The organism is Pseudomonas sp. S3_G06, assembly GCF_054667565.1.
On record NZ_CP162738.1, the window covers coordinates 5666941 to 5892151 of the forward strand.

210 protein-coding genes, 7 tRNA genes, 3 rRNA genes and 1 pseudogene (1 of these 221 cut by a window edge) are annotated in these 225211 nt (G+C 59.6%); 135 read left to right on the forward strand and 86 right to left on the reverse strand.

Features of this window, described 5'->3' with window-relative positions:
- Both etfA and etfB read left to right on the forward strand, forming a co-directional pair.
- A protein-coding gene (gene etfA / locus AB4N47_RS25300) for an electron transfer flavoprotein subunit alpha (RefSeq protein ID WP_071173853.1) crosses the window boundary here: on the forward strand, nt 1-547 show its end. Its footprint begins 674 nt before the window's first position; only the last 547 of its 1221 coding nucleotides appear in the window; the start codon falls outside the window, past its left edge; the stop codon is at nt 545-547.
- 9 nt (nt 548-556) lie between these two features.
- Nucleotides 557-1327: an electron transfer flavoprotein subunit beta gene (etfB, locus tag AB4N47_RS25305; protein WP_341638067.1), complete on the forward strand. Its 771-nt coding sequence runs from the start codon at nt 557-559 to the stop codon at nt 1325-1327.
- A gap of 875 nt (nt 1328-2202) precedes the next feature.
- On the opposite strand, the gene gbcA is transcribed toward etfB, so the two are convergent.
- On the reverse strand, nt 2203-3498 hold the full coding sequence (gene gbcA / locus AB4N47_RS25310) for a glycine-betaine demethylase subunit GbcA (RefSeq protein WP_016772823.1): 1296 nt from the start codon (nt 3496-3498) through the stop codon (nt 2203-2205).
- A 296-nt stretch (nt 3499-3794) separates the two neighbouring features.
- Here gbcA and gbcB point away from each other — a divergent pair, with 296 nt between their 5' ends.
- The gene (gbcB, locus tag AB4N47_RS25315) at nt 3795-4895 is read left to right on the forward strand and encodes a glycine-betaine demethylase subunit GbcB (RefSeq protein ID WP_016772824.1); all 1101 of its coding nucleotides are present in this window, start codon (nt 3795-3797) and stop codon (nt 4893-4895) included.
- Nucleotides 4896-4958: 63 nt separating this feature from the next.
- Here the strand turns inward: gbcB and AB4N47_RS25320 are convergent, their stop codons facing one another.
- Nucleotides 4959-5492: an REP-associated tyrosine transposase gene (locus AB4N47_RS25320; protein ID WP_341638066.1), complete on the reverse strand. Its 534-nt coding sequence runs from the start codon at nt 5490-5492 to the stop codon at nt 4959-4961.
- A gap of 599 nt (nt 5493-6091) precedes the next feature.
- Entirely contained in the window at nt 6092-7132 is a 1041-nt protein-coding gene (locus AB4N47_RS25325; RefSeq protein WP_016772826.1) for a threonine aldolase family protein, read from the reverse strand.
- Nucleotides 7133-7258: 126 nt separating this feature from the next.
- Between AB4N47_RS25325 and AB4N47_RS25330 the strand changes: the two genes are divergently transcribed.
- The 8 genes from AB4N47_RS25330 (at nt 7259) to fdhA (ending at nt 17308) form a co-directional block, all read left to right on the forward strand.
- Nucleotides 7259-7969 carry a TraX family protein gene (locus AB4N47_RS25330; protein WP_341638065.1) on the forward strand — a complete coding sequence of 237 codons (711 nt, stop codon included), beginning with the start codon at nt 7259-7261 and terminating at the stop codon, nt 7967-7969.
- Between the two features lie 257 nt (nt 7970-8226).
- Entirely contained in the window at nt 8227-9480 is a 1254-nt protein-coding gene (gene glyA / locus AB4N47_RS25335) for a serine hydroxymethyltransferase (protein WP_024014589.1), read from the forward strand.
- A 21-nt stretch (nt 9481-9501) separates the two neighbouring features.
- Nucleotides 9502-10752 carry a sarcosine oxidase subunit beta gene (locus AB4N47_RS25340; RefSeq protein WP_460154370.1) on the forward strand — a complete coding sequence of 417 codons (1251 nt, stop codon included), beginning with the start codon at nt 9502-9504 and terminating at the stop codon, nt 10750-10752.
- Nucleotides 10753-10766: 14 nt separating this feature from the next.
- Nucleotides 10767-11096, forward strand: coding sequence for a sarcosine oxidase subunit delta (locus AB4N47_RS25345; protein ID WP_016772830.1), 330 nt, complete (start codon nt 10767-10769; stop codon nt 11094-11096).
- Nucleotides 11093-14110, forward strand: coding sequence for a sarcosine oxidase subunit alpha (locus AB4N47_RS25350; protein ID WP_341638064.1), 3018 nt, complete (start codon nt 11093-11095; stop codon nt 14108-14110). Before AB4N47_RS25345 ends, AB4N47_RS25350 begins: the two co-directional genes overlap by 4 nt.
- Nucleotides 14111-14252: 142 nt before the next feature.
- Nucleotides 14253-14885 (forward strand): sarcosine oxidase subunit gamma, encoded by a 633-nt coding sequence (locus tag AB4N47_RS25355; RefSeq protein ID WP_016772832.1) that lies wholly within the window; start codon nt 14253-14255, stop codon nt 14883-14885.
- Nucleotides 14886-15075: 190 nt separating this feature from the next.
- A complete protein-coding gene (gene purU / locus AB4N47_RS25360; protein ID WP_016772833.1) occupies nt 15076-15933 on the forward strand; it encodes a formyltetrahydrofolate deformylase in 858 nt (285 codons plus the stop codon).
- Nucleotides 15934-16108: 175 nt separating this feature from the next.
- Nucleotides 16109-17308, forward strand: a complete 1200-nt coding sequence (gene fdhA, locus AB4N47_RS25365; RefSeq protein ID WP_016772834.1) for a formaldehyde dehydrogenase, glutathione-independent — start codon at nt 16109-16111, stop codon at nt 17306-17308.
- Between the two features lie 62 nt (nt 17309-17370).
- On the opposite strand, the gene AB4N47_RS25370 is transcribed toward fdhA, so the two are convergent.
- Complete coding sequence (locus AB4N47_RS25370; protein WP_341638063.1) at nt 17371-17682, reverse strand: hypothetical protein; 312 nt, start codon at nt 17680-17682, stop codon at nt 17371-17373.
- 278 nt (nt 17683-17960) lie between these two features.
- Between AB4N47_RS25370 and AB4N47_RS25375 the strand changes: the two genes are divergently transcribed.
- Nucleotides 17961-18518 (forward strand): DUF2780 domain-containing protein, encoded by a 558-nt coding sequence (locus tag AB4N47_RS25375; RefSeq protein ID WP_041476745.1) that lies wholly within the window; start codon nt 17961-17963, stop codon nt 18516-18518.
- Between the two features lies 1 nt (nt 18519).
- Here the strand turns inward: AB4N47_RS25375 and AB4N47_RS25380 are convergent, their stop codons facing one another.
- Nucleotides 18520-19407, reverse strand: a complete 888-nt coding sequence (locus AB4N47_RS25380; protein ID WP_341638062.1) for an acyltransferase — start codon at nt 19405-19407, stop codon at nt 18520-18522.
- 259 nt (nt 19408-19666) lie between these two features.
- Between AB4N47_RS25380 and rloA2 the strand changes: the two genes are divergently transcribed.
- From rloA2 to creD, 4 genes are all read left to right on the forward strand, one after another.
- The gene (gene rloA2 / locus AB4N47_RS25385) at nt 19667-20173 is read left to right on the forward strand and encodes a retropepsin-like aspartic peptidase RloA2 (protein WP_016772839.1); all 507 of its coding nucleotides are present in this window, start codon (nt 19667-19669) and stop codon (nt 20171-20173) included.
- A gap of 69 nt (nt 20174-20242) precedes the next feature.
- The gene (gene creB, locus AB4N47_RS25390; protein ID WP_024014583.1) at nt 20243-20923 is read left to right on the forward strand and encodes a two-component system response regulator CreB; all 681 of its coding nucleotides are present in this window, start codon (nt 20243-20245) and stop codon (nt 20921-20923) included.
- The gene (creC, locus tag AB4N47_RS25395; protein WP_460154371.1) at nt 20923-22341 is read left to right on the forward strand and encodes a two-component system sensor histidine kinase CreC; all 1419 of its coding nucleotides are present in this window, start codon (nt 20923-20925) and stop codon (nt 22339-22341) included. Before creB ends, creC begins: the two co-directional genes overlap by 1 nt.
- A 133-nt stretch (nt 22342-22474) precedes the next feature.
- Nucleotides 22475-23842 carry a cell envelope integrity protein CreD gene (gene creD, locus AB4N47_RS25400; RefSeq protein ID WP_341638060.1) on the forward strand — a complete coding sequence of 456 codons (1368 nt, stop codon included), beginning with the start codon at nt 22475-22477 and terminating at the stop codon, nt 23840-23842.
- Nucleotides 23843-24011: 169 nt separating this feature from the next.
- On the opposite strand, the gene AB4N47_RS25405 is transcribed toward creD, so the two are convergent.
- From AB4N47_RS25405 to AB4N47_RS25440, 8 genes are all read right to left on the reverse strand, one after another.
- On the reverse strand, nt 24012-24641 hold the full coding sequence (locus tag AB4N47_RS25405) for a glutathione S-transferase (RefSeq protein WP_051600799.1): 630 nt from the start codon (nt 24639-24641) through the stop codon (nt 24012-24014).
- A gap of 163 nt (nt 24642-24804) precedes the next feature.
- The gene (locus tag AB4N47_RS25410; protein WP_016772844.1) at nt 24805-24984 is read right to left on the reverse strand and encodes a hypothetical protein; all 180 of its coding nucleotides are present in this window, start codon (nt 24982-24984) and stop codon (nt 24805-24807) included.
- The gene (locus tag AB4N47_RS25415; RefSeq protein WP_460154372.1) at nt 24981-26111 is read right to left on the reverse strand and encodes a PepSY-associated TM helix domain-containing protein; all 1131 of its coding nucleotides are present in this window, start codon (nt 26109-26111) and stop codon (nt 24981-24983) included. The genes AB4N47_RS25410 and AB4N47_RS25415 overlap by 4 nt, the downstream gene beginning before the upstream one ends.
- A 74-nt stretch (nt 26112-26185) precedes the next feature.
- Complete coding sequence (locus AB4N47_RS25420; RefSeq protein ID WP_460154373.1) at nt 26186-28612, reverse strand: TonB-dependent siderophore receptor; 2427 nt, start codon at nt 28610-28612, stop codon at nt 26186-26188.
- 204 nt (nt 28613-28816) lie between these two features.
- Nucleotides 28817-29791 carry a FecR family protein gene (locus AB4N47_RS25425; RefSeq protein WP_341638058.1) on the reverse strand — a complete coding sequence of 325 codons (975 nt, stop codon included), beginning with the start codon at nt 29789-29791 and terminating at the stop codon, nt 28817-28819.
- Nucleotides 29788-30264 carry an RNA polymerase sigma factor gene (locus AB4N47_RS25430; RefSeq protein WP_166554767.1) on the reverse strand — a complete coding sequence of 159 codons (477 nt, stop codon included), beginning with the start codon at nt 30262-30264 and terminating at the stop codon, nt 29788-29790. Before AB4N47_RS25430 ends, AB4N47_RS25425 begins: the two co-directional genes overlap by 4 nt.
- 242 nt (nt 30265-30506) lie before the next feature.
- Nucleotides 30507-31214 carry a 3'-5' exonuclease gene (locus AB4N47_RS25435; protein WP_341638057.1) on the reverse strand — a complete coding sequence of 236 codons (708 nt, stop codon included), beginning with the start codon at nt 31212-31214 and terminating at the stop codon, nt 30507-30509.
- Nucleotides 31211-33145, reverse strand: a complete 1935-nt coding sequence (locus AB4N47_RS25440; RefSeq protein WP_460154374.1) for a DUF294 nucleotidyltransferase-like domain-containing protein — start codon at nt 33143-33145, stop codon at nt 31211-31213. Before AB4N47_RS25440 ends, AB4N47_RS25435 begins: the two co-directional genes overlap by 4 nt.
- Before the next feature lie 255 nt (nt 33146-33400).
- Between AB4N47_RS25440 and AB4N47_RS25445 the strand changes: the two genes are divergently transcribed.
- Entirely contained in the window at nt 33401-33847 is a 447-nt protein-coding gene (locus tag AB4N47_RS25445; RefSeq protein WP_016772851.1) for a response regulator, read from the forward strand.
- A 212-nt stretch (nt 33848-34059) separates the two neighbouring features.
- Here AB4N47_RS25445 and AB4N47_RS25450 read toward each other — a convergent pair whose 3' ends face one another.
- Nucleotides 34060-36237, reverse strand: coding sequence for a malate synthase G (locus AB4N47_RS25450; RefSeq protein ID WP_125916566.1), 2178 nt, complete (start codon nt 36235-36237; stop codon nt 34060-34062).
- Between the two features lie 623 nt (nt 36238-36860).
- Between AB4N47_RS25450 and AB4N47_RS25455 the strand changes: the two genes are divergently transcribed.
- Nucleotides 36861-37379 carry a glycine cleavage system transcriptional repressor gene (locus tag AB4N47_RS25455; RefSeq protein ID WP_016772854.1) on the forward strand — a complete coding sequence of 173 codons (519 nt, stop codon included), beginning with the start codon at nt 36861-36863 and terminating at the stop codon, nt 37377-37379.
- 223 nt (nt 37380-37602) lie between these two features.
- On the opposite strand, the gene rarD is transcribed toward AB4N47_RS25455, so the two are convergent.
- From rarD to AB4N47_RS25480, 5 genes are all read right to left on the reverse strand, one after another.
- Entirely contained in the window at nt 37603-38490 is an 888-nt protein-coding gene (rarD, locus tag AB4N47_RS25460; RefSeq protein ID WP_041476730.1) for an EamA family transporter RarD, read from the reverse strand.
- A gap of 204 nt (nt 38491-38694) precedes the next feature.
- Entirely contained in the window at nt 38695-39669 is a 975-nt protein-coding gene (locus AB4N47_RS25465) for a serine/threonine protein kinase (RefSeq protein WP_039757662.1), read from the reverse strand.
- Between the two features lie 165 nt (nt 39670-39834).
- Nucleotides 39835-41736 (reverse strand): PhoX family protein, encoded by a 1902-nt coding sequence (locus tag AB4N47_RS25470; RefSeq protein WP_341638056.1) that lies wholly within the window; start codon nt 41734-41736, stop codon nt 39835-39837.
- Nucleotides 41737-41805: 69 nt separating this feature from the next.
- Nucleotides 41806-42570, reverse strand: coding sequence for a TOBE domain-containing protein (locus AB4N47_RS25475; RefSeq protein ID WP_339100956.1), 765 nt, complete (start codon nt 42568-42570; stop codon nt 41806-41808).
- A 186-nt stretch (nt 42571-42756) separates the two neighbouring features.
- Nucleotides 42757-43491, reverse strand: a complete 735-nt coding sequence (locus tag AB4N47_RS25480; protein WP_460154375.1) for a double zinc ribbon domain-containing protein — start codon at nt 43489-43491, stop codon at nt 42757-42759.
- Between the two features lie 91 nt (nt 43492-43582).
- On the opposite strand from AB4N47_RS25480, the gene bioB reads away from it, so the two are divergent.
- From bioB to AB4N47_RS25530, 10 genes are all read left to right on the forward strand, one after another.
- Nucleotides 43583-44638 (forward strand): biotin synthase BioB, encoded by a 1056-nt coding sequence (gene bioB, locus AB4N47_RS25485; RefSeq protein WP_130911408.1) that lies wholly within the window; start codon nt 43583-43585, stop codon nt 44636-44638.
- Between the two features lie 160 nt (nt 44639-44798).
- On the forward strand, nt 44799-45977 hold the full coding sequence (gene bioF / locus AB4N47_RS25490) for an 8-amino-7-oxononanoate synthase (protein WP_336342531.1): 1179 nt from the start codon (nt 44799-44801) through the stop codon (nt 45975-45977).
- Nucleotides 45970-46701, forward strand: a complete 732-nt coding sequence (locus AB4N47_RS25495; protein ID WP_336342530.1) for an alpha/beta fold hydrolase — start codon at nt 45970-45972, stop codon at nt 46699-46701. The genes bioF and AB4N47_RS25495 overlap by 8 nt, the downstream gene beginning before the upstream one ends.
- Entirely contained in the window at nt 46694-47503 is an 810-nt protein-coding gene (bioC, locus tag AB4N47_RS25500; protein WP_336342529.1) for a malonyl-ACP O-methyltransferase BioC, read from the forward strand. Before AB4N47_RS25495 ends, bioC begins: the two co-directional genes overlap by 8 nt.
- The gene (gene bioD / locus AB4N47_RS25505; RefSeq protein ID WP_016772864.1) at nt 47500-48180 is read left to right on the forward strand and encodes a dethiobiotin synthase; all 681 of its coding nucleotides are present in this window, start codon (nt 47500-47502) and stop codon (nt 48178-48180) included. The genes bioC and bioD overlap by 4 nt, the downstream gene beginning before the upstream one ends.
- 108 nt (nt 48181-48288) lie before the next feature.
- Nucleotides 48289-48585, forward strand: coding sequence for a pyrroloquinoline quinone biosynthesis protein PqqE (locus AB4N47_RS25510; RefSeq protein WP_071173831.1), 297 nt, complete (start codon nt 48289-48291; stop codon nt 48583-48585).
- A gap of 274 nt (nt 48586-48859) precedes the next feature.
- A complete protein-coding gene (locus AB4N47_RS25515) occupies nt 48860-50665 on the forward strand; it encodes a phenylacyl-CoA dehydrogenase (RefSeq protein ID WP_024014564.1) in 1806 nt (601 codons plus the stop codon).
- A 191-nt stretch (nt 50666-50856) separates the two neighbouring features.
- Entirely contained in the window at nt 50857-52146 is a 1290-nt protein-coding gene (locus AB4N47_RS25520; protein WP_039757672.1) for a GGDEF domain-containing protein, read from the forward strand.
- Nucleotides 52147-52236: 90 nt separating this feature from the next.
- The gene (locus AB4N47_RS25525; protein ID WP_341638054.1) at nt 52237-54033 is read left to right on the forward strand and encodes an acyl-CoA dehydrogenase C-terminal domain-containing protein; all 1797 of its coding nucleotides are present in this window, start codon (nt 52237-52239) and stop codon (nt 54031-54033) included.
- A 155-nt stretch (nt 54034-54188) separates the two neighbouring features.
- On the forward strand, nt 54189-55967 hold the full coding sequence (locus tag AB4N47_RS25530; protein WP_016772869.1) for an acyl-CoA dehydrogenase C-terminal domain-containing protein: 1779 nt from the start codon (nt 54189-54191) through the stop codon (nt 55965-55967).
- 228 nt (nt 55968-56195) lie between these two features.
- Here the strand turns inward: AB4N47_RS25530 and AB4N47_RS25535 are convergent, their stop codons facing one another.
- A complete protein-coding gene (locus AB4N47_RS25535) occupies nt 56196-57110 on the reverse strand; it encodes a LysR family transcriptional regulator (protein WP_071173828.1) in 915 nt (304 codons plus the stop codon).
- 169 nt (nt 57111-57279) lie between these two features.
- Here AB4N47_RS25535 and AB4N47_RS25540 point away from each other — a divergent pair, with 169 nt between their 5' ends.
- The 4 genes from AB4N47_RS25540 to AB4N47_RS25555 all read left to right on the forward strand — a co-directional run bounded on the left by AB4N47_RS25540 (nt 57280) and on the right by AB4N47_RS25555 (nt 59679).
- On the forward strand, nt 57280-58506 hold the full coding sequence (locus tag AB4N47_RS25540; protein ID WP_341638053.1) for an aspartate aminotransferase family protein: 1227 nt from the start codon (nt 57280-57282) through the stop codon (nt 58504-58506).
- A gap of 249 nt (nt 58507-58755) precedes the next feature.
- Nucleotides 58756-59112 (forward strand): type II toxin-antitoxin system RelE/ParE family toxin, encoded by a 357-nt coding sequence (locus AB4N47_RS25545; protein WP_341638293.1) that lies wholly within the window; start codon nt 58756-58758, stop codon nt 59110-59112.
- Entirely contained in the window at nt 59105-59425 is a 321-nt protein-coding gene (locus tag AB4N47_RS25550) for a helix-turn-helix domain-containing protein (RefSeq protein WP_039757682.1), read from the forward strand. Before AB4N47_RS25545 ends, AB4N47_RS25550 begins: the two co-directional genes overlap by 8 nt.
- A gap of 95 nt (nt 59426-59520) precedes the next feature.
- A complete protein-coding gene (locus tag AB4N47_RS25555; protein ID WP_003228885.1) occupies nt 59521-59679 on the forward strand; it encodes a YqaE/Pmp3 family membrane protein in 159 nt (52 codons plus the stop codon).
- A 142-nt stretch (nt 59680-59821) separates the two neighbouring features.
- On the opposite strand, the gene AB4N47_RS25560 is transcribed toward AB4N47_RS25555, so the two are convergent.
- From AB4N47_RS25560 to rpsU, 15 genes are all read right to left on the reverse strand, one after another.
- A complete protein-coding gene (locus AB4N47_RS25560; protein WP_341638052.1) occupies nt 59822-61621 on the reverse strand; it encodes a S9 family peptidase in 1800 nt (599 codons plus the stop codon).
- Nucleotides 61587-62747, reverse strand: a complete 1161-nt coding sequence (pqqE, locus tag AB4N47_RS25565) for a pyrroloquinoline quinone biosynthesis protein PqqE (protein WP_341638051.1) — start codon at nt 62745-62747, stop codon at nt 61587-61589. Before pqqE ends, AB4N47_RS25560 begins: the two co-directional genes overlap by 35 nt.
- Nucleotides 62719-62994, reverse strand: a complete 276-nt coding sequence (gene pqqD, locus AB4N47_RS25570) for a pyrroloquinoline quinone biosynthesis peptide chaperone PqqD (RefSeq protein ID WP_341638050.1) — start codon at nt 62992-62994, stop codon at nt 62719-62721. Before pqqD ends, pqqE begins: the two co-directional genes overlap by 29 nt.
- Nucleotides 62991-63743 (reverse strand): pyrroloquinoline-quinone synthase PqqC, encoded by a 753-nt coding sequence (gene pqqC / locus AB4N47_RS25575; protein ID WP_341638049.1) that lies wholly within the window; start codon nt 63741-63743, stop codon nt 62991-62993. The genes pqqD and pqqC overlap by 4 nt, the downstream gene beginning before the upstream one ends.
- Nucleotides 63744-63879: 136 nt before the next feature.
- Nucleotides 63880-64791, reverse strand: a complete 912-nt coding sequence (gene pqqB, locus AB4N47_RS25580; protein ID WP_341638048.1) for a pyrroloquinoline quinone biosynthesis protein PqqB — start codon at nt 64789-64791, stop codon at nt 63880-63882.
- An 81-nt stretch (nt 64792-64872) separates the two neighbouring features.
- Nucleotides 64873-64947 (reverse strand): pyrroloquinoline quinone precursor peptide PqqA, encoded by a 75-nt coding sequence (gene pqqA, locus AB4N47_RS25585; protein ID WP_003444522.1) that lies wholly within the window; start codon nt 64945-64947, stop codon nt 64873-64875.
- A 156-nt stretch (nt 64948-65103) separates the two neighbouring features.
- Nucleotides 65104-67515, reverse strand: a complete 2412-nt coding sequence (gene pqqF, locus AB4N47_RS25590; RefSeq protein ID WP_341638047.1) for a pyrroloquinoline quinone biosynthesis protein PqqF — start codon at nt 67513-67515, stop codon at nt 65104-65106.
- Nucleotides 67516-67553: 38 nt separating this feature from the next.
- The gene (locus tag AB4N47_RS25595) at nt 67554-68348 is read right to left on the reverse strand and encodes a carbon-nitrogen hydrolase family protein (protein ID WP_460154376.1); all 795 of its coding nucleotides are present in this window, start codon (nt 68346-68348) and stop codon (nt 67554-67556) included.
- Between the two features lie 12 nt (nt 68349-68360).
- A complete protein-coding gene (locus tag AB4N47_RS25600; protein ID WP_016772878.1) occupies nt 68361-70043 on the reverse strand; it encodes a flavin monoamine oxidase family protein in 1683 nt (560 codons plus the stop codon).
- Nucleotides 70044-70258: 215 nt separating this feature from the next.
- Complete coding sequence (locus AB4N47_RS25605) at nt 70259-70720, reverse strand: Lrp/AsnC family transcriptional regulator (protein WP_016772879.1); 462 nt, start codon at nt 70718-70720, stop codon at nt 70259-70261.
- A 179-nt stretch (nt 70721-70899) separates the two neighbouring features.
- Nucleotides 70900-70976, reverse strand: a tRNA-Ile gene (locus tag AB4N47_RS25610).
- A gap of 15 nt (nt 70977-70991) precedes the next feature.
- Nucleotides 70992-74738: a bifunctional diguanylate cyclase/phosphodiesterase gene (locus tag AB4N47_RS25615; RefSeq protein WP_460154377.1), complete on the reverse strand. Its 3747-nt coding sequence runs from the start codon at nt 74736-74738 to the stop codon at nt 70992-70994.
- Between the two features lie 126 nt (nt 74739-74864).
- A complete protein-coding gene (gene rpoD, locus AB4N47_RS25620) occupies nt 74865-76712 on the reverse strand; it encodes an RNA polymerase sigma factor RpoD (protein ID WP_460154378.1) in 1848 nt (615 codons plus the stop codon).
- 67 nt (nt 76713-76779) lie between these two features.
- A complete protein-coding gene (gene dnaG / locus AB4N47_RS25625; protein ID WP_341638292.1) occupies nt 76780-78744 on the reverse strand; it encodes a DNA primase in 1965 nt (654 codons plus the stop codon).
- A gap of 486 nt (nt 78745-79230) precedes the next feature.
- The gene (gene rpsU, locus AB4N47_RS25630; RefSeq protein WP_002551877.1) at nt 79231-79446 is read right to left on the reverse strand and encodes a 30S ribosomal protein S21; all 216 of its coding nucleotides are present in this window, start codon (nt 79444-79446) and stop codon (nt 79231-79233) included.
- Between the two features lie 199 nt (nt 79447-79645).
- Here rpsU and tsaD point away from each other — a divergent pair, with 199 nt between their 5' ends.
- Entirely contained in the window at nt 79646-80671 is a 1026-nt protein-coding gene (gene tsaD, locus AB4N47_RS25635) for a tRNA (adenosine(37)-N6)-threonylcarbamoyltransferase complex transferase subunit TsaD (RefSeq protein ID WP_341638044.1), read from the forward strand.
- A 23-nt stretch (nt 80672-80694) separates the two neighbouring features.
- On the opposite strand, the gene plsY is transcribed toward tsaD, so the two are convergent.
- The gene (plsY, locus tag AB4N47_RS25640) at nt 80695-81264 is read right to left on the reverse strand and encodes a glycerol-3-phosphate 1-O-acyltransferase PlsY (protein ID WP_186568892.1); all 570 of its coding nucleotides are present in this window, start codon (nt 81262-81264) and stop codon (nt 80695-80697) included.
- A 74-nt stretch (nt 81265-81338) separates the two neighbouring features.
- On the opposite strand from plsY, the gene folB reads away from it, so the two are divergent.
- Both folB and folK read left to right on the forward strand, forming a co-directional pair.
- On the forward strand, nt 81339-81695 hold the full coding sequence (gene folB, locus AB4N47_RS25645; protein ID WP_341638043.1) for a dihydroneopterin aldolase: 357 nt from the start codon (nt 81339-81341) through the stop codon (nt 81693-81695).
- Nucleotides 81686-82204, forward strand: a complete 519-nt coding sequence (gene folK / locus AB4N47_RS25650) for a 2-amino-4-hydroxy-6-hydroxymethyldihydropteridine diphosphokinase (protein ID WP_341638042.1) — start codon at nt 81686-81688, stop codon at nt 82202-82204. Before folB ends, folK begins: the two co-directional genes overlap by 10 nt.
- Before the next feature lie 84 nt (nt 82205-82288).
- On the opposite strand, the gene AB4N47_RS25655 is transcribed toward folK, so the two are convergent.
- From AB4N47_RS25655 to AB4N47_RS25705, 11 genes are all read right to left on the reverse strand, one after another.
- Complete coding sequence (locus AB4N47_RS25655) at nt 82289-83518, reverse strand: multifunctional CCA addition/repair protein (protein ID WP_341638041.1); 1230 nt, start codon at nt 83516-83518, stop codon at nt 82289-82291.
- 63 nt (nt 83519-83581) lie between these two features.
- Nucleotides 83582-85144, reverse strand: a complete 1563-nt coding sequence (locus AB4N47_RS25660; protein WP_024014545.1) for a SpoVR family protein — start codon at nt 85142-85144, stop codon at nt 83582-83584.
- The gene (locus tag AB4N47_RS25665) at nt 85141-86412 is read right to left on the reverse strand and encodes a YeaH/YhbH family protein (protein ID WP_039757709.1); all 1272 of its coding nucleotides are present in this window, start codon (nt 86410-86412) and stop codon (nt 85141-85143) included. The genes AB4N47_RS25660 and AB4N47_RS25665 overlap by 4 nt, the downstream gene beginning before the upstream one ends.
- Before the next feature lie 119 nt (nt 86413-86531).
- Nucleotides 86532-88454 carry a PrkA family serine protein kinase gene (locus AB4N47_RS25670; protein ID WP_016772892.1) on the reverse strand — a complete coding sequence of 641 codons (1923 nt, stop codon included), beginning with the start codon at nt 88452-88454 and terminating at the stop codon, nt 86532-86534.
- Nucleotides 88455-88750: 296 nt separating this feature from the next.
- On the reverse strand, nt 88751-89080 hold the full coding sequence (glpE, locus tag AB4N47_RS25675) for a thiosulfate sulfurtransferase GlpE (protein ID WP_016772893.1): 330 nt from the start codon (nt 89078-89080) through the stop codon (nt 88751-88753).
- 33 nt (nt 89081-89113) lie between these two features.
- A complete protein-coding gene (locus AB4N47_RS25680) occupies nt 89114-89995 on the reverse strand; it encodes a symmetrical bis(5'-nucleosyl)-tetraphosphatase (protein ID WP_341638040.1) in 882 nt (293 codons plus the stop codon).
- Entirely contained in the window at nt 89995-90375 is a 381-nt protein-coding gene (gene apaG, locus AB4N47_RS25685) for a Co2+/Mg2+ efflux protein ApaG (protein WP_122506055.1), read from the reverse strand. Before apaG ends, AB4N47_RS25680 begins: the two co-directional genes overlap by 1 nt.
- A gap of 113 nt (nt 90376-90488) precedes the next feature.
- A complete protein-coding gene (rsmA, locus tag AB4N47_RS25690; RefSeq protein WP_130887897.1) occupies nt 90489-91307 on the reverse strand; it encodes a 16S rRNA (adenine(1518)-N(6)/adenine(1519)-N(6))-dimethyltransferase RsmA in 819 nt (272 codons plus the stop codon).
- On the reverse strand, nt 91304-92293 hold the full coding sequence (gene pdxA, locus AB4N47_RS25695; RefSeq protein WP_341638039.1) for a 4-hydroxythreonine-4-phosphate dehydrogenase PdxA: 990 nt from the start codon (nt 92291-92293) through the stop codon (nt 91304-91306). The genes rsmA and pdxA overlap by 4 nt, the downstream gene beginning before the upstream one ends.
- Nucleotides 92290-93612, reverse strand: coding sequence for a peptidylprolyl isomerase SurA (surA, locus tag AB4N47_RS25700; protein WP_177318478.1), 1323 nt, complete (start codon nt 93610-93612; stop codon nt 92290-92292). The genes pdxA and surA overlap by 4 nt, the downstream gene beginning before the upstream one ends.
- Entirely contained in the window at nt 93587-96388 is a 2802-nt protein-coding gene (locus AB4N47_RS25705) for an LPS-assembly protein LptD (RefSeq protein WP_341638038.1), read from the reverse strand. The genes surA and AB4N47_RS25705 overlap by 26 nt, the downstream gene beginning before the upstream one ends.
- A 130-nt stretch (nt 96389-96518) precedes the next feature.
- Here AB4N47_RS25705 and AB4N47_RS25710 point away from each other — a divergent pair, with 130 nt between their 5' ends.
- From AB4N47_RS25710 to AB4N47_RS25720, 3 genes are read left to right on the forward strand one after another with little or no spacing between them, the layout of a single operon-like run.
- Nucleotides 96519-97538 carry an aminoglycoside phosphotransferase family protein gene (locus AB4N47_RS25710; protein WP_016772900.1) on the forward strand — a complete coding sequence of 340 codons (1020 nt, stop codon included), beginning with the start codon at nt 96519-96521 and terminating at the stop codon, nt 97536-97538.
- Nucleotides 97535-98206, forward strand: a complete 672-nt coding sequence (murU, locus tag AB4N47_RS25715) for an N-acetylmuramate alpha-1-phosphate uridylyltransferase MurU (RefSeq protein ID WP_341638037.1) — start codon at nt 97535-97537, stop codon at nt 98204-98206. The genes AB4N47_RS25710 and murU overlap by 4 nt, the downstream gene beginning before the upstream one ends.
- A 1-nt stretch (nt 98207) precedes the next feature.
- Nucleotides 98208-98975 (forward strand): TerB family tellurite resistance protein, encoded by a 768-nt coding sequence (locus AB4N47_RS25720; RefSeq protein WP_024014539.1) that lies wholly within the window; start codon nt 98208-98210, stop codon nt 98973-98975.
- A 121-nt stretch (nt 98976-99096) separates the two neighbouring features.
- On the opposite strand, the gene AB4N47_RS25725 is transcribed toward AB4N47_RS25720, so the two are convergent.
- On the reverse strand, nt 99097-100083 hold the full coding sequence (locus tag AB4N47_RS25725; protein WP_341638036.1) for an alpha/beta hydrolase family protein: 987 nt from the start codon (nt 100081-100083) through the stop codon (nt 99097-99099).
- A gap of 73 nt (nt 100084-100156) precedes the next feature.
- On the opposite strand from AB4N47_RS25725, the gene AB4N47_RS25730 reads away from it, so the two are divergent.
- The 10 genes from AB4N47_RS25730 (at nt 100157) to trpE (ending at nt 112728) form a co-directional block, all read left to right on the forward strand.
- Nucleotides 100157-102550 carry a PAS domain-containing sensor histidine kinase gene (locus AB4N47_RS25730; protein WP_341638035.1) on the forward strand — a complete coding sequence of 798 codons (2394 nt, stop codon included), beginning with the start codon at nt 100157-100159 and terminating at the stop codon, nt 102548-102550.
- Nucleotides 102551-102652: 102 nt separating this feature from the next.
- Nucleotides 102653-103282, forward strand: coding sequence for a response regulator (locus AB4N47_RS25735; RefSeq protein ID WP_003228820.1), 630 nt, complete (start codon nt 102653-102655; stop codon nt 103280-103282).
- A 333-nt stretch (nt 103283-103615) separates the two neighbouring features.
- Entirely contained in the window at nt 103616-104740 is a 1125-nt protein-coding gene (locus tag AB4N47_RS25740; protein ID WP_016772906.1) for an ABC transporter ATP-binding protein, read from the forward strand.
- A gap of 48 nt (nt 104741-104788) precedes the next feature.
- Entirely contained in the window at nt 104789-105832 is a 1044-nt protein-coding gene (locus tag AB4N47_RS25745) for an ABC transporter substrate-binding protein (protein ID WP_016772907.1), read from the forward strand.
- Between the two features lie 277 nt (nt 105833-106109).
- A complete protein-coding gene (locus tag AB4N47_RS25750) occupies nt 106110-107357 on the forward strand; it encodes an ABC transporter permease (protein WP_016772908.1) in 1248 nt (415 codons plus the stop codon).
- 12 nt (nt 107358-107369) lie between these two features.
- A complete protein-coding gene (locus tag AB4N47_RS25755) occupies nt 107370-108194 on the forward strand; it encodes an ABC transporter permease (RefSeq protein WP_016772909.1) in 825 nt (274 codons plus the stop codon).
- A 229-nt stretch (nt 108195-108423) separates the two neighbouring features.
- Nucleotides 108424-109572, forward strand: coding sequence for an iron-containing alcohol dehydrogenase (locus AB4N47_RS25760; RefSeq protein ID WP_341638034.1), 1149 nt, complete (start codon nt 108424-108426; stop codon nt 109570-109572).
- 114 nt (nt 109573-109686) lie between these two features.
- Complete coding sequence (rpe, locus tag AB4N47_RS25765; RefSeq protein WP_160769263.1) at nt 109687-110361, forward strand: ribulose-phosphate 3-epimerase; 675 nt, start codon at nt 109687-109689, stop codon at nt 110359-110361.
- A complete protein-coding gene (locus AB4N47_RS25770; protein ID WP_122612452.1) occupies nt 110358-111176 on the forward strand; it encodes a phosphoglycolate phosphatase in 819 nt (272 codons plus the stop codon). Before rpe ends, AB4N47_RS25770 begins: the two co-directional genes overlap by 4 nt.
- A gap of 70 nt (nt 111177-111246) precedes the next feature.
- Nucleotides 111247-112728, forward strand: coding sequence for an anthranilate synthase component I (trpE, locus tag AB4N47_RS25775; RefSeq protein WP_341638033.1), 1482 nt, complete (start codon nt 111247-111249; stop codon nt 112726-112728).
- A gap of 172 nt (nt 112729-112900) precedes the next feature.
- Here the strand turns inward: trpE and estP are convergent, their stop codons facing one another.
- Nucleotides 112901-114808 carry an esterase EstP gene (gene estP / locus AB4N47_RS25780; protein ID WP_016772913.1) on the reverse strand — a complete coding sequence of 636 codons (1908 nt, stop codon included), beginning with the start codon at nt 114806-114808 and terminating at the stop codon, nt 112901-112903.
- 407 nt (nt 114809-115215) lie between these two features.
- Between estP and AB4N47_RS25785 the strand changes: the two genes are divergently transcribed.
- The 4 genes from AB4N47_RS25785 (at nt 115216) to AB4N47_RS25800 (ending at nt 118526) form a co-directional block, all read left to right on the forward strand.
- Nucleotides 115216-115809 (forward strand): aminodeoxychorismate/anthranilate synthase component II, encoded by a 594-nt coding sequence (locus AB4N47_RS25785; RefSeq protein ID WP_122881871.1) that lies wholly within the window; start codon nt 115216-115218, stop codon nt 115807-115809.
- An 8-nt stretch (nt 115810-115817) separates the two neighbouring features.
- Complete coding sequence (gene trpD / locus AB4N47_RS25790; protein WP_016772917.1) at nt 115818-116867, forward strand: anthranilate phosphoribosyltransferase; 1050 nt, start codon at nt 115818-115820, stop codon at nt 116865-116867.
- Nucleotides 116864-117700: an indole-3-glycerol phosphate synthase TrpC gene (gene trpC, locus AB4N47_RS25795; protein WP_130911501.1), complete on the forward strand. Its 837-nt coding sequence runs from the start codon at nt 116864-116866 to the stop codon at nt 117698-117700. Before trpD ends, trpC begins: the two co-directional genes overlap by 4 nt.
- A gap of 127 nt (nt 117701-117827) precedes the next feature.
- Entirely contained in the window at nt 117828-118526 is a 699-nt protein-coding gene (locus AB4N47_RS25800; RefSeq protein WP_341638032.1) for a lipoate--protein ligase family protein, read from the forward strand.
- Here AB4N47_RS25800 and crp read toward each other — a convergent pair.
- Nucleotides 118523-119167, reverse strand: a complete 645-nt coding sequence (gene crp / locus AB4N47_RS25805; protein ID WP_016772920.1) for a cAMP-activated global transcriptional regulator CRP — start codon at nt 119165-119167, stop codon at nt 118523-118525. The two genes, AB4N47_RS25800 and crp, sit on opposite strands and share 4 nt — an antisense overlap.
- 235 nt (nt 119168-119402) lie before the next feature.
- On the opposite strand from crp, the gene AB4N47_RS25810 reads away from it, so the two are divergent.
- Nucleotides 119403-119825, forward strand: a complete 423-nt coding sequence (locus AB4N47_RS25810; RefSeq protein WP_016772921.1) for an OsmC family protein — start codon at nt 119403-119405, stop codon at nt 119823-119825.
- 237 nt (nt 119826-120062) lie between these two features.
- A complete protein-coding gene (speD, locus tag AB4N47_RS25815) occupies nt 120063-120857 on the forward strand; it encodes an adenosylmethionine decarboxylase (RefSeq protein WP_024014530.1) in 795 nt (264 codons plus the stop codon).
- Nucleotides 120858-120968: 111 nt separating this feature from the next.
- Here the strand turns inward: speD and coq7 are convergent, their stop codons facing one another.
- The 6 genes from coq7 to hemJ all read right to left on the reverse strand — a co-directional run bounded on the left by coq7 (nt 120969) and on the right by hemJ (nt 125501).
- Entirely contained in the window at nt 120969-121616 is a 648-nt protein-coding gene (coq7, locus tag AB4N47_RS25820) for a 2-polyprenyl-3-methyl-6-methoxy-1,4-benzoquinone monooxygenase (protein ID WP_253496334.1), read from the reverse strand.
- Between the two features lie 195 nt (nt 121617-121811).
- Nucleotides 121812-122150 carry a histidine triad nucleotide-binding protein gene (locus AB4N47_RS25825; RefSeq protein WP_017128660.1) on the reverse strand — a complete coding sequence of 113 codons (339 nt, stop codon included), beginning with the start codon at nt 122148-122150 and terminating at the stop codon, nt 121812-121814.
- A gap of 56 nt (nt 122151-122206) precedes the next feature.
- A complete protein-coding gene (locus AB4N47_RS25830) occupies nt 122207-122995 on the reverse strand; it encodes an SDR family NAD(P)-dependent oxidoreductase (protein WP_122612457.1) in 789 nt (262 codons plus the stop codon).
- A gap of 61 nt (nt 122996-123056) precedes the next feature.
- Complete coding sequence (locus AB4N47_RS25835; protein WP_341638031.1) at nt 123057-124004, reverse strand: DUF805 domain-containing protein; 948 nt, start codon at nt 124002-124004, stop codon at nt 123057-123059.
- A 66-nt stretch (nt 124005-124070) separates the two neighbouring features.
- Complete coding sequence (locus AB4N47_RS25840) at nt 124071-125039, reverse strand: NAD(P)H-dependent flavin oxidoreductase (RefSeq protein WP_341638030.1); 969 nt, start codon at nt 125037-125039, stop codon at nt 124071-124073.
- Between the two features lie 33 nt (nt 125040-125072).
- Nucleotides 125073-125501: a protoporphyrinogen oxidase HemJ gene (gene hemJ / locus AB4N47_RS25845; RefSeq protein ID WP_016772928.1), complete on the reverse strand. Its 429-nt coding sequence runs from the start codon at nt 125499-125501 to the stop codon at nt 125073-125075.
- Between the two features lie 134 nt (nt 125502-125635).
- Between hemJ and argC the strand changes: the two genes are divergently transcribed.
- Complete coding sequence (gene argC / locus AB4N47_RS25850; protein WP_341638029.1) at nt 125636-126670, forward strand: N-acetyl-gamma-glutamyl-phosphate reductase; 1035 nt, start codon at nt 125636-125638, stop codon at nt 126668-126670.
- Nucleotides 126671-126845: 175 nt separating this feature from the next.
- Nucleotides 126846-127196 carry an iron-sulfur cluster insertion protein ErpA gene (erpA, locus tag AB4N47_RS25855; RefSeq protein ID WP_007918905.1) on the forward strand — a complete coding sequence of 117 codons (351 nt, stop codon included), beginning with the start codon at nt 126846-126848 and terminating at the stop codon, nt 127194-127196.
- A 69-nt stretch (nt 127197-127265) separates the two neighbouring features.
- Here erpA and AB4N47_RS25860 read toward each other — a convergent pair whose 3' ends face one another.
- Nucleotides 127266-128357 (reverse strand): anhydro-N-acetylmuramic acid kinase, encoded by a 1092-nt coding sequence (locus AB4N47_RS25860; RefSeq protein ID WP_341638028.1) that lies wholly within the window; start codon nt 128355-128357, stop codon nt 127266-127268.
- A 3-nt stretch (nt 128358-128360) separates the two neighbouring features.
- Nucleotides 128361-129785 (reverse strand): peptidoglycan DD-metalloendopeptidase family protein, encoded by a 1425-nt coding sequence (locus AB4N47_RS25865; RefSeq protein ID WP_341638291.1) that lies wholly within the window; start codon nt 129783-129785, stop codon nt 128361-128363.
- A 212-nt stretch (nt 129786-129997) separates the two neighbouring features.
- On the opposite strand from AB4N47_RS25865, the gene tyrS reads away from it, so the two are divergent.
- The 56 genes from tyrS to bfr all read left to right on the forward strand — a co-directional run bounded on the left by tyrS (nt 129998) and on the right by bfr (nt 173663).
- Nucleotides 129998-131197 carry a tyrosine--tRNA ligase gene (gene tyrS, locus AB4N47_RS25870; protein WP_341638027.1) on the forward strand — a complete coding sequence of 400 codons (1200 nt, stop codon included), beginning with the start codon at nt 129998-130000 and terminating at the stop codon, nt 131195-131197.
- 553 nt (nt 131198-131750) lie between these two features.
- Nucleotides 131751-133287, forward strand: a 16S ribosomal RNA gene (locus tag AB4N47_RS25875).
- An 81-nt stretch (nt 133288-133368) separates the two neighbouring features.
- A tRNA-Ile gene (locus tag AB4N47_RS25880) sits at nt 133369-133445 on the forward strand.
- A gap of 30 nt (nt 133446-133475) precedes the next feature.
- A tRNA-Ala gene (locus AB4N47_RS25885) sits at nt 133476-133551 on the forward strand.
- Nucleotides 133552-133798: 247 nt separating this feature from the next.
- A 23S ribosomal RNA gene (locus tag AB4N47_RS25890) occupies nt 133799-136692 on the forward strand.
- 156 nt (nt 136693-136848) lie between these two features.
- Nucleotides 136849-136964 (forward strand): 5S ribosomal RNA (rrf, locus tag AB4N47_RS25895).
- Together the 16S, 23S and 5S rRNA genes with 2 tRNA genes alongside form the textbook arrangement of a ribosomal RNA operon.
- 132 nt (nt 136965-137096) lie before the next feature.
- On the forward strand, nt 137097-138050 hold the full coding sequence (gene birA, locus AB4N47_RS25900; RefSeq protein ID WP_016772932.1) for a bifunctional biotin--[acetyl-CoA-carboxylase] ligase/biotin operon repressor BirA: 954 nt from the start codon (nt 137097-137099) through the stop codon (nt 138048-138050).
- Nucleotides 138040-138792: a pantothenate kinase gene (locus AB4N47_RS25905; protein ID WP_341639292.1), complete on the forward strand. Its 753-nt coding sequence runs from the start codon at nt 138040-138042 to the stop codon at nt 138790-138792. Before birA ends, AB4N47_RS25905 begins: the two co-directional genes overlap by 11 nt.
- A gap of 7 nt (nt 138793-138799) precedes the next feature.
- Nucleotides 138800-139231 (forward strand): hypothetical protein, encoded by a 432-nt coding sequence (locus AB4N47_RS25910; protein WP_136494124.1) that lies wholly within the window; start codon nt 138800-138802, stop codon nt 139229-139231.
- A gap of 142 nt (nt 139232-139373) precedes the next feature.
- Nucleotides 139374-139458, forward strand: a tRNA-Tyr gene (locus tag AB4N47_RS25915).
- 25 nt (nt 139459-139483) lie between these two features.
- Nucleotides 139484-139557 (forward strand) — tRNA-Gly (locus AB4N47_RS25920).
- 27 nt (nt 139558-139584) lie between these two features.
- A tRNA-Thr gene (locus AB4N47_RS25925) sits at nt 139585-139660 on the forward strand.
- A gap of 85 nt (nt 139661-139745) precedes the next feature.
- Nucleotides 139746-140939 (forward strand): elongation factor Tu, encoded by a 1194-nt coding sequence (tuf, locus tag AB4N47_RS25930; protein ID WP_024014521.1) that lies wholly within the window; start codon nt 139746-139748, stop codon nt 140937-140939.
- Nucleotides 140940-140992: 53 nt separating this feature from the next.
- Nucleotides 140993-141068: transfer RNA gene (locus tag AB4N47_RS25935), tRNA-Trp, on the forward strand.
- A 45-nt stretch (nt 141069-141113) separates the two neighbouring features.
- A complete protein-coding gene (secE, locus tag AB4N47_RS25940; RefSeq protein WP_016772937.1) occupies nt 141114-141482 on the forward strand; it encodes a preprotein translocase subunit SecE in 369 nt (122 codons plus the stop codon).
- 9 nt (nt 141483-141491) lie between these two features.
- Nucleotides 141492-142025, forward strand: a complete 534-nt coding sequence (gene nusG / locus AB4N47_RS25945; protein ID WP_007957598.1) for a transcription termination/antitermination protein NusG — start codon at nt 141492-141494, stop codon at nt 142023-142025.
- 118 nt (nt 142026-142143) lie between these two features.
- Nucleotides 142144-142575, forward strand: a complete 432-nt coding sequence (gene rplK, locus AB4N47_RS25950; protein WP_003176435.1) for a 50S ribosomal protein L11 — start codon at nt 142144-142146, stop codon at nt 142573-142575.
- The gene (rplA, locus tag AB4N47_RS25955) at nt 142575-143270 is read left to right on the forward strand and encodes a 50S ribosomal protein L1 (protein ID WP_016772938.1); all 696 of its coding nucleotides are present in this window, start codon (nt 142575-142577) and stop codon (nt 143268-143270) included. The genes rplK and rplA overlap by 1 nt, the downstream gene beginning before the upstream one ends.
- Before the next feature lie 198 nt (nt 143271-143468).
- A complete protein-coding gene (rplJ, locus tag AB4N47_RS25960) occupies nt 143469-143969 on the forward strand; it encodes a 50S ribosomal protein L10 (RefSeq protein ID WP_008081912.1) in 501 nt (166 codons plus the stop codon).
- A gap of 73 nt (nt 143970-144042) precedes the next feature.
- A complete protein-coding gene (rplL, locus tag AB4N47_RS25965) occupies nt 144043-144408 on the forward strand; it encodes a 50S ribosomal protein L7/L12 (protein WP_007962228.1) in 366 nt (121 codons plus the stop codon).
- A 221-nt stretch (nt 144409-144629) separates the two neighbouring features.
- Entirely contained in the window at nt 144630-148703 is a 4074-nt protein-coding gene (gene rpoB, locus AB4N47_RS25970) for a DNA-directed RNA polymerase subunit beta (RefSeq protein WP_016772939.1), read from the forward strand.
- A gap of 64 nt (nt 148704-148767) precedes the next feature.
- A complete protein-coding gene (rpoC, locus tag AB4N47_RS25975; protein WP_016772940.1) occupies nt 148768-152967 on the forward strand; it encodes a DNA-directed RNA polymerase subunit beta' in 4200 nt (1399 codons plus the stop codon).
- Between the two features lie 216 nt (nt 152968-153183).
- Nucleotides 153184-153555 carry a 30S ribosomal protein S12 gene (gene rpsL / locus AB4N47_RS25980; protein WP_003186084.1) on the forward strand — a complete coding sequence of 124 codons (372 nt, stop codon included), beginning with the start codon at nt 153184-153186 and terminating at the stop codon, nt 153553-153555.
- Between the two features lie 107 nt (nt 153556-153662).
- Nucleotides 153663-154136 (forward strand): 30S ribosomal protein S7, encoded by a 474-nt coding sequence (gene rpsG / locus AB4N47_RS25985; RefSeq protein ID WP_016772941.1) that lies wholly within the window; start codon nt 153663-153665, stop codon nt 154134-154136.
- Between the two features lie 30 nt (nt 154137-154166).
- Nucleotides 154167-156272: an elongation factor G gene (gene fusA, locus AB4N47_RS25990; RefSeq protein ID WP_016772942.1), complete on the forward strand. Its 2106-nt coding sequence runs from the start codon at nt 154167-154169 to the stop codon at nt 156270-156272.
- Nucleotides 156273-156303: 31 nt separating this feature from the next.
- Complete coding sequence (tuf, locus tag AB4N47_RS25995) at nt 156304-157497, forward strand: elongation factor Tu (RefSeq protein ID WP_024014521.1); 1194 nt, start codon at nt 156304-156306, stop codon at nt 157495-157497.
- 154 nt (nt 157498-157651) lie between these two features.
- A complete protein-coding gene (gene rpsJ, locus AB4N47_RS26000; protein WP_003186070.1) occupies nt 157652-157963 on the forward strand; it encodes a 30S ribosomal protein S10 in 312 nt (103 codons plus the stop codon).
- Nucleotides 157964-158043: 80 nt separating this feature from the next.
- Nucleotides 158044-158679: a 50S ribosomal protein L3 gene (rplC, locus tag AB4N47_RS26005; RefSeq protein WP_003228738.1), complete on the forward strand. Its 636-nt coding sequence runs from the start codon at nt 158044-158046 to the stop codon at nt 158677-158679.
- 12 nt (nt 158680-158691) lie between these two features.
- A complete protein-coding gene (gene rplD, locus AB4N47_RS26010; protein WP_003228735.1) occupies nt 158692-159294 on the forward strand; it encodes a 50S ribosomal protein L4 in 603 nt (200 codons plus the stop codon).
- The gene (gene rplW, locus AB4N47_RS26015; protein ID WP_002555488.1) at nt 159291-159590 is read left to right on the forward strand and encodes a 50S ribosomal protein L23; all 300 of its coding nucleotides are present in this window, start codon (nt 159291-159293) and stop codon (nt 159588-159590) included. Before rplD ends, rplW begins: the two co-directional genes overlap by 4 nt.
- Nucleotides 159591-159604: 14 nt before the next feature.
- Entirely contained in the window at nt 159605-160429 is an 825-nt protein-coding gene (gene rplB, locus AB4N47_RS26020) for a 50S ribosomal protein L2 (RefSeq protein WP_016772943.1), read from the forward strand.
- A 16-nt stretch (nt 160430-160445) separates the two neighbouring features.
- Nucleotides 160446-160721 carry a 30S ribosomal protein S19 gene (gene rpsS, locus AB4N47_RS26025; RefSeq protein ID WP_011336172.1) on the forward strand — a complete coding sequence of 92 codons (276 nt, stop codon included), beginning with the start codon at nt 160446-160448 and terminating at the stop codon, nt 160719-160721.
- A gap of 11 nt (nt 160722-160732) precedes the next feature.
- On the forward strand, nt 160733-161065 hold the full coding sequence (rplV, locus tag AB4N47_RS26030; RefSeq protein ID WP_003103908.1) for a 50S ribosomal protein L22: 333 nt from the start codon (nt 160733-160735) through the stop codon (nt 161063-161065).
- Between the two features lie 13 nt (nt 161066-161078).
- Complete coding sequence (gene rpsC / locus AB4N47_RS26035) at nt 161079-161765, forward strand: 30S ribosomal protein S3 (RefSeq protein WP_003176422.1); 687 nt, start codon at nt 161079-161081, stop codon at nt 161763-161765.
- A gap of 12 nt (nt 161766-161777) precedes the next feature.
- On the forward strand, nt 161778-162191 hold the full coding sequence (gene rplP / locus AB4N47_RS26040; protein ID WP_003228729.1) for a 50S ribosomal protein L16: 414 nt from the start codon (nt 161778-161780) through the stop codon (nt 162189-162191).
- Nucleotides 162191-162382: a 50S ribosomal protein L29 gene (gene rpmC, locus AB4N47_RS26045; protein ID WP_460154379.1), complete on the forward strand. Its 192-nt coding sequence runs from the start codon at nt 162191-162193 to the stop codon at nt 162380-162382. The genes rplP and rpmC overlap by 1 nt, the downstream gene beginning before the upstream one ends.
- A 2-nt stretch (nt 162383-162384) precedes the next feature.
- A complete protein-coding gene (rpsQ, locus tag AB4N47_RS26050; protein ID WP_003194644.1) occupies nt 162385-162651 on the forward strand; it encodes a 30S ribosomal protein S17 in 267 nt (88 codons plus the stop codon).
- Nucleotides 162652-162674: 23 nt separating this feature from the next.
- Nucleotides 162675-163043, forward strand: coding sequence for a 50S ribosomal protein L14 (rplN, locus tag AB4N47_RS26055; protein ID WP_002555479.1), 369 nt, complete (start codon nt 162675-162677; stop codon nt 163041-163043).
- A gap of 11 nt (nt 163044-163054) precedes the next feature.
- Nucleotides 163055-163369, forward strand: a complete 315-nt coding sequence (gene rplX / locus AB4N47_RS26060) for a 50S ribosomal protein L24 (protein WP_003186046.1) — start codon at nt 163055-163057, stop codon at nt 163367-163369.
- A 20-nt stretch (nt 163370-163389) separates the two neighbouring features.
- On the forward strand, nt 163390-163929 hold the full coding sequence (gene rplE / locus AB4N47_RS26065) for a 50S ribosomal protein L5 (protein ID WP_003210069.1): 540 nt from the start codon (nt 163390-163392) through the stop codon (nt 163927-163929).
- A gap of 13 nt (nt 163930-163942) precedes the next feature.
- Nucleotides 163943-164248 (forward strand): 30S ribosomal protein S14, encoded by a 306-nt coding sequence (rpsN, locus tag AB4N47_RS26070; RefSeq protein ID WP_003186042.1) that lies wholly within the window; start codon nt 163943-163945, stop codon nt 164246-164248.
- 208 nt (nt 164249-164456) lie between these two features.
- Nucleotides 164457-164849: a 30S ribosomal protein S8 gene (gene rpsH / locus AB4N47_RS26075; protein WP_016772944.1), complete on the forward strand. Its 393-nt coding sequence runs from the start codon at nt 164457-164459 to the stop codon at nt 164847-164849.
- A 12-nt stretch (nt 164850-164861) separates the two neighbouring features.
- Nucleotides 164862-165395, forward strand: coding sequence for a 50S ribosomal protein L6 (gene rplF / locus AB4N47_RS26080; RefSeq protein WP_007966176.1), 534 nt, complete (start codon nt 164862-164864; stop codon nt 165393-165395).
- A 10-nt stretch (nt 165396-165405) separates the two neighbouring features.
- The gene (gene rplR, locus AB4N47_RS26085) at nt 165406-165756 is read left to right on the forward strand and encodes a 50S ribosomal protein L18 (RefSeq protein ID WP_003186037.1); all 351 of its coding nucleotides are present in this window, start codon (nt 165406-165408) and stop codon (nt 165754-165756) included.
- Between the two features lie 3 nt (nt 165757-165759).
- The gene (gene rpsE, locus AB4N47_RS26090; RefSeq protein WP_007955637.1) at nt 165760-166260 is read left to right on the forward strand and encodes a 30S ribosomal protein S5; all 501 of its coding nucleotides are present in this window, start codon (nt 165760-165762) and stop codon (nt 166258-166260) included.
- A 2-nt stretch (nt 166261-166262) separates the two neighbouring features.
- Nucleotides 166263-166439: a 50S ribosomal protein L30 gene (rpmD, locus tag AB4N47_RS26095; protein WP_003176408.1), complete on the forward strand. Its 177-nt coding sequence runs from the start codon at nt 166263-166265 to the stop codon at nt 166437-166439.
- Nucleotides 166440-166442: 3 nt separating this feature from the next.
- Nucleotides 166443-166880 (forward strand): 50S ribosomal protein L15, encoded by a 438-nt coding sequence (gene rplO, locus AB4N47_RS26100; RefSeq protein ID WP_003228720.1) that lies wholly within the window; start codon nt 166443-166445, stop codon nt 166878-166880.
- Nucleotides 166881-168209 (forward strand): preprotein translocase subunit SecY, encoded by a 1329-nt coding sequence (secY, locus tag AB4N47_RS26105; protein ID WP_016772945.1) that lies wholly within the window; start codon nt 166881-166883, stop codon nt 168207-168209.
- A gap of 27 nt (nt 168210-168236) precedes the next feature.
- Nucleotides 168237-168353 carry a 50S ribosomal protein L36 gene (gene rpmJ, locus AB4N47_RS26110; protein ID WP_002555468.1) on the forward strand — a complete coding sequence of 39 codons (117 nt, stop codon included), beginning with the start codon at nt 168237-168239 and terminating at the stop codon, nt 168351-168353.
- Nucleotides 168354-168483: 130 nt separating this feature from the next.
- Entirely contained in the window at nt 168484-168840 is a 357-nt protein-coding gene (rpsM, locus tag AB4N47_RS26115; RefSeq protein ID WP_003186020.1) for a 30S ribosomal protein S13, read from the forward strand.
- Between the two features lie 30 nt (nt 168841-168870).
- On the forward strand, nt 168871-169260 hold the full coding sequence (gene rpsK, locus AB4N47_RS26120; protein ID WP_002555466.1) for a 30S ribosomal protein S11: 390 nt from the start codon (nt 168871-168873) through the stop codon (nt 169258-169260).
- An 18-nt stretch (nt 169261-169278) separates the two neighbouring features.
- Nucleotides 169279-169899, forward strand: a complete 621-nt coding sequence (rpsD, locus tag AB4N47_RS26125) for a 30S ribosomal protein S4 (RefSeq protein ID WP_003176404.1) — start codon at nt 169279-169281, stop codon at nt 169897-169899.
- A gap of 22 nt (nt 169900-169921) precedes the next feature.
- Complete coding sequence (locus tag AB4N47_RS26130; RefSeq protein ID WP_016772946.1) at nt 169922-170923, forward strand: DNA-directed RNA polymerase subunit alpha; 1002 nt, start codon at nt 169922-169924, stop codon at nt 170921-170923.
- A gap of 42 nt (nt 170924-170965) precedes the next feature.
- On the forward strand, nt 170966-171352 hold the full coding sequence (gene rplQ, locus AB4N47_RS26135) for a 50S ribosomal protein L17 (RefSeq protein WP_003176402.1): 387 nt from the start codon (nt 170966-170968) through the stop codon (nt 171350-171352).
- A 239-nt stretch (nt 171353-171591) separates the two neighbouring features.
- A complete protein-coding gene (locus tag AB4N47_RS26140; RefSeq protein WP_341639290.1) occupies nt 171592-173028 on the forward strand; it encodes a catalase in 1437 nt (478 codons plus the stop codon).
- 167 nt (nt 173029-173195) lie between these two features.
- A complete protein-coding gene (bfr, locus tag AB4N47_RS26145; RefSeq protein ID WP_016772947.1) occupies nt 173196-173663 on the forward strand; it encodes a bacterioferritin in 468 nt (155 codons plus the stop codon).
- Nucleotides 173664-173728: 65 nt separating this feature from the next.
- On the opposite strand, the gene uvrA is transcribed toward bfr, so the two are convergent.
- Nucleotides 173729-176563, reverse strand: coding sequence for an excinuclease ABC subunit UvrA (gene uvrA / locus AB4N47_RS26150; protein WP_016772948.1), 2835 nt, complete (start codon nt 176561-176563; stop codon nt 173729-173731).
- A gap of 191 nt (nt 176564-176754) precedes the next feature.
- Between uvrA and AB4N47_RS26155 the strand changes: the two genes are divergently transcribed.
- The 4 genes and pseudogenes from AB4N47_RS26155 (at nt 176755) to AB4N47_RS26170 (ending at nt 180134) form a co-directional block, all read left to right on the forward strand.
- Entirely contained in the window at nt 176755-178152 is a 1398-nt protein-coding gene (locus AB4N47_RS26155; protein ID WP_341639289.1) for an MFS transporter, read from the forward strand.
- Between the two features lie 9 nt (nt 178153-178161).
- The gene (locus tag AB4N47_RS26160; protein WP_003228709.1) at nt 178162-178680 is read left to right on the forward strand and encodes a single-stranded DNA-binding protein; all 519 of its coding nucleotides are present in this window, start codon (nt 178162-178164) and stop codon (nt 178678-178680) included.
- Between the two features lie 303 nt (nt 178681-178983).
- A pseudogene (locus AB4N47_RS26165) lies at nt 178984-179202 on the forward strand (acyltransferase family protein); the annotation flags it as partial.
- A 20-nt stretch (nt 179203-179222) separates the two neighbouring features.
- On the forward strand, nt 179223-180134 hold the full coding sequence (locus AB4N47_RS26170) for an acyltransferase family protein (RefSeq protein ID WP_460154380.1): 912 nt from the start codon (nt 179223-179225) through the stop codon (nt 180132-180134).
- 54 nt (nt 180135-180188) lie between these two features.
- On the opposite strand, the gene AB4N47_RS26175 is transcribed toward AB4N47_RS26170, so the two are convergent.
- The 7 genes from AB4N47_RS26175 to AB4N47_RS26205 all read right to left on the reverse strand — a co-directional run bounded on the left by AB4N47_RS26175 (nt 180189) and on the right by AB4N47_RS26205 (nt 185446).
- Nucleotides 180189-181346, reverse strand: coding sequence for a glutathionylspermidine synthase family protein (locus AB4N47_RS26175; protein ID WP_313870642.1), 1158 nt, complete (start codon nt 181344-181346; stop codon nt 180189-180191).
- Between the two features lies 1 nt (nt 181347).
- Entirely contained in the window at nt 181348-182043 is a 696-nt protein-coding gene (locus AB4N47_RS26180; RefSeq protein WP_341639288.1) for a DUF1190 domain-containing protein, read from the reverse strand.
- 18 nt (nt 182044-182061) lie between these two features.
- A complete protein-coding gene (locus tag AB4N47_RS26185; RefSeq protein WP_016772952.1) occupies nt 182062-182487 on the reverse strand; it encodes a DUF350 domain-containing protein in 426 nt (141 codons plus the stop codon).
- A gap of 15 nt (nt 182488-182502) precedes the next feature.
- The gene (locus tag AB4N47_RS26190) at nt 182503-183153 is read right to left on the reverse strand and encodes a DUF2491 family protein (RefSeq protein WP_110646975.1); all 651 of its coding nucleotides are present in this window, start codon (nt 183151-183153) and stop codon (nt 182503-182505) included.
- A gap of 210 nt (nt 183154-183363) precedes the next feature.
- Entirely contained in the window at nt 183364-184062 is a 699-nt protein-coding gene (locus AB4N47_RS26195) for a PspA/IM30 family protein (RefSeq protein ID WP_016772954.1), read from the reverse strand.
- Nucleotides 184063-184079: 17 nt separating this feature from the next.
- On the reverse strand, nt 184080-184661 hold the full coding sequence (locus AB4N47_RS26200) for a YjfI family protein (protein ID WP_225914461.1): 582 nt from the start codon (nt 184659-184661) through the stop codon (nt 184080-184082).
- Nucleotides 184662-184891: 230 nt separating this feature from the next.
- On the reverse strand, nt 184892-185446 hold the full coding sequence (locus AB4N47_RS26205) for a cysteine hydrolase family protein (protein WP_341639287.1): 555 nt from the start codon (nt 185444-185446) through the stop codon (nt 184892-184894).
- A 101-nt stretch (nt 185447-185547) separates the two neighbouring features.
- Here AB4N47_RS26205 and AB4N47_RS26210 point away from each other — a divergent pair, with 101 nt between their 5' ends.
- From AB4N47_RS26210 to AB4N47_RS26220, 3 genes are all read left to right on the forward strand, one after another.
- A complete protein-coding gene (locus AB4N47_RS26210; RefSeq protein WP_341639286.1) occupies nt 185548-186549 on the forward strand; it encodes a GlxA family transcriptional regulator in 1002 nt (333 codons plus the stop codon).
- A 279-nt stretch (nt 186550-186828) separates the two neighbouring features.
- Nucleotides 186829-187938 carry a DUF3182 family protein gene (locus AB4N47_RS26215; protein WP_341639285.1) on the forward strand — a complete coding sequence of 370 codons (1110 nt, stop codon included), beginning with the start codon at nt 186829-186831 and terminating at the stop codon, nt 187936-187938.
- Complete coding sequence (locus AB4N47_RS26220; RefSeq protein WP_016772959.1) at nt 187928-188686, forward strand: alpha/beta hydrolase family protein; 759 nt, start codon at nt 187928-187930, stop codon at nt 188684-188686. Before AB4N47_RS26215 ends, AB4N47_RS26220 begins: the two co-directional genes overlap by 11 nt.
- Before the next feature lie 96 nt (nt 188687-188782).
- On the opposite strand, the gene AB4N47_RS26225 is transcribed toward AB4N47_RS26220, so the two are convergent.
- Genes AB4N47_RS26225 through AB4N47_RS26240 form a run of 4 tightly spaced genes read right to left on the reverse strand, consistent with a single transcriptional unit; the run spans nt 188783 to nt 192757 of the window.
- Entirely contained in the window at nt 188783-189769 is a 987-nt protein-coding gene (locus tag AB4N47_RS26225) for a lysylphosphatidylglycerol synthase domain-containing protein (RefSeq protein ID WP_341639284.1), read from the reverse strand.
- Nucleotides 189766-191040, reverse strand: a complete 1275-nt coding sequence (clsB, locus tag AB4N47_RS26230) for a cardiolipin synthase ClsB (RefSeq protein ID WP_341639283.1) — start codon at nt 191038-191040, stop codon at nt 189766-189768. The genes AB4N47_RS26225 and clsB overlap by 4 nt, the downstream gene beginning before the upstream one ends.
- Entirely contained in the window at nt 191037-191834 is a 798-nt protein-coding gene (locus AB4N47_RS26235) for an endonuclease/exonuclease/phosphatase family protein (protein ID WP_341639282.1), read from the reverse strand. Before AB4N47_RS26235 ends, clsB begins: the two co-directional genes overlap by 4 nt.
- Nucleotides 191831-192757, reverse strand: coding sequence for a DUF72 domain-containing protein (locus AB4N47_RS26240; protein ID WP_341639281.1), 927 nt, complete (start codon nt 192755-192757; stop codon nt 191831-191833). The genes AB4N47_RS26235 and AB4N47_RS26240 overlap by 4 nt, the downstream gene beginning before the upstream one ends.
- Nucleotides 192758-193143: 386 nt before the next feature.
- Here AB4N47_RS26240 and AB4N47_RS26245 point away from each other — a divergent pair, with 386 nt between their 5' ends.
- Nucleotides 193144-195246, forward strand: a complete 2103-nt coding sequence (locus tag AB4N47_RS26245; protein WP_341639280.1) for a mechanosensitive ion channel family protein — start codon at nt 193144-193146, stop codon at nt 195244-195246.
- A gap of 112 nt (nt 195247-195358) precedes the next feature.
- On the opposite strand, the gene AB4N47_RS26250 is transcribed toward AB4N47_RS26245, so the two are convergent.
- On the reverse strand, nt 195359-199645 hold the full coding sequence (locus AB4N47_RS26250) for a DEAD/DEAH box helicase (RefSeq protein WP_460154381.1): 4287 nt from the start codon (nt 199643-199645) through the stop codon (nt 195359-195361).
- 275 nt (nt 199646-199920) lie between these two features.
- Between AB4N47_RS26250 and AB4N47_RS26255 the strand changes: the two genes are divergently transcribed.
- Together AB4N47_RS26255 and AB4N47_RS26260 are read left to right on the forward strand one after the other, a co-directional pair.
- Nucleotides 199921-200805 carry a sugar nucleotide-binding protein gene (locus AB4N47_RS26255; protein WP_038860943.1) on the forward strand — a complete coding sequence of 295 codons (885 nt, stop codon included), beginning with the start codon at nt 199921-199923 and terminating at the stop codon, nt 200803-200805.
- Nucleotides 200798-201730, forward strand: a complete 933-nt coding sequence (locus tag AB4N47_RS26260; protein WP_341639278.1) for an NAD-dependent epimerase/dehydratase family protein — start codon at nt 200798-200800, stop codon at nt 201728-201730. The genes AB4N47_RS26255 and AB4N47_RS26260 overlap by 8 nt, the downstream gene beginning before the upstream one ends.
- A 183-nt stretch (nt 201731-201913) precedes the next feature.
- On the opposite strand, the gene AB4N47_RS26265 is transcribed toward AB4N47_RS26260, so the two are convergent.
- From AB4N47_RS26265 to AB4N47_RS26300, 8 genes are all read right to left on the reverse strand, one after another.
- Nucleotides 201914-202612 (reverse strand): OmpW/AlkL family protein, encoded by a 699-nt coding sequence (locus AB4N47_RS26265; RefSeq protein WP_024014503.1) that lies wholly within the window; start codon nt 202610-202612, stop codon nt 201914-201916.
- Nucleotides 202613-202832: 220 nt separating this feature from the next.
- Nucleotides 202833-203351, reverse strand: coding sequence for a DUF3299 domain-containing protein (locus tag AB4N47_RS26270; protein WP_341639277.1), 519 nt, complete (start codon nt 203349-203351; stop codon nt 202833-202835).
- An 11-nt stretch (nt 203352-203362) separates the two neighbouring features.
- Nucleotides 203363-204628, reverse strand: coding sequence for an ABC transporter permease (locus tag AB4N47_RS26275; RefSeq protein ID WP_071173729.1), 1266 nt, complete (start codon nt 204626-204628; stop codon nt 203363-203365).
- Between the two features lies 1 nt (nt 204629).
- Complete coding sequence (locus AB4N47_RS26280; RefSeq protein WP_341639276.1) at nt 204630-205340, reverse strand: ABC transporter ATP-binding protein; 711 nt, start codon at nt 205338-205340, stop codon at nt 204630-204632.
- Nucleotides 205341-205467: 127 nt separating this feature from the next.
- Nucleotides 205468-206061, reverse strand: coding sequence for a DUF2796 domain-containing protein (locus AB4N47_RS26285; RefSeq protein WP_281875824.1), 594 nt, complete (start codon nt 206059-206061; stop codon nt 205468-205470).
- Nucleotides 206062-206216: 155 nt separating this feature from the next.
- The gene (locus AB4N47_RS26290; protein ID WP_038860944.1) at nt 206217-206783 is read right to left on the reverse strand and encodes a hypothetical protein; all 567 of its coding nucleotides are present in this window, start codon (nt 206781-206783) and stop codon (nt 206217-206219) included.
- A complete protein-coding gene (locus tag AB4N47_RS26295; RefSeq protein ID WP_056790741.1) occupies nt 206780-207727 on the reverse strand; it encodes a CHAP domain-containing protein in 948 nt (315 codons plus the stop codon). The genes AB4N47_RS26290 and AB4N47_RS26295 overlap by 4 nt, the downstream gene beginning before the upstream one ends.
- Nucleotides 207724-208305, reverse strand: a complete 582-nt coding sequence (locus AB4N47_RS26300; protein WP_225914395.1) for a PAAR domain-containing protein — start codon at nt 208303-208305, stop codon at nt 207724-207726. Before AB4N47_RS26300 ends, AB4N47_RS26295 begins: the two co-directional genes overlap by 4 nt.
- Before the next feature lie 135 nt (nt 208306-208440).
- Between AB4N47_RS26300 and AB4N47_RS26305 the strand changes: the two genes are divergently transcribed.
- A complete protein-coding gene (locus AB4N47_RS26305) occupies nt 208441-208800 on the forward strand; it encodes a hypothetical protein (protein WP_130902600.1) in 360 nt (119 codons plus the stop codon).
- Nucleotides 208801-208804: 4 nt separating this feature from the next.
- Here AB4N47_RS26305 and trxA read toward each other — a convergent pair whose 3' ends face one another.
- The 3 genes from trxA to AB4N47_RS26320 all read right to left on the reverse strand — a co-directional run bounded on the left by trxA (nt 208805) and on the right by AB4N47_RS26320 (nt 210979).
- Nucleotides 208805-209677 carry a thioredoxin gene (gene trxA / locus AB4N47_RS26310; protein WP_016772977.1) on the reverse strand — a complete coding sequence of 291 codons (873 nt, stop codon included), beginning with the start codon at nt 209675-209677 and terminating at the stop codon, nt 208805-208807.
- A gap of 187 nt (nt 209678-209864) precedes the next feature.
- Nucleotides 209865-210518 (reverse strand): class I SAM-dependent methyltransferase, encoded by a 654-nt coding sequence (locus AB4N47_RS26315; protein WP_341639275.1) that lies wholly within the window; start codon nt 210516-210518, stop codon nt 209865-209867.
- Nucleotides 210515-210979, reverse strand: coding sequence for a YbaY family lipoprotein (locus AB4N47_RS26320; RefSeq protein ID WP_071173724.1), 465 nt, complete (start codon nt 210977-210979; stop codon nt 210515-210517). The genes AB4N47_RS26315 and AB4N47_RS26320 overlap by 4 nt, the downstream gene beginning before the upstream one ends.
- A gap of 128 nt (nt 210980-211107) precedes the next feature.
- On the opposite strand from AB4N47_RS26320, the gene nrdR reads away from it, so the two are divergent.
- From nrdR to AB4N47_RS26380, 12 genes are all read left to right on the forward strand, one after another.
- Entirely contained in the window at nt 211108-211572 is a 465-nt protein-coding gene (gene nrdR, locus AB4N47_RS26325) for a transcriptional regulator NrdR (protein WP_007910946.1), read from the forward strand.
- The gene (gene ribD, locus AB4N47_RS26330) at nt 211569-212702 is read left to right on the forward strand and encodes a bifunctional diaminohydroxyphosphoribosylaminopyrimidine deaminase/5-amino-6-(5-phosphoribosylamino)uracil reductase RibD (protein WP_341639274.1); all 1134 of its coding nucleotides are present in this window, start codon (nt 211569-211571) and stop codon (nt 212700-212702) included. The genes nrdR and ribD overlap by 4 nt, the downstream gene beginning before the upstream one ends.
- Before the next feature lie 47 nt (nt 212703-212749).
- On the forward strand, nt 212750-213412 hold the full coding sequence (locus tag AB4N47_RS26335; RefSeq protein ID WP_016772981.1) for a riboflavin synthase: 663 nt from the start codon (nt 212750-212752) through the stop codon (nt 213410-213412).
- 21 nt (nt 213413-213433) lie between these two features.
- The gene (ribBA, locus tag AB4N47_RS26340) at nt 213434-214525 is read left to right on the forward strand and encodes a bifunctional 3,4-dihydroxy-2-butanone-4-phosphate synthase/GTP cyclohydrolase II (RefSeq protein WP_039761895.1); all 1092 of its coding nucleotides are present in this window, start codon (nt 213434-213436) and stop codon (nt 214523-214525) included.
- Nucleotides 214526-214615: 90 nt separating this feature from the next.
- Nucleotides 214616-215092, forward strand: a complete 477-nt coding sequence (gene ribH, locus AB4N47_RS26345; RefSeq protein ID WP_003228649.1) for a 6,7-dimethyl-8-ribityllumazine synthase — start codon at nt 214616-214618, stop codon at nt 215090-215092.
- A complete protein-coding gene (nusB, locus tag AB4N47_RS26350) occupies nt 215089-215589 on the forward strand; it encodes a transcription antitermination factor NusB (RefSeq protein ID WP_024014489.1) in 501 nt (166 codons plus the stop codon). Before ribH ends, nusB begins: the two co-directional genes overlap by 4 nt.
- Nucleotides 215590-215616: 27 nt before the next feature.
- Complete coding sequence (thiL, locus tag AB4N47_RS26355; protein WP_024014488.1) at nt 215617-216582, forward strand: thiamine-phosphate kinase; 966 nt, start codon at nt 215617-215619, stop codon at nt 216580-216582.
- Complete coding sequence (locus tag AB4N47_RS26360; protein ID WP_024014487.1) at nt 216579-217082, forward strand: phosphatidylglycerophosphatase A family protein; 504 nt, start codon at nt 216579-216581, stop codon at nt 217080-217082. The genes thiL and AB4N47_RS26360 overlap by 4 nt, the downstream gene beginning before the upstream one ends.
- A gap of 25 nt (nt 217083-217107) precedes the next feature.
- A complete protein-coding gene (locus tag AB4N47_RS26365; RefSeq protein WP_341639273.1) occupies nt 217108-217845 on the forward strand; it encodes a substrate-binding periplasmic protein in 738 nt (245 codons plus the stop codon).
- A gap of 243 nt (nt 217846-218088) precedes the next feature.
- Complete coding sequence (gene ribA / locus AB4N47_RS26370) at nt 218089-218706, forward strand: GTP cyclohydrolase II (protein WP_024014485.1); 618 nt, start codon at nt 218089-218091, stop codon at nt 218704-218706.
- Nucleotides 218703-219122 carry an MFS transporter gene (locus tag AB4N47_RS26375; RefSeq protein ID WP_130912733.1) on the forward strand — a complete coding sequence of 140 codons (420 nt, stop codon included), beginning with the start codon at nt 218703-218705 and terminating at the stop codon, nt 219120-219122. The genes ribA and AB4N47_RS26375 overlap by 4 nt, the downstream gene beginning before the upstream one ends.
- Nucleotides 219122-219922 carry a cobalamin-binding protein gene (locus AB4N47_RS26380; protein ID WP_341639272.1) on the forward strand — a complete coding sequence of 267 codons (801 nt, stop codon included), beginning with the start codon at nt 219122-219124 and terminating at the stop codon, nt 219920-219922. Before AB4N47_RS26375 ends, AB4N47_RS26380 begins: the two co-directional genes overlap by 1 nt.
- A 114-nt stretch (nt 219923-220036) precedes the next feature.
- On the opposite strand, the gene AB4N47_RS26385 is transcribed toward AB4N47_RS26380, so the two are convergent.
- The 4 genes from AB4N47_RS26385 to AB4N47_RS26400 form a co-directional block, all read right to left on the reverse strand.
- Nucleotides 220037-221923: a TonB-dependent receptor domain-containing protein gene (locus AB4N47_RS26385; RefSeq protein ID WP_341639271.1), complete on the reverse strand. Its 1887-nt coding sequence runs from the start codon at nt 221921-221923 to the stop codon at nt 220037-220039.
- A gap of 140 nt (nt 221924-222063) precedes the next feature.
- Nucleotides 222064-223962, reverse strand: coding sequence for a 1-deoxy-D-xylulose-5-phosphate synthase (dxs, locus tag AB4N47_RS26390; RefSeq protein WP_341639270.1), 1899 nt, complete (start codon nt 223960-223962; stop codon nt 222064-222066).
- Nucleotides 223963-224053: 91 nt separating this feature from the next.
- Nucleotides 224054-224941, reverse strand: coding sequence for a (2E,6E)-farnesyl diphosphate synthase (ispA, locus tag AB4N47_RS26395; RefSeq protein WP_122610993.1), 888 nt, complete (start codon nt 224939-224941; stop codon nt 224054-224056).
- Nucleotides 224938-225180 carry an exodeoxyribonuclease VII small subunit gene (locus tag AB4N47_RS26400; protein WP_016772991.1) on the reverse strand — a complete coding sequence of 81 codons (243 nt, stop codon included), beginning with the start codon at nt 225178-225180 and terminating at the stop codon, nt 224938-224940. Before AB4N47_RS26400 ends, ispA begins: the two co-directional genes overlap by 4 nt.
- Between the last annotated feature and the right edge of the window lie 31 nt (nt 225181-225211).

Here is a 225211-nt window from a genome sequence, read left to right on the forward strand (position 1 = left end):
TCCAGTGGCGCGGTTGATTCTCGCCGCTGCCGAATGCGCAGAACCGGTCAGCGAAACCCGTCACGAAGCGTTGCCAGTGGAGTTATCCACAAGCGTCGCGCGCAGCTTGTCGCGCATCGAAGATCTCGGCGCAGTGGCGGTAGATCCGGCGGCGATTCCGATGGCCGAAGCGGAATTCATTTTCTCCGGCGGCAACGGGGTCAAGGATTGGCAGCTGTTTCACGAAACAGCGGCGGCCCTCGGCGCCACCGAAGGCGCTTCGCGGGTTGCGGTGGACGACGGCTTCATGGCGCGGGATCGCCAGGTTGGCGCGTCCGGCACCTGGGTCACTGCGCGGGTCTATGTGGCTGTGGGTATCTCTGGCGCGATTCAGCACCTGCAAGGCATTGGCGCTTGCGACAAGGTTGTAGCGATCAACCTTGATCCGGGTTGCGACATGATCAAGCGTGCTGACCTTTCGGTGATCGGCGAAAGCGCAGAGATTCTGCAAGCGTTGATCGAAGCGGTCGCGGCTTACCGCAACGAAGCCAAGCGCGATGCGGCTTAAGGAAACCCTATGAACACGAACGTTATCAGTCTGGTTTCAATCGGCGCTCACCCGACTTCGGGTCGGCCACGGCGCGCCGATCAGGATGCACGCGCGGTGGAACTGGGCCTGCAACTGGCTGGGGATAACCTGCAAGTGCTGCACGCCGGTGATGTTGCCGAACCGGCCCTGCGTGCCTATCTGGGCATGGGCCTGGAACAGCTGCATGTGCTGGAACAACCCGCTGGCGCCGATGCCTTGCCGGCGCTGACCGCGTACCTGCGCGATGCCGGTGCGCAGGTGGTGCTGACCGGTAGCCAGGCGGAAACCGGCGAAGGTTCAGGAATGTTGCCGTTCCTGCTGGCGGAAAGTCTGGGCTGGCCGCTGGTGGTGGGCCTGGCGCAGGTCGAATCAATCAATGACGGGTCGGCGCTGGTCCTGCAAGCGTTGCCGCGCGGGCAGCGACGCCGCTTGAAGGTGAAACTGCCGTTTCTGGCGACCGTGGATAACGCCGCCCCGAAGCCTCGGCAGAGCGCGTATGGCCCGGCAAGACGGGGGGAATTGGCCGCCGATGACGTTGAAGTGGTGGAGGACCAATTGTTGGCCGCGGCCACGCTGCAGCCGGCCAAGCCACGGCCCAAGCGCTTGAAAGTGATCAAGGCCAAGAGCGGTGCCGACCGGATGAAGGCCGCGACGGCCAAGGCCAGTGGCGGTGGGGGGCAGGTGCTCAAGGGCGTTACCGCGCAGGCTGGGGCGGAGGCGATTCTGAAGTTGCTGATTGAAGAAGGCGTTGTCCGCTAGTCACCCTCTTCCAGGCATGGAATAACCACTGTGGGAGCGAGCCTGCTCGCGAAAGCGGAGTGTCAGCCGACACATGCATCGACTGACCCGACGCTTTCGCGAGCAGGCTCGCTCCCACATTGGTATTCATTCACAGTCAATCTTTACTGTTTACCCACAATCCCTGTTGGCGAAGCTGTGGATAACGTGTTCGCCCTTGCTCGCATCCCGCGCCATTCCAGCCTTTCAGCCATAAGATCAAAAAACGATCAGGGTAACTCACGGATTTCTCGGGCTTTTCCCTCGGTATAAATCGACAAGTTGCCCCCAATCTCTGTTGGCGCTTCTGTGGATAAGATGTTCGCTCTCAGCTGTAGGCCATATGGATCAGGGCTTACATCGGTTTGATCAATTATTGATCAAATGTGATCCCCGGGCGCCGAGAGCTGTTAAGACGAACGGGTTTTCCCCAGTCATAGGTGTTTTCCACAGAAGAGTGAAAGTTGTCCCCGATCTCTGTTGGCGCTTCTGTGGATAACGTGTTCGCTACCCGCTGGAGGCCTTTGAAACCGTGGTCTGCATGGCGTTGATCAAAAACCGATCGATCGTTTTCAGAAACTGTGATTCAGAATAAGTCACGGTTTTTCTTTGCGAATCAGCAAGATATTTTTTGACTCATCCACAGTTACCCCCATTTGCTGTGGGCGGGTATGTGGATAACTTGTTTGCGGAAGGCTGGAGGGCTTGAGGGGTATGGGGGCGGGGGTGATTGGTCGGAAATTGATCAGCTGAAAGATGTAGCGTGGGTCAGGACGCCTTCGCGAGCAGGCTCGCTCCCACAGGGGAATGCATTCCACCTGTAGGAGCTGCCGCAGGCTGCGATCTTTTGTTCTTGATCAGCCCTGGACCGGTACACCTTTGAGGTAAGGCGCAGGCTCTGCCCCGAGGTTGTTCAACATCCGCTCGCTGTACCAATCGACGAAGTTGACCACGCCGAATTCATAGGTCTTCGAGTAAGGCCCCGGCTGGTAAGCGGTGGAGTTGATCCCGCGCTGGTTTTCCTCAGCCAGACGGCGGTCCTGATCGTTGGTCGCGTCCCACACCTGGCGCATGCGCTCGACGTCGTAATCGACACCTTCCACCGCATCCTTGTGCACCAGCCACTTGGTGGTGACCATGGTTTCCTGGGCGCTGATCGGCCACACGGTGAAGACGATGATGTGATCGCCCATGCAGTGGTTCCACGAATGCGGCAGGTGCAGGATGCGCATCGAGCCCAGGTCCGGGTTCTTGATGCGGCCCATCAGTTTCGCGCAGCCTTGCTTGCCGTCGAGGGTCATCGACACGGTGCCCTTGAGCAGCGGCATGCGGACTATACGGTTGCGCAAGCCGAAACTGGCGTGGGCGTAAGGGATCTTTTCCGCTTCCCAGGCAGCGGCGGAGGCGGCGACGTGATCCTTGAAGGCCTGATCGGCGCGCGGGTCGGTGACGTCGTCCCACTCCAGCAGGGTTTTCAACAGTTCCGGGTGCGACGCGTTGCAGTGGTAGCACTCGCGGTTGTTTTCCAGCACCAGTTTCCAGTTGGCCTTTTCCATCAAGGTGGTGGTGATCGCCACCTTGGTGTTCTCCATGTCGTACGGTTCCATGTAATGGTTGAGCGTCGACAGGAAGTCATCAATGGCCGGCGGGTTCTCCGCCAGGCTGATGAAGATGTAGCCGCCAGCGGTTTTCACGTTCACCGGTTTCAGGCCGTACTGCTTCATGTCGAAGTCGGCGCCCATCTCGGTGCCGGCGAACAACAGGCGACCGTCCAGTTCGTAAGTCCACTGGTGGTAATGGCAGACCAGTTTGGCGACTTTGCCTTTTTCACTGGTGCACAGGCGCGAGCCACGGTGGCGGCAGACATTGTGGAACGCGTGCACCACGCCCTCGGCGCCACGAATGACGATGATCGGGTTCTTGCCGACCTGCAGGGTCAGGTAGTTGCCCTTGGCCGGGATCTCGCAGGTCATGCCGGCGATCAACCATTCCTTCTGGAAGATCTCCTGCATATCGATATCGAACAGGCGCTCGTCGCTGTAGAACGGCTGTGGCAGCGAAAAAGTGCGCTCGCGCTCCTGGAGCATTTGTGCGGTGGCCTTGCGTGCGGGTTCCAGCGGATCGCCCAGGCTGATTTTTGCGGTGACGTCCATCGATGTAATCCTCATGGCCCTCTGCGTGGCCGGCGAAAGTGGCTGATCAGGTGTGCTGCAAAACGGTTGCTACGCAAGGTGTAAAGAAGTCGTCTTGTGTTGGGGCGAGTGTGGGGCCGGCGCTGGGGGGAACCTTATCCATGCGCGACATGGCGCAATCTGTTCCCGACGCGCAAGGCCCGGTGTTCAAGGGCTGGTCGCGATAAGTATGTCAATGTCGCGGATAGGTAAACGCGCGGTCTGCGCTATACGCAGAATCGCCGACAAGAGGCCGACAGTCGGCCGTGGAGAACAGCATGTCCAACAGCTTCCTGAATCCGGTCACCACCCAGACCTGGGCCAATGGCCGACACATTGTCCGTTGCGTCAAAGTCATCCAGGAAACCTGGGATGTGCGCACTTTCTGCTTTATGGCCGACCAGCCGATCCTGTTCTTCTTCAAGCCGGGGCAGTTCGTCACCCTGGAGCTGGAAATCGAAGGCCAGCCGATCATGCGCTCGTACACCATTTCCAGCTCGCCGTCGGTGCCGTACAGCTTTTCGGTGACGATCAAACGCGTGCCGGGCGGCAAGGTCTCCAACTGGTTGCACGACACTTTGCATGAGGGGCAAGAACTGGCGGTGCACGGCCCGGTCGGGCTGTTCAACGCGATCGACTTCCCGAGCCCGAAGGTTCTGTATTTGAGCGGCGGCGTCGGCATCACGCCGTGCATGTCGATGGCGCGCTGGTTCTACGACACCAACGCTAACGTCGACATGACGTTCGTGCACAGCGCGCGGTCGCCGAAAGACATCATTTACCACCGCGAGCTTGAGCACATGGCGTCGCGGATCGACAACTTCAGCCTGCACCTGATCTGCGAAAAACACGGCCTCGGTGAGCCATGGGCCGGTTATCGCGGTTACCTGAACCACAAGATGCTCGAACTGATGGTTCCGGACTTCCTCGAACGCGAAGTGTTCTGCTGCGGCCCGACGCCGTACATGACTGCGGTCAAACGCTTGCTGGAAGCGGCCGGCTACGACATGTCGCGCTACCACGAAGAATCCTTCGGCGCCACGCCACCCGAGGCCCGCGCCGACGCGGTGGAACAGGCCGAACAAGCCGCCGATGCGCCGGAAATCGACGCCGCGGATCTGCATCAGGTTGAATTCACCGCGTCCGGCAAGAGCATCCGCGTCGGCCCGGGCGAAACCGTCCACGCGGCAGCCGCCAAACTCGGCCTGATGATCCCGAAAGCCTGCGGCATGGGCATTTGCGGGACATGCAAGGTGATGAAACTGGGCGGCGAAGTGGAGATGGAGCACAACGGCGGGATTACCGAGGATGACGAGGCCGAAGGGTTTATCCTGTCGTGCTGCAGCGTGCCGAAGGGGGATGTGCGGATTGAGTTCTGAGGCTTTTATGATCGTTCCCACGCTCCGCGTGGGAATGCCGCCCGGGACGCTCCGCGTCCCATTTCAATACCAGCGCTGAATCTCGATCATACCCTCGATTCCCGCGTAGTCCCTGGCACTCGAATAACGCCAATGCTCCGGTAAATCCACATATCCGCGTTTCACCGGGTTGTTGTGGATGTATTCAAGTTTCTGGCGCATCACCGATTCGCTGTAGACCATTTCCGCGTGCGCGCCTTCTTGCCACAGTTGATACACCCGGTCCTGCTTATGCGCGCGTTTGCTGAAGCGCAGACGCTGCAAGGCTTTGTCGGCGCCTTTTGTTTGCAAGTCATTGATGATTTGTCGCGCGGTGAAGGACTTGAACTGGCTGAGGCATTTGCTCAGATCGGGTGCTTGGGCGACGAAGTGCAGGTGGTTTTCCAGAATCACGTAGCCGTATAGCTTTAAGTCATGATGAGCCTGTTGATATCGCCAGCAGTTGAGCAGGTGCTCAACGATGTACGGGCGAATGAATAACGGCAACCACTCCATTACGGTGCAGGTGAGGAAATGCGGTTTGTCGCTTTCGGTAATCGTATAGCGGTTGCGGCCCATGGGATTCGATCCTTGAATCTTGCGGTGCGAATGAGATGGAACGCGGAGCGTCCCGGGATGCGTTCCCACGCGGAGCGTGGGAACGATCAGGGTGAGGCCGGAGTAGGGAACGTGCTAGAAGAGACGTCTGCAACTACAGTGGGAAAAGTCATTCCCGACCTAAGATCGTTCCCACGCTCCGCGTGGGAATGCAGCCACTGACGCTCCGCGTCATAGCGGTTTTCAGCCTGTCGCCAAGGGTGAAGCTGGAACGCGGAGCGTCCCTGGAGGCATTCCCACGCGGAGCGTGGGAACGATCAGGGGGGGCAGATGTGGAGATAAAGATCGTTCCCACGCTCTGCGTCATAGCGGTCTTGACCGTGTCGATAATGGTGAGGCTGGAACGCGGAGCGTCCCTGGAGGCGTTACCACGCGGAGCGTGGGAACGATCAGGGTGGGCAGATGTGGAAATAAAGATCGTTCCCATGCTCTGCGTGGGAATGCAGCCACTGACGCTCCGCGTCATAGCGGTTTTCAGCCTGTCGCCAAGGGTGAAGCTGGAACGCGGAGCGTCCCGGGAGACATTCCTTTGCTGCGCGTGGGAATGATCATGGGCGGGATCAGGCCGACATGACCTCGCGAATATCCCGCGCCAGTTCGCGCACGCGTTCTTCTTCGGTGTCCCAGGAGCACATGAAGCGTGCGCCGCCCTTGCCGATGAAGGTGTAGAAGCGCCAGTTCTTTGCAGTCAGCGCGGCGATGGCCGGCTCGGACAGTTGCAGGAACACGCCGTTGGCCTGCACCGGGAACATCAGTTCGACGCCGGGGATGTCGCTGACCAGTTCTGCCAGCAGTTGCGCGCAGTGGTTGGCGTGGCGGGCGTATTTGAGCCAGGCGTCGTTTTCCAGAATGCCGACCCACGGTGCCGACAGAAAGCGCATCTTCGACGCCAGTTGCCCGGCCTGCTTGCAGCGGTAGTCGAAGTCTTCGGCCAGTTTGTGGTTGAAGAACAGGATCGCTTCACCCACCGCCATGCCGTTCTTGGTGCCGCCAAAGCACAGCACGTCGACGCCGGCTTTCCAGGTCAGATCGGCGGGCGAGCAGCCGAGGAATGCGCAGGCGTTGGAAAACCGCGCGCCGTCCATGTGCAGGTGCAGGCCCAGCTCCTTGCAGGTTGCGCTGATGGCGCGGACTTCTTCCGGGGTATAAACGCTGCCGACTTCAGTGGCTTGAGTCAGGGTCACCACGCGCGGTTTCGGGTAGTGGATGTCCTGGCGCTTGAGCGCGACTTCGCGGATCGATTGCGGGGTGATCTTGCCGTTTTCAGTGCCGGCGATCAGCAGCTTCGAGCCGTTGGAGAAGAATTCTGGAGCGCCGCATTCGTCGGTTTCGACGTGGGCGGTTTCCGAGCAGATCACGCTGTGGTAACTCTGGCACAGCGACGACAGTGCCAGCGAGTTGGCGGCGGTGCCGTTGAAGGCGAAGAACACTTCGCAGTCGGTTTCGAACAGTTTGCGGAAATGATCGGCCGCGCGGGCGGTCCATTCATCGTCGCCGTAAGCGCGCTGGTGGCCGTGGTTGGCCTGTTCCATGGCGGCCCAGGCTTCCGGGCAGATACCGGAATAGTTGTCGCTGGCGAATTGTTGGCTCTTGTCGGTCATGGCCGGCTTCCGTAATCGAGACTCTTGTGAAGGCTCGTGGTCAATGAGGATGCGCACTTTACCGAAGATCTTCCGGGGAGCACACGTGATGTCGGGTGCAGAAAATTACCAGTTTATGGGTCGATTATGCACCTGAGCCAACGCGACGGTGCCCTGGATCTGCTCAAGTGGCTGGCGTTGCTGAGCATGTTGCTCGATCACCTGCGATATGTCGGCTTCTCCGTCGATTGGTTGTATGTGCCGGGTCGTCTGGCGTTTCCATGGTTTTGCCTGGCGATGGCGGCGAATCTGGCACGAGACGGTTCGCGCAAAATGGAATGGCGCTATCTGGGCTGGCTGTTGCTGTTCAGCGCCATCAGCGAAATCCCTTATCGCTTTTATATCCCCGACCCTGACACCTTCAACGTGATGCCGACGCTGGCGCTGGGCCTGTTGGTGGCGCGTGGCTGGCAGGACTCAGCGTCAATGCCACGGTTGCTCGCATTGGCCGCGCTGGTGGTTGCGGCGGTTTTTTCAGATCGACTGATGTTCGGTTTCTTCGGCGTATTGTTGCCGCTGGCGATGCTGCTGGTGTTCCGCCGATCCTGGTATTTCAGCCTGTTGCCGGGGCTGGTGTGTCTGGCGGCGAACCAATGGCAGGTGCTGCTCGAATCGGCGCGTTTCGGCAACAGCGTGGCGATGCTTGGGCTGGCGACGTGTGTGTTTGCGCCGATGCTTGGAATGTTCTTGTTGCGACATGGGCGACATGTCCGGCCACCACCGATGCGGCGCTGGGCATATGCGCTGTATCCCGCGCATTTCCTCCTGCTGCTTGCCATCCGCCAAATCATCGCCTGACCCCTGTAGGAGCTGCCGAAGGCTGCGATCCTTTGATCTTCAAAGTCAAAGTCAAAAGATCGCAGCCTTCGGCAGCTCCTACAGGGGGAGTGCATTCTTCGGGTCATTTCCAGCCATGTCGTAAACGCACCTTTGCGTGGCGTCCGCAGGCATTTGAGCTGTCTGTGCCGGTCATACCATCGCATCAAAGGGCACTGCCATCATTGCCAGTGCCTTACCGAGACGAATGGCGCACAGATGCCGCTGGGAGAGACGCGATGTTCAGCAAGCAAGACCAGATCCAGGGTTACGACGATGCACTGCTGGCGGCGATGAATGCCGAGGAGCAACGTCAGGAAGATCACATCGAGCTGATCGCGTCGGAGAACTACACCAGCAAGCGCGTCATGCAGGCGCAGGGCAGCGGCCTGACCAACAAATACGCCGAAGGCTATCCGGGCAAGCGCTACTACGGTGGCTGCGAGCATGTGGACAAGGTCGAAGCGCTGGCCATCGAACGCGCCAAGCAACTGTTCGGTGCCGACTATGCCAACGTCCAGCCGCACTCCGGCTCCTCGGCCAACAGCGCCGTGTACCTGGCGTTGATCCAGCCGGGCGACACCATTCTCGGCATGAGCCTGGCCCACGGCGGTCACCTGACCCACGGCGCGAAAGTGTCGTCCTCGGGCAAGCTCTACAACGCTGTGCAGTACGGCATCAACACCGACACCGGGCTGATCGACTACGACGAAGTCGAGCGTCTGGCCGTCGAGTGCAAACCGAAAATGATCGTTGCCGGTTTCTCGGCTTACTCGAAGACTCTGGACTTTCCGCGCTTCCGTCAGATCGCCGACAAGGTCGGCGCGCTGCTGTTCGTCGACATGGCCCACGTCGCCGGTCTGGTCGCTGCCGGCCTGTACCCGAACCCGCTGCCGTACGCCGATGTGGTCACCACCACCACGCACAAGACCCTGCGCGGTCCGCGTGGCGGGCTGATCCTGGCCAAGTCCAACGAAGAGATCGAGAAGAAGCTCAACGCCGCCGTGTTCCCCGGTGCCCAGGGCGGTCCGCTGATGCACGTCATCGCCGGTAAGGCGGTGTGCTTCAAGGAAGCACTGGAGCCTGGCTTCAAGGCTTACCAACAACAAGTGATCGACAACGCCCAGGCGATGGCCAGCGTGTTCATCAAGCGTGGCTACGATGTGGTCTCCGGCGGCACCGACAACCATCTGTTTCTGGTCAGCCTGATCCGTCAGGGCCTGACCGGCAAGGACGCCGACGCCGCGCTGGGCCGTGCCCACATCACGGTGAACAAGAATGCCGTGCCGAACGATCCGCAGTCGCCGTTCGTGACCTCGGGCCTGCGCATCGGCACCCCGGCGGTGACCACGCGCGGCTTCAAGGTCAGCCAGTGCGAAACCCTCGCCGGCTGGATCTGCGACATCCTCGACAACCTCGGCGACGCCGATGTCGAGGCCAATGTCGCCCAGCAGGTCTCGGCCCTGTGCGCAGACTTCCCGGTTTATCGCTGAGTCGGTTTTGGAGTAATGACTATGCAACGCTATTCCGGCTTCGGCCTGTTCAAACACTCGCTCAGCCACCACGAAAACTGGCAGCGCATGTGGCGCACGCCCACCCCGAAAAAAGTCTACGACGTGGTCATCGTCGGCGGCGGCGGGCACGGCCTGGCGACGGCCTACTATCTGGCCAAGGAGCACGGCATCACCAATGTCGCCGTGGTCGAGAAAGGCTGGCTCGGCGGCGGTAATACCGCGCGCAACACCACCATCGTGCGTTCCAACTACCTGTGGGACGAGTCGGCGCACCTCTACGAACACGCGATGAAACTGTGGGAAGGCCTGTCGCAGGATCTCAACTACAACGTGATGTTCTCCCAGCGTGGCGTCTACAACCTGTGCCACACCCAGCAGGACATCCGTGATTCGGAGCGTCGGGTCAGCGCCAACCGCCTCAACGGCGTCGACGGCGAACTGCTCGACGCCAAGCAGGTTGCGGACGAAATTCCGTACCTGGACTGCTCGAAAAACACCCGCTACCCGATCATGGGCGCAACCGTGCAGCGTCGCGGCGGTGTCGCCCGTCACGATGCCGTGGCGTGGGGCTTTGCCCGTGCCGCCGATGCCTTGGGCGTGGACTTGATCCAGCAGACCGAAGTGATCGGTTTCCGCAAGGAAAATGGCGTGTGCATCGGCGTCGAAACCAACAAGGGTTTCATCGGCGCCAAGCGCGTCGGCGTGGTGACGGCCGGTAATTCCGGACACATGGCCAAGCTTGCCGGTTTCCGCCTGCCGATCGAATCCCACCCGCTGCAGGCGCTGGTGTCCGAGCCGATCAAGCCGATTATCGACAGCGTGATCATGTCCAACGCCGTACACGGTTACATCAGCCAGTCCGACAAGGGCGACCTGGTGATCGGCGCCGGTATCGACGGCTACAACGGCTACGGCCAGCGTGGTTCGTACCCGGTGATCGAGCACACCATCCAGGCCATCGTCGAGATGTTCCCGGTGCTCTCGCGGGTACGCATGAACCGCCAGTGGGGCGGCATCGTCGACACCACCCCGGACGCTTGCCCGATCATTTCCAAGACGCCGGTACCGAACATGTTCTTCAACTGCGGTTGGGGCACCGGTGGCTTCAAGGCCACACCGGGTTCGGGCAACGTGTTTGCCGCGAGTCTGGCCAAGGGTGAAATGCATCCATTGGCTGCACCTTTCTCCATCGACCGTTTCCACAACGGTGCGTTGATCGATGAACACGGCGCTGCTGCGGTTGCCCACTAACAGGAGAAATCCCCATGTTGCATATCTTCTGTCCTCACTGCGGCGAACTGCGCTCTGAAGAGGAATTCCACGCATCCGGTCAGGCGCACATCCCGCGTCCGCTGGATCCGAACGCCTGCACCGATGAAGAGTGGGGCGACTACATGTTCTTTCGCGATAACCCGCGCGGTCTGCACCACGAGTTGTGGGACCACGTTGCCGGTTGCCGCCAGTACTTCAACGTCACTCGCGATACCGTGACCTACGAGATTCTCGAGAGCTACAAGATCGGCGAGAAGCCGCAATTCACCGACAAGGCTGGCACTGCGAAAACAGCCACGACGGCGCTGGGAGAGAAGGTATGAGCCAGACCAATCGCCTGTCCAACGGTGGACGGATCGACCGCAACAAAGTGCTGAGCTTCACCTTCAACGGCCAGACCTACAAAGGCTATGAAGGTGACTCGCTGGCCGCTGCCCTGATCGCCAACGGCGTCGACATCATCGGCCGCAGCTTCAAGTATTCGCGCCCTCGCGGCATCTTCGCCGCCGGTTCCGAAGAGCCGAACGCGGTGTTGCAGATCGGTGCCACCGAAGCCACGCAGATTCCCAACGTGCGTGCCACGCAACAGGCGTTGTATCAGGGCCTGGTCGCTACCAGCACCAATGGCTGGCCGAGCGTCAACAACGACATGATGGGGATTCTCGGCAAGGTCGGCGGCAAGCTGATGCCGCCGGGTTTCTACTACAAAACCTTCATGTACCCGCAATCGTTCTGGATGACTTACGAGAAGTACATCCGCAAGGCTGCCGGCCTCGGCCGTTCGCCGACCGAGAACGATCCGGACACCTACGACTACATGAACCAGCACTGCGACGTGCTGATCGTCGGTGCCGGCCCGGCCGGTCTCGCCGCAGCCCTGGCCGCTGCGCGCAGCGGTGCCCGCGTGATTCTGGCCGATGAGCAGGAAGAGTTCGGCGGCAGCCTGCTTGATTCCCGCGAAAGCCTCGACGGCAAACCGGCGATGGAATGGGTCGCCAGCGTCATCGCTGAATTGAAGAACACCCCGGACGTGCTGCTGTTGCCGCGCGCCACGGTCAACGGTTACCACGACCACAACTTCCTGACTATTCACGAACGCCTCACCGATCACCTCGGTGACCGCGCGCCGATCGGTCAGGTGCGTCAGCGCATCCACCGTGTCCGCGCCAAGCGCGTGGTGCTGGCGACCGGCGCCCACGAGCGTCCGCTGGTCTACGGCAACAACGACGTGCCGGGCAACATGCTCGCTGGCGCGGTGTCGACTTACGTACGTCGCTATGGCGTGGCGCCAGGCAAGAAGCTGGTGCTCTCGACCAACAACGATCACGCCTATCGTGTCGCTCTGGATTGGCTCGATGCCAGTCTGCAAGTGGTAGCGATCGCTGATGCACGCAGCAATCCGCGCGGTGCATTGGTCGAAGAAGCGCGCGCCAAAGGCATTCGCATCCTCACCGGCAGCGCGGTCATTGAAGTGCGTGGCAGCAAGCGAGTGACCGCTGCACGCGTCGCCGCGATTGACGTAAAGGCCCACGCCGTGAGCAGTCCGGGCGAATGGCTCGACTGCGACCTGGTGGCCAGCTCCGGCGGTTACAGCCCGGTGGTTCACCTGGCTTCGCACCTCGGTGGCAAACCAGTGTGGCGTGAAGACATTCTTGGTTTCGTACCGGGCGAAGCACCGCAGAAGCGCGTGTGCGTCGGTGGCATCAATGGCGTCTACGCGCTGGGCGATTCGCTGGCCGACGGTTTTGAAGGTGGCGTGCGCGCTGCTGCCGAGGCCGGTTTCCAGACCGTTGAAGGCGTGTTGCCGAAAGCCTTGAGCCGTCTCGAAGAGCCGACCCTGGCGCTGTTCCAGGTGCCGCACGAGAAGAGCTCGGCGCGTGCACCGAAGCAATTCGTCGACTTCCAGAACGATGTCACCGCCGGTGGCATCGAACTGGCGACCCGCGAAGGTTTCGAGTCGGTCGAGCACGTCAAACGCTATACCGCGCTGGGCTTCGGCACCGATCAGGGCAAGCTCGGCAACGTCAACGGTCTGGCCATTGCCGCCCGTTCGCTGAACGTCACCATCCCGCAGATGGGCACCACCATGTTCCGTCCGAACTACACGCCGGTGACCTTCGGCGCCGTGGCCGGTCGGCATTGCGGGCACATTTTCGAACCGGTGCGCTACACCGCGCTGCATGCCTGGCATGTGAAGAACGGCGCCGAGTTTGAAGACGTCGGTCAGTGGAAGCGTCCATGGTACTTCCCGAAAAACGGTGAAGACCTGCACGCGGCGGTCAAGCGCGAATGCAAAGCCGTGCGCGACAGCGTTGGCCTGCTCGATGCTTCGACCCTCGGCAAGATCGACATTCAAGGCCCGGATGCCCGCGAGTTCCTCAACCGCGTGTACACCAACGCCTGGACCAAGCTCGACGTGGGCAAGGCTCGCTACGGTCTGATGTGCAAGGAAGACGGCATGGTCTTCGACGACGGGGTGACCGCGTGTCTGGCCGACAACCATTTCGTCATGACCACCACCACCGGCGGCGCCGCGCGCGTACTGCAGTGGCTGGAGCTGTACCACCAGACCGAATGGCCGGACCTGAAGGTGTACTTCACGTCGGTCACCGACCACTGGGCGACCATGACCCTGTCCGGGCCGAACAGCCGCAAGCTGCTCAGCGCCGTGACTGACATCGATCTGAGCAACGAAGCGTTCCCGTTCATGACCTGGAAAGAAGGTCTGGTCGGCGATGTGCCGGCGCGGGTGTTCCGTATCTCGTTCACCGGTGAGCTGTCGTACGAAGTCAACGTGCAGGCCGACTACGCGATGGGCGTGCTGGAGAAAATCGTCGATGCCGGCAAGCAGTACAACCTGACGCCGTACGGCACCGAAACCATGCACGTGCTGCGGGCGGAGAAGGGCTTCATCATCGTCGGCCAGGACACCGACGGCTCGATGACCCCGGACGACCTGAACATGGGCTGGTGTGTCGGTCGCACCAAACCGTTCTCGTGGATCGGCCAGCGCGGCATGAACCGTGAAGATTGCGTGAAAGATCAGCGCAAACAATTGGTGGGTCTCAAGCCGATCGATCCGACCAAATGGCTGCCGGAAGGCGCGCAACTGGTGTTCAACACCAAGCAGGCGATCCCGATGACCATGGTCGGCCACGTGACCTCCAGCTACGCGCACAACTCCCTCGGTTATTCGTTTGCCATGGGTGTGGTCAAGGGCGGTCTCAAGCGCATGGGCGAGCGGGTGTTCGCACCGCTGGCAGATGGCAGCGTGATCGAGGCGGAAATCGTTTCTTCGGTGTTCTTCGATCCGAAGGGTGAGCGGCAGAACATCTGACAACCTCGTGAGCGGTGGGCGGGCGGCTATTCGCGAGCAGGCTCGCTCCCACATTCGATCGCGTTCCCCTGTGGGAGCGAGCCTGCTCGCGAAGGCGGCGGCACAGCTACCACAGGAACCAACAGAATTCAGAAGGTGCTTTATGACCACAGCCAATGTTTACCAGCAACGCCCGACCACCGGCGCCCGTGCCGAGTCGTCGCTGCACCATGCCGACCTCGCCAGCCTGGTCGGCAAGGGCCGCAAGAACGCCGGCGTGATCGTGCGTGAGAAAAAACTCCTCGGCCACCTGACCATTCGTGGCGATGGCCACGATGCAGCCTTCGCGGCCGGTGTGCACAAAGCGTTGGGCATTGAATTGCCCGGCGCCCTCAGCGTGATCGTCAAAGGCGAAACCAGTCTGCAATGGATGGGCCCGGACGAGTGGCTGCTGATCGTGCCAAGCGGCGAAGAATTCGCCGCCGAGCAGAAACTGCGTGAAGCGCTGGGCGATCTGCACATCGCCATCGTCAACGTCAGTGGCGGCCAGCAAATCCTTGAGCTGAGCGGGCCGAACGTACGTCAGGTGCTGATGAAATCCACCAGCTATGACGTGCACCCGAACAACTTTCCGGTCGGCAAAGCGGTGGGCACGGTGTTCGCCAAGTCGCAGCTGATGATTCGTCATACCGCCGAAGACACTTGGGAACTGCTGATCCGTCGCAGCTTCTCGGATTACTGGTGGTTGTGGTTGCAGGATGCTTCGGCCGAGTACGGCCTCAGCGTCCAGGCCTGAAGATCAAAAGCCACCCCCTCACCCCAGCCCTCTCCCCCTGAGGGGGAGAGGGGGAAAGGGAGCAGATAGATGATCGTTCCCACGCTCCGCGTGGGAATGCATCCCGGGACGCTCCGCGTCCCAAGAGCGGACGCAGAGCGTCCATGGCGGCATTCCCACGCAGAGCGTAGGAACGATCAGAGGAAAAAATATGAGCCGCGCCCCAGACACATGGATTCTGACCGCCGACTGCCCCAGCGTCCTCGGCACGGTGGACGCGGTCACGCGTTTTCTGTTCGAGCAGGGCTGTTATGTCACCGAGCACCACTCATTCGATGACCGCCTCTCCGGGCGTTTCTTCATTCGCGTGGAATTCCGTCAGCCTGATGGTTTCGACGAACAATCTTTCCGCGCAGGTTTGGCCGAGCGCGGAGAAGCGTTCGGCATGCTCTTCGAGCTGACCGCGCCGAACTATCGGCCGAAAGTGGTGATCATGGTGTCCAAGGCCGATCACTGCCTCAACGACTTGCTCTATCGCCAGCGCATCGGCCAGTTGTCGATGGACGTGGCAGCGGTGGTGTCCAACCATCCGGATCTCAAGCCGTTGGCCGACTGGCACCAGATTCCCTACTACCATTTCCCTCTCGATCCCAATGACAAACCGGCGCAGGAGCGTCAGGTCTGGCAGGTGATCGAAGAGGCCGGTGCCGAACTGGTGATCCTCGCCCGCTACATGCAGGTGCTATCGCCGGAGCTGTGCCGCAAGCTCGATGGCAAGGCGATCAACATTCATCACTCGCTGCTGCCGGGCTTCAAGGGCGCCAAGCCGTATCACCAGGCCTACAACAAGGGCGTGAAACTGGTGGGCGCGACGGCGCACTACATCAACAACGATCTTGATGAAGGGCCGATCATCGCCCAGGGCGTCGAGGCGGTGGATCACAGTCATTACCCCGAAGACCTGATCGCCAAGGGGCGCGATATCGAAGGCCTGACGCTGGCGCGGGCGGTTGGGTATCACATCGAAAGACGGGTGTTCTTGAACGCTAACAGAACCGTCGTTCTCTAGATCGCTTTCGCGAGCAGGCTCGCTCCCACAGGGGTATGCATTCCAATGTGGGAGCCAGCCTGCTCGCGAAGGGGCCATAACAAACAACGCAAGACCAACAAGCAATACCCGAGCACTCAACGCGCTGCCCAACCCGGGCAACGCAGTTCCATAAAAACAACAGCGAGGTGAAAGCATGTCTGGCAATCGTGGTGTGGTGTATCTCGGCGCTGGCAAGGTCGAAGTACAGAAAATCGACTATCCGAAAATGCAGGACCCGCGCGGTCGCAAGATCGAGCACGGGGTCATTCTCAAAGTGGTTTCCACCAACATCTGCGGCTCCGACCAGCACATGGTGCGCGGCCGGACCACGGCGCAGACCGGTCTGGTGCTGGGTCACGAAATCACCGGCGAGGTGATCGAAAAGGGCTCCGACGTCGAAAACCTGAAGATCGGCGATCTGGTCTCTGTTCCGTTCAACGTGGCTTGCGGGCGCTGCCGTTCCTGCAAGGAGCAACACACCGGCGTCTGCCTGACCGTCAACCCGGCCCGTGCCGGCGGCGCATACGGTTACGTCGACATGGGCGACTGGACCGGTGGCCAGGCCGAATACGTGTTGGTGCCGTACGCCGACTTCAACCTGCTGAAACTGCCGGATCGCGACAAGGCCATGGAGAAAATCCGCGACCTGACCTGCCTCTCCGACATCCTCCCGACCGGTTACCACGGCGCCGTCACTGCCGGCGTTGGCCCGGGGAGCTCCGTGTACATCGCTGGCGCCGGTCCGGTCGGCCTCGCCGCTGCCGCTTCCGCACGCTTGCTCGGTGCGGCGGTGGTGATCGTCGGCGACGTCAACACCATCCGCCTGGCCCACGCCAAGGCCCAGGGTTTTGAGGTCGTCGACCTGTCCAAGGACACCCCGCTGCACGAACAGATCGCCGCGCTGCTGGGCGAGCCGGAAGTCGATTGCGCGGTGGACTGCGTCGGTTTCGAAGCCCGCGGCCACGGCCACGACGGCGTCAAGGCCGAAGCCCCGGCCACGGTGCTCAACTCACTGATGGGCGTGGTGCGCGTTGCCGGCAAGATCGGTATCCCGGGCCTTTACGTCACCGAAGATCCGGGCGCCGTCGACGCCGCGGCGAAAATGGGCAGCCTGAGTATCCGCTTCGGCCTGGGTTGGGCCAAATCCCACAGCTTCCACACTGGGCAGACTCCAGTGATGAAGTACAACCGCCAGCTGATGCAGGCGATCATGTGGGACCGCATCAACATTGCCGAAGTGGTTGGCGTGCAGGTCATCAGCCTCGATCAAGCGCCGGAAGGTTACGGCGAGTTCGATGCGGGCGTGCCGAAGAAGTTTGTGATTGATCCGCATAAGTTGTTCAGTGCGGCGTAAGTTCTACCCATGTAAAAAGGGCAGCCGATCGGGCTGCCCTTTTTCGTTCTGTGTTCGACCAGTTATTTAAAGGCGCATTTGCGGGCGTCACCATCCTTGGTTGCACACTCATCACCGTTCCAATTGCTACCGGTGGCTTGAACCGGAGTGTCGTTTCTGTAGCCAGCCGAGACGCCAAGGTCTGCCTCACCTTCGTATCGGCAGATGACAACCGAATTGGCAGTGTCTTTATCTTTAAGTCGGGCAGAAGTGAAGGTGACATCTTCGGCGCCTTGCGCATGAGTCACTGATATCGTTGGGCAGGTTGCAGCATAGGCAGTACTCATCATGGTCAGACCAAGCAGGGCGCCAGTGACAATTTTCAACTTCATCATTTCGTACTCCGTTACGTAATTGGAGTGGAGATATTCACTTGCATCGTTATGACTGCCAACTGTCAGATCTGACAGTTGGTTAGTTCTAATCGAAATAAATAGTTGGGTTTTCAGCTTGAAGTCGAATAGTGAAGTAGCTATTCAACGATTGAACAATTCATTTAGGTGAGTGCGTAGAGAATGGGATGCGTCGCCAGGAACATGCCGCCCGATCCCCGGTCAAACCGGCAGTTTCGTCGCCGTTGTCCGGCGGCTGCTTTTCCCAAGAGGATGTCTGAATGAAGATTTCACGCGGTTTTGCCCTGGCATCGCTCCTGACTCTGGCCGCCGGGCCTGTGTTTGCCGGTTTCAGTTTGAACGACGTGGCCGGTGCGGTAGCGGGGATGCAGGGTGGTGACAAGGCGGCCGCTGCGGCGCCGACCTCGGAGACCGCTGGTTTGTTGAGTGCGCTGAGTGCGCTGGACGTCACGCCGGAGCAGGCCGTTGGCGGTACCAGTGCGATGCTCGGGCTGGCGAAGAATCAGTTGAGCAGCACCGACTACTCGCAACTGGCCAAGGAAGTGCCGGGCATCGACAAGCTGTCCGGTGGCAGCGGCAATCTGGCGGCGCTCGGGGCGTTGCTCGGTTCGTCCGGCAAGTCCGCTGGCCTTGAGAATGCGCTGGGTAATGTCAAAGACAGCAACGACCTGAACAACGCGTTCAGCGCGCTGGGCATGGACAGCGGCATGATCGGCCAGTTTGCCCCGGTGTTGCTGCAATACCTCGGTCAGCAGGGCGTCGGCGGTTCGCTGTTGAGCAGCCTGGGCAGCATCTGGGGTGTCGGCACCGGCACTTGAGTCAGCGGCGCTCGTTGCGCAGTTCGGCGATGCGCTGATCCTTTTCGGTCCAGAGTTGGTTGACCCAGTTCTGGACACGCTGGCGAAACGCGGGATCTTTCTCGTAATCGCCCTGCCACAGCGCCGGGTCGAGTTCGCGGGTCCTGATGTCGATGATCACTCGCGGCACGCTGCCGCTGATCAGGTCCCAGAAGCCCGGGATTTTTTCCTGCGGATACACCACCGTCACATCCAGCATTGCGTCGAGTTGTTCACCCATCGCCGCCAGCACGAACGCCACGCCGCCGGCCTTGGGTTTGAGCAAGTGGTTGAACGGTGATTCCTGCTGGGTGCTTTTCGCCAGGGTGTAGCGCGTGCCTTCCAGATAATTCACCACCGTCACCGGCTGGCGCTTGAACAGCTCGCACGCCGCTTTGGTGATTTCCAGATCCTTGCCCGCCAGCTCGGGGTTCTTTGCCAGAAAGGCTTTGGTGTAGCGCTTCATGAACGGGTAATCCAGCGCCCACCACGCCAAGCCCAGGAACGGCACCCAGATCAGCTCTTTCTTCAGGAAGAATTTGAAGAACGGCGTGCGCCGGTTGAGGGTCTGGATCAGTGCCGGAATGTCGACCCACGATTGATGGTTGCTGACCACCAGATAGGACGTGTCGCGGCGCAGATCGTCGCCGCCGCGAATGTCCCACTGCGTCGGGATGCACAGCCGGAAGATCAGCTTGTCGATCTCGGCCCAGGTCTCGGCAATCCACATCACCGCCCCCGACGCGTAATCCCGCCAGCGCCCGGGTGCGACCAGTTTGAGCAGGGCAAACACCATCAACGGCCCGATCAGGATCAGGGTGTTGAGCAACAGCAGCAGGGTGACGAAACAGCCGGTGAGCAGGCGGCGCATAAGCAACTCTATGAAGTGGCAGGGGCGAGCCATGATAAGCAGCTTCGCGCAGCAGGCCAAATCGGTGCTTACGAATGTTTCACTTCAGTCCCGTTAACCTGATCGTTCCCACGCTCTGCGTGGTAAACGCCGCCCGGGACGCTCCGCGTCCCCTGTGACGCAGAGCGTCACTGGATGCATTCCCACGCAGAGCGTGGGAACGATCAACCGCGCGACGGTCTAAAATCCCGTTGCCCAACCTCCCAAGGAAACCCCTTACGTGAAATCCCTCCTTGCTCTGTTTGCCCTCGTTGCGCTGCCGGTCATGGCCGCCGAGCCGACGCTGTACGGTCGCTACGAATACATCGCGCTGCCGGAAATCGGTGGCGAAGTGCTCAAGGCCAAGATGGACACCGGCGCGCTGACCGCCTCGCTGTCGGCCAAGGACATCGAGACCTTCACCCGCGACGGCGAAGACTGGGTGCGTTTCCGCCTCGCCACCAAAGATGCCAGCAACAAGGTTTTCGAGCATAAGGTCGCGCGCATCAGCAAGATCAAAAGCCGTTCCGACGAGGACGATGAAGAGCGCGACAGCAGCGATGTCGCCAAGCGCCCGGTGGTCGATCTGGAACTGTGCCTGGGCAACGTCAAACGCACCGTCGAGGTCAACCTGACCGACCGCAGCCACTTCAACTATCCGCTGCTGATCGGCGCCAAGGCCTTGCGCGAGTTCGGCGCGGCGGTCAACCCGGCGCGGCGTTACACCGCCGACAAGCCTGACTGCTAAGTGGTCTGATTGACGTAACCCCGGGCTTGGGGCACCGTTCGCGCACTAACTGCCACGGGCTCGGACGCCATGCCGCACATCCTGATTGTCGAAGACGAAGCGGCGATTGCCGACACACTGATTTTTGCCTTGCAGGGCGAGGGGTTCAGCACCACGTGGCTGAACCTCGGCGCGGCGGCGTTGGAGCATCAGCGGCAAACCCCGGCCGACCTGATCATTCTCGATATCGGTTTGCCGGACATCAGTGGCTTCGAAACCTGCAAACAATTGCGGCGCTTCACGGAAGTGCCGGTGCTGTTTCTCAGCGCCCGCGACGCCGAGATCGACCGCGTGGTGGGCCTGGAGATCGGTGCCGACGATTACGTGGTCAAGCCGTTCAGCCCGCGTGAAGTGGCGGCGCGGGTCAAAGCCATCCTCAAGCGCATGGCGCCGCGCGCAACCCTGGAAGCAGGCTCAACGCTGTTTCGCATCGATGCCGAGCGCGTGCAGATCAGCTATCGCGGCCAGCCGCTGAGCCTGACCCGCCATGAATTCCGCTTGTTGCAATGCCTGCTCGAACAACCTGAGCGGGTGTTCAGCCGCGAGCAATTGCTCGATGCGCTGGGCGTTGCCGCTGATGCCGGTTACGAGCGCAGCATCGACAGTCACATCAAAAGCCTGCGCGCCAAGTTGCGCCTGGTGCGCGCCGAGGCCGAGCCGATCCAGACCCATCGCGGCCTCGGTTACAGCTACAGCCCGGGGCACAGCTGATGTCGCTGGGGCTGCGAATCTTTATGGTGTACGTGCTGTTTGTCGGCCTCACCGGTTATTTCGTCCTCAACACGGTGATGGAGGAAATCCGCCCCGGCGTGCGTCAGTCCACCGAAGAAACGCTGGTCGACACCGCCAACCTGATGGCAGAAATCCTGCGCGACGATTTCAAGGCCGGCACCCTCAGCGAGAACCGCTGGCCGCAACTGCTCCGTGCCTATGGCGAGCGGCAGCCGCAAGCGACCATCTGGGGCTTGCCGAAGAACCAGGTCAACCACCGCATCTACGTCACCGACGCCAAGGGCATCGTCGTGCTCGACTCCAGCGGCGTCGCGGTCGGCCAGGATTATTCGCGCTGGAACGATGTTTACCTGACCCTGCGCGGCGAGTACGGCGCGCGCTCCAGCCGCAGTGATCCTGACGATCCGAGCTCTTCAGTGATGCACGTCGGCGCGCCGATCCGCGACAACGGCATGATCATCGGCGTGGTCACCGTGGCCAAGCCCAACAGTTCGCTGCAGCCCTACGTCGATCGCACCGAGCGGCGTTTGCTGTTTTACGGCGCCGGACTGATCGGCCTCGGCCTGCTCTTCGGTGCTTTGCTCTCATGGTGGCTGAGCCGCGCGCTGCACCGTTTGACCGGTTATGCCCAAGCGGTGAGCGAAGGCCGGCGCGTGGAAGTGCCGCACTATCGCGGCGGCGAACTGGAGCAACTGGCGACGGCGGTCGAGCAGATGCGCACGCAGCTCGAAGGCAAGGCCTACGTCGAGCGCTACGTGCACACCCTGACCCATGAATTGAAAAGTCCGCTGGCGGCGATCCGGGGCGCAGCGGAGCTGTTGCAAAGCGAGATGCCGCCCGTCCAGCGTTTGCGCTTTGTCAGCAACATCGACAGCGAAAGCGCGCGGATGCAGCAGTTGATCGAGCGCCTGCTTAATCTGGCGCAAGTCGAACAACGCCAAGGGTTGGATGAGCGCGTGGCAGTGCCGCTGGCGCTGTTGGTTGCAGAACTGCTCCAGGCGCAGGCCGCGCGGATCGAGGGCAAACAACTGCGCGTCGAGCAAGCGATCGGCGAGGATCTGCTGTTGATTGGCGAGCCGTTTCTGCTGCGCCAGGCGTTGGGCAATCTGCTGGAAAACGCACTCGATTTCACCCCGACGTCGGGGCTGTTGCGCTTGAGCGCCGAGCGGGTTGGCGAGCAGATCGAGTTCCGCCTGTTCAACCAGACCACGCCGATTCCCGATTACGCCTTGCCACGCCTGACCGAACGCTTCTACTCGTTGCCGCGCCCGGACAGCGGACGCAAGAGCACCGGGCTGGGGCTGAACTTCGTTGAAGAAGTGGTCAAGTTGCATGACTGGGTGATGCGCATTGGCAATGTCGAGGGCGGGGTTGAAGTGGTATTGCGCTTGCCTTGAAACCCAGTCGCGGCCTTCGCGAGCAGGCTCGCTCCCACAGGGGAATGCATTCTCCACACAATCTCCATATTCCCCCCACACTGCCACCACAGCGCATCAGCAGACTCCCCCCATCCAAAACAGGGAGAGTCCCATGAACAAGAATCTGACCATCAAACTCGGCGCGATTGCCTTGTTGATCCTGCTGTTGCTGATCCCCTTGCTGATGATCGACGGCATCATCGATGAGCGTCAGCAACTGCGCGACGGTGTGCTCGAAGACATCGCGCGCAGCTCCAGTTACAGCCAGCAACTGACCGGGCCGGTGATGGTGGTGCCGTATCGCAAGGTGGTGCGCACCTGGAAAACCAACGAGAAAACCAACAAGCGCTACGAAGAAGTCAGCGAAGCGCGCGGGCGTCTGTACTTTCTGCCGGAGCGTTTCGAACTCGACGGCCAGGTGCAGACCGAGCTGCGCAAACGCGGGATCTACGAGGCGCGGCTGTTCCACGCCGACAACCGTATCGATGGGCATTTTTCCCTGCCGGCGCAGTTGGGCATCAAGGAAAATTTTGCCGATTACCAATTCGACCCGCCGTTCCTTGCCGTCGGTATCAGCGATATTCGCGGTATCGAAAACGCGCTGAAACTCGAGCTCGGCGGCCAGCAACTGGATTTCGTGCCCGGCAGCGAAGTGGCCTGGATCGGCGAGGGTGTGCACGTCACCCTGCCGGCGCTCGACGCCAGCAAAGCCACGCAACTGACCTTCGGTTTCGACCTGCGTCTGCAAGGCACCGGCTCGCTGCGTGTGGTGCCGGTGGGCAAGACCAGCAGCGTCAGCCTCGCCGCCAATTGGCCGCACCCCAGCTTCGTCGGCAACTTCCTGCCGGCCAAGCGCGAGATCAACGATCAGGGTTTCAGCGCCGACTGGCAGACCTCGTTTTTCTCCACCAACCTGCAAGAGGCGATGGAGCGCTGCGTCGCTGGCGACTGTGATGCACTCAACGGGCGCAGCTTCGGCGTGAGCTTCATCGATCCGGTGGATCAGTACCTGAAGAGCGATCGGGCGATCAAATATGCGCTGCTGTTCATCGTCCTCACCTTCGCCGGTTTCTTCCTCTTCGAAGTGCTCAAGAGCCTGGCGGTGCACCCGGTGCAATATGCCCTGGTCGGTGTTGCGCTGGCATTCTTTTACCTGCTGCTGTTGTCGCTGTCGGAACACATCGGTTTTGCGCTGGCGTATCTGTTGTCGGCGAGTGGCTGCGTGTTGCTGATCGGCTTCTATGTCAGCCACGTCCTGCGCAGCGCGCGGCACGGCTTGAGTTTCTCGGCCGGGCTGGCGGCGCTGTATGGCCTGCTGTACGGCTTGCTCAGCGCCGAGGATTACGCGCTGTTGATGGGCTCGCTGATGCTGTTCGGTCTGCTCGGGGTGTTCATGGTGCTGACCCGCAAACTGGACTGGTACGGGATTGGTTTGAAGTCCGCCAAGCCGCTGGAGTTTGACGTGGAGGCGATGCAATGAGCGGGTTGAGGGCTGAGCGCAGGGAAGTGGCGGTTCTGCTGACGCTGATTGTTGCAGCGCTGCCGCCGGAACCGAGGTGGTGCATTCGCTCCCACAAGGGATTGTGGAATGGCACCCATCCTGTGGGAGCGAGCCTGCTCGCGAAGAGGCCGGAACAGGCAGCCCAGATCTAAGGCTTGGGCATCGTCGCCACCATGGACGGTCGCTGACTCACCTCGAAATACCAGTTGGCCAGTTGCGGATTGGCTGCACGCCAGTCCATGTCCGGGAAGCGCAGATCCAGATAGCCCAAAGCGCAGGCCACGCTGATCGCCGCGACATCGAAGTGGCTGGTCAGCTCGGCAATCGCTTCGCTCTCCAGCACGGCGAGGGCGCGGCGGATCTTGTCGCGCTGAGCGTCCAGCCATTCGTCCCAGTGTTTTTCCACCGGGCGCAGCACGGTTTCATAACGCACCATCACCGAGGCATCCATGATCCCGTCAGCCATCGACGCCAGGGTCAGGCGCCGCCAGCGCGCCGCACCTTCACGGGGGATCAGCGGATTGCCGACGTGCTGCTGATCGAGGTATTCGAGGATGACGCGGCTGTCATGGATGACATTGCCATCGGCCAGGCGCAGGGCGGGGATTTTGCTCAACGGGTTGTCGGCGATCAGCTCCGGGTTCGGGCTGACAGGGCTGAGCACACAGTCCTGCAGCGCGACACGATCCTGCTGACCGGTTTCGTGCAGCAGCACCATGACCTTGCGGACGAAGGGCGACAGGGTGTTGTGGTACAGGGTCATGCTGGGGGCGGACATGGGCAAGGTCTCGATCAGGACAATGATCGGGCAGCATAGCCTGCTCGAGTCCGGCGCAGAACCCATGTGGGAGCGAGCCTGCTCGCGAAGGCGTCGTGACAGTCGACTTTGATGTTGAGTGTCCGGGCGCTTTCGCGAGCAGGCTCGCTCCCACAAGGGATTCTCAGCTTCGCGGCAGAAAACCTCTTATCGCCAGAAATGCCGGCACGCCAAGCCCGACCCAGCTCAAGGCATCCCAGATTCCATCCCCCAGCAACGCCGCAAACAGCCCCGCCGCACTGAGCAGGGCGATCACGATCGGTGTGCTGAAAACCTTCCAGAAACTCGACTGACGCGGCTTCATGCCGAGGCCTCCGCCGCTTCCAATACAGGCTTGGCCGCCTTGCGCCGCACTACCCAAAGGTAAACGCCACTGGCCAGCACGATGATCGTCAGCACATCCAGGGTCGCCCAGAGAATCTTCATCGGCATGCCGCCGTAGTCACCAAAATGCAGCGGCTGCGACATGCCCATGGCGTCCATGTACCAAGGCCGTTCCGCCACGGCGGTGACTTGAAGTGTCGTGGCGTCGATCAGCACCGGCGTCAGCAGGTGCGAAGTCAGGTGCGTGCCGCCCTTCATGAATACCGCGTAATGGTGCTCGCTGGAAAAGCGCGTGCCGGGGAAGGCGATGAAATCCGGCTTCATCCCCGGTGCGACTTCCTCGGCGATGTCGAGCAGCCGCGTAGCCGGCGCCAGTTGGGTCAGCGGCGGCGCATCGCGATACGGCGCGATCAGCGTGGTCAACGCGTCGTTGCGCCAGGCGGCGATGAGCAGGTCGGCGCAGGCGCTGATCACCCCGGTCACGCCCACCACCAGGCACCAGGTCAGGGTCACGACGCCAATCAAATTGTGCAGATCGAGCCAGCGCAGCCGCGTGGATTTGTCCTGACGCACGGTGCCGAATTTCAAGCGGCGCATGAATGGCAGGTACAGCACCGTGCCGGAGATGATCGCCACGACAAACAGCAGCCCCATGAACGCCAGCAGCAGCTTGCCCGGCAGCCCGGCAAACATGTCGACGTGCAGGCGCAGGATGAACAGCATCAGGCCACCGTTGGCCGAAGGGGTTTCCAGCGCTTCGCCAGTGCGCGCATCGAGCATGAAGGTGTGCGAAGAGTTCGGCTCGGTGTCGGCCGTCTTGGCCATGATCGCGAACGCCGCGTTCGGCTCTTCGTCGTCATAACCGAAGTACTGCATGACTTCGCCCGGGCGATGTTTCTGCGCGGCATCGACCAGTTGCTGCAGGTCGAGTTGCGGCGTGTCGGCCGGCATCTCGCGCAGCTCCGGGGCGTTGCCCAGCGCGTGATCAATCTCGTGGCTGAAAATCAGCGGCAGACCGGTCAGCGCCAGCATCAGCAGAAACACCGTGCAGATCAGGCTGGTCCAGGTGTGGATGAACGACCAGCGGCGGATGGTTTTACTTTTCATTGCATGACCTTCAAAAACACCAAAGCCGTCCGGTACGGACGGCCTGGGAACATGGCCTGTTTCAGCTCACTGGCTTACCACTTGTAAGTGGCGCTGGCGACGACACTGCGCTGGTCGCCGTAGTAGCAATAGAAGCTGTCGCAGGTGGAAATGTAGTCCTTGTCGAACAGGTTGGTCGCGTTCACCGCCAGCGATGCACCTTTGAGACTGTTGTCCAGACGGCCCAGATCATAATGCACGCTGGCGTCGAACACGGTATAGGCATCGGCCTTGCCCAGCCAGGTGTTGGCCTTGTCGCCGTAGGTGTTGCCGGTGTAGCGCACGCCGGCACCGATACCGAAACCGTCGAGCACGCCGGCGTGCCAGGTGTAGTCGGTCCACAGCGAGGCTTGTTGGTTGGGCATCAGTTGCAGGCGGTTGCCCTTGTCGACGCCTTTCTGCACTTCGGACTTGGCCAGGGTGTAGGCAGCGATGACTTTGAGGTTGTCAGTCACATCCGATACGGCTTCGAGTTCCAGGCCTTTGACCTTCACTTCGCCAGTCTGGCTGGTCACCGAGACGTTGTTGACGAAGGTGTTCACCGCGACGTTCTTCTGGGTCAGGTCATACACGGCGGCGGTCAGCAGGGTCTTGCTGCCCGGAGGCTGGTATTTGACGCCCAGTTCCCACTGCTTGCCTTCGGTTGGCTTGAGCGAGCCGGTCGAGGTGGCATCGGCGCCCGTGGTCGGCTGGAACGATTCGGCGTAGGACAGGTACGGCACGAAGCCGTTGTCGAAGACGTAGCTGAGCTCCGCGTTGCCGCTGAATTTCTTGTCGCGCTGGGTGTTGGTGGCGTCGCTCTGGTTGATGAATTGGGTGCTGGTGTGCACCCAGTCTTCACGGCCGCCGAGGGTCAGGCGCCACTGGTCGAGAGCCATTTGGTCCTGCACGTAGAGACCGGTCTGGTAGGTCTTCTGGTTGTAGTCGTAAAACGCCGTGGAGCGCGCCGGACGTACGATCGGCTGGCCGTAGATCGGGTTGATGACGTTGGTTTGCAGACCATCCCCAAAGATCGAGGTGTAGTTGGTGTTGCTGCGCTGGTGATCCAGACCCAGCAGCAAGGTGTGGCGAACCTCACCCGTGGCGAAGTCGGCCTGGAAGTTGTTGTCCACGGCAAACTGGCTGATGTCTTCGTCGACGCTGGTGCTGGTGCGGCCGACGTTGCCCTCTGCATCCACGGTGGTGAACGGATAGGAACCAGGGGTCAGCGACTGGAACGACAGGTCCGACTTGGTGTAGCGCAGGTTCTGTTTGAACTGCCAGACATCGTTCAACCGATGTTCGAAGGCATAACCCAGCGCGTAGTAGGTGCGGTCGTAGTATTCCCAATCCGGATCGCCGAGATTCTTGTGATGGGAAATATCACCGAGCGGCGATTTGATCTTCGTGCCCTGGATCGGCAGAAACTGGCTGGTGATGCCGGTGTCGTCGCGGGTGAACTGGCTCAGCAGAGTGAGTTTGGTGTCGTCATCGATGTTCCAGGTCAGGCTCGGCGCGATGTTGTAGCGCTTGTTGTCGACGTGATCGACCTGGGTGCCGCTGTCGCGCACCACGCCGCTGAGGCCATAGAGAAACTGCCCGGCGTCATCGATCTTGCCGGTGCTGGCGAAGTTGATCTGGCGGTGATTGTCGCTGCCGTATTGCAACTGGATTTCGCTGCTGGCTTCAGCGCTCGGGCGGCGGCTGACCATGTCGAGCAAACCGCCCGGCGGGGTCTGGCCGTACACCGACGAGGCCGGACCGCGGAGCAGGGCGAGGCGGTCGAGGTTCCAGGTTTCCTGTTTCGGGTTGGCGTACACGCCTTTGGGCAGCGGTAGGCCATCGAGGAACTGGGTCGGTTCGAAACCGCGCACGCGCAGCCAGTCGGCGCGGGTGTCGCTGCCGTAGCTGCTGGCGGTGATGCCCGGCATGTAGCGCACGGCATCATCGAGGCTGTGCACGCTGCGGTCGTCCATTTGCTGACGGGTTGCCACCGAAATCGAACGCGGTGCTTCGACCAGCGCAGTGTCGGTCTTGGTGCCGGCGGCGGTGCGGGTCGCGGTGTAGCCTTCGACCGGGCCCCACGCGCTTTCGAAGTTTTCCACGCCGATGACCGAAGTTTCCGGCAGGGCCAGCGTGCCTTCCGGCACGGCCACCAGGGTGTAAGTGCCGGCGCTGCTCTGTTCCAGCTGCAGACCGGTGCCGCGCAAAGCCGCGCGCAGGGCACCGGCGGCGTCGTACTGGCCGTTGACCGGCGCCGAGGTTTTGCCGGCGGCCAGCGCAGGATTGAGCGACAGGGCGAGGCCGCCTTGGCTGGCGATCTGGTTCAGGGTGGTCGACAGCGGCGCCGCCGGCAGGTTGTAGGCGCGCACGCTGGACGCTTGCTCAGCGGCGAGCAACGGACTGCTGATCAGCGGCGTGCCGAAAGCGATGGCAAAAGCCAGCAGACTGGGGCGCAACAAGGTGTCTGGCGAACGGGACATACGGCGGCTCCTGAATGGAAATATTTCTCAATTGCCTGTGTGCCGGACGAGATTGGAAAAGTGATAGGGCTGGGTGGAAATTCTTTTTGGCAGGAAATGGTTGTGCGGCTGATGGCGCCTTCGCGAGCAGGCTCGCTCCCACAGGTGATCGCATGCCTAAGTGGGAGCGAGCCTGCTCGCGAAGGCGATTTTCCTGCCGACGCATTACTCAGGCTTGATATCAGCCTTCGCCACGGTGACCCAATACGGCGTATGCCGCTCGATCTGCACCGGCAAGGTCGGCAGCAATGCACTCAGCGCCTTGTCGGTGTCATGCAACGGAAAGCTGCCGGTAATGCGCAGATCGGCCACTTCCGGCGCCACGCCCAGATGGCCACGACGATAGCGCCCGAGCTCATGCACCAGATCGCCCAGCCGTGCGTTGTCCACCACCAGCATGCCGCGCGTCCAGGCATCGGCGCCGGGGGCGAGGGCGGCAATCGAGCCCAACCCGTCACTGCGCAACAGCACCTGCTGGCCTTCGCGCAGAATCTGTTCTTGCGGGTTGGCCTGGGCATGGGCCGCCACCGCTGACTGCAACACGCTCAGTCGCGTGCCGTCGTGCTCGCGCTTGACCAGAAACCGCGTGCCCAGCGCACGCATGCTGCCTTCGCGGGTTTCGACGATAAACGGCCGCGCGTCGCCATGCCCGGTCTCGACGAGAATTTCGCCTTCCTGCAACACGATCAAGCGGCGCTCGTCATCGAAGCGTACGTCGACCGCGCTGTGGGTATTGAGGTTGAGCAGAGTGCCGTCGGACAGGCGCACGGTGCGCTGTTCGCCGGTGGCGGTGCGCTGATCGGCGAGCCAGTAGTCCAGCGGCAGGTAGCGCTCACTGACAAACAGCCCGAGCCCGATGATCACCACGACACTGGCCAGCCCACTGCCGAGTTTGCGCACGCGGCGTCGAATGCCTTCGCGCGATTGCAGCAACGCATTGCGGGCCGGGCCTTTGGCGACACTGAAGCGCTGATCGAGCATGCCCAACTGGCGCCACGCGCGGGCGTGTTCTTCATGGGCCGCATGCCACTTGGCGAATTCCTCGCGTTCCAGTGCGGTGCTCGAATCGAGGGTCAATTGCCAGGCAATCGCCGCGTCCAGCACATGCGCCGGCACCGGGCGCGAACTGGCTGCGGTCATGTCGGCTCACCGTACAGGGCGATGTAGCACTGGCGCAGGCCTTGGGCCAGATACTGCCGCACGCGCGGCACCGAGACGCCGAGTTTGCCGGCGATCTCGGCGTGGCTGAGGCCGTCGAGGCGGTTATACAGGAAGGCCGCGCGCGCCTTGGTCGACAGCTTGCCGAGCAGACGGTCGATGGCCTTGAGGTCGTCGAGGATCATTTGCTGTTCTTCCACCGACGGTTGTTCGTCTTCGGGGATCAGCATCAGTTCGGTGAGGTAGGCCTGTTCCAGCGCGGCGCGGCGGAAGTAGTCGAACAACAGGCCTTTGGCGATCGCCACCAGAAACGCCCGAGGTTCGCGCGGCGTCAGCAATTCGTCGCGGTTGAGCAAGCGCACGAACGTGTCCTGGCTCAGGTCCTCGGCGCGCTGCGGACACGCCACATTGCGCCGCAACCACGCCAGCAGCCAACCGCGATGGTCGCGATACATCGCACCGACGAGCTCACTGTGGGGGTTGGGCACTGACGACACCGGACATCACCGATTGGGAAATGTTAACTAACGAGAATAGTTCGCGATTCTGGCAGAGGTGGGAATGGTTAGCAATTGGCCACTGGTCAGGTGATAGGGCTGCATGCCTCTGTGGGAGCTGCCGAAGGCTGCGATCTTTTGATCTTGCTGTTTATAAAATCAAAAGATCGCAGCCTGCGGCAGCTCCTACAGGGGTAGTGCTAGAAAGAGTGAGTTTGCTGCCGCCGCTTCCACTGGCTCAACCGCTGCTGCAACTGCAACGGACTGTAAATCTGCTGCGCCCGCGCCCGGCTGAACAGAATCAATGCCAACTCCGCCGTGGCCAGCGCATCGGCACTCGCGTTATGCCGCTCGAACACTTCAAGCCGGAACCATTCGATCCACTCATCCAGCCCGGCCTCGCGAATCTGCGCCTGCGGACATAACAACGGCGCGATGTCCGCCACATCCAGAAACACATGCTGCAGCTTATGCCCCAGCTGTTCTTTCACTGCGCGCCCGAGCATGTGCTGATCGAACGGCGCATGAAACGCCAGCACCGGGCTGTCGCCGATGAACTCCAGCAACTCCAGCAACGCTTGCGCCGGGTCGCTGCCTGCGGCAATCGCATTCGGCCCCAAGCCATGAATCAGTACGCTGGGGCTGAGCTTCAGCTCGCGACATTGCAGCGTGCGCTCGAACTGCTGGCTGAAATCGATCGCGCCGTCTTCGATCACCACCGCGCCGACCGACAGGACCCGATCCTTGCTCATATTCAGGCCGGTGGTTTCCAGGTCCAGCACCACCCAGCGCTGCTCGCGCAGGCTGCATTCGCTCAGTCCGGCAAGCGCCGGCAGCTTCGCCAGCCGCTGCTGCAAATCCGCCGACACCACGGGGCTGGCCGGGCGTAGCCAGGAGAACAGGCTCATAGCTGATACCGCAAGGTCAGGCTGCTTTGCAGGCGCTGCGCCTGGCGCAGGGATTCGCGCAGGATGCGCCGGTCGAGATGATTGAGGCTGTCGGGATCGACGCGGTTGGAGTACGGCTGGTTCTCCCGGGTCTGCAACTGATGCTGCTGCATCCGCGTTTGTTGAATGAAGTGATAGGCCTCTTCATACGCCGCGCCGTCGAGCGGCTCGATGACCTCTTTATCGACCAGTTGGCGAAAGCGTTCTAGGGTGTTGTTGGCGTCAATGCCGTTGGCCAGCGCCAGCAGACGGGCACCGTCGACGAACGGCGTCAGGCCCTGGATCTTCAGATCCAGCGTGGCCTTCTCGCCGTTCTTGCGGGCCAGCACGAACTCACGGAAGCGCCCCACGGGAGGGCGATTGCGCAGGACATTTTCGGCCAGCATGCGCTGGAACAAACGGTTGTCAGCGACTTGATCGAGGATGCCCCGGCGCAATTGCTCGCAGCCTTGTTCATCGCCCCAGACCACGCGCAGGTCGAAATAAATGCTCGAACCCAGCAGGTTCTCCGGCGTGGCTTCGCGGATGAACGCGGCGAAGCGTCGCGCCCATTCGGCCCGCGACAGACACAGCTCGGGATTGCCGGCCATGATGTTGCCCTTGCACAGGGTAAAGCCGCACTGCGCCAGGCTCTGGTTGATCTGCTGGGCAATCGGCAGCAGCTTGCCGCGAATCTCTGCTGCGTGCGCGGCATCGCGGGCATCGAACAGGATGCCGTTGTCCTGGTCGGTGTGCAGCGTCTGCTCGCGCCGACCCTCGCTGCCGAAACACAGCCAGCTGAACGGCACGCCCGGGTCGCCCTTTTCGGCGAGGGTCAGTTCGATCACCCGACACACCGTGTGATCGTTGAGCAGGGTGATGATGTGAGTGATCTGCGTCGACGACGCGCCGTGGGCGAGCATGCGCTCGACCAGTTGGCCGATCTCGCCGCGCAAGGTCACCAGTTGTTCGACCCGTTGCGCGCTGCGGATGGTCCGGGCCAGGTGCACCAGATCGACCCGTTGCAGGGAGAACAGGTCACGCTCGGACACCACGCCACACAGGCGTTGATCCTTGACCAGGCAGACGTGAGCAATGTGCCGCTCGGTCATGGCGATCGCCGCATCGAATGCGCTGTGATCCGGCGACAGATAAAACGGTGATCGAGTCATGTGCTGTTCGATGGCGTCGCTGAAATCACCGACACCTTCGGCGACCACATGGCGCAAATCGCGCAGGGTGAAAATCCCCAGCGGCGCCTTGTGCTCATCCACCGCGACGATGCTGCCGACCTGTTGCTCGTGCATCAGCTTCACCGCTTCACGCAGCGGCGTCTCGGCGCTGCAAGTCACCGGATGGCGCATCGCAAGTTCACCGAGACGGGTGTTCAGCGAGTATTGAGTGCCGAGGGTCTCCACGGCTTTTTGCTGGACTTGCTGGTTGACCTGATCGAGCAGGCTGCTCACCCCACGCAAGGCGAAGTCGCGGAAGGCGCTGGAGAGGGCGAACAGTTTGATGAACGCCAGTTTGTTCAGTTGCAGGCAGAAGGTGTCTTCGCCCGCCAGATGTTCGGTGCGCGTGGCGCGTTCACCGAGCAGCGCGGCCAGCGGAAAGCATTCGCCGGTGGTGATTTCGAAGGTGGTCTCGGTGCCGGGCTTGGTGATGTGCTGGCGTTCGCCGACCACCCGACCCTGTTTGACGATATGAAAGTGTTCCACCGGGCCGTCGGCGGGTTTGATGATGCTCTCGCCCTGGGCGAAAAAACGCAGCTGACATTGCTCCACCAGATAGGCGAGGTGGGCATGTTCCATCTGATTGAAGGGCGGGAAGCGCTGGAGGAATTGCAGGGTGCCCTGAATGTTCTGCAACACCGCGGTTTTCCCTGCCTGGGTGAAGGCGTCCGCTTTGCTCATAACCATTACCGCAGTCTTTTTCGAATTGTTGTTGTCGGATCGTTGCGACCATGGTCGACCCCGGCGGGCAGGGTGCCCATTGGACGTAAGTCTAGGTTTTGCCACCATTGGCCGATTTTCGGAAATAACCTACGCAAAAGCTCGGAAAAGCTTGCGCTAGCCACTTGGAAAAAATTCCGACGAAGTGCACATTGAAGCGCTGTCCGGTGATGTCTGACGACTTGCCAGGGATTGTTTGAACATTTAGAGAGCGCCATGTCCGACCACGATATTTTGAGCGACGCCGAGCGGGAAGCGCTCAGCGCAGTGATGCTCGAACCTGATCTGCCGCCGCAGCGTGTCCTGATCGTCGACGACGACAAGGACGCCCGCGAGTTGTTGTCGGAGATTCTCGCGCTGGACGGCATTCGCTGCATGACCGCAGCCAGCGGTGAAACCGCGCTGAAAATGCTCGATGAAAAGCCTTCGATCGGCCTGGTCATTACCGACCTGCGTATGGGCAATGTCGACGGCCTCGAGCTGATTCGCCAGGTGCGTGAATCGGTACGGGCAGCGATGCCGATCATCATCGTCTCCGGCGATGCCGACGTGAAAGACGCGATCGAAGCGATGCATTTGAGCGTGGTGGATTTTCTGCTCAAGCCGATTGATACGGGGAAGCTGCTTGAGCTGGTGAAACACGAATTGGGCATAGAACCCTAAGACATATTTCGCCGCCCAGCAGATGATCGTTCCCACGCTCTGCGTGGGAATGCATCAATGGACGCTCCGCGTCCGCAGTTGTGGGACGCGGAGCGTCCCGGGCTGCATTCCCACGCAGAGCGTGGGAACGATCAAAGAATTCAGTCCACCTCACAAACAAAAAGGCCCTGATCTCTCGATCAGGGCCTTTTCATTTCCAGCGTCAGCGAAAATTACAGACCATTCTTGGCCTTGAACTCGCGACGACGACGGTGCAGCACCGGCTCGGTGTAGCCGTTCGGTTGCTTGGTGCCTTCGATGACCAGTTCGACCGCCGCCTGGAAGGCGATGTTGCTGTCGAAGTCCGGTGCCAGCGGGCGATACAGCGGGTCGTTGGCGTTCTGGCGGTCAACCACCGGCGCCATGCGCTTGAGGCTTTCCATCACTTGCTCTTGGCTGACGATACCGTGGCGCAGCCAGTTGGCGATGTGCTGGCTGGAGATACGCAGCGTCGCACGGTCTTCCATCAGGCCGACGTCGTTGATGTCCGGCACTTTCGAGCAACCGACACCCTGGTCGATCCAGCGCACCACGTAACCGAGAATGCCCTGGGCGTTGTTGTCCAGTTCGTTCTTGATCTGCTCTGGCGTCCAGCTTGGGTTCACTGCCAGTGGAATGGTCAGGATGTCATCCACCGAGGCGCGCGCACGTTTGGCCAGTTCGGCCTGACGCGCAAACACGTCAACCTTGTGGTAGTGCAGCGCGTGCAGCGCAGCGGCAGTCGGCGATGGCACCCAGGCAGTGTTGGCGCCGGCCAGCGGGTGAGCGATTTTCTGCTCAAGCATCGCGGCCATGAGGTCCGGCATCGCCCACATGCCTTTACCGATTTGCGCACGACCTTGCAGGCCAGTGCTCAGACCGATATCGACGTTCCAGTTCTCGTAGGCGCCGATCCACTTCTCGGTCTTCATGTCCGCCTTGCGCACGACAGGGCCGGCTTCCATGGAGGTGTGGATTTCGTCGCCTGTGCGGTCGAGGAAACCGGTGTTGATGAACACCACACGCTCGCTGGCCGCCTTGATGCAAGCCTTGAGGTTGACCGTGGTGCGGCGCTCCTCGTCCATGATCCCGACTTTCAGGGTGTTGCGCGGCAGGCGCAGGACGTCTTCGATGCGCCCGAACAGCTCGTTGGTGAACGCCGCTTCTTCCGGGCCGTGCATTTTCGGTTTGACGATGTACACCGAACCGGTGCGGGTATTGCGCCGCGAGGTGTTGCCGTTGAGGTTGTGCATTGCTGCCAGGCAAGTCACCAGACCGTCGAGAATGCCTTCCGGCACTTCGTTGCCTTGGCTGTCGAGGATCGCATCAATGGTCATCAGATGGCCGACGTTGCGCACGAACAACAGCGAACGACCGTGCAGGGTCACTTCTCCGCCATTGGGCGCGGTGTAGGTGCGATCCGGGTTCATGGTGCGGGTAAAGGTCTGGCCGCCCTTGGACACGGATTCCGCGAGGTCGCCCTTCATCAGGCCGAGCCAGTTGCGGTAGATCACCACTTTGTCGTCGGCATCAACGGCGGCCACGGAGTCTTCGCAGTCCATGATCGTGGTCAGCGCCGCTTCCATGAGGATGTCTTTGACGCCGGCGGCGTCGGTCTGGCCGACCGGGGTGCTGGCGTCGATCTGGATTTCGAAGTGCAGGCCGTTGTGCTTGAGCAGCACCGCGATCGGCGCGTTGGCGTCGCCCTGGAAGCCGATCAACTGAGCGTCATCGCGCAGGCCGCTGTTGCTGCCGCCCTTCAGAGTGACGACCAGTTTGCCGTCAGCGATTTTGTAGCCGGTCGAATCGACGTGGGAGCCGGCGGCCAGTGGTGCGGCTTCATCGAGGAAAGCACGGGCGAAAGCGATGACTTTGTCGCCACGCACCTTGTTGTAGCCTTTGCCTTTTTCCGCGCCGCCGTCTTCGCTGATCGCGTCGGTGCCGTAGAGGGCGTCGTACAGCGAGCCCCAGCGGGCGTTCGAGGCGTTGAGCGCGAAGCGCGCATTCATCACCGGCACGACCAGTTGCGGGCCGGCGGTGCGGGCGATTTCATCGTCGACGTTTTGCGTCGTGGCCTGGAAATCAGCCGCTTCTGGCAGCAGATAGCCGATCTCTTGCAGGAAAGCTTTGTAGGCCACGGCATCGTGCGCCTGGCCGGCATGCTGCTGATGCCAGGCATCGATGCGCGCCTGGAAGTCATCGCGTTTGGCGAGTAGGGCTTTGTTCTTCGGCGCCAGGTCGTGAATGACCTTGTCGGCACCTTCCCAGAATTGTTCGGCGGTGAGGCCGGTACCGGGAATGGCTTCGTTGTTCACGAAGTCGAACAGGACTTTGGCGACCTGCAGGCCACCGACTTGAACGTGTTCAGTCATTGCTTGCCTCACTCTGCTCAGCTATTTCGCTTTTCAGCTCGTCAATTTAACAATGAAGCTTCTGGCCATTTAAACCACAAACCTGCGGACCAGTACATGCCATTGCTGGCGGCTGGGCTAGGACCAATCAACGGCTTGGAGGCCTTGCTGACGGGGCTTTCAGGGTTGCGAAGGGCCTTGGGCAGACATCGATCCAGCGTTATGTAGTGCGCGCTGCGGCATACTACATGATGAGTTGCGCTTGTGAAAATCAGACTAATTACGTCGTTCTGCGACCTCATGACGCATTGCGGTCACGTCGCGGAACGGGATGTTCTCAAAAAAGTATTGGATTGTTCCAGTTAAATATCGAAAGTTGTACACATAATTACTGTGGGCCTGCTAAGGAGCAATTCGGGTGTAACGATTTGTGGCGAGGGGATTTATCCCCGTTGGGTGGCGAAGCCGCCCCCTGCGGTCCGGCTGGCAGACCCAATTGGCAGGACTCACGACTGCTGCGCAGCCGGACGGGGACAAATCCCCTCGCCACAGGTCATCATCTGCCAGCACTGGGTCAGGCTGAATCACTCCGCTTGCCTATACTTGCCCTTCGATAACAAAAGTCATGACAAGAGGGCTGCGCCATGGACCATCTCGTACTCACCGTTTTCGCTCCGGACAAGCCCGGGCAGGTCGAGCGCATCGCCCAATGCATTGCCGAGCACGGCGGCAACTGGCTGGAAAGCCGCATGTCACGCATGGCCGGGCAGTTCGCCGGGATTCTGCGCGTGGGTGTGCCGGCGGAGGCTTACGACGAACTGGTCGATGCCCTGCAAGCGCTGTCGGCCCATGGCATTCGGGTACTGATTGCCGAAAGCGGAGTGGAGCAGTCCTGCACGTGGAAACCGATCGCTATGGAACTGGTCGGCAACGACCGACCGGGTATCGTCCGCGATATCACTCGGCTCTTGAGCGAGCAGGGCGTAAACCTGGAGCGACTGGTAACTGAAGTGCGCCCGGCGCCAATGAGTAGCGAGCCGCTGTTTCACGCCGAGGCAATTCTCGCGGTGCCACTGACCTTGTCGCTCGATGTTCTGCAGGCGCGCCTGGAAACCCTGGCCGATGATCTGATGGTCGAACTGGTGTTACGCACAGAGGTTTAAGCGCAGACAGGGTTATTCAGGTTTAACGTGCACCTGCCTGTGGATAACCTGTAGAGACAGACCGCCACGCCACGCCGGCCGTGGCTTTGCGCAGGTTGATCAAAAAACCGTCAACATTCAGTGACTTGCGCACAAACGGCGGGGATCACGCTGTGGATAAGCTTGGGAAGGAACGATGCAGGCCACGAGAACCGTGGCCTGCGGAGGTTTGTGCGTTTTTTGATCAGGCGCGCCGGCGCAAACTTATCCACGCATCGACGCTGTAGACCGCCAGACCGGCCCAGATAAACATGAAGGCAACCAGCGTGCTGGACGACAAATGCTCGCCAAACAGCAGCACGGCTTGCAGCAACACCAGCGTCGGCGCGATGTATTGCAGGAAGCCGATGGTGGTGTAGGGCAAGTGGCGGGTGGCGGCGTTGAAACACACCAGCGGCACCAGTGTCACCGGGCCGGCGGCCACCAGCCACCAGGCTTCGGAGGTGGTCCAGAAGGCCGGCTGCACACTCGTCGCAGTCTGATTGAACAGCAACCACGCAATTGCGATCGGCACCAGCATCCAGGTTTCCACCACCAGTCCCGGCAATGCCTTGACCGGCGCCTGCTTGCGGATCAGGCCATAGAAACCGAAGGTCAGCGCCAGCGCCAGCGACACCCACGGCAGACTGCCGACCTGCCATACCTGCTGCGCCACGCCGATGGCAGCCAGCCCGACCGCCACCCACTGCATGCGCCGCAGCCGTTCGCCAAGGATCACCATGCCCAACAGCACGTTGACCAGCGGATTGATGTAGTAACCCAGACTTGCCTCGAGCATGCGGCCGTTGTTCACCGACCACACGTAGGTCAGCCAGTTGGCCGCGATCAGCGTGCCGCTCAGAGCCAGAATCGCCAGGCGCTTGGGATTGTCGAGCAACTCGCGCAGCCAGCCCGGGTGTTTCCACACCATCAGCAGCAACGCACCAAACAGCGCCGACCACAGTACCCTGTGGATGATGATCTCGACGGCCGGGACTTCGGCAATGGCTTTGAAATAGATCGGGAACAGGCCCCAGATGATGTAGGCGCTCAGGCCCAGAATGTACCCGCGACGCGGGTTGGCGGCTTGCATGCAGAATCCTTGCTCAGGCAGCTGACAAAGGAGGGATTGTAAGGAAGTTTGTCCGCGAATGTCGTAGACCAATGTTCTTGGAATTGTGAACAGCGATCTTGTGGGAGCGAGCCTGCTCGCGAACGCGGTCTGACATTCAACATCGATGTTGCCTGAAATGACGTCTTCGCGAGCAGGCTCGCTCCCACAGGGTTCAGGTTTGAATCAGAAGAGTTTCAGCGGTTCTTCATTCAATGCCGCCAACTGTTCACGCAACGCCAGCACCTGGTCGCCCCAATACCGCTCCGTGCCAAACCACGGAAAGCTGTGCGGGAATGCCGGGTCGTCCCAGCGCCGCGCCAGCCAAGCGCTGTAGTGCATCAGGCGCAAGGCGCGCAACGGTTCGATCAGCGCCAGCTCGCGCGGGTCGAAATCATGGAATTCGTTGTAGCCGTCCATCAATTCCGACAACTGCCCGAGACATTCCTGGCGATCGCCGGCAAGCATCATCCAGATGTCCTGCACCGCCGGGCCCATGCGGCAGTCGTCGAGGTCGACGATGTGGAACATCTCGTCGCGGCACATCATGTTGCCGGGGTGGCAGTCACCGTGCATGCGGATGTTCTGGTGCGGCGTGGCAGCGTAGACATCTTCGACGCGTTTGAGCAGGTCGCGGGCAACCGACTCGTAAGCTGGCAGCAGGCTCTTGGGAATGAAATTGCCTTCGAGCAGGGTGTTCAGCGAGGCATGGCCGAAGTTCTGCACCGCGAGGGCTTCGCGGTGCTCGAACGGCTTGGTGCCGCCCACCGCATGCATGCGCCCGAGCAACTGGCCGAGGCGATACAGTTGATCAAGATTGCCCGGCTCCGGCGCGCGCCCGCCCCGGCGCGGGAACAGGGTGAAGCGAAAACCGGCGTGCTCATGCAGGGTTTCGCCGTTGTGGATCAGCGGCGCTACCACCGGGATGTCGATGTCGGCCAGTTCGAAGGTGAACTGGTGCTCTTCGAGAATGGCCTCGTTGGTCCAGCGCTGCGGACGATAGAACTTGGCAATCAGTGGCTCGGAGTCTTCGATACCGACCTGATACACACGGTTTTCGTAGCTATTGAGCGCCAGGATGCGCGCGTCGCTGAGGAAACCGATGCTTTCAACGGCATCCAGGACGAGATCGGGGGTGAGGGTTTCAAACGGGTGGGCCATGCTGACTCCTGCGCGCAGCAGGCTGCTGCGTCCGGCTCGGCATGGTAGCGCAGATGGCAGCGGGGGAGGTGGTTGGTGTCCTTGCTGATGCCATCGCTGGCAAGCCAGCTCCCACAGATCTTGCGCAAAACCTGTGGGAGCTTGCTTGCCAGCGATGAGGGATTATCAGGCGCCGACGATCCCACCATCCTCGCGAGTAATCGCCATCACCGAAGACCTTGGCTTGCCATTGGGCAGATGCTCGGGGAAGGTCGAACCGCCGTTCTCGCCGGGATGCTGAATCCCGACAAACAGGGTTTTCTGATCCGGCGAGAAGCTGATCCCGGTCACTTCGCAACCCACCGGCCCGACCATGAAACGGCGAATCTCACCGGTCGCAGGATCGGCGCAGAGCATCTGGTTGTTGCCCATCCCGGCGAAGTCGCCAGCGTTGCTCGAGTCGCCGTCGGTGAGAATCCACAGGCGTCCGGCCTTGTCGAAACCCAGACCGTCGGGGCTGTTGAACATGTTCTGCGGGGTGATGTTGGATGAACCACCCTTCGGCGTCCCGGCATGCACGCCCGGGTTGCCCGCGACCACAAACAGATCCCAGGCAAACGTCTTCGAGGCGTGATCGTTGCGGTCGGTACGCCAGCGCAGAATCTGCCCGTAAACGTTCTTCTCGCGCGGGTTTGGACCGCCCACCGGTTGCCCGTCTTCACCGCGCTTGGCGTTGTTGGTCAGGGTGCAATAAACCTGGCCGTCCTTGGGACTGACGACGATCCACTCCGGGCGGTCCATGCGTGTTGCGCCAACGACGCTGGCGGCAAGGCGCGCGTGAATCAGCACTTCGGCCTGATCGGCAAACCCGCTGCTGGCGTCGATGCCGTTCTTGCCGTGGGTCAGTTCGATCCACTGGCCCTGGCCTTTCGGGTGATCAGGGTTGCCGTCGCCGGCGTCGAATTTGGCCACATACAACGTGCCGTGATCGAGGATGTCGCGGTTGGCTTTCTGATTGCGATGGTTGATGCGGTCGCGGCTGACGAATTTGTAAATGAACTCGCCACGCTCGTCGTCGCCCATGTACACCACAGCGCGACCATCGTCGGTCTCGGCCAGCGCGGCGTTTTCATGTTTGAAGCGGCCCAGCGCGGTGCGTTTGACCGGAGTCGATTGCGGATCGAACGGATCGATCTCGACCACCCAGCCGTGACGGTTGAGCTCGTTGGGGTTCTTGGCCATGTCGAAGCGCGGGTCGTGCGGGTGCCAGTTGATGTCCTTGCTGCTGGCGACAACGCCATAGCGCTTTTGCGCGGCATTGAACTGCTGCTGGGCGTTGCTGCTGCCGAAGCAGTCGGTGAAGTTTTCTTCGCAGGTCAGGTAGGTGCCCCACGGTGTCTTGCCGTTGGCGCAGTTCTGGAAGGTGCCGAGGACTTTTTTGCCGTGCTTGTCGGCGGCGGTTTTCATCAAGTCGTGGCCGCGGGCCGGACCGCTGATGCGCAGCGGCGAGTTACCGTGGATGCGGCGGTTGTAGCGCGAGCCCTGGACGAATTGCCACTGGCCGTTCTTGCGCTGCACTTCGATCACCGACACGCCTTCGCAGGCCAATGCCTTGCGCACGTCTTCAGCCGACTGCGGCATGCCGCCGTGCGGATATAGATAGCGATAGTTGGTGTATTCGTTGTTGATCGCCATCAGCGCGCGGTTCTTGTCGTCCGGGAAGGCGAACAGGCTCATGCCGTCATTGTTGTCGCCGAACTGCACTTCCTGTGCGGCAGCGGTGCCGTTACCGCTCGGATCGAAGGCCGGGCCGTTCTTGTGCAACGGCTGGCCCCAACTGATCAGCACCGAAGACTTGTAGCCCTTGGGCAGGCTGATGGCGTCGGTGGTCGCCGCCGGAATGCTCTCGAAACCGAGCAGGCGGCTGTTGCCGGCGCTGACGCTGGCGGCCATGACGCTGCGGCTCAACAGGTTGCCGCCGAGGAACATCGCCGCGCCGCACAAGGCACCGGCGCTGATGAAACCGCGACGGCTGAGGCCGACCATTTTTTCCAGATCAGTGGATTGGTTTTCTTCTAATAGGCTCACATCAGGCTCCCTGCTTGGTTATGGGCAACACCTTAATGCGGGTCGATGACGCTTTTGTGGCAAGACAAATCAGAGCGGCGTGCCGATCAGCACGTTGGACGGCGCGCATTGCACCTGCACCGCAGACCCCACGGCGAGTTGCTGGTTGCGCAAGTGCAGCGGTTCGGCCAAGGCGCAAAGTGTCTGGCCGTTGGGCAGGGAAATGCGCACCTCGCTGGGACCGTCCTCGGCATCGAGGATGGCTTCGATGGTGCCGCGCAGGACATTGTGTCCGGGCGTGGCCGGCTGATCGGAGCCGAGCAACTCAAGCCAGCCAGCCTTGATCAGCGCCATCACTTCGGTACCGACCTGCAATTCCAGATGCACGGTGCTGTCGTGGGTGATCTGTGCCTCCAGAGCAATGCCTTCGGCCAGTTCGAGGTGGATCAGATCATTGCGCCCCTGCGCCTGAATCGCCGCGACCGTGCCATGCAGCTGATTGCGCGCGCTGGTCCTGAGCATCAGCCGCCCGAGCAGGTCGAGATCACTGGCGTCTTCCGCCGCTTCCAGCACCTGCGCCTGCAATGCCTGCAATTTCTGATACAGGCGCAGCACTCGCTCGCCCTCGCTGGACAGTCTGGCGCCTCCGCCACCCTTGCCGCCCACCACGCGCTCGACCAAGGGTTTCTGCGCCAGGTTGTTCAACTCATCGATCGCATCCCATGCCGCCTTGTAACTGAGCCCCGCGCTTTTCGCCGCACGGGTGATCGAGCCCTGCTCGGCGATGTGTTGCAGCAGGGCAATGCGCTGCGGACGGCGGACGATGTGTTGGGAGAGCAGGGTGGGCAGGGACATGGCAGAACGCTTCTGGCTCGGGCGATGAGAGGGACGTTGGCCACTTGCAACGCATGAGTCAAGCCTGACGCAAAGCCCCCTGTGGGAGCGAGCCTGCTCGCGAAAGCGGTCTGACCAACAACATCTTTGTTGAATGTGACACCGATTCGCGAGCAGGCTCGCTCCCACAGGAGATCTGTATTCGCTTCAGGTACCGGGCTTCGGCGTCCGGGCCAGGCAATACACATCAACCCGCGCCGCACCTGCATTCATCAACAACCGCGCCAGCGCTTGAGCGGTCGCGCCCGTGGTCAGAACATCATCCACCAGCGCGAAATGGCGGCCGCTTACCTCTGCATCAGGCGCCAGCGCAAAGGCATTGCGCAAATTGCGTTTGCGCGCCTTGGCGTCGAGATCCTGTTGGGCGTCGGTGTCCATGACTCGCCGCAGCACCTGTTCTTCACACGGCAAATCCAGCGACACGCTCAACCAGCGCGCGAGCATCGCCGCCTGATTGAATCCTCGCCGACGCAGTCGTTTATTCGCCAACGGCACCGGTAGCAACACATCGGGTCGCGGCAAGTCCTCGGCGAAGCGATGCTGCAGGTATTGGCCGAGAACGTCGGCGAGCAGGTGACCAAACGGCCTTTTTGCGTTGTGTTTAAAGCGTGTAATCAGACTGTCCACGGGGAAGCCATAAACCCAGGGCACGGCGACCTGCTCGAAGGCCGGAGGCTCTAGCAGGCACTCGCCGCAAGTCAGGCCATCCGCCGCCAGCGGCAAAGCGCAGCTCTGACAATGGCTGCCGAGCCAGGGCAATTCGGTTTCGCAGGCCTCGCACATTGGCATTTGTGCTTCTGCGGGCTCATCGCATAGCAAACAGGTCTGTATGTTTTTTAAACAGATGTAAACCTGTCCTCGGTATTGCGGTTGACAGCGCATCGCTCTTCCTTAAATATGCCGAACATCCGTGTAGCGCCTGTGGATATTCCATTTTCCCCGGCGCCAGCCAAGCATAACCAAGGAATTGCCCATGAGCGCGAGCACCACTGCCACCCTGCGTCACGATTGGTCTCTGGCCGAAGTCAAAGCACTCTTCGTACAGCCATTCAACGACTTGCTGTTCCAGGCGCAAACGGTGCACCGCGCGCATTTCAACGCCAACCGCGTGCAGGTCTCGACACTGCTGTCGATCAAGACCGGCGCCTGCCCGGAAGACTGCAAGTACTGCCCGCAGTCCGGGCACTACAACACCGGTCTGGAAAAAGAAAAACTGATGGAAGTGCAGAAAGTCCTCGAAGAGGCGGCCCGCGCCAAAGCCATCGGTTCGACGCGATTCTGCATGGGCGCAGCGTGGAAACATCCATCGGCCAAAGACATGCCCTATGTGTTGAAGATGGTTGAAGGGGTGAAAGCCTTGGGCCTGGAAACCTGCATGACCCTCGGCCGCCTCGATCAGGAGCAGACCGAAGCGCTGGCCAGGGCCGGTCTCGATTACTACAACCACAACCTCGACACTTCGCCAGAGTTCTACGGCAGCATCATCACCACCCGCACTTACAGCGAACGTCTGCAGACGCTGGCCTACGTGCGTGAGTCGGGGATGAAAATCTGCTCCGGCGGCATCCTCGGCATGGGCGAATCGCTGGACGATCGCGCCAATCTGCTGATCCAGTTGGCCAACCTGCCGGAGCACCCGGAATCGGTGCCGATCAACATGCTGGTAAAAGTCGCCGGCACGCCGCTGGAAAACGCCGAAGACATCGACCCGTTCGACTTCATCCGCATGCTCGCCGTGGCGCGCATCCTCATGCCGCAATCCCACGTGCGCCTGTCCGCCGGTCGCGAAGCGATGAACGAGCAGATGCAGGCCCTGGCATTTTTCGCTGGCGCCAACTCGATTTTCTACGGCGACAAATTGCTCACCACCGCCAACCCGCAGGCGGACAAGGACATGCAGCTGTTCGCGCGCCTCGGTATCCAGCCTGAGGCTCGTGAGGAGCATTCCGATGAGGTTCATCAGGCGGCGATCGAGCAGGCACTGGTGGAGCAGAAGAGTAGCGAGCAGTTCTACAACGCTGCGGTGTAATAAACCGCGCGGATTGCCCTGAAGGAATGCAAAACCCCTGTGGGAGCGAGCCTGCTCGCGAAAGCGGTTTGGCCGCCAACATCCCTGTTGGATGTGACGCCCATTCGCGAGCAGGCTCGCTCCCACAGGGGATCTGTGTCATTTGAAAATCGAGGCCTGCATGTCTTTCGATCTCGCCGCACGCCTTGCTGCCCGCCGTGCCGACAACCTCTACCGGCAGCGCCCGCTGCTCGAATCGCCGCAAGGGCCGGAAGTGGTGGTGGACGGCCAACCGTTGCTCGCTTTCTGCAACAACGACTATCTGGGCCTGGCGAATCATCCGCAGGTGATCGAAGCCTGGCGCGCCGGCGCCGAGCGCTGGGGTGTCGGCGGTGGCGCGTCGCATCTGGTGATCGGCCACAGCAGCCCGCATCACGCGCTGGAAGAAGCACTCGCCGATCTGACCGGGCGCCCACGGGCGCTGCTGTTCACCACCGGCTACATGGCCAACCTCGGCGCGGTCACCGCGCTGGTCGGGCAGGGCGATACGGTGCTCGAAGACCGGCTCAATCACGCCTCGTTGCTGGACGCGGGCCTGTTGTCCGGCTCGCGTTTCAACCGCTATCTGCACAACGACGCCGAAAGCCTGGGCAAACGCCTGGAGAAAGCCACTGGCAACACACTGGTGGTGACCGATGGCGTATTCAGCATGGACGGTGACATCGCCGACCTGCCGGCGCTGGCCCGCGCGGCCAAGGCCAAAGGCGCGTGGCTGATGGTCGACGATGCCCACGGCTTCGGCCCGTTGGGCGCCAACGGTGGCGGCATCGTCGAGCATTTCGGCCTGAGCCAGGACGATGTGCCGGTGCTGGTCGGCACTCTCGGTAAAGCCTTCGGCACAGCCGGGGCCTTTGTCGCCGGCAGCGAAGAGTTGATCGAAAGCCTGATCCAGTTCGCCCGCCCGTACATCTACACCACCAGCCAACCACCGGCGCTGGCCTGCGCGACGCTGAAAAGCCTCGAGCTGTTATGCAGCGAACACTGGCGCCGTGAACACTTGCAGACGCTGATTCGCCAGTTCCGCCACGGCGCCGAGCAGATCGGACTGGAGCTGATGGACAGCTTCACGCCGATCCAGCCGATCATGATCGGCGATGCCGGCCGCGCGGTGCGGCTGTCGCAAATGCTCCGCGAGCGCGGCTTGATGGTGACCGCGATCCGTCCACCGACCGTGCCGGCCGGCAGCGCGCGACTGCGCGTCACGCTGACCGCCGCCCACAGCGAGGCGCAGGTGCAACAGTTGCTGGAAGGGCTGGCAGATTGTTTTGCCCGATTGTCATTGGAGCCAGGCCATGCGTAATCGTCTGATCCTGCTGCCCGGCTGGGGCCTCGGCGTATCGCCGCTGGAACCGCTGGCCGCAGCATTGCGTGGCCTCGACGAACATCTGCAAGTCGAGATCGAACCGCTGCCGGAGCTGGATTCCGCTGATCTTGAAGACTGGCTCGACGAACTCGATGCGCGCATTCCACAGGAAGTCTGGCTCGGTGGCTGGTCGCTGGGCGGCATGCTCGCCTCTGAGTTGGCGGCACGACGCGGTGAGGCGTGCTGCGGGCTGCTCACGCTGGCAAGCAACCCTGCGTTTGTTGCTCATGAACAGTGGCCGAGCGCGATGCCCGGCGAGACTTTCGATGCGTTTCTTGCCGGTTGCCAGGCCGACCCGCGTACCACGCTCAAGCGCTTCGCTCTGCTATGTGCGCAAGGTTCACCAGACTCGCGTGGCTTGTCGCGCTTGCTGCTCGGTGGCGCGCCAGCCATCGCGCCGGCCGCGCTGATGGCGGGTCTGGAGCTCCTTGCGCAACTGGACACACGCCAGGCGTTGCAGGGGTTTCGCGGCCCGCAGTTTCATCTGTTCGGCGGACAGGACGCGCTGGTCCCGGCGGAAGCGGCCGGTGCATTGTTCGCGCTGTTGCCGGATATCGAAATTGGTCTGATCGAACAGGCCAGCCATGCTTTTCTGCTGGACGACCCGCACGGAGTCGCGGGCGCGATCCAGGCTTTTCTTCATGAGTGCGCTGATGACTGACCTGTCCCTTGTGCTGCCTGGGGGCTTGCCCGACAAGCGCCAGGTGGCGGCGTCTTTTTCCCGTGCTGCGGCCAGTTACGACAGCGTCGCCGAGTTTCAGCGTGACGTCGGCACGCAGCTGCTTGCGCGTTTGCCTGGGAGTTTCATGCCGTCGCGGTGGCTCGATCTCGGTTGCGGCACCGGCTATTTCACCCGTGCGCTGGCCTCGCGTTTCACCCAGGGCAGCGGTGTCGCGCTGGACATTGCCGAGGGCATGCTCAATCACGCACGGCCATTGGGTGGCGCTGAGCATTTCATTGCTGGCGATGCCGAAAGATTGCCGCTGCAGGATGCGAGCTTTGATCTGATTTTCTCCAGTCTCGCGGTGCAGTGGTGCGCCGAATTCCAGGCGGTGCTCAGCGAAGCCTTGCGCGTGCTGAAACCGGGCGGGATTTTTGCTTTTGCTAGTCTGTGTACAGGGACGCTGTACGAATTGCGGGAGAGTTGGCAGCAGGTCGACGGGTTGGTGCACGTCAATCGCTTCCGCGAGTTCGCCCGCTATGAACAGTTATGTGCCGGCAGTGGCATGCGCATTTTGGCGCTGCAGAATCAGCCACACGTGTTGCATTACCCGGATGTGCGCAGCTTGACTCATGAGCTGAAAGCGCTGGGCGCACACAATCTGAATCCCGGGCGGCCGGGCGGTTTGACCGGACGGGCGCGGATTCTCGGGCTGATCGACGCGTATGAGCGCTTCCGTCAGGCGTCGGGGCTGCCGGCAACGTATCAGGTGGTATACGCCGTGTTGGAGAAACCTCTATGAGCGCAGCCTATTTCATCACCGGTACCGACACCGATGTCGGCAAGACCACCGTTGCTGCCGGATTGCTCCATGCGGCGCGGTCGGCAGGCTTGAGCACGGCGGCGGGCAAACCGGTGGCATCGGGTTGCGACGTCACGCCCAAAGGCTTGCGTAATTCCGATGCTTTGGCGCTGCTGGCCGAATGTTCGTTGCCGCTGACTTATCAACAGGTCAACCCGGTGGCGTTCGAGCCAGCGATCGCTCCGCATCTGGCGGCGCGCGAAGCGGGAGTGGCGCTGACGGTGCAATCGCTGCTGGCGCCGATGCGCGGGATTCTGGCGATGAACGCCGATTTCACTCTGATCGAAGGCGCGGGCGGCTGGCGGGTGCCGTTGGCGGATCAGGACAATCTCTCGGACCTGGCGATTGCGCTGAAGCTGCCGGTGATTCTGGTGGTGGGCGTGAGGCTTGGGTGCATCAGTCATGCGTTGCTGACCGCCGAGGCGATTGCCCGCGATGGCCTGCAATTGGCGGGGTGGGTGGCCAATATTATCGATCCGAAAACTTCGCGGCTGGAGGAAAACCTTGCGACCCTGGCCGAGCGCATTCCCGCGCCGTGCCTGGGCCGGGTGCCGAAACTCAAGGCGTTGAGCGCCGAAGCGGTCGCGGAGCATTTGCAACTGGATTTGCTCGATTAAGTTTCTCGCTATGAACAGGCACTGTGCCATTAGTGTTTTTGACGGGTGTTTTGCCGGCGCGTCTGCTTCAATGGCGAGCATTGATCCTTTGCAGGGATGAGAGTGACGATGGAAATCTCCGGCAATACAGCTTTTTATGCGGGACTGAGCTCGATTCAGTCCGGGCAGAACCGCGTTGATCAGGCGGCCAGTCAGATCGCCAACAACACTATCGAACGTTCGGTGACCAGCCAGTCGTCCGAAGTGCAGGTCAATCGCCTGCGCGGTGTGGATCGCGCACAAGAATCGGATCTGACGAGCAATATCGTCGAGCTGTCGCAGGGCAAGATTCAGGCAGAGCTGGGTGTGAAGGTGGCCAAGGCATCCGACGAAGTGCTCGGGACGATCATCGATACCTTTGCCTGAATGAATTTGTTCTAGATCCCGAAACGCCGCGCCATGTCGCGGCGTTTTTCGTTTAAGTCCTTCTTGCTCAACTAATCTTTTTACAACGCCCGTGGCTTACGTGAAGTCGCGGCGATTTCTCGTTTCCGGCATTTGGAGAGCGTGATGACGAACGGCAAAAGATCGATGCTTGACAAGATTTCGGCGTAAACGTATGTTTCAAACAACTGTTTGACCGTCACAACAACTCAACACGGTCGTTCATTCCCGGTTACATCAGCAGAGGTTTATCGCTATGCCTGACTACAAGGCCCCCTTGCGTGATATTCGCTTCGTTCGTGACGAACTGCTCGGCTACGAAGCGCACTATCAGAGCCTGCCAGCGTGCGCAGACGCCACGCCGGACATGGTTGACGCCATCCTCGAGGAAGGCGCCAAGTTTTGTGAGCAGGTACTGGCGCCGCTGAACCGCGTGGGCGACATCGAAGGCTGCACCTGGAGCGAGTCCGGCGTGAAAACCCCGACTGGCTTTAAAGAGGCGTACAAGCAATTCGTCGAAGGCGGCTGGCCAAGCCTGGCACACGACGTTGAGCACGGCGGTCAGGGTCTGCCTGAGTCGCTGGGTCTGGCGGTGAGCGAAATGGTCGGCGAAGCCAACTGGTCGTGGGGCATGTACCCAGGCCTGTCGCACGGTGCGATGAACACCATCTCCGAGCACGGCACCCCTGAGCAGCAGGAAGCCTATCTGACCAAACTGGTCTCCGGCGAATGGACCGGCACCATGTGCCTGACCGAACCGCACTGCGGCACCGACCTGGGCATGCTGCGCACCAAGGCCGAGCCTCAGGCCGACGGTTCCTACAAGGTTTCCGGCACCAAGATCTTCATCTCGGCCGGTGAACACGACATGGCCGATAACATCGTCCACATCGTACTGGCGCGTCTACCGGATGCACCGGCTGGTACCAAAGGCATCTCGCTGTTCATCGTTCCAAAGTTCCTGCCAAACGCCGATGGCACCATTGGCGCGCGCAACGCAGTGAGCTGCGGTTCGCTGGAACACAAGATGGGCATCCACGGCAACGCCACCTGCGTGATGAACTTCGACGGCGCCACCGGTTACCTGATCGGCCCGGCGAACAAAGGTCTGAACTGCATGTTCACCTTTATGAACACCGCTCGCCTCGGTACCGCACTGCAAGGTCTGGCTCACGCCGAAATCGGCTTCCAGGGCGGTCTGAAATACGCTCGTGATCGCCTGCAAATGCGCTCGCTGACTGGCCCGAAAGCGCCGGACAAAGCCGCTGACCCGATCATCGTCCACCCGGACGTGCGCCGCATGCTGTTGACCATGAAGGCGTTCGCCGAAGGCAACCGCGCGATGGTGTACTTCACTGCGAAGCAGGTCGACATCGTCAAATACGGCGTCGATGAAGAAGAGAAGAAGAAGGCCGACGCACTGCTGGCGTTCATGACCCCGATCGCCAAAGCGTTCATGACCGAAGTCGGTTTTGAAGCCGCCAACCACGGCGTGCAGATCTACGGCGGCCACGGCTTCATCGCCGAGTGGGGCATGGAGCAGAACGTTCGCGACAGCCGCATTTCGATGCTGTACGAAGGCACCACCGGTATCCAGGCCCTCGACCTGCTCGGCCGTAAAGTGCTGATGACTCAAGGCGAAGCTCTGAAAGGCTTCACCAAGATCGTCCACAAGTTCTGCCAGACCAACGAAGGCAACGAAGCCGTCCAGGAATTCGTCGCGCCGCTGGCTGCACTGAACAAGGAATGGGGCGAGCTGACCATGAAGGTTGGTATGGCTGCCATGAAAGATCGCGAAGAAGTTGGCGCGGCCTCCGTGGACTACCTGATGTACTCCGGTTATGCCTGCCTGGCCTACTTCTGGGCGGACATGGCACGTCTGGCTGCGGAAAAACTGGCTGCCGGCACTAGCGACGAAGCGTTCTACACCGCCAAGCTGCAGACCGCGCGCTTCTACTTCCAGCGCATCCTGCCGCGTACCCGTACGCACGTGGCCACTATGCTGTCGGGTGCTGGCAATCTGATGGACATGAAAGAAGAAGACTTCGCGCTGGGCTACTAAGCCTTAACGCAGTCTGAGGAAAACCGCTGCTCCCGTTAGGGGGCAGCGGTTTTTTTGTTGGCGGATCGCTCAGATAGTCGAGCTTCCGGCCGTTATAGAGACCGTGTGTGATCTGGATCACATTGTGTGGGCTTGGCCGCACTTTGCAGGCACAATGCCATCTCTTTGCTATGACGGGTCGGAGCTTACCCTTGCCGCGTTCTTCCGCTGTACGTTTCAGCCATTTCCTGCCATCACTGCTGTTATTGCTTGCGGGGCTGGCGGCTGCGTACGTCAAAGACCTCAGCGTGTTTTTCACGTCGCTGTTCAACGTTCTGCCGACATTGGTTCTGCTCCTCGGTGGCGCTTATTGCGCGGTGTATCGACGTCAGCGCGAACTGTTTCTGATGCTCACGGTGTACATCGCCTACTTTCTGCTGGACACCCAGACCGATTTCTACCGCGACAACGGCAAGGTTCGCGAGGACGCTGCGGTGGTGTTTCATCTGGTCTGCCTGCTGCTGCCGTTGTTGTTCGGGTTGTTCGCGGCGTGGCAGGAGCGAACCCATCTGTTTCAGGACATGGTCGCGCGCTTTGCCGTGCTGCTGGCATTTGGCAGCGTGGCGCTGGGCCTGGAGCAAAGTTACCCACAGGCGCTGCTGTTGTGGCTGTCGGAGATCCGCTGGCCGGCGCTGCATGGGGCATGGATGAGTCTCATCCAGTTGTCCTATCCGGTGTTCATCTCGGCCTTCCTGCTGCTGGCCTGGCAATACTGGCGCAACCCGCGCCCGCTGCACGCGGCGCAACTGGTCGGCTTGCTCGGGGTGTTCTGGATGCTGCCGAAGACCTTCATTCTGCCGTTCACCCTGAACATCATGTGCAGCCAGGTGATGCTAATGATCGCGGCCGCGGTTGCGCATGAAGCCTATCAAATGGCCTTCCGCGACGAGCTCACCGGCCTGCCGGGACGTCGCGCGCTCAACGAGCGCATGCAGCGCCTGGGGCGCAACTATGTGCTGGCGATGAGCGACGTCGATCACTTCAAGAAATTCAACGACACCCATGGCCATGATGTCGGTGACCAGGTGCTGCGTCTGGTCGCCAGCAAACTGTCGAAAATCAGCGGTGGCGGTAGGGCGTATCGCTACGGCGGTGAGGAATTTGCCTTGGTGTTTGCAGGCAAAACCCTTGAGGAATGCATGCCGCACCTGGAAGTGATCCGTGAATCGATTGCGTCCTACAGCATTCAGTTGCGCAACCAGGAAAATCGCCCGCAGGACGACCAGCAAGGTCGTCAGCGCCGCAGCGGTTCCGGGGCGTCGGCAGTGTCGGTGACGGTGAGTATCGGCGTCGCCGAACGCGTGGAGCAGCGCACTCCCGAAGAAGTGCTCAAGTCCGCCGACCAGGCGTTGTACAGCGCCAAGGGCGCCGGGCGTAACTGCGTCATGGCGTTCGGGCAGAACCGCCGTGGCGCGGTGCGCATGGACGCTGCTGCGGGTTGAGTGATGACGGCGCATTCAGCGCCTGCACGATGATTGTCGCGCGTGGTGGCCGGCAGTAGGTTGGAGGAATCTGCTGACGGAGAAGCCACCATGCCCGAGTACAAAGCTCCCCTGCGCGACATGCGCTTTCTGATCGATCACGTCTTCGACTTCCATACCAACTACGCCAGTCTCGGCGCGCATGACGCCAGCCCGGACATGATCAGCGCGATCCTCGAAGAGGGCGCGAAGTTCTGCGAGAACGTGCTGGCACCGCTCAATCGCAGCGGCGACGAAGAGGGCTGCCATTTCGACAACGGTGTGGTGACAACGCCTACAGGCTTCAAGCAAGCCTTCGCACAATATGTCGAGGGCGGCTGGCATGGGTTGGCGGCTGATCCGACTTACGGTGGCCAAGGGTTGCCGAGTTCGCTGGGGCTGGTGATCAGCGAGATGGTCGGCTCCAGCAACACGTCCTGGGGCATGTACCCCGGCCTGACCCACGGCGCGATGTCGGCGATCCACGCCCACGGTACCGCCGAGCAGAAAGACACCTACCTGAGCAAACTCACCGCTGGCCAGTGGACCGGCACCATGTGCCTGACCGAAGCCCACTGCGGCACCGATCTGGGCATCATCAAGACCCGCGCGGTGCCACGGGCCGACGGCAGCTACGCGATCACCGGCAGCAAGATTTTCATTTCCGCCGGCGAGCATGACCTGAGCGACAACATCATCCATCTGGTCCTGGCCAAGCTGCCGGACGCACCGGCCGGAACCAAGGGCATTTCCCTGTTTATCGTGCCCAAGTTCCTGCCCGATGCAGCAGGCGAAGCGGGAGAGCGCAATGGCGTTTCCTGCGGCTCGATCGAGCACAAGATGGGCATCAAGGCTTCAGCCACCTGCGTGCTGAACTTCGATGCCGCCACCGGTTACCTGATCGGCGAGTCGAACAAGGGCCTCAACTGCATGTTCACCATGATGAACCACGCGCGCCTCGGCACCGGCATGCAGGGGCTGTGTCTGGGCGAGGCGAGTTTCCAGGGCGCGATCAAGTACGCCAACGACCGCCTGCAAATGCGTGCGCTGACCGGCGCCAAGGCCCCGGAAAAACCTGCTGACCCAATCATCGTCCACCCCGATGTGCGGCGCATGCTGCTGACCATGAAGGCCTTCAACGAAGGCAACCGCGCGCTGACCTATTTCACCGCGCAGATGCTCGATGTCGCGCACCTGAGCAGCGACGCCGAGGCGCGTCAGGAAGCCGAAGACCTGTTGGCGTTCCTCACGCCGATCTGCAAGGCGTTCATGACCGACACCGGGCTGGAAGTGACCAATCACGGCATGCAAGTGTTCGGCGGCCACGGTTTCATTCGTGAGTGGGGCATGGAGCAACTGGTGCGCGATTGCCGGATTGCGCCGATCTATGAAGGCACCAACGGCATTCAGGCGCTGGACCTGCTCGGGCGCAAGGTGCTGGGCAGTCAGGGCAAGCTGCTGCGCGGCTTTACCAAAATCGTCCACAAGTTCTGCGCAGCGAACGCCGGCCACGCGCAATTGGGCGGCTTCGTCGCGCAACTTGACGGGCTCAACCAACAGTGGGGCGACCTGACCATGAAGGTCGGTATGGCCGCCATGAAGAACCCGGACGAAGTCGGTGCCGCATCGGTCGATTATCTGATGTACAGCGGCTACATCATCCTTGGCTACCTGTGGCTGCGCATGGCGTTGGTTGCCCAGGCACAGTTGGAGGCGGGCGAGGGTGAGGCTGATTTTCTCAAGGGCAAACTGGCGACGTGCGAGTTCTACTTCAAGCGCTTGTTGCCGCGTACGGCTGCGCATCAGGCAGCGATCGAGGCGGGCAGTGATTGTTTGATGAATTTGCCGGCGCAGGCTTTTGCTTTGTAGGGCAGATCGAAAGATCGCGGCGATCTTTTTCCGGTGACTAAAAATAACAAATCAGTCACCGGTTGACCCTATGTGTCGCAAAAGTTGTTGAGGTACACTCGGGCTCAGAAAATATCATTCCACGAACCACCTGTTTAGATCTTGCGAGGTTTGCCATGGCTGACTACAAAGCGCCGCTGCGCGATATGCGCTTCGTCCTCAATGAAGTGTTCGAAGTCGCCAAACTCTGGGCCGAGCTGCCGGCGCTGGCCGAGACCGTCGACGCCGAAACCGTTGAAGCGATTCTCGAAGAGGCCGGCAAGGTCACCAGCAAAAGCATCGCGCCGCTGAGCCGTGCCGCTGACGAGGAAGGTTGCCATTGGGCGGACGGTGCCGTCACCACGCCGGCCGGTTTCCCACAGGCCTATCAGACTTATGCTGAAGGCGGTTGGGTCGGTGTTGGCGGCGATCCGGCCTACGGCGGCATGGGCATGCCCAAAGCCGTGTCGGCGCAGGTCGAAGAAATGGTCAACTCCGCCAGCCTGGCGTTCGGTCTGTATCCGATGCTGACCGCCGGCGCCTGCCTGTCGATCAACGCTCACGCCAGTGAAGAACTGAAAGCTGCGTACCTGCCGAACATGTACGCCGGCATCTGGGCCGGCTCCATGTGCCTGACCGAGCCGCACGCCGGCACCGATCTGGGGATCATTCGCACCAAAGCCGAACCTCAGGCCGACGGTTCCTACAAGGTCAGCGGCACCAAGATCTTCATCACCGGCGGCGAGCACGACCTCACCGAAAACATCATTCATCTGGTACTGGCCAAGCTGCCGGACGCCCCGGCCGGTCCGAAAGGCATTTCGCTGTTCCTGGTGCCAAAGTTCATGGTCAATGCCGACGGCAGCCTCGGCGCGCGCAACCCGGCCAACTGCGGTTCGATCGAGCACAAGATGGGCATCCAGGCTTCGGCGACCTGCGTGATGAACTTCGACGAAGCCGTCGGCTATCTGGTCGGCGAGCCGAACAAAGGCCTGGCCGCGATGTTCACCATGATGAACTACGAGCGCCTGGGTGTTGGTATTCAAGGCCTGGCCACGGGCGAGCGCTCTTATCAGAACGCTGTTGAATACGCGCGCGATCGTCTGCAGAGTCGTTCGCCGACCGGTGCGCAGAACAAGGACAAAGTCGCCGACCCGATCATCGTCCACCCGGACGTGCGACGCATGCTGCTGACCATGAAAGCCTCGAACGAAGGCGGCCGTGCGTTCTCCACGTACGTGGCGATGCAACTGGACACCGCCAAGTTCAGCGAAGATGCGACCACCCGCAAGCGCGCAGAAGATCTGGTGGCGTTGCTGACGCCGGTAGCGAAAGCCTTTCTGACCGACCTGGGGCTGGAGACCACCGTCCACGGCCAGCAGATTTTCGGCGGCCACGGCTACATCCGCGAGTGGGGTCAGGAGCAATTGGTGCGTGACGTGCGCATCACCCAGATCTACGAAGGCACCAACGGTATTCAGGCGCTGGACCTGGTCGGGCGCAAGATCGTTGGCAGTGGCGGCGCGTTCTACCAGCTGTTCGCTGACGAGATCCGCCATTTCACCGCAACCGCCAGTGCCGATCTGGGCGAGTTCACCAAGCCGCTGAACGATGCCGTCGACACCCTCGACGAGCTGACCGCGTGGCTGCTGGACCGGGCGAAAAACAATCCGAACGAAATCGGCGCGGCCTCGGTCGAATATTTGCAAGCGTTCGGATACACCGCTTACGCCTACATGTGGGCGTTGATGGCCAAAGCCTCGCTGGGCAAGGAAGCGCAAGATGATTTCTATGCGAGCAAGCTGGGCACCGCACGCTTCTATTTTGCCCGTTTGCTGCCGCGTATCCACTCGTTGAGCGCGTCGGTCAAGGCCGGTAGCGAGTCGCTGTTCCTGCTGGATGCGGCACAGTTTTGATCCTGTAGACGTCATGTAAGCATTTGCTTACGTGTCGTGCTGCTGTTCTCCCATATCCGTATATTGGATCCACGGCTAATCTACATTTCATGGACGTCGCGCAGGAAGCGCAAAGTAAACAACACGGACACGTAGGATTCTGCCAGGGTGGCGGAGTGAAATGGATGTCAGGGAAACAGTCTGCAAAGCCCCGCTTCGGCGGGGTTTTCTTTTGCCTGAAGAAAAGTTTCAGGCAAGCGGATCGAGAGGCGGCTTCATTTCGCGATCGATCACCTCTTCAAGCAATGTCCGCAGCAATGCCAGCGAGGCCTGCTGGCGTTGCACATCACGGCACACCAGGCCAACTTGCAACGGCACCCTTGGCTCGCTCAGCGGTTTCCACAGCAGATCTTCATCGTCGTATTCCTTTTGCGAACGTCCCGGCAGTACCGTCGCCAGCCGGGTGTGCGGCAGGCTGTCGAGAATCCCCAGCATAGTGTTCAGCTCGGCCTGCACCTGTGGACGGCGTCCGAGGCTGGTCAGTTGTGCCTGCCAGATCTGCCGGATCTGGAACTCTTCGCCGAGCAGCAACATGGGCAGCTCAGCAGCCTGGCGCATCGAGACTTTCTTGAACTCGCGCAATGGATGGTCTGCAGGGATCACCAGCGTCAGTTCGTCTTCATACAGCAACACGCCGTGCAGACCGGGTTGGCGCGGCGGCAGATAGCTGATGCCGATGTCCAGCGAACCATTGAGCAGACGTCGTTCGATTTCCAGCCCCGTAAGTTCATAGATCTGCACCACCAGATGCGGCTGCGCCTTGCGCACACGCTCGAGCATCTGCGGCACAAGGCTGGTGTGCACCGTTTGCAGCACACCAATGGCCAGGGTGCGCAACGCCTGCCCCTTGAAATTACCCAACGCCTCGCGCGCCCGCTGCAAGCCATCGAGCAGCGGCAACGCGTGGTTGTACAGCGTGTGCGCAGCGAGGGTCGGCAGCAGGCGTTTACTGCTGCGTTCGAACAGGGTGACGTCGAGATTCTGCTCCAGCTGACGGATCTGTTGCGACAGCGCTGGTTGCGAGATCGAGAGGCGCTCAGCCGCACGGCCGACATGGCCTTCTTCGTAGACCGCGACGAAATAACGCAGTTGTTTGAAATCCATAAGTCGCGCTTATCGAAATGGCTGGGAAATCGAAATGGCCTGAGCCCGTTTGCGCGCCTAGTCTAACCGCATTCACAAGGCTTGCAGGGCCAGAAAGCGTGACGAATTCCATTTGCTTCGTTCGTGATTACATAGGCAGTTCAAAAAACCTCCAGCGAGGTTTTTCCGCATGAATCTGTTCAGTTTGCGGCGCCAGACGCCGAGTCTGGACGACCTCTGCTTCGAGGCGGGGCCATCCGCTATGACCGACCATCTCAATGCCCAACGCCTGATGCCCAGTGTCGAGCGGCCGCATCAAGTGTTCGTTCGCGGCCAGGGTTCATGGCTGTGGGACAGCAACGATCGCGCCTACCTCGACTTTTCCCAGGCCGGCGGCGCCAACAGCCTTGGCCACAGCCCCACGGCGCTGGTCAAAGCCATCGCCAATCAGGCTCAGGCGCTGATCAATCCAGGCTGCAATCTGCATAGTCGCGGCATGTTCAGCCTCGCCGAACGTCTGTGCGCCAGCACGTCCAGCGATCAGGCATACCTGCTCAACAGTGGCAGCGAGGCTTGTGAGGCGGCGATCAAACTGGCGCGCAAATGGGGCCAACTGCATCGCGGTGGCGCTTCGCGGATCATCGTGGCGCAGCAGGGTTGCCATGGCCGCAGTCTGGCGACGGTCGATCGAGTGCCATTCAACGACCTGCCGGCGCTGCATGCGGCGGTTGATGCGCAGACCATCGCGATCATGCTGGAGCCGATCCAGAGCGATGCCGGGGTTATTCCCGCGACCGAGCACTACCTCAAAGGGGTCGAGCGACTGTGTCGTGACCTGGGAATTCTGCTGATTCTCGACGAAGTGCAGACCGGCATCGGCCGTTGCGGCAGCTTGCTTGCCGAACAGTCCTACGGCATTCGCGCCGATATCGTCGTGCTCGGCAAAGGCCTTGGCGGCGGCTTGCCGCTGGCGGCCTTACTGGCGCGAGGCAAGGCCTGCTGTTTCGCCATCGGCGAGCTGAGCGGCACCCATCACGGCAACGCCTTGATCACGGCGGCCGGTCTGGTAGTGCTCGACAGCATCCATGACCGCAGCTTCCTTCAGCAGGTCAACGACAGCGGCCAGCACCTGCGCGAAGGCCTGGCGCGACTGGCGCACCGCTACGGCCACGGCGAGTTGCGCGGCCAAGGCCTGTTCCATGGGCTGACGCTGTCCGACGAATGCGCCGACGCCGTCGTCCATGCCGCACTGCACGAAGGCCTGATATTGAACGCCGCGCAGCCTGACTGCCTGCGCTTTACCCCCGCCCTCACTGTCAGCAAAGCCAACATCGACGAAATGCTCCTGCGCTTGGGCCGCGCCTTCTCGCGAGTGCGCACCGCCCAATTGCAATGCCGCAAGGGCATTGCCGTCTGAGCTGAGGTGCCCCAACCGATTACCCGAACCGTCTCGCGGTATAACGCACGCCCCACGCCTGATTCTTTTGGCGTGGGGCGTTTTTTTGTGGCCGGTTTTACAGACGGGATTTAGAGCTTGAGGGATCGTACCGCGGATGGTCTTTTAGAGAATGCCAGCAAGGGATGCGGCCACGGCCTGATCGGTATCACCGAAAAAGCCGTTTTGCGATCTGTACCACTGGGTGGTATGTTTTTGGAAGGGATACCTATGCCATTGAGGTTGTTCAAGACCAAACGCTTCGCCCTCCAGGCCAGCAGGGCGTGGATCACAGATGAAGAGTTGCAGGAGGCGTTTCACCAGATGCTTCAGGGACAGGCGGACGATCTTGGCGGAGGCGTGTGGAAGAAGCGCTTGAAGGCGAACCGCCACCGTTCGATTCTTTTGGCAAAAGGTGGACATTACTGGATCTACCAAGTGCTTTTCGCCAAGCAGGATCAAAGCAATATCACGCCAACAGAATTGAAGGATTTACGTAAATTGGCAAAGGTTTATGCGCAACTGACGGAAGAGCAGATCAGCGACTTGTTGGCGATGAAGGAGTTTGTGGAGATATGTCATGAGTAAGAAATTCAAAAGTGAAGTCTTTGAATCGATACACGAATCAGCCGGGGCGTTGCTTGCTGTCGGAGCAATCAACAAAGCAACGATGCGAGAATTCGATGACTCCTGTCTGGCATCGGTTCCCTTAGCGATCCCGGCTGAGGAGATCAAGGCGCTACGCGAGCGTAACAAGGTCAGCCAGCCGGTGTTTGCACGCTATCTCAACACCAGTGCATCCACGGTCAAGCAATGGGAATCGGGTGACAAACATCCCAGCGGTATGGCGCTCAAACTACTGAGCATCGTACAAAAACATGGGTTGAAAATTCTCGCTTGAGCCTAACGCAGCTATTGCACTGAACCCTGACGAACGGCGCAGGTCGATTAGCTTGTATGGCTCAAGTGAGCCAACCCCCATTCAGGAGCTGCCCCATGGATTTCATTCGTATCATCATCGCTATTCTGTTGCCGCCACTGGGCGTGTTTCTGCAGGTCGGGTTTGGCGGGGCGTTCTGGCTGAACATTCTGCTGACGTTGTGCGGCTACATTCCGGGGATCGTGCATGCGGTGTATATCATCGCCAAGCGTTGAGTTCAGTGGCGTCTGATCAATAGCTATCGCGGGCAAGCCCGCTCCCACAGTGTCATGAGTGATCACAATTTTTGTGTACACCAAATAACCTGTGGGAGCGGGCTTGCCCGCGATTGGAGCGACGCAGTCTCAAAGTGAGGGCTCAGTCAGGCAGTCCCATCACTCGCCGATAAAACGTCCACTCCCGCTCCAGCGCATGCGCCTGGTTAGCCGCGCGACGAAAGCCGTGGCGTTCGTCAGGGTAGTAATGCGCTTCGACCGGGATGCCGTTGTGCTCCAGCGCCGCGACCATGTCGCGGGTCTGTTGCGGCACGACCACCGCGTCCAGTTCACCCTGGAAGAAAATCACCGGCACGCGAATGTTGTCTGCGTGCAGCAATGGCGTGCGGGCGGCATAGCGTTCGGCATCTCGCTCGGGATCGCCGATCAGCCAGTCCAGATAATCGCCCTCGAACTTGTGCGTGGCCCGGGCCAGCGCGACCGGATCGCTGACGCCATAGAGGCTGGCGCCTGCGCGGAAAACCTGTCTGAACGCCAGCGCACACAGCGTTGTGTAGCCACCCGCACTTCCACCGCGAATGAACGCGCGGTCTCCATCGATCAAACCTTGACCAGCGAGATAGCTGACCACCGCGCAGGCATCCTCGACATCCACCTCGCCCCAGCGCAGATGCAGCGCTTGCCGATATTCACGGCCATAGCCACTGCTGCCGCGATAGTTGAGGTCGGCGACAGCAAAGCCGCGCTGCGTCCAGTACTGGATACGCGGATCGAGGATCGGATAGCACGCCGAGGTCGGGCCGCCGTGGATAAACACCACCAGCGGCGGTTTCGCTTCACCGCTCATGGCCGGGTAAAAGAAACCGTGTGCCTCGCCGGAGCCGCTGGGATAACGCAAGGTCTGCGGACGGCTGATGCGTTCGGCAGGCAACGGAGCCACGCCGCCAGCGAGGATTTTCACGGCATGCGAGACACGATCAATGGCGATCACTGCCGACGGGCTGGTCGGCGATGCAGCGATGCAATAGATGAATTGTTGATCCATCGCCAAGTGGCGGAAGCGGCTGTAGTCACCGCTGAAATCTTCAACACCAAGGGCCAGGCGCCCGAAACCATCCTCGCTCCAGCTGGCTAAGAATTGATCACCGACAGGCAGCCAAGTGCAGCCGCCCAGTTGCCAGGGCGCGGGCGCGTGATCGGCCTCTGCACTCGGTAGCACGTGCAAGCCATCGGACGTTTCGACCCACGGCTGCCAGTAGCCGCCACGATCTGTCAGGCAGTAGAGCCGGCCGTCGGCGTCGAAGCGCGGCTGTTGGATCGACTCCTCAATCTGCTCACCGGCAACACAACGAGGCGCAGAAAAATCGCCTTGCGCGACCATCAACCGCGTCGAGGTCCACGGCTGATGCGGTCGGCTCCACTCGATCCATGCCAAGCGCTGGCCGTCGGGGCTCAGCGTTGGCGACGCATAGAAATCCGCATCTTCGGCCAGCACCTGTCGCGTACCGCTCGCCGGATCAATCGCCACCAGGCGATGTCGATCCTGCTGCTCCTCAACCGCCAATACTCGGCCAGCGGCGAATTGCAAATCGCCGTAGCGGCAGTCAGTCGATGTCAGCGCGACCGGCTCGCCATCCAGCGCCTGCCGATACATCTGCTGATCCGCTTCATTGACGAAAACCACCCCGTCAGGCGTCAGACAAAACGCACCACCGCCATACTCGTACACGCGGCTACGCACGCTGAAACCGTCCGGCGTCAGACGTTTCGCTGCGCCATCGCGCCAATGCCAGATTCGGCACGCGGCGTCCTCGGGGCGATATTCATTCCAGAACACGCCATGGGCGCCGAGCTGCAGTTCGGCGAAGTCGGTCCCGGCAGCGACGGCCTGGGCGGCGCTGAAAGGCTCAGCCCTTGGCGATGAGGCGTGAGTTTCGTTCATTGCGAAAGGCCAGTTGTTCGATGGTTTGAGTGGCGGTCCCGGCTTCTTCGCGGGCCTTGAGGATCACGCCATGATGTTCGGACTTGCTGCACACCGGGTCGGCATTACTGGCGTCGCCGGTGAGCATGAACGCCTGGCAGCGGCAGCCGCCGAAGTCTTTTTCTTTCTCGTCGCAAGAGCGGCACGGCTCGGGCATCCAGTCGTAACCGCGAAAACGGTTGAAGCCGAACGAGTCGTACCAGATGTGTTGCATGCTGTGATCGCGCACGTTGGGAAACTGCACCGGCATCTGGCGGGCACCATGGCAGGGCAGGGCGGTGCCGTCCGGGGTGACGGTCAGGAAGATGCTGCCCCAGCCGTTCATGCAGGCTTTCGGGCGTTCTTCGTAGTAGTCCGGGGTAACGAAAATCAGCTTGCATGGATGCCCTTCGGCTTCCAGTCTGGCCCGGTATTCGTTGGTGATGCGTTCGGCGCGCACCAGTTGTTCCCTGGTCGGCAACAGACCGACACGGTTGAGCTGCGCCCAGCCGTAGAACTGGCAAGTGGCGAGTTCGACGAAGTCAGCCTCCAGCGCAATGCACAGTTCGATAATGCGGTCGATCTTGTCGATGTTGTGCCGATGGGTGACAAAGTTCAGCACCATCGGGTAGCCGTGGGCCTTCACCGCACGAGCCATTTCCAGCTTCTGCGCAAAGGCCTTTTTCGAGCCCGCGAGCAGGTTGTTCACTTGCTCGTCGCTGGCCTGAAAACTGATCTGGATGTGATCAAGCCCGGCCTTTTTGAAGTCGCTGATTTTCTGCTCGGTCAGGCCAATGCCGGAGGTGATCAGGTTGGTGTAGAAACCCAACTGCCGCGCTTCACGGATCAGTTCGGCCAAGTCCTGACGCACCAGCGGTTCGCCGCCGGAAAAGCCCAGTTGCGCCGCGCCCATCTCCCGCGCTTCGCGGAACACCTTGATCCATTGCTCGGTGGTCAGCTCTTTGCCCTGCTCGGCGAAATCCAGCGGATTGGAGCAGTACGGGCATTGCAGCGGGCAGCGGTAGGTCAGCTCGGCGAGCAGCCACAGCGGCAGGCCGACTTGCGGTTTGGCCGGCAGATCAGCCAAGGGTGAGCCAGTGTTGCTCACGGGCAACCTCCATGAATTGGTCGACGTCGTCACCGAGCTCGGGCACGCCGGGGAACTGCTTGTCGAGTTCGGCAATGATTGCCGCGACATCGCGCTCACCGTCAATCAGGCCGCCAATCAGCGCGGCCGTTTCGTTGAGCTTGATCATGCCTTCCGGGTACAGCAACACATGGCCTTTTTGCGCCGGTTCGTACTGGAAGCGATAGCCCGGGCGCCAGCTCGGCACTTTGCTGCGGTCGAAATTCATAGGGTAATTCCTTTATGCCAGACCCGTTGTTCGGTCACGCTGTGATACGGCGGACGGTTCAGTTCGTAGGCCATGCTCATGGCATCGAGCATGCTCCAAAGAATGTCCAGTTTGAACTGGAGAATTTCCAGCATGCGCTCCTGGCCATTGCGGGTCTTGTAGTGCTCAAGGGTGATCGCCAGCCCATGCTCGACGTCACGTCGCGCCTGACCGAGACGGGTGCGGAAGTATTCGTAACCGGCTGGGTCGATCCATGGGTAATGCTGCGGCCAGCTGTCGAGGCGCGACTGGTGGATCTGCGGCGCGAACAGTTCGGTCAGCGAGCTGCTGGCGGCTTCCTGCCAACTGGCGCGACGGGCGAAGTTGACGTAGGCATCGACAGCGAAACGCACGCCGGGCAGCACCAGCTCCTGAGAACGCAATTGGTCCGGGTCGAGGCCAACAGCCTGGCCCAAACGCAGCCAGGCTTCGATGCCGCCATCTTCACCGGGCGCGCCGTCGTGGTCGAGCAGGCGCTGAATCCACTCGCGGCGGATTTCCCGATCCGGGCAATTGGCAAGGATCGCCGCGTCTTTCAGGGGAATGTTCACCTGATAATAGAAGCGGTTGGCGACCCAGCCCTGAATCTGCTCACGGGTGGCGCGGCCTTCGTACATTGCCACGTGGTAAGGGTGGTAAATGTGGTAATAGGCGCCTTTGGCGCGCAGGGCCGCTTCGAATTCGGTGGGGGACAGCGGGGTGTCGGTCATTGCGGTTCTCCGGGGAACAACCGTTGAAATCCTGGGTGTCTATTCGGACGCCTTCGCGAGCAAGCTCGCTCCCACAGGTTTTGTGTACGGCACAGATCCAATGTGGGAGCGAGCTTGCTCGCGAAGAGGCCGGTCGCTACAACACAATACTCATGCCATCAAACGCCACTTCAACATTACGCCGCGCCAGCTCTGCACGCTCCGGCGAATCCTCGTCGAGGATCGGGTTGGTGTTGTTGATGTGGATAAGTACCTTGCGCTGCTCGGGCAATTGTTCCAGCACCTCGAGCATGCCGCCGGCGCCGTTCTGTGCCAGATGGCCCATCTCGCGACCGGTGCGGGTGCCGACGCCACGGCGCTGCATTTCATCGTCATCCCACAGCGTGCCGTCGACCAGCAGGCAATCGCTGCCCGCCATGATTTCCAGCAGCGGCGCATCGACCTTGCCCAGCCCTGGCGCGTAGAACAGCTTGCTGCCGGTGTTGAGGTCTTCAACGATCAAACCGATGTTGTCGCCCGGATGCGGATCGAAACGGTGCGGCGAATACGGCGGCGCGGCGCTGCGCAATGGCAGCGGGGTGAAACGCAGGTTCGGGCAGGCCGCTACGGTGAAGCTCTGGTCGAGCTCGATACGGTTCCAGTCCAGTCCGCCGTTCCAGTGGGTGAGCATCTTGAACAAGGGAAAACCGGTGCTCAGGTCTTCGTGAACCATGTCCGTGCACCAGACCGGATGCGGGCAGCCTTCGCGCAGGCTGAGCAGGCCGGTGGTGTGGTCGATCTGGCTGTCCATCAGGATGATCGCACTGATGCCGGTGTCGCGCAGGGCGCGGCCCGGTTGCATCGGGGCGAAGCTTTGCAGTTGCGCGCGGATGTCCGGCGAGGCATTGCACAACACCCAGTTCACGCCGTCATCGGAAATGGCGATGGACGATTGGGTGCGGGCCTTGGCGTTCAGGCTGCCGTCGCGAAAGCCTGCGCAGTTGACGCAGTTGCAGTTCCACTGCGGAAAACCGCCACCGGCGGCCGAACCCAGAATCTGGACGAACATGAACGCTCCATCATTTCAACGCGGAAAATAAAACGCCTCGGCGAGCCGAGGCGTTGCACTGCGATTCTGCGTAAGCAGAACTCAGCGGCTGGCGAAGTACATGGTGACTTCGAAGCCGATACGCAGGTCGGTGTAAGCAGGTTTGGTCCAGGCCATGAGATGTCTCCTTCTGAGGGTTGGGATAGCGCTATCCATAGTTATAGTCCACGGCAGCGCGGTGATGTTCCAATTAGTTAGGCGGCTATGTTACTCAAAATTTCAACGGCGTGACCCGTGAATCTTTGAGAAAGCTCCTTGCAGCCTCGGTAATGATCAGTTTGTCGCTGGCCACGGCGCGTCCGGCATCGGTTCATTGGCCAGGCAATGCCAGCCGCCCTCGGCATTGATCAGACGCTGCGCAGCATCGAGTAAAGCCTGGCGATTCAGCTGCTGGATCGCCGCGACCAACTGCTCACGGTAATCCGACGAATGGCCAGCGAGTTTGCCCTGCCACAGCAGCTCGGCGGCATCCTTGGTGGACAGTGCCGCGTCGTTGAATTGATCTGCGAGGGTTTCGCGCTGCTGCTTGAAACTGCCGTCGTCGAGCGTTTCGATCAGCGCTGGCATGCCCTTGAGGAAATCCTGGATGTGTACAAGCAAGGTGGTCACCGAGGTTGCGGGTGACTGCACCCCGAAGACCATTGCAGTCGTTCCGTGCAACTGACGCAACGCGCTGAACACGGCATAACCCAGTTGCAGTTCGACGCGCAGGCGCTGGTAGAAAGGCGTCTGGCACAGTTGCGCAAGCAGGCGCCAAGCGGCTTCATCCGCGATGTCATGGCTGGCGGTCGGGCAGATGAGCAGCAAGGCATGTTCATCGGAAGCGGTGTCAATCCGGCTCCAGCGGAACTGGCCGGCGCTGGTCGGCATGACCGGCAGCTGATTGTCCGGTGTGCCGGGAATGCGGCTCAGCGCCAGGCCCAAGGCTGATTGGGTTTGTTGGTTGAGGCCTAGAGCGAGGCCGTCCCAGCGCGAGGTTGTCCACAGCTGATTGGCTTCATCGCTGGTTTCAATCGTGGGCAGGCATTTTTCCGGCAACGCTTCGAGTAGTTGGCGGATCGGCATCGAAGGTATCTGCATCGCGTCGCGCGGCGAATCGGCGTCGATCATCGTCAGACATTTCAGCGCATGCTCGAGGACACTGGGCATCGGTTCCTGTAATCCGGTCATTTTCAGCAGGCATTGGTTACCTGCGGCGCTGAAAGACAAGTCCACTCCGGCTTCGGACGCATCCTGTCGGGTCTGGCGCAGACTGCGCTGCAATCTGGAGAGCAGATCTGCGCTGGCCGCCGCCTCGACCTGCCAGCGCAGGTAAATCGCGCCTTCATCGCTGTTGTCTGGCAGCGCCTGGCTGAATTGCATCGGCGACCGTTCGCGACGGCTGCGCGAGCGATCCTGGGCGAAGGTGCGCAGGCCACGGTGGGCGCTGGTCTGGCCGCGAATCAGCCCGGCGTTGGCCAGCGGTTCACTGACGCGCAAAAAAGGATTGGCGGCGGGCAGATGCCAATGATCGCCGAAGTTATCCACAACGCCGATTTCGCGAAGGATGTGCTCAAGTGCGGCAGCGCCGGATTCGGACAGGCCGAATGCCTGCTGCTCGAGATCGAGCCGTGCCACTTGCAACGCGCCGCTGACTTGCTGCTGGCGCTGAAGCAGGGCGGCGTATTCCTCGCGCAACGGCTTCCAGTCCTGACGGGCGAAGAAGCTCAGCCAATCCAGCAGGCGTTCGTGAATGGCGTTCAACTGCTCGCCGTCGGCATGGAATTGAAGATGCAGCAGCGCTTGGCCGGCGAACTGGTAAAGCGGCGTGGCTTTCAGGCTGTCAGCCAGATTCTGTTGATGCAGGTATGCGAGCAATCCCCCAGGTTTTGCGCTATTCAACCAATGACAGAGAAAAGCCATCGCCTCGGCGGATGGCTCGGGCAAGGCGTCGAAAGCAAATAACAGGTTCGTGTGAGCGCCGACCTGTTGATAACTTTTCTCTGCCAACGGTGGCGGTGCGGCCTGGGCAACTTTATCCCCAACCGGCAACACCGCTGCGAATTGCTGCGCCAGCTCCCGAAGCTCATCGATACTTTGCGGCCCGACCAGACTGAGGGTCATTTGCCCGGTTCGATAAAAGCGCTGATGGAAATCTTTCAGCGCCGACTGAAACCCTGGCGATTCGACCTGCAAGCTGTCCCGATTGCCCGCATGAAAACCGCGCAATGGATGCTCCGCTGGTAAACCTTCATACAAGGCAAACTGCTGTTGCGCTGTCGGATCCTGCGACCAAGCGACAAATTCTGCCTGCAGCACTTCCCGTTCGCGCAGTTGATCGTCCCGATTCATCCGTGGCCGGGCGAGCATGTCTGACAGACGCTCGAGCCCCGCGCTGAAGGACGACACAGGCAACTCGAAGAAAAAGTCCGTGGTGCGCTCGCGGGTGCTGGCATTCACCTGCCCGCCGTGACGTTGCACGTAGGCCATCAGCCCTTCGTCTGTGGGAAAACGCTCGGTGCCGAGAAACAGCAAGTGCTCGAGAAAATGCGCCAGCCCCGGCCATGCCAACGGCACGTCATGGCTGCCGGCCGCCACGCGCAACGCGGCAGCGCTGCGCTTGAGACCGGGCACGTGGCGCAGGGTCACGCGCAGGCCGTTGGCCAGGGTTTCAGTGTGGGGGCGGGGATGAGTCGGCGCGGGCATGGGCACTTCCAGAACAGTGAAGTGCCCATGCTAGCGGATTAGCGGCGGTTGAGCGCGCCGTAAAGCTCTGGCCTGCGATCGCTGAGGTAGCGGTTGGCCTGCCGTGAATCGGTCATCAGTTGTCGATCCAGTTCACCGACGATCAACGCTTCGTCCAGGCCTGCCAGGGCGATACGGCTACCGTCCGGTGCGGCAATGCTGCTTTGCCCGCAATACTGGATATCGCCTTCATGTCCGCAGTAATTGGCGTAAGCCACGTAGCACTGGTTTTCGAAGGCGCGGGCACGCACGGTGACATCGGCGACGAAGTCGAACGAAATCATGTTCGCCGTCGGCACCACAATCAGCTCGGCGCCGGCCAAGGCCAGGCGCCGCGCGTTTTCCGGAAACTCCAGGTCGTAGCAGATCAGGAAGCCGAGCTTCCAGCCGTTCAATTCAACCACCGGCAAGTCGGAGTCACCGGGGCTGAACATCGACCGGTCGAGATCGCCAAACAGATGCGACTTTCGATAGTTGCACAGGCGCTCGCCGTGGGCGTCGATCAGTTGCACGGCGTTGTAGATCTGCCCGTCGGCGGTGCGCTCCGGATAACCGTAAACGATCGCCAGACCCGCAGCCTTGGCAATCCGGGCGATCTGCTGCGCCCATTCACCGTTGTAGACCTCGGCCAGCGTGCTCACCGCTTCGGCGCCGATGTTGTAGCCGGTCATGAACATCTCCGGCAGCACCAGCAGGTCGGCGCCCTTGGCCTCCATCGCTACCTGATGCAGGCGCTGCAGGTTGGCGGCGGGGTCCAGTGGCAGCGGTGGACATTGGTAAACGGCTACGCGCATCGGGGAATCCTCTTACTCGGGCAGGGCGATAGGGCCGATGTCTTTGAACACATCACCCGGGCCCGGGTTCTCTTTATGTGTCGAACCGCCGAAATGCTTCATGATGCCCCACACCGCGTTGAGCGAAGTCTGCACCGCGCCTTCGACCCACGCCGGGGTCCACGACACGTCATCGCCAGCGATGAAAATCCCGCGCTGCTCGGCCGGCATGTCGTCCTGCATGAAGTGCGCATACATGCGCTGGTTGTAGCGGTAATGGCCGGGCAGGGCGCCCTTGAAGGCACCGAGGAAGTACGGATCGGCTTCCCACGACACGGTGATCGGATCGCCGATGATCCGTGCGGCGATGTCGACTTTCGGGTAGATCTTTTTCAGCGCGTTCAATGCCAGTTCAACGCGTTTTTCTACCGGATGCGGGAGCATTTTCAGCGCGTCGCTCATCCACGAGTAAGACAGGCAGATCACTCCCGGCTTGTCGTCGCCGTTGTCGAACAGATAGGTGCCACGGGTCAGGCGATCGGTGAGGGTCATGCTCATCACGTCGCGGCCAGTCTCCGGATCCTTGTCCTTCCAGAATGGCCGGTCGACCATCACGAAGGTTTTCGACGACTGCATGTAGCGCGTGCGGTCGAGGGCCATCCACATTTTCTGCGAGAACAGAGTCTCGTCGCATTCGATCTGAGTGGTCAGCAGCCAGCTCTGGCAGGTTGTCAGGACGGCGGCGTATTCGCGGGTGTCACCGTTGTTGTCGGTTACGGCGAAACGGCCTTGCGGTGCGTGGGCAATCTTCTTCACACCGGAACGCGGTGCGCCACGGTGCAGGGATTTCAGGCTAGTGCCGGCCGGCCAGTGCACGCAGCGCTCCGGCACATGGCGCCAAATGCCCTGTGGCACCTGCTCGACGCCACCGACCACCAGGTGCTGGTGATCGTCGCAATTGGTCATTACCACGCGGAAGATTTCCAGCATCGAATTGGGAAAGTCTGAATCCCAGCCGCCGGTGCCGAAACCGACCTGGCCGAACACTTCGCGGTGCTGGAACGACAATTTGGCGAAGGCCTTCGAGGTGGCGACGAAGTCGTAAAAGGTCCGGTCGTCCCACAGCGGCACCAATTTGTTCCACAACTCTTTCAGGCGCGGCACATCGCGATCACGGATGGCTTGCTGAATATCGGAGAACTGCGAACCGGCTTCCAGCGCATCCGCCCAGGCGTCAGCCACTTCCTGAAACAATGCAGGAAGATCCTTCAGGCTTTCGGCGTAATAGGTTTCGCCTTCCAGATCGATCACGGTGCTGCCAGAAGCGCCGGTCAACGGGTTGGGAAAAGGCTTGGTTTCGAGGCCGAGCTTGTCGACGTAGTGGTAGAACGCTGTGGAGGACACCGGAAAGCGCATGCCACCGAGCTCGGCGACGATGGCATCGGTGCCGTTGAAGGCCTGCGAGCGCAGACGACCACCGAGTTTCGACGCCTCGTACACCACCGGCTTCAAACCGAGTTTCATCAGTTCATACGCAGCCACCAGACCGGCAATACCCGCGCCGACAATCGCCACCTCAGCGCCATGGTGCTGCTCGGGAATGCTCCCCAGCCCGGCGGGATGCTCGATCCAGTCGTCAAACGCGAACGGAAAGTCCGGACCGAAAATGGTGACTGGTTTTTTTCCGTCTGCAGGATGGCGATTGTTCTTGTTCATGGCTGACCTTATTGGCGACCCGACGCAGGACTCGCGTCTGAGTATAGGAAAAGATGCCAGCCATTCTAGGGAGCGTGGAGCGCGTTAATAAGACGCAATGTGTCGTCGTTTTGCCTGATTGTTGTGCAGACTGACGATTGCGGGCTGCATACCGACCAAAAACGTGGGAGCGAGCCTGCTTGCGAAGCGGCTCAGCCAGAATGCCCGGCCAATGCTCAGACCGGCTGCCCGCGATCAATCTTGCTGCTCAGAATGATCGAAGTCGTGGTTTTCTCCACCCCATCGACGCTGCCAATCTGATCCAGCAACTGATCCAACTGCTCCGGCGAATCGGTGCGCAACCACGCCACATAATCAAACTCGCCACTCACCGCACACAGCTGCTGCACCTGCGCCATTGCACTCAAGCGCCGCAGCACGTCCTTGCCGGAACGCGGCTGCACCTTGATTCCGACGTACGCCTGCAAGCCGCCATCGACCACACGCTGACCCAAGCGCACGCCATAACCGGTGATCACTTTGGCCTTTTCCAGGCGGGCCAGACGCGACGTCACCGTCGTGCGAGCAATGCCTAGCTGACGGGCGAGCATGGCCACGCTTTCACGGGCGTTGATCTGCAGCGCGGCGATCAGCTGGCGGTCGATTTCGTCGAGGATGGGTTGGCGGGTGTCTGGCAAGGGGGACTCCGGAGGCATGGGACAATCAGGTTAAGGATGTTACAGGGACAATCGCGTTGGGGCTCTCAGCGTTCTCTCAAACGGATTTTCTTGCGCAGTTCCAGAACGTTGCGCCCGCCAAGACGAAACCCAACCACTCGCCCACAAAAAAGCCGCGCATTCAGCGCGGCTTTTCAATTTGGTGGGCCCACACGGACTCGAACCGTGGACCAAAGGATTATGAGTCCTCTGCTCTAACCAACTGAGCTATAGGCCCTCAGTAGGCCGCGGATTATAGCGACGGTTTCGCGGCTGTGCTATCCGAAAAATCCGATACGGTTATATGCAGAAACGTCGCGGCGAATTCCTCCGGTGGCAGCGGCAGGCTGACGATGTAGCCCTGTATCTGTTCGCACCCTTCAGCAGCGAGGAATTGTTGTTGCGCCTGGGTTTCCACGCCTTCGGCAATCACGGTGAATTGCATGCTGCGACCGAGCGCGATGATGGCGCGCACAATCGCCGCGTCGTGGGGGTCGTCAGGCAGTCCGCGGACGAAGGACTGGTCGATCTTGAGGATGTCCAGTGGCAGGCGTTTGAGGTAGCTGAGCGAGGAATAGCCGGTGCCGAAGTCATCGATCGCCAGCTGCACGCCGAGGTGCTTGAGCTGGTGCAACACTGCCAGCGCCTCTTCGGCCTGACTCATGATGAAATTCTCGGTAATTTCCAGTTGCAGTAAATCCGGCCTGAGGCGGTTGTCCTTGAGCAGTTGCTCGATGCGCACCAAGAGGTTCGGTTGACGCAGTTGCGCGCCGGCGAGGTTCACCGACAGCGGCCCCAGCGGTTGGTAGATCTCGTTCCACTCGAACATTTGCCTGCAAGCGGTTTCCAGCACCCAATCGCCGATCTGCAGGATCATGCCGTTCTCTTCCGCCAACGGAATGAAATGCTCGGGCGGCACGTCGCCGAAGGTTGGGTGGCGCCAGCGAATCAGCGCCTCTGCACCGACCAGACTGTGATCGACCAGGCTGATTTTCGGTTGGTAATAGAGAAACAGCTCATCGCGCTCGATGGCGCGGCGCAGTTCGTGTTCCAGCGCTATGCGCTCGCTGGCTTGGGCAGTGAGGTCGCGGGTGTAGCTTTCGACGCGGTTGCGTCCTTTGGCTTTGGAGCGGTACATCGCCGCGTCGGCGTTTTTCACCAGCGAGGCCACGTCGCAACCGTCGCGGGGATAGAGGCTGGTGCCGATGCTGGCGCTGATAAAGAACTCGTGTTCGCCGGCCTGGAACGGCGCGCCGAAGCAGTTGAGCAGTTTCGTCGCGATGTTGTCGGCGTCGCTGGCTTGCTGCAAGCCTGGCAACAGGATGATGAATTCGTCACCGCCCAATCGCGCGACCGTGTCGATATCGCGCAGTTGTTCTTTCAAGCGCACGGCGATGCCCTTGAGCAACAGGTCGCCGACCGGGTGACCGAGGCTGTCGTTGATGTGTTTGAAGCGGTCGAGATCGAGAAACAGCACCGCGCCCTGGCCGCCATTTTCCTGCTGGCTGGTCAGGGCCGTTTGCAGGCGACTCTCGAACAAGGTGCGGTTGGGCAAACCGGTGAGGGGGTCGTGGTGAGCCTGGTAATCGAGCTTGGCCTGGGCATGCTTGAGGCTGGAAATATCGGCGAACACCGCGACGAAGTGGGTGATGAACTTGTCGCGATTGCGCACGGCGCTGATGGTCAGCCAGCTTGGGTACAGCTCGCCGTTCTTGCGCCGGTTGGAAATCTCGCCTTGCCAGTGGCCTTCGTCGGTCAATTGGTGCCACATCGCCGCGTAGAAAGCGCTGTCATGCAGCCCTGACGCCAGCAAGCGTGGCGTGTGGCCCAGCGCTTCACTTTCGCTGTAACCGGTGATTTCGGTGAAAGCGCGATTGACGGCGCTGATGTGTTGTTGAGTATCGGTGATCAACACGCCCTCGGCGGTGCTCTCGAAAACGGTCGCGGCCTGCTGCAGTTTTTCCTGCATGAGATGGCGTTCGGTGATGTCGCGGGCGATGGTCAGCATGCAATCCTCGTCGCCGATCGGCAGCGGGCGACTGGACACTTCGCACAGGCGAATCTGCCCGTCGCTGCGACGGATGTGGCATGTGAAGTCGCGGACGAAACCGTCGCGTTGCAGCAGGTCGAGCATCTGTTTGCGTTCGTTGAGGTTGACCCATATACCCAGATCCAGCGTCGAACGATCCACCGACATGGCGCTGTTGAAACCGGTGATGCGGCTGAAGCCTTCGTTGACCTCCAACAGCAGGCCGTCGCTCTGACGCGACAGCAACAGACCGTCGGGCGACGCATGGAAAGCCTTGGCGAATTTTTCTTCAGAAGTTTGCAGTTGCTGTTGGGTTTCCTTGAGCTGGCTGATGTCGCGCACCACGACCACCAGCGCCGGCGTGGTGTCGAGGTCGAAAGGCTCGGCGGAAATCAGCCCGGTGAACACCTGGCCGTTGTTGCGGCGAAAGGGCATTTCCAGATTACGGATACTGCCGGCCTGCAAACGCTGCAAGAGGCCCGGCCCGACGCCGGGGATGCCCCAGATATTGAGGTTGGTGGCGGTCTGGCCGATCACGTCCTCGGCCCTGAGGCCGATCTGCTCCTCGAAGGCCTCGTTGACCTCCAGCAGGCAGCCGTCGGACAGGCGTGCAATCACCAGAATGTCCGGGCATTGCTCGAACACTGACGCGAACTTCTGCTCGGACAGCCGCAGCGCTTCTTCGGTGCGTTTGATTTCGCTGATATCGATCATCAACCCGCGCATCACCGGTTCGTGGCCATGCTCGATCAGGCTGACAATGTCGCGCACCCACAGGCAGCGGCCGTCGGCGGTGATCACGCGATAGTCGACGATGTGATCGCGGCCCTGGCGCAGCGCTTCCCTGCAATAGTTCTGCGTGCGGGTCAGGTCGGCGGGATGAATGATGTTGTGCCAGAAACCCGGAATCAGCCAGTGAGACTGTGGATACCCGAGCAAGTCTTCAGCATGGGGCGAAACATAGCTGTAGGTGAAGTCGCTCATCCGCGCTTCCCAGGCGATGGCTGACAAGCTCTCCACCAGGCCGCGGTAGTGATATTCGCTGCTGCGCAGCTCTTGTTCGAGGTCGATGCGCCGGCTGATTTCCGAGCTCAGGCGGCGGTTGATGCGAATCACCACGGCTAGGATCGTCATCAGCAACAACAGGCCGGGCAGACCGTACATCAGCAGGTCCGACCAGAACGTGCGGTGGTCGAGCACATTGCCGACCCAATGTTCCTGGATGCTACTGATTTCCGCCGGGGTCATGTCGGCGAGGACTTTGTCGAGAATGCCCACCAGTACCTTGTTGTCCCGGGGCACGGCCATCGCCAGTTGATAGCGATACGGCGTTTCGCCGCTGACATAGAGGCCGTCAAGCTTGAGCTGGCGCAGGCTCCAGACGCTGGAAGCCAGATCGCCGACCACCGCGTCCACTTCGTCAGTCGCTAGGGCTTGCAGCGCTGAACTGACGTTGGGCATGGCTACCAGATTCAGATCAGGGTGGTGAGTGCGCAGCAGTTCGTGGGGGGCATAGTTTTCCACCACAGCGATTTTCAGCCCGTACAGGTCGTCGAGTTTGCGCGGCTGGGCGCCGCCGACATGGGCGAGGATGACGATCGGGAAGTCGAGGTACGGCCGGGTGAATGACAGATAATTCTGGCGCTCCGGCGTGGACATGATTCCCGGCAGCAAATCGATCTTGCCTTTTTTGACCTGCTCCAGCACCACCGTCCAGCTTGCCGGTTCGATCGGCGTCAGCTTGATCGCCAGGCGTTGGCGAATCACGTCGATATAGTCAGCGGCCAGACCCTGATAGCGGTTCTGATCGTCACGAAATTCGAAAGGCGGCCACGACGCGTCGACACCCAGGCGCAAGTCAGGGTGAGCCGCCAGCCAGCTGCGTTCTTCATCGGTGAGAGTCAGCGCGTCAGCCGTGGCGGTGCAGATCATCAATGACAGCAGAAAAAGCACGGGCGCCAGTCTAGGCATAACGCTCTCGTCGCGGCTTGGGGATGATTGTTTCGAGTGTAGACGGGGTACGCGGCGGGGAGGGCGGAGCGGGGAATTTAATCTGCCATAAAACAAAACCCCCGGCCTGGGCCGGGGGTTCTGGTATCACTCGTCGAGGAAGGAGCGCAGATGCTCGCTTCGCGTCGGGTGGCGCAGCTTGCGCAGCGCCTTGGCTTCGATCTGACGGATCCGCTCACGCGTTACGTCAAACTGTTTGCCAACTTCTTCGAGCGTATGGTCGGTGTTCATGTCGATACCGAAACGCATGCGCAGTACCTTGGCTTCACGGGCAGTGAGGCCGGACAGCACTTCGCGAGTCGCTTCCTTCAGACTTTCCACCGTGGCGACATCGATTGGCGACTGCATGGTCGAGTCTTCGATGAAGTCGCCCAGATGGGAGTCTTCGTCATCACCGATCGGGGTTTCCATGGAGATCGGCTCTTTGGCGATCTTCAGTACCTTGCGGATCTTGTCCTCAGGCATTTCCATGCGTTCGCCCAGCTCTTCCGGGGTCGGTTCACGACCCATTTCCTGCAGCATCTGTCGGGAAATACGGTTGAGCTTGTTGATCGTCTCGATCATGTGCACCGGAATACGGATGGTGCGGGCCTGGTCGGCGATCGAGCGAGTGATCGCCTGACGGATCCACCAGGTGGCATAAGTCGAGAACTTGTAACCACGACGGTATTCGAACTTGTCCACCGCCTTCATCAGACCGATGTTGCCTTCCTGGATCAGATCGAGGAATTGCAGGCCGCGGTTGGTGTACTTCTTGGCGATCGAGATCACCAGACGCAGGTTGGCTTCAACCATCTCTTTCTTCGCGCGGCGGGCCTTGGCCTCACCGATCGACATGCGACGGTTGATGTCCTTGATTTCTGCGATAGTCAGGCCGGTCTCGGTTTCCAGCGCAATCAGCTTCTGCTGGCAACGGATGATGTCCGGCTGCACGCGACCGATGACTTCGGCGTACTTGCTCTTGCCTTTGGCCAGCGCGTCGGACCAGCTTTCGTCGACTTCGTTGCCCGGGAACTGACGCAGGAAATCGGCGCGCGGCATACGTGCATCACGTACGCACAGCTGCATGATCGCGCGCTCTTGCTGACGCAGACGATCCAAAGCACTGCGTACACGCTCGACCAGGGCTTCGAATTGCTTCGGCACCAGTTTGATCGGCATGAACAGCTCGGCCAAGGCCAGCAACTCGGCAACCGCTGCCTTGTTGTGACGACCGTGCTTTTTCAGGGCCTTGCGGGTGATCTCCATCTGGTCCGCCACGGCGCCGAAGCGCTGTGCAGCGATGACCGGGTCCGGACCGCTTTCGGCTTCCTCTTCGTCATCGGAAGATTCGGCATCATCGTCATCGGTATCGTCGTCGGCCTTGACGGCTTTCGGGTCAACCGGCGGCGGCACTTCTGCCGCAGGCGGCGCAATGCCGTCGTCCGGGTCGATATAACCGCTCAGGACGTCGGACAGGCGACCACCTTCGGTGGTGACGCGGGTGTACTCGGAGAGAATGTGGTCAACCGTGCCAGGGAAGTGCGCAATTGCGCTCATCACTTCACGAATGCCTTCTTCGATCCGCTTGGCGATTTCGATTTCGCCTTCACGGGTCAGAAGCTCGACCGTACCCATTTCACGCATGTACATGCGCACCGGGTCAGTGGTGCGACCGATATCGGTCTCCACCGCCGCCAACGCAGCGGCTGCTTCTTCCGCAGCGGCCTCGTCGGTATCGGCGTCGGCCAACATAAGGGCGTCCGCATCCGGAGCACTCTCGTGTACGGGGATCCCCATGTCGTTAATCATGCGGATGATGTCTTCCACCTGCTCCGGATCTGAAATATCCTCGGGCAGGTGGTCGTTGACCTCGGCGTAAGTCAGATACTTCTGCTCACGACCCAGTTTGATCAACTCAATAATACGAGACTGCTGTTGCGCTTTTCCGGACATAACACCCTATCCACTGAAGGTCTTGGCGGGCAAAAAACAAGCCGAGGATTATACCTGAGCTATGACCTCACGCGCCAGTTGAGGTCGGGTTTGATGCGGAAACATTGCGACTTAAAAGGTCGCGCAGTTGATTTTTCTCTTCGACGCTCAGTTCGCTTTGCCGCGCTTTCCTGAGTAACTGTTCGAGATTTCGCTCGCGTTGGCGGGCGGACAAGCTAGTAATGGTGTCGAAAAACTGTTGTTCAAGGTTATCTCCGTCAATCAGCCATTCCTTTTCTGCCAGTGCCTTGAGCAAGCGACCCTGTTCAGTGCCGTGCCATCGCGCGATCAACTGAAATGAGTTTAGCTTGGGATTCTTCTGTACGGCTTCGAGCAGCGCCACAAGCAACTGGGCGTTGGTCTGATTTTCATCGGCAATATGCCCGGCGTCCTCGACGCGCTTGGCCAGTTGCGGATGATGGAGCAATGTTCTCAATGCCGTCAGGGTCGGCGATTCAACGCCAATCGGCGTGCGCGGGCGCTGCTGTTCGCGATCGCCACCACGCTTGCCGTTCTTGTCCCATGGTTTCTTGTCCCACTTCTTGCCGCCGGCGCCGGGTTTCTTCGGCGTCCATTCCTGCTGCGGCGCGTACATGTCCTGTGCCTGCGGCTGATGGTAGTCGCTGTAGTCCGGCATGGCGTCGTAATCGAAGCCCGGATCGTAGGCGGGCGGTGCTTCCTGCGGCGCACTCTGAACCAATTGGCTGACGGTCTCGCTGCTCAGGCCGGTAATCTCGGTCAGGCGCTGACGCATGAGGATGCGCAGGTTCGCGCCTGGAACCTTATCGATCAATGGCGCGGCGAGGGTGGCCATGTGCGCCTTGCCCTCAAGTGAGCGCGGGTCGGCTTCTTCGGTCAGTTGCTGGAAAAAATAATCGGCCAGCGGCTGCGCGTGCTGATTGATGCGCGCTTTGAAAGCGTCGGTGCCTTCGGCGCGAACCAGGGTGTCCGGATCTTCGCCTTCGGGCAAAAACAGGAACCGCGCGCGACGACCGTCTTGCAGGCACGGCAGGGTCGCTTCCAGTGCGCGCCACGCGGCGTTGCGGCCCGCCTGGTCGCCGTCGAAGCAGAACAATACGTTCGGCACGACGCGGAACAGGCGTTTCAAATGTTCTTCGCTGGTCGCGGTACCCAGCGTGGCGACGGCATTGCGCAAGCCTTGCTGGGCGAGGGCGATGACGTCCATATAACCCTCGACAACGATGATTTCATCGAGGTTGCGATTGTTCTTGCGCGCTTCATAGAGGCCGTAGAGTTCCTGGCCTTTATGAAATACCGGGGTTTCCGGTGAGTTCAGGTACTTGGGCTTGTCGTCGCCCAGTACGCGACCGCCGAAGGCGATGATCCGTCCACGGGTGTCGCGGATCGGGAACATCACGCGATCGCGGAAACGATCATAGCGCTTGCCGGTTTCGGCGTTCTCGATCAGCAGGCCGGCTTCGATCATGGCCTTCTGTTGCAGCGTGTCGCTGCTCAGATGCTTGAGCAGGTTGTCCCAGCCCGGCGGTGCAAAACCGAGGCCGAAATCCCGAGCGATCTCGCCAGTCAGGCCGCGACCCTTCAGGTAATCCACCGCAGCCTTGCGCGACGGATGACTCTTGAGTGCCTGCCGGTAAAAATCAGCGGCGGCGGTGAGCAGTGGATACAGCGGCGAATCGGTCGGCTGACGCGGCTTGCGCTCGCGGCCGCTTTCTTCGCGGGGGATGTCCATGCCGGCGGCTTTGGCCAGATCTTCGACGGCCTGGGGGAAGTCCAGGTTGTCGTGATCCATGAGAAAGCCGAGGGCGTTGCCGCCAGCGCCGCAGCCGAAACAGTAATAGAACTGCTTGTCGGGGCTGACACTGAACGAAGGGGTTTTCTCTTTATGGAACGGGCAGCAGGCGGTGTAGTTCTTGCCGGCCTTCTTCAATTGCACGCGCGAGCTGACCACGTCGACGATGTCGGTGCGGTTCAGCAGGTCGTCAATGAAGCTCTGGGGAATCAGCCCGGCCATGGCGTTCTCGTCGTCTGCGCTGCAATAAATCCGTTGCGACAGGCTGTCGGATGCGGGCCATTGCTGGAAACGCACAAAAAGTGCGGCTCGACCGGTGTCGTCTGCGTGATCGCTGTCGGGAAGTGTATCTGCCGAAAATCCACTGACGTTAGTACCTATCAGTCTTCGACTATTTGAAAGTGTTGCGCTGAATCCGCTGACGGCCGGTTGTCGGCCTCGGATAGCTCAATAAAGCGGGCACGCATGCAGGTGCCTTGGGCTGATCGTCGTAAGAGGAATCAGTGGGTGTGCTCGTCAGTAGCCTTGAAAGGCTCGTCAGAAAAGACGTGCACCGCTGGCAAAAGAGCCAGGCCTGACGCGGTGAAGCAGATTTGTCTCGGTCGCATCGGCGGCGTCGACGGTGAAGCATCAAGCGTTTTACGCAAATGCCATTAGCCCGGCTGAGGGCCGGGCTTAGGCAAGAAGCTTGCTACGAACGTCTGTGGATTAGTACAGACGAACGGCGCGGCGCTGTTCGCGCTGAACTTTCTTGGCGTGACGCTTAACAGCGGCTGCTGCTTTGCGCTTACGCTCAGAAGTTGGCTTCTCGTAAAATTCGCGGCTACGAACTTCAGCCAGTACACCGGCTTTTTCGCAGGAGCGCTTGAAACGACGCAGAGCTACGTCGAAGGGTTCGTTCTCTTTTACTTTGACGGCTGGCATCCAGAGCTACCTTCATTCATTACCGGGGTCAACATCCTCGCGGCAAAAGAGCACTTGAAGACGTCGGTTTTTAAGGGTTGCGGATGTTAACCCCTCATCGCTCGGAATGCAAAGCCTCTGATCGAAAACCGCTGGTCGGGGCATCACGTGGCGACTATTATGCGCGCCTTCGAATTCAGCCTAAACAAGGCGCAAACCCATGCTAGTACTGGGATTAGAAACCTCCTGCGACGAAACCGGCGTCGCATTATATGACAGTGAGCGCGGTCTGCTGGCCGACGCGCTGTTCAGTCAGATCGACCTGCACCGCGTCTATGGCGGTGTGGTGCCGGAGCTGGCCTCGCGTGACCACGTCAAACGCATGCTGCCCTTGATCCGGCAGGTGTTGGCCGAGGCCGACTGTGTGCCGACCGAGATCGACGCAATCGCCTACACCGCAGGTCCTGGCCTGGTCGGCGCGCTGCTGGTGGGTGCATCCTGCGCGCAGGCGCTGGCGTTTGCCTGGGGCATTCCGGCGCTTGGCGTGCACCACATGGAAGGCCACTTGCTGGCACCGATGCTGGAGCCGAAACCGCCGCAATTCCCGTTCGTCGCTTTGTTGGTTTCCGGTGGCCATACGCAGTTGGTTCAGGTCGACGGCATTGGCCAATACAGCCTGCTCGGCGAGACGCTCGACGATGCAGCCGGTGAAGCCTTCGACAAAACCGCAAAGATGATGGGCCTCAATTACCCCGGCGGGCCGGAAATCGCCAAGCTGGCCGAGAAGGGCGTCGCAGGACGTTTCACCTTTCCGCGTCCGATGTGTGATCGCCCGGGTCTGGACTTCAGCTTCAGCGGCCTGAAAACCTTCGCCCTCAACACCTGGCAGCAATGCGTCAGCGCCGGGGACGACGGCGAGCAAGCCCGTTGCGACATCGCGCTGGCGTTCCAGCAGGCCGTGGTGGAGACTTTGACCATCAAGTGCAAGCGCGCCCTGAAACAGGCAGGCATGCAGCGGTTGGTGATTGCCGGTGGCGTCAGCGCCAACAAGGCGTTGCGGGTTTCGCTGGAAAAGATGCTCGGCGATATGAAGGGCGATGTGTTCTATGCGCGCCCGGAGTTCTGCACCGACAATGGCGCGATGATCGCGTTTGCCGGTTGCCAGCGCCTGAAGGCCGGTCAGCAGGAAAGTCTGGCAATCACCGTGCAGGCCCGCTGGCCAATGGAACAGTTGTCGGCGCTGTAATGAGCGACGCTCATGAACGGCAGTCAGAAATGCCGTTCGCGCCCGGCAAACAGGTCGCGTAGATTGCCGCGATGGCGCCAGACAATCAGCAAGGTCAGCGCGCTCATTGGCAGCAAGGCTTCCGGCTCTTGCCAGGCCAGCAACGGTAGGGTCAGTGGCGTGGCAATCAGCGCCGCCAGCGAGCTGGTGCGGGTCAGGTAGAACGTCAGTAGCCAGGCACATACGGCCAGCAGTGCGGCGGGTGGATACAGGCCGAGCAGCATGCCGGCGGCAGTGGCAACGCCTTTGCCGCCGCGAAAGCGAAAGTACAAAGGGAACAGGTGACCGATCACGGCGCACACGCCAATCCAGGCCTGATCCTGCAGTGAGAGGCCCGCGCCCGAGGCGATCAGCACCGGCAGCAGGCCTTTGCACAGATCACCGAGCAGGGTCAGGATCGCCAGTTTGCGACCGGCCAGGCGCAGCATGTTGGTGGCGCCGGCATTACCCGAGCCACTCATTCGCGGATCCGGATTTCCGGTCAGGCGGCTGAGCAAAATGGCGAAGGACAGCGAGCCGAGCAGGTAGGCGAGAATCGCCAGTAACCAAAACATGCTAACTATTCCGGGCGAGGACGCCCTGATTCTAACGGCGCATCGCGCCCTTGTCGTGCAGCGGAGAGAAGTGCTTGGACAGAGTGTTTATCGAGGGCCTGGAAGTCGACACCGTGATCGGTGCCTACGACTGGGAGCGCGGCATCCGTCAGTGTCTGCGGCTTGATCTGAGCTTCGCTTGGGACAATCGCCCGGCCGCCGCCGGTGACGACCTGACCCTGGCGCTCGATTACGCCAGTGTTTCCACGCGCATTCAGACCTTCGCCGAGCAGGCGCATTTCCAGTTGGTCGAAACCTTTGCCGAGCGTCTGGTTGAAGTGCTCATGACCGAATTCAACATCACCTGGGTGCGACTGAAACTGACCAAGCCGGGCGCCGTTCCGGCCGCCAAGGGTGGTGTGGGTGTGGAGATCGAGCGCGGATGTCGCTGACTCAGGTCTACCTCGGGCTCGGTAGCAATATCGAGCGCGAAACCCATTTGCGCGCCGGTCTCGATGCGCTGGCCACGTTCCTGGTGGATATCCGATGTTCGGCGGTGTTCGAGAGCCAGCCGGTTGGCATCAAGAGCGGACCGTTCTTCAATTTCGTGGTCTCGGCCTACACCGAACTGCCGTTGATGGAGCTTGATCGCCGCTTGAAATTCATTGAGGCGGATAACGGTCGCTATGCCCCGGATCGCAAGGGCTTGCCGCTGGATATCGACGTGCTGCTGTATGGCGATCTGGTGGGTAATTTCGACGGATTGGTACTGCCGCGTGCGGAAATCCTGAAAAACGCATTTGTGCTGTGGCCGTTGTCGTTGATTGCGCCGGAGCGAGTGCATCCGGGGGTGGGCCAAAGCTTTGCGACGTTGTGGGCTGAGGCGCAAATTGATCAGGTGTTGGCGCCGGTTGCGTTCGAATGGCGGGGGGAGCAGCTCACGCCTTCGGATTTGCGGTGATATCAAATTCGCTTTCGCGAGCAGGCTCGCTCCCACATTGGATCGCGGTGTCCTGTGGGAGCGAGCCTGCTCGCGAAATTTTTATCAGGCTGTCGCCGCCTCTTTGTAGGTTTTCAACGCCTTCAGTCGTTCCCGCTTCAGCGCTTCGCCCAGTTCAGGCCCCTTGAATCCCTGCTCCAGCAACGGCTGCACCGCCACTTCCCGCGCGGCTTTCGCCGCTCCGCGCAAGTAATCCGCCTGTGGATAACTGCGCTGCTCCAGGCCTTTGCGGCCCCGAGCGTCCATCTCGCACGCGGCGATAAACTCCTCGAAGCGCTGCGGCCGGCGATAGATATCGAAACTCTGCAGCAACTCCAGCAGCGTCGAGGCTTTCAGCTCCAGCGCCCGGTGCCCATGGGTGTGGTACTGGCCGACCAGCAGCGCCAGTTCCTGACAGTCTTTGGGGACTTTGAAGCGCTCGTTGACCGCTTTGATCAGCTTCAGCCCGGTGTGCTCATGGGCGATATGCCTGGGCCATTCTTCTTCCGGCGTCAGGCCTTTGCCCAAGTCATGCAGCAGGCAGGCCCAGCGCACCGTCAGTGGTTGCTTGAGCAGCGCTGATTGCTCCAGCACGCTCAAGGTGTGCAGGCCCGTGTCGATTTCCGGGTGATGGGTCTCCGGCTGCGGTACGCCGAACAAGGCGTCGACTTCCGGCATTAGCTCCTTGAGTGCGCCACAGTCGCGCAAGACCTGGATGAACACCTGCGGGTGGTCTTCCATCAATGCTCGAGAAATCTCCTTCCAACTGCGTTCGGCAGTCAGCGCCTGCAGTTCGCCGGACTCACTGAGCTGGCGCATCAAGTCCATGGTTTCAGCGGCGACCGTAAAGCCCAACCCTGCGTAGCGTGCAGCAAAGCGGGCAACGCGCAGGACACGGAGCGGATCTTCGGCGAATGCCGGGGAAACATGGCGAAGGATTCGTGCTTCGAGGTCGCGTTGACCATGATATGGATCGGTCAAGTTGAGCTGATCGTCCTCGGCCATGGCATTGATCGTCAGGTCGCGTCGAATAAGGTCTTCTTCAAGCGTGACTTCGGGACTTGCGTAGAAGGTGAAACCTCCGTAACCGCGACCGCTTTTGCGCTCGGTGCGGGCGAGGGCGTATTCCTCGCCGGTTTTTGGGTGCAGAAACACCGGGAAATCCGCGCCGACCGGGCGGAATCCCTGAGCGAGCATTTCTTCAGTGGTTGCACCGACCACGACCCGGTCGACATCAGTGACCGGCAACCCTAACAGGCGATCACGTACCGCGCCGCCAACCTTGTAAACCTGCATAAAAAACCTCCGTCAGTCCGACAGGATAACCCTTGCGTCAGACTTTCGGAGGCCAGAACCGGATCAAAGATGAATCACGGCCAGATCGAGCCGGCCGTAATCGCCCTCGCTGTGTTCACTGCGTGGCGGCACGTGATGGGTTTTCATGATCTGGTCGCCTTGCAGGGTTTCCAGATGAATGTCGAAGCCCCAGAGCCGGTGCAGGTGCTTGAGCACTTCTTCGGTTGAGTCGCCCAGTGGTTTGCGGTCGTGTTGCTGATGACGCAGGGTCAGCGAGCGATCGCCGCGCCGGTCGATGCTGTAGATCTGCACGTTCGGCTCACGATTGCCGAGGTTGTACTGCGCTGCCAGGGTTTCCCGGATGATGCGGTAGCCGCCCTCGTCATGGATGGCCGGCACCAGCAGATCGTCTTTCTGGTCATCATCGAGAATGCTGAACAGCTTCAGATCGCGGATCACCTTCGGCGACAGGTACTGCAGGATGAAGCTCTCATCCTTGAAACTGCTCATGGCGAACTTGATGGTCGACAGCCAGTCGGAACCGGCGATGTCCGGGAACCAGCGGCGATCCTCTTCGGTAGGCTCTTCGCACATGCGCCGAATGTCGCGGTACATGGCGAAACCCAACGCATACGGGTTGATGCCGCTGTAGTACGGACTGTCGAAACCCGGTTGGAATACCACGCTGGTGTGCGAGGTGAGGAATTCCATCATGAAGCCGTCGGTGACCAGGCCTTCGTCGTACAAATCATTCATCAGCGTGTAATGCCAGAACGTCGCCCAGCCTTCGTTCATGACCTGAGTCTGGCGCTGTGGATAGAAATACTGGGCGATCTTGCGCACGATGCGCACGATTTCGCGTTGCCAGGGTTCCAGCAGTGGCGCGTGTTTCTCGATGAAATAGAGGATGTTTTCCTGCGGTTCGGCCGGGAAGCGGGCGTTGTCCTTGTCGCTGTATTTGTCCGCGCCTTTGGGAATGGTGCGCCACAGATCATTGATCTGCTTCTGCATGTGCTCTTCACGGTCCTTTTGCCGCCGGCGCTCTTCTTCGGCGGAGATCGGATACGGACGCTTGTAGCGGTCGACGCCGTAATTCATCAAGGCATGGCAGGAATCGAGCAGATCTTCCACGGCGTCGATGCCGTGGCGTTCCTCGCACTGCATGATGTACTGCTTGGCGAACACCAGGTAATCAATGATCGAACTGGCATCGGTCCAGGTGCGGAACAGGTAGTTGCCCTTGAAGAAGCTGTTGTGGCCATAGCAGGCATGGGCCACCACCAGCGCCTGCATGCAGATGGTGTTTTCTTCCATCAGATAGGCGATGCACGGGTCGGAGTTGATTACGATCTCGTAGGCCAGGCCCATCTGCCCGCGACTGTAGGATTTCTCTGTGCTGAGGAAGTGTTTGCCGTAGGACCAGTGGTGATAGCCCAGCGGCATGCCCACCGAGGCATAGGCGTCCATCATCTGCTCGGCGGTGATCACTTCGATCTGGTTGGGATAGGTGTCCAGTGCATAACGGGCCGCGATCCGGGCGATTTCGCGGTCGTAGGTCTGGATCAGCTCGAATGTCCATTCGGAGCCGGTGGAAATCGGTTGGCGTTTCTGCTCTTTGGCGGTCATGTCACTAACCTGCGCTGGAAGAGTTCACGGAAGACCGGATAGATATCTCCGGCCGAGACCAGTTGCTGCTGGGCAAACGTGTCAGAGAAGGCTTCGGCGATGCGTTCGTATTCGTACCACAGGGCCTGATGTTCGCGCGGGGTGATCTCCACGTAAGTGTAGTACTGCACAAACGGCATGATCTGGTTGATGAGGATGTCACGGCAGATCGGCGAATCGTCGTTCCAGTTGTCGCCGTCGGAGGCTTGAGCGGCATAAATGTTCCACTCGTTGCTCGGATACCGCTCGGCCATGATTTCCTGCATCAGCTTCAGGGCGCTGGAAACAATGGTGCCGCCGGTCTCACGAGAATAGAAAAACTCCTCTTCGTCCACTTCCCGGGCGCTGGTGTGGTGACGGATGAACACCACGTCGATCTTGTCGTAGTTACGCTTGAGGAAAAGGTACAGCAGGATGAAGAAGCGCTTGGCGATGTCCTTGGTCGCCTGCGTCATCGAACCGGAAACGTCCATCAGGCAAAACATCACTGCTTTGGAACTAGGATTGGGTTGCTTGACCAACAGGTTGTATTTCAAGTCGAAGGTATCGAGGAACGGCACGCGATGAATGCGCGCGCTGAGTTTCTCGATTTCAGCTTCGAGTTCCTGAATATCGCCGAAGTTGTCCGGTTCTTCGCGCTTGAGCCTTGCCAGCTCTTCCTTGGCTTCACGAAGCTTTGCCCGGCTGCTGCCGGACAGGGCAATACGACGTGCATGTGCTGAGCGCAGGGTACGGATGATATTGATGCGTGAAGGGTTACCTTCGTTGCTGATCCCGGCGCGTACGGTTTTGAACGTGTCGGTGCCGGTCAGGTTGCGTTTGACCAGGTTCGGCAGTTCCAGGTCTTCGAACATGAATTCGAGGAACTCTTCCTGAGTGATCTGGAAGACGAACTCGTCCATGCCTTCGCCGGAATTACCCGCCTTGCCCGGACCGCGTCCACCGCCGCCTCCCGGTGGACGAGCGATATGTTCACCGGCCGTGAACTCTTTGTTACCGGGATGCACCACAGTCTGTTTGCCGCCGCGTCCGTGATGAAGCACCGGTTCGTCGATGTCGCGACCGGGAATACTGATCTGTTCACCGTGCTCCATATCGGTAATGGAGCGGCGACTGACTGCCTCTTCGACAGCCTTCTTGATGTGGTCACGGTAGCGCCGCAGAAAACGCTGGCGGTTCACCGTGCTCTTGTTCTTGCCATTGAGGCGTCGGTCGATCACATAGCTCATAAGGCCCCTCCGGGGAGCTTCAAGTTTTGAGCTGCAAGCTGCAAGTAAAAGCGAATGCCCGTGTTTTCGGGTTCACGCGCTTTGTTCTTGCAGCTTGTGGCTTATAGCTTGCAGCTGCCTCACTGCGACTTGCGGACCCGCAGGTACCATTCGGACAGCAGGCGTACCTGTTTATCGGTGTAGCCACGTTCAACCATTCGCGTAACGAAGTCGTTGTGTTTCTGCTGATCCTCCTTGCTGGCCTTGGCGTTGAAGCTGATGACGGGTAGCAGGTCTTCGGTGTTGGAGAACATTTTCTTCTCGATGACCACCCGCAGTTTTTCGTAGCTGAGCCACGTCGGGTTCTTGCCGTTGTTGTTGGCCCGGGCGCGCAGGACGAAGTTGACGATTTCGTTGCGGAAATCCTTCGGATTGCTGATCCCGGCCGGCTTTTCGATTTTTTCCAGTTCTTCGTTCAGGGCCACGCGGTTGAGGATCTCGCCGGTTTCCGGGTCGCGATACTCCTGATCCTGAATCCAGAAATCCGCATACAGCACGTAGCGATCGAAAATGTTCTGACCGTATTCGCTGTAGGACTCCAGATAAGCGGTCTGGATTTCCTTGCCGATGAACTCGATGTAGCGCGGCGCCAAGTATTCCTTCAGATAGCGCAGGTAACGTTCGCGGGTTTCGGCCTGGAACTGTTCCTGTTCGATCTGTTGTTCAAGCACATAGAGCAGGTGCACCGGGTTGGCAGCGATTTCATGCGGGTCGAAGTTGAACACCTTGGAGAGGATCTTGAAGGCGAAGCGGGTCGACAGGCCGTTCATGCCTTCGTCGACACCGGCCGAATCGCGGTACTCCTGAATCGACTTGGCCTTCGGATCAGTGTCCTTGAGGTTTTCACCGTCGTAGACGCGCATCTTCGAATAGATGTTGGAGTTTTCCGGCTCCTTGAGGCGCGACAGCACGGTGAATTGCGCAAGCATTTTCAAGGTGTCCGGTGCGCAGTGCGCCTTGGACAAGGAACTGTTGAACAGGAGTTTGTCGTAGATCTTCACTTCATCGCTGACGCGCAGGCAGTACGGCACTTTGACGATGTAGATCCGGTCGATGAACGCCTCGTTGTTCTTGTTGTTGCGGAAGGTGTGCCACTCCGACTCGTTGGAGTGAGCCAGCAAAATCCCGGTGAACGGAATCGCGCCGAGGCCTTCGGTACTGTTGTAGTTACCTTCTTGAGTAGCGGTCAGTAATGGGTGCAGCACCTTGATCGGCGCCTTGAACATTTCGACGAATTCCATCAGGCCCTGGTTGGCCCGGCACAGCGCACCGGAGTAGCTGTAGGCGTCAGCGTCGTTCTGCGGGAATTCTTCGAGTTTGCGGATATCGACCTTGCCAACCAGCGCCGAGATGTCCTGGTTGTTCTCGTCACCGGGTTCGGTCTTGGCCACCGCAATCTGATTGAGGATCGAGGGGTACAGCTTGACCACGCGGAACTGACTGATGTCGCCGCCGAATTCGGCCAGGCGTTTGGTCGCCCAGGGCGACATGATGGTGTTCAGGTAGCGTCGTGGAATGCCGAAATCTTCCTCAAGGATCGCGCCATCTTCAGTGGCGTTGAACAGACCCAGAGGTGATTCGAAGACCGGCGAGCCCTTGATGGCGTAGAAAGGCACTTTTTCCATCAGCTGTTTCAGCTTCTCGGCCAGGGACGATTTACCGCCGCCAACGGGGCCGAGCAGATAAAGAATCTGTTTCTTCTCTTCCAGGCCTTGGGCGGCGTGGCGGAAATACGAGACGATCTGGTCGATGCATTCTTCCATCCCGTGGAAGTCTTCAAAAGCCGGATAGCGGCGGATCACCTTGTTGGAGAAGATGCGCGACAGCCTCGAATTGGTCGAAGTGTCGAGCAGTTCCGGTTCGCCGATCGCCATCAATAGACGCTCGGCGGCGGAAACGTAGGCGCTGCGATCGTTTTTGCACAGCTCCAGGTACTCCTGCAGAGAGAGTTCTTCCTGGCGTGTGGATTCGAAGCGTTGTTGGAAGTGGCTAAAGATACTCATGACGTCACCTCGCTCGATACGTGGAGCCGACGCCGGATCACTCAGTCGATGCTGGCAGCAGTCGCTATGGCAGCTGCTGTTTACCCCCCAGAATTCTCCCACGGTCGACAAACCGCGAAAGCTACTCCCGATGACCCGCGCGCCGGTGTACCGGCTCTCCCCTGATTTGGATGGCCTGCGCTTAAGGATAGTTGGGAATTCGAGAGGTAAAGGCGAGATACGTAATTAGTTGTGGCAGACCGTTCGTCTGCCGCGCGCAGGCCCACGGCAGCCGGGGCCTGCGCTGCGCAAAAAAATTATTCGGCGGTGCCTTGCGCGGTTTCCGACGGATAAGTCGTACGCCACAGCTCGAAACCGCCATCCATGCTGTAGACGTCAGAGAAGCCTTGGCTGACCAGATAGGCGGCTGCGCCCTGGCTGGAATTGCCGTGGTAGCAGACCACGACGGTCGGTGCGTCAAGGTCGGCGCCCTGAATGAAAGCGTGCAGCGAATGGTTATCGAGATGTTTGGAGCCGCTAATGTGCAGCGCGGCAAAGGTCGCTGGATCGCGTACGTCAACCACAACGGCGCCTTGTTCACGCAGGGCCTGCGCCTGTTCCGGGGGGATTCGTTTGAATTCGCTCATGGCGGGTTCCTGTAGCTCAACTGAAAGTGCAGTCTAACGCGGCGCGTCGACTGGCGAAGATTCGGGGATAAGTGGCGCGACCGTGTGTGCAAGCCCGCCGTGCTCGTCGCATTTGCATGACAGGCGTTCGCCGCTGTCGACGTTCATCAGCGTCAGGCTGCCGCCCCATACGCATCCGGTGTCCAGCGCGGAAATGCCCGGCTCGTGGATATTGCCCTCGAGCGCAGCCCAGTGACCGAAGATGATGCGCAGGCCTTTGGTCTTGCGCTCCTTGTGCTGGAACCACGGCTTGTAGCCGGGCGGGGCGCTGTCGAGGCCTTCCTTGCTTTTGAGGTCGAGCTTGCCCTCGGCGGTGCAAAAGCGCATGCGCGTGAAGTAATTGGTGATTACCCGCAGACGATCAATGCCTTTGAGATCGTTGTCCCATTTTGCCGGCTCGTTGCCGTACATACCGTCAAGGTAGGCGGGGAATACGTTGTCGTCGCGCAGGGCGGTCTCGACTTCGGCGGCGCACTTCAACGCACGGCGCAGCGACCATTGCGGCGGGATGCCGGCATGGACCATCGCAACATCGCGTGTTTCGTCGTAATGCATCAGCTTCTGCTGGCGCAGCCATTCCATCAATTGCGGGCCGTCGGGAGCCTCGATGATTTCGCGCAAGGTGTCACTTTTCTTCAAACGCTCGATTTTCTTCGCGGCGGCCAGCAGGTGCAGGTCGTGATTGCCGAGCACGCAGACCAGCGACTCACGCATGCCATGGAGAAAGCGCAGGGTTTCCAGCGACTGCGGACCACGGTTGACCAGATCGCCGACCAGCCACAACCGGTCAAGCGCCGGGTCGAAAGCGACTTGCTTGAGCAGGCACTTGAGCGGTTCGAGACAGCCTTGCAGGTCACCGACGGCGTAAGTCGTCATCAGTGCAGGGCTCCGGGTACGGCGAGGCGAAACGGTTTGATGACGGCATCGAAATGTTTGCCGTCATCGGCGAGCATTTGATAAGTGCCCTGCATGGTGCCGACCTTTGTGGTCATCACCGTGCCGCTGGTATACGTGTGGCTCTTGCCTGCATCGATCAACGGTTGCTGGCCGACGACGCCTTCACCGCGCACTTGTTCGACATGGCCGTCACCATCGGTAATCACCCAGTGCCGGGACAGAAGCTTGGCCGCAATCTCGCCGTTGTTCTGCACGGTGATGGTGTAGGCGAAGGCGAAACGGTCGTGTTCGGGTTGCGATTGGTCTGCCAGATAGTGAGTGACGACGCTGACATCGACCTGATAACGGGAATCGGACATGCAAGAAGGCCTTAACGAAGCGGAACGCGGGGCGTAGCTGATGGGGAATCAGTCTAGGCAAGTATCGGGCAGTAAACCAGAGTGGTGTGCTGCCCGATAGCGTTCATCGCGGGTCAGTCTGCGGCGGGAGTTGCCGGGACCTGTATCGCGAGCTGGTCGGCCAGGCGCACGAATGCGGCCAGATCCAGCTGCTCGGGACGCAGGCTGCCATCGACGCCAGCGGCTTCGATCTCGGCGTTGCTGAGCAATTGCTTGAGGGTATTGCGCAGGGTTTTGCGGCGCTGGTTGAAGGCTTCGCGCACAACGCGCTCCAGCAGCTTGTGATCCTTGGCCGGGTGCGGCAGTACCGCGTGGGGCACGAGACGAACGATCGCCGAATCGACTTTCGGCGGCGGATTGAAAGCGCCCGGGCCAACGTTGAACAGATGTTCCACGCGGCAATGGTACTGAACCATGATCGACAAGCGACCCCAGTCACCGCCACCCGGGCCTGCGGCCAGACGCTCGACCACTTCTTTCTGCAACATGAAGTGCATGTCACGAATGATGCCGGCGTTGTTCAGCAGGTGAAAAATCAGCGGCGTGGAGATGTTGTACGGCAGGTTGCCAACCACCCGCAGGCTGTTCGGTGCGGCGTTCAGCGTATTGAAGTCGAACTTCAGCGCATCGCCCTGATGCAGGTTGAAATTGCTCATGCCCGCAAACTGCTGATTGAGGATCGGGATCAGATCCTTGTCCAGTTCCACCACGTCGAGTTGCGCGCCGGAGCCCAGCAAACCTTGGGTCAGCGCACCCTGACCGGGGCCGATTTCCAGCAGGCGGTCGTCAGCCTTGGCGTGGATGGAGCGCAGAATGCGGTCGATAACGCCGGCATCGTGGAGGAAGTTCTGACCAAAGCGTTTGCGCGCCTTGTGTTGGTATTGCTCGTTCATAAACGGGTCTCGGCCATCTGGTAGGCGGTTTCCAGGGCGACTTGCAGGCTGCCGGTGTCGATCCTGCCGCTGCCGGCCAGATCCAGGGCGGTGCCATGGTCGACCGAGGTGCGGATGATCGGCAGGCCCAGCGTCACGTTGACGGCAGCGCCGAAGCCTTTGTACTTGAGCACGGGCAAGCCCTGGTCGTGGTACATCGCCAGCACTGCGTCGCAGTGCTCCAGATATTTGGGGGTAAACAGAGTGTCGGCAGGCAGCGGGCCACGAAGGTCCATGCCCTCGCCGCGCAGGCGCTCTAATGTCGGTTCGATGATGTCGATTTCTTCATGGCCCAGGTGGCCGCCTTCACCGGCGTGCGGATTAAGACCGCAGACCAGGATGCGTGGCCGGGCGATGCCGAATTTGTCTTGCAGGTCGGCGTGCAGGATCCGAGTGACGCGCTCCAGTCGCTCTGGAGTGATCGCGTCGGCAATCTCGCGCAGAGGCAGATGCGTGGTGACCAGCGCCACGCGCAAACCGCGAGTGGCCAGCATCATCACTACCTGCGCGGTGTGCGTCAGGTCAGCGAGAAATTCTGTGTGTCCGGAGAACGCGATACCCGATTCGTTGATCACACCTTTGTGCACCGGCGCGGTGATCATCCCGGCGAAGTCGCCGTTCAGGCAGCCGTTGCCGGCGCGGGTCAAGGTTTCGAGGACGAACGCCGCGTTGGCCCTGTCCAGTTGCCCGGCGACTACCGGTGCGCTGAGCGGCGTGTCCCAGACGTACAGACTATTGGCCGGTGCTGGAACATCTGGCCACTGACCCGGCGCGACATCCAGCAGGTTGACGGCCAGCCCCAGTTGCGCGGCCCGTTCAAGGAGCAGGTCGCGGCTGGTGATGGCAATCAGGGGATGTGGCTGGGCTTGCGAGGCGAGCAGCAGGCACAGGTCGGGACCGATGCCGGCTGGTTCGCCGGGTGTCAGCGCGAAACGCTTGGGTTTCACTGCGCTGCCTGGTCTGCACCAGGGAGTTTGATCTCTACGTACGCTTCGTCACGGATCTGACGCAGCCAGGTTTGCAGCTCCTCGTCGTATTTGCGGTTACGCAGTACGGTCATGGCTTGCTGCTCACGGGCCTGTTCGGTGCCGTCAGTGGCGCGACGGCCAAGGACTTCCAGCACGTGCCAGCCGTATTGGGTCTGGAATGGCTTGGACAGTTGACCTTGTGGGGTCGAAGCCATCACTTCGCGGAATTCCGGGACCAGCACGTTCGGGTCGATCCAGTTCAGGTCGCCGCCGTTAAGGGCGGAACCCGGATCTTCCGAATAGTTTTTCGCCAGTTCGGCAAAGTCTTCGCCGGCGGTGATGCGGTCATACAACGATTGCACCAGTGCCTTGGTCTTGGCTTCGTCGCGGATCGGGCTTGGCTTGACCAGGATGTGACGCACATGCACTTCGTCGCGCATCTGCGCTTCGCCGCCGCGTTTGCCCAGCAGCTTCAGAATGATGAAGCCGCCCGGCGTACGCGCAGGCTGAGTGATGTCGCCGACGGCCATGCTGCTCAATTCGCGATCGAACGGCGGCGGCAGCTGCGCGGCTTTACGCCAGCCCATGTCGCCGCCTTCCAGGGCGTTGTCGCTGCCGGATTTGGCCACGGCCATCTGACCGAAGTCAGCGCCTTGCTTGAGCTGCTGGTAAACATCCATGGCCTGACGATAAGCGCTCTGAATCGCTTCAGAGTTGGCGCTTTCCGGAGTCGGGATCAGGATGTTGGCCAGGTGCAGTTCTTCGGACAGTTGCATCTTGCCGAGGTCAGAGGCGAGGAAGTTCTTCACCTCCTGCTCGGACACCTGAATGCGTTCTGCCACGCGACGCTGACGCACCCGGCTGATGATCATCTCGCGCTTGATCTGATCACGGGCGTCGTCATAGTTCAGGCCATCGCGAGCCAGCGCAGCACGGAACTGATCAACAGTCATGTTGTTGCGTTGGGCGATGGTGCCGACAGCCTGGTTCAGCTCTTCGTCAGTAATGCGGATGCCCGAGCGTTCGCCGATCTGCAGTTGCAGGTTTTCGACGATCAAACGCTCGAGCACTTGCTGATCGAGCACGCCCGGAGGCGGCAGACCGCCACCGCGCTTGGCGATGGTCTGCTGAACTTCGTGAACGCGCTGGTCCAGTTGGCTCTGCATGACGACGTCGTTATCGACGATCGCCACTACTTTATCGATGGACTGTACGGCGGCGTTGGCCGCCGTACCCAGGAACAACGCGCCCAGCAGCACCGGGCGCAGACAATCAGAAAGCTTGGTCTTCACGTTCACGATAACCTTGAATGCCTTTGTCGAGGAAGCTCTCTACCTTGGCGCCAGTCAGGCCGCCGAGTCCCTTCAGAACAATTTGGAGGAAAATGCCGTGGTCGCCTTTCTCGTTTTCCGGAGCTTCCTGACTGAACTCGTCATAGGAGACCCAGTAACGGTTGATCAGGCGCAGTTTCCAGCAGCAGTTGTCGTATTCGAAACCACCGAAAGCTTCCAGCGTGCGATTGCGGTTGTAGTCGTACTGCCAGCGGCTGATGGCGTTCCACTGCGGAACGATAGGCCAGATGACCGAGAAGTCATGCTGCTGGATCTTGTAGTAGTCCTTCACGTAGCCAGGTTGTCCGGGAACGCCGTAGTCACCACCGCCCACCGACCACTGACCGGTGTTCTGGTCATAACGAACCTGATCGTTGCGATAGCGATAGCCGGCATTGATGACCTTGTTCGGGTTGTCGGCTGGCTGGTAGTGGAACATCGCACTGCCGGAGCGCGGGCTGCGGCTGTCCGGGTCCCAGTTGTAGTCGGCTGTGGCGCGCCAGTCGCGGTTCCAGCGGTATTCGTATTCAAGCGCGTATGGCGAGACACTGGATTTGGAATCTTCACGGGTTTTCGCATCGATGCCAGGCAACTGCACTTCGCGATTCTTGAAGTAATAAGCCTGGCCTACGCTGATTTTCTGACGCTCGAAACCGTTGTCTTCGATCCAGCGGCTGGTCACACCCAGTGACAGCTTGTTCTCGTCACCGACACGGTCGGCACCGGTAAAGCGGTTGTCACGGAACAGCGAGGAGTAGCTGAACGTCGTTTCGCTGGTATCGAACACCGGAATATCTTCCTGATCGACCTCAGGGACGTACAGGTAGAACAGGCGTGGTTCCAGAGTCTGGCGATAGTTCTTGCCGAAGTACGAAGTATTTCGGTCGAAGTAGAGGCCACTATCAATGCTGGCGATCGGTACGCCACGATTCTGGTTGCTGTCGAACTTGCCATAGAGCTTCTGGTTTGCTGGCGACAGCGCATCGATCTGCGCTTTGCCGGTGTTGTCCAGATCAAGCTGATATTGGGTGTACTGATATTTCAGCGATGGCTTCAGGAAACCATATGTCCAGCTCATCGGCAGGCTGACGCCCGGCTTCAGATTCAAGCGATCGCCATTGGCACGAGCCAGGCCGGTGATGTTGTTGTCCAGACGCGGCTCGGTGGTAATACCGTCTTCCTGCACAAAGGTGCCGCTTCTCAGATCGCGGTCGAAACGCACCAGCTCGGTCTGATAATCGAAATCGAGGCCTTCCGGGTGATACGGCAGCTGACCATTGAAGGTGATCTGCGGCAGACGGCCATACGGTGTGATGTTCGAAACGGTCGCCAGTTGATACTGCTGAGCGTTGAGGCGTGCGGTGTAGCTGTCGCCACGATAAGTGACCGAGCCCTGCTGGTTGACGAAATCGTCGCTCTTGACGCCGATCTGGTCAGTTTGCAGGTCCTGGAAGTAATACGGATCGCTGATCTTGGTGTAGTCAACCTGGGTCAGCACGCGGGAGTCGAGACCGCCCTTGTGCTGCCAGTTGTACATGTAGCGAGTCTCGTTGTAGTCGGACTGACGCTTGCGATCATCGTCCTCGTCGTTGAGGTACGAAGCACCGAACTGACCTTCACTCGACTTGGTCAGGTAACGGAACTCACCCTCGACCAGCATGCCGCGCTTGCTCATGTAGCGCGGGTACAACGTGGCGTCATAGTTCGGCGCAAGGTTGAAGTAGTAAGGGGTGACCAGCATGAAGCCGGTGTCGCTGCCCGAACCGATGGTCGGCGGCAGGAAGCCTGACTGGCGACGGTCGTCGATCGGGAAGTAGATGTACGGGGTGTACAGAATCGGGATGTCTTTGACGCGCAACGTCACGTTGGTCGCGGTACCGAAGCCGGTGGCCGGGTTCAGGGTGATGTTGTTGCCCTTGAGCTGCCACGCGTTGCTGTTAGGTTCGCACGTGGTGTACGTGCCGTCCTTCAGGCGGATGATCGCGTTTTCGGCGCGCTTGGCATACAGCGCGTTACCGCGGATGCGCGATTTGTGCATCACGTATTCGGCGTTGTCGACCTTGGCTTCGCCGGTGTCGAGTTGCACATCGGCGTGGTCGCCGACGATCAGCGCGCCGTTGTCACGGATGCGCACGTTGCCGGCCAGTTCGCCACGGCTCTCGGCCTGATACAGGTTGGCCTCGTCGGCTTCGACCTGCATGCTGCCCTGACGCATGACCACGTCACCGGCGAGGCTGGCGACTTGTGTGTCCTGCTCATAACGCGACGCTTTGGCACCGATGAAGGTCGGCGCGTCACTTTTATTCGTCTTGTCATTCATGCCAGGACGAATCGGTTCGATATAGGAACCAGAGCAGTAAGGACCGGTCTCGGCCAATTGCGCGGCAGTGAGCTTCTCGCGCGGAACCCAGTCGAGGTGACTGTAGTCTTCGCTACGGGATTTCAGGCCGCGGCCCTTGGACTCGGTGACCAGTGCGGTTTTTGCACCGGTCTCTGCGCCGGAACCGTTGTCGGCCGGGGCCTCGCCAGCAGAGCTGACGGCACTGCCGTCATGCACTGGGCGCGGCGGCAATGCCGCGGCGGGCGACTTGGGCGCACAGTCCCAGCCACCCGTAGCCGAGACGGAGCAGTCATACTGCTCGGCGGCAACAACGAATTGACTGGCCAGAGGTTGCATAGCCAGCAGACTGCCGGTTACCAACAACGGAAATTTTTTACGAAACGCGGGGGATTTCAATGCCATCTTATTAGTCCGGGCTTCCTGCGTGCCATCTGCCCGCGGTGTGGGCCGCACGCCTCTCGATGGTCTGAAAAAGATGCTGGATAATAAAGCATGACCCGCTTGACGGCTAGCGCCGTCGGAGACCCTTGCAATGCCTGACCAAGATGTACGCTTGCAACACCTGAAAGTTTGGCTCGATGAGCAGTTGGCGAAGCTGTTTGCGGAGCAGGGCTGGGGCACCGTGCCCCCGGCCACGTTGACCGCGGCCAGCAGCGACGCGAGTTTCCGCCGCTACTTCCGCTGGGAGGGCGATGGTCGCAGCTTCGTCGTGATGGACGCGCCGCCACCTCAGGAAAACTGCAAACCGTTCGTGGATATCGCCTTTTTGCTGGCGAAATCCGGAATTAATGTGCCGAAAATTTACGCCGAAGACCTCGAGCGCGGTTTTCTTTTGCTCAATGACCTGGGCAACAAGACCTATCTCGACGTCATCGATGGCGAAAATGCCGACGCGTTATTCCACGATGCCCTGCAAGCGCTGTTGGCTTTTCAACAGTTGCCGATGGTTGCGCCGTTGCCCAGTTACGACGTCGCCTTGTTGCGTCGCGAGCTGGAATTGTTCCCCGAGTGGTACGTCAAGCGCGAGCTGGGCGTCGAGTTCGATGCGGCCCAGCAGCAACAATGGCAGCACATCAGCGAGTTGCTGATCGACAGCGCGCTGGCGCAGCCGAAAGTGCTGGTGCACCGCGACTACATGCCGCGCAACCTGATGCTCAGCGAGCCCAACCCTGGCGTGCTGGATTTCCAGGACGCGGTGTACGGCCCGGTGACCTACGACGTGACCTGCCTGTTCAAGGATGCTTTCCTCAGCTGGCCGGAAGAACGTGTACGCGGCTGGCTGGAAAGTTACTGGCAGCAGGCCTCGGCACTGGACATTCCGGTGCAAGCTGATTTTGAAGACTTCCTGCGCGCCAGCGACCTGATGGGCGTGCAGCGTCACCTCAAAGTCATCGGCATCTTTGCGCGCATCTGCCACCGCGATGGCAAGCCACGCTATCTGGCCGATGTGCCGCGTTTCTTCTCTTATATAGAAGCGGTGATCGCCCGCCGTCCTGAACTGGCGGAACTGCAAGCGCTGTTCAGCAGCTTGCGTGCTGGAGCGACGGCATGAAGGCAATGATTCTGGCCGCAGGCAAAGGCGAGCGCATGCGCCCGCTGACCCTGACTACGCCGAAACCGCTGGTGCGTGCCGCTGGCGTGCCGCTGATCGAGTATCACCTGCACGCCCTCGCGGCCGCAGGCTTCAACGAAATCGTCATCAACCACGCCTGGCTCGGTCAGCAGATCGAGGATCATCTGGGCGACGGCTCGCGCTTCGGCCTGAGTATTCGGTACTCGCCGGAAGGCGAACCGCTGGAAACCGGTGGCGGGATTTTCCGTGCACTGCCGTTGCTCGGTGATGATGCGTTTCTGGTGGTCAACGGCGATATCTGGACCGATTACGACTTCAGCGTGCTGCACCAGCCGATCAATGGCCTGGCGCATCTGGTGCTGGCGGACAATCCGCCGCATCACCCGAAAGGCGACTTCACTCTCATCGACGGCAAAGTGCAGGACGGCGAGCCTGATGCGCAGACGCTGACTTACAGCGGCATCGCCGTGCTGCATCCGCAGTTGTTCGATGGTTGCAGCGATGGCGCGTTCAAGCTCGCGCCGCTGCTACGCAACGCCATGGCCAAAGGTGAAGTGACGGGCGAGCGGTTGAAGGGGCATTGGGTAGATGTTGGTACCTACGAGCGTCTGGCCGAAGCTGAAGCCTTGATAGAAGCGAGTCGCTGAGATGCTGTGGCCAGGGACTCTGATTGGAGCCGGAGTGGGGTACGCGATTGCCAGCATTCCGGGGGCCATGCTTGGGGCGTTGTTGGGGCAGGCGCTGGATCGGCGCTTGCACTTGCAGAGCTGGGGACATTTACGCGAAAAGCTCGGCGGCCGGCCGATGCTGCGCAACGATGAATTGCTGTTCGTGTTGCTCGGGCGTCTGGCCAAGAGCGACGGGCGCGTCACTGACGGGCATATCCAGCAGGCGCGCAACGAAATGCGCGCGCTGGAAATGAGCGAGCCGGCGACTCGACGGGCCATTGCTGCATTCAATCGCGGCAAGTCCGGCAGCGACAATCTGCGCGGCTATCTGCGTCGTTTGAGTTCGCAACCGCATGCGGCTGAAGGCGTGTTGCGCGCCTGTTGGCGAATGGTCTGGGCCGACGGTCGCGCTGGGGTGAGTGAGCGCGAATTGCTGGCGCAGTGGGGCAAATGGCTAGGCTGGACGGCGCAGCAGGTGCAGGCATTGGCCAGCGATTACGAGCCGGGCAAGCGGCCGATCGTCAGTGCCGCAGTGAGCTATCAGGAGGCGATGAAGCTGCTTGGTGTGTCAGCGAGCAGCGAGCCGGCACAGATCAAGCGCGCTTACCGGCGATTGCTCAGTCGCCATCACCCGGACAAGATCGCCGGCAGTGGCGCGACCCCGGCACAGGTGCGTGAGGCGACCGAGCGGACGCGGGAATTGCATAGCGCCTATACGTTGATTCGCGAGCGACGGGATTTTCGCTAGAAGTTAGATGGGTGTTGCTTGTGCTTGCCCCTTCGCGAGCAGGCTCGCTCCCACATTGAATTGTGCATAAATCAATGTGGGAGCGAGCCTGCTCGCGAAGAGGGGCGACTCGGTCCGAATGTCAGTCGACAGCCTGAGGGTTCAACCAGCCCCGCACCCGGCGAAACAATTGTTCCTGCTCGGCCTTTTTGTCCGGCAACACCTTCAGCGCCACCTGGCTGAACGCCGAGGTCTTCAGGCGCTTGCTCGCCTGCATGCGCTCCAGCGCTGCGTTGCGATCCAGCGCTTTGTCCATGTAGAAAATATCCACCGTCGGCAGCTTCAGCGTCGGCGTCAGTTCGGCGAGTGGCGGCAGGGCTTTGGTCGGGACTTGCGCATCGACCATCACCAGTTTTTCCACCTGCGGCGTCTGCCGCTCGCTGAGAAAACGCGCCGCCCAGTAGGCGCCGGTGCCGTGCCCGAGCACTACAATGCTGCGCGCGCTCTGCTGTTCGGCGTAGGCAATCGCTGCATCGATTCGCCCGAAGATGCGATCGGCATCGGCCTTGGCTTGTTCTTCGTTGGTCTCGGCGACCACCTGTTCGGCAACTTCCGCTTCACCGCCAGCGGCCTGTTCGATCGGTTGTGCGGTGGTGGCGTCTTTGCTTGCGGTTTCGGGGGCTTTCGGCGCCGCGGCCGGTTCGATCACGCGCGGAGCAAGGGCGTCGCCTTGCAGATCCGGCAGGGTGATACTCAGGCTGCTCCACTCGACGTCCGGCAATTTGCGTCGCAACGGGCCTATTGCCTGCGGCCAGTCAGCGGTTTCGCCGGCACCGGGAACTATGATCACCGCGCCTTTGGGTTCGGCGCTGTTGGCCGGTTTCCAAAGGGCGAGGAAAGTGTCGCTGCCAGCCTGCAGTTGTTGCTGCTCTTGCGCCGGCAGTTTACGTTGCAGTGCGGCGGCCTCTTCCTGACTACGCTCAAGCAGTGGCTGGCGCTCGGCCGGTTTTTCTTCGGCGGGTTTATCCGTAGCGGCAGGCGCCGGGTCGGCGGCTTCGACGGAAAACGCACAAGGCAGGATCAGCGACAGGCACAATGCTGGCAGTGCCAGGCGGTAGACAGAGGGCATTGGTTATTCCAGGCCAGAAAGTATCCCGCCAGCCTAATGGGTTGGTCAGAATTTGTCAGTGTATGAGACTTCAATGAAGCGATTTTGCTGCCTGTGGGTTATCGGCTGTTTCTGGTTTCCCTTGATGGGCTGGGCGGCGCCTGCGCCACCGGCTCATGCCGCGCAATTGTCGCCAGAACAGCAGCAATGGCTGGCGCAGCACACTGAATTGCGCGTCGGCCTGGTCTTGCAGGCGCCCTACGCGACCTACGATCGGCGCCTGCAGCGATTGTCCGGGGCCAATGTCGAGTTGATGAAGCTGCTGGCCAAAACCCTCGGCGTGGAACTGAGCTGGCGCAACTTTCAGGATCTCGGGGCATTGGAAAACGCTTTGCGCGAGGGCGAGATCGACATCGCCCCGGGCCTCAGCCAGACCCCGAGCGCGCTGCGCCTCTGGCAGTTTTCCGACCCGTACATGCGCGTGGCGCAACTGGTGGTCAGCGACCAGAAAAGCAGCGGCGCGGTCGATCTGGAAAAGCTCGACAGCCAGACCCGCGTCGCCGTGCGCATGCCGAGCAGCACCGCCGATTATCTGCGCAGCAACTATCCGCACTTGAATCTGCAAGGCGTGCCGCTGGAGCGTCAGGCATTGCAACTGCTGTTGAGTCAGCAAGCCTCCTACGCGGTGGTCGACGAAGCACAGTTGGGTCGCTTGTCGGTGGAGCCGGAGTTTGCCGAACTGGTGGTGGTCGGCGATATCGGCCTGCCGCAACTGCTGCGTGTGGCCTCGCGGCGCGATTGGCCGGAACTGGCCGGCATCGTCCAGAGCGCCTTGCGCGCGATCCCGGCCAAGGATCTGGAACAACTGCACAACCAATGGCTGCAGCCGAAATATCCACGGCTGACCGAATCGCCGGGGTTCTGGCAGAACCTCAGTCTGTTGTTCGCCGTGATGCTGCTCAGTTGCGCGGCGATCGTGGTCTGGCAGCGGCGCCAACAGCACAGCCTCGAACAACGCCTGCTCAGCGCCCGGGAAGACATCGCGTTGCGCGCGGCCAGTGAAGAGGCGCTGCGGCTGACACAGTTTTCCATCGACCAAAGCACCGTCGGCATTCTCTGGGTCAATTGGGACAGCCATGTGCGTTACGCCAACCGCGCGGCGGAAAACATGCTCGGTTATCCCTCGGGCGGGCTGATCGAGCGGCCGCTGATCGATTTCGAGCCCGGCCTGCACATGGATCGCTGGCTCAATCTGTGGAAGCGTGCGCGGACCAGTGAAGAAGGGCCGCTGAGCTTCGAAACCAGCTGCCTGCGCGCCGATGGCAGCGTGTTGCCGGCCGACGTGTCTTTGAGTTTTCTGCGTTTTCGCGACAGTGAATATCTGGTGGTCTACCTCACCGACGTCACCGACCGCCGCCGCGCGCTCGCCGCTTTGCAGGAAAGCGAGGCGCGCCTGCAAGGCATCGCCGCCAACGTCCCGGGTCTGGTGTTCAGGCTGGAGCGGGCACCGGTCACCGGGCAGATCGACTTTGCCTACATCAGCGAAGGCAGCGAAAGTCTGGTCGGTTATGCGCCGGCAGCCATCGCTCATCGCGACATGGGCCTGCGCAGTCTGGTGCACCCCGACGACAAGGCCAGTTATCACCGCACCCAGGATCAGGCGCTGGATACCGACAGCGACTGGTCGTGGCAGGGCCGCATCGTCACGCGCCAGGGTGAGCAGCGCTGGGCCGAGATCAAGGCGATCACCCGCCAGCTGGAGGACGGCGCCTATGTGTGGGACGGCATCGTCTGGGACATCAGCGAAAGCAAACGCATCGAGCTGGAACTGGCGGCCTCGCGCGAGCAGCTGCGCGAACTGTCGGCGCACCTGGAAAGCGTGCGCGAAGAAGAGAAGGCGCGCATCGCCCGGGAAGTTCATGATGAGTTGGGACAGATGCTCACCGTGCTCAAACTGGAGACATCGATGTGCGAATTGGCCTATGCGCAACTCGATCCGGGACTCAACGAGCGGCTCAACAGCATGAAACGCCTGATCGCGCAGTTGTTTCAGCTGGTGCGTGATGTGGCAACGGCGTTGCGCCCGCCGATCCTTGATGCCGGGATTGCCTCGGCCATCGAGTGGCAGGCACGGCGTTTCGAGGCGCGCACACAGATACCGTGTCTGGTGCAGGTGCCGGACAACCTGCCGGCACTCAGCGATGCCAAGGCGGTGGGGCTGTTCCGGATTTTGCAGGAGGCGCTGACCAACGTGATGCGCCATGCTCAGGCGCACACGGTGGAGCTGACGCTGGAGCTTGCGGGCGATGAATTGTGTCTGACCGTCAGCGATGATGGCGTAGGATTTGTCGCCGCTGAAGGTCGGCCGACGTCGTTTGGTCTGGTTGGCATGCGTGAGCGGGTGCTGATCATGGGCGGGCGACTGGAACTGGTGAGTGAGCCGGGGGAGGGCACCAGTCTTAAGGTGTGGGTGCCTGTGGATCGCTAAAAGATCGCAGCCTTCGGCAGCTCCTACACTGATCGCATACCCCTGTAGGAGCTGCCGAAGGCTGCGATCTTTTCGCTTCATGCAAATATCGAGGAAATCCAAGTGATCCGTGTACTGGTAGCCGAAGACCACACCATCGTCCGCGAGGGCATCAAGCAATTGATCGGCCTGGCCAAGGATCTGCAAGTCGTGGGGGAGGCGAGCAATGGTGAGCAACTGCTCGAAACCCTGCGCAGCGTGCCGTGCGAGGTGGTGCTGCTGGACATCTCCATGCCCGGCGTCAACGGCCTGGAAGCGATCCCGCGCATCCGTGCGCTGAACAATCCGCCGGCGATTCTGGTGCTGTCGATGCACGACGAAGCGCAAATGGCCGCGCGCGCCTTGAAGGTCGGCGCGGCCGGGTATGCGACCAAGGACAGCGATCCGGCGCTGCTGCTCACGGCGATTCGCAAAGTCGCGGCGGGCGGGCGTTACATTGACCCGGAACTGGCCGACCGCATGGTCTTCGAAGTCGGCCTGACCGATACCCGGCCGCTGCATTCGCTGTTGTCAGAACGCGAATTCTCGGTGTTCGAACGCCTCGCTCAGGGCGCCAACGTCAACGACATCGCCCAGCAACTGGCCTTGAGCAGCAAGACCATCAGCACCCACAAGGCGCGGCTGATGCAGAAGCTCAACATCACCTCGCTGGCCGAACTGGTGAAATACGCGATGGAGCACAAACTCCTCTGACCATCACCGCCCTCATGTGGGAGCGAGCCTGCTCGCGAAAGCGGCGTAACAGGCAGCCATTCAGTTTGATGACCCACCGCATTCGCGAGCAGGCTCGCTCCCACAGGTTCGGAGTTGGCATATCCATTAGCGACAAGCGCTTTTGCCTGTTCTTGCCGCTTGCAGCTTGCCCCTTGCCGCTGCGTTTGCCCAAACGCGCCATCCTTGTAGGGCAATCCCTACCCCCAACCTTCCATTGCGCTTAAGCGATTCTCTCCTGCACCCCGATTTGCGTGGCCGCCGCCAGCCACTAGGCTTGATGAACAAGCAGTCATCAACAACAAAGGTGTGGGTATGAGCCAGGTCGATACAAGCGCAGGGACCAGTGATGTGCTGGTCAGCTTTCGTGGTGTGCAGAAGAGCTACGACGGCGAGAACCTGATCGTCAAAGACCTCAACCTGGACATTCGCAAGGGCGAATTTCTTACCCTGCTCGGGCCGTCCGGTTCCGGCAAGACCACCAGCCTGATGATGCTCGCCGGGTTCGAAACGCCGACCGCCGGTGAAATCCTCCTGTCCGGGCGTTCGATCAACAACGTGCCGCCGCACAAGCGCGATATCGGCATGGTGTTCCAGAACTACGCGCTGTTCCCGCACATGACTGTCGCGGAGAACCTTGCTTTCCCGTTGACCGTGCGCGGCTTGAATAAAAGCGACGTCAGCGAGCGGGTGAAGAAAGTCCTCAGCATGGTTCAGCTCGACGCGTTCGCCTCGCGCTATCCGGCGCAGTTGTCCGGTGGTCAGCAGCAGCGTGTGGCACTGGCCCGCGCGCTGGTGTTCGAGCCGCAACTGGTGCTGATGGACGAGCCGCTGGGCGCCCTCGACAAACAACTGCGTGAACACATGCAGATGGAGATCAAACACCTGCACCAGCGCCTCGGCGTGACCGTGGTCTACGTAACCCACGATCAGGGTGAAGCGCTGACCATGTCGGACCGCGTGGCGGTATTCCATCAGGGCGAGATCCAGCAGATCGCGCCACCGCGCACCCTTTACGAAGAGCCGAAGAACACCTTTGTCGCCAACTTCATTGGTGAGAACAACCGCCTCAACGGCCGCCTGCTCAGCCAGAGCGGCGAGCGCTGCGTGGTCGAGTTGGGGCGTGGAGAGAAGGTCGAGGCGCTGGCCGTCAACGTTGGCCAGACCGGCGAACCGGTGACTCTGTCGATCCGTCCGGAGCGCGTCAGCCTCAACGGTTCGAGCGATCAATGCGTCAACCGCTTCTCAGGGAGGGTGGCGGAATTCATCTATCTGGGCGACCACGTCCGGGTGCGCCTGGAAGTCTGCGGCAAGACCGACTTCTTCGTGAAACAACCGATTGCCGAGCTCGATCCTGCGCTCGCTGTCGGCGACGTGGTACCGCTTGGCTGGCAGGTCGAGCACGTTCGTGCGCTCGATCCGCTTTTAGAGGCGCACTAAGCGCCCCGGCAATACCAACACCAACCCTGCACGTGGAGAGAACAATAAATGTTGAGATCCCTGAAGTTCACCGCCCTGACTCTGGGCCTGATGGGTGCGACCGGCGCAATGGCCGCCGGCCCGGACTTGACCGTGGTGTCGTTTGGCGGGGCGAACAAGGCGGCGCAAGTCAAAGCCTTCTATGCACCGTGGGAAGCGGCGGGTAACGGCAAGATCGTTGCCGGTGAATACAACGGTGAGATGGCCAAGGTCAAAGCCATGGTCGACACCAAGAGCGTGTCGTGGGACCTGGTCGAAGTTGAATCGCCAGAGCTGTCCCGTGGTTGCGACGAAGACATGTTCGAGCAGCTTGATCCTGCGCTGTTCGGCAAAACCGAAGACTACGTCAAAGGCGCCATTCAGCCATGCGGCGTAGGTTTCTTTGTGTGGTCTACCGTGCTGGCCTACAACGCCGACAAGCTGAAGACCGCGCCGACCAGTTGGGCGGATTTCTGGGACACGAAGAAATTCCCGGGCAAGCGCGGCCTGCGCAAAGGCGCCAAATACACCCTCGAATTCGCGCTGATGGCCGATGGTGTCGCGCCGAAAGACGTCTACAAAGAGCTGGCGAGCAAGGGCGGCCAGGATCGCGCCTTCAAGAAACTCGATGAGCTCAAGCCAAGCATTCAGTGGTGGGAAGCCGGCGCACAACCGCCGCAATACCTCGCTTCCGGTGACGTGGTGATGAGCTCGGCTTACAACGGTCGCATCGCGGCGGTGCAGAAAGAATCCAACCTGAAAGTGGTGTGGAACGGCGGCATCTACGACTTCGACGCCTGGGCTATCCCGAAAGGTCTGGACGCCAAGCGCGCCGAAGCGGCGAAGAAGTTCATTGCCTTCTCGGTGCAGCCGCAGCAGCAGAAGACCTACTCGGAAAACATCGCCTACGGCCCGGCCAACACCCAAGCCGTACCGCTGCTGGCCAAGGATGTCCTGAAAGACATGCCGACCACCCCGGAAAACATCGCCAACCAGGTGCAGATCGACGTCAGCTTCTGGGCTGACAACGGCGAGCAACTGGAACAGCGTTTCAATTCCTGGGCGGCGAAATAACCACTGTCTTACCTGTATGGAGATGGCAAGGGGGCTTTTGTGGCGAGGGGATTTATCCCCGTTGGGTTGCGAAGCAGCCCCGAAGCCATACCCGCTCGGTGGCTCAGGTAAACCGCATTCTCAGGTTTTACGACTGCTGCGCAGCCGAACGGGGATAAATCCCCTCGCCACAAAGGTTCGCTGCCACAGGAAGGCTCGCTCCCACAGGTAGCAGTGTTTCAACGCAACAGAGGTGGTTCGCCACCTCTGTAACGATCAAAGATTTGCGGAGTACGTCATGGCCATCGCCGTTCCCCTGAACGAGGGCGCCAGCCCCACCTTGAAGCAGAAGCTCAAGCACGCCGAGCGGGTCAACCGCTGGAAAGCCCAGGCACTGATTGCGCCGCTGGTGCTGTTTCTGCTGCTGGTGTTTCTGGTGCCGATCGTGGCGCTGCTCTATAAAAGCGTCGGCAACCCGGAAGTGGTTGGCGGCATGCCGCGCACTGTCACTGCCATCGCCAGTTGGGACGGCCGTGGTCTGCCCGCCGAACCGGTGTACAAGGCTGCCAGCGAAGATCTCGCCGAAGCCCGCAAAAACCAGACGCTGGGCGATCTGTCCAAGCGCTTGAACATGGAGTTGGCCGGCTACCGCAGCCTGCTGACCAAAACCGCCCGGGCGCTGCCGTTCGCCAGCGAACCGGCCTCTTATAAAGAAGCGCTGGAAGCGCTCGACGAACGCTGGGGCGACCCGGCCTACTGGCAAGCGGTGAAACGCAACACCAGCAGCATCACTCCGTATTACCTGCTGGCGGCGGTCGATCACCGTATCGATGATCTCGGCGAACTGGCCCCGGCCACCCCGGATCAAGCGATCTACCTCGACATCTTCGCTCGCACGTTCTGGATGGGCCTGGTCATCACCGTGATCTGCCTGCTGCTCGCCTATCCACTGGCTTATTTGCTGGCGAACCTGCCTTCGCGGCAGAGCAACCTGCTGATGATCCTGGTGCTGCTGCCGTTCTGGACTTCGATTCTGGTGCGGGTCGCAGCGTGGATCGTGCTGCTGCAATCCGGCGGTCTGATCAACAGTGCGCTGCTGGCCATGGGCATCATCGATAAACCGCTGGAACTGGTGTTCAACCGCACCGGCGTATACATCTCGATGGTGCACATTCTGCTGCCGTTCATGATTCTGCCGATCTACAGCGTGATGAAAGGCATCTCGCCGACCTATATGCGTGCCGCCATTTCCCTCGGCTGCCACCCGTTCGCCAGTTTCTGGCGAGTGTACTTCCCGCAGACCTACGCCGGCGTTGGCGCCGGCTGCCTGTTGGTGTTCATCCTCGCCATCGGCTACTACATCACCCCGGCGCTGCTCGGCAGCCCGAACGACCAAATGGTCAGCTACTTCGTCGCCTTCTACACCAACACCAGCATCAACTGGGGCATGGCCACTGCGCTCGGCGGGCTGCTGTTGCTGGCGACCGTGGTGCTTTATCTGATCTACAGCTGGCTGGTCGGCGCCAGTCGCCTGCGCCTGAGCTAAGGGGAATTTGCGATGCTGAGTCCTTACATGTCGCCCATCGAACGGGTGTGGTTCTACAGCCTGCGGATTCTCTGCGGCCTGATCCTGCTGTTCCTGATCCTGCCGGTGCTGGTGATCATTCCGCTGTCGTTCAACTCGGGGAGTTTCCTGGTCTATCCGCTGCAAGGTTTCTCGCTGCAGTGGTACCACGACTTCTTCGCCTCGGCGGAATGGATGCGCGCGCTGAAGAACAGCATCATCGTCGCCCCGGCGGCGACGGTGCTGGCGATGATCTTCGGCACGCTGGCGGCGATCGGCCTGACCCGTGGCGACTTCCCAGGTAAGTCACTGGTGATGGCGCTGGTGATTTCGCCGATGGTGGTGCCGGTGGTGATCATCGGCGTGGCGAGTTATCTGTTCTTCGCGCCGCTGGGGCTGGGTAACAGCTTCTTCTCGCTGATCGTCGTGCATGCGGTATTGGGTGTGCCGTTTGTGATCATCACCGTGTCGGCGACGTTGCAGGGTTTTAATCACAACCTGGTGCGTGCTGCTGCGAGTCTCGGTGCATCGCCGCTGACTGCATTCCGCCGGGTGACCTTGCCGCTGATTGCGCCGGGAGTGATTTCCGGGGCGCTGTTTGCCTTTGCCACTTCTTTCGATGAAGTGGTGGTGACGCTGTTTCTTGCCGGGCCTGAGCAGGCGACATTGCCTCGGCAGATGTTCAGCGGGATTCGCGAGAACCTCAGCCCGACGATCGCCGCGGCGGCGACGTTACTGATTGCTTTCTCGGTGATCTTGCTGCTGACCCTGGAATGGCTGCGTGGGCGTAGCGAGAAACTGCGTACTGCGCAGGTCTGACACCAGCCCTCCTGCCGGAACCGAATCGTCCTCTGTAGGAGCTGCCGAAGGCTGCGATCTTTTGATTTTGCTTTTAGATCAAGATCAAAAGATCGCAGCCTTCGGCAGCTCCTACAGGGGGAAGTCGTTCAAAGGGTTCGCGCGGTCATTCATGACCTGAATAGCAGACAACCCCAAATCCCCAGCTAATCTTGTGCCCAGCTCCCACATCTATAAGAGGCTGCGCACCATGAGTCTGTCCCAGTTCAAAATCGCTCATAAACTGATCACCGGCGCCGCAGCCATCGAACAACTGGCCGCTGAACTCACCCGTCTGGACATCGACAATCCGCTGATCGTCACCGACGCCGCGCTGGTCAAGTCCGGTACTGTCGAACTGGCGCTGGTGCAACTCGGCGGGCGCGACTACGAAATATTCGACCGTGTACTGCCCGATCCGGAAATCGCCATCGTCGAAGACTGCATGCGCGCCTATCGCGAAGGCGGCCATGACGGCTTGATCGGCCTCGGGGGCGGCAGCGCCATCGATATTGCCAAAAGTGTCGCCGCCTACGCCGGATATCACGGCGCGCTGGAAGATCTGTTCGGCGTCGACCAAGTCCCGCGCAAAGGCCCGCCGCTGATCGCCATTCCGACCACCGCCGGCACCGGCTCTGAAGTCACCAACGTGGCGATCCTCTCAGACAAGGTCGCGCAGTTGAAGAAAGGCATCGTCAGCGACTATCTGCTGCCGGACGTGGCGCTGGTCAGTCCGCAAATGACTCTGACCTGTCCGCGCAGCGTCACCGCCGCCAGTGGTGTCGATGCACTGGTGCACGCCATCGAATCCTATCTGTCGGTGAACGCCTCGCCGATCACCGACTCCCTCGCCATCGGCGCAATCAAGCTGATCGCCAGCGCTCTGCCCAAGGCCTACGCCAACGGCGCCAACCTGCAAGCGCGCGAAGACATGGCCACCGCCAGCCTGATGGCCGGCATGGCGTTCGGTAACGCCGGGGTCGGTGCGGTGCATGCGTTGGCGTATCCGCTGGGCGGGCGCTTCAACATTGCCCACGGTGTCAGCAATGCCTTGCTGCTGCCCTATGTGATGACCTGGAACAAAATGGCTTGCGTCGAACGCATGCAGGATATTGCCGAAGCCATGGGCGTGAAGACCGCGCATGTGAGCGCCAGCGAAGCCGCAAACAAAGCCGTGCAGGCCATGACTGACCTGTGCGCGGCGGTGGAAATCCCTGCCGGGCTGCGCAGTTTCGGCGTGCCGGAGGAAGCAATCCCGGCGATGGCCGTGGAGGCCGCCGGCATCGAGCGGCTGATGCGCAACAATCCGCGCAAGCTCAGCGCCGGCGACATCGAGAAGATCTACCGCGCGGCCTACTGAGGCGCGGTCGCTGAGGGCTCATGGCACAACCCAATCATCGCGGTCCCGGTGCGCGCGTGGAAACTTGAGGTATACAATGCGCGCCATCGTGATTTAGCTCAGCACAGGTGCGTCATGCAGCCCTTCGTAATTGCTCCGTCGATCCTCTCCGCCGACTTCGCCCGCCTCGGCGAGGAAGTGGACAACGTTCTCGCCGCCGGCGCCGACTACGTCCACTTCGATGTCATGGACAACCACTACGTACCGAACCTGACGATCGGCCCGATGGTCTGCGCGGCACTGCGCAAGTACGGCGTCACCGCGCCGATCGACGCGCACCTGATGGTCAGCCCGGTGGACCGCATCGTCGGCGACTTCATCGAAGCCGGCGCGACCTACATTACCTTCCACCCGGAAGCCACGCTGCACGTCGATCGCTCGCTGCAACTGATCCGCGAAGGCGGCTGCAAATCCGGTCTGGTGTTCAATCCGGCGACTCCGCTGGATGTGCTCAAGTACGTGATCGACAAGGTCGACATGGTTCTGTTGATGAGCGTCAACCCGGGCTTCGGCGGGCAGAAGTTCATTCCCGGCACCCTCGACAAACTGCGTGAAGCGCGGGCGATCATCGACGCCTCGGGCCGCGACATCCGCCTGGAAATCGACGGCGGCGTCAACGTCAACAATATCCGCGAAATTGCCGCTGCTGGTGCTGACACCTTCGTCGCCGGCTCGGCCATTTTCAACGCGCCGAACTATCAGGAAGTCATCGACAAGATGCGTTCCGAACTGGCACTGGCACGCCCATGAGCGGTTTTGAGCAGTTGTTCCCGGGGCAGCTGCCACGGTTGGTGATGTTCGATCTGGATGGCACGCTGATCGATTCGGTTCCCGACCTGGCAGCGGCGGTGGACACCATGCTGCTCTCCCTCGGCCGTCCGCCGGCAGGTATCGAAGCGGTGCGCGAATGGGTCGGCAATGGCGCGCCGGTGCTGGTGCGTCGGGCCTTGGCGGGTGGTATCGATGACTCGGCAGTGGACGACGCTGAAGCCGAGCGCGCACTGGAGATTTTCATGGAGGCTTACGGCGCCAGCCATGAGCTGACCGTGGTCTATCCCGGTGTGCGCGACACGCTCAAGTGGCTGCACAAGCAAGGCGTGGCCATGGCGCTGATCACCAACAAGCCCGAGCGCTTCGTCGCGCCGCTGCTCGATCAGATGAAGATCGGCCGCTACTTCAAGTGGATCATCGGCGGCGATACCCTGCCGCAGAAGAAGCCTGACCCGGCGGCGCTGTTTTTCGTAATGAAAATGGCCAACATTCCGGCCTCGCAATCGTTGTTCGTCGGCGACTCGCGCAGTGATGTGCAGGCGGCGAAAGCAGCAGGGGTCAAGTGTGTGGCGCTGAGTTATGGCTACAACCATGGCCGGCCGATTGCCGAGGAATCGCCGGCACTGGTGATCGACGATTTGCGCAAACTAATTCCCGGTTGCCTGGATCTGGCCGGTGGGATAACGTTGCCCGACGCTGTTCAACCCCCTTCTGGAAACGCCATCGTGGTGGTCACCCGCAAACTCTGGATGAAAGTCATCAAGGCCCTGGCCCGCTGGCGTTGGCGCGCCTGACTGATTCTGGCCGGCCGTGCCGGCGCGTTTGCATACCTGACTGATTGCACCTCACACCACGAGGCACCTTATGAATCGCGAAGAATTCCTGCGTCTGGCCGCTGACGGCTATAACCGCATCCCGCTGGCCTGCGAAACCCTGGCCGACTTCGACACGCCGCTGTCGATCTACCTGAAACTGGCCGACCAGCCCAACTCCTACCTGCTCGAATCGGTGCAGGGTGGTGAAAAATGGGGCCGTTACTCGATCATTGGCCTGCCGTGCCGCACCGTGCTGCGGGTTCATGATCATCACGTCAGCATCAGCGTTGATGGCGTCGAGACCGAAAGCCATGACGTCGAAGACCCGCTGGCGTTCGTCGAAACCTTCAAGGCGCGCTACAACGTGCCGACCATCGCCGGCCTGCCGCGCTTCAACGGTGGACTGGTCGGTTACTTCGGTTACGACTGTGTGCGCTATGTCGAGAAGCGTCTGGGCAAATGCCCGAACCCCGATCCGCTGGGCGTGCCGGACATTCTGCTGATGGTTTCCGACGCCGTTGTGGTGTTCGACAACCTGGCCGGCAAGATGCACGCGATCGTCCTCGCCGACCCTGCGCAGACCGATGCCTTCGAGCAAGGTCAGGCGCGTTTGCAGGAACTGCTCGAGCAACTGCGTCAGCCGATCACCCCGCGTCGTGGCCTGGATTTCAGCAAACAGCAATCGGCCGATCCGGTGTTCCGTTCGAGCTTCACTCAGGACGATTACGAAAAAGCCGTCGACACCATCAAGGAATACATCCTCGCCGGCGACTGCATGCAGGTGGTGCCATCGCAGCGCATGTCGATCGACTTCAAGGCAGCGCCAATCGATCTGTATCGCGCGCTCCGTTGCTTCAACCCGACGCCGTACATGTACTTCTTCAACTTCGGCGATTTCCACGTCGTCGGCAGTTCGCCGGAAGTGCTGGTGCGCGTCGAAGACAACCTGATCACCGTGCGTCCGATCGCCGGCACGCGCCCACGCGGTGCCACCGAAGAAGCCGATGTGGCGCTGGAGCAGGATCTGCTCTCGGATGACAAGGAGATCGCCGAGCATTTGATGCTGATCGATCTGGGCCGCAACGATACCGGGCGCGTTTCGGAAATCGGCTCGGTGAAGCTCACCGAGAAAATGGTCATCGAACGCTATTCCAATGTGATGCATATCGTCTCCAACGTCACCGGCCAGTTGAAGTCGGGCCTGACCGCGATGGACGCACTGCGGGCGATTCTGCCGGCGGGTACGTTGTCGGGCGCACCGAAGATTCGCGCGATGGAAATCATCGACGAGCTGGAGCCGGTCAAGCGCGGTGTGTACGGCGGCGCGGTCGGTTACTTCGCCTGGAACGGCAACATGGACACCGCCATTGCCATTCGCACGGCAGTGATCAAGAACGGCGAGCTGCACGTGCAGGCCGGCGGCGGCATCGTCGCCGACTCGGTGCCGGCGCTGGAATGGGAAGAAACCCTGAACAAACGCCGCGCGATGTTCCGCGCCGTGGCCCTGGCCGAGCAAACCCCGGACGCCTGAGCCACGCAATTTCCCGTGTGGGAGCGAGCCTGCTCGCGAAGAGGTGAGTCAGTCACCGTTGATGCTGACTGACCCAGCGCTTTCGCGAGCAGGCTCGCTCCCACATCGGGTTTTGTGTTGAGGCATAAAAAAAGCGGCGCCCTGACAGGCGCCGCTTTTTTGCATCTACGACTCAGAAATCCAGCACAACCCCGACATTCAGGCCCTGCTGCTTGAAGTCATCATCCTTGCGGAAGGTATAACCCCCACGCAGCGCCAGATCCGCCGTCAGCTTGTGACTGACACCCAGGCTCAAGCGGTTCAGGTGACTTGCCGGTGTGTAGCCTTCAAGGGTGAAGTCATTGGCCGGCAGGGTGTTGAGTGCGATGTTGACCTTCTGCACGTCATCTTCGTACTCACGCTCGTGGGCGTATTCGCCGTACACCTGGGTTTGCGCGGTGAAGTTGTACTTGCCCTGGATGCCCAGGCCGAGTCGTTTCGAATCGCGGCTCTGGTCATCGAAGGTCAGCGCCGTGGCGCGGTTGCTCTTTTCCGAGTAACCGTCGACATCGACACTGGCGTAATCGGCGCTGACGAACGGCGACAGGTGCCATTGGCTGCCCGGTTGCGCAATGTCATAGCCCAGGCGCGTGCTGAACGCCCACAGGCTGCCGTCGGTATCGCCTTTCTCCGCGCCCTCGCTGGCGCCGAGGTCGAACTTGCGCTTGAGGTTGTCGTAGTCGAGTTTGCCGCCGGTCAGCGCCGCGTCGGCCCACCAGCGGTTCTGCTGGAACTGGGCAAACGCGGTGGCCATGTAGCTGTTGAGCTTGTAGTCGGAATCGTTGTGCCCGGCCTCGAGATTCTGTCGATACAAACCGGCCGCCACGCCCACGCGCCAGGCTTCGTTCAGGCGATAGCTGCCGCCGACGTTGAGGTTGTAACCGCTGCCATCGGCGCTGGCGCCGCTGCTTTGGCTGTCGACATCCAGATGCTGTCCGCCGGCCGAGACAATCGCACGCCATTGGCCGACCGCTTGCCAGTTCTCCCAGTCCGCCTGCCATTGGTTGCGCAATTCATCCTGATGCGCGCGCACGGTGCCGTGGGCCATTTCAGGTAGCAGGCTCAATTCCCACGGCGCAGCCAACAGCGAATAGGCGTAATCGGCGATCAGTTTTTGCCCGGATTCGGTCGGGTGTACGCCATCGTTGTAGATCAGTTTGGTCGGATCCGGCGTGGCGCTGTTGATCCCGTAACGGGCGTTTTCCGTGCAGCTATTGCCACTGAAGCAGGTCGCGGTGAGGTTCTGGTCGGTAGCCAGACCAAAGCGTCCGGGATCGGCGAAGACTTCCGAGAGCAGCACCGGAATGTTCAGCGGAATGACTTCGGCGTTGATGCCTTGCAGGCGCGTCACCAACTGACTGTTGAACTGGTTGGCGAGGGTGCTGCTGAACGCTTGCAGCGGCGTGCCGTTCAGAGCAGGTGTCAGGCCCACGTCGGGCAGCAGCCAGACCATCACGTATTTGGCGCCGGCGGTCTGCAGGGTTTGCACGCTATCGGCCAGCCGATCGGCTGCGGCGTTGGCCTGGGGCAGGCTGAGAATGCGGCCCTGGAGGAAGTCGTTGCCGCCACCGGAAATGTAATACAGCGCGTTCGGGTCGGCGCGAAAGCCGTTCGACGGCAGGTAACCGGCGCGGGTGCGTTCGCCGGTGGCCGATTGGGTGGTGATCGAGTCGAGAATCTGGTCGGTGCGATAACCACCGACCGCCCAGTTGTTGCCGTCGGGCTGGCCGTTTTCCGCGCGCACTGCGGAGCTGGAAGAGGCTGTCTGGTCGGGCGAAAAGCCCAGGCGGCCGCCAAGCAACTGGGTGGAATTCAATGAAAAAACTTCGCCGCTGCCATCCTGATACACCGGCCCGGTACGATTGGTGTAACGCTCGGTGGAGCCCGCCGGGCCGCCGGTGTCGGCGAAGGTGCCGGCATCGTTGAGGCTGTCGCCGAAGACGATGAAACTGGAATAAGGATTGGGCGCTGCATTGGCCTGGGCGCAAGCGAGTGCGAGCAAGCAGCTGGCCAGCGGTACAAACAACGTCTGTCTGATCATGAGCAAGTCCGTTTATTTATTGTTGTAGGTGAACGAAACGACAGTACCAAAAACGTTCGGCATTTTGCCATTGGTCGTGAATCCCTCTGCCGTTTTATAACCCGCAGGCCCCGCCATATTGCACGCTCCGCCCAGCTAAGTTACTGTGCCGGAACGTATGAACGAGACCTTCCCCGTGTTGATCACCAGCAAACTCCTGGATCAAGTCATCAAGGCACACGCCCGCTGGCGTTGGCGCGCCTGAATCTTCTCTGCCGGCTCCGCCGGATCTGTATCGCTTTGCCTTCCTTGTCTGTTTGAAATGCCGCTGTGCTGGCGCCCTGTGCGCGTCCGACATCGCACAGCGCCCAGCGGGCAAGTCATCTGAAGGCTGTCATCAAGTCAGAATTCAAGAGGTTCGAAACGCCATGTTGCTGATGATCGACAACTACGACTCCTTTACCTACAACGTTGTGCAATACCTCGGCGAGCTGGGTGCCGAGGTCAAAGTGGTGCGCAACGACGAACTGACCATCGCCGAAATCGAAGCGCTGAATCCCGAGCGCATCGTGGTTTCCCCGGGGCCGTGCACGCCCACCGAGGCGGGCGTTTCCATCGACGCGATCAAGCACTTCGCCGGCAAGCTGCCGATCCTCGGCGTTTGCCTAGGCCACCAGTCCATCGGCCAGGCCTTCGGCGGTGATGTGGTGCGTGCCCGCCAGGTCATGCACGGTAAGACTAGCCCGGTATTCCACGAGGACAAGGGCGTGTTCGCCGGCCTCAATCATCCGCTCACCGTTACCCGTTACCACTCGCTGATCGTCAAGCACGACAACCTGCCCGATTGCCTCGAGCTGACCGCATGGACCCAGCACGATGACGGCTCGGTCGACGAGATCATGGGCCTGCGTCACAAGACCCTGAACATCGAGGGTGTGCAGTTCCACCCCGAGTCGATCCTCACCGAGCAGGGTCATGAACTGTTTGCCAATTTCCTCAAACAAACCGGCGGCACGCGCTAAGGACTCCCATGAATATCAAGACAGCCCTCAGCCGTATCGTCGAACATCTCGACCTCAGCACCGATGAAATGCGCGATGTGATGCGCGAGATCATGACCGGCCAGTGCACCGAAGCGCAGATCGGCGCGTTCATGATGGCCATGCGCATGAAGAGTGAGAGCATCGACGAGATCGTCGGCGCGGTGTCGGTGATGCGTGAGCTGGCCGATCAGGTCGAGCTGAAAACCCTGGACGGCGTCGTCGATGTGGTCGGCACCGGCGGTGACGGTGCGAACATCTTCAACGTCTCGACCGCATCTTCCTTTGTTGTCGCAGCCGCCGGTTGCACCGTGGCCAAGCACGGCAACCGCGCGGTGTCCGGCAAGAGCGGCAGTGCCGATCTGCTGGAAGCTGCCGGCATTTATCTGAACCTGACCCCGGTGCAGGTCGCGCGCTGCATCGACAACGTCGGCATCGGTTTCATGTTCGCCCAGACCCACCACAAAGCCATGAAGTATGCCGCCGGCCCGCGCCGCGAACTCGGCCTGCGCACGCTGTTCAACATGCTCGGCCCGCTTACGAATCCGGCCGGTGTGAAACATCAGGTCGTCGGCGTATTCACTCAGACGCTGTGCCGGCCATTGGCCGAAGTCTTGCAACGGCTGGGCAGCAAACACGTGCTCGTCGTCCATTCGAAGGACGGTCTGGATGAGTTCAGCCTCGCCGCGCCGACCTTTGTTGCGGAGCTGAAGAACAACGAAATCACTGAGTATTGGGTCGAACCGGAAGACCTCGGCATGAAGAGCCAGAGCCTGCACGGCCTGTCCGTCGAAGGCCCGGAAGCATCGCTGGCGCTGATCCGTGATGCCCTCGGCAAGCGCAAAACCGAAAACGGCCAGAAAGCTGCCGAGATGATTGTGCTCAATGCCGGTGCGGCGCTGTACGCCGCCGACCTGGCAAGCAGTCTGAAACAAGGTGTGGAGCTGGCGCACGACGCGCTGCACACCGGCCTCGCTCGGGAAAAGCTCGAGGAGCTGGGTGCCTTTACCGCGGTATTCAAAGTGGAGAATGAAGGATGAGTGTACCGACGGTTCTGGAAAACATTCTGGCGCGCAAGGTTGAGGAAGTCGCCGAGCGCAGCGCTCGGGTCAGCCTGAGCGAGCTGGAAAGTCTGGCCAAGGCGGCCGATGCACCCCGTGGTTTTGCCCAGGCATTGCTGGCGCAAGCAAAGAAAAAACAACCGGCGGTGATTGCCGAAATCAAAAAGGCTTCGCCGAGCAAAGGCGTGATCCGCGAAGACTTCGTGCCGGCAGACATTGCCAAGAGCTACGAAAAGGGTGGGGCCACCTGTCTGTCGGTGCTGACCGACATCGATTACTTCCAGGGCGCCGATGCCTATCTGCAACAGGCGCGCGCCGCCTGCAAGCTGCCGGTGATCCGCAAGGACTTCATGATCGATCCGTACCAGATCGTTGAAGCCCGCGCGCTGGGCGCCGATTGCGTGCTGCTCATCGTCTCCGCTTTGGACGACGTGAAGATGGCCGAGCTGGCCGCCGTAGCCAAAGGCGTCGGTCTCGACGTGTTGGTGGAAGTGCACGACGGTGACGAACTGGAGCGCGCGCTGAAGACCCTCGACACGCCGCTGGTCGGGGTCAACAACCGCAACCTGCACACATTCGACGTCAGCCTGGAAACCACCCTCGACCTGCTGCCGCGTATCCCGCGCGATCGCTTGGTGATCACCGAAAGCGGCATCCTCAATCGGGCCGATGTCGAACTGATGGAAATCAGCGACGTGTATTCGTTCCTGGTCGGCGAAGCGTTCATGCGCGCGGAAAATCCGGGCATGGAATTGCAGCGCCTGTTCTTTCCGGAGCGTGGTGTGCCGATCAGCGGTTCGACCCTCGACTGACCGAGTCGACCTCATTCGCGAGCAGGCTCGCTCCCACATTTGGAAGGCATTTCCCCCTGTGGGAGCGAGCCTGCTCGCGAAGGGGCCATCGAAACCGCTAAAGATTTCCATGTTGCCGGAGCCTGTCATGTCGCTGCCAACCCCCCTGACCATCGAATCCGGCCTGCAAGCCGAACAGGACTTGCTGGCCTCGGTCTGCGCTGGCGACGCCGAATTCGGCCTGCTGTTCTGGCAACCCACCGACCGCGCGCTGGTCATGCCGCGCCGCCTCGACCGTCTCGCGCAATTCGACCACGCCTGCGAAGTCTCCGCTGCCGCTGGCTGGCCGGTGCTGTTGCGTGAAACGGGCGGCGAGCCCGTCCCGCAATCCGCTGCAACCATCAACATTGCCTTGGTGTATGCCCCGCCTCGCAGTGAAGGCGACCTGAACCGCATCGAAACCGGCTATCGCCGCCTGTGCGATCCGATCTGTCAGTTGCTGGATGAGTTGGGTGGCACGTCGTCAGTCGGGGAAATCGACGGCGCATTCTGCGACGGCCGTTTCAACGTCAATCTCGACGGTCGCAAGATGGTCGGCACCGCCCAGCGCTGGCGCCAGAGCCAGGGCGGCCAGCGTCCGGTGGGGCTGGTGCACGGTGCAATGCTGATGGATGACGAGCGTGAAGCGATGGTCGCCGCGGTCAACCGCTTCAATGAAACCTGCGGCCTGGAGCAGCGGGTGAGGGCGCAAAGCCACATTGCCCTGCATGAGAAATTCAACGCGCCACAGGCGTTGGCGCGTCTCGATGAATTGTTTCGTTTGATGCTGGCGCAGATTTACGTCTAGCGCGTGCCGAAGACCACCATCGTCTTGCCTTTCACATCGACCAGGTTGCGTTCTTCCAGATCCTTGAGCACGCGGCCGACCATCTCCCGTGAACAACCGACAATCCGACCGATTTCCTGACGGGTGACTTTGATCTGCATGCCGTCCGGATGGGTCATGGCGTCCGGCTGTTTGCACAACTCCAGCAGGCAGCGGGCGACGCGGCCGGTGACGTCGAAAAACGCCAGGTCGCCGACTTTGCGCGTGGTGTTGCGCAGGCGTTGTGCGATTTGTCCGCTGAGGGCGTAAAGAATGTCTGGATCCTGCTGCGACAGTTCGCGGAACTTGGCGTAACTGATTTCCGCAGTTTCGCATTCGACCTTGGCCCGCACCCAGGCGCTGCGTTCCTGCTCCTGACCTGCCTGCTCGAACAGACCCAGTTCGCCGAAGAAATCCCCGGCGTTGAGGTAGGCGATGATCATCTCGCGGCCATCGTCATCTTCGATGAGGATGGTGACCGAACCCTTGATGATGAAGTACAGCGTGTCCGAGCGATCGCCGGCGCAGATGATGTTGCTCTTGGCCGCATGACGCCGGCGCTGGCAATGCATCAACAGCTTGTCGATGTTCTTGATTTTGGGTGTGGGGGTAATAGCAACCATGGTTGTATCCCGAAAAGACTGCACGGTGATGTTTGAGTTGTTATGAGGCGCTGAAGGCGGTCGCTACAGAGCTGACGAATTGGCGCCAGCGAATTGGCGCCAGCTTACCAGACACTTCGTCGTAAATTCGAGAAATTACCTACAGCCAGAAAGCATCCGTCCTAGGACGTCGTTCCTGCCGGGACAAAGCGCTGTGCTAAGCTGGCGACCCTTTTTTTACAGTGGAGTCTGGGCGATGAAGGCACGCATCCAATGGGCTGGCGAAGCCATGTTCCTCGGCGAATCCGGCAGCGGTCATGTCGTGGTGATGGACGGCCCGCCGGACGCCGGTGGCCGTAACCTCGGGGTTCGCCCGATGGAAATGCTCTTGCTGGGTGTCGGCGGTTGCAGCAACTTCGACGTGGTCAGCATCCTGAAGAAGTCACGTCAGGCCGTTGAAAGCTGTGAAGCCTTCCTCGACGCCGAGCGTGCGACTGAAGATCCGAAGGTGTTTACCAAGATCCACATGCACTTCGTGGTCAAGGGCCGGGGCTTGAAAGAAGCTCAGGTCAAGCGCGCCATCGAACTGTCGGCCGAGAAATATTGCTCGGCGTCGATCATGCTCGGCGCGGCTGGCGTGGCAATCACCCACGATTATGAAATCGTCGAACTCGGCTGAACCGACATTCAACTATCATAAAAGCAGTGCAGACTCTGGCGATCCCCCGCTGACGTCTGCATAATGCGCCACTTTTTTCAGGGCAGTGATCGGTCAGCCGACGGGTCATCCGCCTGAACAGATAACCAAAATCGCCATCGCGAAGAGGTGTTAACCGTCCTACGCAGGTGCGTTGTTCGCACTTGACGGGCATGCTTGATCACGCGGCCGCGCCGCATACATAGAGAGTTTTTAACGGTGAAAAGCAAACTCAAGCTCCACGGGTTCAATAACCTGACAAAGACCTTGAGCTTCAACATCTATGACATCTGCTACGCGGAAACCCCGCAAGACCAGCAGGCTTACGTCGAGTACATCAATCAAGAGTACAACGCGAAACGCCTGACGCAGATTCTCACAGAAGTTGTCGAGATCATTGGTGCCAACATCCTGAACATCGCCAGTCAGGACTATGAACCCCAGGGCGCCAGCGTCACGATTCTGATTTCGGAAGAGCCGGTAACCCCGACTGACAGCCAGATCGAAGAATCGCCGGGCCCGTTGCCCGAAATCATTCTGGCCCACCTCGACAAGAGCCACATCACGGTGCACACCTATCCGGAAATCCATCCGGACGACGGTATTGCGACCTTCCGTGTGGATATCGACGTGTCGACCTGTGGTGTCATTTCACCGCTCAAAGCGCTCAACTTCCTCATTCACCAGTTCGATTCGGACATCGTGACCGTGGATTACCGTGTGCGCGGCTTCACCCGTGACGTTGAAGGCAACAAGCACTTCATCGACCACGAGATCAACTCGATCCAGAACTACCTCTCCGAAGACACCCGCGACGCGTACCAGATGACCGACGTGAACGTGTACCAGGAAAACCTGTTCCACACCAAAATGCTGCTGAAGAACTTCGAACTGGACAACTACCTGTTCGGCGACGCCACCAGCAACCTCTCGCCCGAGCAGCGTGCCCAGGTGACCGACCGTGTGAAACACGAAATGCTGGAAATCTTCTACGCGCGCAACATGCCGACCTAAGATTCCCGGACACAAAAAAGGCGACCTCCTGGTCGCCTTTTTCATGCCTCACATAAAACCCCTGTGGGAGCGAGCCTGCTCGCGAAGAGGTCATCAGCACCGACACAGATCTCAGATCCGATAAGTACTCTTGGTCATCACCTTCGCCAACAAACTCATGCCGAACTTCACTGGCGCCGGAAAACGAAATCCGCCCGCATCCAACGCACTTTCCGCATGGTGTTCTTCATCGATGCGCATCTGCTCGAGAATTGCCCGGGACTTTTCGTCCTCGGCCGGCAATTGCTCCAGATGTTCGTTCAAGTGCTTGCAGACTTGATGCTCGGTCGCCGCAACGAAACCAAGGCTGACCTTGTCGCTGATCAGTCCTGCGACCGCGCCGATACCGAACGACATGCCGTAGAACAGTGGATTCAGCACGCTGGTGTGGCTGCCCAACTGATGGATGCGCTGCTCGCACCAGACCAGATGATCGATCTCTTCTTCAGCCGCGTGCTCCATGGCTTCGCGTACCTGCGGCAACTTGGCGGTCAGCGCCTGCCCCTGATACAGCGCCTGGGCGCAGACTTCGCCGGTATGGTTGATGCGCATCAGACCGGCGACATGGCGGGTGTCTTCATCGCTCATTTGCGTATCCGGCTGCAGAATCGCTGGCGACGGGCGGTACGGCTGGCCACTGAAGGGCAACAGGGTGCGCATCGCGGCATCGGCTTGCAGTAGCAGACGGTCTATGGGCGAGTAGTGACGTTGGGTAGTCATGCTGACCTCCGGGAAGAATCTCGGCGGCCAGTTTAACCGAATCGGCCGGCGAGGGTTTGCGCTGGGTCACTTGCTGCGCGGTCAGGTTTTTTGTGGGAGCGAGCCTGCTCGCGAAAGCGGATTATCGGCTACTGAAGTGTTGAATGTATCGGCGCCTTCGCGAGCAGGCTCGCTCCCACAATTGGTTGTCGCCAATCAGCCCGGCGGCCAGTTCATCTGGCGCTGCCCCAGCACGTGCATATGGATGTGATAGACAGTCTGCCCGCCAAGTTCATTGCAGTTCATCACCACGCGGAAGCCTTCTTCGCAACCCAGTTCCAGCGCTAGACGCTGCGCGGTGAACAGAATGTGCCCGGCCAGCGCCTTGTCGTCTTCGGTCAGGTCGTTGAGCGTGCGCACCGGTTTTTTCGGGATCACCAGAAAGTGCACCGGAGCCTGGGGGGCGATGTCGTGGAAGGCCAGAACCTGGTCGTCCTCGTAAATGATCTTCGCCGGGATTTCCCGGTTGATGATCTTGGTGAACAGAGTATCCACTGCTGTTTCTCCGTTGAGTTGGGCTGAATCGAGTGTACCGCTTCGAAGTCGTGTTTCTAGCGGGGGCAGTAAGCTTTGTTGACCATGCCGACAATCGTCCGGTTAAGCCAGCGCGAACCCAGTCGCGGCAGGAACGCCAGCCAGCGGTTGCGTCGTCCCGGAATGATGATGGCGCGGTTTTTATCCAGTGCGCGCACGGCATGCAGTGCCACTTCTTCCGGACTCATCAGCGAGTGGCTGCTTTCGATCTTTTCGCTACTCATCTGTGCGGTACGGAAGAACGGTGTGCGCGTCGGGCCAGGGCACAGCACGGAGACTTTCACGCCGCTTTGTTTGAGCTCCACGCGCAGGGCTTCGGAAAAATGCAGCACATAGGCTTTGCTGGCGTAGTACGTGCTCATCCATGGGCCGGGGCTGTACGCAGCCACCGAGGCGACATTGAGGATCTGCCCGCCACCCAGCAGCGCCATGCTGTTACCCACCGCATGGCAGAGGCGTGTGAGGGCGAGGATATTGACCTCGATGAGGTCCTGCTCGGTCATCCAGTCTTGCGCCAGGAATGGTCCGCAGGTGCCGATGCCTGCGCAATTGACCAGCAGATCGATCTGCCGGTCGCCTTCTTCCAGCTCCAGCAAAAAGCCCGACAGGCGCAACGGTTCGCCGAGATCGCAGGCACGAAACAATACTTCGACATCGAAACGCTGGGTCAGCTCGATGGCGATACTTTCCAGCTGATCACGCTGTCGTGCCACCAGAATCAGGCTGCGGCCGCGCCGGGCCAGCGCTTCGGCCATGGCCAGGCCGATGCCGCTGGAAGCGCCAGTGATCAGAGCGTAACGGGTCATGCAGTTCTCCATCGCAACAGCTCCGCGCCGGCGACGCGGTTGTCACGGTGAGGAGCGCTGTTCATTCTTGCGCAGAGTCTACAGGGGCCTGCGCCGGTTCGGCTGCCTCGTCGGCGGAAATCGTTGGCGGCTCGACAACCTCAACTTCGTCGGTGGTCACCGCGCCGCTGTCATAGCTGCTCTCCAGATTGCTTTCATATTCTTCCCGGACAGCCGAGAAGCCGCCAAGCAGGCCACCGGCAAAAATCAGTGCGAAGAATACGATCCACAACGAGCACAGCACTTTAACCGCCGTGCTGTTCGGTGGCGGCGGCGGGCCATAGCGGTTGGCGCCGGCATTGCCGGGTACGACCATCATTACCAGCGGGAAGAAACTGCCCACGAACGGCACCAGATTCAACAGCCACAGCCAGCCCGACCAGCCGATATCGTGCAGGCGCTGAACGCTGAACAGAATGCTGACGATCATGAAGCCGAGGAACAGGAAGACCGCCAGAATGCCGCCGAGGATCAGGCCGGTAGTCGAGTCGCCGCTGACCAGGCCCAACGCAATCAAAGCAAACACGCCGACGATGGGCAGGGTCACCAGGCTCAAGACCATGGTCCAGGCCAGAAAGCGCAGGCGACCGATCCGGCCTTCGGCGCTGAATGGCTTGAGCGTGGCGAATGGCGGCAGAGCTTCACCGACATTGGCGCGGGGCGGGGCGTAAGGCGAGTCCGGTTCCACAACCGCTGCAGAGTTATCGTGGACGTCCGCCAGATTCAGCTCGATGGCGGTTTCCGCTTCGATCCGCGCATCGATCCCGGTTTTTTTCAATGCCTGCAGATACGTCTGGGCATCGCTGTGGGACAGATCACGTTTGAGGGCGACGGTGCGGCCACTGAACAGGCGCTCGATGGCGGCCACATCGCTTTTGAACAGATCCGCCAGATTCAGTTTGGCGGTGGTGAGGTCGACGCCGGGCTGTAGCGCGCCATCGAAGACGATCTTGTAACGGGTGTCGCTCATGGCCGAGGCATCCTTGTCGCGATTCATTTGGCAGCCAGTCTGATCAGGACTGGCCAGATATGTTTTTCAGCGCGGCCAGCGTTGTGGCAGCTGTGCAGCGCGCGTTTGGGCTTGACGATATTCAGCGTCGAGCCGCGCGATCAACTGATCCACGCTTGGCAGATCACCAATCTGGCCAACACCCTGACCCGCCGACCACACGGTCTTCCAGGCTTTGGCTTCATCGTTGATCGGCTTGAGCTTGTCGCCGAAATTGACCTCGCCCTTGCCTTGCAGTGCCGCCATGTCGAAACCGGCCGCCTCCAGGCTCTGGCGCATGAAACTGGCCGGCACTCCCGACACCGCTGGAGTATGAATGATGTCGGCAGCCTTGGCTGTCAGCAGCATCTCTTTATAAGCGTCAGGCGCGTGACTTTCGGTGGTGCCGATAAATCGCGTACCGAAGTAGGCCAAATCCGCGCCGAGCAGCTGCGCGGCGAGAATCTCATGGCCGTGGTTCAAACATCCTGCAAGCAACAGCGTCTTGTCGAAAAACTCACGGATCTCGGCAATCAGCGCAAACGGACTCCAGGTGCCGGCATGCCCGCCGGCGCCGGCCGCGACGGCAATCAGCCCGTCGACACCCGCTTCAGCGGCTTTCTCGGCATGGCGCCGCGTGGTCACGTCGTGAAACACCAGGCCGCCGTAGCTGTGTACTGCGTCGACCAGTTCCTTCACCGCGCCGAGGCTGGTGATCACGATCGGCACCTTGTGCTCGACGCAGATGTCCAGATCCGCCTGCAGACGCGGGTTGCTGTGATGAACAATCAGGTTCACCGCATAAGGGGCCGGATTATCCAGCGTCGCCAGGCCCGCTTCGATCTGTTCCAGCCAGGCCTTGAACCCACTGCTTTCGCGTTGGTTCAGCGCCGGAAAGCTGCCGACCACGCCGTTGCGGCAGCAGGCGAGCACCAGTTCCGGATTGGAGATCAGAAACATCGGCGCCGCCACGACGGGCATACGCAGACGTTGTTCGAGCAGAGCGGGCAGCGACATTGAGAACACCCCGAGGATCTGTATTGGTTGAAGTTAGAACGGCTTGACCACGACCAGAATTACGATAGCCAGCAATATCAGAACCGGCACTTCATTGAACCAGCGATAAAAGACATGGCTGCGGGTGTTTTCGCCACGGGCAAAGCGTTTGACCTGCGCGCCGCACATATGGTGGTAACCGATCAGCAGAACGACCAGAGTCAGTTTTGCGTGAATCCAGCCGCCCTGGCTGAAAAGGCTCGGGTTGAGGTAGATCAGCCAGCCACCGAAGATCAGCGTGGCGATCATCGCCGGGCCCATGATGCCGCGATACAGCTTGCGCTCCATGACGCTGAAACGTTCCTGGCTGATCGTGTCGGTGCTTTGCGCGTGGTAAACGAACAGGCGCGGCAAGTAAAACAGCCCGGCAAACCAGCAGACGACGCTGACAATGTGAAACGCTTTGAGCCATAGATAGAGCATTTTTGGTTATTCCCTCATTCACGGTAGCCAGATAGTAGAGGCTTGAGCGTCCGCGCGTCACCTTGGCGGTTGTCGCAGGCGCGCGCGGCCCCTATTATCGACAGCTTTCCAGTGGGTTCGTTGAGGGCAGGTTTATGGTCAAGGTCGGTATCGTCGGCGGCACGGGTTACACCGGTGTCGAACTGCTGCGTCTGTTGGCACAGCATCCGCAGGCAGAAGTGGTCGTCATCACTTCCCGATCCGAGGCCGGTCTGGCCGTGGCTGACATGTACCCGAACCTGCGCGGCCATTACGACGGCCTGGCGTTCAGCGTGCCGGACATCAAATCTCTAGGCGCTTGCGATGTGGTGTTCTTCGCCACGCCGCACGGTGTGGCTCACGCACTCGCAGGCGAGCTGCTGGCGGCGGGCACCAAGGTCATCGACCTGTCCGCCGACTTCCGTCTGCAAGACGCTGATGAATGGGCCAAGTGGTACGGCCAGCCACACGGCGCACCGCAATTGCTGGACGAAGCGGTCTATGGTCTGCCGGAAGCCAATCGCGAGCAGATCAAGAAAGCGCGCCTGATCGCGGTGCCGGGTTGCTATCCGACCGCAACGCAATTGGGTTTCCTGCCATTGCTGGAAGCAGGTCTGGCCGACGCATCGCGTTTGATCGCCGACTGCAAATCTGGTGTCAGTGGTGCCGGGCGTGGTGCCGCTGTAGGTTCTTTGTACTCCGAGACGTCGGAAAGCATGAAGGCCTATGCGGTAAAAGGTCATCGTCATCTGCCGGAAATTCGCCAGGGCCTGCGTCGCGCGGCGGGCAAGGACGTCGGCCTGACCTTCGTCCCGCACCTGACGCCGATGATTCGCGGTATTCACTCCACGCTCTACGCGACAGTAGCGGATCGCTCGGTTGATCTGCAGGCACTGTTCGAAAAGCGCTATGCCAACGAACCGTTCGTCGATGTCATGCCAGCCGGCAGCCACCCGGAAACCCGTAGCGTGCGTGGCGCCAACGTCTGCCGCATCGCCGTGCATCGTCCACAGGATGGCGATCTGGTGGTCGTGCTCTCGGTGATCGACAATCTGGTCAAGGGCGCCTCGGGCCAGGCGGTGCAGAACATGAACATTCTGTTCGGACTGGACGAGCGCTTCGGCCTGTCACACGCCGGCATGCTGCCTTAAAAGCAGCTACGAGCTTCAAGCCACAAGCCACAAGCTACAAGAGATCAGAGGCAGGCTTGAAGCTCACCGCTTGAAGCTTGCCGCGGCTCCTCTAATAGTTGACCAATTTTCTAGGACAAGCGGATAATGCGCGTCATCACGCATTATGGCGGCGTAACGCCGGGAGATAGTCAGCATGAGCGTCGAATCCTTCACCCCCACGGCTTTGCAATTCACTCAAGGTGCTGCGCACAAGGTGAAGAGCCTGGTCGATGAAGAGGGGAATGATCGCTTGAAGCTGCGCGTATTTGTTACGGGCGGCGGTTGTTCAGGGTTTCAATACGGTTTCACCTTCGATGAGGACGTGGCCGATGACGACACCATCGTCGAGCGCGAAGGCGTGAGCCTGGTGGTCGATCCGATGAGCTTCCAGTACTTGGCCGGTGCCGAGGTGGATTATCAGGAAGGTCTGGAAGGTTCGCGCTTCGTGATCAAGAACCCGAATGCCACCACGACTTGTGGTTGCGGGTCGTCGTTCTCGATCTGATCGCGCTTCAGCGCACACAACAAAACGCCGCAGAGCCTTTCGGTTCTGCGGCGTTTTTGTATCTGAAGTTTATGCCGGGTAGATGGCGCCGAGTACGCGCAGCCCGCGAGCGCCGGTGACGCTTGGCCGATTGGCGGCGATGCCTTCGAGACAGCAATGAGCGAGCCAGGCGAAGGCCATGGCTTCTACCCAATCCGGATCAACCCCGTGAGTTGCGGTGCTGGCGACTTCGGTATTCGGCAGGAGATCCGCCAGACGTTTCATCAGTGTGGCGTTGTGAGCGCCGCCGCCACAAACCAGCAATTCCTGAGTGTCCGATTGAGCGCTTTGTAGCGACTCTACGATGGTCAGTGCCGTCAGTTCGAGCAGCGTGGCCTGAACGTCTTCGGCTGCGAAGGTTGGCAGGTTCGAAAGATGCTGTTCCAGCCATGGCAGATTGAAGACTTCGCGGCCGGTACTTTTCGGGCCTTTGGTCACGAAGAACGGGTCGCTTAGCAGTGCCGTGAGCAGGGTTGGTTCAACCTTGCCGGTCGCAGCCCATTGTCCGTCCCGGTCATAGTTCTCGCCACGTTGCCGGTGAATCCAGGCGTCCATCAGAACATTTCCCGGGCCGCAGTCGAAACCGGCTACAGGTTTGCTCGGCTCGATCAGGCTGAGATTGCTGAATCCGCCTACATTCAGGACCGCCTGGTTACCGCTACGCTCTTCAAATAAAGCTTCGTGAAAAGCTGGCACCAGAGGCGCACCTTGGCCACCCGCTGCGACATCGCGGCTGCGGAAATCACTCACAACGGTAATACCGGTCAACTCAGTCAGCAGGGCTGGATTGCCGATCTGCACGGTAAAACCGCGCGCCGGTTCATGGCGAATGGTCTGACCGTGGCTGCCAATAGCGCGGATGGCATCGGGCTTCAGTTGTTGTTGCGCGAGGAGGCTGTGAATGCCCGACGCGGCAAGTTCGACCCAGTGTTGCTGGGCAATCGCCGAGCGGGCGATCTCGTCTGGGCCGCTGGCGCACAAGCCAAGCAGCTCGGCGCGCAGGGAGTCAGGCATTGGCAGGTAGTGGGTGGCGATCAGTTTGATCGCCGAGGTCTGCTCGATCAGGGCGATGTCCAGCCCGTCGAGACTGGTTCCGGACATCACACCGATATACAGGGCCATGGCTCAGCGCTTGCTCGAAGCCAGCATGGTGGCCTTCTCTTGATCCATGCGCGCCATCAGTGGCTGGCTCTGCGCGAGGAAGCGCGCGCGTTCGGATTTGGCGATCGGATCGGCCATCGGCAGCTTCTGGCCGAGCGGGTCGACGTGAACGCCGTTGACCTGGAACTCATAGTGCAAATGCGGGCCTGTGGACAGGCCGGTGGTGCCGATATAGCCGATGACTTGTCCTTGCTTGACGCTGCCCCCGGTTTTCACGCCTTTGGCAAAGCCCTGCATATGGCCATAGAGCGTACGGTAAGTGTTGCCGTGCTGAATGATCACGGTGTTGCCGTAACCACCACGACGACCGGCCAGCAACACTTTGCCGTCACCGGCAGCCTTGATCGGCGTGCCTCGCGGCGCTGCGTAGTCGACACCTTTGTGCGCGCGGATCTTGTTGAGGATCGGGTGCTTGCGGCCCATGGAGAACTTCGAGCTGATGCGTGCGAAGTCAACCGGCGTACGGATGAAGGCCTTGCGCATGCTGTTGCCATCGGCGGTGTAGTAGCTGCTGTTGCCCTGTTTGTTGGTGTAGCGCACGGCGGTATAGGTCTTGCCGCGGTTGGTGAAGCGCGCCGACAGGATCGGGCCGGTGCCGACAGCCTTGCCGTTGATGACTTTCTGCTCGTAGATCACATCGAATTCATCACCCTGACGAATGTCCTGCGCGAAATCGATGTCGTAGCCAAAAACGCTGGCCATATCCATGGTCATGCTGTGAGAAAGGCCGGCGCGGGCTGCGGACTGCGACAGTGAGCTGTTGATGACACCGTGGACGTAGGCTGTGCGAACGGTTGGCTTGGCGGTGACACGATTGAACGAATAGCCCTTATCGTTCTTGGTCAGAGTAATGGTTTCAACGTCGCTGACCTTGCTGTGCAGGCTGGTCAACTGGCCTTCCGGGCTGAGTTCGAATTCGAGTTTCTGACCGCGCTTGAGTTGGCTGAACTGTTTGGCTTGCTTGTCGCTTGCCAGTACTTCGTGCACGGAGGCTGCCGGTAGGCCGACTTTTTCAAACAGGGTAGAGAGCGTATCGCCTTTGGAAACCAAGACTTCACGGTGCCCGGGCTCTTTTGGTTTCTCAACAGGCGCTACAGGTGCCGGCGCGGTTTCAGCGGTTTGCGCGGCGTTTTCGTCGCTGTTTTCGATTTGTGCGAACGGCGAAGCTACGGGCTCGTTTGTGGCTTGAGCCGCATCAGCTGCGTCTTGATCTTGTGTCAGTTGTTCAGCAGGACTTTCCAGTTCAAGACTCAGGGTCGTCTTTTTGGCTTCAACATCGCTGGAGGGAAATACCAGCAGCGCCAAGCTGAGAAGGGCGGCGATTCCACTTGCTGCGAGCAGGTGGGTCTTCGGGTAAAGCGGCGGCGCTTTAGACGGTTCTGTGGTCATAGGTAATTTTTGACTTTGAAATAGATGAATTGGAAAAGATGAATGACATGATGAAGATGAAATAACTGTATAAAATATAACCAAATCATCGATGAAGCAAGTCTACAGACCTCGGGTCTATGGATTGGTGTCCGTGCGCCGGGCAAAACTTGTAATTGGTGCGCGTTCTTGTATGGTTGGTTCCCTTTGAATCTGAGCCTTGCGGGTCTGTTATGAAGTCGGTTGAAGAGCAGCTAGCGCTGATTAAACGTGGTGCGGAAGAACTGTTGGTCGAGTCCGAGCTGGTCGAGAAGCTCAAGCGCGGCCAACCGCTGCGTATCAAGGCTGGTTTCGACCCTACCGCTCCGGATCTGCATCTTGGTCATACCGTGCTTATTAATAAGCTGCGTCAGTTCCAGGAACTGGGGCACCAGGTGATCTTCCTTATAGGTGACTTCACCGGGATGATCGGTGATCCGAGTGGCAAGAGCGCCACGCGTCCACCGCTGACACGTGAGCAGGTTCTGGATAATGCTGAGACCTATAAGACTCAGGTTTTCAAAATCCTTGATCCGGCGAAAACCGAAGTTGCCTTCAACTCCGCCTGGATGGACAAGATGGGGCCGGCGGATTTCATTCGCCTGACTTCGCAATACACCGTCGCTCGCATGCTCGAGCGCGATGACTTCGACAAGCGCTACACCACCAACCAGCCCATCGCTATTCACGAGTTCCTCTATCCGTTGGTTCAGGGTTATGACTCGGTCGCGCTGCGCGCGGATGTCGAGTTGGGCGGTACCGATCAGAAATTCAATTTGCTGATGGGGCGTGAGTTGCAGCGTGGGTATGGCCAGGAGGCACAGTGCATTCTGACCATGCCATTGCTGGAAGGTCTGGATGGCGTGAAGAAGATGTCCAAGTCGTTGGGCAACTATGTCGGTATCCAGGAAGCACCGGGCGTAATGTACAGCAAGCTGGTTTCTATCCCCGATGCGCTGATGTGGCGTTACTTCGAGTTGCTGAGCTTCCGCTCGATGGATGAAATCAACGCATTCCGGGCTGACGTCGAAGCTGGGGCGAATCCGCGCGATATCAAAATCAAGCTCGCTGAAGAGATCGTTGCACGTTTTCATGGTGAAGAAGCTGCGGCTAATGCCCATCGAGGCGCTGGCAATCGCATGAAGGATGGCGAGCTGCCAGATGACTTGCCTGAGATCGAACTGTCTTCGGTTGAGGATATGCCAATCGCTGCAGTCCTTAATAAGGCAGGCCTGGTGAAGAATTCGGCAGCGGCGCGTGATCTGTTGGCGGCGGGCGGGGTGCGTGTTGATGGTGAGGTGGTTGATCGCTCCTTTATATATGCAGTGGGCGCGACTCACGTTTGCCAGGCCGGCAAGAAGGCTTTTGCACGTATTACGCTGAAATCTGAATAAAGTTGGAATCAGGGGTTGACGGCGAATTTTAGAAGTCTATAATTCTCCCCACTTCCGGCGCAGTCGAAACGGAAAACTCCTTGAGATTCAAAGAGTTACGAAGTTTTCGACAGCGGCTTGCTTCAGATCATCGAAGCCTGGAAGGAGTTGAAAGAGCGGTGATGTTTGGCTCTTTTAACGGTTCGATCTTCTCGGTCGAAAGCGGAGAAAAAGAGGTGTTGACAGCAGCGATTAACGCTGTATAATTCGCCTCCCGCTAACGAGAGATCGGAAGCGCAAGTGGTTGAAGTTGTTGAAGAATTCTTCGAAAACTTCTGAAAATAATCACTTGACAGCAAATGAGGCTGCTGTAGAATGCGCGCCTCGGTTGAGACGAAAGATCTTAACCAACCGCTCTTTAACAACTGAATCAAGCAATTCGTGTGGGTGCTTGTGCAGTCAGACTGATAGTCAACAAGATTATCAGCATCACAAGTTACTCCGCGAGAAATCAAAGATGTAACCAACGATTGCTGAGCCAAGTTTAGGGTTTCTTAAAAACCCAAAGATGTTTGAACTGAAGAGTTTGATCATGGCTCAGATTGAACGCTGGCGGCAGGCCTAACACATGCAAGTCGAGCGGATGAAAGGAGCTTGCTCCTGGATTCAGCGGCGGACGGGTGAGTAATGCCTAGGAATCTGCCTGGTAGTGGGGGACAACGTTTCGAAAGGAACGCTAATACCGCATACGTCCTACGGGAGAAAGCAGGGGACCTTCGGGCCTTGCGCTATCAGATGAGCCTAGGTCGGATTAGCTAGTTGGTGAGGTAATGGCTCACCAAGGCGACGATCCGTAACTGGTCTGAGAGGATGATCAGTCACACTGGAACTGAGACACGGTCCAGACTCCTACGGGAGGCAGCAGTGGGGAATATTGGACAATGGGCGAAAGCCTGATCCAGCCATGCCGCGTGTGTGAAGAAGGTCTTCGGATTGTAAAGCACTTTAAGTTGGGAGGAAGGGTTGTAGATTAATACTCTGCAATTTTGACGTTACCGACAGAATAAGCACCGGCTAACTCTGTGCCAGCAGCCGCGGTAATACAGAGGGTGCAAGCGTTAATCGGAATTACTGGGCGTAAAGCGCGCGTAGGTGGTTTGTTAAGTTGGATGTGAAATCCCCGGGCTCAACCTGGGAACTGCATCCAAAACTGGCAAGCTAGAGTATGGTAGAGGGTGGTGGAATTTCCTGTGTAGCGGTGAAATGCGTAGATATAGGAAGGAACACCAGTGGCGAAGGCGACCACCTGGACTGATACTGACACTGAGGTGCGAAAGCGTGGGGAGCAAACAGGATTAGATACCCTGGTAGTCCACGCCGTAAACGATGTCAACTAGCCGTTGGGAGCCTTGAGCTCTTAGTGGCGCAGCTAACGCATTAAGTTGACCGCCTGGGGAGTACGGCCGCAAGGTTAAAACTCAAATGAATTGACGGGGGCCCGCACAAGCGGTGGAGCATGTGGTTTAATTCGAAGCAACGCGAAGAACCTTACCAGGCCTTGACATCCAATGAACTTTCCAGAGATGGATTGGTGCCTTCGGGAACATTGAGACAGGTGCTGCATGGCTGTCGTCAGCTCGTGTCGTGAGATGTTGGGTTAAGTCCCGTAACGAGCGCAACCCTTGTCCTTAGTTACCAGCACGTAATGGTGGGCACTCTAAGGAGACTGCCGGTGACAAACCGGAGGAAGGTGGGGATGACGTCAAGTCATCATGGCCCTTACGGCCTGGGCTACACACGTGCTACAATGGTCGGTACAAAGGGTTGCCAAGCCGCGAGGTGGAGCTAATCCCATAAAACCGATCGTAGTCCGGATCGCAGTCTGCAACTCGACTGCGTGAAGTCGGAATCGCTAGTAATCGCGAATCAGAATGTCGCGGTGAATACGTTCCCGGGCCTTGTACACACCGCCCGTCACACCATGGGAGTGGGTTGCACCAGAAGTAGCTAGTCTAACCTTCGGGAGGACGGTTACCACGGTGTGATTCATGACTGGGGTGAAGTCGTAACAAGGTAGCCGTAGGGGAACCTGCGGCTGGATCACCTCCTTAATCGACGACATCAGCTGCTGCATGAGCTCCCACACGAATTGCTTGATTCATTGAAGAAGACGATAGAAGCAGCCCGAAATTGGGTCTGTAGCTCAGTTGGTTAGAGCGCACCCCTGATAAGGGTGAGGTCGGCAGTTCGAATCTGCCCAGACCCACCAATTTTGTGTGGGAAACGCCTGTAGAAATACGGGGCCATAGCTCAGCTGGGAGAGCGCCTGCCTTGCACGCAGGAGGTCAGCGGTTCGATCCCGCTTGGCTCCACCACTACTGCTTCTGAAGTTTGAAAGCTTAGAAATGAGCATTCCACCGGTTCGGTGATGAATGTTGATTTCTAGTCTTTGACTAGATCGTTCTTTAAAAATTTGGGTATGTGATAGAAAGATAGACTGAACGTTACTTTCACTGGTAACGGATCAGGCTAAGGTAAAATTTGTGAGTTCTCTTAGTTGAGAAATTCGAATTTTCGGCGAATGTCGTCTTCACAGTATAACCAGATTGCTTGGGGTTATATGGTCAAGTGAAGAAGCGCATACGGTGGATGCCTTGGCAGTCAGAGGCGATGAAAGACGTGGTAGCCTGCGAAAAGCTTCGGGGAGTCGGCAAACAGACTTTGATCCGGAGATGTCTGAATGGGGGAACCCAGCCATCATAAGATGGTTATCTTGTACTGAATACATAGGTGCAAGAGGCGAACCAGGGGAACTGAAACATCTAAGTACCCTGAGGAAAAGAAATCAACCGAGATTCCCTTAGTAGTGGCGAGCGAACGGGGACTAGCCCTTAAGTGGCTTTGAGATTAGCGGAACGCTCTGGAAAGTGCGGCCATAGTGGGTGATAGCCCTGTACGCGAAAATCTCTTAGTCATGAAATCGAGTAGGACGGAGCACGAGAAACTTTGTCTGAATATGGGGGGACCATCCTCCAAGGCTAAATACTACTGACTGACCGATAGTGAACTAGTACCGTGAGGGAAAGGCGAAAAGAACCCCGGAGAGGGGAGTGAAATAGATCCTGAAACCGTATGCGTACAAGCAGTGGGAGCAGACTTTGTTCTGTGACTGCGTACCTTTTGTATAATGGGTCAGCGACTTATTTTCAGTGGCGAGCTTAACCGAATAGGGGAGGCGTAGCGAAAGCGAGTCTTAATAGGGCGTCTAGTCGCTGGGAATAGACCCGAAACCGGGCGATCTATCCATGGGCAGGTTGAAGGTTAGGTAACACTGACTGGAGGACCGAACCGACTACCGTTGAAAAGTTAGCGGATGACCTGTGGATCGGAGTGAAAGGCTAATCAAGCTCGGAGATAGCTGGTTCTCCTCGAAAGCTATTTAGGTAGCGCCTCATGTATCACTGTAGGGGGTAGAGCACTGTTTCGGCTAGGGGGTCATCCCGACTTACCAAACCGATGCAAACTCCGAATACCTACAAGTGCCGAGCATGGGAGACACACGGCGGGTGCTAACGTCCGTCGTGAAAAGGGAAACAACCCAGACCGTCAGCTAAGGTCCCAAAGTTATGGTTAAGTGGGAAACGATGTGGGAAGGCTTAGACAGCTAGGAGGTTGGCTTAGAAGCAGCCACCCTTTAAAGAAAGCGTAATAGCTCACTAGTCGAGTCGGCCTGCGCGGAAGATGTAACGGGGCTCAAACCATACACCGAAGCTACGGGTATCACCTTCGGGTGATGCGGTAGAGGAGCGTTCTGTAAGCCTGTGAAGGTGAGTTGAGAAGCTTGCTGGAGGTATCAGAAGTGCGAATGCTGACATGAGTAACGACAATGGGTGTGAAAAACACCCACGCCGAAAGACCAAGGTTTCCTGCGCAACGTTAATCGACGCAGGGTTAGTCGGTCCCTAAGGCGAGGCTGAAAAGCGTAGTCGATGGAAAACAGGTTAATATTCCTGTACTTCTGGTTATTGCGATGGAGGGACGGAGAAGGCTAGGCCAGCTTGGCGTTGGTTGTCCAAGTTTAAGGTGGTAGGCTGAGATCTTAGGTAAATCCGGGATCTTAAGGCCGAGAGCTGATGACGAGTTACCCTTTGGGTGACGAAGTGGTTGATGCCATGCTTCCAAGAAAAGCTTCTAAGCTTCAGGTAACCAGGAACCGTACCCCAAACCGACACAGGTGGTTGGGTAGAGAATACCAAGGCGCTTGAGAGAACTCGGGTGAAGGAACTAGGCAAAATGGCACCGTAACTTCGGGAGAAGGTGCGCCGGTGAGGGTGAAGGACTTGCTCCGTAAGCTCATGCCGGTCGAAGATACCAGGCCGCTGCGACTGTTTATTAAAAACACAGCACTCTGCAAACACGAAAGTGGACGTATAGGGTGTGACGCCTGCCCGGTGCCGGAAGGTTAATTGATGGGGTTAGCTAACGCGAAGCTCTTGATCGAAGCCCCGGTAAACGGCGGCCGTAACTATAACGGTCCTAAGGTAGCGAAATTCCTTGTCGGGTAAGTTCCGACCTGCACGAATGGCGTAACGATGGCGGCGCTGTCTCCACCCGAGACTCAGTGAAATTGAAATCGCTGTGAAGATGCAGTGTATCCGCGGCTAGACGGAAAGACCCCGTGAACCTTTACTATAGCTTTGCACTGGACTTTGAATTTGCTTGTGTAGGATAGGTGGGAGGCTTTGAAGCGTGGACGCCAGTTCGCGTGGAGCCATCCTTGAAATACCACCCTGGCAACTTTGAGGTTCTAACTCAGGTCCGTTATCCGGATCGAGGACAGTGTATGGTGGGTAGTTTGACTGGGGCGGTCTCCTCCTAAAGAGTAACGGAGGAGTACGAAGGTGCGCTCAGACCGGTCGGAAATCGGTCGTAGAGTATAAAGGCAAAAGCGCGCTTGACTGCGAGACAGACACGTCGAGCAGGTACGAAAGTAGGTCTTAGTGATCCGGTGGTTCTGTATGGAAGGGCCATCGCTCAACGGATAAAAGGTACTCCGGGGATAACAGGCTGATACCGCCCAAGAGTTCATATCGACGGCGGTGTTTGGCACCTCGATGTCGGCTCATCACATCCTGGGGCTGAAGCCGGTCCCAAGGGTATGGCTGTTCGCCATTTAAAGTGGTACGCGAGCTGGGTTTAGAACGTCGTGAGACAGTTCGGTCCCTATCTGCCGTGGACGTTTGAGATTTGAGAGGGGCTGCTCCTAGTACGAGAGGACCGGAGTGGACGAACCTCTGGTGTTCCGGTTGTCACGCCAGTGGCATTGCCGGGTAGCTATGTTCGGGAAAGATAACCGCTGAAAGCATCTAAGCGGGAAACTTGCCTCAAGATGAGATCTCACTGGAACCTTGAGTTCCCTGAAGGGCCGTCGAAGACTACGACGTTGATAGGTTGGGTGTGTAAGCGCTGTGAGGCGTTGAGCTAACCAATACTAATTGCCCGTGAGGCTTGACCATATAACACCCAAGCAATTTGCTGACCTGAGAAGGCACCAGATTGCGGTGTGTGAAGACGAAACGAACCGAAAGTTCGAAGCGCACAAACACCGAAAGCTGTCACATACCCAATTTGCTGAAGCGAGGCCATCTGGTCACGAGTCAGTACCCGAATTTCTTGACGACCATAGAGCGTTGGAACCACCTGATCCCATCCCGAACTCAGCAGTGAAACGATGCATCGCCGATGGTAGTGTGGGGTTTCCCCATGTGAGAGTAGGTCATCGTCAAGATTAAATTCCGAAACCCCAATTGCGAAAGCAGTTGGGGTTTTGTTTTGCCTGCGAGAAATGTGTCCGCTTGATTTCTATGCAACAGCCCGGGGCATGGCTATTATGCGGGCCTCATTGTGAGGCGATACCTGCATGCTGACGTTGTTGAATCTACTGAAGGATGGACGATTCCATTCCGGACAGGACCTGGGTGTTGCCCTGGGAATAAGCCGAAGTGCTGTATGGAAGCAGCTACAACAGCTAGAAGCTGAACTTGGCCTGTCGATCCATAAAGTTCGCGGTCGCGGATATCAATTGTCGACGCCTCTGACGCTCCTTGATCCTCTGGAAATAACCAGGAAGATGCCTCAATGGCCGGTGCGTGTGTTCGACTCTGTTGACTCGACAAATGCCGAAGCTCTGCGCTCCATCAGTGACGGCGCCGCCGCGCCGTTTTTGGTGCTCGCGGAGCGACAATTGGCAGGCCGTGGTCGTCGAGGTCGTAAGTGGGTAAGCCCATTTGCAGAAAATCTTTATTACAGCCTTGTACTCCGCATCGAAGGCGGCATGCGTCAGCTTGAGGGATTGAGCCTTGTTGTTGGCTTGGCGGTGATGCAGGCCTTGCGAAACACCGGTGTGCCCAATGCCGGTTTGAAGTGGCCCAATGATGTTTTGGTGGGTAACAAGAAAATAGCTGGCATTCTGCTCGAACTCGTCGGCGATCCGGCGGATGTGTGTCATGTTGTATTGGGTATAGGAATCAACGTGAATATGCAGGTTGCCGATGAGGTCGACCAGCAATGGACTTCTATAAAACTGGAGTCAGGCAAAGCCTGCGATCGCAATGCTCTGGTGGTTGAATTGAGTAATCAACTCAAGACTTATATCCATAAACACCAGCTCAACGGGTTCGCGAGTCTGCAGGCAGAATGGGCGGAAAATCATCTGTGGCAGGGGCGCTCCGTGTCGTTGATCGCGGGTAACAGCCGTATCGATGGAGTAGTGCTCGGGATTGATAACCAAGGCGGGTTGCGCTTGATTGTAGATGGTGTCGAAAAGGCCTTTAGTGGCGGAGAGCTCAGCCTGAGGTTGCGTGATGATTCTTGAGCTTGACTGCGGCAATAGCTTTATAAAATGGCGCGTGCTGGATGCGTCGGCCAGCGAGCTGGTCTCGGAAGGAGTTGTAGATTCCAATCAGGCTTTGCTTGAGAGCCTACGCATCATAAAGTCACTCTCGCTGCGCAAGTGTCGTTTGGTAAGCGTCAGGACCAACGAGGAAACCAGTGCTTTAACCGAAATGCTTGAGCGCGAGTTCAGTATTCCTATCTCGTGTGCGAAGCCCGCTCGCGAGATGTCTGGTGTTCGAAACGGCTACGAAGACTATGAGCTTCTGGGGCTTGATCGCTGGCTGGCGATGCTTGGCGGCTTTCACCTGGCTGCCGGGAGTGCTTGTCTGGTTCTCGACTTCGGTACCGCGGTTACTGCCGATTTTGTGGGGCCTGACGGTGAGCATCTCGGTGGGTTCATTTGTCCAGGCATGCCTTTGATGCGAAACCAGCTTCGCACCCATACCCGTAAAATTCGTTATGGTGATGAGGCGGCAGAGCGCGCCCTTTCCAGTCATGTCCCGGGGCGTACCACCGTGGAAGCGGTGGAGCGCGGTTGTTCTTTGATGCTGAGGGGCTTTGTTCTCACTCAATTAGAGCTGGCTCGAGCGTACTGGGGAGAGCAATTCACCGTCTTTATTACGGGAGGGGATGCCGAGTTGGTTAAAGGCGTCGCGCCTGACGCCAGGGTCGTGCCCGACCTGGTTTTTGTCGGCTTGGCGATGGCGTGTCCCTTGTCCTGAGGTTTATATGCGTTGGTTGTTCCTGCTCCTAGTGGTTCTCAATGTTTTTTACTATGTCTGGCATCAGCAGGAAGCGCCCTTGCGAGCCAAAGATGTAACGCCCCTTAGTCTGTATCGCGGTGCGCAGCAGGATATCCGTCTACTGAGCGAAACTGCTGGTGAAAGCGGGAGAGGGCAGGTGGTGCCGCGTCAGCAGTGTCTCTTCGTTGGTGGATTTTCTGAAGAGGATTCAATTGCCAGGTTGCAACAGCGCTTGGTGGCGATGAAGGTCAATGCTCAATCCGTGCCGAAAGCTGCTGCAGGAAGCGGTTACTGGCTTGCAGTTGCGCCGGATGGCCAGCCTTTGTTGGGCGATCAGCAGTTGCAAAACCTTTCCAAGGAATTCAATGGGTTAAAACATAAAATAATGCTGTGCGAAGGGGTTGCACCTGCTCAATAGTTTGCATAGAATGGCGCCCGCTCCACAGCGAACACCTTAAACGGGATTCGAAGTGAAGCGTGTCAACGCAGCTAACCTCAGGTTTTTAAATGAGAAAATGCTTGACAGGGGTTTGGCATGATATAGAATGCCGGCCTGATTAGGAGGGGTTCCCGAGCGGCCAAAGGGATCAGACTGTAAATCTGACGTCTACGACTTCGAAGGTTCGAATCCTTCTCCCTCCACCAGATTTAAGCGTGAGCTGCAGGCTCCGCGGGTATAGTTTAGTGGTAGAACCTCAGCCTTCCAAGCTGATGATGCGGGTTCGATTCCCGCTACCCGCTCCAAGTTTGCAGGTTGTGCAAAAGGGTTTTGCTCTTGTAGCTCAGTTGGTAGAGCACACCCTTGGTAAGGGTGAGGTCAGCGGTTCAAATCCGCTCAAGAGCTCCATATAACAAGGCAGATATGAAAATATCTGCCTTTGTTTTAATGGTTGATATTGTTTGTCTAATTTCTTCTGTAGAGGGTGATATCGATGGCTAAGGAAAAATTTGATCGTTCCCTGCCCCACGTCAACGTTGGGACCATTGGTCACGTTGACCACGGTAAAACCACTCTGACTGCTGCTCTGACTCGCGTCTGCTCCGAAGTTTTCGGTTCGGCCGTCGTTGAATTCGACAAGATCGACAGCGCACCGGAAGAAAAAGCTCGCGGTATCACCATCAACACCGCTCACGTTGAGTACAACTCGACTATTCGTCACTACGCTCACGTTGACTGCCCAGGTCACGCTGACTATGTGAAGAACATGATCACCGGTGCTGCCCAGATGGACGGCGCGATCCTGGTTTGCTCGGCCGCTGATGGTCCGATGCCACAAACCCGTGAGCACATCCTGCTGTCCCGCCAGGTAGGCGTTCCGTACATCGTGGTTTTCCTGAACAAGGCTGACCTGGTAGACGACGCTGAGCTGCTGGAACTGGTTGAGATGGAAGTTCGTGACCTGCTGTCGACCTACGACTTCCCAGGCGACGACACTCCGATCATCATCGGTTCGGCTCGTATGGCGCTGGAAGGCAAAGACGACAACGAAATGGGCACCACTGCCGTTCGTAAACTGGTTGAAACTCTGGATACCTACATCCCAGAACCAGTTCGTATGATCGACAAGCCATTCCTGATGCCAATCGAAGACGTGTTCTCGATCTCGGGTCGCGGTACTGTTGTGACTGGTCGTATCGAGCGCGGTATCGTTCGCGTTCAGGACGCTCTGGAAATCGTTGGTCTGCGTGACACCACCACCACCACCTGCACCGGTGTTGAGATGTTCCGCAAACTGCTCGACGAAGGTCGTGCTGGCGAGAACTGCGGCGTTCTGCTGCGTGGTACCAAGCGTGACGACGTTGAGCGTGGCCAGGTTCTGGTCAAGCCAGGTTCGGTCAAGCCGCACACCAAGTTCACCGCAGAAGTTTACGTTCTGAGCAAGGAAGAAGGCGGTCGTCACACTCCGTTCTTCAAAGGCTACCGTCCACAGTTCTACTTCCGTACTACTGACGTGACCGGTAACTGCGAGCTGCCAGAAGGCGTTGAAATGGTAATGCCAGGTGACAACATTCAGATGACTGTTACCCTGATCAAAACCATCGCGATGGAAGACGGTCTGCGTTTCGCTATCCGTGAAGGCGGTCGTACCGTCGGCGCTGGCGTCGTAGCCAAAATCATCGAATAAGCGGTTGTAATGTATTTTTCGGGCCGGCATAATGGTCGGCCTGATTTTGTTTTAGGTCAGTAGCTCAATTGGCAGAGCGACGGTCTCCAAAACCGTAGGTTGGGGGTTCGATTCCCTCCTGACCTGCCAGATTCACTCGGTGTGTCTGGCTTTCTTTTCACAGGATCTTCATAGATGACTCCTAAAGCTGAAGCTCAAGGCTCTCGCTTCGATCTGCTCAAGTGGCTTGTAGTAGTCGCTTTGGTAGTTGTTGGCGTTGTTGGCAATCAGTATTACGCTGCTTCGCCGATCCTGTACCGTGTACTCGCATTGCTTGCCATTGCTGCTGTAGCTGCCTTTGTAGGCCTGCAGACCGCGAAGGGCAAGTCTTTCTTTGTACTGGTTAAGGAAGCTCGCACCGAGATTCGTAAAGTCGTGTGGCCAACTCGCCAAGAAACCACGCAGACCACGCTGATTGTCGTGGCTGTTGTTCTGGTTATGGCGTTGCTGTTGTGGGGTCTTGATTCCCTGCTCGGCTGGCTTGTTTCCTTGATTGTCGGCTAAGGGTGTCCCGTGGCTAAGCGTTGGTATGTTGTGCATGCTTACTCGGGTTACGAGAAGCATGTGATGCGCTCGCTGATCGAGCGCGTAAAGCTGGCTGGCATGGAAGATGGCTTCGGCGAGATTCTGGTTCCCACTGAAGAAGTGGTTGAGATGCGTAACGGCCAGAAGCGCAAAAGCGAACGGAAGTTTTTTCCAGGCTATGTGCTGGTCCAGATGGATATGAACGAGGGTACTTGGCACTTGGTCAAGGATACTCCTCGGGTGATGGGTTTTATCGGTGGTACCGCTGACAAGCCTGCGCCAATTACAGATAAAGAGGCAGAAGCGATTCTGCGTCGCGTTGCTGATGGTAGCGACAAGCCGAAGCCGAAGACTTTGTTCGAGCCGGGCGAGACTGTACGTGTCAATGACGGTCCATTCGCTGATTTCAATGGCGTTGTGGAAGAAGTTAACTACGAAAAGAGCCGGATCCAAGTGGCAGTGCTCATTTTCGGTCGCTCTACTCCGGTGGAGCTCGAGTTCAGTCAGGTCGAGAAGGTCTAACTGGACAAGCAATCCCAACCCCGCAGCCTTAGGCTGTGGGGTTTTGTCGTCACTGGGATAAACGCGCAAGTAACCGGGGAGCCTTTCGAGGCGTTCGAACCCGTAATTGGAGTGCCTCATGGCCAAGAAGATTACCGCTTACATCAAGCTGCAAGTGAAAGCCGCTCAGGCTAACCCAAGTCCACCGGTTGGTCCTGCTCTGGGTCAGCACGGCGTGAACATCATGGAGTTCTGCAAGGCTTTCAACGCCCGTACTCAGGGTCTTGAGCCAGGTCTGCCGACTCCAGTGATCATCACTGTCTACAGCGACCGTAGCTTCACTTTCGAAACCAAATCCACCCCTGCTTCGGTTCTGCTGAAGAAGGCGGCCGGTCTGACCAGCGGTTCCGCTCGTCCGAACACCGTTAAGGTTGGCACCGTTACCCGTGCTCAGCTGGAAGAAATCGCGAAAACCAAAAACGCGGATCTGACTGCAGCTGATATGGATGCAGCCGTGCGTACTATCGCCGGTTCTGCTCGTAGCATGGGCCTTAACGTGGAGGGTGTGTAATGGCTAAGCTGACCAAGCGTCAAAAGGCTATCGCCGGCAAAATCGAAGCAGGCAAAGCCTACAACATCGTAGACGCCGCTGCTCTGCTGGCCGAGCTGTCGACTGTCAAGTTCAGCGAGTCGTTCGACGTCGCTGTAAACCTGGGTGTAGACCCGCGTAAATCCGACCAGGTTGTTCGTAGCGCTACTGTGCTGCCACACGGCACTGGCAAGACCGTTCGCGTTGCTGTGTTCACCCAGGGTCCAGCTGCTGAGGCCGCTCTGGCTGCCGGCGCTGATCGTGTAGGTATGGACGACCTGGCTGCCGAAATGAAAGGCGGCGATCTGAACTATGACGTAGTGATCGCATCCCCGGATGCCATGCGCGTTGTAGGTCAGCTGGGTCAGATCCTCGGTCCACGCGGCCTGATGCCTAACCCGAAAGTCGGCACCGTAACTCCAGACGTAGCCAACGCGGTCAAGAACGCCAAGGCTGGTCAGGTTCGTTATCGCACCGACAAAAACGGCATCATCCACACTTCCGTTGGCAAGATGGGCTTCGACGCCGTCAAACTGAAGGAAAACGTTGAAGCCCTGATCGCTGATCTGAAGCGTATCAAGCCAGCTTCCTCGAAAGGCATTTACGTCAAGCGCGTTACCCTGAGCACCACCATGGGCCCAGGTCTGGTTATCGACCAGAGCTCGCTCGACGCGTAAGACAAAGGTTGGCGCGGTTTGCCGCGCCAATTGAAAGATTGGGGTCCCTGCCTGGCGGGGGCTATCCAAGACCGTAGGCGGCGCAAGCCTTAAACCTCAAGCCTACGCAGATGGTGCTCCCGGTTCCTTACCGAATCAGACACCAAAACGACATTCGGTTCCGATCGAATGAAACGGTAACAAGCAGGAGTTAAACCCGTGGCAATTAATCTCGAAGACAAGAAGGCCATCGTCGCTGAAGTCAACGAGGCTGCCAAAGTCGCTCTGTCCGCTGTCGTGGTTGATGCACGTGGCGTAACAGTAGGCGCAATGACCGGACTCCGTAAAGAGGCTCGTGAAGCTGGCGTTTACGTACGTGTTGTACGTAACACCCTGCTCAAGCGCGCTGTTGCTGACACTCAATACAGTGTCCTCAACGACGTGTTCACCGGCCCGACCCTGATTGCATTCTCGAACGAACATCCGGGCGCTGCTGCCCGTATCTTCAAAGAGTTTGCCAAGGGTCAGGACAAGTTCGAGATCAAGGCAGCTGCGTTCGAGGGCAAGTTCCTCGCAGCTAATCAGATCGACGTACTGGCAACTCTGCCGACCCGTGACGAAGCAATTTCTCAGCTGATGAGCGTGATTCAAGGCGCAACCAGCAAATTGGCTCGTACTCTGGCGGCAATTCGCGACCAGAAAGAAGCTGCCGCAGCCTAAGGCTCGTCACTTCTCGCGTTTTTTGTTTATTTCGATGGTCGCGTAGGCCGTCCCCCAATTCAGGAATTGAGTCATGTCTCTGACTAACGAACAAATCATCGAAGCAATCGGCCAGAAATCCGTAGTGGAAATCGTTGAGCTGATCAAAGCGATGGAAGAAACCTTCGGTGTTACCGCTGCTGCCGCTTCGGCTGGCCCAGCTGTAGCTGCTGCTGCTGTTGAAGAGCAAACCGAGTTCAACGTTGTTCTGCTGGAAGCTGGCGAGAAGAAGGTTAACGTGATCAAGGCAGTTCGTGAACTGACCGGTCTGGGCCTGAAAGAAGCCAAAGAGAAAGTAGACGGCGCTCCTCAGGTTGTAGCTGAAGGCGTTTCGAAAGAAGCGGCTGAAGACGCCAAGAAGAAGCTGGAAGAAGCAGGCGCTAAAGTCGAGCTGAAGTAAGCATCGACTTTGCTCCTCCAGCCCGAGCGTCAAGCGACAGGCTGATGGCTGGTGGCTCTTGCCACCGGCCTTTTTCCGTTATTGGCAGCCGACTGGGTCGGTGCCGGTAAAGGCGCTGTAACCACCCGATGCGGTGGCGCAAACCATGGGGTTTGCACGATTTTCTGGCTGCTCCCGTCGGGAGGGGCCAAACAAGCAGGTGACCAAGCTGGGGAACGCTGATGGCTTACTCATATACTGAGAAAAAACGTATCCGCAAGGACTTTAGCAAGTTGCCGGACGTCATGGATGTGCCTTACCTCCTGGCCATCCAGCTGGATTCGTATCGTGAATTCTTGCAAGCGGGAGCGACTAAAGATCAGTTCCGCGACGTGGGCCTGCATGCGGCCTTCAAATCCGTTTTCCCGATCATCAGCTACTCCGGCAATGCTGCGCTGGAGTACGTCGGTTATCGCCTGGGCGAACCGGCATTTGATGTCAAAGAATGCGTATTGCGCGGTGTAACTTTCGCCGTACCTTTGCGGGTAAAAGTGCGCCTGATCATTTTCGACAAAGAATCGTCGAACAAAGCGATCAAGGACATCAAAGAGCAAGAAGTCTACATGGGTGAAATCCCCCTGATGACTGAGAACGGTACCTTCGTAATCAACGGTACCGAGCGTGTTATCGTTTCCCAGCTGCACCGTTCCCCGGGCGTGTTCTTCGACCACGACCGCGGCAAGACGCACAGCTCCGGCAAACTGCTGTACTCGGCTCGCATCATTCCTTACCGCGGTTCGTGGCTGGACTTCGAATTCGACCCGAAAGACTGCGTCTTCGTGCGTATCGACCGTCGTCGCAAACTGCCGGCTTCGGTACTGCTGCGCGCACTCGGTTACACCACCGAAGAAGTGCTGGACGCGTTCTACACCACCAACGTATTCCACCTGAGCGGCGAAACCCTCAGCCTGGAACTGGTGCCATCGCGCCTGCGTGGTGAAGTTGCGGTTCTGGACATCCAGGACGAGAAGGGCAAGGTCATCGTTGAGCAAGGCCGCCGTATTACCGCGCGCCACATCAACCAGATCGAAAAAGCCGGTATCAAGACGCTGGACGTGCCACTGGACTACGTCCTTGGCCGCACCACCGCCAAGGCTATCGTGCACCCGGCCACCGGCGAAATCCTGGCTGAATGCAACACCGAGCTGAACACTGAAGTCCTGGCAAAAATCGCCAAGGCTCAGGTCGTTCGCATCGAGACCCTGTATACCAACGACATCGACTGCGGTCCGTTCGTCTCCGACACGCTGAAGATCGACTCCACCAGCAACCAATTGGAAGCGCTGGTCGAGATCTATCGCATGATGCGTCCAGGCGAGCCGCCAACCAAAGACGCTGCCGAGACCCTGTTCAACAACCTGTTCTTCAGCCCTGAGCGCTATGACCTGTCTGCGGTCGGCCGGATGAAGTTCAACCGTCGTATCGGTCGTACCGAGATCGAAGGTTCGGGCGTGCTGTGCAAGGAAGACATCGTCGCGGTTCTGAAGACTCTGGTCGACATCCGCAACGGTAAAGGCATCGTCGATGACATCGACCACCTGGGTAACCGTCGTGTTCGCTGCGTAGGCGAAATGGCCGAGAACCAGTTCCGCGTTGGCCTGGTACGTGTTGAGCGTGCGGTCAAAGAGCGTCTGTCGATGGCTGAAAGCGAAGGCCTGATGCCGCAAGACCTGATCAACGCCAAGCCAGTGGCTGCGGCGGTGAAAGAGTTCTTCGGTTCCAGCCAGCTGTCGCAGTTCATGGACCAGAACAACCCGCTGTCCGAGATCACCCACAAGCGTCGTGTCTCTGCACTCGGCCCTGGCGGTCTGACTCGTGAGCGCGCAGGCTTCGAAGTCCGTGACGTACACCCGACTCACTACGGTCGTGTCTGCCCGATTGAAACGCCGGAAGGTCCGAACATCGGCCTGATCAACTCCCTGGCTGCGTACGCTCGCACCAACCAGTACGGCTTCCTGGAAAGCCCGTACCGCGTGGTGAAAGAGGGTGTGGTCACCGACGAGATCGTGTTCCTGTCCGCTATTGAAGAAGCCGATCACGTGATCGCGCAGGCTTCGGCGACCATGAACGAGCAGAAAGTCCTGATCGACGAACTGGTTGCCGTACGTCACCTGAACGAATTCACCGTCAAGGCGCCGGAAGACGTCACCCTGATGGACGTTTCGCCGAAGCAGGTTGTGTCGGTTGCAGCGTCGCTGATTCCGTTCCTCGAGCACGACGACGCCAACCGTGCGTTGATGGGTTCGAACATGCAGCGTCAGGCTGTACCGACTCTGCGCGCTGACAAGCCGCTGGTAGGTACCGGCATGGAGCGTAACGTAGCCCGTGACTCCGGCGTTTGCGTCGTGGCTCGTCGTGGTGGCGTGATCGACTCCGTCGACGCCAGCCGTATCGTGGTTCGTGTTGCCGATGACGAAGTTGAAACCGGTGAAGCCGGTGTCGACATCTACAACCTGACCAAATACACCCGCTCGAACCAGAACACCTGCATCAACCAGCGTCCGCTGGTGCGTAAAGGTGATCGCGTTCAGCGTAGCGACATCATGGCCGACGGCCCGTCCACCGACATGGGTGAACTGGCGCTGGGTCAGAACATGCGCATCGCGTTCATGGCATGGAACGGCTTCAACTTCGAAGACTCCATCTGCCTGTCCGAGCGTGTGGTTCAGGAAGACCGTTTCACCACGATCCACATTCAGGAACTGACCTGTGTGGCCCGTGACACCAAGCTTGGCCCAGAGGAAATCACTGCGGACATCCCGAACGTGGGTGAAGCTGCACTGAACAAGCTGGACGAAGCCGGTATCGTTTACGTAGGTGCTGAAGTAGGCGCAGGCGACATCCTGGTTGGCAAGGTCACTCCGAAAGGCGAGACCCAACTGACTCCGGAAGAAAAACTGCTGCGTGCAATCTTCGGTGAAAAAGCCAGCGACGTTAAAGACACCTCTCTGCGCGTGCCTACCGGCACCAAAGGTACTGTCATCGACGTACAGGTCTTCACCCGTGACGGCGTTGAGCGTGATGCTCGTGCACTGTCGATCGAGAAGTCCCAGCTGGACGAGATCCGCAAGGATCTGAACGAAGAGTTCCGCATCGTTGAAGGCGCGACTTTCGAGCGTCTGCGTTCCGCACTGGTAGGCCACAAGGCTGAAGGCGGCGCCGGCCTGAAGAAAGGTCAGGACATCACCGACGAAGTACTCGACGGTCTTGAGCACGGCCAGTGGTTCAAACTGCGCATGGCTGAAGATGCTCTGAACGAGCAGCTCGAGAAGGCTCAGGCCTACATCGTTGATCGTCGCCGTCTGCTGGACGACAAGTTCGAAGACAAGAAGCGCAAACTGCAGCAGGGCGATGACCTGGCTCCAGGCGTGCTGAAAATCGTCAAGGTTTACCTGGCAATCCGTCGCCGCATCCAGCCGGGCGACAAGATGGCCGGTCGTCACGGTAACAAGGGTGTGGTCTCCGTGATCATGCCGGTTGAAGACATGCCGCACGATGCCAATGGCACCCCGGTCGACGTGGTCCTCAACCCGCTGGGCGTACCTTCGCGTATGAACGTTGGTCAGATCCTCGAAACCCACCTGGGCCTCGCGGCCAAAGGTCTGGGCGAGAAGATCAACCGGATGGTCGAAGAGCAGCGTAAAGTCGCTGAACTGCGCACCTTCCTGGACGAGATCTACAACCAGATCGGCGGTCGTAACGAAGATCTGGACAGCTTCTCCGATCAGGAAATCCTCGATCTGGCGAACAACCTGCGTGGCGGCGTTCCAATGGCCACTCCAGTGTTCGACGGCGCCAAGGAAAGCGAAATCAAGGCCATGCTGAAACTGGCAGACCTGCCGGAAAGCGGCCAGATGCAACTGACCGACGGCCGTACCGGCAACAAGTTCGAGCGTCCAGTTACCGTTGGCTACATGTACATGCTGAAGCTGAACCACTTGGTAGACGACAAGATGCACGCGCGTTCTACCGGTTCTTACAGCCTGGTTACCCAGCAGCCGCTGGGTGGTAAGGCGCAGTTCGGTGGTCAGCGTTTCGGGGAGATGGAGGTCTGGGCACTGGAAGCATACGGTGCTGCTTACACTCTGCAAGAAATGCTCACAGTGAAGTCGGACGATGTGAACGGCCGTACCAAGATGTACAAGAACATCGTGGATGGCGATCACCGTATGGAGCCGGGCATGCCCGAGTCCTTCAACGTGTTGATCAAGGAAATTCGTTCCCTCGGCATCGATATCGATCTGGAAACCGAATAACACGTGACGCGAATCGAGAGCGGGGCAGGAATGCCCGCTCTCTGCTCCGCCAGGAGGAAAGGCCTTGAAAGACCTACTGAATTTGCTGAAAAACCAGGGTCAAGTCGAAGAGTTCGACGCCATCCGCATCGGATTGGCCTCGCCGGAGATGATCCGTTCGTGGTCGTTCGGTGAAGTTAAAAAGCCGGAAACCATCAACTACCGTACGTTCAAACCCGAGCGTGACGGCCTGTTCTGCGCCAAGATCTTTGGTCCGGTAAAGGATTACGAGTGCCTGTGCGGTAAGTACAAGCGCTTGAAACACCGTGGTGTGATCTGCGAGAAGTGCGGCGTTGAAGTTGCACTGGCCAAGGTTCGTCGTGAGCGCATGGCGCACATTGAACTGGCTTCGCCGGTTGCCCACATCTGGTTCCTGAAATCGCTGCCGTCGCGTATCGGCCTGCTGATGGACATGACCCTGCGTGATATCGAACGCGTTCTCTACTTCGAGAGCTATGTCGTTATCGATCCAGGCATGACCACCCTTGAAAAAGGTCAGCTGCTGAACGACGAGCAGTATTTCGAAGCGCTGGAAGAGTTCGGTGACGATTTCGACGCCCGCATGGGTGCCGAAGCTGTCCGTGAACTGCTGCACGCTATCGACCTGGAGCACGAGATTGGCCGTCTGCGCGAAGAGATTCCGCAAACCAACTCGGAAACCAAGATCAAGAAGCTGTCCAAGCGTCTGAAGTTGATGGAAGCCTTCCAGGGTTCCGGCAACCTGCCAGAGTGGATGGTGCTGACCGTTCTGCCGGTTCTGCCGCCAGATCTGCGTCCACTGGTCCCGCTGGATGGCGGTCGTTTCGCGACCTCCGACCTCAACGATCTGTATCGTCGAGTGATCAACCGTAACAACCGTTTGAAGCGCCTGCTGGATCTGTCCGCGCCGGACATCATCGTGCGCAACGAAAAGCGTATGTTGCAGGAAGCGGTCGATGCACTGCTCGACAACGGTCGTCGTGGCCGCGCTATCACTGGTTCCAACAAGCGTCCTCTGAAATCCCTGGCTGACATGATCAAGGGTAAGCAAGGTCGTTTCCGTCAGAACTTGCTCGGTAAGCGTGTTGACTACTCCGGTCGTTCGGTAATTACCGTAGGCCCGACCCTGCGTCTGCACCAGTGCGGTCTGCCGAAGAAGATGGCTCTCGAGCTGTTCAAGCCGTTCATTTTCGGCAAGCTGGAAATGCGTGGTCTGGCGACCACCATCAAAGCGGCCAAGAAAATGGTCGAGCGCGAGTTGCCAGAGGTTTGGGACGTTCTCGCTGAAGTGATTCGCGAACACCCGGTTCTGCTCAACCGTGCGCCGACCCTTCACCGTCTGGGTATCCAGGCGTTTGAACCGGTACTGATCGAAGGTAAGGCTATCCAGCTGCACCCTCTGGTCTGCGCCGCGTACAACGCCGACTTCGACGGCGACCAGATGGCCGTGCACGTACCGCTGACGCTGGAAGCCCAGCTCGAAGCGCGTGCGTTGATGATGTCGACCAACAACATTCTGTCGCCAGCCAACGGTGAGCCAATCATCGTTCCGTCGCAGGACGTTGTATTGGGTCTGTACTACATGACTCGTGAAGCGATCAACGCCAAGGGCGAAGGTCGTGTGTTCGCGGATCTGCAGGAAGTCGACCGTGTGTTCCGTGCCGGCGAAGCCGCACTGCACGCCAAGGTCAAGGTTCGTATCAACGAAACCGTCAACGACCGTGACGGCAACAGCGTGAGCGGTACCCGTATTGTCGACACCACTGTCGGCCGTGCGCTGCTGTTCCAGGTTGTGCCAAAAGGTCTGTCGTTCGACGTAGTCAACCTGCCGATGAAGAAAAAGGCGATCTCCAAGCTGATCAACCAGTGCTACCGCGTGGTTGGTCTGAAAGAGACCGTGATCTTCGCTGACCAGTTGATGTACACCGGTTTCGCTTACTCGACCATCTCCGGCGTTTCCATCGGTGTTAACGACTTCGTTATCCCGGATGAAAAAGCCCGCATCATCGGTGCAGCCACCGACGAAGTGAAAGAGATCGAGAGCCAGTACGCCTCCGGCCTGGTAACCCAGGGCGAGAAGTACAACAAAGTGATCGACCTCTGGTCGAAAGCGAACGACGAAGTTTCCAAGGCGATGATGGCCAACCTCTCGAAAGAGAAAGTCATCGACCGTCACGGCGACGAAGTCGACCAAGAGTCTTTCAACTCGATGTACATGATGGCTGACTCGGGTGCGCGGGGTTCCGCAGCACAGATTCGTCAGCTGGCCGGTATGCGTGGTCTGATGGCCAAGCCGGATGGTTCCATCATTGAAACGCCGATTACTGCGAACTTCCGTGAAGGTCTGAGCGTACTTCAGTACTTCATCTCGACTCACGGTGCTCGTAAAGGTCTGGCGGATACCGCGTTGAAAACCGCTAACTCCGGTTACCTGACTCGTCGTCTGGTAGACGTGGCGCAGGATCTGGTAGTAACCGAGATCGATTGCGGCACCGAACACGGTCTGCTGATGACTCCGCACATTGAAGGCGGTGACGTTGTAGAACCGTTGGGTGAGCGCGTATTGGGTCGTGTCATTGCCCGTGACGTATTCAAGCCGGGTACCGAGGACGTTATCGTTCCTGCCGGCACTCTGGTTGACGAGAAGTGGGTCGAGTTCATCGAGCTGAACAGCATCGACGAAGTGATCGTGCGTTCGCCGATCAGTTGCGAAACCCGCTACGGCATCTGCGCCAAGTGCTACGGCCGTGATCTGGCTCGTGGTCACCAGGTGAACATCGGTGAAGCGGTCGGCGTTATCGCTGCGCAGTCCATCGGTGAGCCGGGTACCCAGCTGACCATGCGTACGTTCCACATCGGTGGTGCGGCAAGCCGTACTTCCGCAGCCGACAGCGTTCAGGTGAAGAATGGCGGTACCGTCCGTCTGCACAACCTGAAGCACGTTGAGCGAGTGGATGGTCATCTGGTTGCTGTGTCCCGTTCCGGTGAGCTGGCAATCGCGGACGACTTCGGTCGTGAGCGCGAGCGTTACAAGCTGCCGTACGGTGCTGTGATTTCGGTTAAGGAAGGTGACAAGGTCGACGCTGGCGCAATCGTGGCCAAGTGGGATCCGCACACTCACCCGATCGTTACCGAAATGAAAGGTACCGTGACCTACGTGGGCATGGAAGAAGGCATCACGATCAAGCGTCAGACTGACGAATTGACCGGTATGACCAACATTGAAGTACTTGACGCGAAAGATCGTCCGGCTGCCGGTAAGGAAATCCGTCCAGCAGTGAAGATGGTCGACGACAACGGCAAGGATCTGTTGCTGCCAGGCACTGACGTTATCGCTCAGTACTTCCTGCCAGCCAACGCCCTGGTCGGTGTGGCTGACGGTGCGAAGATTGCGATCGGTGACGTTATCGCTCGTATCCCGCAGGAAACTTCGAAGACTCGTGACATCACCGGTGGTCTGCCGCGTGTTGCCGACCTGTTCGAAGCCCGTCGTCCGAAAGAAGCGTCGATTCTGGCTGAAGTCAGCGGCACCATCGCGTTCGGTAAAGAGACCAAAGGCAAGCGTCGTCTGGTCATTACCCCGAACGACGGTAGCGATCCGTACGAAGAGCTGATTCCGAAGTGGCGTCACCTGAACGTCTTCGAAGGCGAACAGGTAAACCGCGGCGAAGTTATCTCCGACGGTCCAAGCGATCCGCACGACATCCTGCGTCTGCTGGGTGTAAGCGCGCTGGCCAAGTACATCGTCAACGAGATCCAGGACGTTTATCGTCTGCAAGGCGTGAAGATCAACGACAAGCACATCGAGACCATCCTGCGTCAGATGCTGCGTAAAGTTGAGATCTCCGAGTCCGGCGATTCCAGCTTCATCAAGGGCGACCAGATGGAACTGACTCACGTTCTGGTAGAGAACGAGCGTCTGAGCGCGGAAGACAAGTTTGTCTCCAAGTTCACTCGCGTTCTGCTGGGTATCACCAAGGCGTCGTTGTCCACCGAATCGTTCATCTCGGCGGCTTCCTTCCAGGAAACCACTCGCGTACTGACCGAAGCGGCAGTCACCGGCAAGCGCGATTACCTGCGCGGCCTGAAAGAAAACGTAGTCGTGGGTCGTCTGATCCCGGCCGGTACCGGTCTTGCCTATCACAGCGAGCGCAAGCGTCGCCGTGATGCCGACAAGCCGTTGCGCGTAAGCGCCAGTGAAGTGGAAGCTGCACTGACCGAAGCGCTGAACTCGAGCGGTAACTGAGTTCTGCGATAAACGAGCGTGAGGCCCTGATCGCTCCGTTCGTCGAATCGAGACATCAAGTCAAGGTTCGATGGGCGGGGAGGTCGGGGCCTTGCCTTGACTGGAATCAAGATCCTCTTTAGACTCTTGATCCCCTAAATTTGGCGGGAATTCGTTCCTGCCATTTTGCTTTTCTTGCAAGACAATAGCGTCGCAAGACAACAGTGGAGCTAGTAGATGGCAACTATCAACCAGCTGGTACGTCAGCCGCGTAAGCGTATCGTCGAGAAATCCGACGTACCTGCGCTGCAGAACTGCCCGCAACGTCGTGGCGTGTGCACCCGTGTGTACACCACCACGCCGAAAAAACCTAACTCGGCACTGCGTAAAGTATGCCGTGTGCGTCTGACCAACGGTTTCGAGGTTTCCTCGTACATCGGCGGTGAAGGCCACAACCTGCAAGAGCACAGCGTGGTACTGATCCGCGGCGGTCGTGTAAAAGACTTGCCAGGTGTTCGTTACCACACCGTTCGCGGCTCCTTGGATACTTCCGGCGTTAAAGGCCGTAACCAGGGTCGTTCGAAGTACGGTACCAAGCGTCCGAAGTAATCGGCCGTTTTGCAGATTTTTATTTTATTGAGTCGATAAGAGTAAGGTCGGGCACGCATCCATCGGATCTGTCCCGAGCTAACCTGAAGACCGCTTGAGGGCTTATCATGCCAAGACGTCGCGTAGCAGCAAAGCGTGAGATTCTGGACGATCCGAAATACGGAAGCCAGATCCTCGCCAAATTCATGAACCACGTTATGGAAAGCGGCAAGAAAGCCGTTGCCGAGCGTATCGTTTATGGTGCCCTGGAAACCGTTGCGGCCCGTAAGGCTGGCACCGATCCCCTGGAACTCTTCGAAAAAGCACTCGACGCCATCGCTCCGCTGGTCGAAGTGAAGTCGCGCCGCGTTGGTGGTGCTACTTACCAGGTTCCGGTCGAGGTTCGTCCTTCCCGTCGTAACGCTCTGGCAATGCGCTGGTTGGTAGACTTCGCCCGTAAGCGCGGCGAGAAGTCTATGGCTCTGCGTTTGGCTGGCGAACTGCTGGATGCTGCTGAAGGTAAAGGTGCTGCTGTTAAGAAGCGTGAAGACGTGCACCGTATGGCCGAAGCTAACAAAGCTTTCTCGCACTACCGCTTCTAATTTTAGCTTCACTAATTTTGCGAGGGCTTTATGGCTCGTACTACTCCGATTAGCCGCTACCGTAACATCGGTATCGTCGCTCACGTGGATGCTGGTAAAACCACCACCACCGAGCGCGTACTGTTTTACACCGGCAAAAGTCACAAAATGGGCGAGGTGCATGATGGCGCCGCGACCACAGACTGGATGGTTCAGGAGCAGGAGCGTGGTATTACCATTACTTCTGCTGCCATCACCGCCTTCTGGAAAGGTTCCGAGAAGCAGTACTCTCACGAGCACCGTTTCAACGTAATCGATACCCCGGGCCACGTTGACTTCACCATTGAAGTTGAGCGTTCCCTGCGCGTACTCGACGGCGCTGTCGTTGTGTTCTGCGGTACTTCGGGTGTTGAGCCGCAGTCGGAAACCGTATGGCGTCAAGCCAACAAATACGGCGTTCCACGTCTTGTTTACGTAAACAAGATGGACCGTGCCGGCGCCAACTTCCTGCGCGTGATCGGTCAGATCAAGCAGCGTCTGGGTCACACTCCGGTGCCGATCCAGTTGGCTATCGGTTCCGAAGACAACTTCCAAGGTCAGATCGATCTGATCAACATGCAAGCTGTCTACTGGAACGACTCCGACAAAGGTATGGTCCCTGTTCGCAAGGACATTCCTGCCGAGCTGCAAGAGCTGGCTGAAGAGTGGCGCAACAACATGGTTGAAGCCGCTGCCGAAGCCAACGAAGAGCTGATGAACAAGTACCTGGAAGGCGAAGAGCTGTCGATCGAAGAGATCAAGGCTGCTTTGCGTCAGCGTACTATCGCCGGCGAAATAGTTCTGGCCGTTTGCGGTTCTTCGTTCAAGAACAAGGGTGTTCCCCTGGTTCTCGACGCCGTTATCGACTACCTGCCTGCTCCGACCGACATTCCTGCTATCAAGGGTTCCAACCCTGATAACGAGGAAGAAGAGATGGAGCGTCATGCAGACGACAACGAGCCTTTCGCGGCTCTGGCGTTCAAGATCGCTACCGACCCATTCGTGGGTACCCTGACTTTCGTCCGCGTTTACTCGGGCGTGTTGAACTCCGGCGACGGCGTGATCAACTCGGTCAAGGGCAAGAAAGAGCGCGTGGGTCGTATGGTGCAAATGCACGCAAACGCCCGTGAAGAGATCAAGGAAGTACGCGCTGGTGACATCGCGGCCCTGATCGGCATGAAGGACGTCACCACCGGTGAAACCCTCTGCAACGCTGACAAGCCAATCATCCTGGTTCGCATGGACTTCCCGGAGCCGGTTATTTCGGTTGCCGTAGAGCCTAAGACCAAGGATGACCAGGAAAAAATGGGTATCGCTCTGGGCAAGCTTGCTCAGGAAGACCCGTCTTTCCGCGTTAAAACTGATGAAGAGACTGGTCAGACGATCATCTCCGGCATGGGCGAGCTGCACCTGGACATCCTGGTTGACCGGATGCGCCGTGAGTTCAACGTCGAAGCCAACATCGGCAAGCCTCAGGTTTCGTATCGTGAGCGCATCACGAAGAACTGTGAAATCGAAGGCAAGTTCGTTCGTCAGTCCGGTGGTCGCGGCCAATTCGGTCACTGCTGGATCCGTTTTGCTCCTGCTGACGAAGGTCAGGAAGGTCTGCAATTCGTGAACGAAGTTGTAGGTGGTGTGGTTCCTAAGGAATACATCCCGGCTATCCAGAAGGGTATCGAAGAGCAGATGAAGAACGGCGTTGTTGCCGGCTATCCGCTGATCGGCCTGAAGGCTACGGTGTTCGATGGTTCTTACCACGACGTCGACTCCAACGAGATGGCGTTCAAGGTGGCTGCTTCCATGGCGACCAAGCAACTGGCCCAGAAGGGTGGTGGTGAGTTGCTCGAGCCGATCATGGCGGTAGAGGTTGTTACGCCTGAAGACTATATGGGTGATGTGATGGGCGACCTTAACCGTCGTCGCGGCATGATCCAGGGTATGGAAGACACAGTGTCCGGCAAGGTTATCCGTGCCGAGGTACCACTGGGTGAGATGTTCGGTTATGCGACCGACGTTCGTTCCATGTCCCAGGGTCGCGCAAGCTACTCTATGGAATTCAAAAAATACGATACGGCTCCGTCGCACATCGTCGAATCCGTAACCAAAAAACAAGGCTGATTCAGCCCCTTTAGGCTAGGAGTTAATTGTCGTGGCTAAAGAAAAATTTGATCGTTCCCTACCGCACGTCAACGTTGGCACCATTGGTCACGTTGACCACGGTAAAACCACTCTGACTGCTGCTCTGACTCGCGTCTGCTCCGAAGTTTTCGGTTCGGCTGTCGTTGAATTCGACAAGATCGACAGCGCACCAGAAGAAAAAGCTCGCGGTATCACCATCAACACCGCTCACGTTGAGTACAACTCGACTATTCGTCACTACGCTCACGTTGACTGCCCAGGTCACGCTGACTACGTGAAGAACATGATCACCGGTGCTGCCCAGATGGACGGCGCGATCCTGGTTTGCTCGGCCGCTGATGGTCCGATGCCACAAACCCGTGAGCACATCCTGCTGTCCCGTCAGGTAGGCGTTCCGTACATCGTGGTTTTCCTCAACAAGGCTGACCTGGTAGACGACGCTGAGCTGCTGGAACTGGTTGAGATGGAAGTTCGTGACCTGCTGTCGACCTACGACTTCCCAGGCGACGACACTCCGATCATCATCGGTTCGGCTCGTATGGCGCTGGAAGGCAAAGACGACAACGAAATGGGCACCACTGCCGTTCGTAAACTGGTTGAAACTCTGGATACCTACATCCCAGAACCAGTTCGTATGATCGACAAGCCATTCCTGATGCCAATCGAAGACGTGTTCTCGATCTCGGGTCGCGGTACTGTTGTGACTGGTCGTATCGAGCGCGGTATCGTTCGCGTTCAGGACGCTCTGGAAATCGTTGGTCTGCGTGACACCACCACCACCACCTGCACCGGTGTTGAGATGTTCCGCAAACTGCTCGACGAAGGTCGTGCTGGCGAGAACTGCGGCGTTCTGCTGCGTGGTACCAAGCGTGACGACGTTGAGCGTGGCCAGGTTCTGGTCAAGCCAGGTTCGGTCAAGCCGCACACCAAGTTCACCGCAGAAGTTTACGTTCTGAGCAAGGAAGAAGGCGGTCGTCACACTCCGTTCTTCAAAGGCTATCGTCCACAGTTCTACTTCCGTACTACTGACGTGACCGGTAACTGCGAGCTGCCAGAAGGCGTTGAAATGGTAATGCCAGGTGACAACATTCAGATGACTGTTACCCTGATCAAAACCATCGCGATGGAAGATGGTCTGCGTTTCGCTATCCGTGAAGGCGGTCGTACCGTCGGCGCTGGCGTCGTAGCCAAAATCATCGAGTAAGACTTTTAAAGTCAGCTTGATGGATTGAAAAAGCCCCCGCTCAGCGGGGGCTTTTTTATTGGGTTGACACCTATCGGGGGCGTCTATAGAATTGCGCCTCCTTTTAACGGGCGTATTGCGCCCGGTGGGAATAGCAGCCGGAGTCTGAAATCCAATGCAAAATCAGCAAATCCGTATCAGGTTGAAGGCTTTTGACCATCGCCTGATCGACCAATCAACCCAGGAAATCGTGGAAACCGCGAAACGTACTGGTGCTCAAGTGCGTGGTCCAATTCCACTGCCTACCCGTAAAGAGCGGTTCACCGTTCTGGTTTCCCCGCACGTCAACAAAGACGCGCGTGACCAGTACGAGATCCGCACTCATAAGCGTGTTCTGGACATCGTCCAGCCAACGGATAAAACCGTTGATGCGCTGATGAAGCTTGATCTTGCGGCCGGTGTGGAAGTGCAGATCAGCCTCGGCTAAGACTCGGTCTTGGTCGTGTAACGCTCTGAAATGGGCGGCCATAGCGGGTGAAAGCCCCGTACACTCATGAGGTTTACAACATGACTATTGGTGTAGTCGGTCGTAAATGCGGTATGACCCGTATTTTCACCGAAGAAGGTGTCTCCATTCCGGTCACGGTCATTGAGATCGAGCCGAATCGCGTCACCCAGTTCAAAACTGAAGAGACCGATGGCTATCGTGCAGTGCAAGTCACTGTCGGCGAGCGTCGCGCTTCGCGTGTAACAGCAGCTCAGGCTGGCCACTTCGCTAAAGCGAACGTTGCCGCTGGTCGCACCACCATGGAATTCCGCCTTGAAGAAGGCGAGTACCAGGCTGGCGATCTGATCAACGCTGAAATCTTCGCCGCTGGTCAACTGGTTGATGTAACCGGTCAGTCCAAGGGTAAAGGCTTCCAGGGTACGATCAAGCGTTGGAATTTCCGCGGGCAAGATAACACCCACGGTAACTCCGTATCCCACCGCGTCCCAGGCTCTATCGGCCAGTGCCAGACTCCTGGTCGTGTATTCAAGGGCAAAAAAATGTCCGGTCATATGGGCGCTGAGCGCGTGACCGTGCAGTCCCTGGAAGTAGTGCGCGTGGACGCTGAACGCAATCTGTTGTTGGTCAAGGGTGCTGTTCCTGGCGCTACTGGCGGCAACCTGGTTGTACGTCCAGCAGCCAAGGCTCGCGGTTAAGGGGAAGCTGACATGCAATTAAATGTAAATGACGCTCAAGCGATCGAAGTTTCCGAACTGACATTTGGCGGCGAATTCAACGAGACGCTGGTTCACCAAGCAGTCGTGGCCTACATGGCCGGCGGCCGTCAAGGTAGCAAGCAGCAGAAGACCCGTTCCGACGTTCGTGGTGGCGGCAAGCGCCCATGGCGTCAGAAAGGTACTGGCCGTGCTCGTGCCGGTACTATCCGTAGCCCAATCTGGCGTGGCGGCGGTACCACTTTCGCAGCTCGTCCACAGGATCACTCCCAGAAGCTGAACAAGAAGATGTATCGCGCAGCAATGCGTTCCATCCTTGCTGAGCTGGTGCGTACTGATCGTCTGGTCGTGGTTCAGGATTTCGCTGTTGAAACTCCGAAAACCAAAGATCTGCTGGGCAAGCTGAACAACATGAGCCTGACCGACGTTTTGATCGTGTCGGACGCTGTTGATCAGAACCTGTACCTGGCTGCTCGCAACCTGCCGCACGTAGATGTACGTGATGTGCAAGGTTCCGATCCAGTTAGTCTGATCGCATACGACAAGGTGTTGATCACCGTGTCGGCCGTGAAGAAATTCGAGGAGCTGCTGGGATGAACCAGGAACGCGTATTTAAAGTTCTGCTTGGCCCGCACGTTTCCGAGAAGGCTACGGTTCTGGCAGACAAGAAAGGCCAGTTCGTTTTCAAGGTTGCTACCGATGCAACCAAGCTGGAAATCAAGAAGGCCGTCGAAAGCCTGTTCAGCGTGAAAGTAGAGCGCGTCACTACCCTGAACGTTCTGGGTAAGAGCAAGCGCACTGCTCGCGGTCTGGGCAAGCGTAATGACTGGAAGAAGGCAGTTATCTCCCTTCAGCCAGGCCAAGATCTCGATTTCAGCAGCAGTGCTGAGTAAGGAAGGGGTGCATCATGGCAATCGTTAAATGCAAACCGACTTCCCCTGGCCGCCGTTTTGTGGTCAAGGTGGTCAACCAGGAGCTGCATAAAGGCGCTCCTCACGCACCGCTGCTCGAGAAAAAATCGAAGTCTGGTGGTCGTAACAACAATGGCCGTATTACCACTCGTCACATCGGTGGTGGTCATAAGCAGCATTACCGTATGGTCGATTTCCGTCGCAACGACAAAGATGGCATCGTCGCCACTGTCGAGCGTATCGAATACGATCCAAACCGTACTGCTCACATCGCACTGCTGTGCTACGCAGACGGCGAGCGCCGCTACATCATCGCCCCTAAAGGCGTGAGTGCTGGCGACCAGCTGATCGCAGGCGCTCTGGCTCCAATCAAGCCAGGCAACGCTCTGCAACTGCGCAACATTCCAGTCGGTTCTACCGTACACGGCATCGAATTGAAGCCAGGTAAAGGTGCACAGATCGCTCGTTCCGCTGGTGCTTCGGCTCAGCTGATCGCTCGTGAAGGTGTCTACGTGACCCTGCGTCTGCGTTCCGGTGAAATGCGTAAAGTCCTGGCTGAATGCCGTGCGACCCTGGGTGAAGTCTCGAACTCCGAGCACAGCCTGCGTTCGCTGGGTAAAGCTGGTGCCAAACGCTGGCGTGGCGTTCGCCCAACCGTTCGTGGTGTTGCCATGAACCCGGTTGACCACCCACATGGTGGTGGTGAAGGTCGTACCTCTGGTGGTCGTCATCCGGTATCGCCATGGGGCTTCCCGACTAAGGGCGCGAAGACTCGTGGTAATAAGCGTACCGACAAAATGATCGTCCGTCGTCGCAAGTAAATAGAGGGATACGACAGTGCCACGTTCTCTGAAAAAAGGTCCTTTTATTGATCTTCACCTACTGAAGAAGATCGAAGTGGCGGCGGAAAAGAACGATCGCAAACCAATTAAAACCTGGTCGCGTCGTTCGATGATCCTGCCACAAATGGTCGGTCTGACCATCGCAGTACACAACGGTCGTCAGCACGTCCCAGTTCTCGTTAACGAAGACATGGTCGGCCACAAACTGGGCGAGTTCGCCGGTACCCGCAACTATCGCGGGCACGTGGCTGACAAGAAAGCCAAGCGTTAAGGGGTAAGGAAATGGAAGTAGCCGCTAAGTTGTCGGGCGCTCGAATCTCCGCCCAGAAAGCCCGCTTGGTCGCCGACCAGATCCGCGGGAAGAAGGTGGGCGAAGCGCTCAACCTGTTGGCTTTCAGCAGTAAGAAAGCCGCCGAGATCATGAAGAAAGTGCTGGAGTCGGCCGTAGCCAACGCCGAGCATAACGAAGGCGCAGACGTTGATGACCTGAAGGTCAGCACCGTTTTCGTCAACGAAGGGCGTTCGCTGAAGCGCATCATGCCACGTGCCAAAGGCCGTGCTGATCGCATCGTCAAGCGGTCTTGCCATATCACTGTCAAGGTTGCTGACAAGTAACGGAGTCGAAGAGATGGGTCAGAAAGTACATCCCATTGGCATTCGCCTGGGAATCGTCAAGGAGCACACCTCCGTCTGGTACGCAGACGGTCGGACTTATGCGGACTACTTGTTCGCAGATCTGAAAGTGCGTGAGTATCTCCAAGACAAACTAAAAAGCGCGTCCGTAAGCCGTATCGATATCCATCGTCCGGCCCAAACTGCACGCATCACCATCCACACTGCTCGTCCAGGTATCGTTATCGGGAAGAAAGGTGAAGATGTTGAGAAACTGCGTCAGGACCTGACCAAGCAAATGGGTGTGCCTGTGCACATCAATATCGAAGAGATCCGCAAGCCGGAGCTCGACGGTATGCTGGTTGCGCAGAGCGTAGCTCAGCAGCTGGAGCGTCGTGTAATGTTCCGTCGCGCTATGAAGCGCGCTGTACAGAACGCCATGCGCATTGGTGCCAAAGGCATCAAAATCCAAGTGAGCGGTCGTCTCGGCGGTGCTGAAATCGCACGTACTGAATGGTATCGCGAAGGTCGTGTGCCACTGCACACCCTGCGTGCCGACATCGACTATGCCAACTACGAAGCTCACACCACTTACGGTGTGATCGGTGTAAAGGTTTGGATCTTCAAAGGCGAAGTTATTGGTGGTCGCCAAGAAGAACTGAAACCACAAGCACCAGCGCCTCGTAAAAAAGCTGCTAAGTAAGGGGTACGCCAAATGTTGCAACCAAAGCGTACGAAGTTCCGCAAGCAGATGACCGGCCACAACCGTGGTCTGGCACTGCGCGGTAGCAAAGTCAGCTTCGGCGAGTTCGCGCTGAAGTCTGTTGCTCGTGGTCGTCTCACCGCTCGTCAGATCGAGTCAGCGCGTCGTGCTCTGACCCGTCACGTAAAACGTGGCGGCAAGATCTGGATCCGTGTATTCCCGGACAAGCCGATCTCCAAGAAACCTCTCGAGGTTCGTATGGGTAAAGGTAAGGGTAACGTGGAGTACTGGGTTGCCCAGATTCAGCCAGGCAAAGTCCTGTATGAAATCGAGGGTGTTTCTGAAGAGCTGGCGCGTGAGGCTTTCGCCCTGGCTGCTGCAAAGCTGCCGCTCGCCACCTCCTTTGTTAAACGGACGGTGATGTGATGAAAGCGAATGAACTTCGTGAAAAATCCGCACAGCAGCTGAACGGGCAACTGCTCGGCTTGCTGCGCGACCAGTTCAATCTGCGCATGCAGAAAGCAACTGGCCAGTTGGGGCAGTCTCATCTGCTCTCGCAAGTTAAGCGTGACATCGCTCGCGTGAAGACTGTGCTCAACCAGCAGGCAGGTAAGTGATCATGGCTGAAGCCGAAAAAACTGTCCGTACGCTGACTGGCCGTGTTGTCAGCGACAAGATGGACAAAACCATCACCGTTCTGATCGAGCGTCGCGTAAAGCACCCGATCTACGGTAAATACGTTAAGCGTTCGACTAAGCTGCACGCGCACGACGAAACCAATCAGTGCCACATCGGCGACAAAGTCACTATTCGTGAAACTCGTCCGATGGCCAAGACCAAGTCTTGGGCGCTGGTTGATGTTCTCGAACGCGCTGTGGAAGTCTAAGGGCTAGGGGTCGGAGAAATTATATGATTCAGACTCAATCCATGCTCGATGTGGCCGATAACAGCGGCGCTCGCCGTGTTATGTGCATCAAGGTGCTGGGTGGCTCCCATCGTCGTTACGCTGGTATCGGTGACATCATCAAAGTTACCGTCAAGGAAGCAATTCCTCGCGGTAAAGTGAAAAAAGGCCAAGTGATGACTGCTGTTGTAGTCCGCACTCGTCACGGCGTACGTCGTGCTGATGGCTCCATTATCCGCTTTGATGGCAACGCTGCTGTTCTTCTGAACAACAAGCAAGAGCCGATCGGCACCCGTATCTTTGGGCCAGTGACCCGTGAACTTCGTACTGAGAAGTTCATGAAGATCGTCTCGCTCGCCCCAGAAGTGCTGTAAGGAGATCCGACATGCAAAAGATTCGTCGTGACGACGAGATCATCGTGATCGCCGGCAAAGACAAAGGTAAGCGCGGTAAGGTGCTGAAGGTTCTTGCTGACAACCGTCTGGTTGTTGGTGGTCTGAACCTGGTCAAGCGTCATACCAAGCCTAACCCGATGTCGGGCGTACAGGGCGGTATCGTCGAGAAAGAAGCGCCACTGCACGCTTCCAACGTCGCCATCTTCAACGGCGAAACCAACAAGGCTGACCGCGTTGGTTTCAAAGTAGAAGACGGTAAGAAAATTCGTGTCTTCAAGTCGACCCAAAAAGCGGTTGATGCTTGAACACTGCTAGGTAGAAGACCATGGCACGACTAAAAGAGATTTACCGGAAGGAAATCGCTCCGAAACTTAAGGAAGAACTTAAGCTTTCGAACGTGATGGAAGTTCCGCGCGTTACCAAAATCACCCTGAACATGGGTCTGGGCGAAGCGATCGGCGACAAAAAAGTCATCGAGCACGCTGTTGCTGACCTGGAAAAGATCACCGGCCAGAAAGTCGTTGTGACCTACGCTCGTAAATCCATCGCTGGCTTCAAAGTCCGCGAAGGATGGCCGATCGGCGTCAAAGTGACCCTGCGCCGTGAGCGTATGTACGAGTTCCTGGATCGTCTGCTGTCGATCTCCCTGCCTCGGGTTCGCGACTTCCGCGGCCTGAATGCCAAGTCCTTCGATGGTCGTGGCAACTACAGCATGGGCGTGAAAGAGCAGATCATCTTCCCGGAAATCGACTACGACAAGATCGATGCTCTCCGCGGTCTGGACATTACCCTGACCACCACTGCCAAGAACGATGATGAAGGCCGCGCTCTGCTGCGTGCTTTCAAATTCCCGTTCCGCAACTGATTGGAGTAGGAAAATGGCCAAGAAGAGCATGAAGAACCGTGAGCTGAAGCGTCAGCTCACCGTTGCCAAGTACGCCACCAAGCGTGCAGCGCTGAAAGCTATCATCGTCGATCTGAACGCAAGTCCAGAAGCGCGTTGGGAAGCTACCGTAGCTCTGCAGAAGCAACCACGTGACGCTAGCGCTTCGCGCATGCGTAACCGTTGCCGCCTGACTGGTCGTCCGCACGGCGTGTACCGCAAGTTCGGCCTCGGCCGTAACATGCTGCGTCAAGCTGCAATGCGTGGTGACGTACCAGGTCTGGTTAAAGCCAGCTGGTAACAGTTGTCAAAGTCTCGATGTTCGGGTTCGCAAGAACCAGACCATCGGTGGCCTTGAATCTGAATCAAGCCCCTTTTGGGGCTTGATTCATTTCTGGGGTGTGTCTAGAATGACCGGCTCGCCTGAGCCCGTGTTTTTCTGCCCGGAAGTTCTCGGCGACAAGTAGTAGCCGCAAGGCTAATTTTTTTGTATTAGGAGCGTCTAGCCCATGAGTATGCAGGACCCGTTAGCGGACATGCTAACTCGAATCCGTAATGCCCAGATGGCTGAAAAGTCTGTCGTAAGCATGCCGTCTTCCACGTTGAAGGCTGCTGTAGCAAAAGTCCTGAAGGACGAAGGTTACATCGCGGATTTTCAGATCACCACCGACGCCAAGCCGTCGCTGTCCATCTCGCTGAAGTACTTCGAAGGCCGTCCGGTTATCGAAGAAGTGAAGCGCGTTAGTCGTCCAGGCCTGCGTCAGTACAAGTCCGTTGAAGATCTGCCGAAAGTTCGTGGCGGTCTTGGCGTGTCTATCGTCTCCACCAACAAAGGTGTGATGACGGATCGTGCTGCGCGCGCTGCCGGTGTCGGCGGCGAAGTTCTTTGCACTGTGTTCTAAGGGGGGATAAGCATGTCTCGCGTCGCTAAGAACCCCGTTAAGCTGCCAGCCGGTGTCGAAGTCAAATTCGCAGGCCAACAGCTTTCGGTGAAGGGTGCCAAGGGCACTCTTGAACTGAACATCCATTCGTCCGTTGAGATCGTTGAAGAAGCTGGTGAGCTGCGTTTCGCTGCTCGCAATGGCGATCAACAAACTCGCGCAATGGCCGGTACCACGCGTGCGTTGGTAAACAACATGGTCCAGGGCGTAAGCCAAGGCTTCGAGCGCAAGCTCCAGCTGGTCGGTGTTGGTTACAAAGCGCAAGCAAAAGGTCAGGTTCTGAACCTGGCTCTTGGCTTCTCGCACCCAGTGGATTACGAACTGCCGCAAGGCATCACCGCTGAGACTCCTAGCCAGACCGATATCCTGATCAAGGGCATCGACAAGCAGCTGGTAGGTCAAGTGGCCGCCGAGATCCGCGACTTCCGTCCACCAGAGCCGTACAAAGGCAAAGGTGTGCGCTACGCGGACGAAGTCGTCCGTCGTAAAGAAGCCAAGAAGAAGTAGGGCATAGCAAATGACCGACAAAAAAGTTACTCGACTGCGTCGCGCTCGCAAAGCACGCCTGAAAATGCACGAACTCGAAGTCGTGCGTCTCTGCGTGTTCCGCTCGTCGCAGCACATCTACGCCCAGGTCATCTCGGCCGACGGCAACAAAGTCCTGGCAAGTGCCTCGACTTTGGATAAAGAACTGCGTGATGGTGCCACTGGCAACATCGACGCGGCCACAAAGGTTGGCCAGCTGGTCGCTACGCGTGCTAAGGCCGCTGGCGTATCGCAAGTGGCTTTCGACCGCTCTGGCTTCAAGTATCACGGCCGCGTTAAAGCGCTGGCTGATGCTGCTCGTGAAGCTGGGCTGGAGTTCTAAGTTATGTCAAATAACGACCAAAAGCGCGACGAAGGCTACATCGAGAAGCTGGTTCAAGTTAACCGCGTAGCCAAAACCGTTAAAGGCGGCCGTATCTTCACTTTCACCGCGTTGACCGTGGTTGGTGATGGTAAAGGGCGTGTTGGCTTCGGCCGTGGCAAGTCGCGTGAAGTGCCTGCTGCGATCCAGAAGGCAATGGAAGCTGCTCGCCGCAACATGATTCAAGTTGACCTGAACGGCACCACTCTGCAGTACGCAATGAAGTCCGCTCACGGCGCTTCGAAGGTGTACATGCAGCCTGCTTCTGAAGGTACCGGTATCATCGCTGGCGGCGCTATGCGTGCTGTCCTCGAAGTTGCTGGCGTTCAGAACGTTCTGGCCAAGTGCTACGGCTCGACTAACCCGGTAAACGTGGTTCACGCCACTTTCAAGGGTCTGAAGGCTATGCAGTCTCCTGAGTCCATCGCTGCCAAGCGTGGCCTGCGTGTTGAGGAGATCAAGTAATCATGGCTACCGTTAAAGTTACGCTGATCAAAAGCATGACCGGCCGCATCCCTAACCACAAACTGTGCGTTAAGGGTCTGGGTCTGCGTCGCATCGGTCACACTGTAGAAGTCCAGGATACTCCCGAGAATCGCGGGATGATCAACAAGGCTTACTACATGCTGCGTGTCGAGGGTTAATCGATGAAACTCAATGATCTGAGTCCAGCGCCGGGTTCCCGTCGCGAAAAGCATCGTCCGGGCCGTGGTATCGGTAGTGGTTTGGGCAAGACTGGTGGCCGTGGTCACAAAGGTCAGACCTCCCGCTCCGGTGGCACCATCGCTCCAGGCTTTGAAGGCGGTCAACAGCCGCTGCATCGTCGCCTGCCCAAGTTCGGTTTCGTTTCCCTGAAAGCCATGGATCGCGCAGAAGTGCGTTTGTCCGAGCTGGCCAAAGTGGAAGGCGACATCGTTACTGTGCAGTCCCTGAAAGATGCCAACGTGATCAACGTCAACGTACAGCGTGTGAAAATCATGCTGTCCGGTGAAGTGACTCGCGCTGTCACTATCGGCAAGGGAATCGGCGCCACCAAAGGTGCGCGTGCGGCTATCGAAGCAGCTGGCGGCAAGTTCGAGGAATAAATGGCTAAGCAAGGTGCTCTCTCTGCGCTCGGCAAAGGCGGTATGTCTGAACTCTGGGCTCGTCTGCGTTTTCTGTTCCTGGCGATTATCGTCTACCGAATAGGCGCACACATCCCGGTTCCAGGTATCAACCCGGACCGACTCGCAGACCTGTTTCGACAGAATGAGGGGACCATTCTTAGCTTGTTCAACATGTTCTCCGGCGGCGCGCTGGAACGGATGAGCATCTTTGCACTGGGGATCATGCCGTACATTTCGGCATCGATCATCATGCAATTGATGACCGCCGTCAGCCCGCAGCTGGAGCAGTTGAAGAAGGAAGGTGAAGCTGGCCGTCGCAAGATTAGCCAGTACACCCGCTACCTCACCGTCGCTCTCGCTCTGGTCCAGGCTATTGGCATGTCCATTGGTCTGGCCGGGCAGGGCGTCGCGTTCACTGGTGACTTTGGCTTCCATTTCGTCGCGGTAACCACATTTGTGGCTGGTGCGATGTTCATGATGTGGCTGGGTGAGCAGATTACTGAGCGTGGTGTTGGCAACGGTATCTCGATGTTGATTTTTTCGGGTATCGTCGCCGGTCTTCCGAGAGCAATCGGGCAGTCTTTCGAGTCTGCGCGTCAGGGTGATATCAACATCTTCGCCCTGGTTGCCATCGGTTTGCTGGCAGTAGCGATTATCGGTTTCGTGGTGTTCATTGAGCGTGGCCAGCGTCGTATCGCTGTTCACTACGCCAAGCGTCAGCAGGGCCGCAAGGTTTTTGCTGCGCAGACAAGCCACTTGCCGCTGAAGGTGAACATGGCCGGTGTTATTCCGGCTATTTTCGCGAGCAGCATCTTGCTGTTTCCGGCTTCGTTGGGTGCCTGGTTCGGTCAGTCTGAAGGTATGGGCTGGTTGCAGGACATCTCGCAGTCGATCGCTCCTGGTCAGCCGTTGAATATTCTGCTGTTTAGTGCAGGGATTATTTTCTTCTGCTTCTTCTATACGGCGTTGATGTTCAATCCGAAAGACGTAGCGGAAAACCTGAAGAAGTCCGGTGCCTTTATTCCGGGCATCCGTCCAGGTGAGCAGTCTGCGCGCTATATTGATGGCGTTCTGACCCGCTTGACCCTGTTCGGTGCTCTTTACATGACGGCCGTGTGCCTGTTGCCCCAATTCCTGGTGGTTGCAGCAAACGTTCCGTTCTACCTTGGCGGGACCTCGTTGCTGATCGTGGTCGTGGTTGTGATGGACTTCATGTCCCAAGTACAATCGCACCTCGTTTCGCACCAGTACGAATCCCTGATGAAGAAAGCCAACCTGAAGGGTTACGGCAGCGGCATGTTGCGCTGAGTACCCATAAGGTTCGAGGAGTTGGTGATGAAAGTTCGTGCATCGGTGAAAAAGCTGTGCCGTAACTGCAAGATTATTCGCCGCGAAGGTGTTGTTCGAGTAATTTGCAGCGCGGAACCGCGTCACAAACAGCGCCAAGGCTGAGTGTGATTGTGCTTCAAGCCCGGTAGCTAGTGCGCTACCGGGTTGATTATTTGTTATTACAGCGATATTATCTCGCGCCCTATTTCTTGGCTTCCGGGGCGTAGGTAGCTGTCAATTGGAGTCCCACTGAATGGCCCGTATTGCAGGCGTTAACATTCCAGATAACAAGCATACTGTTATCTCGCTGACCTACATCTATGGTGTTGGTCGCACTACTGCGCAGAAGATCTGTGCAGTGACTGGGGTAAACCCAGCAGCAAAGATCAAAGATCTGAGCGACGAGCAAATTGAACAGCTGCGTGGCGAAGTGGCGAAGTTCACCACTGAAGGTGACCTGCGTCGCGAAATCAACATGAAAATCAAGCGCTTGATGGACCTCGGTTGCTATCGCGGTCTGCGTCATCGTCGTGGTCTGCCAGTACGCGGTCAGCGTACCAAGACCAACGCGCGTACCCGTAAAGGTCCGCGTAAGCCGATCCGCAAGTAATCGCCCCAGCGAATCGACAGGAATTTAATCATGGCAAAACCTGCTGCTCGTCCTCGTAAAAAAGTTAAAAAGACAGTGGTTGATGGCATCGCCCACATCCATGCATCTTTTAACAACACCATCGTGACCATTACCGACCGTCAAGGTAACGCTCTTTCCTGGGCTACCTCCGGTGGTTCGGGTTTCCGCGGTTCCCGCAAGTCCACCCCGTTCGCTGCTCAAGTAGCTGCTGAGCGTGCTGGTCAAGCTGCGCTGGAATACGGCCTGAAAAACCTCGACGTCAACGTCAAGGGTCCAGGTCCAGGTCGTGAATCCGCAGTCCGCGCTTTGAACGGCTGTGGCTACAAGATCGCCAGCATCACCGACGTGACGCCAATCCCGCACAACGGGTGCCGTCCGCCGAAGAAGCGCCGCGTGTAATCCAGGAGATTGTAAAGAATGGCTCGTTACATTGGTCCAAAATGCAAACTCGCTCGTCGCGAAGGCACCGATCTCTTCCTGAAGAGCGGCGTGCGCGCGATCGAATCGAAGTGCAACATTGAAGCAGCACCTGGTATCCACGGCCAGCGCCGCGGTCGCCAGTCCGACTACGGCACCCAACTGCGTGAAAAGCAGAAGGTCCGTCGTATCTACGGCGTTCTCGAGCGTCAGTTCAGCGGCTACTACAAAGAAGCTGCTGGCAAGAAAGGTGCAACCGGTGAAAACCTGCTGCAACTGCTCGAATGCCGTCTGGACAACGTTGTATACCGTATGGGCTTTGGTTCGACTCGTGCCGAATCCCGTCAACTGGTATCGCACAAGTCGATCAGCGTAAACGGTCAGACCGTAAACGTTCCGTCGTATCAGGTTCGTGCTGGTGACGTGGTTGCAGTTCGCGAGAAAGCAAAAAACCAACTTCGCATTGTCCAAGCTCTCGATCTGTGTGCCCAACGTGGCCGCGTAGAATGGGTAGAAGTAGACACTGAGAAGAAGTCGGGCGTTTTCAAGAACGTTCCTGCTCGCAGTGATCTGTCCGCCGACATCAACGAAAGCCTGATTGTCGAGCTCTACTCCAAGTAAGGGCTAGAAAATAGGTGCATCCATGCAGATTTCGGTAAATGAGTTCCTGACACCCCGCCACATTGATGTGCAGGTTGTCAGTCCAACCCGCGCCAAGATCACTCTCGAGCCTCTCGAGCGTGGTTTTGGCCACACCCTGGGCAACGCGCTGCGCCGCATCCTGTTGTCCTCAATGCCCGGCTGCGCAGTAGTCGAGGCCGAGATTGACGGTGTGCTCCACGAGTACAGCGCCATCGAAGGTGTACAGGAAGACGTAATTGAAATCCTGTTGAACCTTAAAGGTCTGGCCATCAAGCTGCACGGTCGTGACGAAGTTACGCTGACCTTGTCGAAGAAGGGTTCGGGGGTGGTTACCGCTGCCGATATTCAGCTGGATCATGATGTCGAGATCGTTAATCCCGATCACGTAATCGCTAACCTGGCGTCTAACGGCGCCCTGAACATGAAGCTCACCGTAGCTCGTGGTCGTGGTTATGAACCAGCCGACTCGCGTCAGAGCGATGAAGACGAAAGCCGCAGCATCGGTCGCTTGCAGCTTGACTCTTCGTTCAGCCCGGTTCGCCGTATCGCTTACGTGGTGGAAAACGCCCGTGTCGAACAGCGTACCAACCTGGACAAGCTGGTTATTGATCTGGAAACCAACGGTACCCTGGATCCTGAAGAGGCTATCCGTCGCGCTGCAACCATCCTGCAACAGCAGCTGGCTGCGTTCGTCGACCTCAAAGGTGAAAGTGAGCCGCTGGTTGTCGAGCAGGAAGACGAGATCGATCCGATCCTGCTTCGCCCGGTTGACGATCTGGAACTGACTGTACGTTCGGCTAACTGCCTTAAGGCGGAAAACATCTACTACATCGGCGACCTGATTCAGCGTACCGAAGTAGAGCTGTTGAAGACTCCGAACCTGGGCAAGAAATCCTTGACTGAAATCAAGGACGTTCTGGCCTCCCGCGGTCTGTCCCTCGGCATGCGCCTCGACAACTGGCCGCCTGCAAGTCTTAAGAAGGACGACAAGGCGACTGCCTGATCGTCGTAATCACCGAACGTAGTGTTTGGTAAGGAATGAACCATGCGTCATCGTAAAAGTGGTCGTCACCTGAGCCGCACCAGCTCGCACCGCAAGGCCATGTTCCAAAACATGGCGGTGTCGCTGTTCGAGCACGAGCTGATCAAAACTACTCTGCCAAAAGCCAAAGAACTGCGCCGCGTAGCCGAGCCGCTGATCACTCTGGCCAAGACAGACAGCCTGGCTAACCGCCGTCTGGCTTTCGACCGTACTCGTTCGAAAGCTATCGTTGGTAAGCTCTTCAACGACCTGGGCAAGCGTTACGCTACCCGTGAGGGTGGCTACCTGCGCATCCTCAAGTGCGGTTTCCGCGCTGGCGACAACGCGCCTATGGCGTATGTCGAGTTGGTTGATCGTGCTACTGCTGGCGAAGCTGTATCCGCCGAGTAAGACGTCAGTCTGAAACAAAGAACCGGGCCTAGTGCCCGGTTTTTTGTGCCTGTAAGAAATGCGTCGTCCGTACAAGTTTCTGACATGGTTGAACTGCCACTATGTGCCGGGAAAACATAATTAGTAATTATCTATCGATGCCTGCAAGTTAATGAATTTGTAGCTGTAACGTCGATGATCAATACTTCCCGCCAAGCCCATTAGCCGGCAGTTCAAGACTGACAGAGGAAGAAGACCGCATGAGCCAGACCAAGATGCTTACAACCGCCAGTGGCGCGCCAGTCGCTGACAACCAGAATTCCCGTTCCGCCGGCCCACGCGGTCCGCTGCTTCTCGACGATTTCCATCTGATCGAAAAACTCGCGCACTTCAACCGTGAAAACATTCCTGAGCGCCGTGTCCACGCTAAAGGCTCGGGCGCCTACGGCACGTTCACCGTTACCCGTGACATCACTGAATACACCAGTGCAAAGTTGTTCGAGTCGGTAGGCAAACAAACGCCAACCTTTCTGCGCTTTTCTACCGTAGGTGGCGAGCGTGGTTCGGCCGACACTGAGCGCGATCCGCGCGGCTTCGCCTTGAAGTTCTACACCGAGGAAGGCAACTGGGACATCGTCGGCAACAACACGCCAGTGTTCTTCATCCGTGATCCGCTGAAGTTTCCTGACTTTATCCACACGCAAAAGCGTCTGCCGCAAAGCAACCTGAAAAGCGCGCAGATGATGTGGGATTTCTGGTCGCATTCGCCTGAAGCGCTGCACCAGGTCACCATCCTGTTTTCTGATCGTGGCATCCCTGACGGCTATCGCCACATGCACGGCTTCGGCAGTCACACTTACAGCCTGATCAACGCCAAAGGCGAGCGTCACTGGGTGAAGTGGCACTACAAGACCCAGCAGGGCATCAAGAACCTGGCGCCGGCCGATGCCGCCCGTTTGGCTGGTACAGACCCGGACTATGCGCAGCGTGACCTGTTCGAGGCCATCGAGCGCGGTGAATTCCCGAAATGGCGTGTGTGCATTCAGATCATGACCGAAGCGCAGGCGGCGGCTCATTACGAGAACCCATTCGACGTGACCAAGACTTGGTCGCAGAAGGAGTTTCCGCTGATCGAAGTCGGTGAGCTGGAGTTGAATCGCAACCCGCTGAACTACTTCGCTGAAGTTGAACAGGCTGCGTTTGGCCCGAGCAACATGGTGCCAGGTGTCGGTCTGTCGCCAGACCGCATGCTGCAAGGCCGTGTATTCGCCTACGCTGACGCGCACCGTTACCGTGTAGGCACCAATCACCAGCAATTGCCGGTGAACGCTCCGCGCAGTCCGGTGAATACTTATCAGCGTGACGGCTCCATGGCGTTCGGCAGCAATGGCGGCGCGGCGCCGAACTATGAACCGAACAGCTACGTTGAGTCGCCGAAGCAAGCGCCGCATTACGCGGAGCCAGCGCTGGCCTTGAGCGGTGCCGCTGATCGTTATGATCACCGCGAAGACACCGACTACTACAGCCATGCCGGTGCCTTGTTCCGCTTGATGAGCGACGAGCAGAAAGCATTGCTGGTCAGCAACATTGCCGGTGCGATGGCGGGTGTTTCCAGCGACGTCGTCGATCGTCAGTTGCAGCATTTCTACAAAGCCGATCCGGCGTATGGAGAAGCAATCGCAAAGCTGCTCAACTGACAGCTTAACGTAGTCTAAACGAGAAGCAGAACCGCCCTCATTTGGGCGGTTTTTGCGTTTTTTGGCCCGTTTTTCTCAGAATATCTTCGCTTTTATTGCGCGTGGTGAGTGACCTTCCGGTCAGGTTGGTTCAAACTACAGGCTTTCAGGAAGGGAGATGTAGGGCGATGCAAGGCCACCCAGATGTAATCGATTACCTCAATACGTTGCTGACCGGCGAGCTGGCCGCGCGTGACCAATATTTCGTTCATTCGCGGATGTATGAGGACTGGGGGTTCACCAAGCTCTACGAGCGCATCAACCACGAGATGGAAGAAGAAGCCGGCCACGCCGATGCGTTGATGCGGCGGATTCTGATGCTCGAAGGCACGCCGCGCATGCGTCCGGACGATCTGGATGTCGGCACCACGGTGCCTACGATGCTCGAAGCGGATCTGCGCCTCGAATACAAAGTCCGCGCTGCGCTGTGCAAAGGCATCGAACTTTGCGAGCAACACAAGGACTATGTCAGCCGCGAAATTCTGCGGGTTCAGCTCAACGACACCGAAGAAGATCACACCTACTGGCTGGAAAAGCAGCTGGGCCTGATCAAGCTGATCGGTCTCGAGAACTACCTGCAATCCCACGCGTCCTGATTGCTCCAGCTACAAAAAAGCCCCTGGCACCTTAACGGTGCCAGGGGCTTTTTCATGCCTGGCAGTTAAGCCCGGTCACGGATCAGCAGTGGCTTGAGGTAATGGCCGGTGTGAGATTGCTTCATCTCGGCAACTTCCTCCGGCGTACCGGTGGCAATGATCTGACCGCCCTTGGAACCGCCTTCAGGACCGAGGTCCACCAGCCAGTCAGCGGTCTTGATCACATCGAGGTTGTGCTCGATGACCACCACAGTGTTGCCGTGGTCGCGCAGGCGATGCAGGACGTCGAGCAATTGCTGAATATCGGCGAAGTGCAAGCCGGTGGTTGGCTCATCGAGGATATACAGGGTTTTGCCCGTATCGCGCTTGGACAGCTCGCGCGACAACTTGACCCGCTGTGCTTCACCGCCGGACAGGGTCGTCGCCGACTGCCCGAGCTTGATGTAGGACAGGCCGACATCCATCAGCGTTTGCAGCTTGCGCGCCAGTGCCGGCACCGCATCGAAGAACTCCCGAGCTTCCTCGATGGTCATTTCGAGGGTCTCGTGGATGCTCTTGCCCTTGTATTTGATCTCAAGGGTTTCGCGGTTGTAGCGCTTGCTCTTGCACACATCGCAGGGCACGTAGATGTCCGGCAGGAAGTGCATTTCCACCTTGATCAGGCCATCACCCTGGCACGCTTCGCAGCGACCGCCCTTGACGTTGAACGAGAAACGCCCCGGGCCGTAACCCCGCGAGCGCGACTCGGGCACGCCGGCAAACAGTTCGCGGATCGGCGTGAACAACCCGGTGTAGGTCGCCGGGTTGGAACGCGGCGTACGGCCAATCGGGCTCTGGTCGATATCGACGACTTTATCGAGATGTTCCAGACCTTTGATGCTGTCATGCGCGGCCGCTTCCAGCGTGGTCGCGCCATTGAGCGCCGTGGCGCTGAGCGGGAACAGCGTGTTGTTGATCAGTGTCGATTTACCCGAACCGGATACGCCAGTCACGCAAGTCAGCAGACCGATCGGGATGTCCAGATCGACATTGCGCAGATTGTTGCCACGCGCACCTTTGAGCGACAGATTCAGCTTCTTGTTGCGCGGCGTGCGTTTGGCCGGCACTTCGATCTTCACCCGGCCGGACAGGTATTTGCCGGTCAGCGAATCCGGGTGCGCCATGACTTCATCCGGCGTGCCTTCGGCAACGATCCGCCCGCCGTGCACACCTGCGCCAGGACCGATATCGACGACATAGTCAGCCAGACGAATCGCGTCTTCATCATGCTCGACCACGATTACCGTGTTGCCGATATCGCGCAAATGCTTGAGCGTACCGAGCAGCCGATCGTTGTCGCGCTGATGCAGACCAATGGACGGTTCATCGAGGATATAAAGAACGCCGACCAGACCGGCGCCAATCTGGCTGGCCAGACGAATCCGTTGCGCCTCGCCACCGGACAATGTGTCGGCACTGCGATCCAGCGACAGATAGTCGAGGCCGACGTTGACCAGAAATTGCAGACGCTCGCGGATTTCCTTGAGGATCTTGTCGGCGATCTCGCCACGCCGACCGGTCATCTTCAGCGCGCCGAAATATTCACAGGCATCGCCGATCGGCAGATTGGTCACTGCCGGCAGGGTTTTCTCACCGACCCAGACGTGCCGCGCTTCACGGCGCAGACGCGTGCCACGGCAATCCGGGCAGGCCTGATGGCTGAGGAACTTGGCCAGCTCTTCGCGCACGCTCGCCGATTCGGTTTCGCGATAGCGACGCTCAAGATTCGGCACGATGCCCTCGAAAGGGTGCGAGCGTTTGACGATGTCGCCACGGTCGTTCAGGTATTTGAAGTCGACGTTCTGCGAGCCGCTGCCGTGCAGGATGAACTTCTGCTGCTCGGCGCTCAGCTCGTTGAAGGGCTTGTCCAGGCTGAACTTGTAGTGCGAGGCGAGTGAGCCGAGCATCTGGAAGTAATAGACGTTGCGCCTGTCCCAGCCGCGTATTGCACCTTCGGCCAGGGTCAGCTCGCCATTGACCAGACGCTTGATGTCGAAGAACTGCTTCACACCCAGGCCGTCACAGGTCGGGCAGGCGCCGGCCGGGTTGTTGAAGGAAAACAGCTTGGGTTCCAGTTCGCTGATCGCATGGCCGCAGATCGGGCAGGCGAAGCGTGCGGAGAAGATCATTTCTTCGCCCGGCTCGTCGTCCATCGGCGCGACCAGGGCAATGCCGTCGGCCAGCTTCAGCGCGGTTTCGAAGGATTCGGCCAGACGTTGCTGCAGATCGGCGCGGACCTTGAAGCGATCGACGATCACATCGATCGAATGCTTCTTCTGTTTATCCAGCTTCGGCAGCTCGTCGAGCTCGCAAATGCGTCCGTTGACCCGGGCGCGGACGAAACCTTGCGCACGCAATTCTTCGAAGACCGACAGGTGTTCGCCCTTGCGCTCGCGGATCACCGGCGCCAGCAGCATCAGTTTGCTGCCTTCCGGCTGCGCCAGCACCAGATCGACCATCTGGCTGACGGTCTGCGCCTCCAGTGGAATGTCGTGATCCGGGCAACGCGGCGTACCGACGCGGGCGTAGAGCAAGCGCAGGTAGTCGTAGATTTCGGTGATGGTGCCGACCGTGGAACGCGGGTTGTGCGAGGTCGACTTCTGTTCGATGGAGATCGCCGGCGAGAGGCCTTCGATGGTGTCGACGTCGGGTTTTTCCATCATCGACAGGAATTGCCGGGCATAGGCCGACAGCGATTCGACATAGCGGCGCTGCCCTTCGGCATACAGCGTGTCGAACGCCAGGGACGACTTGCCGGATCCGGACAGGCCGGTGATGACGATCAGTTTGTCCCGTGGCAGGGTCAGGTCGATGTTCTTCAGGTTGTGGGTACGGGCCCCACGTATCAGGATCTTGTCCAAAGTGGCCTCGCTTGGCGGGCGTCGAAAACGTAGGAGTATACGGGCAAATACTGGATGGATGCACACTATCAAACGAAGGGCGTTTTGCCGTTCATGAAGAGAGTTTCATCTATACGCGTCATAGCGTCGCGATATACCCCGTCTTCCGATGGGACTGGTAGAATCGCCGCCGGTTCACACGAGGTTTTTCCATGCACGATCCCCACAGCGAACGCATGAGTGGCAGCGAGACCCGCGCGGCGAGCGGTCTGGCCCTGGTGTTCGCCTTCCGTATGCTTGGCATGTTCATGGTGTTGCCGGTGCTGGCGACCTATGGCATGGATCTGGCGGGAGCGACCCCGGCCCTGATCGGGCTGGCGATTGGCGCTTACGGTCTGACCCAGGCAATTTTCCAGATTCCGTTCGGGATCATTTCCGACCGCATCGGTCGCCGGCCGGTGATCTACCTCGGCCTGATCGTCTTCGCTCTCGGCAGTGTTCTGGCTTCCCAGGCCGATTCGATCTGGGGTGTGATCGCCGGGCGGATCCTGCAAGGCGCCGGGGCGATTTCCGCAGCGGTGATGGCGCTGCTTTCCGACCTGACCCGCGAGCAGCATCGGACCAAAGCCATGGCGATGATCGGCATGACCATCGGCCTGTCGTTCGCCGTGGCCATGGTGGTCGGGCCGTTATTGACCAGTGGGTTCGGGCTGTCCGGGCTGTTCCTCGCCACTGGCGCCATGGCGCTGGTCGGCATCCTGATCATCATGTTCATGGTGCCGCAATCCACCGGGCCGTTGCAGCACCGGGAATCCGGCGTGGCCCGGCAGGCGCTGATGCCGACTCTCAAGCACCCGGACCTGCTGCGCCTGGATCTGGGCATCTTTGTGTTACATGCCATGTTGATGTCGAGCTTCGTCGCCCTGCCGCTGGCACTGGTGGAAAAAGCCGGTCTGCCCAAGGAACAGCACTGGTGGGTCTACCTCACCGCGTTGCTGATTTCGTTCTTCGCCATGATCCCATTCATTATCTACGGCGAGAAGAAACGCAAAATGAAACGAGTTTTGCTCGGCGCCGTCATGACATTGATGCTGACTGAACTATTCTTCTGGCAGTTCGGCGACAGCCTGCGCGCTCTGGTGATCGGTACGGTGGTGTTTTTCACCGCGTTCAATCTGCTCGAGGCATCGTTGCCGTCGCTGATCAGCAAGGTTTCACCGGCAGGCGGCAAGGGCACGGCCATGGGCGTGTACTCCACCAGCCAGTTCCTCGGTTCGGCACTCGGCGGGATACTCGGCGGCTGGTTGTTCCAGCATGGCGGTCTGTCGGTTGTGTTCCTCGGATGCGCCGCGCTGGCTGCACTTTGGCTGGCCTTTGCTGTTACCATGCGCGAACCTCCCTACGTGACGAGCCTGCGCTTGCCGTTGTCGCCCGAAGCGATCCGCGAAGCGGGTCTGGTCGAGCGCCTCAAGGCCCTGGTAGGGGTAACAGATGCAGTGATAGTCGCCGAAGAGGCGGCTGTTTACATCAAACTGGACAAAGAATTAGTGGATCGCAGCACCCTCGAACGCCTGGTCAACAACCCGGCCGGGGCTGCGTGCGACGCTTAGGAGAACGTTATGGCCCGTGGGGTTAACAAAGTCATATTGGTCGGCACTTGCGGCCAGGATCCCGAAGTTCGCTACCTGCCTAACGGTAATGCCGTGACCAACCTGAGTCTGGCCACCAGCGAACAATGGACCGACAAGCAGACCGGTCAGAAGGTCGAGAAGACCGAGTGGCATCGTGTGTCGATGTTCGGCAAGGTGGCCGAGATTGCCGGTGAATACCTGCGCAAGGGGTCGCAGGTCTACATCGAAGGCAAGTTGCAGACCCGCGAGTGGGAAAAGGACGGCATCAAGCGTTACACCACTGAAATCGTGGTCGACATGCAAGGCACCATGCAACTGCTCGGCGGCCGTCCACAACAGGGCGACCAGCAAGGCGGTGGCAACAACTACCAGCAGCAGGCGCCACGTCAGCAGGCTCCACGCCCGCAGCAGTCGGCTCCACAGCAGCGTTCGGCTCCGGCGCCTCAGCAGGCCGCGCCGCAACCGGCTCCGGATTTCGACAGCTTCGATGACGATATTCCGTTCTGAAACTGATCGCTTCCAGACAAAGCCCTCGCAATTGCGAGGGCTTTGTCGTTTTGCAGGGGCATGGATGAAAAGAATGCCCGGCAACTGACCAATGAGTCGGGTTGGACATCCGGAAAGTTTTTTGCACGGAGGCTTGAAGGCCGTCGCGGACCGCTCCATGATCGCTCTCGAGGAATGCCAACTCAGTTCATTCCCGCAGCGTTTTCAGGCGCTATGAAGCCTGTCTCCCCATAAGAACAAGAGAATTTCATGAGCACTCGCAAGAACAAGGAAATCGAGTATTTGCGCGGGGCGGCCATTCTCATGACGGTCCTGACCCACCTCCCTCAATTGTTGCCGTTCCATGACTCGTCCTTGTTGAGCCTGTTCAACGTGTACTCCCCATGGACCGGGGTGGATTTGTTCTTCTGTATTTCAGGCTACGTCGTCAGCAAGGCGTATCTCGACTATTTCGATAGCCACCGTGAGCAGAACAGATTCGGATTGGCCGCGACGTCGTTCTGGATCCGGCGGGCTTATCGCCTCTTGCCCACAGCATGGTTGTGGGTGCTGATACCGTTGGCGTTTTCAATTTTTTCAACGAGTCGAATGCGTTTCAGTCGTGGTTTTACAACCTGCGCAGTTTTACTGCTGTGGCTACGTTCACTGGCAACCTGGCCAATCAGTACGGTTTGTTGCTTGGCCCGAACTCGGTGTACTGGAGTCTGGCGCTGGAGGAGCAGTTCTACCTCATCTTCCCGCTTTTTCTGCTACTGGTGACATCGGCGCGCTGGCGGGTGATTATTCTGCTTGCCTTGATCGCCCTGCAGTTCGGCTTTGATCGCAATGGTTTTGCGGCGCCCCCGGCACCGATGCTGTTCTCCTTCAGGCTCGATGCGATGATGTGGGGCATCGTGCTTTGCCTGTTCTCCCGCACTTCGCTTTATAAAGACATCGAGCCGGTTGCGCTCGGTGCCAGTATCTTCAAGCGTTTGGCGACCACGCTGTTTTTGCTGTATCTGTTGGGTGCCATCGCAGGGCAGATGATCGCGGTGCCGATTGCTGTTGGTCTGGTCGCGATGACGGCCGTGGTCATTGTCTGGCTCGCCAGTTACCAGAAGGGCTACATCTACTGTCCTTCTGTTTTCCAGAGCCTGTTCGAATGGTTGGGTTCACGGTCTTACGCTTTGTACGTTGTGCACATATTCGCCTACCACCTGAGTACCGAGATCTGGACGCGGATTGCGTCCACTAGCGGCGCGACGCTGGGGGCCGGGCACACGATCGAACTGTTGCTCACTGCGTTGCTGATCATGGTGGTGTGCAGCGAACTGAATTACCGATTCGTTGAAACACCACTGCGTCGCCGTGGCGCTGAAATAGCCCGACGCAGAATGGCAAGAGTGTCGACGGATGAACCGTCCAGAGACGAGGTTCCGATACGGAATGGGTCACGAACAACCGAAGTGTCTTAACTGGGATGAAAAGCCGTAGCGCGCCAACGCTATGGCTTTTTCATGTCTGGCAGTTCAGTCGAGAATGAGATGCGGCAGGAAGCGACTTGAATCCTTGGTGATCAGACTATTGTCCTCGCGCACACCAATCCCCGCCGCCTCATCACCAATCACCCACGAGCCAATCAGCGTGTAGCTGTCGCCAAACTTCGGCAGCGGCGCGAACTCCTGCAAGATGAACGGCGCATCGGTGTAAGGCCCGTCCTCTTTGACGATCAGACCTTCCGCTGTTTGCAGTTCGATGTTGGCGCCTTCGCGGGAAAAGTACGGCTTGCGCACCCAGCCCTTTGGCACGGCACTTTGCGGATTCGGATCAAGGTGCGCAGCGAGCAGATTCGGATGTCCCTTGTGCAATTCCCACAGCAGCGGCAGCGCACCTTTGTTGGACAGGATCGCCTTCCACGCCGGTTCGAAAAACTGCGTATCGCACTCGGCGATTGCCGCGCCGAACGGTTCGTGGAAGATGAACTCCCAGGCGTGCAGCTTGAACAGGTGCGGGATCCAGCGATCCTGCAGATCGACGAAACGACCCTCAGCCGTCAGGCCGATGTCTTCGATATCGATGTGGCGTGATTCGATGCCGACCTTTTCCGCGATCAGCCGCAGATAGTCGGTGGTGCCTTTGTCCTCGACCGAGTCCTTCATCGAGGCAAAGTAGAACGGCCGCTTCAACTGCAATTCGGCGAAGGCCTGATGCAGCTTGGTGTCGATGCTGTTGAACTGGTCGGCATGCCGGGGCAAGGTGCCGCGTTCGATGCATTGCTCCAGCCAGCCCCACTGAAACGCCGCCGCTTCATAGAGGCTGGTCGGCGTGTCGTAGTTGAGCTCCAACAGTTTCGCCGGCCCGTTGCCGCTGTAGGAAAAGTCCATGCGACCGTACAGATGCGGATGACCCTCGCGCCAGGAGGTGCGGATCATGTCGTAGTACGCCGCCGGGATGCTGAGGCGATCGAGCAACTCCTCGCTGTTGACCACGCGATCCACTAGGTCCATGCACATCTCATGCAGTTCGGTGGTCGGGTCTTCCAGATCGTTTTCGATTTGCGCGAGGCTGAACTGGTAGTAGGCGCTTTCGTCCCAGTACGGTTCGTCGTCGATGGTGTGGAACAGGAAACCGAGGCTTTCGGCGGTGTGTTTCCAGTCGGGGCGCTCGGCGCAGTGGATCTTTTTCATGTCAGCTGCTCGAGCGTCCGGAACTGCTGCCCCAGCCACCCCAACCGCTGCGGGCGCTGGACTGACTGCCGAAGCCGCCGCGCGAAGTCGACGACGCAACGTTCACCGGTTTGCTCTTGCTGCTCTCGTAATCCGACTGGCTGCGCGAGGTTGTGTCAGCTCGGCGGTACTGCGTTGAGGTGTTGTACGGCTGGCGCGTTTCGCGATCACGGTAAACGGTGCGTTCGGCGTTGTTGCTCATTGCGTTGCCGATCAGCCAGCCGGTCAGCCAGCCATTGCCGCCGCCACCTGAGCCACCGGAATAGTGCGAGCCGCCGTGGCTGGCGCTGCTGCTGGTGTCGCCCGCCGGCATTTGCGAATTGGCGATGGCATCGAGATCTTGCGGCGTCTCGGCATTGCCCGGCACTTTGAAGCCGCCAAGTTTCGGCACGAAACGGCCATCGGAATTTTTCTGACACCAGCCAGCGGCAAAGTCTGCGTCGCACTTGGCCTTGTCGTTGTAGGGCGGGGCGATGCGCCGATGTTCGTTCAGGGCGGCGACGTAGGCGCTGGAGCAGAGATCGGCGGCCACTTCGGCATCGATACACTGTTCAACGCTCTGGAAATTGCGCGGCTGATCCAGCGCCGCTGCTTCACCGGAAATCGCCATCGCCACCGACGCGGCGAGGGACAACTGCACGTATTTGCTGCGTTTCATCGAGAGGCTTCCTGCCGGTCAGTGGGACGGGGTCATGCACGCGGCATTGAGCATGCCGACGCTGATCGCCACGGCCGCCACATAGATGCCGGCGGCGACTTCGCCGTTGGCGATGCGCTGGGACGTGCCCTTGAGCACCAGCCCGGTCGCAACGAACGCCAACAGCTGCACGACGGCGGCGATGACCGCCCAGAGGACAAAGTCGAGCACGTTGACCGAGTAGGCGATCACGTTGCTCGCCGGAATGGCGAAACCGATGATCGCCCCGGAGAGGGCAATGGCGGCGGCAGTGTTGCCGGCACGGATCAGTTCGAATTCCTTGTGCGCGGTAATGCGCGTGTAGACGAATTGAAACAGCATGAACAGCAACACGGCGCCGATCAGGTAGACGACAAAACCGACCAGCGCGGTTTTGTTCAGGGAAACGGCCAAGACTTCCAGCATTAAAAACTTCCTTTTTTAAATGGCGCTCAAATCAGTCGTGTACAGCGAGATGCCCAGCGAGGTGCTCAGGCTGACGGTGCCTTCTTCGTCCTGTTCGACGGAGAACAGCAGCAGTTCGCGGCGATCGGTCAGGCCGGTGTCGCGGGCATACAGCATGGCGTGGTGCTTGATGGTGTAGGACTCGTCCGGGTTGACCACGTGTTCGGTCATTGGCACCAGTTCGGTCTGATGCAGTTCGGTGCCCCATTCGCGGGTGTATTCAACACCGTCGTGGTTGTAGGTCGGCAGACCGATCAGGCTGTTGGGGCCGGCCAGACGCTGCAGTTCGGCGTCACTGTTGACCGTTACATAGCTGAGGTAATTGAACAGGGTGACCGACTCGACCTGATCGTCGCCGGTGACGTGGATCTGCACCCAGAAATCCTCGTCGTTCATGTAGTAGCGGTGCAGCTTGTTGGACTGGCCGAGATCGACCCAGCCGGCGCTCCACACGGCTTGATCGAATGGCACCCGCACCGAAGTCGAGCCTTCCAGCAGCAATGCCAGGGTCGTGTCGAAGCGCACGCCTTTGCCTTGTGCCATGCCCAGCGGGCCGCTGGCGCCGGTGCTCGTTGGCGCAGCGGTCTGCCAATTGCTGGTGCCGAGCAAGTCTTTAAACCATCCCATGGGTACGTTCCTTGAAGCGGGTGGAGGTGTTCGGGGGTGAAAAAGTGGCGGTAGTGTAACGGGCGAAGCGGTGAACGAGCAGAGGCAATTACGCCGTGAAACCATGTGGGAGCGAGCCTGCTCGCGAATGGGTTGTGTCAGTCACTCGATTATTTGACTGTCACGACGCTTTCGCGAGCAGGCTCGCTCCCACAAGTTACCGTTCAGTCATTACTGCGCGGACTTCTGCTTCAGCCGCTCAAGGATCGCATTGGCGCTGCCTTCGTTCGGCGTGATGCCGGCGTCGCGCAGTTTGCGTTCCAGGTCGTTGCCGGTAGAGGCGTCGGCCAGTTCGTCTGCGGCGTTCAGTTCGGCAGCACGTTGCTGCTGCTTGGCTTGCAGGCGGTTCAGGGTGCCGACTGCGGTTTCCAGTTTGCCGTTGGCGCCGCCGCTGGCAATCGAGGCGCTGACCTGGGCTTTCTGCACGCTGTCGCGGGCCTTGGCCATGTCCACTTGCTGGCGCAGGCTCTTGATTCGCGATTCGGCTTTGCTGATGTCTTTGCGCATGTTGTCGGCGTAGGCGCCGAATTCATCGCTGAGTTTCTTCTCGGCAGCAAGGTCGTTGGTCAGGGTCGAAATCGCTTCGGCCACTTCCAGCGCCAGGTCTTCACGGCCGGCATTCAACGCGGCTACAGCCTTGGCTTCGAGGTCCTTGATCTTGGCGTCGTATTCGCTGACGCGGTCGGCGGCCAGTTTGTGCTTGGCCATGATCGTCACCAGTTCGCGGCGGGCATTGGACAGCGCGGTGTCGGCGTCGCGGATTTCCTGATCAAGGATGCGCAGGGCCTGCTGGTCGGCGATGGCTTCGCCGACTTCATTGGCGCCGCCGCGCAGTGCGGTGAACAACTTGCTCCAGATGGACTGAGTCATTGGATATTCCCTGTTGATTACTTGAAGAAGTGTTCGAAGGCTTCGCTGGCGCGCTGCACGTTGTCGACCAGGGTTTTCACCTCGGTGACCACGTTGGTCAGGCTCGAGTCGGCGCTGAGGGCGCCGAACATGTTGTAGACGGTCTGCCCGTTCGGCATCGATTCGATTCCGATCGACGACAGCGGGAACATCTCGCGGCTGCGCAGCACGGCATCGTTGAACGCCTGGACGTTGCTGATCGAATCGATGTCCACCAGCACGGTGTCGACAATGATCTGCTGGCCGGCCAGGGCGATGTGAATCGGCAGGCCGCCGAATTCGTTCATTTCCAGCTTGATGCTCGGTTCGGAGCTCTGGATCAGGGACAGCGAAATCTCTTGGGAAGCCACCTCGTCCAGCGCCTTGAGGGCATTGAAGAGGCTGTCGATGGTCCAGTTGTTGCCTGCGCTCATGTATTTCTCCGACATGAAAGAGCCAGCCAGAATCGGTTGGCGTAGCTGTTGCTCCATTTGCTTGAGCAAGCTTCGGTTTTCCGGAAGCACCCAAGTTTCGTGTTTCACATAACCGGCGGCGGCCAGGCCTGCGCGCATCTGCTTCATGTAGAAGCTCGACGGTTTTTTCGCTGACGTCTTGCCACGCTCGCCCTTGGGGCTGGCTGCGGCAGGCGTAGGAGTGCGGCTTGTCATGGCTGGAATCCGGTTATGAGCGTCTCACGCGTGGGCCACACTACAACCAATGCAAAGTGCCATCAATGACTCACGCGTGAGATTTTCATGACAGACGCAAAAAGGCCCGCAACGGGGCGGGCCAGGGGATTGCGCAGTTGTTGCTAGGCGTTGCTGCCCAGGAACTGCTCAGTCGATACCACGCTGGCATAGGCGAAACCCAGCGCCGCCATGAATGCTGCGTGCACGTGGGCGGCCGGCACCGTCAGGCCGTTGAATTCCAGATCACGGCTGGCGCAGGCATCGTGAACCACCGTGACCGCATACCCCATGTCCGCCGCCGCGCGGGTGATGCCATCGACGCACATATGGCTCATGCTGCCGACCACCACCAAGTCGGTGATGCCGTGTTCGTCGAGCACCGCTTTCAGTTCGGTTTCACGGAACGAGTTGACGAAGTGCTTGAGCACCACCGGCTCGTCGGCGCGGTTGAGCACTTTCGGATGCAGTTTCGCGCCTTCGGAGCCGGGAGTGAAAAACGGCGCGTCTTCGGAGGTGAATTCATGCCGAATGTGGACCACCGGATCGCCCGTTTCGCGAAAGGCTGCGATCAGCCGTGCGGCGTTATCGGCAGCGGCGTCGGCGCCGACCAGCGGCCACTTGCCTTGGGGGAAGTAGTCGTTCTGGATATCGACTACGATGAGCGCTTGCTTGGCCATGGGATTGTCCTCGAGACGGTGATTGGGTGTGGCCTCAGTATTGACACTGGCCGAGGATTCGAGGATTGGCCGCACCGACAATAGACGGGGGAAAACTGACAATGGCTGCACAAAGAGCCGCCACCGCTGAACTGGGCGTGCTGATTTACCCCGGCGCGCAACTGGCGGCGGTGCACGGTCTGACCGATCTGTTCGCCGTGGCCAACCGCATCGCTGCCGAGTATCAGGCTGTGCAATTGCCCGTGCTGCGGGTCACTCACTGGCAGGTCGAGGGCGAGCAGTTGCCGGCGCGGGTCTATGACAGTCATCCGGGCGGTGAGGACGCTTTGCTCGCCGTGCTGATTCCGCCGTCCCTTGGCGGGTTCGATGCGGCGCAGATGACCGCGAGTCTCGCGCAATGGCTGCGCGATCAGCATGCGCGCGGCGCAACCCTTGGTGGTGTTTGTGTGGGCTCGTTGATGCTCGCTGAAAGCGGCTTGCTCGACGGTCGCAGTGCCACCACCCACTGGACCTCGGCCCAGGCGTTTGCCGAGCGTTACCCGAAGATCAAACTGAAGGCCGACACGCCGATTGTCGACGACGGTGACCTGATCACCACGGCGGGGCTGATGGCCTGGTCGGAACTGGGACTTCGCCTGGTCGATCGCTTGCTCGGCCCGAGCATCGCCACCGCGACCGCGCGTTTTCTGGTGATGGAACACAGCGACAGCGCCAGTGAATGCGGGAGCAATTTCGCGCCGATCCTCAGCCATGGCGACGCGTCGATTCTCAAGGTTCAGCACTGGCTGCAAAGCACCGGGGCGACGGATGTTTCGCTGAACGCGATGGCCGAGCGCGCGGGCCTTGAAGAACGCACTTTCCTGCGCCGATTCCGCGCCGCTACAGGCTTGAAACCGACCGAGTATTGCCAGCACCTGCGGGTTGGCAAAGCGCGAGAAATGCTCGAGTTCACCAATGGCACGATCGACCACATTGCCTGGACGGTGGGCTATCAGGATCCGGGCGCGTTTCGCGCGATTTTCAAGAAGATTACCGGGTTGGGGCCGAGTGAGTACCGGGGGCGGTTTGGTGTGAACCCCGCTCCCAGAGCGACGATGAACTAATGTGGGAGCGAGCCTGCTCGCGAAGGCGCTGGATCCACAGAATTGTAGTCGGCTGACACTACGCTTTCGCGAGCAGGCTCGCTCCCACAATGATCGCGGCGAGGATGAGAGATCGTGCAATTTGCCGGAGTTTTGCCCGCTGTCGTGCAGTTTGAAACAGGCGTGATGCCAGCACAGTCACGGCAAACTCCCGATTATCGGGCGGTTCGGGGGGATCGTTGATTGGCCTGATCTCTGCAATTTCCTTTGAGAACCCATCGACTGATAAAAGGGGAACGCATGACCCCGACACCCAGCAAAAAAATTGTCGTGGCCCATTCGGTGCGTGCCGAGGCGCCGCAACATGAAGTCGAGACCAACAAGGCTCTGGCGCGCTGGTTGGCGCAGATTCTCGGTTGCAAGTTCGGCGGCAGTTACGACCCGGCCAAACATTCGGGCCGCGACCTCTATCTGCTGCCGACACAAACCATCGTCGGCGCGGCCCACGCGCAAGCACTTGGCATCAACGGCCCCGATGACTTGTGGGGCGGTTACGTCGAATACGATTTCATCTGCACCAAAGCCATCAGCCACGGTTTGCGCAGTCATCTGGCGCAGGCGCCGCAGGGCTGGTCGCCGCTGTTTTCGGAACGGGTGCGCAACGTTGTGCTCGACGGTCTCAGCGTATTCGCCCTGGAAGATGCACGGCCCGCCGCCGAACATTTGCTGTACGCCGGGCCGATTCGCTTGAAGCCGATTCACGCTTGCGCCGGGCGCGGTCAGGAAGTGATCAAAAGCCTCGACGCGTTCGATGAGATCCTCGTGCGGCCCGAGTCGCAAAGCCTGTTCAGGGACGGCGTAGTGCTGGAGCAGGACTTGAGCAACGTCGTCACCCACAGCGTCGGCCAGTCGTTCATCGGCGGCAAAGTGTTGAGCTACTGTGGTGATCAATACTTGACCGAGGACGGCCAGGGCGAAGAGGTCTACGGCGGTTCGACTCTGCTGGTGGTGCAAGGGGGCTATGACCAATTGCTCGTGCTGGATCTGCCTGATGATGTGCGTCTGGCCATCGAGCAGGCGCAGGTCTTCGACAGTGCCGCCAACGAAGCCTACCCGCGCTTCTTCGCCTCGCGGCGCAATTACGATATCGCCCAAGGCCTCGACGCCAGCGGCAACCCGCGCAGCGGCGTGCTCGAACAATCCTGGCGCATGGGCGGTGCCAGCAGCGCCGAAGTGGCGGCGCTGCAAAGCTTCGTCAACGATCCACAGATGCGCGCGATTCGCGTGTCGTCGGTGGAAACCTATACCGATCAGGCGCTGCCGGCGGACGCCATCGAGGTCTATCGCGGACCGGCGGAAAACAGCGCATTTCTTCTCAAATATGTGACGGTCCAATCCTATGACGGCTAGAAGCGAAAGCATTCAAATCGACATTGATGACGAACAGATGAGTGGGACCTTTCTCAGTCCCAAATCGAAGGTCCCGGGGGTGTTGTTTGTGCACGGTTGGGGCGGCAGTCAGGAACGTGATCTGGAACGGGCCAAAGGCATCGCCGGCCTGGGTTGCGTATGCCTGACTTTCGACCTGCGCGGGCACACCGGCGGCACCGGAATCCCGCTGACCCGGGTGACCCGTGAAGACAATCTGCGTGATTTGCTGGCGGCCTACGATCGCTTGCTGGCGCACCCGGCCCTCGACACTTCGGCGATCGCCGTGGTCGGCACCAGTTATGGCGGCTATCTGGCCTCGATCCTGACCTCATTGCGCCCGGTGCGCTGGCTGGCGCTGCGCGTGCCGGCGCTTTACCGCGACGAGCAATGGCACACGCCCAAACGCGATCTGGACAAGGCCGACCTGCGCGATTATCGCGGCACGCTGGTGCGCGCCGACAGCAATCGCGCCCTGCATGCCTGCTCGCAATTCACGGGTGACGTGCTGTTGGTGGAATCGGAAACCGACGATTTCGTGCCCCACGCGACGATCATGAGTTACCGCGCCGCCTGTCAGCAGACTCACTCGTTGACCCACCGGATCATCGATGGCGCGGATCACGCGTTGAGTGACCCGGTGTCGCAGCAGGCCTACACCTCGATTCTGGTGGACTGGATTACCGAGATGGTGGTGGGGGAGCGGTTGAGCATTATCCAATCCAGATGATCTGTCGCGTGTACCGGCCCCTTCGCGAGCAGGCTCGCTCCCACAGTTTGTGGAAGCGAGCCTGCTCGCGAAAGGGCCATCAGCAGCAATGCATGGTCAGGAAGGTTTCTTCTCGATGCGCAACGCCTTGGCCTTGGCTTCCACCACCAGATACATCACCACCGTAATCAACAGCGGCAGCAGAAAATAGATCGCCCGATACGCCAGCAATCCCGCGACCAGACTGCCGCGCGATGCCTCGTGCTGCAGCAGGGCCACAAACACAGCTTCCAGCACACCCAGCCCCGCCGGAATGTGCGTGATCACCCCGGCAATCGCGCTGATCAACAGCACGCCGAGCACCAGCGGATAATCCAGTTTGCTTGGCAGCAGAGTGAAGATCACCGCCGCCATCAGCGACCAGTTCAACGCGCCCAAAAGCAACTGCAGCACCGCCATGCGCAGCGACGGCAAATTGATTTCCACGCCGCGTATCGACCACTCGCGGCGCTTGGAAAACTGACACGCCGCCAGATAACCGGCGCTGACCAGCAGCAATAACACACCGACCAGTTGCAAGGCCGAACTGCTGAGCTTCCAGCCCGGCGGCATCGTCACCAGACCGCTGCTGAACACTACGCCGGCGATGGTCATGTAGCCGAACCAGTTGGTCGCCAGGCTCAGGCCGAGAATCTTGGCAATGTTGCCTTTGCTTACGCCCAGCCGCGAATACAGGCGATAGCGCATGGCGATGCCGCCGACCCAGGCGCTGAGATTGAGGTTGAAGGCGTAGCTGATGATGCCCACCGGCAGGATCTGCTTCCAGGTCAGGTCCTGACGAATGTAGGTGCGGCCGATCAGGTCGAAACTGGCGTACACCAGAAAACTCAGCAGGGTCAGGCTGGCGGCGATGATCAGCGTGCGCACCTTGAAATCGGCAAGGGTTTCCAACACCTCGGTCCATTCGATGCGGGTGGCGAACATCGTCAGCAGGACGATCAGCGCGAGGAAAAACAGGATGGTCAGCGGGCGTTTCCAGCGGCTCCATTTTGACGGCGCCGCTTGTGCCGAATGGCTATCGGAGTGCACTTCGGAATGACTCATGGACGCGCACCTCGGAAAGGCTTCAGACGCGGTTTATGCGCCGGCAGCCAACCGGCCATGGCCGGGAAGTGCCGCAGGAAGTGGAACACCAGAAAGCCCACGGTCATGTGCCAGATGCGCCCACGCGGCAACAGTTTGGCGTCCATGGCCTTGCAGTGGTTCTGGCTGAGGTCTTCGAGGCGTTCGTACAGGTGCTGATTGAATGCGCGGTCGCGGATCAGCACGTTGGCTTCCAGATTCAGCGACAGGCTCAGCGGGTCGAGATTGCTCGAGCCCACGGTGCTCCAGTCATCATCGACCAGCGCGACCTTGCCGTGCAGCGGGCGCTGGCAGTATTCGTGGATCTGCACGCCGGCACGCAGCAGATAATCGTAGGTCATGCGCGCCGCCAGTTTGGCTACGAGCATGTCCGGCTGGCCCTGCAGGATCAGCCGCACCTCGACGCCACGGCGGGCGGCGTTGCGGATTTCGCGCAGCAAACGGTAGCCGGGAAAGAAGTAGGCGTTGGCGATGATCACCCGGCGCTTGGCCTTGCGCAGCACCTGCAAATACACGTCTTCGATATCGGTGTTGTGTTGATCGTTATCGCGGAACACCAGGCGCACCTGGCCGTCGTGGTCGGTGAAGGCCATTTCCTCCAGACGCTGGCGCCGGCGCTGCCACCAGAACCGCGCGCGCCCGGGGCGACCGCTTTGCAGCAGGGCGAAGTGATGGATATCGGCGACCACCGGGCCCTGGATCTCCACCGAGTAATCCTGCTTGGCTTCAGGGCCGAAATCGGCCAGGTGATCGCCGGAAAAATTGATCCCGCCAATGAACGCGATCAAACCATCGACCACCACGATCTTGCGGTGCAAGCGGCGGAACCAGTTGGTGCGAATGCCGAGGTGCTTGGGCGCCGGATCGAAGATCTGCAGGTGCACGCCGGCATCGCTCAAGGCCGACAGATAGCTGGTGCTCAGCTCGCCACAGCCGAAGCCGTCGAGGCTGACCGTGGTGCGCACGCCGCGCTGGGCGGCTTCGATGAGGATTTGCTGCAACTCGGCGCCGACCTTGTCTTCGAAAACGATGAAGGTCTCCAGCAGAATCTCGCTCTTGGCTGCGCGCATCGCTTCGAACACGCGGGGGAAATATTCCTCGCCGTTCTCCAGCAGCTCTACGCGGTTGTTGCTGTGCCATTGATACTCGACGTCAACGTGGCCGGGCTCGCGCACCGGCGGGTTCAGCGGGACCGGGTCGACGGCAGATTTTTCCAGTGGCGCACTGTTCATAGTTCAATCTCCACCGATAACGGTGCGTGGTCGGAAAGGTGTGACCAGGGCCGGTTGGTCAATACTTTTGGCCGGCTGGCCTTGAGGTTGCGTACGTAGATGCGGTCGAGTCGTAGCGCTGGCAGCCGCGCGGGAAAACTGCGCGCCGGCTTGCCGTACTGCTCGGCGAACACTTCGCGCAGGCCAGAGGGCTTGAGCTGCGCATCGGCACGCTGGCGCCAGTCATTGAAATCTCCAGCGACGATCACCGGGGCATCGGCGGGCAATTCGGCGAGACGTTGCATCAGCAGATCCAGTTGCGCGTTGCGGTGGCTCTCGCGCAGGCCCAGATGCACGCAGATCGCGTGCACTTCGGTGCCGTCGCCAGGCAGGCGCAGCACGCAATGCAACAGGCCGCGGTTCTCATGGCCGCTGATCGACACATCGAGGTTGTCGTGGCGGATGATCTGGAATTTCGACAGCAGCGCATTGCCGTGATCGCCCGCCGGATACACCGCGTTGCGCCCGTAGGCGAATTGCGGCCAGAGGCTGTCGGCGAGAAATTCGTATTGCGGCATCGTCGGCCAGTTGTCGTAGCGTTTCGGATGCTGCTCGTGCGTGCCGTGGACTTCCTGCAGAAACACCACGTCGGCGGCGACACTGCGCACCGCTTCACGCAGCTCCGGCAGAATGAAACGCCGGTTCAGTGCGGTGAAGCCCTTGTGGGTGTTGACGGTCAGTACGGTGAAGGTGCGCACCGAGGGCGCAACCACGGAGCCTTCGTCGGTAAAACCGACCGGTTCGGGAATGCTCATGACAGAACTCCTTCTGCGGCAACTTGCCCGGGAGTCGTGGCGAGGTCTTTATCGAGGTCGAAGCGCTGCAACAGGTTGCGTGCGTCGTAGGGCGCGCGGACTTTGATGTCGTTGTCGAAGTAGCAGAACACTTCGCGGGATTTGCGCGCGCGGGGCTTCAGGCGTGGCGCTATCAGGTGGGCGTTCTCTGGCTGTTTACCGTGGTGCCAGGCGTCGATGCGCTCGGCCCAGCGCTTGAGCGCTTGTTCGGAATAACCGCTGGCGTAGAGTTCTTCGGCGCCGTGCAGGCGCAGATAGACGAAGTCGCTGGTGAGGTCTTCGCGGTACGGCCATTTGCCGGCGGTATCGGCGACGACAAGTGCGGTGTTGTGGCGCTTGAGCAGGCGCACGAACTCAGGGTCGATAAAGCTCTCGTGACGGATTTCCACAGCATGGCGCAGCGGCTTTTTGCGCCAGGCTTTGACGCTGGCGTGGCCGGGCAGATGGGAATCGTGCTGGCGGGCGAGGGCGGCTGCGGCTTGGGTGTCGTGGGGCAGTTGCGCGAGAAACTGGTCGAAGCGCTCGGCGTCGAATTTGAAGTTTGGCGGAAACTGCCAGAGGATCGGCCCGAGTTTTTCCTTCAGCTCCAGCACGCCCGAGGCAAAGAAATTCGCCAGCGGTTTTTCGATTTCGCGCAAGCGGCGCACGTGGGTGATGAAGCGCGGCGCCTTGACGCTGAAGACGAAGTCATCAGGGGTTTCGGCGTACCACTGGGCGTAACGTTCGGGGCGTTGCAGGGCGTAGAACGATCCGTTGATTTCAATGCTGTTGACCGCGCGGGAGGCGAACTGCAATTCGCGCTTCTGCGCCAGTCCCTTCGGGTAGAAATCCCCGCGCCACGGGGCGTAGCGCCAGCCTGAAATACCGATGTGAATCGTCGCCATCCCATCCTCCCGTAGAAAGTCCTCGTGTTGCCGATGTTCTGTGATGACTGCGGCGGGGGCGGGAAAGTTTCGGTGGTGTTACGGACGGTCGCGGGTGAAGCGAAGATCAAGAGCTTACCCCCTCACCCCAACCCTCTCCCCCAAGGGGGCGAGGGGGAAGGGAGCAGATCTTCATGCCTCCTGAAATCGCGTACGACTGTGAAGGGAGCAGATCTTCATGGTCTTCAGGACTTGAGTTCGACTCAAGACGTGCAGTTGGTGATTTTGGTCATGCAACTCGGTCGGCTCCCTCTCCTGGGGGAGAGGGCTGGGGTGAGGTGGCTCTTGAACTTGCCGCGCAATTACCGATCAGTTCCTTACCAGGGTCAGCCACGGGAGATCGGAGTTTGCGCCATTTCAGGATCGCCATTTTGCTGGGAGCGCTGCTGTGCTTCGGCGTCAACACATCGCAAGCCGTCGCGCTGCCGGGCGTTCCGGCTGCCGCCGATACGGCGGAAAAACCTGCCGAACCGGAACCGCTGGTGCAGGGCGGTCTGCTCGGGGCGATCAGTACGAGCATCGACGATGTCCAGGACAAACTCGATCTCAACGAACACCTGGTCGATGCCTGGCGGCTGCGCGCCGACCGCGCGGCGGATGAGGTCGATCGGCTGGTCAAGCAACCGTCAAACCGCTCGGGCTGGAGCGTGGCGGGGGATTTCCTCACGCTGTCGGGAGTCTGGCTGGGCAGTTTCGCCCTGCTCACCGTGCTCGGCAGTTTGCTGGCCAAGCGTCTGCGTGAAGGCCGTTGGTTGCGCACCCGCCAGCGCAGTCAGGATCTCTTGGGCTATGTGCTGCCGTACACCGTGCCGGCGCTGATCTGCCTGCCGCTGACGCTGTATGTCAGCCATTTTCTGCAAGCTTCGGTGGGCCGTGCGCTGGCGCTGTGTCTGGCCTATGCCACCAGCAGCGGCATCTTTTCCACGTCGATGTTGTTGTGCGTGGTGGTGATGTTCAATGTCGGCCACAAGCGCGCCGCCGCGCGAATCATCCGTGAATACTGCCCGCGCCCACTGTTCCTGATCGGCTTTCTCGCCGCCCTCAGTGATGCCCTGACCAGCCCGCAGATCGCCCGGCAATTGGGCGGCAATATCACCAGCAGTATCGCCGTGTTCACCGGGCTGATCGCCTCGGTCATCTTCGGTTTGCTGGTGATTCGCCTGCGCCGCCCGGTGGCACATCTGATCCGCAATCGCCCGCTCGCTCAGCGTTTGAAACAACCGTCGCTGCAGGAGTCGCTGCGGATATTTTCCGGGCTGTGGTACTGGCCGATCGTGCTGATGGTGCTGGTCTCGGCAGTCAGCCTGATCGGCATTGGCGAGGACAATCAGAAAGCCCTGCGCTGTGCTTTGTTCACCACCGTGCTGCTGATCGCCACGGTGTTTCTCAGCACGGTGTTGCAGCACCTGTTCAAGTCGCGCAAAGCCGAGGCGATCCAGCGCAGCAGTGCCTACAAGGAACGTTTTCTCAGCCTGTTGCATGCGTTGCTGCGGATCGTCATGGCGATTGTGTTCATCGATATTCTCGGGCGGATCTGGGGCGTGTCGTTGCTCGATTTCGCCCAGAGCAGCACGGTCGGCCGGGCGATCAGCAATGCCTTGAGCAGCATTGGCCTGATCTTCCTGGTGACGTGGCTGCTGTGGGTGGTGCTCGACACGGCGATTCAGGAAGCGCTGAAACCGCCGCTGAGCAAACGCGCGGCACGCCAGCCGAGCACACGGGTGAAAACCATCCTGCCGCTGTTGCGCAATGCGATCAAAATCATCCTCGTGGTGATCTGCGCGATTACCACCATGGCCAACCTCGGCATCAACGTCGCGCCGCTACTGGCCGGTGCCGGCGTGGTCGGTCTGGCCATCGGTTTCGGTTCGCAGCAACTGGTGCAAGACGTCATCACCGGGTTGTTCATCATCATCGAAGACACCCTGTCGATCGGCGACTGGGTGGTGCTTGATTCCGGCCACGCCGGCACCGTGGAAGGCCTGACCATTCGCACCTTGCGCCTGCGTGACGGCAAGGGTTTTGTGCACTCGGTGCCGTTCGGCCAGATCAAGGCTGTGACCAACCAATCACGCCAGTTCGCCTTCGCATTTTTCTCGGTGCAGTTCACCTACGACACCGATGTCGACAGAGCCATCGAGCTGATCCGCGAGGCCGGCGATTCGATCCGCGAAGACCCGTTCCTCAAGTACAACCTGCAAGGGCCGCTGGATGTGTTTGGCGTGGACAAAATGGACTTGAACGGCGTGGTGTTGACGGCGCAATTCCGCACGGTGTCCGGTGGTCAATACGCGGTGAGCCGCGCGTTCAACCAGCGCTTGAAGAAGCTTGTGGATAACACACCGAATGTGCATTTTGCGCAGACTTATCCACAGCAGGTTCTGTTGCCGAAGCGGCAGGAGGAGGGGGCGGTGGTTGCGGGTGAAGTGCCGCAGGAGTCGCGGACCTGAAGCATGATTTTGGGGTGCAGGGCCGCATTCGCGAGCAGGCTCGCTCCCACAGGGGAAACGGGATTGAACTGTGGGAGCGAGCCTGCTCGCGAAGACGCCGGTGCGAACACTCTCAATGCCGGATCAGCTTGGCATGCAGTTGTCCCATGGCTATCGGATCCAGCTCTACCCAAACCTGCGGCTTGCCCGCAACCATAGCGGCCACTGGAATCCCATCGCGATACACCAGCCGATTGCTCACCAGCGCCGGCACTTTCACCCCGGGCAACAACGTCCCGGCGAGATTCAATGGATCAACCCCGCACACCGCCACCAGGCTGCCGTCCTGCGGGCGTCGACGGACTTCGCGCAGCAAGGGAATGGCTTCGGGCAAGGCAAATTGCTCGCCAGCCAGACCACTGACAAACCGCCCGCCACGAATCTCGCCCCGCGCCTCCAGACGATGAAAGGTGCGCAGCAATTCCCGCCAGCTCGGCAACCAGTCCGCTTCGCGTTCCAGCAGACGCCAGAACACCACGCCGTAGCGGCGCAGCAGGGTCATGGCGACGTGTTCGAGTGTCTCGGCGGCATCGGCTGACGAACCCCGGCGCAGTAATGCCCAGCGCCCGGCATCGTCCATGCCGCCGATAAACGCCCCGCGTCCGCGTCGACTGCTGCGCTGCTGGCGCTTGCTTGCAGGAGTGATTAGCGCACGCAAGCCGGCGAAGCTGTCGGCGTTCACCAAACCTGCAGCGACCAGTTCCTGCAGGGCGATTTCCAGTTCGCTGCGCAGCAGGCGCGCTTCATGAATCAACTCATCGAAAAACAGCGCGCCATGCTGACTCAGCGCCTCGAAGACTTTCTGCGTTTTCGGCGATAACTCACTCACCGGCGTCTGTTCAGCCAACGCACTCCACAAACCCACCTGGCTACGCGGCAGCAGCACAATCGGTGTACTGCGCAATGCCGAGCCGCTGACCTTCTGCCGCGCATTGATGCGCGTCCACACCAGTTTGCCGTTGCGGCACAGGTCGTCCAGCCAGCTCGGCGAGTAGTCCTTGAGGCGCGCCGGCAGGATGTCGCTGTCCCACGCCGAAGCTGCCGCCGGGTAGCCTTCGAACTGGCCGACAATCGCCGGCAGCACCGCACTGCCCTGACCTTGGGTGGCCGGCGTCAGATGCTGCCAGTCGAACAGAAAACGCATGAAGTCCTGCAATGCCACCGGTTCGATTTCCCGGCGCAGGCGCTTGACTGTGTAGCGATGGATGCGCGCCAGCAGATGGCGTTCGCACCATTCTTCAATCCCGCTGTTCGGCGTGAACTGGCCGCGCAACACATAGCCTTCGCGTTCCAGTTGCGCGAGGGCCTGATTGACTTGCGCGGCTGGCAGGGCGAGCGGCTCGGCGATGGCCGGCAACGGGGTTGGCCCGAACGCGCCGAGGCGGGCGCGGATCACTTCGACCAGCGCCTCATCGAATGCCCACGTGTCGTCGAATCCGGGCAGCGCCACCGCCTCGGTCAGCAACGTGGCCTGTGGATAAAGTGCCTGCAGACAACTCAGGCGTTCGCGGGCCAGCCATAACTGATGCTCGGCGTCGATCTGCAACAGGCAGGCGCGGCCGCTGGCCATCAGCGTTTGCAGCCAGTCCGGCCAGCCCGCGTTGGCGCGCGCTTCGGTGTCGCTGATGCAGGCGAGGCTCATCAGCGCTTCGTGCATTTCATCCCTGGAATTGGGCGACGGCCAGGCTTCTTCGCGCACTGCGGTGATCGCATCGGCGTCCAGCGCGCCGAGATCATCGGTCGACTGCGGATCGCTCCAGCGTCGATTGATCACCGCTTGCGTGCGGCGTTCCTCCAGCGGCGCGTCGTCGAGAAACGTGTACGGCCGGGCGCTGAGAATTTCTGCCGCCAGCGGTGACGGCGCAGGCAGATCACGGGCGATCAAGCGCACCTCGCCACGCTCTATGCGCCGCAGCAGGGTCAGCCAGCCTTCGCTGTCCATCGCTTCGTGCAGGCAATCGTCGAGGGTCTGTTCCACCAACGGATGCTCGGGGACTTCGCGCTCGCCGGCGAGGTTTTCCAGGCAGGCGATCTGGTCGGGGAAGACGCTGGCGATGAGGTCTTCGCTCTTCATCCGTTGCAGTTGCGGAGCGACTTTGCGCCCGCCGGTGAAGCGCGGCAACGCCAGCGCCACCCCGGCATTCCAGCGCCAGCGCACGCCGAACAACGGCGCATCAAGCACCGCTTGAATGAGCGTGTGTTCAGCGCTGTTGCTGTGCAGGTAACGCCAGACTTCGTCGAGCTCGAAGCTGTGACTGGTGGACAGCGACAGCACGATCGCGTCTTCGCTGGCGGCGGCCTGCAATTCGAAGTTGAAGGTGCGACAGAAACGCTTTCGCAGGGCCAGGCCCCAGGCGCGGTTGATGCGGCTGCCGAACGGCGTGTGAATGATCAGTTGGGTGCCACCGGACTCGTCGAAAAACCGCTCCATCACCAGCGTGTCCTGCGAGGGCAGGGCGCCGAGGGTTTGCCGTGCGCGCGCCAGATATTCGACCAATTGCTCGGCGCTGGCGAAGTTGAGGCCGAGTATGGTGGTCAGCCAGTCGAGCGCCGGTTGCAGATTCCCGGGGCTGGCGCTGAGCAATTCATCCAACTGCGCTTGCAGGCGCGCGACGGCCGCCGACAGTTCATCACTGCGCCCCGGCGCTTCGCCGAGCCAGAACGGAATGGTCGGCGGCATCCCCTGCGCATCCTCGACGCGCACTTTGCCGCTTTCCACCCGCAGGATGCGGTACGAGGTATTGCCGAGCTGGAACACGTCGCCGGCGATACTTTCCACGGCGAAGTCTTCGTTGACGCTGCCGATGTTCAAGCCCTGGGGTTCGAGCAGCACGCTGTAGTCGGCGTTGTCCGGAATCGTGCCGCCGCTGGTCACGGCGGTCAGTTGCGCGCCCCGCCGGCCACGCAAGGTGCGACTGACGGCGTCGCGGTGCAGGTAGGCGCTGCGGATGCCTTGGCGGCCGTTGTAACCCTCGGCGAGCATGCTCAGCAGGGCCTGATAGTGTTTTTCATCGAGGTCGCGATACGGCCAGGCTCGGCGGAACATCGCCAGCAATGCGTCCTCCGACCATTCCTGGCAACTGACCTCGGCAATGATCTGCTGCGCCAGCACGTCCAGCGGCTTTTCCGGAATGTGCAGCGTATCCAGCTCGCCCCGGCGCACGCAGTCGAGCAGGGCGGCGCACTCGATCAGGTCGTCGCGGGTGGTGGCGAACAAACGACCCTTGGGCGTGCCGCCGACCTGATGTCCGGAGCGACCGACCCGTTGCAGAAACGCAGCAATCGAACGCGGCGAACTGATCTGGCAGACCAGGTCGACTTCACCGATATCGATGCCCAGTTCCAGCGACGCGGTGGCGATCAGCACTTGCAGCTCGCCGCGCTTGAGCCGTTGTTCCGCATCGAGGCGAAACTCCTTGGCGAGACTGCCGTGGTGCGCCGCCACCGCCTGCTTGCCGAGGCGCTCGCTCAAATGGCGGCTGAGGCGCTCGGCAAGGCGTCGGGTGTTGACGAAAATCAGCGTGGTGCGGTGCTCGCGGGCGAGTTCGGCGAGGCGCTCATACACCAGTTCCCAGACATCATTGGCCATCACCGCCGACAACGGTACCGGCGGCACTTCGATGCCCAGATCCCGAGGGCGGGCGTGGCCGATATCGACGATTTCGCAGGGGCGATCGTGACCGACCAGAAACTGCGCCACGGCTTCTACCGGTTTCTGCGTCGCGGACAGGCCGATGCGGGTCAGCGGTTCGGCGCAGAGTGCTTGCAAACGCTCGAGGCTCAAGGACAGATGACTGCCGCGCTTGCCAGCGGCCATCGCGTGGATCTCGTCAATGATCACCGTGCGCGTGGTGCCGAGCATCTTGCGTCCGGATTCCGAGCCAAGCAGCACGTACAGCGATTCCGGGGTGGTCACCAGAATATGCGGCGCGCTCTTGCGCATCGCGGCGCGGTCTTTTTGCGGCGTGTCGCCGGTGCGTACGGCGGTGGTGATGGTCAGCTCCGGCAGGCCCATTTCGCGCAATTGCGCAGTGATGCCGGCGAGCGGATTCTGCAGATTGATCTGAATGTCGTTGGACAGTGCCTTCAGCGGCGAGACATAGACCACCAGGGTTTCGGCGGGCAAACCATCGGGGTGTTCCAGACCGCGATGGACAAGCTCATCGAGCACGGCGAGAAACGCGGTCAGAGTCTTTCCCGAGCCGGTGGGCGCGGCAATCAGCGTCGAGCGGCGCTGGCGGATCAACGGCCACGCACGGGCCTGAGCGGTGGTGACCGCCGGGAAAGTCTTGTTGAACCAGGCGCTGACGGCGGGGTGAAAACCGGCCAGCGCACTGTTGGCGGGGAGGGGCAGATTCATGACTTAAGTTATGCGGGCGGGGCGGGAAGATGCAAGTACCGTTCGGACGCCTTCGCGAGCAGGCTCGCTCCCACCTTGGAACCCGGTCCCCTGTGGGAGCGAGCCTGCTCGCGAAGGGGCCGGTCAGGACGCCGCAAATTCGCGGATCTACACTTTACGGATGACGGTTGCGCACTAAACCCGCAAAATGCAACGATTCCGGCAATTATCGACGACGGTTCCACGAGAACCGTCGCCAAAGCCATCGTTCCAATCAGACTGGGCCTGCTGACTCTATGCGAATGCGCCTTATGTTACTGGGCGGCGGAAATGCCCTTGGGCAGGCGCTGATTCGCCTCGGTGCGGAAGAAGACATCGGTTTCCTCGCCCCCCGCCCGCCCGAAAACGGCTGGGATGCCGCGAGCCTCACCCAACTGCTCGACGACACCCGTCCCGATGCGTTGATCAACCTCGCCTACTATTTCGACTGGTTCCAGGCCGAGAGCGTCAGCGAAAGCCGCATGAGCGGCCAGGAACGCGCCATCGAGCGTCTGGCCGAACTGTGCCAGCACCACAACATTGTCCTCGTGCAGCCGTCGAGCTATCGCGTGTTCGACGGCTCGCGGGCCACGGCCTACAGCGAGAAAGACGAACCGGTGCCGCTGGGCCTGCGCGGTCAGGCCTTGTGGCGCATCGAGCAAAGTGTGCGCGCGACCTGCCCGCAACATGTGCTGCTGCGTTTCGGCTGGCTGCTCGACGACAGTCCGGACGGCACCCTCGGACGCTTCCTCGCCCGTGCGGAACAACCCGAAGAGTTGTTGCTGGCCGATGATCGTCGCGGCAATCCGACTCCGGTCGATGACGCCGCGCGAGTGATCATCTCCGTGCTCAAGCAACTCGACTGCGCCGCGCCGCTGTGGGGCACTTACCATTACGCCGGCCACGAAGCGACCACACCGCTGGCGCTGGGCCAGGCGATTCTCACCGAAGCACGCAGCCTGCATCCGCTGGCGATCGAAGCACCGACCGCGCAGGCCCACGCCGCGCGCCCGGACGCCGCCGAAGAACCGCAACACGCGGTGCTGGCCTGCAAGAAAATTCTCCACACTTTCGGGATCAAGCCGCGCGCCTGGCGTGCCGCGCTCCCGGGTCTACTGGACAGGTTCTATCGACATGGCTGAAGGAACGGTTCTAATCACTGGCGGAGCGGGATTCATCGGCTCGCACCTGACCGACGCCTTGCTCGCCAAGGGCTATGCGGTACGCGTGCTCGACGACCTGTCGACCGGCAAGCGCAGCAACCTGCCGCTGGACAATCCCAAGGTTGAACTGGTGGTCGGCGATGTCGCTGATGCCGCTTTGGTCGCCCGCACCATGCAAGGTTGCAACGCTGTCGCGCATCTGGCAGCCGTGGCCTCGGTGCAGGCCTCGGTGGACGATCCGGTGAAAACTCACCAGAGCAATTTCATCGGTACCCTGAATGTCTGCGAAGCCATGCGCCTGGCCGGGGTCAAGCGTGTGGTGTATGCCTCCAGCGCGGCGGTGTACGGCAACAATGGCGAGGGCGAGTCGATTGATGAAGACACGCCAAAAGCACCGCTGACACCCTATGCCTCGGACAAACTGGCCGGTGAGCAGTACTTCGATTTCTACCGTCGCCAGCATGGCCTGGAACCGGCGATTTTCCGCTTCTTCAACATCTTCGGCCCTCGCCAGGATCCGTCCTCGCCGTATTCCGGGGTGATCAGCATCTTCAGCGAACGCGCGCAGAAAGGTTTACCGATCACCGTGTTTGGCGATGGCGAGCAGACTCGCGATTTCCTCTATGTCGGTGATCTGGTCGACTTGCTGGTGCAGGCGCTGGAAATGCCTGAAGTGCAGGAAGGCGCGGTCAATGTTGGCTGGAATCAGGCGATGAGCCTGAAGCAGATGCTCGAAGCGTTGAAATCGGTAATCGGTGAGTTGCCGCCCGTGAGTTACGGGCCGGCGCGTTCGGGTGATATCCGCCATTCGCGAGCGGATAACCGACGCTTGCTGCAGCGCTTCGAAATGCCGCCGCAGACGCCGATGAATGTGGGCTTGGCGCGCTTGCTCGGGCGCGGATGAAACAAGCTTTCGGACATGAAAAAGGCGCCCTTCATAAGGCGCCTTTTTCACGGCCGGAATATCGCTATCCCTCTGGCGAGGGACGTTGTCCCCCGATCGACTGCGTACGGTCTTCGTCAGGTCTGTGCCTGCCCGCCACCAAGCCTCATTCACCACCACGTGAACGTTCAGTAAAAAATCGACTTAGAACTTATAGCCCAAACCGACCATGTAGATGAACGGATCGACATCCACATTCACCCGTGCACGGGTGCCCGGCGCGACGGCGTTGTTCTCGACGGTCGCACGGGTGTCGATATCGATGTAGCGCACTTGGGCGTTGAGCATGATGTTGTCGGTGATCATGTAGTCGGCGCCGACCTGCCAGGCCAGGCCCCAGGAGTTTTTCGCCTTGAAGTTGCTGAAACCGTTGGCGCTGGCTTCGCTGCCGACGTGTTCGTCGTAGATCCAGGTGTAGTTGATGCCGCCGCCGACATAGGGCTGGAAAGCCGATTTCGAATCCAGTGGGTAGTAGACGACGCTGAGGGTCGGCGGCAGGTGCTTCAGCGTGCCGAGCTTGCCGTTGGCGGCGGGCAACGCGGTGCCCTTGAGCTTGACGTCATGCTCGAACGGCGTGGCTGCCAGCAGCTCGATACCGATGTTGTTGGTGAGCATGTAGGCGAAGTTCAGACCCAGTTGGGTGTCGCTGCTCATGGTCGCCTTGCCGCCCAGATTGGTGCCGCTCAGCGGACCCTGATCGACCTTGACGCTGGAGCTGTCGGCCTTCGGGTTGACGGTGATCGCACCGGCGCGCACGAGGATGTCACCGGCTTCGTGGGCGTGGGCGAGCGGGGCTGCGAGCGCGAGGGCAAACAGCGGGGCGCTGAGCAAGGACTTGTTCATGGGGGCTCCGAAAGGACATAAAAATTCGATGTCCTAGGGTACGAAGCCGTCTGATACGGTGTTTTGACTCAGCTCAATGAAACAGTGAAGGGGCGGGGTTTTGTGGAACCTTTGAGGGCCTATTCGCGAGCAGGCTCGCTCCCACCTTGGAATGTGATCACCTGTGGGAGCGAGCCTGCTAGCGAAGACGATAGACCAGCCAATACAAAACTACCGGGAATTACTCCGGCAGCTCATACGCATAAATCTTCTCCGCCTCCATCTGATACCCGGCATCGGCCAGCTCACTGCTCGAGGCTTTCACCTGCAAAGGTCCTTCAACCCAATACGGCTGATACAGCTCATCGAGCTTCACGCCCAGTTCGCTTTTCACATGGACGATCTGGTTCGACGGCGGTGGCGGTACGTGGATGCAGGCGCCGAAATACGGCACCAGCAAGAAGTCGGTGGTGCGCCCCTCTTCGCTGACTTCCAGCGGCACGATGTAACCGGGCAGGCGAATGTTCTGCCCGTCGAGGCTCTTCACGACCGGCGCATTCGGCATGTCCTGCTTGGCCGCCGGTGCGGACTCGGCGGAAAGTGCGTCGCCCATCTTCGACAGGTCGTGCAGCGGGGTCATGTTGGGTATTTCCGGCGCGGCGTCCGGTGGGATCATTTCCGACCAGGTCAGGTCTTTCGGCGCCGCCGCCCACACGGGCAGGGCGACCAGCATCAGCAGCGCAAGCAGGGCGCGGGGCATGGTGAACATCCTCATAAACGGATCGACAGGCCATCGGCCAATGATTGGCGATACGCGCGCCAGGCCGGCACGCTGCCCATCAGCAGCGCGGCCGCCAGAATGCCACCGAGCAGCGTCCATTCATACTCGCTCGGCCATGCCAGTGGCAGGTACAAACCGTAATTGGCCTGCACGTAGCCTTGCGCAGCAGCGATGCCGATGTACAGCAACGCGAGCCCGGCAATCACCCCGGTCAGCGCCAACGCAAAGGCTTCCAGCACCAGCAGACTCGCGATGTGCCAAGGGCGCGCGCCCACCGAACGCAGAATCGCCATCTCGCGGCGGCGCTCGTTGAGGCTTGTGAGAATCGCCGTGAGCATGCCGATCAGCCCGGTCAGCACAACGAACAGCGAGACCACGAACAAGGCTTTCTCGGCCGTGCTCATCAGGCTCCACAATTCCTGCAAGGCCACGCCCGGCAGGATCGCCAGCATCGGTTCGCCACGGTACTCGTTGATCTCGCGCTGCAAGGCGAAGGTGGAAATCTTGCTGTTGAGGCCGAGCATGAACGCGGTGATCGCTTGCGGGGTCAGGTCCATGTTGCGCGCCTGATCAGCGCTGATCCGCCCGTTGCCGCGCGCCGGCACACCGTTGTGCCAGTCAATGTGAATTGCCTCCATGCCGCCGAGGCTGATGTGCAGCGTGCGGTCTACCGGCGTGCCGGTACGCTGGAGGATGCCGACCACGGTGAAGGGTTTGTCGTCATGCTTGACCAGGCTGATCGCCGCCACGCCGTGGGCCAGTACCAGTTTGTCGCCGAGCTTGTAGTGCAGCGCTTCGGCGACTTCGGCACCGAGCACCACTTCGAAAGGATCGGTGGCAAACGCGCGACCGTCGGCCAGCGCCAGGTGTTGCTGGCGCCCGTACTGGTAGTGCTCGAAGTAGGCTTCGGTGGTGCCCATCACGCGATAGCCGCGATGGGAATCGCCGAGGGACATGGGGATTGCCCACTTCACTTTCGGGTTGTTGGCGAAGTGTTCAAAGCTGTCCCAACGGATGTTGTTGGTAGCGTTGCCGATGCGGAACACCGAATACAGCAGCAGGTTTACCGAGCCGGAGCGGGCACCGACGATCAGGTCAGTGCCGCTGATGGTGCTGGCGAAACTGGCCTTGGCTTCGGTGCGCACGCGCTCGACGGCGAGCAGCAGGCACACCGACAGTGCGATGGCGAAGGCGGTGAGCAATGCGGTGAAACGGCGGTTGGCCAGGCTGGCCATGGCCAGACGAAACAGATACATCTCAGACCTCGGCGGACGTGGCGGCGCGATTGAGTTCGGCCAGGGACAGATGACGGTCGAACAGCGGCGCCAGGCTCTGGTCGTGGCTGACGAACAACAGACTCGATCCGGCCTCGCGGCACTCGGCAAACAACAGACGAATGAAGCTCTCGCGGGCGTCGTAATCCAGCGCCGAGGTCGGTTCGTCGGCGATCACCAGCTCCGGTTGGCCGATCAACGCGCGGGCGGCAGCGACCCGTTGTTGCTGGCCGATGGACAGCGAGTCGGCGCGGCGGCTGAGGATGCTTTCGTCTTTCAGACCCAAGTGCGCGAGCAACGTGGTGGCGGCTTGATCGACGCTGCCGTGGCGCTGTTTCGCCCGTTGCGCACGCAGTTTCGAGAAATGGCACGGCAACTCAACGTTCTCGCGCACCGAGAGAAACGGCAGCAGGTTGAATTGCTGGAAAATGTAGCCGGTGTGATCGACACGAAACGTATCGCGCTTGCCGGCAGAAAGCTCGGTCAGCTCCTGGCCGAGCAGGCGAATGCTGCCGCGACCGGGCTTTTGCACCCCGCCGAGCAGGCCGAGCAGGGTGGTCTTGCCGCTGCCGCTGGGGCCTTTGAGAAACAGGGTTTCGCCGGCTTCCAGACGAAACGCCGGGATGTCCAGCAGCGGCGGGTGACCGGGCCAGTTGAAGCCAAGGTCGGAAAGTTCGATGAGTGCTTGGGTCATGGCACCGATTTCATGGTTGGAGACGGACCCCTGTAGGAGCTGCCGAAGGCTGCGATCTTTTGATCTTGATCTGCACAATCAAAAGATCGCAGCCTTCGGCAGCTCCTACAGGGGATCTTCATTCGCTTCAGAATTTCAGCGCAGCCGACTTGGCCGTCACTTCGGTACCTTGCTGGCCGCTGGCGCTGATCAGTTGTACCTGAATCTTCTGCGTCGCCGGGAAGGTCTTGAAGATGTTCGTCAGGTTCAGCGTGTTCAGTGCCCCCGGTGTGGCGCAGCTGAACTGGTAATGCGCATGGATTTCGCTGTGGTCGTGGTGATGCTCGTGACCGTCCTTGTCCGCTTCATCTTCGTCGTGATCATCGGCGTCCGGCTTGTCGCCGAACAGCGGGCTTTCCAGTTCCTGGCTGACCACTTTGCACCCTGCCGCAGCGGGCAGGCTGAACAGGGCCAATGGTTTTTCCAGTTGCGCACGAGCAGCAGCGACTTTGGCCTTGTCGGCATCGGACGTGGCGGCGTGTTCAAAACCGACCAGATTCATCGCCGGGCTTTCCAGCTCCAGCTCCAGGGTCTGACCATCAAGCGCGGCGTTCAGCCGGCCCACGCCATGTTCGTGAGCGCCGAGGCTGCCGTGCTCATGATCGTGATCGTGCTCATCAACCGCATGGGCAGCGGCCAGCGGCAACAGGGCAAACGGCAAAGCGAGCAGCAAACGACGCATGACGGACTCCGAGAAAAATGAAAAGTTTGTTATGTAATCTTATAACGAAAGTCCGCAGAGTGTGCCCGTGCGCTTGAGATTGCGCAAGACATGGCTAAGCACCGCCCGGGATGAGTTCGCGGGCGGTGCTGGGATTGGATGTCATGCTTGCAGAATCAGAAGCCTGCGCCGGGATAATCGAACCAATAGTGTCCCGAAAGAACATCGTTGATCAGATTTGCGTCGAGCACGCTCGGCGCATCGCGACTGAAACGCTGTCGCCAAGCCGGAAGCCACCAGTAGTTGATGGCTGTTCCGCGCGGAAATACCACCAGAGTCAGCACCTCCTTATCCATTTTGCCCTGCGTGTAGAGTTGATGACTGCGATCCATCAGGGCCATGTACTGGTCGATTGGCAGTCTGAACATAAGTGCCATGGTGAAGATTTTTTCACTCTGACTGAACGCCGGACTCTGCAGTACCCGCAATGCTTCGCAAGTGTGTGAATTCGGTTGACTCGCTATGCTCTGGCCTTCGGGGGTTGAAAGTATGTCGAAACGATCATCCATGTCTCGCCAGTCGGTCCGGTTATTGCGCTCAAAGTAATCACGAATAACAAGGGTCAGTGGACCTGCAGTTTCCCCGTCAGCGGGACAAGCCGAAAGATCGGCAGGCAACCAGATGCGCCATGCCACGATGAGCAAAAACGGAATTATGAGGAGGAGCGAATAAGGGCGTTTCATTGTGGCGTGCTGTGTTTATAGCGTCGGAAAATAGTGAAGTCATGGTCGCTGGGATTTGCATTACCGGTCGCATGGCGAAAACCTGCGTCGTTAACTTCAACTTTTTCCCACCCTGCAGAAATGCATACGCCCTTCGTTAGAACGAAGCCGACATGGCCGCTGGCGTCGGAATAATTCATTGCGTAAGCGCCGACGTCCCCGGGCAACGGCGTGCGCTCGACTTTCCAGCTATTGAGCAATCGTTGTCCATTCGCCCATTCACCCGCAAGCGGAGGACTAACCTTGGAGAAATATGGCAGGTATTTCGATTTGCCATGTTCAATCAACGCCACGTTGACCCCAATTGCGGTCAGCACGTCGTAGACGAACAGATTGCATTTATTTGTGTTTGGTGGAAATTCCACGCTCTGCCTGAGAGTAGGGTGTGGCAGCGACTTTTTGCTTTTATTCCCTGCCCACTGTGTTGATCCCCGGTGTGACAGCGCCTCCATCAGTATCCTGCGCGGCATGTCCTGAATGACGACTTTCACCGTTCGGGTTTCATTTGTACGTTTCACACCATATTCGACTTCGTAGAACGCGTCGTTCGAGACAGCGCCGCTGGTCGTTAGCGGGACTTTTACCCACGGTGATATCGCTACGATCGAAAGAGACTTCCCTGGATTCAACGTAGCAGTGTGCATACCTTTTTTTGTACCGGAGTTCCCCACAATCTGAACCGTCACTTCGTGGGTGTCTCGGGTTTTGATCGACGGTAGTTCCTTGCCCGCGAGCGTTATAGCGATCTGGCCGTTTTTGGATATCAATGAATAAATGCGAGGCCTGTCATCGTTTTGAACGATGTTGTCATCTACGACCTGACCGTCGATAAGCAGCTGAAATTTTACGCCTGGCGGTGGCTGCATCAGAAAGTCTTTAAAGATGAGTTTGATTTCCGATTTCATGACAAATCCTGTGTCAGGGGCTCTTCATAGGCATAGAAAGTCCATTCGGAATCTTCCCCTACCAACAGGGTGTCGTAATCCGAAGCGTTTTTTACCGGGTGTTCGCAGCCTTCGCCTGTGAGGTTGCAAGTGCTGTCTTGTAAAACGGCAACCTTCGCCTTGTCCTTGATTTTGTAAGCCCAACCTGGCTTTTCCGTGTCATCAAGGCGTTCGATGATGACCTGCAAGTAGCGATAAGAGGTCAGGGCAGCAATCGGTGGCCCCATGTCAATTGGAGCGGGCCGGCCAATTCCTGCGAAACCACTGTGTTGCTGAGTGAGCAGCTTATTGGTCATGGGCGGACAACCGCAGGCGACGTAGTCACCCTCTAGCGCAGCTGGTCCGGCAGGTAAAATCAGCGTTCTTTCACCCACTGCTACGATGGGGCCTTTGCCAGGCCCACAGACCGGACAACTGGCGAGTTGTCCAATGGAAGCGATTATTCTTCCTTCGATATTGAGGTTCTCATTTCCTTCAAGTATCACGCCACCTGTAGAGGTCGGGCCTCCTTTAGAGGCCAGTTTTCGTCCTGAAGACATTGGGAATCCTTCCCGCAAAAAGAGATTAATTTAGCCGATTAACCGGGAATTACCAGATGTGTTTGGCGCCCTTTACTTGGCGTTGCACAAGTCCCGTGGGAGCATGCAGGTCAGAAAAGTGCAGGAGCGAACTTGATGTTGCGGATACGCGGAACGGTCGGCGAGGTGCCGGTGGATTTGACGGTGGAGCTGGATGACAGCGATTGGGCGAGGCTCGGTTCGGCGCTAAGCGGGCAGGCGCCGATTGCGCAGTCTGAGGCAGTGGCGTCGGCCCCGGCGGCGAAGCCGGTGAATCAGGATGATGCGCTGTGGCAGGTGGCCAAAGACGTGTTGCGCAACGCCGGGCAACTTAGCGGGCCGGATCTGCTCGATCAGTTGGAGGCGCTCACCGGCAGTGCGGCAGCGGGCAAGCGTTTGCTCGTGCGTTTGCGCCACAGTGCCGATGTGAAAGTGGCGAGCGGCGGGGATACGCCGCTCTATAGCTGGATCGGGTGAGGCCTTAATACAGCGCCGCAAACACTTTGCGACGGTAAGCCGTCACCAACGGATGATCATTGCCCAGCAGCTCGAACACCTGCAGCAAGGTCTTGTGCGGCAAGCCTTCGCCGTAGCTGCGGTTGCGGATGAACAATTTGAGCAAGGCGTCCAGCGCCGCTTCGTATTGCTGGCGCGCCAGTTGCTGGATCGCCAGTTGGTACACCGCTTCATCGTCCTGTGGATTTTGCGCCAGGCGGCTTTTCAGATCGGCGGCGTCCGGCAGGTCGCGGGCGAGGCCGAGGAACTGGATCTGCGCCTTGGCCCCGGCGAGTGCGGCTTTGTGCTCATCGCTCTTGACCGCGTCGAGCACGGTTTGCGCTTCGCCCAGCTCACCGCGCTCGGTCAGGCAGCGTGCGTAAAGGATCAGCGCTTTGGCGTTGGTATTGTCTTCATTGAGAATGGTCACCAGCACCGCTTCCGCCTCGGCGAAGTGGCCTTCGTCGAACATCGCCTGAGCCTGTTCGAACGGGTCGGCAGCGGCCGGTGGCGGCATCTGCACATGCGGTTCCAGCAGCGCGCGCACGGCGGATTCCGGTTGTGCCCCGGCAAAGCCGTCGACCGGCTGACCGTCCTTGAACAGCACCACGGTCGGCAGGCTGCGAATGCCGAAGCGGGCGACGATGTCCTGCTCGATGTCGCAGTTGACCTTGGCCAGCAGCAACTCGCCCTGATAGCTCTCGGCAATGCCCTGCAGCATCGGCATCAACGCCTTGCACGGCGCACACCATTCGGCCCAGAAATCCACCAGCACCGGTTTGTTGAAGGAGGCTTCGATCACCGACTGGTCGAAATCGGCAGTCGTGGCGTCGAAGATGTACGGCGTTTGCTGACTCATGGGGGATCTCGTCGAAGAAGCTTGGAATGGGGCAACTATACGGCTTGGTGGGGGGTGGCCGGAAGCGGGGCGGGTTCGAGAGCTGTGTTGCATGGGCGGACGCCTTCGCGAGCAGGCTCGCTCCCACAGGGGATTTATGAACGACACAGATCCAGTGTGGGAGCGGGCTTGCCCGCGATGCTTTCAGCTAGCGGCGCGCATGGTAGAGGCTGACATGTCTGAATTCCTCAGGCTCGGCCAGATCCGGCAAGGTCATCGCCTCGAGCATTTCAATTCGCTCATACAACGGATGACGAAAATCCCGCACCCGTGAATCCGCCACCAGCGCCTCGCGGCCGCGAGTGAGAAACGCGTCGAGCAGCGGCAGGTTGGCCCGGTCATACAACACGTCCGCCACCAGAATCAGATCGAAGCGATCGGCCTCGGCAAAGAAATCCGTCGAGTAGCTCATCTGCACATCGTTGAGCTCGGCGTTCGCCTTGCACGCGCCGATCGCCAACGGATCGAGATCGCAGGCCACCACTTCCAGCGCCCCGGCCTTCACCGCCGCGATGCCGGCGATCCCGGAACCGGCGCCGAAATCCAGCACGCGCTTGCCGCGCACCCACTCTGGAAACTGTGCCAGATAACGCGCCACGGCCAAGCCGCTGGCCCAGCAAAAACTCCAATAGGGCGGTTCATGCAGGATGCGCTGGGTTTCTTCCCGGCTGAATTCGCGGGCCATGTTGTCGCCATCGATCAACCACAGCTGCAAATCAGTGCCCGGCAACGCACAGGCTTTCAGTCTGGCGTCGCCGAGCAATTCCCCCAAGGCCTGTTGCAGGTCGAGCGGTGCTGTCATGGCGCTTTGACGAATTGCAGCTGGCCCAAAGCCTGAGTGGTCGGTTGAGTGATGGTCTGCGACGGCAGGTGCAGGATCAGTTGTCCGGACTGGCTGGCGCGACCGCGCAGCTCAACCCGTGCGCCGGCCGGAAATGCCTCGGGGTTGAAGCGCAGATGAAACGGCAGGATCTGGTTGTTGCCGATCAGGCTGGAACTGGCGAGCAATTGTTGCGGGCGATCCTTTTCATCAATCACCAGCAGCGCCAATTCGACTTCGGCGCCGGTTGGCACGCCTTGCAGGGTGCCGCTCAATTCGCGCTGATGCGCTGGCAGCGGGCCGAGTTCGGCGGCCTCTTTGGCTTTTTTCTGCGCCTGTTGCGGCGCGGGGCCTGGGGTCGGCGGTTGCGGCTTGGGTGCGTCGCTGCCACAGGCCACCAGCAGGCTGAAAAGACTGAGCAGAACGAGCGGACGTAACGGCATTGGAGGCTCCGGCAGAATGAATTCCATGGATCAGACGATCATGCCGTTCTGTATACCGCAAAGCCTATGGCTTGTCTTGCCACGGGGATGCGCTACCATGGCCCTCCCATTTTTTGTTGCCAGCCACCATGCACTGTCCCTTCTGCGGTGCCAACGACACCAAGGTCATCGACTCGCGTCTGGTCGCCGAGGGCGAACAGGTGCGCCGCCGGCGTGAATGCCTGGCCTGCGGCGAACGTTTCACGACGTTCGAGACGGCCGAACTGGTGTTGCCGCGCCTGATCAAAACCGACGGCAGCCGCCAACCGTTCGACGAAGAAAAACTCCGCGCCGGCATGCAACGCGCGCTGGAGAAACGTCCGGTCAGCGTCGAGCGCCTCGAATCCTCTCTGGTCCACATCAAGCACAAGCTGCGCGCCACCGGCGAACGCGAGGTCAAATCCCTCGTGGTCGGCGAGCTGGTGATGGCCGAGCTGCAAAAGCTTGATGAAGTCGCCTATATCCGTTTTGCCTCGGTGTACAAGCGCTTCCAGGACCTCAATGAATTCCGCGAAGAGATCGACCGCCTCGCCCGCGAACCGGTGAAAGAATGACCACCGCCGCCGAGCAGGCGATCCTCGACGCCCATTTCATGGCCCGCGCGCTGGAACTGGCGCGCAAAGGCCACTACACCACCCATCCCAATCCGCGAGTCGGTTGCGTGGTGGTGCGTGACGGCCAGATTGTCGGCGAAGGCTGGCATGAGCGTGCCGGCGAACCCCATGCCGAAGTCCACGCCCTGCGCGCCGCTGGCGAGCAGGCCCGGGGCGCGACGGCGTATGTGACCCTCGAACCTTGCAGCCATCACGGACGCACGCCGCCGTGCGCCGACGCCTTGGTGACCGCTGGCGTTGCCCGGGTCGTAGCGGCGATGCGTGATCCCAATCCGCAAGTCGCCGGGCGCGGTTTGCAGCGCTTGGCTGATGCCGGTATCGCCACTGAAAGCGGGGTGCTGGAAGCAGAGGCACGCAAGCTCAATCAAGGTTTTCTGAAACGCATGGAACATGGCTTGCCATTCGTGCGGGTCAAGCTGGCCATGAGTCTCGACGGTCGCACAGCGATGGAAAGCGGCGAGAGCCAGTGGATCACCGGCCCGGCGGCGCGTTCTGCAGTACAGCGTTTGCGCGCTGAGGCGGCGGTGGTGCTGACCGGCGCCGACACGGTGCTGGCCGATGGCGCACGCTTGACCGTGCGCGCGGACGAACTCGGTCTGGACAGTGAGCAAACCGCGCTGGCCATGAGTCGCCCGCCATTGCGCGTGTTGATCGATGGCCGCCTGCGGGTGCCGCTGGATGCGCCGTTCTTCAAGGCCGGGCCGGCGCTGGTCGCCACCTGTGTCGCGGTCGAGGAGCAATACGCCAATGGCCCGGAATGCCTGATCGTGCCGGGTGCCGACGGCCAGGTCGATCTGCATCAATTGCTCATCGAACTGGCTCATCGTGGCACCAACGAGGTGCTGGTCGAGGCCGGTCCGCGTCTGGCCGGCGCCTTTGCGCAACTGGGGCTGGTCGACGAATTCGTGATCTTCATTGCCGGCAAGTTCCTCGGCTCCACGGCGCGTCCGCTGCTCGACTGGCCGCTGGCGCAGATGAAAGATGCACCGGAACTGAAAATCACTGAAATCCGCGCGGTGGGCGATGACTGGCGAGTCACTGCGATCCCTGTCCCTTCGGCCCGCGTATAATTCTCGGCCATCGCGTTAGCGCTGGCCTCGTTCTCAAGGAGAACCCCATGTTCACCGGCATCATCGAATCCATCGGCAGTATCCGCGCACTGACCCCAAAGGGCGGTGATGTGCGGGTGCACGTCGCAACCGGCAAGCTCGATCTGAGCGACGTCAAACTCGGCGACAGCATCGCGGTCAACGGCGTTTGCCTGACCGCCGTCGAGTTGCCGGGCGACGGCTTTGCCGCCGACGTCAGCCGCGAAACCCTCGATTGCACCGCCATGAATGACCTGAAAAGCGGCAGCCCAGTCAATCTGGAAAAAGCCCTGACCCCGACCACTCGCCTCGGCGGGCATCTGGTCAGCGGTCATGTCGATGGTGTTGGCGAAGTGGTATCGCGTAGCGACAATGCCCGCGCCGTGGAATTTCGCATCCGCGCGCCGAAGGAACTGGCCAAGTACATCGCCCACAAAGGCTCGATCACCGTCGACGGCACCAGCCTGACCGTGAACGAAGTCGATGGCGCCGAATTCATGCTGACGATCATTCCGCACACCCTCAGCGAAACCATCATGGCTTCATACAAGCCGGGCCGCCGGGTGAATCTGGAAGTCGACCTGCTGGCGCGTTATCTGGAGCGTCTGCTGCTGGGCGACAAGGCCGCCGAGAAGACCGCCGGCAGCACCATCACCGAAAGCTTTCTGGCCCAAAACGGCTACCTCAAATAATTCAAAAGAAGGGGGTGCCTTGTGGCGCTCAATAGCATCGAAGAACTGGTTGAAGACATCCGCCAAGGCAAGATGGTCATCCTCATGGATGACGAAGACCGCGAGAACGAAGGCGACCTGATCATGGCCGCCGAATGCTGCCAGGCCGAACACATCAACTTCATGGCCAAGCACGCCCGTGGCCTGATCTGCATGCCGATGAGCCGCGAGCGCTGCGAACTGTTGAAGCTGCCGCTGATGGCGCCACGCAACGGTTCCGGTTTCGGCACCAAGTTCACCGTTTCGATCGAAGCTGCCGAAGGCGTGACCACCGGCATCTCCGCCGCTGACCGTGCGCGCACCGTGCAAGCGGCTGCCGCCAAAGACGCCAAGGCTGAAGATATCGTCAGCCCGGGCCACATTTTCCCGCTGATGGCCCAGGCCGGCGGCACCCTCGCTCGCGCCGGCCACACCGAAGCCGCTTGCGACCTGGCGCGCATGGCCGGTTTCGAGCCGAGCGGAGTGATCTGCGAAGTGATGAACGACGACGGCACCATGTCCCGTCGCGCTGAACTCGAAGCATTCGCCGCCGAACACAACATCAAGATCGGCACCATCGCCGACCTGATCCACTACCGGATGATCCACGAACGTACCGTTCAGCGGATTGCCGAGCAGCCGCTGGACAGCGAACTGGGCCAATTCAACCTGGTGACCTATCGTGATTCGGTGGAAGGCGACGTGCACATGGCCCTGACGCTGGGCACTGTCTGCGCTGAAGAACCGACGCTTGTTCGCGTGCACAACATGGACCCGCTGCGCGATCTGCTGATGGTCAAGCAACCCGGTCGCTGGAGCCTGCGCGCCGCCATGGCTGCGGTCGCCGAGGCCGGCAGCGGTGTGGTGCTGCTGCTCGGTCATCCGCTCGATGGCGACGTGCTGCTGGCGCATATCCGTGAAACCGGTGAGCAGGCAGCGCCGAAAAAACCGACCACCTACAGCATCGTCGGGGCCGGTTCGCAGATCCTGCGTGACCTCGGCGTGCGCAAAATGCGCTTGATGTCGGCACCAATGAAATTCAATGCGATATCCGGTTTCGATCTGGAAGTTGTAGAATACGTGCCCTCCGAATAATGACCGGCTGTTTCCGGACTCCAATTCGCGGCAAATAATCACTGAGGGGCGCGTAGCAGACGCGTCCCGGCTCTTTAAGAGAACTGACGAATGACCCTGAAGACCATCGAAGGTACCTTCATCGCCCCCAAAGGCCGCTACGCTCTGGTAGTGGGCCGCTTCAACAGCTTCGTGGTTGAAAGCCTGGTCAGCGGTGCCGTTGATGCCCTGGTTCGCCACGGCGTGAGCGAAAGCGACATCACCATCATCCGCGCGCCGGGCGCCTTCGAAATCCCGCTGGTGGCGCAGAAAGTCGCTCAGAAAGGCGAGTTCGCAGCCATCATCGCCCTTGGCGCGGTCATTCGTGGCGGTACTCCGCACTTCGAATACGTGGCTGGCGAGTGCACCAAAGGCCTGGCCCAGGTCTCCATGGAATTCGGCGTACCGGTCGCCTTCGGCGTGCTGACCGTTGACTCTATCGAGCAAGCCATCGAACGTTCCGGCACCAAGGCCGGTAACAAAGGTGCCGAAGCTGCCCTGTCCGCTCTGGAAATGGTCAGCCTGCTGGCGCAGTTGGAGGCCAAGTGATTAGCGACGAAAGCGATCGTTTCAACCCGCGCGATCCGAAACCTGCGGATGCCGGCAAGCCGTCGAAGAGCGCCAAGCGTCGTGAAGCCCGTCAGCTCGCGACTCAAGCGCTGTACCAGTGGCACATGGCCCGGCAATCGCTGAACGAGATCGAAGCGCAGTTTCGCGTTGATAACGATTTCACCGATGTCGACGGCGCCTACTTCCGTGAAATCCTTCACGGGGTTCCGCAGTTCAAGACCGAAATCGACACCGCCCTGACGCCGTGCCTGGATCTGGCGATCGAAGAGCTCGACCCGGTTGAACTGGCGGTTCTGCGCCTGTCGACCTGGGAACTGCTCAAGCGCGTCGACGTGCCGTACCGCGTTGTGATCAACGAAGGTATCGAACTGGCCAAGGTGTTCGGTTCGACCGACGGCCACAAGTTCGTCAACGGTGTGCTCGACAAGCTGGCCCCGCGCCTGCGTGAAGCTGAAGTGAAGGCGTTCAAGCGCTGATCGGCGCTTGAATACTTTTTCTCGGCCATGGGCGAGTTTGAGCTGATCCGCAATTTCTTCGCCGCCGCGCCTTGTGCGCAGGGCGGCGAAGGCGTTGCTCTGGGGATCGGCGACGACTGCGCCTTGCTGGCGGTTCCCGCTGGGGAACAGCTGGCGGTTTCTACCGATACGCTGGTGGCCGGTGTGCATTTCGCCGACCCCTGCGATCCGTTTCTGCTCGGTCAGCGCTCGCTGGCCGTCGCGGTCAGTGACCTGGCCGCCATGGGCGCCGCGCCCGTTGCCTTTACCCTTGCCCTGACCTTGCCGACGGTGACTGCCGATTGGCTGCAAGCCTATGCCCGGGGTTTGAACCGCATGGCGCAAAGCTGCGGCGTCGCGCTGGTCGGCGGCGATACCACGCGCGGACCGTTGAGCCTGACGGTCACCGTGTTCGGCCGCGTACCCGCTGGCCAGGCCTTGACCCGCAGCGGTGCGCAGGCCGGTGATCTGCTCTGCGTCGGCGGCGAACTGGGCAATGCAGCCGGCGCCTTGCCGCTGGTTTTGGCTCAACGTGATGCCGAAGCGCATATCGCCCAGCCGCTGCTCGAGCATTACTGGTCGCCGCAGCCGCAACTGGCCCTCGGTCAGGCCCTGCGCGGCAAGGCCACGGCGGCACTGGACATCTCCGACGGCCTGCTCGCCGATTGCGGGCATATCGCGCTGGCGTCGAAGGTGCGACTTGAGATTGAACGCGAGCGTGTACCGTTGTCGGATGCTTTAGTCGCGTTTCTCGGCCAGCGCGGTGCCGAGCGCGCGGCATTGAGCGGTGGTGATGATTACGTACTGGCCTTCACCTTGCCGTCCGCCGAGTTGCCGGCACTGCTGGCCGACGGCTGGCCGATTCATGTGATCGGCCGTGTGCTGCCGGGCCAGGGCGTGCTGCTGCTGGACCGCGACGGGCGCGACATCACTCCGCAGATTCGCGGCTACCAACATTTTCAGGAGACACCGTGACAGATCACCCGAAACAGGTCCCTGCCGAATTCGTGCCTCCCTCGGTCTGGCGCAATCCGTGGCATTTCCTCGCGTTCGGCTTCGGCTCCGGCACCTTGCCAAAAGCGCCGGGCACGTGGGGCTCGCTGGTGGCGCTGCCGTTCATTCCGCTGTGGCAGATGCTGCCCGACTGGGGCTACTGGCTGATGCTTGGCATCACCATGCTGTTCGGCTTCTGGCTGTGCGGCAAAGTCGCTGACGATTTGCGCGTGCACGACCACGAAGGCATCGTCTGGGACGAAATGGTCGGCATGTGGATCACCCTGTGGCTGGTGCCGGAAGGCTGGTACTGGTTGCTCGCGGGTTTTCTGGTGTTCCGCTTCTTCGATATTCTCAAGCCGTGGCCGATCCGCTGGATCGACAAGCACGTGCATGGCGGCGTCGGCATCATGCTCGACGACGTGCTGGCCGGTGTGTTCGCCTGGCTGGCGATGCAAGGGCTGGTCTGGATATTCGCCTGATTCGACTCACGTGAGGAAACACGCAATGCTGCGACGCGGGTTGGCGCTGCTGCTTCTGGCTCTGCTGGGCACGTTCGCCCATGCGCAGGCCGCCGCGCCTGTGCCTGCGGTGATCCATCTGGCCAGCGAAGACTGGGAGGATTACACCGCCGCTGACGGCCATGGTCTGGCCTGGGACGTGTTGCGCAAAGTCTTCGAGCCGGCCGGGGTCAAGCTGGATATCCGCACGGTGCCGTATACCCGTTCGATCGGGCTGGTGCAGTTGAAGGAAGTCGACGCGCTGGTCGGCTCCTACCGCGACGAGGCCGAGCGCGTGCTGTACCCGCAGTGGAAATTCGACTCCGATCACATCTACGCGCTGGGCTTGGCGAGCAGCCCGCCGCCGACACAGGCGACGCTGGGCAAATACCGCTTGGCCTGGGTGCGCGGCTACCGCTACGAAAACTATCTGCCGAACATCAAGCGCTTCAACCAGATCGAACGGCGCACCGGCATTCTGCTGATGCTCAAGCAGGGGCGGGCGGATTACTACATCGATGCGCTGACCGAAATTGAAGCCGTCGTGCGCGACGCGGCGGATCCGGCGCAGTACCGTTATTCGCATCTGGCTGAGTTGCCGCTGTTTCTCGGTTTCGCCGATACCCCACAGGCCCGCGCGCTTATGGCGCTGTATGACCGGCGCATGGCGGAACTGGTCAAGAGCGGGGAGTTGAAGCCGATCTTCGAGAAGTGGCAGCAGCCGTATCCGTTCAACCCGAACTGAAGCCCAACACAAATCCCTGTAGGAGCTGACGAGTGCAACGAGGCTGCGATCTTTTGATCTGCTGCCTGTAGATCAAGATCAAAAGATCGCAGCCTCGTTGCACTCGACAGCTCCTACAGGGAGCGGGAGTGTCATCAAACTTTTTGATCGTTATGCCCGATAATTCAGCCTAAGCGTCTGTAGGAACCTGCTGTTACAATGCCCGCCTGCGAATTTTCAGTCTTCTAGATCAGGAGCACATTGGTGCCTGTCGTCTTCGTCGCCGCTTCCAAGCTGCCAACGCCTTTTGCGCAATTCACCATGCACGGCTTTCTCGATGAGAGCACCGGGCGTGAGCACGTCGTGCTGAGCCTCGGTGAAATTGCCGATGGCGCCCCGGTACTCGGTCGCCTGCATTCCGAATGCCTGACCGGCGATGCCTTGTTCAGCCAGCGTTGCGACTGCGGCTCGCAACTGGAAGCCGCGTTGCAGGCGATTGCCCGCGAAGGCCGTGGCGTGCTGCTGTATCTGCGTCAGGAAGGGCGCGGCATCGGGCTGCTGAACAAGATCCGCGCCTATGAATTGCAGGACGGCGGCGCCGATACCGTGGAAGCCAACGAGCGTCTGGGCTTTGCCGCCGATCAGCGCGACTACGCCATGTGCCTGCCGATGCTTGAGCATCTGGGCGTGAAATCCCTGCGCCTGATGACCAACAACCCGCGCAAGGTCAAAGCGCTGACCGACATGGGCATCGTCGTCGCCGAGCGCGTGCCGCTGCACACCGGGCACAATCCGCACAACAAACTCTACCTGGCGACCAAGGCCAGCAAGCTCGACCACATGATGGGCAACGAGCATCAGGGCGAGGTCGACCGCGCGTGACCCGCGGCCAAGTGCGGCGGCGGTTAGCGGTGGCCTGGTGGCAATACCTGGCGCTGGCGCTGTTGCCGCTGTTCGTGCTCAACGCGCTGTTCGGTGAAGGCCAGGGCCTGTTGCCAGTGCTGGCGATGCCTTTGTTCATCGCCGGCGTCGCCTCGATGTTTGTCAGCCTGAAGTATTTCGCCCGCTACAAACACGCCCTGATCGCCACGCAAAAAGCCCTCGATAGCGCCGATGAACCCGCCGCCTGGATTGCCCTTGCGGCACGTCGGCGTGCAGCGTTGCTGGTGGCGTCTTTGCCGGCCTGGATCGGCGCACTGGCGGTATTCGTCGGCCTCGAAGCCGTGCCATTGATGCTGCTGGCGCTGTCCACCGCCGTGCTGTTCTACCTCTACCGTATTCCGCGTCAACTCGGTTGATGCCTCGCCTGTGGCTGGCGGTTCTGCTGCTCGCCCTGAGCAGCCCGGCGCTGGCTGCATTGCGGGTGGTCAGCCTCGCCCCCTCGCTGTCTGAAATCGTCGTTGAACTGGATTCCGCTGACCTGCTGGTCGGCGTACTGGATGCGGGCGAGCGGCCGGCGGCGATAGCGGATGTTCCATCAGTGGGCCGCTACGGCCAGCTAGACATGGAGCGCTTGCTCAGCCTGAAACCGGATTTGCTGCTGCTCTGGCCCGGCAGTGTTGGCGCGGGGCAGCGTGATCAGCTCAAGCGCCTGAACATTCCAACCTTCGTCGCCGAGCCGCATACGTTGGCGCAACTGGCGACGCAAATTGAAGCGATCAGCAAACAGCTTGGGCGTCCAGAACGTGGGGCGAAACGAGCGGCCGAATTGCGCGAGCAACTGAATGATCTGCGCCAGCGTTATAGCCGTGACGAACCGCTGCGGGTTTTCTATCAAGTCTGGGACAAACCGCTGTATACCATCGGTGGCGGTCAGATCATCAGCGATGCGCTTGATGTGTGCGGCGCGCGCAATGTCTTCGCCGAGCTGAATCTGCCGGCACCGCAGGTGAGTATCGAGGCGGTATTGCAGCGTGATCCCGAAGTAATTGTCGCCGGTGATCAGGCCCAGCTAGGGGCGTGGAAGGCCTGGCCACAGGTGGCGGCGGTCAGGGAGGGGCGGTTGTTGCTGGTCACTGACAAAGGCCTCGAGCGACCGAGCGGGCAGATGATCAGCGCCACCGCCAAACTCTGCCAATTGATCGCGCCGGACAGGTGACCCTTGTAGGAGCTGCCGAAGGCTGCGATCTTTTGACTTTGGTTTTGGCGGTGTCGGAGCCGCCGAAAATCAGGATCAAAAGATCGCAGCCTTCGGCAGCTCCTACATTGGATCTCAGCGAATTTCCGGGGTCCAGGTGACCCCGAACATCCATGCCCGACCTTCCTCGCGATAGCCATACTGCGCGGCGTCATAGCTGTAATTCGCTCGGCTGTAGCCCTTGTCCAGCAAGTTATCCACCTTCAGATCCAGCTTGATCTCACGGTTCAGCGCCCAACTGCTGCGCAGCCCGAGCGTGCCGTAGCCACCCAGCGACTGGGTGTTGTTCAAGTCGTCGTAACTGCCGCTGACCAATTGCCAACTGGCGCCGAGTCCCAAGCGATCAAACTGCCGATCCAGATCCCAACTGGCCGTGCGCCGCGCCCGTCGCGCCAGCGTATGCCCGGTATCGCGATCTCGCGGATCAATGATCGCCACGCCAAGATTGCTCTGCCAGCCAAACAGCTCCTGCTTCAACGCTGCTTCAAAACCGTTGATGCGCGCTGACGCAACGTTCTGCGGGCGGGAGTTGCTGCCGAAGATGATCGCGTCTTCCAGGTCGGTACGGTAAATCGAGGCTTCCAGCCGCGCGCTGTCGCTCAACTGGCTGCGCCATTGCAGTTCGTAGCTTTTCGAGGTTTCCGGTTTCAGGTCGGGATTGCTGAAATCCGGGTAGTACAGGTCGTTGAAGGTCGGCGCACGGAACCCTTCGCTGTAGCTCAGCAGCACGTCGTTGTCCGGGTTCAGCGGCAGGGTGAAAGTGCCGCTCCAGGTGTTCTGGCTACCGAACTGCTGGTTGTCGTCGTGGCGCAGGCCGATCTCGGTGGAGAAGCTGTCGGCCTGATAGCGATGCTGGATGAACGCGGCGCGATTCCAGCGGCTGTCCTCGTCAAACGCAGTGCTGCTGTTGACCCGGTCTTCGTACCAGTCGCCGCCTAGAATCAGGCTGTTGCGAGCGTCCAGCGTCAGGTCGTTCTGCCAGTTCACCGAGTCGCGATAAGTGTTGAACACCGTGCGCTCGTCGCTGAGCTTGTCGAAGGTCTTTTCGCGGTTTTCGCTGTGGCCGAATTCAATGCGGGTTTTCCAGGTTTCGTTGACCCGCGCATCGACATAACTGCTGATGCTGCTGACATTGAAATCACTGTATGGCTGCTGTTGCACCGACTCGAAAGTGTCCATGTCGAAGCGGCCGAACGGGTTGTCGAATTCGCTCCTGCCACGGTTATCCAGCAGATTGGCGCCGACTTCGACGTCATCGGTCAGCGCGTGGCTGAGGCTCAGGCTCAGGGATTTGTTGCGGTAGGCATCATGGTCGCTGTCGCTTGGATACGACTCGTGGGTACGGTCGAGCCCGGCCGTTTCGTCGAGGCTGGCGCCGAGGTTGAAGCGGGTTTTCTCGTCGCCGCCGGACAAGCCGAGGCTGCGTTCCCATGTCTGCTGACTGCCAAAGCCCAGATGCAGGCGTGGCTGCAAGCCTTGCTCGGTGCCGCGCCGGGTGAAGATCTGGATCACCCCGCCAATCGCGTCGCTGCCGTAAATCACCGAGCGCGAACCGCGCAGCACTTCGATGCGCTCGATCTGCTCGATGTTCAGATGTTGCAGGTTGCTGTCGCCGGAAGTCGAGTTGCCGATGCGCTGGCCATCGACCAGCACCAGGCTCTGCGCCGATTGCGTGCCGCGAATGTAGACCCCCGGCAGACTGCCGCGCCCGCCGGTCTGCGCCACTTGCACGCCAGGCACGCGCCGCAGCAGATCGGGCACGTCGCTGGGTTGCAGGCGATCGATGTCTTCGCGGGTGAACACGGTGTTGGCGGCGCTGCTGTCGTTGCGCGCCTCGACCTGACGATTGGCGCTGATCAGCGTGTCCGGCAGCTTCAGCGCCTGATCGCGTTCGAATGTATCGGCAAGGGCGCTGGCGGTTGGCAGCAGGAGGAAGGGCAGGGCGAGGCGCGAGAGGTTCATGGCAATCTATGGTCTTTGCAAAACCATGTAGGAGCTGCCGAAGGCTGCGATCTTTTGATTTTGCTTTTTAAAGGTTCCGGAGCTGCCGAAGAGCAAGATCAAAAGATCGCAGCCTTCGGCAGCTCCTACAAGGGATTGCGTCAACTGTTGAGCAAATCCAGCCGCTGGCGAATCGACGCTTCGATCCCGGCCTCATCCAGCCCGCACTCGGCAAGCATCTGCGCCGGTTTCGCATGCTCGACGTAAATGTCCGGCAAGCCCAGATGCAGCATCGACTTGAGGATGTTTTCGCGGGCGAGGAATTCGCTGATCGCGCCGCCGGCGCCGCCCATGATCGCGTTCTCTTCGATGGTCACCAGTAACTCGTGGTTGCCGGCGATCTCGCGCACCAGCGCTTCATCCAGCGGTTTGACGAAACGCATGTCGACCACGGTGGCGTCGAGTTTCTCGGCGACTTTCAAGGCTTCGCTCAGTTGCACGCCGAACACCAGCATGGCGACCTTGCTGCCCTGACGACGCACGATGCCCTTGCCGATTTCGATCGCTTCGAGATCTTTTTCGATGACTGCGTTCGGGCCGCTGCCGCGTGGGTAACGCACCGCCGCCGGGCCGTTGTAGAGGTGGCCGGTGGTGAGCATCTTGCGCAGTTCGTTTTCATCGCTCGGGGTCATGATGACCATGCCCGGGATGCAGCGCAGGTACGACAGGTCGTAGCTGCCAGCGTGGGTCGGGCCGTCTTCGCCGACCAGGCCGGCACGGTCGATGGCGAACAGCACGTCGAGGTTCTGCACGGCGACGTCGTGTACCAGTTGGTCGTAACCGCGTTGCAGGAACGTCGAGTAGATCGCCACCACCGGTTTCGCGCCTTCGCAGGCCATGCCGGCAGCGAAAGTGACCGCGTGCTGCTCGGCAATCGCCACGTCGAAATAACGCTCGGGGAAGCGCTCGCTGAACGCCACCAGATCCGAGCCTTCCTTCATCGCCGGGGTAATTCCGACCAGACGAGCGTCAGCCGCCGCCATGTCGCACAGCCACTCGCCAAACACCGCCGAATACTTCGGCCCGCTGACGGCTTTCGGCGCAGCGGCGGGGGCGTCCAGTGGTTCGAGTTTGGTGATGGCGTGGTAACCGATCGGGTCGACTTCCGCCGGTGCGAAGCCCTTGCCTTTCTTGGTGACAATGTGCAGAAACTGCGGACCTTTGAGATCGCGCATGTTGCGCAGCGTGGCGATCAGGGTGGGCAGATCGTGGCCATCGATCGGGCCGATGTAGTTCCATCCCAGTTCTTCGAACAGGGTGCCTGGGACCAGCATGCCTTTGGCATATTCTTCGGTGCGACGGGCGATTTCCCAGGCGCCGGGCAGGCGCGACAGAACTTTTTTGCTGCCCTCGCGCATGCTCGCGTAGGTGCGGCTGGAAAGGATCTTTGCCAGATAATTCGAGAGCCCGCCGACGTTGCGCGAGATCGACATGTCGTTGTCGTTGAGGATCACCAGCATGTTGGCGTTGACTTCAGGCGCATGGTTAAGCGCCTCGAAAGCCATGCCGGCGGTCAGCGCGCCGTCGCCGATCACGGCGATGGCCTTGCGATCGCTGTCCTGCAGGCGGGCAGCAATGGCCATGCCCAGCGCAGCGCTGATCGAGGTGCTGGAGTGGCCGACGCCGAAGGTGTCGTACTCGCTCTCGGAGCGGCGCGGGAATGCGGCAATGCCGTCCTTCTGACGCAGGCTGGCCATGCGCTCGCGGCGACCGGTGAGGATCTTGTGCGGATACGCCTGATGCCCGACGTCCCACAGCAGACGGTCGTCCGGGGTGTCGAAGACGTAATGCAGCGCGATGGTCAGCTCGATCACGCCCAGGCCGGCACCGAAATGCCCACCGGTCTGGCCGACCGTGTAGAGCAATTCCAGGCGCAACTCATCGGCCAGGGTTTCCAGCTCGGCTTCGCCTAACCGGCGCAGGCCGTCCGGCGTGTTCGCGCGGTCGAGCAGGGGCGTGGTCGGGCGCTTGCGGGGAATCTCATGAAACGTCGTGGGCATCAGGCGAATCGTTATAGGTATAAAAGATGCGGCAGTTTACCTGATGCATCGCCCCCTGCCCACGCGTTGGTCTTTTTTGGCCGATACGCCGTCAGTTGCGCCGCTCGACGATATACCGGGCCAGCTCGCGCAACGGCTCGGCGGCCGCGTCAAACGGTCGCAGCGCCTGCAAGGCCTGATCGCGCAGTTCCAGAGCGTAGGCCTTGGCGGCGTCGAGGCCGAGCAGGGCCGGGTAGGTCGGCTTGTCCCGGGCAATGTCGGCGCCCTGGCGTTTGCCGAGGGTCGCGGTATCGCTTTCCACGTCGAGGATGTCGTCCTGCACCTGAAAGGCCAGACCGATGGCCTGTGCATAAGTCTGCAGGGCCTGTAGCTGATCGGGTTGGGCGCGGCCGCTGGCCAAGGCGCCTAGCCTGACGCTGACTTCAATCAGCGCGCCGGTCTTGTGCCGGTGCATTTGTTCGAGGGCTGTTTGATCGAGCTTGAGACCGACCGAACCCAGATCGATGGCCTGACCACCGACCATGCCCGCCGGACCGGCTGCATGGGCCAGCGCTGTGACCATCTGCAGACGGATTTCGCTGCTGCAATCGCTCAGGCGCGGGTCGAGCAGGGCGCTGAAGGCCAGGCTCTGCAAGCCGTCACCGGCGAGGATCGCGCAGGCTTCGTCGAATTTCTTGTGGGTCGTCGGCTGGCCGCGACGCAGATCGTCATCGTCCATCGCCGGCAAATCGTCATGCACCAGCGAGTAGGCGTGGATCAGTTCGACCGCACAGGCCGCGCCGCTGGCCTGTTCAGCCTTTGCGCCGAGGGCTTCGCATGCGGCGTAAGCCAGCAACGGGCGCACGCGCTTGCCGCCGTTCATCACGCTGTAGCGCATCGCTTCGTAGAGCCGCGCCAGTTCCGGCAGCGGCGCGTTGAACAGCGTCTCCAGCGCCGCGTTGACCCGGGCCTGACTGCTCGCCGAATACGCCGCGATCATTCTGGCTCATCCGCGTCGAAGGGTTCCTCGGCGAGCTCGCCATCGCGCTCCAGCAGTACCTGCACTTTCTGCTCGGCCTGGGCCAGCGCCGCCTGGCAGTCACGGGTCAGGCCGATGCCCTGCTCGAAAGCGGTCAGCGAGTCTTCCAGCGACAATTCACCGTTCTCCAGACGCTCGACCAGTGTTTGCAGGTCGGCGAGGGATTGTTCGAAATCCAGTGCAGCTTTTTTGCGGGCCATGGCGGCAATTTCCGGTAGACGTTAAACCGGC

Excerpts from the sequence above, each read along its gene's own strand:
- rplE (WP_003210069.1), top strand. The coding sequence starts at position 163,390 with ATGGCACGACTAAAAGAGATTTACCGGAAGGAAATCGCTCCGAAACTT.
- AB4N47_RS25355 (WP_016772832.1), top strand. The coding sequence starts at position 14,253 with ATGACCACAGCCAATGTTTACCAGCAACGCCCGACCACCGGCGCCCGT.
- plsY (WP_186568892.1), bottom strand. The coding sequence starts at position 81,264 with ATGTTTTGGTTACTGGCGATTCTCGCCTACCTGCTCGGCTCGCTGTCC.
- bfr (WP_016772947.1), top strand. The coding sequence starts at position 173,196 with ATGCAAGGCCACCCAGATGTAATCGATTACCTCAATACGTTGCTGACC.
- rplB (WP_016772943.1), top strand. The coding sequence starts at position 159,605 with ATGGCAATCGTTAAATGCAAACCGACTTCCCCTGGCCGCCGTTTTGTG.
- rpoD (WP_460154378.1), bottom strand. The coding sequence starts at position 76,712 with ATGTCCGGAAAAGCGCAACAGCAGTCTCGTATTATTGAGTTGATCAAA.
- AB4N47_RS26400 (WP_016772991.1), bottom strand. The coding sequence starts at position 225,180 with ATGGCCCGCAAAAAAGCTGCACTGGATTTCGAACAATCCCTCGCCGAC.
- AB4N47_RS25560 (WP_341638052.1), bottom strand. The coding sequence starts at position 61,621 with ATGAACGAAACTCACGCCTCATCGCCAAGGGCTGAGCCTTTCAGCGCC.
- AB4N47_RS26300 (WP_225914395.1), bottom strand. The coding sequence starts at position 208,305 with ATGTCTTCAGGACGAAAACTGGCCTCTAAAGGAGGCCCGACCTCTACA.
- bioB (WP_130911408.1), top strand. The coding sequence starts at position 43,583 with ATGAGCGCGAGCACCACTGCCACCCTGCGTCACGATTGGTCTCTGGCC.
- glyA (WP_024014589.1), top strand. The coding sequence starts at position 8,227 with ATGTTCAGCAAGCAAGACCAGATCCAGGGTTACGACGATGCACTGCTG.
- AB4N47_RS26305 (WP_130902600.1), top strand. The coding sequence starts at position 208,441 with ATGTTGCGGATACGCGGAACGGTCGGCGAGGTGCCGGTGGATTTGACG.
- pqqB (WP_341638048.1), bottom strand. The coding sequence starts at position 64,791 with ATGTTCGTCCAGATTCTGGGTTCGGCCGCCGGTGGCGGTTTTCCGCAG.
- tyrS (WP_341638027.1), top strand. The coding sequence starts at position 129,998 with ATGAAGTCGGTTGAAGAGCAGCTAGCGCTGATTAAACGTGGTGCGGAA.
- AB4N47_RS26260 (WP_341639278.1), top strand. The coding sequence starts at position 200,798 with ATGGCTGAAGGAACGGTTCTAATCACTGGCGGAGCGGGATTCATCGGC.
- rplC (WP_003228738.1), top strand. The coding sequence starts at position 158,044 with ATGACTATTGGTGTAGTCGGTCGTAAATGCGGTATGACCCGTATTTTC.
- AB4N47_RS25810 (WP_016772921.1), top strand. The coding sequence starts at position 119,403 with ATGAAGGCACGCATCCAATGGGCTGGCGAAGCCATGTTCCTCGGCGAA.
- AB4N47_RS25455 (WP_016772854.1), top strand. The coding sequence starts at position 36,861 with ATGGACCATCTCGTACTCACCGTTTTCGCTCCGGACAAGCCCGGGCAG.
- AB4N47_RS25535 (WP_071173828.1), bottom strand. The coding sequence starts at position 57,110 with ATGGATTTCAAACAACTGCGTTATTTCGTCGCGGTCTACGAAGAAGGC.
- erpA (WP_007918905.1), top strand. The coding sequence starts at position 126,846 with ATGAGCGTCGAATCCTTCACCCCCACGGCTTTGCAATTCACTCAAGGT.
- AB4N47_RS25745 (WP_016772907.1), top strand. The coding sequence starts at position 104,789 with ATGTTGAGATCCCTGAAGTTCACCGCCCTGACTCTGGGCCTGATGGGT.
- pqqC (WP_341638049.1), bottom strand. The coding sequence starts at position 63,743 with ATGACCGACACCCCGCTGTCCCCCACCGAATTCGAAGCGGCCCTGCGC.
- rpsL (WP_003186084.1), top strand. The coding sequence starts at position 153,184 with ATGGCAACTATCAACCAGCTGGTACGTCAGCCGCGTAAGCGTATCGTC.
- AB4N47_RS25465 (WP_039757662.1), bottom strand. The coding sequence starts at position 39,669 with ATGGCCCACCCGTTTGAAACCCTCACCCCCGATCTCGTCCTGGATGCC.
- AB4N47_RS26320 (WP_071173724.1), bottom strand. The coding sequence starts at position 210,979 with ATGCCGTTACGTCCGCTCGTTCTGCTCAGTCTTTTCAGCCTGCTGGTG.
- AB4N47_RS25440 (WP_460154374.1), bottom strand. The coding sequence starts at position 33,145 with ATGAGCAAAGCGGACGCCTTCACCCAGGCAGGGAAAACCGCGGTGTTG.
- AB4N47_RS25405 (WP_051600799.1), bottom strand. The coding sequence starts at position 24,641 with ATGTCCGCCCCCAGCATGACCCTGTACCACAACACCCTGTCGCCCTTC.
- gbcB (WP_016772824.1), top strand. The coding sequence starts at position 3,795 with ATGTCCAACAGCTTCCTGAATCCGGTCACCACCCAGACCTGGGCCAAT.
- estP (WP_016772913.1), bottom strand. The coding sequence starts at position 114,808 with ATGATCAGACAGACGTTGTTTGTACCGCTGGCCAGCTGCTTGCTCGCA.
- AB4N47_RS26185 (WP_016772952.1), bottom strand. The coding sequence starts at position 182,487 with ATGCTGGAAGTCTTGGCCGTTTCCCTGAACAAAACCGCGCTGGTCGGT.
- AB4N47_RS25525 (WP_341638054.1), top strand. The coding sequence starts at position 52,237 with ATGCCCGAGTACAAAGCTCCCCTGCGCGACATGCGCTTTCTGATCGAT.
- trpE (WP_341638033.1), top strand. The coding sequence starts at position 111,247 with ATGAATCGCGAAGAATTCCTGCGTCTGGCCGCTGACGGCTATAACCGC.
- pqqD (WP_341638050.1), bottom strand. The coding sequence starts at position 62,994 with ATGAATTTCGACCGCAGCAAAGTGCCGAGCTGGCGCCCGGGCTATCGC.
- AB4N47_RS25555 (WP_003228885.1), top strand. The coding sequence starts at position 59,521 with ATGGATTTCATTCGTATCATCATCGCTATTCTGTTGCCGCCACTGGGC.
- trxA (WP_016772977.1), bottom strand. The coding sequence starts at position 209,677 with ATGAGTCAGCAAACGCCGTACATCTTCGACGCCACGACTGCCGATTTC.
- AB4N47_RS26295 (WP_056790741.1), bottom strand. The coding sequence starts at position 207,727 with ATGAAATCGGAAATCAAACTCATCTTTAAAGACTTTCTGATGCAGCCA.
- fusA (WP_016772942.1), top strand. The coding sequence starts at position 154,167 with ATGGCTCGTACTACTCCGATTAGCCGCTACCGTAACATCGGTATCGTC.
- rplR (WP_003186037.1), top strand. The coding sequence starts at position 165,406 with ATGACCGACAAAAAAGTTACTCGACTGCGTCGCGCTCGCAAAGCACGC.
- tuf (WP_024014521.1), top strand. The coding sequence starts at position 139,746 with ATGGCTAAGGAAAAATTTGATCGTTCCCTGCCCCACGTCAACGTTGGG.
- rpe (WP_160769263.1), top strand. The coding sequence starts at position 109,687 with ATGCAGCCCTTCGTAATTGCTCCGTCGATCCTCTCCGCCGACTTCGCC.
- AB4N47_RS25860 (WP_341638028.1), bottom strand. The coding sequence starts at position 128,357 with ATGGCCCTGTATATCGGTGTGATGTCCGGAACCAGTCTCGACGGGCTG.
- tsaD (WP_341638044.1), top strand. The coding sequence starts at position 79,646 with ATGCTAGTACTGGGATTAGAAACCTCCTGCGACGAAACCGGCGTCGCA.
- rpsG (WP_016772941.1), top strand. The coding sequence starts at position 153,663 with ATGCCAAGACGTCGCGTAGCAGCAAAGCGTGAGATTCTGGACGATCCG.
- AB4N47_RS25420 (WP_460154373.1), bottom strand. The coding sequence starts at position 28,612 with ATGTCCCGTTCGCCAGACACCTTGTTGCGCCCCAGTCTGCTGGCTTTT.
- birA (WP_016772932.1), top strand. The coding sequence starts at position 137,097 with ATGCTGACGTTGTTGAATCTACTGAAGGATGGACGATTCCATTCCGGA.
- trpC (WP_130911501.1), top strand. The coding sequence starts at position 116,864 with ATGAGTGTACCGACGGTTCTGGAAAACATTCTGGCGCGCAAGGTTGAG.
- rpsJ (WP_003186070.1), top strand. The coding sequence starts at position 157,652 with ATGCAAAATCAGCAAATCCGTATCAGGTTGAAGGCTTTTGACCATCGC.
- AB4N47_RS25800 (WP_341638032.1), top strand. The coding sequence starts at position 117,828 with ATGTCGCTGCCAACCCCCCTGACCATCGAATCCGGCCTGCAAGCCGAA.
- AB4N47_RS25495 (WP_336342530.1), top strand. The coding sequence starts at position 45,970 with ATGCGTAATCGTCTGATCCTGCTGCCCGGCTGGGGCCTCGGCGTATCG.
- apaG (WP_122506055.1), bottom strand. The coding sequence starts at position 90,375 with ATGTCCGATTCCCGTTATCAGGTCGATGTCAGCGTCGTCACTCACTAT.
- AB4N47_RS26280 (WP_341639276.1), bottom strand. The coding sequence starts at position 205,340 with ATGACCCAAGCACTCATCGAACTTTCCGACCTTGGCTTCAACTGGCCC.
- AB4N47_RS25380 (WP_341638062.1), bottom strand. The coding sequence starts at position 19,407 with ATGCGCCGCCTGCTCACCGGCTGTTTCGTCACCCTGCTGCTGTTGCTC.
- AB4N47_RS25755 (WP_016772909.1), top strand. The coding sequence starts at position 107,370 with ATGCTGAGTCCTTACATGTCGCCCATCGAACGGGTGTGGTTCTACAGC.
- AB4N47_RS26255 (WP_038860943.1), top strand. The coding sequence starts at position 199,921 with ATGCGAATGCGCCTTATGTTACTGGGCGGCGGAAATGCCCTTGGGCAG.
- AB4N47_RS25830 (WP_122612457.1), bottom strand. The coding sequence starts at position 122,995 with ATGACCCGTTACGCTCTGATCACTGGCGCTTCCAGCGGCATCGGCCTG.
- rpsK (WP_002555466.1), top strand. The coding sequence starts at position 168,871 with ATGGCAAAACCTGCTGCTCGTCCTCGTAAAAAAGTTAAAAAGACAGTG.
- AB4N47_RS25905 (WP_341639292.1), top strand. The coding sequence starts at position 138,040 with ATGATTCTTGAGCTTGACTGCGGCAATAGCTTTATAAAATGGCGCGTG.
- AB4N47_RS26270 (WP_341639277.1), bottom strand. The coding sequence starts at position 203,351 with ATGCCCCGCGCCCTGCTTGCGCTGCTGATGCTGGTCGCCCTGCCCGTG.
- AB4N47_RS25370 (WP_341638063.1), bottom strand. The coding sequence starts at position 17,682 with ATGATGAAGTTGAAAATTGTCACTGGCGCCCTGCTTGGTCTGACCATG.
- AB4N47_RS25705 (WP_341638038.1), bottom strand. The coding sequence starts at position 96,388 with ATGGCATTGAAATCCCCCGCGTTTCGTAAAAAATTTCCGTTGTTGGTA.
- AB4N47_RS26215 (WP_341639285.1), top strand. The coding sequence starts at position 186,829 with ATGACCCCGACACCCAGCAAAAAAATTGTCGTGGCCCATTCGGTGCGT.
- AB4N47_RS26380 (WP_341639272.1), top strand. The coding sequence starts at position 219,122 with ATGCCTCGCCTGTGGCTGGCGGTTCTGCTGCTCGCCCTGAGCAGCCCG.
- fdhA (WP_016772834.1), top strand. The coding sequence starts at position 16,109 with ATGTCTGGCAATCGTGGTGTGGTGTATCTCGGCGCTGGCAAGGTCGAA.
- AB4N47_RS26190 (WP_110646975.1), bottom strand. The coding sequence starts at position 183,153 with ATGGGATGGTTTAAAGACTTGCTCGGCACCAGCAATTGGCAGACCGCT.
- AB4N47_RS25515 (WP_024014564.1), top strand. The coding sequence starts at position 48,860 with ATGCCTGACTACAAGGCCCCCTTGCGTGATATTCGCTTCGTTCGTGAC.
- crp (WP_016772920.1), bottom strand. The coding sequence starts at position 119,167 with ATGGTTGCTATTACCCCCACACCCAAAATCAAGAACATCGACAAGCTG.
- AB4N47_RS26155 (WP_341639289.1), top strand. The coding sequence starts at position 176,755 with ATGCACGATCCCCACAGCGAACGCATGAGTGGCAGCGAGACCCGCGCG.
- AB4N47_RS25450 (WP_125916566.1), bottom strand. The coding sequence starts at position 36,237 with ATGACTGAACACGTTCAAGTCGGTGGCCTGCAGGTCGCCAAAGTCCTG.
- AB4N47_RS26220 (WP_016772959.1), top strand. The coding sequence starts at position 187,928 with ATGACGGCTAGAAGCGAAAGCATTCAAATCGACATTGATGACGAACAG.
- secE (WP_016772937.1), top strand. The coding sequence starts at position 141,114 with ATGACTCCTAAAGCTGAAGCTCAAGGCTCTCGCTTCGATCTGCTCAAG.
- AB4N47_RS25345 (WP_016772830.1), top strand. The coding sequence starts at position 10,767 with ATGTTGCATATCTTCTGTCCTCACTGCGGCGAACTGCGCTCTGAAGAG.
- AB4N47_RS26275 (WP_071173729.1), bottom strand. The coding sequence starts at position 204,628 with ATGTATCTGTTTCGTCTGGCCATGGCCAGCCTGGCCAACCGCCGTTTC.
- secY (WP_016772945.1), top strand. The coding sequence starts at position 166,881 with ATGGCTAAGCAAGGTGCTCTCTCTGCGCTCGGCAAAGGCGGTATGTCT.
- AB4N47_RS25615 (WP_460154377.1), bottom strand. The coding sequence starts at position 74,738 with ATGCCTAGACTGGCGCCCGTGCTTTTTCTGCTGTCATTGATGATCTGC.
- rplO (WP_003228720.1), top strand. The coding sequence starts at position 166,443 with ATGAAACTCAATGATCTGAGTCCAGCGCCGGGTTCCCGTCGCGAAAAG.
- AB4N47_RS26195 (WP_016772954.1), bottom strand. The coding sequence starts at position 184,062 with ATGACTCAGTCCATCTGGAGCAAGTTGTTCACCGCACTGCGCGGCGGC.
- rpmC (WP_460154379.1), top strand. The coding sequence starts at position 162,191 with ATGAAAGCGAATGAACTTCGTGAAAAATCCGCACAGCAGCTGAACGGG.
- rplA (WP_016772938.1), top strand. The coding sequence starts at position 142,575 with ATGGCTAAGCTGACCAAGCGTCAAAAGGCTATCGCCGGCAAAATCGAA.
- dxs (WP_341639270.1), bottom strand. The coding sequence starts at position 223,962 with ATGCCCACGACGTTTCATGAGATTCCCCGCAAGCGCCCGACCACGCCC.
- AB4N47_RS26130 (WP_016772946.1), top strand. The coding sequence starts at position 169,922 with ATGCAGATTTCGGTAAATGAGTTCCTGACACCCCGCCACATTGATGTG.
- AB4N47_RS25680 (WP_341638040.1), bottom strand. The coding sequence starts at position 89,995 with ATGACGACTTACGCCGTCGGTGACCTGCAAGGCTGTCTCGAACCGCTC.
- AB4N47_RS25480 (WP_460154375.1), bottom strand. The coding sequence starts at position 43,491 with ATGCGCTGTCAACCGCAATACCGAGGACAGGTTTACATCTGTTTAAAA.
- nrdR (WP_007910946.1), top strand. The coding sequence starts at position 211,108 with ATGCACTGTCCCTTCTGCGGTGCCAACGACACCAAGGTCATCGACTCG.
- coq7 (WP_253496334.1), bottom strand. The coding sequence starts at position 121,616 with ATGACTACCCAACGTCACTACTCGCCCATAGACCGTCTGCTACTGCAA.
- AB4N47_RS25595 (WP_460154376.1), bottom strand. The coding sequence starts at position 68,348 with ATGCGCGTAGCCGTTTACCAATGTCCACCGCTGCCACTGGACCCCGCC.
- rplN (WP_002555479.1), top strand. The coding sequence starts at position 162,675 with ATGATTCAGACTCAATCCATGCTCGATGTGGCCGATAACAGCGGCGCT.
- AB4N47_RS26160 (WP_003228709.1), top strand. The coding sequence starts at position 178,162 with ATGGCCCGTGGGGTTAACAAAGTCATATTGGTCGGCACTTGCGGCCAG.
- rarD (WP_041476730.1), bottom strand. The coding sequence starts at position 38,490 with ATGCAAGCCGCCAACCCGCGTCGCGGGTACATTCTGGGCCTGAGCGCC.
- AB4N47_RS26240 (WP_341639281.1), bottom strand. The coding sequence starts at position 192,757 with ATGGCGACGATTCACATCGGTATTTCAGGCTGGCGCTACGCCCCGTGG.
- rplV (WP_003103908.1), top strand. The coding sequence starts at position 160,733 with ATGGAAGTAGCCGCTAAGTTGTCGGGCGCTCGAATCTCCGCCCAGAAA.
- AB4N47_RS26210 (WP_341639286.1), top strand. The coding sequence starts at position 185,548 with ATGGCTGCACAAAGAGCCGCCACCGCTGAACTGGGCGTGCTGATTTAC.
- AB4N47_RS25550 (WP_039757682.1), top strand. The coding sequence starts at position 59,105 with ATGAGTAAGAAATTCAAAAGTGAAGTCTTTGAATCGATACACGAATCA.
- rplQ (WP_003176402.1), top strand. The coding sequence starts at position 170,966 with ATGCGTCATCGTAAAAGTGGTCGTCACCTGAGCCGCACCAGCTCGCAC.
- AB4N47_RS26290 (WP_038860944.1), bottom strand. The coding sequence starts at position 206,783 with ATGAAACGCCCTTATTCGCTCCTCCTCATAATTCCGTTTTTGCTCATC.
- ispA (WP_122610993.1), bottom strand. The coding sequence starts at position 224,941 with ATGATCGCGGCGTATTCGGCGAGCAGTCAGGCCCGGGTCAACGCGGCG.
- AB4N47_RS25710 (WP_016772900.1), top strand. The coding sequence starts at position 96,519 with ATGCCTGACCAAGATGTACGCTTGCAACACCTGAAAGTTTGGCTCGAT.
- rplF (WP_007966176.1), top strand. The coding sequence starts at position 164,862 with ATGTCTCGCGTCGCTAAGAACCCCGTTAAGCTGCCAGCCGGTGTCGAA.
- AB4N47_RS25835 (WP_341638031.1), bottom strand. The coding sequence starts at position 124,004 with ATGAGCGACACCCGTTACAAGATCGTCTTCGATGGCGCGCTACAGCCC.
- AB4N47_RS25655 (WP_341638041.1), bottom strand. The coding sequence starts at position 83,518 with ATGCAGGTTTACAAGGTTGGCGGCGCGGTACGTGATCGCCTGTTAGGG.
- argC (WP_341638029.1), top strand. The coding sequence starts at position 125,636 with ATGGTCAAGGTCGGTATCGTCGGCGGCACGGGTTACACCGGTGTCGAA.
- AB4N47_RS25435 (WP_341638057.1), bottom strand. The coding sequence starts at position 31,214 with ATGAGCCTGTTCTCCTGGCTACGCCCGGCCAGCCCCGTGGTGTCGGCG.
- rplW (WP_002555488.1), top strand. The coding sequence starts at position 159,291 with ATGAACCAGGAACGCGTATTTAAAGTTCTGCTTGGCCCGCACGTTTCC.
- AB4N47_RS25320 (WP_341638066.1), bottom strand. The coding sequence starts at position 5,492 with ATGGGCCGCAACCGCTATACGATTACCGAAAGCGACAAACCGCATTTC.
- rpsU (WP_002551877.1), bottom strand. The coding sequence starts at position 79,446 with ATGCCAGCCGTCAAAGTAAAAGAGAACGAACCCTTCGACGTAGCTCTG.
- AB4N47_RS25760 (WP_341638034.1), top strand. The coding sequence starts at position 108,424 with ATGAGTCTGTCCCAGTTCAAAATCGCTCATAAACTGATCACCGGCGCC.
- rpsD (WP_003176404.1), top strand. The coding sequence starts at position 169,279 with ATGGCTCGTTACATTGGTCCAAAATGCAAACTCGCTCGTCGCGAAGGC.
- AB4N47_RS26335 (WP_016772981.1), top strand. The coding sequence starts at position 212,750 with ATGTTCACCGGCATCATCGAATCCATCGGCAGTATCCGCGCACTGACC.
- glpE (WP_016772893.1), bottom strand. The coding sequence starts at position 89,080 with ATGAGCGAATTCAAACGAATCCCCCCGGAACAGGCGCAGGCCCTGCGT.
- rplL (WP_007962228.1), top strand. The coding sequence starts at position 144,043 with ATGTCTCTGACTAACGAACAAATCATCGAAGCAATCGGCCAGAAATCC.
- thiL (WP_024014488.1), top strand. The coding sequence starts at position 215,617 with ATGGGCGAGTTTGAGCTGATCCGCAATTTCTTCGCCGCCGCGCCTTGT.
- AB4N47_RS26385 (WP_341639271.1), bottom strand. The coding sequence starts at position 221,923 with ATGAACCTCTCGCGCCTCGCCCTGCCCTTCCTCCTGCTGCCAACCGCC.
- AB4N47_RS25660 (WP_024014545.1), bottom strand. The coding sequence starts at position 85,144 with ATGACCGCCAAAGAGCAGAAACGCCAACCGATTTCCACCGGCTCCGAA.
- AB4N47_RS25445 (WP_016772851.1), top strand. The coding sequence starts at position 33,401 with ATGTCCGACCACGATATTTTGAGCGACGCCGAGCGGGAAGCGCTCAGC.
- AB4N47_RS25475 (WP_339100956.1), bottom strand. The coding sequence starts at position 42,570 with ATGTCCCTGCCCACCCTGCTCTCCCAACACATCGTCCGCCGTCCGCAG.
- AB4N47_RS26235 (WP_341639282.1), bottom strand. The coding sequence starts at position 191,834 with ATGAGCATTCCCGAACCGGTCGGTTTTACCGACGAAGGCTCCGTGGTT.
- purU (WP_016772833.1), top strand. The coding sequence starts at position 15,076 with ATGAGCCGCGCCCCAGACACATGGATTCTGACCGCCGACTGCCCCAGC.
- rpoB (WP_016772939.1), top strand. The coding sequence starts at position 144,630 with ATGGCTTACTCATATACTGAGAAAAAACGTATCCGCAAGGACTTTAGC.
- AB4N47_RS25910 (WP_136494124.1), top strand. The coding sequence starts at position 138,800 with ATGCGTTGGTTGTTCCTGCTCCTAGTGGTTCTCAATGTTTTTTACTAT.
- AB4N47_RS26365 (WP_341639273.1), top strand. The coding sequence starts at position 217,108 with ATGCTGCGACGCGGGTTGGCGCTGCTGCTTCTGGCTCTGCTGGGCACG.
- rpmJ (WP_002555468.1), top strand. The coding sequence starts at position 168,237 with ATGAAAGTTCGTGCATCGGTGAAAAAGCTGTGCCGTAACTGCAAGATT.
- rplX (WP_003186046.1), top strand. The coding sequence starts at position 163,055 with ATGCAAAAGATTCGTCGTGACGACGAGATCATCGTGATCGCCGGCAAA.
- rsmA (WP_130887897.1), bottom strand. The coding sequence starts at position 91,307 with ATGAACGAGCAATACCAACACAAGGCGCGCAAACGCTTTGGTCAGAAC.
- AB4N47_RS25600 (WP_016772878.1), bottom strand. The coding sequence starts at position 70,043 with ATGAACAAGAACAATCGCCATCCTGCAGACGGAAAAAAACCAGTCACC.
- AB4N47_RS25770 (WP_122612452.1), top strand. The coding sequence starts at position 110,358 with ATGAGCGGTTTTGAGCAGTTGTTCCCGGGGCAGCTGCCACGGTTGGTG.
- AB4N47_RS25510 (WP_071173831.1), top strand. The coding sequence starts at position 48,289 with ATGGAAATCTCCGGCAATACAGCTTTTTATGCGGGACTGAGCTCGATT.
- rplK (WP_003176435.1), top strand. The coding sequence starts at position 142,144 with ATGGCCAAGAAGATTACCGCTTACATCAAGCTGCAAGTGAAAGCCGCT.
- AB4N47_RS26285 (WP_281875824.1), bottom strand. The coding sequence starts at position 206,061 with ATGCGTCGTTTGCTGCTCGCTTTGCCGTTTGCCCTGTTGCCGCTGGCC.
- rplP (WP_003228729.1), top strand. The coding sequence starts at position 161,778 with ATGTTGCAACCAAAGCGTACGAAGTTCCGCAAGCAGATGACCGGCCAC.
- AB4N47_RS25340 (WP_460154370.1), top strand. The coding sequence starts at position 9,502 with ATGCAACGCTATTCCGGCTTCGGCCTGTTCAAACACTCGCTCAGCCAC.
- AB4N47_RS25425 (WP_341638058.1), bottom strand. The coding sequence starts at position 29,791 with ATGACCGCAGCCAGTTCGCGCCCGGTGCCGGCGCATGTGCTGGACGCG.
- rpsQ (WP_003194644.1), top strand. The coding sequence starts at position 162,385 with ATGGCTGAAGCCGAAAAAACTGTCCGTACGCTGACTGGCCGTGTTGTC.
- rpsN (WP_003186042.1), top strand. The coding sequence starts at position 163,943 with ATGGCCAAGAAGAGCATGAAGAACCGTGAGCTGAAGCGTCAGCTCACC.
- bioC (WP_336342529.1), top strand. The coding sequence starts at position 46,694 with ATGACTGACCTGTCCCTTGTGCTGCCTGGGGGCTTGCCCGACAAGCGC.
- AB4N47_RS26140 (WP_341639290.1), top strand. The coding sequence starts at position 171,592 with ATGAGCCAGACCAAGATGCTTACAACCGCCAGTGGCGCGCCAGTCGCT.
- gbcA (WP_016772823.1), bottom strand. The coding sequence starts at position 3,498 with ATGGACGTCACCGCAAAAATCAGCCTGGGCGATCCGCTGGAACCCGCA.
- AB4N47_RS25840 (WP_341638030.1), bottom strand. The coding sequence starts at position 125,039 with ATGTCGCTGCCCGCTCTGCTCGAACAACGTCTGCGTATGCCCGTCGTG.
- rpsC (WP_003176422.1), top strand. The coding sequence starts at position 161,079 with ATGGGTCAGAAAGTACATCCCATTGGCATTCGCCTGGGAATCGTCAAG.
- rpsH (WP_016772944.1), top strand. The coding sequence starts at position 164,457 with ATGAGTATGCAGGACCCGTTAGCGGACATGCTAACTCGAATCCGTAAT.
- AB4N47_RS26175 (WP_313870642.1), bottom strand. The coding sequence starts at position 181,346 with ATGAAAAAGATCCACTGCGCCGAGCGCCCCGACTGGAAACACACCGCC.
- rplD (WP_003228735.1), top strand. The coding sequence starts at position 158,692 with ATGCAATTAAATGTAAATGACGCTCAAGCGATCGAAGTTTCCGAACTG.
- AB4N47_RS26315 (WP_341639275.1), bottom strand. The coding sequence starts at position 210,518 with ATGACAGCACCGCTCGACCTGCAACAGGCCTTGGGGGAATTGCTCGGC.
- AB4N47_RS25670 (WP_016772892.1), bottom strand. The coding sequence starts at position 88,454 with ATGAGTATCTTTAGCCACTTCCAACAACGCTTCGAATCCACACGCCAG.
- AB4N47_RS25865 (WP_341638291.1), bottom strand. The coding sequence starts at position 129,785 with ATGACCACAGAACCGTCTAAAGCGCCGCCGCTTTACCCGAAGACCCAC.
- creC (WP_460154371.1), top strand. The coding sequence starts at position 20,923 with ATGTCGCTGGGGCTGCGAATCTTTATGGTGTACGTGCTGTTTGTCGGC.
- bioF (WP_336342531.1), top strand. The coding sequence starts at position 44,799 with ATGTCTTTCGATCTCGCCGCACGCCTTGCTGCCCGCCGTGCCGACAAC.
- AB4N47_RS25430 (WP_166554767.1), bottom strand. The coding sequence starts at position 30,264 with ATGTATCGCGACCATCGCGGTTGGCTGCTGGCGTGGTTGCGGCGCAAT.
- AB4N47_RS25540 (WP_341638053.1), top strand. The coding sequence starts at position 57,280 with ATGAATCTGTTCAGTTTGCGGCGCCAGACGCCGAGTCTGGACGACCTC.
- creD (WP_341638060.1), top strand. The coding sequence starts at position 22,475 with ATGAACAAGAATCTGACCATCAAACTCGGCGCGATTGCCTTGTTGATC.
- AB4N47_RS25785 (WP_122881871.1), top strand. The coding sequence starts at position 115,216 with ATGTTGCTGATGATCGACAACTACGACTCCTTTACCTACAACGTTGTG.
- AB4N47_RS25665 (WP_039757709.1), bottom strand. The coding sequence starts at position 86,412 with ATGAGCTATGTGATCGACCGACGCCTCAATGGCAAGAACAAGAGCACG.
- AB4N47_RS25375 (WP_041476745.1), top strand. The coding sequence starts at position 17,961 with ATGAAGATTTCACGCGGTTTTGCCCTGGCATCGCTCCTGACTCTGGCC.
- AB4N47_RS25545 (WP_341638293.1), top strand. The coding sequence starts at position 58,756 with ATGCCATTGAGGTTGTTCAAGACCAAACGCTTCGCCCTCCAGGCCAGC.
- bioD (WP_016772864.1), top strand. The coding sequence starts at position 47,500 with ATGAGCGCAGCCTATTTCATCACCGGTACCGACACCGATGTCGGCAAG.
- AB4N47_RS25415 (WP_460154372.1), bottom strand. The coding sequence starts at position 26,111 with ATGAAAAGTAAAACCATCCGCCGCTGGTCGTTCATCCACACCTGGACC.
- AB4N47_RS25750 (WP_016772908.1), top strand. The coding sequence starts at position 106,110 with ATGGCCATCGCCGTTCCCCTGAACGAGGGCGCCAGCCCCACCTTGAAG.
- AB4N47_RS26180 (WP_341639288.1), bottom strand. The coding sequence starts at position 182,043 with ATGAAACGCAGCAAATACGTGCAGTTGTCCCTCGCCGCGTCGGTGGCG.
- murU (WP_341638037.1), top strand. The coding sequence starts at position 97,535 with ATGAAGGCAATGATTCTGGCCGCAGGCAAAGGCGAGCGCATGCGCCCG.
- rpmD (WP_003176408.1), top strand. The coding sequence starts at position 166,263 with ATGGCTACCGTTAAAGTTACGCTGATCAAAAGCATGACCGGCCGCATC.
- AB4N47_RS25350 (WP_341638064.1), top strand. The coding sequence starts at position 11,093 with ATGAGCCAGACCAATCGCCTGTCCAACGGTGGACGGATCGACCGCAAC.
- clsB (WP_341639283.1), bottom strand. The coding sequence starts at position 191,040 with ATGAACAGTGCGCCACTGGAAAAATCTGCCGTCGACCCGGTCCCGCTG.
- AB4N47_RS25410 (WP_016772844.1), bottom strand. The coding sequence starts at position 24,984 with ATGAAGCCGCGTCAGTCGAGTTTCTGGAAGGTTTTCAGCACACCGATC.
- AB4N47_RS26225 (WP_341639284.1), bottom strand. The coding sequence starts at position 189,769 with ATGAGTCATTCCGAAGTGCACTCCGATAGCCATTCGGCACAAGCGGCG.
- creB (WP_024014583.1), top strand. The coding sequence starts at position 20,243 with ATGCCGCACATCCTGATTGTCGAAGACGAAGCGGCGATTGCCGACACA.
- hemJ (WP_016772928.1), bottom strand. The coding sequence starts at position 125,501 with ATGCTCTATCTATGGCTCAAAGCGTTTCACATTGTCAGCGTCGTCTGC.
- AB4N47_RS25725 (WP_341638036.1), bottom strand. The coding sequence starts at position 100,083 with ATGCCCTCTGTCTACCGCCTGGCACTGCCAGCATTGTGCCTGTCGCTG.
- AB4N47_RS25720 (WP_024014539.1), top strand. The coding sequence starts at position 98,208 with ATGCTGTGGCCAGGGACTCTGATTGGAGCCGGAGTGGGGTACGCGATT.
- AB4N47_RS26200 (WP_225914461.1), bottom strand. The coding sequence starts at position 184,661 with ATGAAGCAGATGCGCGCAGGCCTGGCCGCCGCCGGTTATGTGAAACAC.
- trpD (WP_016772917.1), top strand. The coding sequence starts at position 115,818 with ATGAATATCAAGACAGCCCTCAGCCGTATCGTCGAACATCTCGACCTC.
- pqqF (WP_341638047.1), bottom strand. The coding sequence starts at position 67,515 with ATGCCCGCGCCGACTCATCCCCGCCCCCACACTGAAACCCTGGCCAAC.
- AB4N47_RS25325 (WP_016772826.1), bottom strand. The coding sequence starts at position 7,132 with ATGACCGACAAGAGCCAACAATTCGCCAGCGACAACTATTCCGGTATC.
- AB4N47_RS26265 (WP_024014503.1), bottom strand. The coding sequence starts at position 202,612 with ATGAACAAGTCCTTGCTCAGCGCCCCGCTGTTTGCCCTCGCGCTCGCA.
- AB4N47_RS25740 (WP_016772906.1), top strand. The coding sequence starts at position 103,616 with ATGAGCCAGGTCGATACAAGCGCAGGGACCAGTGATGTGCTGGTCAGC.
- rpsM (WP_003186020.1), top strand. The coding sequence starts at position 168,484 with ATGGCCCGTATTGCAGGCGTTAACATTCCAGATAACAAGCATACTGTT.
- rpsE (WP_007955637.1), top strand. The coding sequence starts at position 165,760 with ATGTCAAATAACGACCAAAAGCGCGACGAAGGCTACATCGAGAAGCTG.
- AB4N47_RS25730 (WP_341638035.1), top strand. The coding sequence starts at position 100,157 with ATGAAGCGATTTTGCTGCCTGTGGGTTATCGGCTGTTTCTGGTTTCCC.
- dnaG (WP_341638292.1), bottom strand. The coding sequence starts at position 78,744 with ATGGCCGGGCTGATTCCCCAGAGCTTCATTGACGACCTGCTGAACCGC.
- AB4N47_RS25330 (WP_341638065.1), top strand. The coding sequence starts at position 7,259 with ATGCACCTGAGCCAACGCGACGGTGCCCTGGATCTGCTCAAGTGGCTG.
- ribD (WP_341639274.1), top strand. The coding sequence starts at position 211,569 with ATGACCACCGCCGCCGAGCAGGCGATCCTCGACGCCCATTTCATGGCC.
- AB4N47_RS26205 (WP_341639287.1), bottom strand. The coding sequence starts at position 185,446 with ATGGCCAAGCAAGCGCTCATCGTAGTCGATATCCAGAACGACTACTTC.
- ribH (WP_003228649.1), top strand. The coding sequence starts at position 214,616 with ATGACCCTGAAGACCATCGAAGGTACCTTCATCGCCCCCAAAGGCCGC.
- AB4N47_RS25530 (WP_016772869.1), top strand. The coding sequence starts at position 54,189 with ATGGCTGACTACAAAGCGCCGCTGCGCGATATGCGCTTCGTCCTCAAT.
- etfB (WP_341638067.1), top strand. The coding sequence starts at position 557 with ATGAACACGAACGTTATCAGTCTGGTTTCAATCGGCGCTCACCCGACT.
- AB4N47_RS26250 (WP_460154381.1), bottom strand. The coding sequence starts at position 199,645 with ATGAATCTGCCCCTCCCCGCCAACAGTGCGCTGGCCGGTTTTCACCCC.
- folK (WP_341638042.1), top strand. The coding sequence starts at position 81,686 with ATGTCGCTGACTCAGGTCTACCTCGGGCTCGGTAGCAATATCGAGCGC.